The 195209-nt window shown below is 37.2% G+C and carries 161 protein-coding genes, 2 tRNA genes and 1 riboswitch; of the genes, 62 read left to right on the top strand and 101 right to left on the bottom strand.

Translation table 11 applies throughout. The features are described 5' to 3' along the window. Positions 1–87: 87 nt before the first annotated feature. Positions 88–1917, bottom strand: a complete 1830-nt coding sequence (locus FW778_RS18765) for a phospholipase D-like domain-containing protein (RefSeq protein ID WP_150416393.1) — start codon at positions 1915–1917, stop codon at positions 88–90. Positions 1918–2276: 359 nt separating this feature from the next. Here FW778_RS18765 and FW778_RS18760 point away from each other — a divergent pair, with 359 nt between their 5' ends. The 9 genes from FW778_RS18760 (at position 2277) to FW778_RS18720 (ending at position 11218) form a co-directional block, all read left to right on the top strand. Then, positions 2277–3062: a peptidoglycan-binding protein gene (locus tag FW778_RS18760; RefSeq protein ID WP_150416392.1), complete on the top strand. Its 786-nt coding sequence runs from the start codon at positions 2277–2279 to the stop codon at positions 3060–3062. A gap of 120 nt (positions 3063–3182) precedes the next feature. Next, positions 3183–4439 (top strand): dihydroorotase, encoded by a 1257-nt coding sequence (locus FW778_RS18755; protein WP_150416391.1) that lies wholly within the window; start codon positions 3183–3185, stop codon positions 4437–4439. 11 nt (positions 4440–4450) lie between these two features. Then, positions 4451–4960, top strand: coding sequence for a DUF4199 domain-containing protein (locus FW778_RS18750; protein ID WP_150416390.1), 510 nt, complete (start codon positions 4451–4453; stop codon positions 4958–4960). 23 nt (positions 4961–4983) lie between these two features. Beyond that, entirely contained in the window at positions 4984–5922 is a 939-nt protein-coding gene (locus FW778_RS18745; RefSeq protein WP_150416389.1) for a glycosyltransferase family 2 protein, read from the top strand. Between the two features lie 55 nt (positions 5923–5977). Then, positions 5978–7162, top strand: a complete 1185-nt coding sequence (locus tag FW778_RS18740) for a glycosyltransferase (RefSeq protein ID WP_150416388.1) — start codon at positions 5978–5980, stop codon at positions 7160–7162. A gap of 42 nt (positions 7163–7204) precedes the next feature. Continuing rightward, positions 7205–8227 (top strand): GHMP family kinase ATP-binding protein, encoded by a 1023-nt coding sequence (locus tag FW778_RS18735; protein ID WP_150416387.1) that lies wholly within the window; start codon positions 7205–7207, stop codon positions 8225–8227. 12 nt (positions 8228–8239) lie between these two features. Continuing rightward, positions 8240–8824: a D-sedoheptulose-7-phosphate isomerase gene (locus FW778_RS18730; RefSeq protein WP_150416386.1), complete on the top strand. Its 585-nt coding sequence runs from the start codon at positions 8240–8242 to the stop codon at positions 8822–8824. Beyond that, positions 8817–10142, top strand: a complete 1326-nt coding sequence (locus FW778_RS23510; RefSeq protein WP_150416385.1) for an HAD-IIIA family hydrolase — start codon at positions 8817–8819, stop codon at positions 10140–10142. Before FW778_RS18730 ends, FW778_RS23510 begins: the two co-directional genes overlap by 8 nt. 68 nt (positions 10143–10210) lie before the next feature. Then, a complete protein-coding gene (locus tag FW778_RS18720) occupies positions 10211–11218 on the top strand; it encodes a hypothetical protein (RefSeq protein ID WP_150416384.1) in 1008 nt (335 codons plus the stop codon). Positions 11219–11231: 13 nt separating this feature from the next. Here FW778_RS18720 and FW778_RS18715 read toward each other — a convergent pair whose 3' ends face one another. Then, positions 11232–11606, bottom strand: coding sequence for a hypothetical protein (locus FW778_RS18715; RefSeq protein WP_150416383.1), 375 nt, complete (start codon positions 11604–11606; stop codon positions 11232–11234). Positions 11607–11632: 26 nt separating this feature from the next. Then, the gene (lepA, locus tag FW778_RS18710) at positions 11633–13423 is read right to left on the bottom strand and encodes a translation elongation factor 4 (RefSeq protein WP_150416382.1); all 1791 of its coding nucleotides are present in this window, start codon (positions 13421–13423) and stop codon (positions 11633–11635) included. A gap of 134 nt (positions 13424–13557) precedes the next feature. Between lepA and FW778_RS18705 the strand changes: the two genes are divergently transcribed. From FW778_RS18705 to FW778_RS18695, 3 genes are read left to right on the top strand one after another with little or no spacing between them, the layout of a single operon-like run. Beyond that, positions 13558–14463 (top strand): class I SAM-dependent methyltransferase, encoded by a 906-nt coding sequence (locus tag FW778_RS18705; protein WP_150416381.1) that lies wholly within the window; start codon positions 13558–13560, stop codon positions 14461–14463. An 11-nt stretch (positions 14464–14474) separates the two neighbouring features. Then, positions 14475–15890, top strand: a complete 1416-nt coding sequence (locus tag FW778_RS18700) for a lipopolysaccharide biosynthesis protein (RefSeq protein WP_150416380.1) — start codon at positions 14475–14477, stop codon at positions 15888–15890. Continuing rightward, the gene (locus tag FW778_RS18695; RefSeq protein WP_150416379.1) at positions 15877–16881 is read left to right on the top strand and encodes an ion channel; all 1005 of its coding nucleotides are present in this window, start codon (positions 15877–15879) and stop codon (positions 16879–16881) included. Before FW778_RS18700 ends, FW778_RS18695 begins: the two co-directional genes overlap by 14 nt. 51 nt (positions 16882–16932) lie before the next feature. Here FW778_RS18695 and FW778_RS18690 read toward each other — a convergent pair whose 3' ends face one another. The 5 genes from FW778_RS18690 to FW778_RS18670 form a co-directional block, all read right to left on the bottom strand. Further along, positions 16933–17232 (bottom strand): hypothetical protein, encoded by a 300-nt coding sequence (locus tag FW778_RS18690; protein WP_150416378.1) that lies wholly within the window; start codon positions 17230–17232, stop codon positions 16933–16935. A 112-nt stretch (positions 17233–17344) separates the two neighbouring features. Further along, a complete protein-coding gene (gene tpiA / locus FW778_RS18685; protein ID WP_150416377.1) occupies positions 17345–18106 on the bottom strand; it encodes a triose-phosphate isomerase in 762 nt (253 codons plus the stop codon). Further along, positions 18106–19155 carry a putative sugar nucleotidyl transferase gene (locus tag FW778_RS18680; protein ID WP_150416376.1) on the bottom strand — a complete coding sequence of 350 codons (1050 nt, stop codon included), beginning with the start codon at positions 19153–19155 and terminating at the stop codon, positions 18106–18108. Before FW778_RS18680 ends, tpiA begins: the two co-directional genes overlap by 1 nt. Before the next feature lie 80 nt (positions 19156–19235). Next, positions 19236–19490: a type B 50S ribosomal protein L31 gene (locus FW778_RS18675; protein ID WP_150416375.1), complete on the bottom strand. Its 255-nt coding sequence runs from the start codon at positions 19488–19490 to the stop codon at positions 19236–19238. A 101-nt stretch (positions 19491–19591) separates the two neighbouring features. Next, positions 19592–20083: a YajQ family cyclic di-GMP-binding protein gene (locus FW778_RS18670; RefSeq protein ID WP_150416374.1), complete on the bottom strand. Its 492-nt coding sequence runs from the start codon at positions 20081–20083 to the stop codon at positions 19592–19594. 140 nt (positions 20084–20223) lie between these two features. Between FW778_RS18670 and FW778_RS18665 the strand changes: the two genes are divergently transcribed. Together FW778_RS18665 and FW778_RS18660 are read left to right on the top strand one after the other, a co-directional pair. Further along, positions 20224–20913 carry a helix-turn-helix transcriptional regulator gene (locus tag FW778_RS18665; RefSeq protein ID WP_150416373.1) on the top strand — a complete coding sequence of 230 codons (690 nt, stop codon included), beginning with the start codon at positions 20224–20226 and terminating at the stop codon, positions 20911–20913. 78 nt (positions 20914–20991) lie between these two features. Continuing rightward, positions 20992–21489 (top strand): DinB family protein, encoded by a 498-nt coding sequence (locus FW778_RS18660; RefSeq protein WP_150416372.1) that lies wholly within the window; start codon positions 20992–20994, stop codon positions 21487–21489. 72 nt (positions 21490–21561) lie between these two features. Here FW778_RS18660 and FW778_RS18655 read toward each other — a convergent pair whose 3' ends face one another. Continuing rightward, positions 21562–22677 (bottom strand): AI-2E family transporter, encoded by a 1116-nt coding sequence (locus FW778_RS18655; RefSeq protein WP_150416371.1) that lies wholly within the window; start codon positions 22675–22677, stop codon positions 21562–21564. Between the two features lie 165 nt (positions 22678–22842). Beyond that, entirely contained in the window at positions 22843–23541 is a 699-nt protein-coding gene (locus FW778_RS18650; protein WP_150416370.1) for a C40 family peptidase, read from the bottom strand. 291 nt (positions 23542–23832) lie between these two features. Here FW778_RS18650 and dnaE point away from each other — a divergent pair, with 291 nt between their 5' ends. Then, positions 23833–27435 carry a DNA polymerase III subunit alpha gene (dnaE, locus tag FW778_RS18645; protein ID WP_150416369.1) on the top strand — a complete coding sequence of 1201 codons (3603 nt, stop codon included), beginning with the start codon at positions 23833–23835 and terminating at the stop codon, positions 27433–27435. 89 nt (positions 27436–27524) lie between these two features. Next, positions 27525–27842 (top strand): thioredoxin, encoded by a 318-nt coding sequence (gene trxA / locus FW778_RS18640; protein ID WP_150416368.1) that lies wholly within the window; start codon positions 27525–27527, stop codon positions 27840–27842. A 148-nt stretch (positions 27843–27990) separates the two neighbouring features. On the opposite strand, the gene FW778_RS18635 is transcribed toward trxA, so the two are convergent. The 10 genes from FW778_RS18635 to FW778_RS18590 all read right to left on the bottom strand — a co-directional run bounded on the left by FW778_RS18635 (position 27991) and on the right by FW778_RS18590 (position 37572). Next, on the bottom strand, positions 27991–28746 hold the full coding sequence (locus FW778_RS18635) for a DUF3575 domain-containing protein (protein WP_150416367.1): 756 nt from the start codon (positions 28744–28746) through the stop codon (positions 27991–27993). Positions 28747–28849: 103 nt separating this feature from the next. Next, entirely contained in the window at positions 28850–29968 is a 1119-nt protein-coding gene (locus tag FW778_RS18630) for an ABC transporter permease (RefSeq protein ID WP_150416366.1), read from the bottom strand. Further along, on the bottom strand, positions 29965–31071 hold the full coding sequence (locus tag FW778_RS18625; RefSeq protein ID WP_150416365.1) for an ABC transporter permease: 1107 nt from the start codon (positions 31069–31071) through the stop codon (positions 29965–29967). The genes FW778_RS18630 and FW778_RS18625 overlap by 4 nt, the downstream gene beginning before the upstream one ends. A 16-nt stretch (positions 31072–31087) precedes the next feature. Then, positions 31088–31834, bottom strand: coding sequence for an ABC transporter ATP-binding protein (locus FW778_RS18620; protein WP_150416364.1), 747 nt, complete (start codon positions 31832–31834; stop codon positions 31088–31090). Between the two features lie 90 nt (positions 31835–31924). Next, a complete protein-coding gene (locus tag FW778_RS18615; protein WP_150416363.1) occupies positions 31925–32851 on the bottom strand; it encodes an ABC transporter ATP-binding protein in 927 nt (308 codons plus the stop codon). 36 nt (positions 32852–32887) lie between these two features. After that, the gene (locus FW778_RS18610) at positions 32888–33835 is read right to left on the bottom strand and encodes an HlyD family secretion protein (RefSeq protein WP_150416362.1); all 948 of its coding nucleotides are present in this window, start codon (positions 33833–33835) and stop codon (positions 32888–32890) included. A gap of 11 nt (positions 33836–33846) precedes the next feature. Then, positions 33847–35100 carry a TolC family protein gene (locus FW778_RS18605; protein WP_150416402.1) on the bottom strand — a complete coding sequence of 418 codons (1254 nt, stop codon included), beginning with the start codon at positions 35098–35100 and terminating at the stop codon, positions 33847–33849. Between the two features lie 54 nt (positions 35101–35154). Continuing rightward, on the bottom strand, positions 35155–35772 hold the full coding sequence (locus tag FW778_RS18600) for a TetR/AcrR family transcriptional regulator (RefSeq protein WP_150416361.1): 618 nt from the start codon (positions 35770–35772) through the stop codon (positions 35155–35157). A gap of 106 nt (positions 35773–35878) precedes the next feature. Beyond that, the gene (locus tag FW778_RS18595; RefSeq protein ID WP_150416360.1) at positions 35879–36271 is read right to left on the bottom strand and encodes a hypothetical protein; all 393 of its coding nucleotides are present in this window, start codon (positions 36269–36271) and stop codon (positions 35879–35881) included. Positions 36272–36297: 26 nt separating this feature from the next. After that, positions 36298–37572, bottom strand: coding sequence for a nucleoside permease (locus FW778_RS18590; protein WP_317132387.1), 1275 nt, complete (start codon positions 37570–37572; stop codon positions 36298–36300). 291 nt (positions 37573–37863) lie between these two features. On the opposite strand from FW778_RS18590, the gene FW778_RS18585 reads away from it, so the two are divergent. Next, positions 37864–41454 (top strand): T9SS-dependent choice-of-anchor J family protein, encoded by a 3591-nt coding sequence (locus FW778_RS18585; protein ID WP_150416359.1) that lies wholly within the window; start codon positions 37864–37866, stop codon positions 41452–41454. Positions 41455–41549: 95 nt separating this feature from the next. Next, complete coding sequence (mqnE, locus tag FW778_RS18580; protein ID WP_150416358.1) at positions 41550–42731, top strand: aminofutalosine synthase MqnE; 1182 nt, start codon at positions 41550–41552, stop codon at positions 42729–42731. A 96-nt stretch (positions 42732–42827) separates the two neighbouring features. Here mqnE and FW778_RS18575 read toward each other — a convergent pair whose 3' ends face one another. The 3 genes from FW778_RS18575 to thrS all read right to left on the bottom strand — a co-directional run bounded on the left by FW778_RS18575 (position 42828) and on the right by thrS (position 47179). Then, complete coding sequence (locus FW778_RS18575) at positions 42828–44423, bottom strand: glycoside hydrolase family 28 protein (RefSeq protein WP_202552345.1); 1596 nt, start codon at positions 44421–44423, stop codon at positions 42828–42830. Positions 44424–44609: 186 nt separating this feature from the next. Next, positions 44610–45185: a translation initiation factor IF-3 gene (gene infC / locus FW778_RS18570; protein ID WP_150416356.1), complete on the bottom strand. Its 576-nt coding sequence runs from the start codon at positions 45183–45185 to the stop codon at positions 44610–44612. A 47-nt stretch (positions 45186–45232) separates the two neighbouring features. After that, a complete protein-coding gene (gene thrS / locus FW778_RS18565; protein WP_235906434.1) occupies positions 45233–47179 on the bottom strand; it encodes a threonine--tRNA ligase in 1947 nt (648 codons plus the stop codon). A gap of 208 nt (positions 47180–47387) precedes the next feature. On the opposite strand from thrS, the gene FW778_RS18560 reads away from it, so the two are divergent. Next, complete coding sequence (locus tag FW778_RS18560; RefSeq protein WP_150416354.1) at positions 47388–48428, top strand: hypothetical protein; 1041 nt, start codon at positions 47388–47390, stop codon at positions 48426–48428. Between the two features lie 36 nt (positions 48429–48464). On the opposite strand, the gene FW778_RS18555 is transcribed toward FW778_RS18560, so the two are convergent. After that, positions 48465–50825 (bottom strand): TonB-dependent receptor, encoded by a 2361-nt coding sequence (locus FW778_RS18555; protein WP_235906427.1) that lies wholly within the window; start codon positions 50823–50825, stop codon positions 48465–48467. A 17-nt stretch (positions 50826–50842) separates the two neighbouring features. Next, positions 50843–51424 (bottom strand): DUF3347 domain-containing protein, encoded by a 582-nt coding sequence (locus FW778_RS18550; protein ID WP_150416352.1) that lies wholly within the window; start codon positions 51422–51424, stop codon positions 50843–50845. A 105-nt stretch (positions 51425–51529) separates the two neighbouring features. Between FW778_RS18550 and FW778_RS18545 the strand changes: the two genes are divergently transcribed. After that, positions 51530–53479 (top strand): ABC-F family ATP-binding cassette domain-containing protein, encoded by a 1950-nt coding sequence (locus tag FW778_RS18545; protein ID WP_150416351.1) that lies wholly within the window; start codon positions 51530–51532, stop codon positions 53477–53479. An 87-nt stretch (positions 53480–53566) separates the two neighbouring features. On the opposite strand, the gene FW778_RS18540 is transcribed toward FW778_RS18545, so the two are convergent. Next, the gene (locus FW778_RS18540; RefSeq protein ID WP_150416350.1) at positions 53567–54904 is read right to left on the bottom strand and encodes an OmpA family protein; all 1338 of its coding nucleotides are present in this window, start codon (positions 54902–54904) and stop codon (positions 53567–53569) included. Positions 54905–55128: 224 nt separating this feature from the next. Here FW778_RS18540 and FW778_RS18535 point away from each other — a divergent pair. The 3 genes from FW778_RS18535 to FW778_RS18525 all read left to right on the top strand — a co-directional run bounded on the left by FW778_RS18535 (position 55129) and on the right by FW778_RS18525 (position 56743). After that, positions 55129–55201, top strand: a tRNA-Arg gene (locus tag FW778_RS18535). 117 nt (positions 55202–55318) lie between these two features. After that, positions 55319–55993 (top strand): uracil-DNA glycosylase, encoded by a 675-nt coding sequence (ung, locus tag FW778_RS18530; RefSeq protein WP_317132386.1) that lies wholly within the window; start codon positions 55319–55321, stop codon positions 55991–55993. 9 nt (positions 55994–56002) lie between these two features. Further along, entirely contained in the window at positions 56003–56743 is a 741-nt protein-coding gene (locus tag FW778_RS18525) for a lysophospholipid acyltransferase family protein (protein WP_150416349.1), read from the top strand. 30 nt (positions 56744–56773) lie between these two features. Here the strand turns inward: FW778_RS18525 and FW778_RS18520 are convergent, their stop codons facing one another. Further along, entirely contained in the window at positions 56774–57439 is a 666-nt protein-coding gene (locus FW778_RS18520; RefSeq protein ID WP_150416348.1) for a response regulator transcription factor, read from the bottom strand. 722 nt (positions 57440–58161) lie between these two features. Here FW778_RS18520 and FW778_RS18515 point away from each other — a divergent pair. The 4 genes from FW778_RS18515 (at position 58162) to FW778_RS18500 (ending at position 60853) form a co-directional block, all read left to right on the top strand. Next, positions 58162–58539: a hypothetical protein gene (locus FW778_RS18515; protein ID WP_150416347.1), complete on the top strand. Its 378-nt coding sequence runs from the start codon at positions 58162–58164 to the stop codon at positions 58537–58539. A 390-nt stretch (positions 58540–58929) separates the two neighbouring features. Continuing rightward, positions 58930–59295, top strand: coding sequence for a hypothetical protein (locus tag FW778_RS18510; RefSeq protein WP_150416346.1), 366 nt, complete (start codon positions 58930–58932; stop codon positions 59293–59295). 16 nt (positions 59296–59311) lie between these two features. Next, positions 59312–60142, top strand: a complete 831-nt coding sequence (locus tag FW778_RS18505; protein ID WP_150416345.1) for a sensor histidine kinase — start codon at positions 59312–59314, stop codon at positions 60140–60142. A gap of 60 nt (positions 60143–60202) precedes the next feature. Further along, a complete protein-coding gene (locus tag FW778_RS18500) occupies positions 60203–60853 on the top strand; it encodes a response regulator transcription factor (RefSeq protein ID WP_150416344.1) in 651 nt (216 codons plus the stop codon). 45 nt (positions 60854–60898) lie between these two features. Here the strand turns inward: FW778_RS18500 and FW778_RS18495 are convergent, their stop codons facing one another. The 8 genes from FW778_RS18495 to FW778_RS18460 form a co-directional block, all read right to left on the bottom strand. Continuing rightward, positions 60899–61564, bottom strand: coding sequence for a CoA transferase subunit B (locus FW778_RS18495; protein ID WP_150416343.1), 666 nt, complete (start codon positions 61562–61564; stop codon positions 60899–60901). A gap of 26 nt (positions 61565–61590) precedes the next feature. Further along, positions 61591–62289: a CoA transferase subunit A gene (locus FW778_RS18490; protein WP_150416342.1), complete on the bottom strand. Its 699-nt coding sequence runs from the start codon at positions 62287–62289 to the stop codon at positions 61591–61593. 15 nt (positions 62290–62304) lie between these two features. Then, a complete protein-coding gene (locus FW778_RS18485) occupies positions 62305–62748 on the bottom strand; it encodes a DUF4296 domain-containing protein (protein WP_150416341.1) in 444 nt (147 codons plus the stop codon). Next, positions 62748–63662, bottom strand: coding sequence for a type IX secretion system protein PorD (gene porD / locus FW778_RS18480; protein WP_150416340.1), 915 nt, complete (start codon positions 63660–63662; stop codon positions 62748–62750). Before porD ends, FW778_RS18485 begins: the two co-directional genes overlap by 1 nt. After that, the gene (gene coaBC / locus FW778_RS18475) at positions 63655–64860 is read right to left on the bottom strand and encodes a bifunctional phosphopantothenoylcysteine decarboxylase/phosphopantothenate--cysteine ligase CoaBC (protein WP_235906424.1); all 1206 of its coding nucleotides are present in this window, start codon (positions 64858–64860) and stop codon (positions 63655–63657) included. Before coaBC ends, porD begins: the two co-directional genes overlap by 8 nt. Positions 64861–65008: 148 nt before the next feature. Further along, complete coding sequence (locus tag FW778_RS18470) at positions 65009–65350, bottom strand: DNA-directed RNA polymerase subunit omega (RefSeq protein ID WP_150416339.1); 342 nt, start codon at positions 65348–65350, stop codon at positions 65009–65011. After that, positions 65319–66146 carry an outer membrane protein assembly factor BamD gene (locus FW778_RS18465; RefSeq protein WP_235906423.1) on the bottom strand — a complete coding sequence of 276 codons (828 nt, stop codon included), beginning with the start codon at positions 66144–66146 and terminating at the stop codon, positions 65319–65321. Before FW778_RS18465 ends, FW778_RS18470 begins: the two co-directional genes overlap by 32 nt. A 149-nt stretch (positions 66147–66295) precedes the next feature. Next, positions 66296–67855, bottom strand: a complete 1560-nt coding sequence (locus FW778_RS18460) for an OmpA family protein (protein WP_150416338.1) — start codon at positions 67853–67855, stop codon at positions 66296–66298. 291 nt (positions 67856–68146) lie between these two features. Here FW778_RS18460 and FW778_RS18455 point away from each other — a divergent pair, with 291 nt between their 5' ends. The 3 genes from FW778_RS18455 to FW778_RS18445 are packed head-to-tail and all read left to right on the top strand — an operon-like array spanning position 68147 to position 71563. Then, a complete protein-coding gene (locus FW778_RS18455; RefSeq protein WP_150416337.1) occupies positions 68147–69109 on the top strand; it encodes a polyprenyl synthetase family protein in 963 nt (320 codons plus the stop codon). 24 nt (positions 69110–69133) lie between these two features. Next, on the top strand, positions 69134–70849 hold the full coding sequence (gene recJ / locus FW778_RS18450) for a single-stranded-DNA-specific exonuclease RecJ (protein ID WP_150416336.1): 1716 nt from the start codon (positions 69134–69136) through the stop codon (positions 70847–70849). A gap of 57 nt (positions 70850–70906) precedes the next feature. Beyond that, a complete protein-coding gene (locus FW778_RS18445; protein ID WP_150416335.1) occupies positions 70907–71563 on the top strand; it encodes a class I SAM-dependent methyltransferase in 657 nt (218 codons plus the stop codon). Between the two features lie 61 nt (positions 71564–71624). On the opposite strand, the gene htpG is transcribed toward FW778_RS18445, so the two are convergent. Together htpG and FW778_RS18435 are read right to left on the bottom strand one after the other, a co-directional pair. Next, the gene (gene htpG, locus FW778_RS18440) at positions 71625–73478 is read right to left on the bottom strand and encodes a molecular chaperone HtpG (protein ID WP_150416334.1); all 1854 of its coding nucleotides are present in this window, start codon (positions 73476–73478) and stop codon (positions 71625–71627) included. Positions 73479–73554: 76 nt separating this feature from the next. Next, positions 73555–74268 carry a head GIN domain-containing protein gene (locus tag FW778_RS18435; RefSeq protein WP_150416333.1) on the bottom strand — a complete coding sequence of 238 codons (714 nt, stop codon included), beginning with the start codon at positions 74266–74268 and terminating at the stop codon, positions 73555–73557. Positions 74269–74335: 67 nt separating this feature from the next. Between FW778_RS18435 and guaA the strand changes: the two genes are divergently transcribed. The 4 genes from guaA to FW778_RS18415 all read left to right on the top strand — a co-directional run bounded on the left by guaA (position 74336) and on the right by FW778_RS18415 (position 78783). After that, positions 74336–75868: a glutamine-hydrolyzing GMP synthase gene (gene guaA / locus FW778_RS18430; RefSeq protein ID WP_150416332.1), complete on the top strand. Its 1533-nt coding sequence runs from the start codon at positions 74336–74338 to the stop codon at positions 75866–75868. Between the two features lie 68 nt (positions 75869–75936). Beyond that, positions 75937–77121, top strand: a complete 1185-nt coding sequence (locus FW778_RS18425; RefSeq protein WP_150416331.1) for an ABC transporter substrate-binding protein — start codon at positions 75937–75939, stop codon at positions 77119–77121. Between the two features lie 79 nt (positions 77122–77200). Beyond that, on the top strand, positions 77201–77779 hold the full coding sequence (locus tag FW778_RS18420) for a TMEM175 family protein (protein WP_150416330.1): 579 nt from the start codon (positions 77201–77203) through the stop codon (positions 77777–77779). Positions 77780–77886: 107 nt separating this feature from the next. After that, a complete protein-coding gene (locus tag FW778_RS18415) occupies positions 77887–78783 on the top strand; it encodes an MBL fold metallo-hydrolase (RefSeq protein ID WP_150416329.1) in 897 nt (298 codons plus the stop codon). Positions 78784–78891: 108 nt separating this feature from the next. On the opposite strand, the gene FW778_RS18410 is transcribed toward FW778_RS18415, so the two are convergent. The 3 genes from FW778_RS18410 to FW778_RS18400 are packed head-to-tail and all read right to left on the bottom strand — an operon-like array spanning position 78892 to position 81021. Continuing rightward, on the bottom strand, positions 78892–79188 hold the full coding sequence (locus tag FW778_RS18410) for a YciI family protein (RefSeq protein ID WP_150416328.1): 297 nt from the start codon (positions 79186–79188) through the stop codon (positions 78892–78894). 43 nt (positions 79189–79231) lie between these two features. After that, positions 79232–79999: a LytR/AlgR family response regulator transcription factor gene (locus FW778_RS18405; RefSeq protein WP_150416327.1), complete on the bottom strand. Its 768-nt coding sequence runs from the start codon at positions 79997–79999 to the stop codon at positions 79232–79234. A 2-nt stretch (positions 80000–80001) separates the two neighbouring features. Then, on the bottom strand, positions 80002–81021 hold the full coding sequence (locus FW778_RS18400) for a sensor histidine kinase (protein ID WP_150416326.1): 1020 nt from the start codon (positions 81019–81021) through the stop codon (positions 80002–80004). Positions 81022–81146: 125 nt separating this feature from the next. On the opposite strand from FW778_RS18400, the gene FW778_RS23605 reads away from it, so the two are divergent. After that, entirely contained in the window at positions 81147–81272 is a 126-nt protein-coding gene (locus FW778_RS23605) for a hypothetical protein (protein ID WP_262714419.1), read from the top strand. 247 nt (positions 81273–81519) lie between these two features. Here the strand turns inward: FW778_RS23605 and FW778_RS18395 are convergent, their stop codons facing one another. From FW778_RS18395 to FW778_RS18380, 4 genes are all read right to left on the bottom strand, one after another. Continuing rightward, a complete protein-coding gene (locus FW778_RS18395) occupies positions 81520–82119 on the bottom strand; it encodes a sigma-70 family RNA polymerase sigma factor (RefSeq protein ID WP_150416325.1) in 600 nt (199 codons plus the stop codon). A gap of 38 nt (positions 82120–82157) precedes the next feature. Continuing rightward, a complete protein-coding gene (locus tag FW778_RS18390) occupies positions 82158–82556 on the bottom strand; it encodes a GNAT family N-acetyltransferase (protein ID WP_150416324.1) in 399 nt (132 codons plus the stop codon). 136 nt (positions 82557–82692) lie between these two features. Continuing rightward, positions 82693–83289, bottom strand: coding sequence for a LysE family translocator (locus FW778_RS18385; RefSeq protein ID WP_150416323.1), 597 nt, complete (start codon positions 83287–83289; stop codon positions 82693–82695). A 244-nt stretch (positions 83290–83533) separates the two neighbouring features. Further along, positions 83534–84244 carry a head GIN domain-containing protein gene (locus tag FW778_RS18380; RefSeq protein WP_150416322.1) on the bottom strand — a complete coding sequence of 237 codons (711 nt, stop codon included), beginning with the start codon at positions 84242–84244 and terminating at the stop codon, positions 83534–83536. A 93-nt stretch (positions 84245–84337) separates the two neighbouring features. Further along, positions 84338–84438: riboswitch (TPP riboswitch) on the top strand. Positions 84439–84482: 44 nt separating this feature from the next. On the opposite strand from FW778_RS18380, the gene FW778_RS18375 reads away from it, so the two are divergent. Beyond that, positions 84483–86651 (top strand): TonB-dependent receptor, encoded by a 2169-nt coding sequence (locus FW778_RS18375; RefSeq protein ID WP_150416321.1) that lies wholly within the window; start codon positions 84483–84485, stop codon positions 86649–86651. Between the two features lie 247 nt (positions 86652–86898). Here FW778_RS18375 and FW778_RS18370 read toward each other — a convergent pair whose 3' ends face one another. The 5 genes from FW778_RS18370 to FW778_RS18350 all read right to left on the bottom strand — a co-directional run bounded on the left by FW778_RS18370 (position 86899) and on the right by FW778_RS18350 (position 90136). Continuing rightward, positions 86899–87207, bottom strand: coding sequence for a rhodanese-like domain-containing protein (locus tag FW778_RS18370; RefSeq protein ID WP_150416320.1), 309 nt, complete (start codon positions 87205–87207; stop codon positions 86899–86901). Positions 87208–87266: 59 nt separating this feature from the next. Further along, positions 87267–88094: a PASTA domain-containing protein gene (locus tag FW778_RS18365; RefSeq protein ID WP_150416319.1), complete on the bottom strand. Its 828-nt coding sequence runs from the start codon at positions 88092–88094 to the stop codon at positions 87267–87269. A gap of 48 nt (positions 88095–88142) precedes the next feature. Continuing rightward, the gene (locus tag FW778_RS18360; protein WP_150416318.1) at positions 88143–89129 is read right to left on the bottom strand and encodes a D-alanine--D-alanine ligase; all 987 of its coding nucleotides are present in this window, start codon (positions 89127–89129) and stop codon (positions 88143–88145) included. Positions 89130–89206: 77 nt separating this feature from the next. Then, positions 89207–89683 carry a YybH family protein gene (locus tag FW778_RS18355; RefSeq protein ID WP_150416317.1) on the bottom strand — a complete coding sequence of 159 codons (477 nt, stop codon included), beginning with the start codon at positions 89681–89683 and terminating at the stop codon, positions 89207–89209. A 105-nt stretch (positions 89684–89788) separates the two neighbouring features. Continuing rightward, positions 89789–90136 (bottom strand): 4Fe-4S dicluster domain-containing protein, encoded by a 348-nt coding sequence (locus FW778_RS18350; RefSeq protein ID WP_150416316.1) that lies wholly within the window; start codon positions 90134–90136, stop codon positions 89789–89791. A 107-nt stretch (positions 90137–90243) separates the two neighbouring features. Here FW778_RS18350 and FW778_RS18345 point away from each other — a divergent pair, with 107 nt between their 5' ends. After that, positions 90244–91239, top strand: coding sequence for an acyl-CoA reductase (locus tag FW778_RS18345; protein WP_150416315.1), 996 nt, complete (start codon positions 90244–90246; stop codon positions 91237–91239). 239 nt (positions 91240–91478) lie between these two features. After that, on the top strand, positions 91479–93020 hold the full coding sequence (locus tag FW778_RS18340; protein WP_150416314.1) for a trypsin-like peptidase domain-containing protein: 1542 nt from the start codon (positions 91479–91481) through the stop codon (positions 93018–93020). A 56-nt stretch (positions 93021–93076) separates the two neighbouring features. On the opposite strand, the gene FW778_RS18335 is transcribed toward FW778_RS18340, so the two are convergent. Next, entirely contained in the window at positions 93077–94381 is a 1305-nt protein-coding gene (locus FW778_RS18335; RefSeq protein WP_150416313.1) for an alpha-amylase family glycosyl hydrolase, read from the bottom strand. 92 nt (positions 94382–94473) lie between these two features. On the opposite strand from FW778_RS18335, the gene FW778_RS18330 reads away from it, so the two are divergent. Further along, positions 94474–95700 carry a 4-hydroxy-3-methylbut-2-enyl diphosphate reductase gene (locus tag FW778_RS18330; RefSeq protein ID WP_150416312.1) on the top strand — a complete coding sequence of 409 codons (1227 nt, stop codon included), beginning with the start codon at positions 94474–94476 and terminating at the stop codon, positions 95698–95700. Between the two features lie 15 nt (positions 95701–95715). On the opposite strand, the gene cmk is transcribed toward FW778_RS18330, so the two are convergent. After that, the gene (gene cmk / locus FW778_RS18325) at positions 95716–96414 is read right to left on the bottom strand and encodes a (d)CMP kinase (protein ID WP_150416311.1); all 699 of its coding nucleotides are present in this window, start codon (positions 96412–96414) and stop codon (positions 95716–95718) included. Positions 96415–96517: 103 nt separating this feature from the next. Beyond that, a complete protein-coding gene (locus tag FW778_RS18320; protein ID WP_150416310.1) occupies positions 96518–99055 on the bottom strand; it encodes an ATP-dependent Clp protease ATP-binding subunit in 2538 nt (845 codons plus the stop codon). A gap of 356 nt (positions 99056–99411) precedes the next feature. On the opposite strand from FW778_RS18320, the gene FW778_RS18315 reads away from it, so the two are divergent. After that, a complete protein-coding gene (locus FW778_RS18315; RefSeq protein ID WP_150416309.1) occupies positions 99412–99777 on the top strand; it encodes an STAS domain-containing protein in 366 nt (121 codons plus the stop codon). Positions 99778–99855: 78 nt separating this feature from the next. Further along, positions 99856–100758, top strand: coding sequence for a ribonuclease Z (locus FW778_RS18310; protein WP_150416308.1), 903 nt, complete (start codon positions 99856–99858; stop codon positions 100756–100758). Positions 100759–100801: 43 nt separating this feature from the next. On the opposite strand, the gene dapA is transcribed toward FW778_RS18310, so the two are convergent. Both dapA and FW778_RS18300 read right to left on the bottom strand, forming a co-directional pair. Further along, positions 100802–101689: a 4-hydroxy-tetrahydrodipicolinate synthase gene (dapA, locus tag FW778_RS18305; protein ID WP_150416307.1), complete on the bottom strand. Its 888-nt coding sequence runs from the start codon at positions 101687–101689 to the stop codon at positions 100802–100804. 105 nt (positions 101690–101794) lie between these two features. Then, the gene (locus tag FW778_RS18300; RefSeq protein ID WP_150416306.1) at positions 101795–102769 is read right to left on the bottom strand and encodes an acetyl-CoA carboxylase carboxyltransferase subunit alpha; all 975 of its coding nucleotides are present in this window, start codon (positions 102767–102769) and stop codon (positions 101795–101797) included. 232 nt (positions 102770–103001) lie between these two features. Here FW778_RS18300 and FW778_RS18295 point away from each other — a divergent pair. Then, positions 103002–103075: transfer RNA gene (locus FW778_RS18295), tRNA-Asp, on the top strand. A gap of 248 nt (positions 103076–103323) precedes the next feature. Further along, on the top strand, positions 103324–104571 hold the full coding sequence (locus tag FW778_RS18290; RefSeq protein ID WP_150416305.1) for a site-specific integrase: 1248 nt from the start codon (positions 103324–103326) through the stop codon (positions 104569–104571). Positions 104572–104796: 225 nt separating this feature from the next. Here FW778_RS18290 and FW778_RS18285 read toward each other — a convergent pair whose 3' ends face one another. From FW778_RS18285 to FW778_RS18140, 29 genes are all read right to left on the bottom strand, one after another. Continuing rightward, a complete protein-coding gene (locus FW778_RS18285; protein WP_235906415.1) occupies positions 104797–106080 on the bottom strand; it encodes an MFS transporter in 1284 nt (427 codons plus the stop codon). Beyond that, positions 106077–107732, bottom strand: a complete 1656-nt coding sequence (locus FW778_RS18280; RefSeq protein WP_150416304.1) for an FAD-dependent oxidoreductase — start codon at positions 107730–107732, stop codon at positions 106077–106079. The genes FW778_RS18285 and FW778_RS18280 overlap by 4 nt, the downstream gene beginning before the upstream one ends. 253 nt (positions 107733–107985) lie before the next feature. Continuing rightward, positions 107986–109983 carry an FAD-dependent oxidoreductase gene (locus FW778_RS18275; RefSeq protein ID WP_150416303.1) on the bottom strand — a complete coding sequence of 666 codons (1998 nt, stop codon included), beginning with the start codon at positions 109981–109983 and terminating at the stop codon, positions 107986–107988. A gap of 116 nt (positions 109984–110099) precedes the next feature. Next, positions 110100–110825: an SGNH/GDSL hydrolase family protein gene (locus FW778_RS18270; RefSeq protein ID WP_150416302.1), complete on the bottom strand. Its 726-nt coding sequence runs from the start codon at positions 110823–110825 to the stop codon at positions 110100–110102. A gap of 69 nt (positions 110826–110894) precedes the next feature. Beyond that, positions 110895–112316, bottom strand: coding sequence for a RagB/SusD family nutrient uptake outer membrane protein (locus tag FW778_RS18265; protein ID WP_150416301.1), 1422 nt, complete (start codon positions 112314–112316; stop codon positions 110895–110897). Positions 112317–112383: 67 nt separating this feature from the next. Continuing rightward, positions 112384–115785 carry a TonB-dependent receptor gene (locus tag FW778_RS18260; RefSeq protein ID WP_202552343.1) on the bottom strand — a complete coding sequence of 1134 codons (3402 nt, stop codon included), beginning with the start codon at positions 115783–115785 and terminating at the stop codon, positions 112384–112386. Between the two features lie 170 nt (positions 115786–115955). Continuing rightward, positions 115956–117092, bottom strand: a complete 1137-nt coding sequence (locus tag FW778_RS18255; RefSeq protein ID WP_150416300.1) for a FecR family protein — start codon at positions 117090–117092, stop codon at positions 115956–115958. Positions 117093–117232: 140 nt separating this feature from the next. Next, positions 117233–117835 (bottom strand): RNA polymerase sigma factor, encoded by a 603-nt coding sequence (locus tag FW778_RS18250; RefSeq protein ID WP_202552341.1) that lies wholly within the window; start codon positions 117833–117835, stop codon positions 117233–117235. A 2107-nt stretch (positions 117836–119942) separates the two neighbouring features. Further along, positions 119943–121118 (bottom strand): DUF3179 domain-containing (seleno)protein, encoded by a 1176-nt coding sequence (locus tag FW778_RS18240; protein WP_150416297.1) that lies wholly within the window; start codon positions 121116–121118, stop codon positions 119943–119945. A 43-nt stretch (positions 121119–121161) separates the two neighbouring features. Beyond that, entirely contained in the window at positions 121162–122463 is a 1302-nt protein-coding gene (locus tag FW778_RS18235; protein WP_235906407.1) for a RagB/SusD family nutrient uptake outer membrane protein, read from the bottom strand. A gap of 19 nt (positions 122464–122482) precedes the next feature. After that, complete coding sequence (locus FW778_RS18230; RefSeq protein WP_150416295.1) at positions 122483–125431, bottom strand: SusC/RagA family TonB-linked outer membrane protein; 2949 nt, start codon at positions 125429–125431, stop codon at positions 122483–122485. Positions 125432–125493: 62 nt separating this feature from the next. Continuing rightward, entirely contained in the window at positions 125494–126066 is a 573-nt protein-coding gene (locus tag FW778_RS18225) for a carboxymuconolactone decarboxylase family protein (protein ID WP_150416294.1), read from the bottom strand. 16 nt (positions 126067–126082) lie between these two features. Next, complete coding sequence (locus FW778_RS18220) at positions 126083–126634, bottom strand: carboxymuconolactone decarboxylase family protein (RefSeq protein ID WP_150416293.1); 552 nt, start codon at positions 126632–126634, stop codon at positions 126083–126085. A 5-nt stretch (positions 126635–126639) separates the two neighbouring features. After that, entirely contained in the window at positions 126640–127188 is a 549-nt protein-coding gene (locus FW778_RS18215; protein ID WP_150416292.1) for a carboxymuconolactone decarboxylase family protein, read from the bottom strand. Positions 127189–127213: 25 nt separating this feature from the next. Beyond that, the gene (locus FW778_RS18210) at positions 127214–128515 is read right to left on the bottom strand and encodes an MFS transporter (RefSeq protein ID WP_150416291.1); all 1302 of its coding nucleotides are present in this window, start codon (positions 128513–128515) and stop codon (positions 127214–127216) included. Beyond that, positions 128515–129087 carry a carboxymuconolactone decarboxylase family protein gene (locus FW778_RS18205; protein WP_150416290.1) on the bottom strand — a complete coding sequence of 191 codons (573 nt, stop codon included), beginning with the start codon at positions 129085–129087 and terminating at the stop codon, positions 128515–128517. The genes FW778_RS18210 and FW778_RS18205 overlap by 1 nt, the downstream gene beginning before the upstream one ends. Positions 129088–129218: 131 nt before the next feature. Then, a complete protein-coding gene (locus FW778_RS18200; protein ID WP_150416289.1) occupies positions 129219–129776 on the bottom strand; it encodes a hypothetical protein in 558 nt (185 codons plus the stop codon). A gap of 412 nt (positions 129777–130188) precedes the next feature. Beyond that, positions 130189–132615 (bottom strand): glycoside hydrolase family 95 protein, encoded by a 2427-nt coding sequence (locus FW778_RS18195; protein ID WP_150416288.1) that lies wholly within the window; start codon positions 132613–132615, stop codon positions 130189–130191. 54 nt (positions 132616–132669) lie between these two features. Next, on the bottom strand, positions 132670–133755 hold the full coding sequence (locus tag FW778_RS18190) for a Gfo/Idh/MocA family protein (protein WP_150416287.1): 1086 nt from the start codon (positions 133753–133755) through the stop codon (positions 132670–132672). Between the two features lie 143 nt (positions 133756–133898). Further along, positions 133899–136580 carry a glycoside hydrolase family 3 C-terminal domain-containing protein gene (locus tag FW778_RS18185; protein WP_150416286.1) on the bottom strand — a complete coding sequence of 894 codons (2682 nt, stop codon included), beginning with the start codon at positions 136578–136580 and terminating at the stop codon, positions 133899–133901. A gap of 39 nt (positions 136581–136619) precedes the next feature. Further along, a complete protein-coding gene (locus FW778_RS18180; protein WP_150416285.1) occupies positions 136620–137966 on the bottom strand; it encodes an alpha-L-fucosidase in 1347 nt (448 codons plus the stop codon). Positions 137967–138088: 122 nt separating this feature from the next. Beyond that, positions 138089–140236 carry a TIM-barrel domain-containing protein gene (locus FW778_RS18175; RefSeq protein WP_150416284.1) on the bottom strand — a complete coding sequence of 716 codons (2148 nt, stop codon included), beginning with the start codon at positions 140234–140236 and terminating at the stop codon, positions 138089–138091. A gap of 70 nt (positions 140237–140306) precedes the next feature. Next, positions 140307–142187: a right-handed parallel beta-helix repeat-containing protein gene (locus tag FW778_RS18170; protein ID WP_150416283.1), complete on the bottom strand. Its 1881-nt coding sequence runs from the start codon at positions 142185–142187 to the stop codon at positions 140307–140309. A 35-nt stretch (positions 142188–142222) separates the two neighbouring features. Further along, positions 142223–144853, bottom strand: coding sequence for a glycoside hydrolase domain-containing protein (locus FW778_RS18165; protein ID WP_150416282.1), 2631 nt, complete (start codon positions 144851–144853; stop codon positions 142223–142225). Positions 144854–145124: 271 nt separating this feature from the next. Then, positions 145125–147209 (bottom strand): right-handed parallel beta-helix repeat-containing protein, encoded by a 2085-nt coding sequence (locus FW778_RS18160; RefSeq protein WP_150416281.1) that lies wholly within the window; start codon positions 147207–147209, stop codon positions 145125–145127. Between the two features lie 78 nt (positions 147210–147287). Beyond that, positions 147288–150602, bottom strand: a complete 3315-nt coding sequence (locus FW778_RS18155; RefSeq protein ID WP_150416395.1) for a glycoside hydrolase family 38 N-terminal domain-containing protein — start codon at positions 150600–150602, stop codon at positions 147288–147290. 76 nt (positions 150603–150678) lie between these two features. Then, the gene (locus FW778_RS18150; protein WP_150416280.1) at positions 150679–152076 is read right to left on the bottom strand and encodes a sugar porter family MFS transporter; all 1398 of its coding nucleotides are present in this window, start codon (positions 152074–152076) and stop codon (positions 150679–150681) included. A gap of 8 nt (positions 152077–152084) precedes the next feature. Then, a complete protein-coding gene (locus tag FW778_RS18145) occupies positions 152085–154763 on the bottom strand; it encodes an ROK family protein (protein WP_150416279.1) in 2679 nt (892 codons plus the stop codon). Further along, on the bottom strand, positions 154764–155504 hold the full coding sequence (locus tag FW778_RS18140) for a GntR family transcriptional regulator (protein ID WP_150416278.1): 741 nt from the start codon (positions 155502–155504) through the stop codon (positions 154764–154766). 762 nt (positions 155505–156266) lie between these two features. On the opposite strand from FW778_RS18140, the gene FW778_RS18135 reads away from it, so the two are divergent. Further along, positions 156267–156632: a hypothetical protein gene (locus FW778_RS18135; RefSeq protein WP_150416277.1), complete on the top strand. Its 366-nt coding sequence runs from the start codon at positions 156267–156269 to the stop codon at positions 156630–156632. Positions 156633–156699: 67 nt separating this feature from the next. Here the strand turns inward: FW778_RS18135 and FW778_RS18130 are convergent, their stop codons facing one another. The 6 genes from FW778_RS18130 to FW778_RS18105 all read right to left on the bottom strand — a co-directional run bounded on the left by FW778_RS18130 (position 156700) and on the right by FW778_RS18105 (position 163654). Then, positions 156700–158370 carry a GMC family oxidoreductase gene (locus FW778_RS18130; RefSeq protein WP_317132384.1) on the bottom strand — a complete coding sequence of 557 codons (1671 nt, stop codon included), beginning with the start codon at positions 158368–158370 and terminating at the stop codon, positions 156700–156702. A 45-nt stretch (positions 158371–158415) separates the two neighbouring features. Continuing rightward, on the bottom strand, positions 158416–159339 hold the full coding sequence (locus tag FW778_RS18125; RefSeq protein WP_150416276.1) for a sugar phosphate isomerase/epimerase family protein: 924 nt from the start codon (positions 159337–159339) through the stop codon (positions 158416–158418). Between the two features lie 154 nt (positions 159340–159493). Further along, a complete protein-coding gene (locus tag FW778_RS18120; protein WP_150416275.1) occupies positions 159494–159949 on the bottom strand; it encodes a CAP domain-containing protein in 456 nt (151 codons plus the stop codon). A 155-nt stretch (positions 159950–160104) separates the two neighbouring features. Next, positions 160105–160806: a LytR/AlgR family response regulator transcription factor gene (locus FW778_RS18115; protein ID WP_150416274.1), complete on the bottom strand. Its 702-nt coding sequence runs from the start codon at positions 160804–160806 to the stop codon at positions 160105–160107. Further along, the gene (locus FW778_RS18110) at positions 160784–161965 is read right to left on the bottom strand and encodes a sensor histidine kinase (protein WP_150416273.1); all 1182 of its coding nucleotides are present in this window, start codon (positions 161963–161965) and stop codon (positions 160784–160786) included. Before FW778_RS18110 ends, FW778_RS18115 begins: the two co-directional genes overlap by 23 nt. 132 nt (positions 161966–162097) lie before the next feature. Continuing rightward, positions 162098–163654: a S10 family peptidase gene (locus FW778_RS18105; protein WP_202552340.1), complete on the bottom strand. Its 1557-nt coding sequence runs from the start codon at positions 163652–163654 to the stop codon at positions 162098–162100. A gap of 22 nt (positions 163655–163676) precedes the next feature. On the opposite strand from FW778_RS18105, the gene FW778_RS18100 reads away from it, so the two are divergent. The 3 genes from FW778_RS18100 (at position 163677) to FW778_RS18090 (ending at position 166418) form a co-directional block, all read left to right on the top strand. Continuing rightward, positions 163677–163883: a hypothetical protein gene (locus FW778_RS18100; protein WP_150416272.1), complete on the top strand. Its 207-nt coding sequence runs from the start codon at positions 163677–163679 to the stop codon at positions 163881–163883. 68 nt (positions 163884–163951) lie between these two features. Continuing rightward, entirely contained in the window at positions 163952–164977 is a 1026-nt protein-coding gene (locus tag FW778_RS18095) for a rod shape-determining protein (RefSeq protein ID WP_150416271.1), read from the top strand. A 286-nt stretch (positions 164978–165263) separates the two neighbouring features. Next, entirely contained in the window at positions 165264–166418 is a 1155-nt protein-coding gene (locus FW778_RS18090; protein WP_150416270.1) for an acyltransferase family protein, read from the top strand. A 105-nt stretch (positions 166419–166523) separates the two neighbouring features. On the opposite strand, the gene FW778_RS18085 is transcribed toward FW778_RS18090, so the two are convergent. Next, complete coding sequence (locus tag FW778_RS18085) at positions 166524–167477, bottom strand: D-2-hydroxyacid dehydrogenase (protein ID WP_150416269.1); 954 nt, start codon at positions 167475–167477, stop codon at positions 166524–166526. A 589-nt stretch (positions 167478–168066) separates the two neighbouring features. Here FW778_RS18085 and FW778_RS18080 point away from each other — a divergent pair. The 10 genes from FW778_RS18080 to FW778_RS18035 all read left to right on the top strand — a co-directional run bounded on the left by FW778_RS18080 (position 168067) and on the right by FW778_RS18035 (position 177920). Further along, entirely contained in the window at positions 168067–168441 is a 375-nt protein-coding gene (locus FW778_RS18080) for a hypothetical protein (protein WP_150416268.1), read from the top strand. Between the two features lie 122 nt (positions 168442–168563). Beyond that, positions 168564–169433 carry an FAD binding domain-containing protein gene (locus tag FW778_RS18075; protein ID WP_150416267.1) on the top strand — a complete coding sequence of 290 codons (870 nt, stop codon included), beginning with the start codon at positions 168564–168566 and terminating at the stop codon, positions 169431–169433. Between the two features lie 48 nt (positions 169434–169481). After that, a complete protein-coding gene (locus FW778_RS18070) occupies positions 169482–169982 on the top strand; it encodes a (2Fe-2S)-binding protein (RefSeq protein WP_150416266.1) in 501 nt (166 codons plus the stop codon). Between the two features lie 33 nt (positions 169983–170015). Beyond that, a complete protein-coding gene (locus FW778_RS18065) occupies positions 170016–172388 on the top strand; it encodes an aerobic carbon-monoxide dehydrogenase large subunit (protein WP_150416265.1) in 2373 nt (790 codons plus the stop codon). 158 nt (positions 172389–172546) lie between these two features. Then, positions 172547–173077 (top strand): CoxG family protein, encoded by a 531-nt coding sequence (locus FW778_RS18060; RefSeq protein WP_150416264.1) that lies wholly within the window; start codon positions 172547–172549, stop codon positions 173075–173077. A gap of 4 nt (positions 173078–173081) precedes the next feature. Beyond that, positions 173082–173951, top strand: a complete 870-nt coding sequence (locus tag FW778_RS18055; protein WP_150416263.1) for an AAA family ATPase — start codon at positions 173082–173084, stop codon at positions 173949–173951. Positions 173952–173987: 36 nt separating this feature from the next. Beyond that, complete coding sequence (locus FW778_RS18050; protein ID WP_150416262.1) at positions 173988–175127, top strand: vWA domain-containing protein; 1140 nt, start codon at positions 173988–173990, stop codon at positions 175125–175127. Further along, positions 175124–176116: an XdhC family protein gene (locus FW778_RS18045; protein WP_150416261.1), complete on the top strand. Its 993-nt coding sequence runs from the start codon at positions 175124–175126 to the stop codon at positions 176114–176116. The genes FW778_RS18050 and FW778_RS18045 overlap by 4 nt, the downstream gene beginning before the upstream one ends. A 26-nt stretch (positions 176117–176142) precedes the next feature. Continuing rightward, the gene (locus tag FW778_RS18040) at positions 176143–177300 is read left to right on the top strand and encodes an XdhC family protein (protein WP_150416260.1); all 1158 of its coding nucleotides are present in this window, start codon (positions 176143–176145) and stop codon (positions 177298–177300) included. 5 nt (positions 177301–177305) lie between these two features. Continuing rightward, positions 177306–177920, top strand: coding sequence for a nucleotidyltransferase family protein (locus FW778_RS18035; RefSeq protein WP_150416259.1), 615 nt, complete (start codon positions 177306–177308; stop codon positions 177918–177920). A gap of 30 nt (positions 177921–177950) precedes the next feature. Here FW778_RS18035 and FW778_RS18030 read toward each other — a convergent pair whose 3' ends face one another. The 4 genes from FW778_RS18030 to FW778_RS18015 form a co-directional block, all read right to left on the bottom strand. Beyond that, positions 177951–178445 (bottom strand): DinB family protein, encoded by a 495-nt coding sequence (locus FW778_RS18030; RefSeq protein ID WP_150416258.1) that lies wholly within the window; start codon positions 178443–178445, stop codon positions 177951–177953. A 740-nt stretch (positions 178446–179185) separates the two neighbouring features. Then, positions 179186–180124, bottom strand: coding sequence for a YihY/virulence factor BrkB family protein (locus FW778_RS18025; protein ID WP_150416257.1), 939 nt, complete (start codon positions 180122–180124; stop codon positions 179186–179188). Positions 180125–180161: 37 nt separating this feature from the next. Beyond that, positions 180162–180716 (bottom strand): PRC-barrel domain-containing protein, encoded by a 555-nt coding sequence (locus FW778_RS18020; protein WP_150416256.1) that lies wholly within the window; start codon positions 180714–180716, stop codon positions 180162–180164. Between the two features lie 119 nt (positions 180717–180835). Then, positions 180836–181024, bottom strand: coding sequence for a hypothetical protein (locus FW778_RS18015; RefSeq protein ID WP_150416255.1), 189 nt, complete (start codon positions 181022–181024; stop codon positions 180836–180838). Positions 181025–181469: 445 nt separating this feature from the next. Here FW778_RS18015 and FW778_RS18010 point away from each other — a divergent pair, with 445 nt between their 5' ends. Both FW778_RS18010 and FW778_RS18005 read left to right on the top strand, forming a co-directional pair. After that, positions 181470–181853 (top strand): Dabb family protein, encoded by a 384-nt coding sequence (locus FW778_RS18010; RefSeq protein WP_150416254.1) that lies wholly within the window; start codon positions 181470–181472, stop codon positions 181851–181853. A 34-nt stretch (positions 181854–181887) separates the two neighbouring features. After that, positions 181888–182676: a carbon-nitrogen hydrolase family protein gene (locus FW778_RS18005; protein ID WP_150416253.1), complete on the top strand. Its 789-nt coding sequence runs from the start codon at positions 181888–181890 to the stop codon at positions 182674–182676. A gap of 45 nt (positions 182677–182721) precedes the next feature. On the opposite strand, the gene FW778_RS23265 is transcribed toward FW778_RS18005, so the two are convergent. Then, positions 182722–182898 carry a hypothetical protein gene (locus tag FW778_RS23265; protein ID WP_202552339.1) on the bottom strand — a complete coding sequence of 59 codons (177 nt, stop codon included), beginning with the start codon at positions 182896–182898 and terminating at the stop codon, positions 182722–182724. A 177-nt stretch (positions 182899–183075) separates the two neighbouring features. On the opposite strand from FW778_RS23265, the gene FW778_RS18000 reads away from it, so the two are divergent. Next, positions 183076–183936, top strand: coding sequence for an aldose 1-epimerase family protein (locus tag FW778_RS18000; protein WP_150416252.1), 861 nt, complete (start codon positions 183076–183078; stop codon positions 183934–183936). A gap of 28 nt (positions 183937–183964) precedes the next feature. Here the strand turns inward: FW778_RS18000 and FW778_RS17995 are convergent, their stop codons facing one another. From FW778_RS17995 to FW778_RS17970, 6 genes are all read right to left on the bottom strand, one after another. Then, positions 183965–186112 (bottom strand): FN3 associated domain-containing protein, encoded by a 2148-nt coding sequence (locus tag FW778_RS17995; RefSeq protein WP_150416251.1) that lies wholly within the window; start codon positions 186110–186112, stop codon positions 183965–183967. Between the two features lie 4 nt (positions 186113–186116). Next, entirely contained in the window at positions 186117–186908 is a 792-nt protein-coding gene (locus tag FW778_RS17990) for an FN3 associated domain-containing protein (protein WP_202552338.1), read from the bottom strand. Beyond that, positions 186908–187936 carry an NHL repeat-containing protein gene (locus FW778_RS17985; protein WP_150416249.1) on the bottom strand — a complete coding sequence of 343 codons (1029 nt, stop codon included), beginning with the start codon at positions 187934–187936 and terminating at the stop codon, positions 186908–186910. Before FW778_RS17985 ends, FW778_RS17990 begins: the two co-directional genes overlap by 1 nt. Positions 187937–187996: 60 nt before the next feature. Then, the gene (locus FW778_RS17980) at positions 187997–189445 is read right to left on the bottom strand and encodes a DUF1501 domain-containing protein (RefSeq protein WP_150416248.1); all 1449 of its coding nucleotides are present in this window, start codon (positions 189443–189445) and stop codon (positions 187997–187999) included. Between the two features lie 2 nt (positions 189446–189447). Continuing rightward, positions 189448–191769 carry a PSD1 and planctomycete cytochrome C domain-containing protein gene (locus FW778_RS17975; protein ID WP_150416247.1) on the bottom strand — a complete coding sequence of 774 codons (2322 nt, stop codon included), beginning with the start codon at positions 191767–191769 and terminating at the stop codon, positions 189448–189450. 247 nt (positions 191770–192016) lie between these two features. After that, the gene (locus FW778_RS17970; RefSeq protein WP_150416246.1) at positions 192017–192967 is read right to left on the bottom strand and encodes a carboxypeptidase-like regulatory domain-containing protein; all 951 of its coding nucleotides are present in this window, start codon (positions 192965–192967) and stop codon (positions 192017–192019) included. Positions 192968–193822: 855 nt separating this feature from the next. On the opposite strand from FW778_RS17970, the gene FW778_RS17965 reads away from it, so the two are divergent. Both FW778_RS17965 and FW778_RS17960 read left to right on the top strand, forming a co-directional pair. Continuing rightward, positions 193823–194404: a hypothetical protein gene (locus tag FW778_RS17965; RefSeq protein WP_150416245.1), complete on the top strand. Its 582-nt coding sequence runs from the start codon at positions 193823–193825 to the stop codon at positions 194402–194404. 244 nt (positions 194405–194648) lie between these two features. After that, positions 194649–195170 carry a hypothetical protein gene (locus FW778_RS17960; protein ID WP_150416244.1) on the top strand — a complete coding sequence of 174 codons (522 nt, stop codon included), beginning with the start codon at positions 194649–194651 and terminating at the stop codon, positions 195168–195170. Positions 195171–195209: the final 39 nt, after the last annotated feature.

Below are 195209 nucleotides of genomic sequence, written 5' to 3'. Positions count from 1 at the left end.
GAACCGGGAGAATTTGAAGTAAGAATCGGAGCATCCTGCGAAGACATAAAATTGAAAAAGGAATTTACGATAACAGCAACAGATTAATTAAGCACTCAGATGGGGCCTTATCAATAATTCCTTTTCTACACAACGCAAATCATTAGGATCATAATATTTTGCAACCCAATCGCTCTCCGCGCTGTCGTGCAAATAAAAAGTATTTGCAGGCGTACCTGCAGCTGGAATCACAGGTTGCTCGGTTCCTCTAATAGCCAATGCATTCCTCCATTCAAAGTGATCAACAAGTCGCATAGCTTCTATAGCGAAAACAGTTACAGCATTCCTGTTACGGATCTCAAGCAGGTTATCGCCATTTGCCTGTTCGGGGGCAAATGCAAGATTGCTGCTGCCACAGTATACCACGGGGTTTGCTCCCTTAAAATCTACCACAACAAATTTATGGTGCACACTAATGCCAGGTATTTTTGATTCTTGTTCAAAAGGTTCAGGCAGAATATATTCGCCCGGTTTGCCAGCCACCAAAACGCCTCTTTTACTGTTAGGTTTATAGAGCATTACGCCATTTTGTTTATCGGCAATTACGTCTGTAATTCCATAAGTAAAAACCTTTTCAGCCTTAACCTGTGTGTGTAATGCATCCAAAATACTACTTGCGCTCCGGTCGTTCATCACCGCAAATAACACATCGCTTTGTGCATTTAGAATCCGCTGGCTAATAAGCGCAAAAAATGTAGTAGCCACCTCTTTACTATGCGGCGAAAAGCGTATAAGCATATCCGGTATACCGCTAATATTTTTAAATTCAAATGCAGTAGCCTGAACGTTTCCAGTTTTAAAACTTTTCATCTTTAAAGTGGTAGCTGCATCACCTGTGCCAAAACTTTCATTAAAAACATCTTCATAAACCTGCGCCACTCTCATGTTTTGGAATATGATTACATGATTGGCATTTATGTAAAGGCCATTAGTTGAAAAATTTGCCGACCCCGTTAATACCTTAGCCGGCTTATTATTAAATTTCTGAATGAATATTTTAGAATGGCTGAGAGAAAGATATTTACCTCTTACCAGTGCATTTTTATCAAGAGCCACTTCTTTAAATACCTGGTCAAATTTTGTTTCAAATGCAGTGCTTCCGTTGTAGTCAGCGGAATTGTCCAGAATAATTCTTACCCTTCCTTCTTTGGCAAGTTCCAGCAATTGGCTGCAGATGTAAGGTTCATCGAGGTCGTACGCAAAAACATCCAAAGTCATTTTTTTATCTTGCAGCGTTTCATCTAAAAACTCTAAGAGTGCAACGCGAGCCTGCCATCCAAGCCATTTATATTGATCTTCAAAAGTATACTGACCAAAAGAAGCATTTGCAATTTGTTTTATATCAAAAATTAAATCAGTGCTATTCGGTCTTATTTTATTGTTCAGACCAAAATGCCTTGAATAAGCCTGGGATTCGATAAACCCTCTGGTGAAACCTATTTGTAATTTTCCGGATTTATATGGACTCACGTCAATTGTTACACTCGCAGTTAATTCTTTATTAAGGAGCTGCAATTTATTATCAATCAGATATCGTGGTGTTATTTCATATTTATAATTACCATAAATGTAATGGCTGGTACCGTCATCTGTTCCCGCAACATGAACCCAGCTAAACCTTTGCAACGGCGCATAATTCATTTTATAAATATTAATTTTTTTGGGATCTAATTTGCTTGCTGTAATTACATCGGGCGAATAAGAGATACGATTATAGAGATAATAAGACCGGCTGTTTTCGCCTGGCGGAGTAACCTTGATACTAAAGCCGGTAAAATTTTTTATAATATTTTCATCAACATCAAAACATAAGAGTGTCATGGCATCCCCTTTATAGGCTCTTACACTAACTCCATTCTTTTTTACAAATTTTTCCATAATAGTAATATTGAATAAAGATTTTTATTTTATAAATTTTGATGATTCATTTTAAAAAAATTTAAATCGCTGTATAAAAAAAGACATGTTAGGCTGAAAGGCCGCGTGTATTATTAACCAGCAAGAGACAAACAAATGTTGCGAATAAATGCGACATTTTCAATAGATGAATAAAATAGCAGGAATTAATCTTCGTGATTATTTGCTATTATAATATTTATTTTCAAATTTTGATCTTGTCGAACACGAATAAAAATGTTCCTAACCAAATCGGATTTCCATACCCTTGTAAAAATTAACCTCCCGCCACAAAAAATATTTATAAAAATATATTTCTTTATCCCTTATATATTTTTTAAATGGCAATTCAATTAAACGATACAGGCTCACTTGTTAAAAAGTGGCAGCAATTTTTAAAACTACAAGGTTTTTTAAATGCAGACCCTGACGGAAATTTTGGCCCAAATACAAGAGATGCTACGAAGGCATTTCAAAAATTTTATGGCATACAGCAAACCGGTATTGCAGGAAGCCTGACGCTGGGGAAAGCCGCTTCGTTAGGATTTAATCCGGATAATGAACCACCTCAACCGCATATTAACTCCGATCAGAAAATGATGCAATGGATTAAAGATAATTTGGGCGGTATCATTAAAAACACCATTACTAACAGCATGTATACCGAAGACTGGCTTGCAGGCATTTGCGCACGCGAAACCGGGTTTTTATTTACAAGATATGCCAACCAGGGATTACCCTTCAGCCAAATTTGTACTTTAATGAAAGGAGATTACGGCAAGCGCCCCGGAGATGCGGCAAAGCAATACCATGGATTTGGCTTTTGGCAAATTGATATTGCTTCCTTTCCAACGTTTGTAAATTCGGGCAAATGGACGGATGCAAATGCAACAGCTCAAATGGCCGTTAGCGTGTTGAATGGAAAAGTAAATTATCTAGAGCAGAAAGGCTGGAAAGCCAATCTCTCCGAAGCCTCTTGGGAAAGGGCTGTTACAGCTGCCTATAACTGCGGGGAAGGCAATGTAAATAAAGCATTGACAAGACAGCTCGATGTGGATTCTTACACTTTTGCCAAAGATTATTCCAAAGAAGTGTTTCTCTACAGGAGCATTTATCAAAATTTATAATAAGCTTCCGTTTTAAGTCTGTAAATTAAATTTAGTGTTCGAATGATTTTGATATTAATGAAATTTATTTAATTATTTTTTAACCCTATCTTCGCGCAACCAAATTTTTTCATAAACCTAATGAAGGTTTTAATAAAACGAGCGACAATAGTTTCACCCTCCTCTCCTTTTCACGGAACATCACAGGATATTTTAATTGATAATGGTATTATTTCAGAAATTGGAAATGGGTTAAAAGCCAATGCTGATAAGACAATTGAAGTTGAAGACCTGCATATTTCAACAGGCTGGATAGATTGTTTTGCCAACTTTTGTGATTCCGGGCAGGAATTTAAAGAAACACTTGAAACAGGTGCCAATGCGGCTGCTGCAGGCGGGTTTACACGAGTAATGCTTATTCCAAACACCAACCCGGTTGTTTATAATAAAAGCCAGGTAGAATATCTTGTTCAGAAAAGCAAGCATTTACCAGTACAGATTTTTCCCATTGGATCAGTTACCAAAAATGCAGAAGGCAAGGAACTGAGTGAAATGTATGATATGTTTAACACAGGGGCTATAGCATTTTCTGATGGCCTGAATCCTGTTCAATCATCCGGCATTTTACAAAAGGCTTTGGAATATATTCTTGCCATAGATGGAACGATAATTCAATTGCCCGACGATAAAAGTATCAGTCCTTCAGGCTTGATGAATGAAGGTGAAACATCGACCCGATTAGGATTGGCAGGAAAGCCGGCTATATCAGAAGAACTGATGATTGCCCGTGATATTGAACTGGTAAGATATACCAATTCGAAAATTCATTTCACTGGAGTGTCAACAGCAAAATCTATTGAAATGATTGCTGCAGCGAAAAATGAAAAACTTCGTGTAACCTGTTCCGTTACACCTTATCATTTGTTTTTTTGTGACGATGATTTGGCGTCTTATGACACCAACCTGAAAGTGAATCCTCCCTTAAGAACAAAACAAGATAGGGACGCTTTGCGAAATGGAATTAAGAATGGAGTGATAGATTTTATTGCCTCTCATCATCAGCCGCAGGATTGGGATAATAAGGTTTGTGAATTTGAATATGCAAAAAATGGAATGGAAGGATTGGAAAGTGTTTTCGGCGCCGCCCGTGTATGCGGCGTTTCAGCAGAACATTTGGTAAAAATGCAAACAGAAAATATTAGAGACATATTTAAAATAGAAGAAACTTTTATCGACAAAGGGAGAAAAGCCAACATAACATTATTTAACCCGGATGCAGAATATGTATTTGAAGAAAAAGATATTTTTTCAAAATCAAAAAACAATGGATTTATTGGTAAAAAACTAAAAGGCCGGGTTATTGGGATTATTAATGGAGACAGTCTATTTTTGAAATAAACCATAATACAATGAAAAATAAAAAACTCTCTAATCTTAATGCCGGTCTGTTACTATTTCTTTTTATGGTGGTTTTTACTCTCATTATAAATATGGGAGGTTTGCAGGGAAATACTAAACTAAACTGGATTTCTTATTTAATAATTATTGGAGGCATTATACTGGTTGTTATCAAGTATGGAAAAGATATGGATAACAATGTAACTTTTGGAAACCTGTTTGCATATGGCTTTAAAACAATTGCAATAACAACTATTTTCTTTATAGCTTTTTCACTTTTATTTTATATGGTTTTTCCTGAATATAAAGCCCAACTTTTAGAAATTGCCAGGGAAAATGCAATGCTTAAAGCAACTCCTGAGAACAGGGAACAGATTGAAAAAGGTATGGAAATATTTCAGAGATTTTTTTGGGTTGGAATGATTGCAGGCATCTTAATCTCATTTGCAATTTTAGGAGCCATCGGATCTCTTATTGGCGCAGCAATTGCAAAAAAAGAGCCGCAGCAGTTAGTTGACTAGTATTAAATTAAAGAGGCACCTAAATGGACATTTCCGTAGTAATTCCACTTATTGATGAAGCTGAATCTTTGCCCGAGCTTGAGGCATGGATAAGGAGCGTGATGGAAGAAAATAATTTCACCTATGAAATTATTTTTGTTGATGACGGAAGTTCGGATAATTCCTGGTGCATCATTCAACAATTAAAGAGTCAAAATCCTTTCGTAAAAGGCATAAAATTTCAACGCAATTATGGTAAGAGTGCAGCTCTTAATGAAGGTTTTAAAATTGCTCAAGGCGTGGTTGTAATAACTATGGATGCTGACTTGCAGGACAGCCCCAATGAAATTCCTGAATTAAGAAGAATGGTACTGGAAGATGGTTACGACATTGTAAGCGGTTGGAAGAAGAAACGATATGACAGCACGCTTTCAAAAAATATTCCATCAAAATTATTTAACGCTGCTACCAGGAAAGTGAGTGGAATTAAGCTTCACGATTTTAATTGCGGATTAAAAGCTTACAAAAATAAGGTGGTTAAAAGTATCGAGGTATATGGTGAAATGCACCGCTATATTCCTTTGCTTGCCAAGTGGTCGGGTTTTAAAAAGTTTGGAGAAAAAGTGGTGGAACATCGTGCAAGAAAATATGGAGTTACCAAGTTTGGATGGAACCGTTTTATAAATGGATTCCTTGACTTGGCATCCATTGTTTTTGTTGGCAAGTTCAAAAAAAATCCAATGCATTTTTTTGGTTTATGGGGAACCTTATCATTTTTATTTGGTTTTATTGTTTTTATATATCTCACCGTTTCAAAATTCTTTTTTGACCAAACCGGGTTAACACAAAGGCCCTTATTCTTCTTTGCAATTTTCGCAATGATTATTGGAACACAACTTTTTCTAGCAGGATTTCTTGGAGAACTTATTTCGAGAAACGGAGCCGAAAGAAATCATTATTTAATTGAGGATAGAATTAATTAATAGTTGCATGTTATATTGCTTAATTGTTTGATCTTTAAATTCAGCAATAGCTAAAATGTCTGAAAATTTTGTTGAAACAGTTTCCGCTCCCCAAAAGACGGCTTGGAGTAAGGCCTCGGTTATTATCATTGGGCCAGCTCATCCACTTCGTGGTGGCCTTGCATCATATGATGAAAGGCTTGCAAAAGCATTTATGGATAAAGGCAATGATGCAGCTATCTACACCTTTTCTTATCAATATCCATCTTTTCTCTTCCCGGGAACTACACAATATTCAACCGAACCTGCACCGGAAAATATTTCTATCCACGTAAAAATTAATTCAGTTAATCCATTCAATTGGATTAACGTAGGAAATGAATTAAGAAAATTAAGGCCTGATATTATCGTTGTACGGTATTGGCTTCCTTTTATGGGCCCATGCCTCGGTACTATTTTAAGAAGAGTAAAAAAAAATCGGCACACAAAAATTATATGCATTGCAGATAATATTTTTCCGCATGAAAAACGCCCCGGTGATAAAGCTTTTACCAATTACTTTCTGAAACCGATCGATGGCTTTATAACCATGAGTGAAAAGGTACTTGCAGATTTACACCAGTTCGCAAAAGGAAAACCTGCCAAATTTGTTCCACATCCTTTGTATGATAATTTTGGAGAAAAAATTAGTAAGGAAGAAGCCAGAGAAAAACTTAACATCAACCTTAATGATAAAGTGATTTTATTTTTTGGATTTATAAGAAAATATAAGGGACTTGATATTTTATTAAATGCAATGAAATTATTAAAACAGAATCCTTCTACTCAAAACATAAAGTTATTAATAGCGGGAGAGTTTTATGAAGATGAAAAAAATTACCAGGAATTATTAAATGATCCCTTAATAAAAAACAATCTTATCCTACACACAGAATTTATTTCTGACAGTATGGTAAAATATTATTTATGTGCCGCAGATTGCGTAATACAACCTTACAGGAACGCCACCCAGAGCGGCGTTACACCACTTGCCTATCATTTTGAAATACCAATGATTGTAACAAATGTTGGTGGATTACCTTCCTTAGTTCCTGATAAAAAAGTTGGATTAATTGCTGAACCCAACGCAGAAAGCATTGCAGAAAAAGTTAAAGAATATTTTGATTTGGGAGAAGAATTTTTTTTATCTCACCTTCGCGAAGAAAAGAAAAAATATAGCTGGGAGGTGATGGTAAAAACTATAATAGAACTTTTAAAATAATATTAAAGATTCGCTTCTAAATCTTTAAAAAATATAATAAAGATGATATATCGCAGTAAAGCTCCTTTGCGTATAGGCCTTGCCGGTGGGGGTACAGATGTTAGCCCATACAGCGATCAATTTGGTGGCGCAATATTAAATGCAACTGTTTCTCTTTTTGCTTATGCCAATATAGAACTTCTTACTGAAAATATTATTATTGTTGAAGCACTCGACAGGAAAGAAGAACAATGTTTTGAGTTTGCAACTTCATTACCTATTGATGGAACACTGGATTTATTGAAAGGAGTTTATAACCGCATTCAAAAAGATTTTGGAATGCCTTCCTCAGGATTTCGTTTATCCACTTTTGTGGATGCACCTGCAGGTTCCGGTCTTGGTACTTCGTCTACGCTGGTTGTTGCAATCATTGGGGCATTTGTTGAAATGCTTAAACTTCCGTTAGGCGACTATGATATTGCGCATCTTGCTTATCAAATTGAAAGAGAAGATTTAAAACTTGCCGGCGGAAAGCAGGATCAATATGCAGCTATGTTTGGTGGCGTAAATTTTATGGAGTTTTATGAAGGTGATAAAGTAATTGTAAATCCTTTACGCATTAAGTCACAATATTTGCATGAGCTTGAAAATAATTTGGTTTTATACTTTACTGCTAACAGTCGCGAAAGTGCAGCAATAATTAACGAACAGGTAAAAAATGTGACCAATAAAAATGAAAAAAGTATTGAAGCGATGCACCAGTTGAAAGAACAAGCCCGCATGATGAAAGAAGCATTATTGAAAGGTAAGTTGAATGAATTTGGTGAAATACTCGATTTTGGATTTCAGCAGAAACGAAGGATGGCACACAATATCAGCAACAGCCGCATTGAAGAAATTTATGAAGCTGCCAAAAAAACCGGCGCAACCGGCGGCAAAATAAGTGGCGCTGGCGGCGGCGGATTTATGATTTTTTATTGTCCCGGTAATACGCATCATGCTGTGATAGAAGAATTGAATAAATTTGGCGGCGAGGTAAAGAACTATACATTTACGAAATTTGGCTTAACAACCTGGTGTGCATAAACAAATATTAAAATGGAAAAAATAAAAAATATTATACAATCATCAATCAATGTAAAAAAGCAAATTCTTGCCGATGATAAAATTTTACAGACAGTGATGGATTGTGTAAACGTTATTGTAAATGCTTTTGAAAAAGGTAATAAAGTTTTATTCTGTGGCAATGGAGGAAGTGCTTCAGATGCACAACATCTTGCAGCAGAATTCAGCGGTCGGTTTTATACTGACCGTGATGCATTACCTGCTGAAGCTTTACACTGTAATACTTCTTATATAACTGCAGTGGCAAATGATTATAGTTATGATGTTATTTATTCACGGCTCATAAAAGGTATCGGCAACAAAGGTGATGTACTGGTAGGATTGAGCACATCCGGAAACAGTAAGAACATTGTAAACGCATTTGAGGTTGCCAAAGAAAAAAAAATGATCACTATTGCATTCACAGGCTCTACCGGCGGCAAACTAAAAAAGGATGCAGATTATTTGATAAATATTCCGTCTGATGATACTCCAAGAATACAGGAAAGCCATATAACACTTGGTCACATCATTTGCCAGCTTGTTGAAGAAATTTATTTTGCAGAAACCGATGATTAAGCAAGCCATTATTTTAGCCGGCGGGCTTGGGACAAGACTGCGTTCCGTGGTTTCAGAACTTCCTAAATGCATGGCGCCTGTTGCCGGAAAACCTTTTCTGCACTATGTTATAGCTCATCTCCAAAAAGAAGGAATTCAGGATTTTATCTTTTCAGTTGGTTATAAAAGTGAAAGCATTATCAGTTTTGTAAAAGAAAATTTACCACATAATAATTTTCAATTTTCAATTGAAGATGAACCGTTAGGAACCGGCGGCGCTTTACAACTTGCGATTGAAAAATCTACTGAAAAAAATATTCTCGTTTGTAACGGCGATACATTGTTTAACGTACATGTTAATGAATTAAGCAATTTTCATGAACAACATAATTCGGATTGCACTTTGTGTTTGAAGCCAATGAGTAACTTTGATCGTTATGGAGTTGTTGAATTGGGTGATGATAATTTAATCATATCATTTAAGGAAAAACAGTTTTACAATAAAGGTTTAATTAACGGTGGCGTGTATGCGCTAAATACAGAAACTTTCTTAAATGAGAATCTACCGGAAAAATTTTCTTTTGAAAAAGATTATTTAGAAAAATTTGTTAGTGAAAGAAAAATGTATGGCCTCATTCAGGATGAATATTTTATTGATATTGGTATTCCTGAAGATTATGAAAGAGCGCAGGAAGAATTAAAAATTGAAACCTCACCCCAACATCCCGGCGAACCGGGACAAGCTCTTTCCAAAGGAGCGGGAACTAACTTAAAGAACTATCCAAATGCAATCAATTTAAAAAACATAGATAAAACGTGGACATTATTTCTTGATCGCGATGGCGTTATTAATGATGAAAAGCATGAAGATTACATTCATAAATGGGAAGAGTTTAAGTTTTATCATGGCGTAAAAGAAGCGCTGAAAATTTTTACGGAAAAATTCGGTAAGATATTTATTGTAACCAATCAACGGGGTGTTGCCAAAGGGCTTACCAAACTGGAAGATCTTGAATTGATTCACAAAAATATGATTGAAGAATTTGAATATGCAGGTGGCAGAATCGACAAAATATATTATTCCATAGATTTTGAAAGTGATAGTCCTAACAGAAAACCAAATCCTGGCATGGGTTTGCAGGCGCAAAAAGATTTTCCTGAAATTGATTTTTCGAAAAGTGTGATGATCGGAAATACTTTGAGCGATATGAAATTTGGAAGAAATTTAAATATTGCCATAAACATTTTTTTACCGACAACAAGAAAAGAGGTTGATGTTAATGATGCAGATATTGACCTAGTATTTGACGATCTTATATCGGTTGCAAAGGCATTATAGCTTAGTTAAATTTTGCTGCTTAACAATATATTTCACCAAATACTGTTTTCTTTGTTTAAATTTTTTTGATGAATAAATTGTGGCTTTTTCTTATTTCATTCCTTTCAATTGGCAATTGGAGTTTCTCTCAAATAAGCCGTACCGAAATGAAGGCCTTTCAAAAAAAAGAAGATTCACTTAAAGCAGTCGCATTAAAAATAATACAAGGAAGAACAGCTGAAGAACGATTTGCAGCCGACAGCCAGTTTACGAAAATATTTGTAAGAGCATTAAAAATTAGAAATTCATTTTATTATCCCTTCGACTCACTTATAACTATTTCAAAGCTTGTCCCTGAAGACAGTACTTTTAAAATATTTACCTGGCAAATGGTTATAAACGAGAATGTAACCCGCCAGCATGGCGCTATTCAAATGAGGACTGCCGATGGCTCACTGAAGCTTTTTCCCTTGATTGATAAATCGGATATCACTAAAGACGCCGAAGACACTATTGGAAATAATTTCGGTTGGATGGGTGCAGTATATTATAAGATTATAGAGAAACAGGCCTTCGGTAACAATTATTATACCCTGCTTGGTTATGATGAAAACAATATTAGTAGCAACAAAAAAGTCATTGAAATTCTCACTTTCAAAGATGGACAGCCAATCTTCGGAGGTTCTTATTTTAGTTTCCAGGATAATAGCGTTATAAAAAAATACAGGGCAAGGTATATAATGGAATATAAAAAAAATGCAAGCCCGCGTTTAACGTACGACCCTGACCAGGATATGATTATTTATGAGCATTTAATTTCAGAATCGGGAGAACCGCAAAAAAAATATACTTACATTCCTGATGGCGATTATGAAGGGCTTGTGTGGAGAGATGGTAAATGGGTTCATATACAAAAAGTATTTACACAGAAGACACCTGAAGGCCAGGAGCCTTTGCCACAACCAGTTTTAGATGCAAAAGGTAATATTGATGAATCTAAATTAAGTAACAGGCGGCCGCAGAATGATGAAGATGTTAATGATAGTATCCCATCGGTTAATGTTCCAAAAGTTCCTTCAAAAAATTCTAAGGACTAATGCTATGCAAAGTTTAAGCGTCAATTAGAAAAGTGCCAAGGTCAACCACTTCTCCCTCTCTCATCCGGAATTCTTCAAAGTTAGTGAGATCAAGGTTTTTCATTACCCTGCTTTTAAAAATTGGTTTTTTATTTTTGTACACAACAAAATAAAAATCTGGCTTCTCATCCAGTTTCGCAAACCCTGCAAAATCTTTTTCAGTAATTATAAATTTCGCACGTCCATCCTCATTGAGTGAGCTCTCTCCTAAAAAATCATCGTTGAAAATATCTTTATCAAAAAGGCGCACGCTGTATTCATCACCGGTAACAGGCTCATCATTGCCTTTTGCAATTAATAGAACTCTTACCTCGATATTCATTTCCTTATTAAGTGACATTTGCGACATGATTTAAATTTTAGTTTATAAAATATTTATTCATCCAGTTTAAGAACAGCTAAAAAGGCTTCCTGTGGCACTTCTACGTTTCCTATTTGCTTCATTCTCTTCTTACCCTCTTTCTGTTTCTCTAATAATTTTCTTTTCCTGCTGATATCGCCGCCATAACATTTTGCGGTAACGTCTTTACGCATAGCACTTATATTTTCACGAGCAACAATTTTTGCGCCAATAGCGGCCTGTATAGCAATTTGAAATTGTTGGCGTGGAACTAGTTCTTTTAATTTTTCACAAAGCTTTCTTCCAAAATCCTGCGAGCGAATACGATGTATCAACGAACTTAATGCATCAACCTTATCGCCGTTCAATAAAATATCCATCTTTACAATATCGCTTTCGCGGTAACCGATGGGATGATAATCAAAAGAAGCATATCCCCTAGTTACGCTTTTAAGCCTGTCATAAAAGTCAAAAACAATTTCAGTAAGCGGCATTTCAAAAGTAAGTTCCACGCGTGTGGGCGTTAAGTAACCCTGGTTGATAAGCAGGCCCCGCTTGCCAATACAAAGCGTCATAATATTACCGATATATTCCGGTTTCGTAATAATCTGTGCTTTAATGTAGGGTTCTTCAATCTTTTCAATCCTGCTAGGATCGGGCATTTGTGTAGGATTGTTTACAATTATTTTTTCACCTTTCGTCGTGTACGCAATAAAACTTACGTTAGGAACCGTTGTAATTACAGTTTGATTAAATTCTCTTTCAAGGCGCTCCTGTATTATCTCCATGTGAAGCATCCCAAGAAAACCGCAACGGAAACCAAAGCCCAATGCCTGCGAAGTTTCCAGCTCAAAAGTAAGCGATGCATCATTCAACTGCAGCTTTTCCATACAATCTCTCAACTCTTCAAATTCATCAGTATTAACGGGGAAAATTCCGGCAAAAACCATTGGCTTTACCTCTTCAAAACCCTTAATAGATTCCTTACATGGATTAGTTGTCGTTGTAATCGTATCTCCTACTTTTACTTCTTTTGCATTTTTAATACCGGTTATTATATAGCCAACATCTCCGGCTTTTACTTCCGGCCTTGGTGATAACCCTATTTTTAAAATCCCCACTTCATCTGCTCCGTATTCTTTACCTGTATTGGAGAATTTGATTTTTTCACCTTTCCTGAGAATACCATTAAAGATTCTATAATAAACGATTATTCCCCTGAAACTATTGAAAACGCTGTCAAAAATCAATGCCTGTAACGGTGCATCGTAATCGCCCTGGGGAGCAGGAATTCGATTAATTATTGCCGTTAGTATCTCTTCAATTCCAATACCTGTTTTGGCGCTTGCATGCAAAATGTCCTCCTGTTTGCAGCCGATCAATTCTATAATCTGGTCTTCTACTTCAGGAATCATTGCACCGTCCATATCAATCTTGTTAATAACCGAAATTATCTCAAGATCATTATCAATGGCAAGGTATAAATTAGAAATTGTTTGTGCCTGTATGCCCTGTGTAGCATCTACAAGCAACAATGCACCTTCGCATGCAGCCAGCGCCCTGCTTACTTCATAACTAAAATCAACATGACCTGGCGTATCAATAAGATTTAATACGTAATCAGTTCCTTTATACGGATAGTTTATTTGAATTGCATGGCTTTTTATGGTAATTCCTTTCTCCCGTTCAAGATCCATATCATCCAAAACCTGCGCCTGCATTTCCCTATCAGTAATAGTATGGGTAAACTCCAGCAAACGGTCTGCAAGTGTACTTTTCCCGTGATCAATATGCGCAATAATGCAAAAATTTCTTATGTTCTTCATAATCGGCGGCGAAGATAAGAAAAAGCAGCAAGCCTTCGTTTATTGCTTAGTTTTGATTATAGCGCAGTATCCGTTTTATACATTAGAGATTTTTATACCGAAGTACGTTTTATATTGCAAAAAAGGCATACTAAATGAAAGATTTTTTATTAGAAATACTCAGAGATCCCGTAACAGGTAATGCGCTTATTTACGATAAAGAAAAAAAGGTTTTGAATACTGGAAGGGGTGAAAGCCTTTATAAAATTAAAGATGACGTTCCATTGATATTAATAGATGAGCCCATCCCGGCTTCATCTCCATTACATCAAAATGTGAATACGAGTTTTAATTATGCTCATCACTATCAGAAAGACTCGGAAGTATATGATTATTTTAAAAATAATGAGATAAGCGCCACAAAAACAGAAATTGAAAGGTTACATAAGACTATTATAAAAAGCATTCCTGATAATGCAGATTTAATAATAGATGTTGGATGCGGTAATGGATGGTTGGCCGGTTATTTTATAAAAAAAAACCTCAAAGTTATTTCCATGGATATTTCAAGTATAAACCCCGTGAAGGCTTTACGAAAATATCCTGGTGAAAACCACGCAGCCTTAGTTGCCGATGTCTTCCATTTTCCGGTAAAAAATAATTCTATTGATTGCATTGTGGCATCAGAAATTATGGAACACGTGCACGATCCTAAATTATTTGTACAAATACTGGTTGAAAAATTGAAGCCTGGCGGTAAGCTTATTATAACTACGCCTTACAATGAGAAAATTGAATATTACTTATGTGTCCATTGTAATTTGCCCACACCAAAGAATGCACATTTACATTCGTTCAATAAAGATAATATCAAAGATGTTATTGGCAACAACCGTGTTAAATGGAAAACAAAAGCTACCGCAAATAGATTTTTAATAAGAACAAGGTTAAATGTGCTATTCCGTTTTTTGCCGGCCGGCTTGTGGAATATTTTTGATGCATTAATGAACAAAATCATTAATTCCCCAACCAGGTTTATTATTGAAATAGTAAAAGAATAAATTTCTTATAGATGCTGAAAATGGTGGGTAATAAAACAAAACTGCTCGAAAAAAGTTTTTGGCTTCTTGCCGGCCGTGCTTTGCCCGTGATAATTTTAGTGGTTATTACGATACTTTTTTCGAGGAGCTTGAATTATAATGATTACGGCACTTTCCAGAGTGTATGGATGTACACGAACATTATAAATATCATTATCAGTTTCGGATTTTCGTCAATTATACTTTCAACAAATCTTTCATTTTTATTCCAATTCATAAAAAATCACCGGAAAATCATATTCGGCTTTTATGCCATTATATCGATCGGAGGTTTATTCACTTTCTTCATACTTGCGAAAAATTTTAATACTGGTGTTAGGCTTTGGTTGATAGTTTTTATCATAATTCAAAATATAATAACTGTAGCAGAAACTCTATTAATAAAACGCGGAAACGTAAAATTATCGTTTACAATAAACCTCTTTTATGCGCTTTTATTTTTGGGATGCCATTTATATATTCTTTTTTCAAACTACTCTCTTTTAAGTCTTATCATAAGCCTTTGTGTGCTTTCTGTTTTAAAGATTATTGCGATTGTATCAATTCCTGTAAAAAATGAAACCTATGAACATGTTGCAGATGAAAAACATTTTTTAAAACATTGGGCTTACCTCGGTTTCACCGAAATATTGGGCGTGATAGCAAAATGGATTGATAAAGCATTTTTATTATACCTGTTAACAGCTGTCGACTTTGCTGTTTTCTTTAATGGTTCATTTGAAATTCCCTTGTTCGGCTTACTTATAAGCGTGGCAGGCAGCTTCATGCTTATTGAGTTTTCCCGAAACCTGAAATCGGAAAATAAGATCCTTGCACTTTTTAAAGAAAGTTTCAATATGCTTTCGTCAATTGTATTCCCACTGTTTTTTTTTCTTTTCTTTTTTCGCGAGGAAATTTTTGCAATTGTTTTTAAAAACAAATATTCAGCTTCTGTTCCCATCTTTGAAATAAGTGTTTTTATTCTGCCTTTAAGAATAAACAATTACAGTGTTATACTGCAATGCTTTGCGCAAGGCAAGCGGATTATGCTGGGATCGTTGATTGATATTATTCTCGCCTTATTACTAATGATTATTCTATACCCCGTTATGGGAAGCGAGGGTATTGCACTATCCATTGTAATTTCAACTTATTGCCAGGTATTGTATTATTTATGGTATTCATCAAAAGTTTTGCAGGTAAAATTTCTGGAACTTTTTCCGCTTCAAAAACTTCTGGTAAAATTTATAATTTTACTGTCATTGTATTCCCTCATTTTTTTATTAATGAAACAATATTCAATAATGCTCAGATTAACTATTGCAATGTTGATTACTGCTTTGTCAATTACCATAGGAATGTGGAGTTATTTCAAAACGTTTTTCAAAAACAATCATGGCCAGGGCTAATAAAATAAATATAAAAGCAAAACCAGAAATTAATACTGGATTTGGAGTTAATGCTTCCAGCTATGGCGGAAGGTTTGTAAACAAAAATGGCAGGGCAAATATTGAAAAAAATGGTATCAGTTTTTTTGAAAAAATAAGTTGGTATCATACAATGTTGTTGATGCCACGATGGAAATTTTTATCCGTTATTGTTCTTTTCTATGTATTCATCAACGTGCTCTTTGCAACAATGTATTTTCTTATCGGCGTACAAAGCCTTGGAGAAATCCCCTCGCCTTCGACACTCACCAATTTTGCCGAAGCATTTTTTTTTAGTACCCAAACCTTTACTACGGTTGGTTATGGCCGCATTAGTCCCATTGGCTTTTTATCCAGTTCTATTGCAGCATTTGAAGCCCTCTTAGGATTATTAAGTTTTGCACTGGCTACCGGCCTGTTATACGGTAGATTTTCGAAACCTGTTGCGTACCTGCGTTTCAGCCACAACGCTTTAATAGCGCCTTACAAAGATATTAATGCACTTATGTTGCGTGTTGTTCCATTCAAGAATACCAATCTTGTAGACGCAGTTGCCAATGTTACACTTGGAATGACGATTGAAGAAAACGGTATAAAAGTTAACAGGTTCTACCAACTCGATCTTGAATTTAGTACTGTAAATGCACTCACGTTAAGCTGGACAATCGTGCATCCCATCAATGAAAAAAGTCCCCTATACAATTTTACTAAAAGCGATTTTGAAAATATAACAGGTGAAGTATTAGTTTTCATAAAAGCCTTCGACGATATGTTCTCCAATATTGTTGTTTCAAGAACATCTTATGTTTTTGGTGAAATTTATTACGGGGCAAAATTTGAACCTATGTTTGAAAGAGATTTATCCGGCGAAAAAACGGTTATATATATCGACAAATTAAATTCCTTCAAACCCGTATCCTTAAACAATCCTAGCGCCGGAGAAGAAATTCCTATTGATGAGATTGTAATATAAAAAGCATTCCTTTTCGGGAATGCTTTTTCAGAAAGAGCAAGAAGTTACCGCTTATTTAGTAGTGGTTTTTTTAGTAGTCTTTGTCTTGTTTGCTTTATACCTCATGTCTGCTGTACCATCTTTTTTTGTAGGACCGGCATGGGTAGTTGTTTTTGTAACTTTATTTTCTTTGTAACGCATATCGGGAGTGCCATCTTTTTTCAATCCCATTTTTTTTGTGTTCGTTACTTCTTTTGCCTTAACCGTTGTGGTTTTAGCTTGTTTCTTTGCCGTTGTTTTTTGCTGTGCATTTACATTCGTAAAACCTAATGTGGCAGCAAGAAAAAATAAAGCAATCATAATCTGTTTCATAATTGTATTTTTTAAATTTGAAATACAAATTAAGTAATAGGCAAGAAGAATTAAGTAGAAAGGCTCCTGCACGAGGCAGATATTTAAAAATTTTACAATTGTATGATGAGCCTTATTTCAGGCTTTTTATAATGGTAGCAAATTCCGCTACAACCAGGGATGCGCCACCAACCAGGCCGCCATCAACATCCGGTTTTTCAAAAATTTCTTTTGCATTGTTTGCTTTAACGCTTCCTCCATATAAGATGGAAATGCTTGCGGCAATTGCTCCTCCGTATTTTTCTTTAAATATATTGCGGATATGTGCCTGCATTTCTTGTGCTTGCTGCGAAGAAGCCGTTTTGCCAGTACCAATTGCCCAGATAGGCTCATATGCCACAACGAAATTTTCAAGTTGAGCGCTTTCTAAATGAAACAAGCTTTCACGAATTTGCTTTTCAACATATTCGTTCTGGGTTTCATTCTCTCTTATTTGCAGAGGTTCACCGCAACAAAAAATCGGCTTAAGATTATTGGTTAAACATATATCCACTTTTTGTGATAGCATTTTATTATCCTCGCCGAAAATTTCTCTTCTTTCGCTATGGCCAATAATTACATAATCAATCCCGATGGAATTTAACATAACTGTACTTACTTCACCGGTAAAAGCGCCTGAAGATTGCGTATAACAATTTTGTGCCGCAACCTTAAATCCGTTTCGGTTTTTTAATTTTTCTTTGGCCAAAATTAGGTAAGGAAACGGGACAGCAATTACTACCTCACGGTCTGGAATAATCGAAATATTTTCCTTAATAAGTCCATCTATTAAATCAATTGCCTGTTGAAGTGTGCAATTCATTTTCCAGTTTGCTGCAGCAATTTGTTTTCTCATTATTTCTCTTTTGTGTTATAAATTTTTTTTAGTGATACTATTTCCTCTTCAGTTATTTCGAGGCCCTTTAATTTTTTCCAGTTGTTAATATCTGATATGGCTTTTTCAAAAATATATTTTTCATTTCCCCATGTAAAATCATCAATAAACTTTGGCAGCAAATTATTTCCAAAAATATTACAGCTTACGCCTGCCACCGTGCCCGTATTAAATGAAGTATTGATAGCGCAACGGCTGTAATCGCCCATTATTAAACCCCCTTTATATCCTGCATTCAAAAAGTCATTCTTTTGCCGGCTCCACATCTTAACAATTCCGGCGGTATTTTTTAAATTAGAATTACTGGAACCCGCGCCAATATTACACCACGATCCTATTATGGAGTCGCCTAAATATCCATCGTGGGCCTTGTTACTATAGCTCATTAAAAGCGAATTCTTAATTTCGCCGCCTGCGAGGCAATATGGACCGATGGTCGTAGCGCCATAAATTTTGCTTCCCATTTTTAGCCGGCTTCCTTCACATAATGCAAAAGGTCCGCGGATAAGATTTCCTTCTAATATTTCTGCATTTTTGCCAATATATATAGGGCCATCAGTTGCGTTTAATATAGAATAATTTACGTTGGCTCCCTCTTCAACAAAAATATTTTCAGTATGTATTAACTGGTTTGTTGAAGAAATATTTTTTGATTGCCTGTCGCGTGTTATTAATTCAAAATCCTGTTGGATGGCCCAATTATTATATTCAAAAATCTGCCAGGGATAATGCAATATTTTGCAATCATCAGTTGATGGAATTAAAGATTTCTCTTTATTTATCTGTCTTAAAAAATTTGTCGAGGGAATTATGTTTGCCGGTATTTTAATAAACAAGGAAGCATCAGAATCTGCCGGTTGTTGGGAACTTATAAAGACTTTACCTGGCAAAATAAATTGCCATTTTTCCAATATTGTAAGGATGCCGATTCTTATATGCACCATTGATTTTACGGTACCAAAGGGATAAAGACTTTCGTTGAAGGGAAGATCGTCCAGCAAAATATTCATTCGTACAACTTATTAATAACCGGATCGGAAAAATAAAAAATCCCCCAATAAAGGGGGAGTAAAAAATCAAATCAAAATTATTATTTATCTCTTTTTTCGTAGCGTCTTTTAAATTTATCGATACGGCCTGCAGTATCTACCAATACATTTTTACCGGTATAAAAAGGATGCGATGTGTTTGAAATTTCCAGCTTAACAACCGGGTATTCTTTACCATCTTCCCACTGAACAGTCTCTTTTGAAGAAGCTGTAGAACGGCTTAAAAACATGTGGCCATTACTCATATCCTTAAAAACTACAAACTTGTAATTTGATGGATGAATATCTTTTTTCATATTGTTTTGTTTTTAACATGGCTGCCTTTTAGTAAGTCTCCATGTATTTTTTGAGTTTGCAAAGTTAATGAAATAAAAAATACCTGCAAAACTAATAGTCGCTAATTTTTCATATTCACATATTGAAAGGCAAGACCGAGATCCCAACCTTTCGAAGCCTGGATAACCGCCTGTAAATCATCTATTTTTTTAGCAGTTATTCTGATAATGTCATCCATAATTGCCGCCTGAACCTTAATACCGGAATCCTTTATCAGCTTCACAATTTTTTTTGCATCCTCTTGTTTAATGCCATTCCTCACCTGGATTTCCTTCTTAACTACCTTGCCACTTTGATATGGCTCTTTACTAAGATCATAGATTTCAGCCGCCAGCCCCTGTTTCATGCTTTTGCTTATCAGCACATCAATTATCTGGTTTATTTTCATTTCACTCTCACTCTCCAGGTTCAGTTTAAAATCTTTTTTATTAAGATCTATCACGACATGATTTCCTTTAAAATCAAACCGGTTTTTAATTTCTTTTTCAACAGTATTTATAGCATTGTCAAGCGTCTGTAAATCAACTTTACTTACAAGGTCAAAAGATGGCATAAAAAAAATTTAATGATTATAATTGTAAAGATAAAAAATGGTTGGGATAAAGACAGATAGTTATATTAAAATGCAAGTCAGCATTTAGGCCAAAATTCATAACTTCAAAATGAAAACTATTTAGAGAATCAACTTAAAACATGAACAGGATTGACAGGTTATTCGGAATACTAACTTTATTGCAATCGAAAAAATATGTAACTGCCGAAAAGATTGCCGATAAATTTCAAATTAGCGTACGCACGGTTTACCGGGATATTAAAGCACTTGGTGAACAGGGAATTCCGGTTAGCTTCGAGCAACCAAAAGGATATTTTATTGTGGAAGGATATTTTTTACCACCGGTTGCTTTCAATTCTGAAGAAGCCAATGCATTGATGCTTATGGAATCGATTGTATATGGTTTTGCTGATAAATCAATTCAAATACACTATACAAATGCATTGAATAAAATTAAGGCCGTTCTTCGAAATTCACAGAAAGAAAAACTGGAATTTCTTAACAATAATATTAAGCTGCAAATACCACCATGCTTTGTGAATAATTACGAATATTTATCTGTTATTCAAAACACCATTACATCAAAGACTATTTTAGAGTTTGAATATAAAAATAATAACAATGAGTTTAGTAAGCGGCTGGCAGAGCCCATTGGCTTGATATTTTATGCGTTGAACTGGCATTTGATTGCATGGTGCAAAATGAGAAATGATTATCGTGATTTCAGGGTATCAAGAATCTTACGCATAACTAATACCGGAATTCCTTTTAGCAAACTTGACCATATTGAATTGAGTGAATACATGAAATTTGTGCCCGTGAATTATTAATTTTTAAAAAAATAAAAATACACGGCCATAGGGCTGTCACTATCTCATGTTTTCTTTACATAACTAAATTTTATAATTATGCAAATGATTCAAATGTTTCTGAAAGAACTCGATGCAGAGGCAAAAACAACCCGTAAAATGCTGTCAATAATCCCGGATGACAAATACGATTGGCAACCACATCCAAAAAGCATGACCATAAGAAGGCTCGCCACGCATATTGCTGAATTACCCTCGTGGATTACGATGACATTAACTACAAGTGAGCTTGATTTTGCCAGCAATCCGTACACGCCGGAAGTGATAAATAATACTGCTGAATTGCTTAAATATTTTGAGAAAAATCTCGCAGATGGAAGAGCACATCTTGAGGCAGCAACTGAAGAACAGCTTTCAGAAAGCTGGACTCTGCGAAATGGAAAAGATATTTACAGTACCACCCCCAAAAGTGAAGTGTTACGGATGGCGTTCAGCCAGATCATTCATCACCGGGCACAATTAGGAGTATATCTTCGTTTATTGAATATTCCAATACCGGGCAGCTACGGACCAAGCGCAGATGATACGAGCTTCTAGCTTTCGATAAACATCAAAGAAGACTTCACGATTGAGTCTTCTTTGATGTTTTAAATTAATTTATAAAACCATTTATCCGTTGGAGGTAACTTGCTCTGATAAAGATTTTTTGCGTCTCTTTCTAAGGTTCCACAATTGCCCTTTGTGATAAACGGGAACTTCATCACCCAAAATTTTTCCCCAAGGTTTTAATTCATCTACCCTGTCAAAAATAATTTTAAGTACTGCTATAAAAGGTATTGATAAAAACATACCTGATAATCCCCAAACGGCACCGCCAAGCAAGACAATCACTAACGATACCAAAGCGTTAATTTTTACTTTGGACGAAACGATACGTGGTACTAAGATGTTATTGTCAATAAACTGTATTAACAAGTATGCTATCAAGATTTCTATTTGGGTTGAATAACCCTCTTTGGTTATAGTTGCAATAATTATTGGAAGTGCTATCGCAATTAATCCGCCGATGTAGGGAAGAACATTTAAAATGGCCCCGATAACACCCAGCAAAATAGCATATTGTACGCCAAGTATAAGAAGTGCGCCAGAGTTTAATGCAGCTACAACAATAGCTTCCAGCAGCAAACCAATCATATAACTTTGAATAGCGCTCTTTGTTTGCTTTAACACAACACCAACCTTGGTTGAATTTCTTTCAGCAAAAACTTCGTAAAGAAAATTTAGAATAAGCGTTTTATAAAATAGTATAAGAAAAATATAAACAGGCAGTAATACAATTACACTTAAAGTACCTAATACTGTTCCCAGGGTTTGTGTAATTAATGGTTTTAAATTATCGCCAGCCTGGGCTAGGAGTTCCTTTTGTTTCGCTAGCGAAAGCGAATAATGTTGCTGAAACCACAATTGCAGATTCCTGAAAAGCTCAGAAAATTTTAATTCCAACGCAGACATATTAGAGGATAATTTTGCCACCTGCGACGAAACGAAAAACATTAGACCCGCCACAAAAAGGAGAGCAACAACCAGTGCAATAACTATTGAAATTACTTTTGGAATCTTCTTTTGTTGAAGTTTATTTACCAGTGGATTTAAAAGTATTGCGATCATCATCGCAAATGCCAAAGGGATCAATATGCTCTTGAGGACAAACAGCATATATACGAATAGCATAATGCCGAACAAAGTAACTGTCGATCTAAAATAGAAAGGGTATTTTTTTTCCATAAATTGGTTAACGCAAATCCCATGCTATAATAAAAGTTATTTAACTCATTTAGATATTAAGTGAGTAAATAACTTAAATAAAATGATGATTTGTTTGTAGTTGCCTAAATAAAAAAGGAGAACATATCATTCTCCTTTAGATAAAGTTATATGGGTATTATTTGATTAATCTTCTTCTACCCTTCCTCCACAAATGAATCGTTTTGCATAATATCCATCGTCCAGGCTGCTAATAGTAACTCCCTGGCTGGATGAGGCATGTACAAAATAATCGTTAAAAAGATAAAGACCTACATGAGATACTCCTCCGTGAGTATTAAAGAAAACAAGATCACCTTCCTTCAATTCGTCTTTCTTAATATGTTGAGTGGCCTTATATTGCTGACGTGCAGTACGTGGTACTATAAATCCATAAACAGCCAATAATAAACTGCTGGTTAATGCACTGCAATCAATTCCCTTTTTGGATGTGCCTCCCATACGATAACGGGTTCCAAACCAGTCGTCAATAAAACCAAATAAAGAAAGATTTTTCAGTGATTCAACGTCAACATTCAACATCATCGCGTATTTAAATTGGAGGCTGCTAAGTTTTTCAATTAACGAACCTGATCCAACTGACTTAGTTAAAGGATCACTTTTAACTACAACCGGGGCGTTCTCAACTTTTATACTTTTAGTTCCACCACTTTCGGTAGTTTGCAAAATACCCTCAGGGGTAAAAGAAATACCATCGATAAAATTTGAAGAAGAATTTTCGCTGCCTGCTGTAACCTTTATACTATTAACACTGGTTTGAGCAACGGATAATTGAACATAGCCCGATAATAACAGGGTAATAAATAAAACGAATAGTTTGTTCATTGGCTTGGCTAGGGGTTTTCTATTACAAAAAAAATTACCATACACAATTACAGGGTATTAAATTTCCTTAAAATGTGTAACGTAGATTTTTATACAAACGAAATTTTTGATTAATTATTTCACAAGCATGGCGAAGATAGGGTTCTCATTATAAAAATGCAAAAAAAATATCTTAGTTTTTAACATCGCAATTTTTTAACAATACTTAACTTTTACAGGCTTGTGGGTAAGTTGAAAAATGACTCCGTTTACTTTTTGCGATATTTGCTTACAAGATTTTCGATATAGCATATGAAGTTTTCTCACCTACACGTACACACGCAGTTTTCTCTGTTGGATGGTGCCGCATCCATAAAAGCATTATATAATAAAGCTGTCGCCGATGGTATGCCTGCACTTGCCATTTCAGATCATGGAAATATGTTTGGCGTTTTTGAATTTGTTAAACATGCGCATACTTTAAAAAATGAAGATGGTTCTTTAAAAGTGAAACCCATCGTTGGATGTGAATTTTATATTACAGAAAACAGGTTCCAAAAACAGTTTACAAAGGAACAGAAAGATCCACGCCATCACCAGATATTATTAGCTAAAAACGATATTGGTTATAAGAACCTGGTTAAGCTTACATCGCTTGGCTATATCGAAGGAATGTATTCAAAATATCCAAGAATTGATAAAGAACTCATCCATAAATATCATGAAGGGCTTATTGCAACAACGTGTTGCCTTGGAGCCTTGGTACCACAGATGATTTTAAAGAAGGGTGAAGCAGAAGCAGAGAATGAATTTAAATGGTGGCTGAATATTTTTCAAAAAGATTATTACGTAGAACTGCAACGGCATGGTATACCTGAACAGGATAAAGTAAATAAGGTTTTATTAAAATTTGCAAAAAAATATAACGTAAATGTTATTGCCAGTAACGATTCGCATTATGTAGATGAAAAAGATTTTAATGCGCACGATATTTTATTATGCATTAACACAGGCGAAAAACAAGCGACTCCTGCGATTAGAGAATTTACAGATGATGATGTAACGATCAAAAATAAACGCTTTGCTTTTCCGAATAACCAGTTTTTTCTGAAGAATACTTCGGAGATGCAAAAAGCATTTGAGGACTTACCACAGGCACTGGACAATACTAATGAGATTATAGATAAAATTGAAGTGCTCGATTTAAAAAGAGATATTCTTTTACCACACTTTACAGTACCAAAGGAATTCGCTACACAGGAAGCATACTTAGAGCACTTGACGTGGACAGGCGCTAAAGAAAGATATAAAATTATAACTCCGGAAATTGAAGAGCGCATCAACTTTGAATTGTTTACCATAAAAACCATGGGATTTGCCGGTTACTTTTTGATAGTAAGCGATTTTATTGTAGCGGGAAAGAACATGGGCGTATTTGTTGGCCCCGGGAGAGGCTCTGCTGCCGGTTCTGTAGTTGCTTATTGCATAGGCATCACTAACATCGATCCTGTAAAATATAAATTGCTTTTTGAAAGATTCTTAAATCCTGATCGCAAATCCATGCCGGATATTGATACGGATTTTGATGATGAAGGGAGACAAAAGGTTTTAAATTATGTGGTTGATAAATATGGCAAAAACCAGGTTGCACAAATTATTACTTATGGCACGATGGCTGCTAAAATGAGCATAAAAGATGTGGCAAGAGTTATGGATTTGCCATTGGCAGAAAGTAATGCATTGGCAAAACTAGTTCCTGACCGGCCGGGCACTTCTTTAAGAAAAGTTTTGAAAGCGCCGCTTACCGGCCCCAAATCATTAAGTGAAGAAGGCGTAGGCGCAGATGATATTGACAATATAAAGAAGCTTCGTGACATATATAACGGTGAGGACATGCGCAGTAAAGTTTTGCATGAGGCTGAAATACTGGAAGGCTCTGTAAGAAATACAGGAATTCATGCATCAGCAATTATTATTGCACCGCGTGATCTCATGGAATTAATTCCGGTTGCTTCTTCAAAAGATTCTGATTTATGGTTAACCCAAATTGATGGAAGCAACATTGAAAGTGCAGGTGTTTTAAAAATGGACTTTCTCGGCTTAAAAACATTAAGTATTTTAAAAACCGCATTACAATTAATTAACCAGAACCACGGAGTAACTATTGACCTTGATGCGTTACCCCTCGATGATGAGGAAACATACAAACTTTATCAAAGAGCAGATACCAATGCGACATTTCAATTTGAAAGTGGTGGCATGCAAAAACATCTACGGGATTTAAAGCCAGATAAATTTGATGATCTCATTGCAATGAATGCCCTGTTCAGACCGGGTCCTATGGCTTATATTCCCGATTATATAGAACGTAAACATGAAAGGCAGGAAATCCATTACGATCTTCCGGAAATGGAAGAGATTTTAAAAGATACTTATGGCATTACCGTTTACCAGGAACAGGTAATGTTATTGTCTCAAAAAATTGCAGGATTCAGTAAGGGCGATGCAGATATGTTAAGGAAAGCAATGGGTAAAAAACAGCGTTCCGTACTGGATAAAATGAAGGAGCAATTTATTGAAGGTGCTAAAAAAAATAATCACCCGGTAAATAAATTAGAAAAGATTTGGACAGATTGGGAATCCTTTGCTCAATATGCATTTAATAAATCACATTCCACCTGCTATGCGTTCGTTGCCTATCAAACTGCCTATTTAAAAGCGCATTATCCAAGTGAGTACATGGCCGCGGTGCTTAACCACGCTGGCTCTATTGAAAAAATTACTTTCTATATGGAAGAGTGCAAGAGAATGGGCTTAACTGTTCTCGGTCCGGATATAAATGAGTCACAAAAAGGTTTCGCTGTAAATAAAAAAGGCGAAATACGTTTCGGATTTAGCGGAATGAAAGGCGTAGGCGAAGCAGCATTTGAAAATATTATTGAAGAGCGCAAAAAGGGCGGAGCATTTTCTTCTATTTATAATCTCATCAAAAGAGTTAACCAAAGAACGGTAAATAAAAAATCACTTGAAAGCCTTGCTTATGCAGGTGCTTTTGATTGTTTCAAAAGTATTCACAGGGCGCAATATTTTTTCGTAGCGCCCGGTGATGCAATAAATGGACTGGAAAAAATTATTCGTTTTGGAAATCAGTACCAAGCACAGCTTTCAAGCAGCACGAATACACTTTTCGGAGATCTTCAAATGGAAGAAGTAAAGCCGCCGCCCATGGCGGAATGTGAACCATGGCCTCTTATTAAATTACTCGATTTTGAAAAAGAAGTAACCGGTATGTTTATGAGCGGTCACCCGCTTGATAATTTTTCTTTTCAGATGAAATATTATGGACTTACACCCATTGCCGAATTTAATGAGTTTAAAGAGGCAGTAAATCTTCATCCAAATCCCGGCAGAAGTTTCAGGATTGCAGGCCTTGTTGCGGAAGCGCAACACCGGATTGCAAAGTCTGGCAATAAGTACGGCGTTTTTTATATTGAAGATTATTCAGGTAAAATGGAACTGATGCTTTTTAGTGATGACTACGTAAAATTCAGCAATTACCTTGAAGCAGGAATGGTGATATTTTTAACCGGCACTTTCAGGCAGCGTTATAATAAATCAGAATTTGAATTTAAGGTTAACCAGATTTCTTTATTAGAATCATTAATGAAATCATGTACAAAAAAGCTGTACATAGAGGCACATCCTAAAGACATTTCGCAGGAATTTATTGAGTTTATTAGCAAAAATGTTAATCATTTTCCGGGGAAATCATCCTTGAAATTTTGCATTAATGACCCCAACTCAAAGCTTAAATTTGGCATGTACACGCTTGAAAATGGTTTTGAAATGAATGACGAAATGGCCATGTACCTGCAACAAAAGCCTGAACTTGACGTTCAGGTAGAATTAACATAATGTGGATATGCCAAAACATCATTTTATGGATATTGGATGTAATTTTGTAATCACTTAGTAACAAATTAATAAAAAATAAAAATTTAATTATGGCAGTAGAATATACAGATGCGAACTTTAAAGAAAAAGTTCTTGATTCAGAAAAACTTACAATGGTAGACTTTTGGGCAGAATGGTGTGGTCCTTGTCGTGCAATTGGGCCTGTTGTAGAGGAACTTTCCAAAGAATATAACGGTTCGGTAAATATTGGTAAAGTTAACGTTGATCAAAATCCTCAGTTAAGTATTAATTATGGAATTACCAGCATCCCCGCTATAATTTTTGTAAAAGGCGGAAAAGTGGTTGACAAATTAGTAGGCGCTCAGCCAAAATCAAATTTTGTAAAAAAGATAGAAGCTTTAAAATAAAATTTTCAATTTCACTAATAGCCCGGTTTTAAAAGAACCGGGTTTTTTTATTCAGATTATTTCAAATCAAAAATTGCAAACAATATATTTTAGAACACGACTAATTAAATGAATTATTATGTACTTCGATCGAAAAATTATAATCTTTTTAAAACCGAAAGCCAATACACAAGCCTGACCTCACACCGGCCCAAGGTCCACTAAAGTTAACCGTTGCACCATTAGCGTCCACACTGTTGGTTGTTTTAACAATAGGAATATCAAGGCCATCCAGATCTGATTTAAGACCGGATTGCTCAGATGATGAAAGAGATTTTTTGCCACTGATGCTTCCGTTAGAAGAACCGTAATGCGGGCCAAAAATCCACCAGTCAAGATAGATTGATTTCCCCAGTTTCCATTGGGCGCCAAACATCATACCGCCTGTTATAGTATTTACACTACCAGCAAGAGGAATTGTTTTGTTAACGCCGCTATCAGTATAATTATAGGGAAGATTTGCTGTATAATGAGCATAACTGAAAAAGGGTGCAATATAAAAACCATGGTAGGCTCCTTTATGTCCCATGTAAAACCTTATTTGCGGCATTAATGCAAAATTTCCGGTTTTAAAATTATCCAATTGATCTTTGGTCGTCTGGTCACTTATTGCATTCCGAAAACTACTTTCAAAAGGCAAACCACTTTTCGGCATCGTCCTTACATCAATTGCCACTGTTGTCTTTTTACTAATTTCTCTCTCATATTGAAGAGTTATATTTTTTAAGGCAAGTGCAAATAAATTTATTTTGACCATGTTTTTATGGCCGGCCGCCGCCGTTTTTTTGGTTATATTATCGTCCTGGGCATTTATTAATTGAGTTGTAACAAGTAAGACAGCGAGGAGCAAAATTATTTTTTTCATAAAAAGAATTAATGAGCAATGAAATTAATCCTCTACTAACGGCGAGATAAAAATAATGTTGTAAAGTGCGATATATATTTCACACACGTAGCATTTTGTTTTATTAATATCTTTTTCTATAACTTAAAACTGCCCACCCATTTAACACCATTGCAAAACCTAACATAATTAAAAATTGATTTTTTATATCTGCAAAGCCACTCCCTTTTAATACAACCATTCGCATAACTTCTATAAAATAGGTAACAGGGTTTACTTTGGTCATCATTTGTGCCCAGTGAGGCATGCTATCTATTGAAGTATATAATCCGCCTAATAAAACAAAAATCATTATTAAAAAAAATGAAATAAGCATTGCTTGTTGCTGTGTGGACGTATAAGTAGAAATTAATAATCCTAATCCTAATACTGCCAGTAAATACACTGCTGCAAATCCGAAAATTACGAACAGGTTTCCCGCAGAAATGATTCCATAAAAAAGTCTTGAAATGCCAAGGCCGATGCCTAGCACAATTAATCCCAACACCCAAAATGGAATAAGTTTGCCTAAAACAAATTGATATTTTTTTATAGGTGTCACATTAATCTGTTCAATCGTTCCTATCTCTTTTTCCTTTACAATATTTAATGATGCAAGAAATGAACCTACCAACGTAACCAGTATTACCAATATGCCCGGAACCATAAAATATTTATAATTCATCTCCGGGTTATACCAGTCAGAGGAAACAACATTAATATTTAACTCCGGGTTGAAACGGGGAAATTGTATCCACTTAGAGCGGATGTTACCGTTAAAATTACGGATGATGGAAATAAGATAAGCTCCTCCCAGGTTAGCTTTTACACCATTAATTGCATTGACTGCAACAAATAATTTTGACTCATTTTCTTTAATTAAATTTTTTTGGAATGAAGCAGGTATTTCAAGAATAAGATCAGATTTATCTTTTTCTATATCAACCAATGATTGATTATATGAAGAAGTATAATCCTGCAAAATAAAATATCCAGATGCAGTTATTTTTGAAATCAGTTGTCTTGAATAAGGAGAATGGTCGTGATCAATAACAGTGATATTAATATTTTTCATTTCATAATCTGCAGCCCACGGCAACACGAGTAATTGAATAATGGGCATTAAAAAAATAATTCGCAGTATGGAGGTATTCCGAAAAATCTGCCTAAATTCTTTCTGCAATAAAAATCTTAATGACCTCATGCCAGCCTTATTTTAAATTTCTTAATACTCAATACAAGGAAAAAAAGCATCATGCCCGTCAGTACTAGCACTTCTTTCCAGATTAATGAAAAACCTACTCCCTTTATCATTACTGATTTTACAATTGTATAAAACCATTTTGCAGGAACAACATTTGAGATAATGCGCAACGGCAATGGCATATTTTCAATCGGGAACATAAAGCCGCTAAGCATGACCGTTGGTAAAAACAAACCCACGAGTGAAATGAACATAGCCGCTTGCTGAGAGGCCGTAACCGACGATATCAGCAATCCCAATGCAAGGGAAGTAAGCGTAAATAAAATACTCACTGCTATTAATAGAAGCAAGCTTCCATTGATAGGAACACCTAACACAAAAACACTCAGCATCAAGATGCTCATAATATTCACCATTGATAATAATAAATATGGAACAGCTTTGGCAATAACAATTTTCAGCGGTTGTACCGGGGATACCAATAACACTTCCATAGTTCCGGTTTCCTTTTCACGCACAATTGTTATTGCAGTCATCATGGTACACACAAGCATTAACACCATTGCCATAACACCCGGCACAAAACTGTAAGCGCCCATTAGTTGCGGGTTATATAGCATTTGTATTTCGGTATGAATGGTATAAGGAAGTTTTCTATCATCAGTTATTCGATTTTGATAATCCATAATAATTGCTGTAGCATAATTGGCAAGTGTATTTGCAACATTCGGATCAGAAGCATCAGCTATTAGTTGAACCTGTGCTTTATTAAAGTGTTGCAGATCTTCATTAAAGCCTTGGGGGAAAACAATAACCATCTTTATTTTTCCTGTTTTAAATTCTGCATCTATACTTTTATAATCAGTAAGACTTTTTTCTATATCGAAATAGCGGCTGGAATTTATTTGTTGTATAAGAGCAGTGGTAGCAACGTCTTTTGAATTATCGAGCACCGCAATTTTAGAATTTTTTACCTCGTTGGTTAATGCAAATCCGAAAATTATAATTTGTGCAATTGGCATTCCCAAAAGAATAAGCATTGTCCGCGGGTCCCGAAGAATATGATGAAATTCTTTTTTTACAAAGGAGAAAAATTGTTTCATTGTTGGGCCATTATCTTTAGGTATCGCTTCTAAGCGCCTTCCTTGCAAGTTTCAAAAAAACCTCATCCATAGAAGCAGCGTCGCAAGCTTTTTTCAATTGCTGCGGTGTATCCATTGCATCGATGCGGCCATCAACCATTATACATACACGATTACAATATTCAGCTTCATCCATATAGTGCGTAGTAACAAACACCGTAATTCCTGTTGCTGCCGCTTCATAAATCAGGTTCCAAAATTCTCTACGTGTAACGGGATCTACACCTCCTGTCGGTTCATCCAAAAAAACAATTTCGGGTTCATGAAAAATCGCAACCGAAAATGCCAGCTTTTGTTTCCATCCCAACGGCAAAGACTTTACTAACTTATTGGCTTCCTTTTCCAAATGCAGATCTTTAATAACAACACCCGTTTTGTTTTTTATAAATTCATTACTTTTCCCATAAATACCTGCATAGAACCGGATATTTTCTTTTACCGTAAGATCCTCATACAGGGAAAACTTTTGACTCATATAGCCAATATTTTTTTTGATCTTTTCCGTTTGATGATAAACATCGAAACCAGCCACAGTTGCATTTCCCGAGGATGGAATTGACAGGCCACAAAGCATCCGCATCGCCGTCGTTTTACCGGCACCGTTAGCTCCAAGAAAACCGAATATTTCACCTTTCTTTACTTCAAATGAAATGTTATCTACAGCCGTAAAATTTCCAAACTTTTTAGTTAGATGATCAACCGTTATAGCTTTTACATCATTCATTTTTATTTTTTTGTTAAACAAATTATAAACCGGTACCACTGAAACTTCAATCAATTACATAATCGCCGAAACAGGAAATAACCGCTGTGTTCATTCTGTGTTTTTCATTAATGCCATAAAGCAATCTTCAATGTTGGGACGTATTGCATTTATTTCGAGCCCGTCACCAGCATACTTTGATAAATAATTTTTTAATTGTTGTTCTTCATTTTTATGTTTCATCACCACATGATGGTATGCACCAAAAAAATAAGCATCTTCCACCTCGCTACATATTTTAAGATCATTTAATAACGGAAGCATTTTAGAAGAACGTACCGCAAACAAATCCTTTTGAAATTGTTCAATAATTCCATCCGGTGTATCAATTGATAAAATTTTGCCCGATTGCAGCAAAGCAACTCTGTCGCACATTCCCGCTTCATCCATATAAGGCGTGCTAACCAAAATGGTAATATTTTGTTGCTTAAGTTTTTTCAGCATCTCCCAGAATTCTTTTCGCGAAACTGCGTCTACGCCTGTAGTTGGTTCATCAAGAAATAAAACCGATGGCTTATGAATAAGTGCGCAACATAGCGCCAGCTTTTGTTTCATACCGCCGGATAATTTGCCGGCTTTTCTTTTTTTAAAAGGCTCTATTTGTATGTAAATATCTTTTATTAAATGGTAATTTTTTTCGATAGTGGTATTAAATATGGTAGCAAAAAATTCCAGATTCTCTTCAACAGTTAAATCCTGGTACAATGAAAATCGCCCTGGCATGTACCCTGCTCTCTTTCTTATTTCTTTATAATATTTCACTACATCATAGCCATCTACCGTTGCTTCACCTTCATCAGCAAGTAATAGTGTTGTAAGAATTCTAAATAAAGATGTTTTGCCCGCGCCATCTGGGCCAATAATGCCAAACAATTCTCCTTCGTTTACATTAAATGAAATGCCTGACAGCGCTTCTGTCTTATTACTTTTTGCACCATAAAATTTGACAATATTATTTATTGTTATTGCAGGTTTCATTCCTTTCTTTATTCGTGGAAAACTCCAATTAATGACTTACGATTTTGGGTTGAAGCTTACTTCACCATACATACCAATTTTTAAATAACCATCATTCTTTACTTTTATTTTTATCGCATAAACGAGGTTCGCCCGTTCATCTTTTGTTTGGATGGTTTTCGGAGTAAACTCTGCTTTATCAGAAATCCAGGTGACGATTCCATTCATCTCTTTGTATTTGTCAGCTCCATTATCAACAAACACCTGCACGGTTTGATTCAATTTAACCTGCGACAATTGTGTTCCTGAAATGTAGGCCCGTAGCGTCATTTCAGACAGGTCAGCAATTTCGTACAGGGCTTTTCCGGCTGATGTCAATTCTCCTTCCTCAGCATATTTGGTTATAACGGTGCCGGCTATGGGATTTACGATGTTCGATTTTTGAATCTTATCATTTATTTCGGCAACCTGTTTTTCCAAAGGCTTTCCTGCGCTCATTATGCTCCTGTTTTGTGTTGAAACGGTATTTCGTTGCACATTTATCTGTTGTTGAGTAACCGCAATTTGTTTTTGTGCAACATCCACCTGGGCATTAATGTCGTCCACTTGCTTACCGGTTGCAGCATCCTGCTTCAGTAAATTTTCAAATCTTGTTTTTTCATGCAACAGGTTTTTCAATTGCGATTGTTGAACAGCTAATTGCTTTTGAAGTAAGCTGACCTGCGGTAACACGTCAGCCTTTTTTTCACTTAATGCCTGTATAGTTGCTTCCACCTGTTCTTTTTGCAGGGAAAGATTTTCAGCGTCTATTTCACCAACGACTTTATTTTTAGGAATAGAATCCCCTTCATGAACATTAAACGACAATATTTTGCCGGGTATTTCTGAGGAGACAATTACTTCATCAACTTCAAAAGTGCCCGATGCGTCAAACTTCCGATTGTTGTTGTTGCAGGCAACCAGAGAAAAAATAAAAGATGCTGTTATTAAAATTTTTGTCTTCATTAAAAAATGATTTATTGTTTTCCTGATATAGTTTGATAATTAATTTGCGCTTGTAGCAATTCTATCTGGTGCGTAATAAGTGATTGCCTGGCCTGGTCTTCATCATTTATCTCGGTTAAATAATCATTGGCAGTTATAACTCCATTTTGCAATTGCGCTTTGGCTGCTTCTTTTACGCTATCCCGCAATGCAATAATTTCTTCATCGCTTGCTATCAGCAAATTCATTTTATCAATTTCGGATTGTTGTTGTTTTAGCTGGGTATTTGTATTTAATAAAAAAGTCTCCTTTTCTAAATCAACTGTTCGCTTGTTAATCTGTGCTAACTGGTTATCATTTTTTTTGGTATACAAACCGCCTAACGCCCAGTTAAATCGAATACCCCCGATATAAAAAAAATCAAACTGATTTTTAAGAAAATTAAATGTTGGCCTGCCATACCCTCCTTGTAAAAAAAGACTCGCTTTCGGTTGGTTCCTTGCTTTTATAATTTTAGATTGATGATCGTACATTTTACTTTGGTCCGTATATAATTTAATCTCCGGGCGATTTATAATTGGCTCAACACTGCTGGATTGTATATTAGGTTTTTCAAAAACAACGTCCTTCCTCAAATGCGCATTCATAAACAATTCCAGCGTTTCAATCATTCCTTTTTGCGATGCATCTAACTCAATTATTCTTTGCTGATTTTTCAGCAATTCCGCCTTCAAAATATTTAAATTAGATCTGAATGCAACCCCATTTTCAACCCGGGCTTCCATATTCTTTATCCCGATTTGAATATCCTGTTTGATAAGGGCAACCTGCTCTTTCTGAGCATTCAAATATAAAATCCCAAGGTAAAGTTGATTCACTCTTTCCTTAAGTTTATATAATTCCACTTCTATTTTTTGTTGTTGTACTTCCGAATTTAATTGCTGTAGTTCATTTTGTTGTTTAATAACACCGCCATCATAAATGAGCTCGTTCACATCGGCAAGCACTTTATATTGATCTTTGGAAAGAGGTTCAATTTTAAAACCGGGCACAGGAATATCGATCCTGGTGACATCCGATTGATAAGTAGCCTGACCGGTAATGGTAAATTGGGGAAGAAACCCCTTGCTAAAATTTTCAATGTTAAGATTAGCTGTTTGTTTAATTAAATCCTTTTGTTTGACCATTGGATAATTTTGCCTCGCCAATTGATTAGCCTGTTCAATTGAAATCTGTGATATTTCCTGGGCTTCAATTTTATAAAAACTGCCTAGAAGAAAAAACATCCCTATCACCTTAACCAAGGTATTTAACCGTTTAGTCAAATGTTTCATAAAAGATTACCTTTTTATTGAATCAATAATAAATTTTGAAACTTCTTTTTTTCGCTGTTCCATTACATTTCTGAACTGAAGTTCATCCAATCCCATCGTAAACTGTATCATAGATTTTGCTACAAAAGGAAATATGGAGAGCGAAATGAGGTTGAGCAATAAATGCAAAGAGCTAATTTTTTTTATCGTTCCTTTTCTTACTTCTTTCTCAATTTGCTCAAGGAATTTTTGTGGTTTCGGAAGATTTTGTTTTCCCCATATTTTTTTTATAAAAATTTCAGGGTCCTGGCTCACTTCATTCAACACAAACAAAGGCAGATAAGGGTTTTCTGAAATTATGGTTATATATTCTTCAGCAAACTTTTCGATTTTTTCAAATAAAGAACTATCTGATTCAAAAATGGAATTGATTTTTGGAAACAGCTTTTGCGCAGCCTCCATAAAAATTACTTCAAATAATTTTTCCTTGCTCCTGAAATAGTAATGCAGTAAAGCTTTGTTTATTCCTGCTTCATCGGCAATATCCTGCATACGTGCTCCATACATGCCCTTTGCAACGAAAACTTTCTTTGCCGCAACAAGAATTTTTTCTTCAGCTGTTTTTTCAATTTTCACCTTAACCATATAGTTTAACCAAATAGTTAACAAAGCAAGCTAAAAATTGCTAAACTTCCAAATACTTTAAAAAAAAATAGAGAAATCACCCAGGAGATTTGCAGTGCAAAAAATATTATTTAGGGCTAATTCCGTTTTTGGTATCGGAGCCTCTTACTTCATATACACTATCTACGATATATTTTTCCATACCACGCCACGGCAAGGCACCAAAATATTCTATATAATGGACTTCTACTTCTCTTCCGGCATTATTTAATAAAGTTTGGGCAACGCTTTCTTTGGTGACACTGAAATTAAATTCATTGCTTTGCACATTTGCTTTAAAACCACTTTGAATAATTTTTCCTTCGTAAGTTTTGAACACATAGCCTTTACGCATAAACGTATTTAATGTTCCCGCTTTGGTGCCACTCCCGAACTGCCAGTAGAAGTGAGTGTAAAAAAAGATGCCAAGGCCTGCTATTATTATAATGATGAAATAGGTAAAAAAATTTCTTCGTCTCATACAAGTTAATTTAAGAGTAATCAGAATTATTTTCTAGCCACTATAAATGGCTGTGGATGGATATTTTGTTCAGGCTTTTGCTCATGCTTATATTTAAAAATAAATGGGAACACAATTCCTAACACTAAAGCATACCCTGCAAAAGTAAACCAGGTACCCCTCCAGTCGGTTACGCTATTTACCGTAAAATGATCAACTACCATTCCGCTGAAAAGGCCGCCCAAATAGGCGCCTATACCGTTAGTCATTACCATAAACAATCCCTGTGCACTGGCCCTGATTTTTACATCAGCTTCCTTCTCTACAAACAAGGAACCCGAAATATTAAAAAAATCGAAAGCCATTCCGTAAATAATCATTGATAGAACCAGCAGCCATAGACCACTTCCGGGATTTCCAATACCAAATAATCCAAACCTGAAAACCCATGAGAAAATGCTGATGAGCATTACGATTTTAATTCCAAACCTGCGAAGAAAAAATGGAATAGCGAGGATAAATAACGTTTCAGAAATCTGTGAAATTGAAATAAGAATATTTGAATGTTTAACACCAAAAGTATTTTTGTAAGCATCAATCTTTCCAAAGTCGTCCAAAAATGGTTTGCCAAAGGCATTGGTTATTTGAAGCGCTGCTCCTAAAAGCATTGCAAATAAAAAAAATATAACCATTCGTTTTCTTTTAAAGAGTACGAATGCATCCAAACCAAAAGAAGATACCCATGAAACAGACTTAGATGTTTTGGCAGGTTCGCAGGCAGGCATTGTAAAACTATACATTGCTAAACAGACGGAAGCCACTGCACTAACAATGAACTGGTTGGGAGTTAACGTCCAGTTAAATAAATCAACTACCCAAACTGCAACAATAAAACCTACAGTTCCCCATACCCTGATCGGTGGAAAAATTTTTATGATATCAAACCCCATCTTTTCTAAAGTTATGTAGGAAACGGTATTATTCAAAGCGATAGTTGGCATAAAGAACATGGCATTAAATAGCATTACCCAATACATGGTTGATGGATTTTGTACCCTTGATGCCCAAAACAGTAACGCTGCTCCAATTAAATGACAGATTCCCAAAACCCTTTCAGCATTAACCCACCTGTCCGCAATAATTCCCATTAGGGCAGGCATAAAAAGAGACGCAATTCCCATCGTTCCATAAGTAAGCCCAATTTGAGTTCCGGTGGCATGCAAAACACTAAACATGTATCCTCCTAACGAAATAAGCCATGAGCCCCAAACAAAAAACTCCAGGAAATTCATCAGGATAAGGCGCTTTTTTATACTCAACATATCTTCATTTTTGATTAATTGAATAAAACAATTTTCATTTTTACGCTGTTTTAAGAATAATATTTTTTTGTTTAAGGCAATCTATAACAAGTTTACCAGGTTTACTATAATTAAGTATGGTTAATATTCTCCAGGTAGCAATTCGGAATTATTTTGAAAGATAAGAGAATTAATAAAATTGCAACCTGTTAAGTTTTTGAATGAAAAGAAAATGGTATTTTAGCATAGCCAAAAGGCTTTTCACTTGTTTACAGGAATACTTTAAAATATAAATTATCCGTATTGAAAAAAATGACCTTGCACTCAATTCCGAGTGTTTTTTTATTCTTGTTTTGTTCAATTACAGTATCAAATGTTTACGCTCAACAGATAAAAGCAGAGACGTTTAATTTTACTGAGTTGGCACAAATCCAGGCGACCCAATCTTTTAAAATCGAAGGGGAACATGAGATAGACGGTGGATGGAGATACCTTAAAGGCAATTTACCTTTTCCATATAATGCCAAAATAATAAAACAGAAAATCGAATCCATTCCTGTTCCAAATACTGTTGAATTGCCATCACCTCTGCCCTTACAAAGCTTTTTAGGACACATTGATCCAATAAATTTTATACCACCCGATTGTATGGGGGCGGTTGGATTAAACGAAGTAGTTACTGCTACCAATGAATTTGTAATTGTTCATTCAAAAAACGGTGGCGCGGTGTTAAGCAAGGTTACGTTTCCTGCTTTTTTTAATAACCCCGGAATGTCTGATCCCTATATACAATTTGACCCTTATATTAACAGGTATTGGTTAAGCGGAATATCAACATCAACCACCAACAAGGTTTTTATAGCCGTATCGCAAACTTCTGATCCTGCAGGAAACTGGTACAGGTATAGTTTCACACCAGCTTCTACCGATGGAGCGCTACTTCTTGATCATCCTTATCTTGGATTCGATAATAAGTTGTTGGTAGTTACCGGGAGAAAGTTTCCCAATGGTGTAAATTTTACCGGCCCCATTTTATTTTGTTTTAATAAAGATAGTCTGGCCGCAGGAAAGCCCATTTCATTTGGGACAAATGCACAAACAATTGAAAAAACGACCGCAGATGGAGATGTTCCCTGCCCTGTTACAGCCATGGGATTAACTTCGCCTGCGTCGACTTTTTATATTGTGCAGAACTGGAACGGCGGTGCTTCAGCTATAAGGTTAAGTTCCATAACAGGCACACTTCCAAACCTCACATGGAACACCTCCAGTGCGGTTTTCCCTTCAGGCGGTTCTTCCTGGGCAGATGCAGATTTAGGTAACCTGGCACCGCAGGAAGAAGAGACAAGAAAAGTGGCAGTAAACGATGCAAGAATTAGCTCGGCTCAAATGGTAAATGGAAAAATATGGTGCGCTCATCATATAGGTTTACCTGCAACAGGTTTTAATCACACCGCTGTACAATGGTGGCAATTGACTACAACAGGAACTGTTTTGCAAAGAGGAAGAATTGATGATCCCGCAGGCCTCATATCGCGCTACTATCCAACGATTGCAGTTAATCCTGCCGAAAATGTCATTATTGGCTATTCCATCTCATCTCCCACTACAAGAATTAACGCAGCATACAGTACACGTACTTCTTCAACTCCTTTAAATACTACAGATGATGAATACATTTATAAAGGCGGCATAAGTACTTATTGGAAAGATTATGGAAGCGGCAGAGCGAGATGGGGCGATTACAGCCATTCTGCCGTTGATCCGGTAACAGGAGATTTATGGACTATTCAGCAATACGCTGATCAAAGGCTGTCAGCCGCAGATAATGATTCAAGATATGGAGTATGGTGGGCGGAAGTTTCCTTCTTAACTTTTAATAGTGATGTTACTGTATCAGCTATAAGCCAGCCCAACGGAACGCTTCCATATTGCACATTACCTATAAATCCGTTGGTTACAATTAAGAACGTAGGAATGGACACATTAAAAACTGTAAAATTAGGTTTAATATTAGATGGTGTAAATGTTGGTATTGATACATTAACGGGCTTAAGCATTTCTTTATATGGGTCAACTGATGTAGCCATTCCTTTACCTCTAAATCCACCACCAGGCAATCATATCTTACAGGTGTATACATTTGAACCTGACGGCGTGACTGACCAAAGGACTGCAAACGACACGAGTGTTGTTTCGTTTTCAGTTCTTCCCACACTAAGTCTGCCGGATGTTGAAGGATTCGAAAGCGCTACGTTCCCACCTGCCGACGGATGGTCTTTAAACAATCCTGACGGAGGCCTCACCTGGGAACGAACTACAGTTGCCAGCAAAAGCGGTGTTGCTTCAATGAGGTTAAATGCATTTAATTATCAAACAACCAAAGCAGTTGATATTTTACAATCGCCCAAAATTGATATAGTTAATACCGATTCAATAAGAATAAATTTTGATGTGGCGTATGCACAATACGATGCAACTTCTATAGACTCTTTACAAATAGTTTATTCAACTGATTGCGGTGCTACCTGGCTTCCCACCTCTTATCATAAATCCGGAAGCGCATTAAGCACAAACGGCGGTGTTTTTGTTAAGTCTTCTTTTGTACCTACGGCATCACAATGGCGCAATGAAAGTGTAAGTATTTCAACGTGTAAAATTGGTACCCCTTTTATCCTAATAGGAATAAAAGCAGTTAATGATTTTGGTAATAATATTTATGTCGACAATTTTTCAATATCTAAGTTAGATACCAAGCAGGAAAATGTTGCTCTTCTTTCTGTAAACAAACCATTTACAACGTTGTGCACTCCAGATTTTGTCCCGGAGATTACCATCGCAAATTTTGGATTTGATACATTAAAAACGTTGACGATAAATTACCAGATCGATAATGGAAGCATAAGTACATTTAATTACACGGGATCTCTTGCAAAATGTAATTCACAGGTAGTGACTTTAAATGCAATCACCTCTTCGACCGGCGAGCACGTGCTTACTATTTTTAGCACCAATCCAAACGGTATTGCTGATCAATATCCCGGGAATGATACTGTTAGAAAAATAGTAAAAATTTCACCAATTTTAGAAGCACCTGTGACAGAAGGATTTGAAACTACAACTTTTCCGCCTGTTAACTGGAGCACGCAAAACCCTGACGGCGGATTAACATGGGTGAGGACAACTTCAGCAGCGAAAACAGGTTTAGGTTCTATGGTTATTAGAAATTTTGATGCTCCAACTTCCAACACGGAAGATAAATTTTATTCTCCTGTTATAAAGTTCGATCCGAAGGTAGATTCATTCTTTGTCTCTTTCGATTACGCCTACTCACAGGGAGCAACTTATCCCGGCAGTACTAATATGCCTATGGATACACTTGAATTGCAAATAACACAGGATTGCGGCCAAACCTTCACAACGATTTGGAAAAAATGGGGCGCGGATCTGCAAACAATTGGTGATCCCAACTTACCGTCTGCAACGTCTTTCTTTCCGGGGCCTACTCAATGGAAGAATATTAATATTTATCTCAGCCCTGTTATTGGTAATAAAAATTTCCAGGTTTATTTTACTGCAAAAAGTAACGCTCAAAACAATCTATACATCGATAACATAAATATCTATTCTAAAATTCTTCCTCAAAGATTAAAAGACCAGGGATATCTTTTGTATCCAAGTCCGTTTAGAAATTCTTTCATCATTCGCAATTACACGGTACCAACAACGCTGCAAAGCGTTGCAATTTATAATTCGGTTGGGCAAATGGTTTGGATGAAAAATTACAATGGAACAGGCTACACCGAAATGCCCGTTGACCTCAGCAATGAAGCCCCCGGCGTGTATATTGTAAAACTTAAATACACTGATAAAACTGTGATACAACGAATAGTTAAGCAATAGCGGATTGTTTAACTATTGGATCATAAAACAAAAAGAGGTTAAACTACGCGTAACCTCTTTTTGTTTTACACAGGCTGCTTAACTAACTTTGCTATATGATAACAGCCAACAAAGAAGATGAGCTTATAGAAGTTATAAATTCATTTGAAGAGGGAAAACAATTTAATACAATAGCAAAAAAAATTATAGCCGGCGAAAGAATAACTGATGAAGATGGCCTGTTGTTGTTTGAAAAAGCAAGCCTTGGTTTAGTGGCAACATTGGCTAATTATATCAGGGAAAAAAAACACGGAGATATCACTTATTTCAATCGAAATTTTCATATTGAACCTACTAACGTTTGTGTTTTCTCGTGCAAGTTTTGTTCTTACTCGAGGTTATATGCACATCGTGATAAGGGATGGCAATTAAGTATGGATCAGATGATGGATATAGTTAAAAGTTACGACGGTAAACCCGTAACTGAAGTTCATATTGTTGGAGGTGTTCATCCAAAAATGGATCTAAACTTTTTTTGTGATTTCATTTCGCAGATAAAACAACACCGGCCGGATTTGCACATAAAAGGATTTACCGCTGTCGAACTGGATTATATGTTTAAAAAAGCCAAACTTAGCATTGAAGAAGGAATGCAAAGATTGAAAGACGCGGGCTTACAATCATTACCTGGTGGTGGGGCAGAAATATTTGATGAAACAATAAGGCAACAAATAAGTGCAGATAAGGTAAATGCCGAAGGATGGTTAAAAATTCATGAAGCTGCACATAATTTAGGAATGCATACCAATGCTACCATGTTATATGGTCATATTGAAAGTTATAGTCATCGAATAGATCACATGAGCAGGTTAAGAAATTTACAAGATAAAACTCATGGCTTCAACACTTTCATTCCGCTTAAATTCCGCAATAAGAATAATGACATGAGCGATGTGCCTGAATCATCTGTAACAGAAGATATGAAGATGTATGCTGTTGCAAGAATTTATATGGATAACTTCCCGCATTTGAAAGCTTACTGGCCAATGCTGGGAAGGCAAAATGCACAGCTCGCTTTATCTTTTGGTGTAAATGATATTGATGGCACTATTGATGACTCCACAAAAATTTATTCGATGGCAGGAAGCGAAGAACAAACGCCTTCAATGACCACCCAGGAATTAGTGATGCTGATTAAACAAGCAAAACGCAAGCCTGTAGAAAGAGATACTTTATATAATGTGGTAGTAGATTATAGTTTACAGGAGGCTAAAGAATTTGATGTTACGATGAATTAATATTGTTTGATATTAGAATATTTATTTTAAGAATTTGAAAATATTATTTCGTTATGGTATACCGTTAGTTTTGCTGCGTAAGATATTTTAAAAATCTTAACCCTTATCATCTTTAATCACCAGCCTTTTATTTTTATCAGTTGAAGTAATACCTTTCACAATGGATGTTTTACCCTTGTGTAGGTATAAGGTAGACACTTTGTTCCTGCCTTTACCACCGATATTTTCGTGCAAGCCATCGATAATAACGCTTTCAAAATTTCTACATTCCACCGAATGTGTAAAATACGACGGTAAACCTTTTGCCCAATTGATATGCACGTCCTTCATAAAAACGTTATCAGCGTTCTCAGAATAAATTGCGGGAATTGAATGTTCAAATATTCCTAATGCTATATCATTAGTCGGCCTTAAATCGAAGTTGCCTCCATAACCTTCCGCAAGAGAACTTTGTTTTATTGACAACGTTATGTTATCAAAAGAGATATCGTCTATAAGACCGCCGGATGCCGCATACACGAGTATTCCTGATTCTGACGAAGCAATAATATTTGAAAAGCGAACATGGCGAATACAACCCGTTTCTTTACTGCCAAGTCCGGGAACAGATGAAATGTGTATGGGTTCTCCATGCCCCCACCATTGGCCGCTATGAAGTCGTGTACTTATAGTGATATTTGAGAAGACCATATTTTCCATGTCCCCTTTCTGCCGTTGATAAATTCCTATTCCTCTGTTTGAATCATAAATGCTGATGTTATTAAATAACAGGTTCCCGGAATTATTATGATTGAACACGTTATATCCTATACGTATGCCACTTGACCTTGAATGCAAAATACAATTGGACGCGGTAATGTTGCTGGAACTCACCACTGCTATAGCATCATCACCGGCTTGTATATTACAATTAGAAATGGTGATGTTCTTCGAATCATACATATCAATGCCATCACTGTTTGGTATGTTCATATTATTAAGGATGGAAATACCATTTATTTTTATGTCTTCCGAATTCAAAAAAGCAATAGTCCAGTTTGGAGATTCTTCCAATCGTATATCCCTAATCGTTATATTCTTACAATCCGAAAAAATAAACATTACTCCGGGCCGCTCTTCGTAAGTACCTTTCCATAAAACAGGGCCATCATCACGTCCATATTTCGGATTCATATAATTATCTTTTTGTCTTGTATATTTTGGTGCAAAATCCATCCCATACTGCAGGCTGTCCATGTACATAAACGAAGTACCGTTACCTGTAACAATGCCCTGTCCCGAAATTGAAATATTTTGTTCATGATGTGCAACAAGAATACCTGTTTTAATTCCGGCGCCGGGGCCACTGAAGCCAAAATCTTTCTGATATAAATAGTCATTATTTTGTGTGCTGCCGGTTAAGATAGCACCGGCTTCAAGATACAAGTTCATATTGCTGAATAACCTCACCGTACCCGTAATAAAGCTACCGGCTGGTATCACTATTGTTCCTCCCCCATGCTTATGGCAATCATTTATTGCTTTTTGAATAGCAGCCGTATTAGAAATTTTACCATCACCAACGGCTCCATAATCAATGATATTATAAACCGAAATCTTACTGGAAATAGATAACTGTGCTTGAGTTGCTGTAAAAAATAATATACACACTGCAAGCAGTTGAATGCTTTTTCCAGGATAAATATTTTGCATGAATTTCATTTTTGTTAAATTATAAACTATTTGTAGATATAGTCAATTCTTGCAACTCAGACGTCTGGGCAATTAAAATTTAAAAAACTACTACCTGAAATGTAAAACGGTTGTATATAAAAAAGCCGCCCCAATTTATTATGAGACGGCTTCTTATCATCCAAAATTTTACGCAATTATTATTAACTATTTTTTCTTTTGACTTTTTGGGGCAAAAATGGCAAACATTCTCTTTCCTTCCAGCTTTGGCATACTTTCTAGCGTGCCTACTTCCACCAGCCTTTCCGCAAATTTCAATAATAGCAATTCGCCTCTTTCCTTAAACATTATTGCTCTCCCTTTAAACTGGACATAGGCTTTTACTTTGTTACCATCTTTTAAGAAATTTTCGGCATGTTTCGATTTGAAATCAAAATCATGATCATCAGTATTGGGCGTAAAGCGGATTTCTTTTACTTCAGAAACCTTGCTTTTGGCCTTCATTTCTTTTTCTTTCTTCTTTTTTTCGTAAAGAAATTTGTTATAGTCAATTACTTTGCAAACCGGGGGATCAGCTTGCGGAGAAATTTCAACAAGGTCAAGTCCTTGTTCATTAGCTATTCGTTGCGCTTCCGCGATGGAATAAACTCCTACTTCAATATTATCGCCAACCAAACGTACCTGCGGCACTTTTATCATATGGTTGGTTCTGTGTTCCTGTTGTTGTTCTTTTTTGAAACGTGGATTAAATGCACCTCTTGGTGCTCTTGGTGGAAATGCCATTAATTGATTTTAGTTTATAAATTGTTTTCTTTGTTATGATTCAGCAATTATGCTGTTGTTTCTGCTATTTTTTTATGTTTTACTTCGTCTTGTATCATCGCAATTACTTCCTGTACATCCTTCACTCCTTCATCGCCTTTACCTTGCCTTCTTACCGAAACTTTTTTATCATTCACTTCTTTCTCTCCAATAATAAGCATCAAAGGAACTTTTGATAATTCGGTATCTCTTATTTTTTTCCCAATCTTTTCACTTCTATCATCAATTTCAGCACGAATATCATTATTTTTTAATTTAGATAAAACATTTTGAGCATAAGATAAAAATTTATCGCTAATGGGCAAAATTTTAACCTGAACCGGCACTAACCACATCGGAAATTTTCCGGCACAATGCTCAGTTAATACAGCGATAAATCGTTCCATACTTCCAAACGGCGCACGGTGGATCATTACAGGCCTGTGCTTTGCATTATCTTCTCCAATATACGTTAAATCAAAACGTTCAGGTAAATTATAATCAACCTGGATAGTGCCTAACTGCCATTTACGCCCGATTGCATCACGAACCATAAAGTCAAGTTTGGGGCCATAAAATGCAGCTTCTCCAAATTCTATTACGGTTTTCAAGCCCTTTTCTTCTGAAGCCTCAATAATTGATTTTTCCGCAATCTCCCAATTGGTATCGCTGCCAATGTACTTAGATTTATCGTTCTGGTCTCTCAGGGAAATTTGAGCAGTATAATCTGTAAATCCAAGTGAGTTAAAAACATAAAGTACAAGGTCAATTACCTTCTTAAATTCATCCTTAACCTGGTTAGGCATACAAAAAAGATGTGCATCATCTTGCGTAAATCCTCGCACTCTTGTAAGGCCATGCAATTCCCCCGACTGCTCATAACGATACACAGTTCCAAACTCTGCAAGCCTCAATGGCAGGTCTTTATAACTTCTCGGTGAAGCTTTATAAATTTCGCAATGATGAGGGCAATTCATTGGCTTTAAGAAAAACTCCTCTCCTTCTACCGGGGTTTTTATTGGCTGAAAACTATCCTTTCCATATTTTTCATAATGGCCGCTGGTTACATATAAACTTTTAGAACCGATATGGGGAGTAATAACCGGAAGATATCCTGATTCTATTTGAGCTTTCTGTAAAAAGTTTTGAAGCCTTTCACGAAGCATTGCACCTTTTGGTAACCACAATGGCAACCCGGCTCCCACTTTTTCGGAAAAAGTAAAGAGCTCTAATTCTTTACCTAATTTTCTATGATCCCTTTTTTTTGCTTCTTCTAAAAAAACGAGGTATTCATCCAACTCCTTTTGATTAGGGAAAGTAACTCCGTAAATGCGTGTAAGCATTTTATTTTTCTCATCACCTTTCCAATAGGCGCCGGCTATGCTGGTAAGTTTTATTCCTTTTATTAAACCAGTTGAAGGAATATGAGGTCCACGGCAGAGATCAGTAAAATTTCCCTGGGTATAAAAAGTTATGCTTCCATCTTCGAGGCCCTGAAGAAGATCCAGTTTATATTCATCGCCTTTTTCTTCAAAATATTTTACAGCATCGGCTTTTGAAATTTCTTTTCTAACAAAAGAATTATTTTGTTTTGAAAGTTCATTCATCTTCTTTTCGAGCTTTTCAAGATCACTTTCACTAATTACGTTATCACCTAAATCTATATCATAATAAAATCCCTTTTCAATCGGCGGGCCTACCCAAAATTTTACCCCGGGAAAAGCGTCTTCAACAGCTTCTGCCATTAAATGTGCAGATGAATGCCAAAAAGTTGACTTGGCTTTTTCATCGTCCCACGTGAGAAATTTAATGCTTGAATCATTTTTTATTGGCCTTGAAAGATCCCATACCTCACCATTAACTTCTGCTGCAAGAATTTTTCTTGCCAGGCCTTCACTTATTTTTTTTGCAATATCCAACGCTGTAGAACCTTGTTCGTATTGCCTTACAGCGCCATCAGGAAAAGTTATATTCATAATTCAATCTACCTCAATTAAAGTCTTTATTTAATTTTTTAAGAATGCAAATTTAACGAAGTATTAGACAAAGATGCCATTCCTTTGAATGATATACTTTTAATTACTTATAATTTTGTGTGAAATAGAAAAATAAATTTAGCCGCAAAAAAGGATATTCAATTTAATTAGATTTTAAGTTCACTTCAATAAGATGTTACAATATAATATGAAGATATTTTACTCTTTAATTTTATTACTGGTTTCGTCTTCGCTCACTGCGCAGGATTTTAATGGGCAATGGAAAGGAAGCTTTAATGAAACAAGCTATGGATTTTCAGGGTTGGAAGGCGGTGGTGTTGATTATGTATTGGAGTTACAAACAGAGGGTTCAAATGTATCAGGATATTCTTATACTTATTTTAATGAAGGAGCCAAAAGATATTATACAATTTGCAAATTAACGGGAACCATAAACCGGGCAACAAAGGATATAGTTGTTACCGAAACTGAAAGGATAAAATATAATACTCCTCCCGGTTTTCAAAATTGTTTTCAAACGCATAAATTACATTACGTACAGGATAGCGCAGATATTGAAACTTTGCGGGGAACCTGGATGCCCGCTCCGAACCAGGAGGGAAACTGCGGCTACGGTACTACGTTACTTTCAAGAAGAATAGTGAAAAACCTGGCGTTAAGAACAACACCCTCATATAAGAAACCAGCCCCTTACGCTCCGCAAAATTCTATTGTATCAAAACCAAAAAATACTCCGCCAAAAATCATTCATAAAGCGCCAGCAAAGACTCATACAGAAATAAAAAAGCCTGTTGTAAAGGATGATAATACAAAAAAGATAATTCCATCAATGGTCCCGGAAATAAAAAAAACGGATACTGTTAAACAAAAACCTTTAGGTTTTGAACCACGCAGAAAGGATATTATAAAAACCATTGCAATTGAGGAACCTACTTTTAAAGTTGATTTTTATGATAATGGTGAAATTGATGGAGATTCCATAACTGTATTTTACAATGGCAAAATTGTTCTTTTACACAAAATGCTAACGACAAGAGCTATCTCACTAACGCTTGCCCTAGACGAAAATGTAAGAGAAAATGTAATAACAATGTATGCAGATAACTTAGGGTCAATACCACCCAACACCGCATTAATGATTGTTACCGATGGCAATAAAAGATATGAAGTGAGAATAACTTCAGATACTGAAAAAAGTGGTAGTGTTGTGTTTGTGCATGGAAAGTGAGATGTTTGGTTTATTCGCTTCCGATTTGAGCGGCCTTTAAAATTTAAAATTCCATGTAACGGACGGTATTATAGGAAATAACGATACCTGTTTAGCCTGCACTTTTAATGTTCCATCATATGGACTTCCTTCCTGATCGAAATAAATACAGTACGGATTTTTTCTGCTGTAAGCATTATAAACACTAAAAACCCATTCACTCTTTAATTTTGCTTTCGGATGTTTATTGGGTGTATATATTGCTCCAAGATCAAGACGGCTGTAGGATGGAAGCCTGTATTCATTAATCCGGCTATACTCCTGCGTTAGTACCCCGTCAAAAATATAAAACCGTTGCGGTAAAGTGGCCGCATTCCCTGTTCCAAAAACAAATGTTCCCGAAAGCTTCCATTTTCTTGCGAGTTCAAAAATTCCTACAACAGAGACGTCATGTCTTCTATCGTATTTTGCATAATATTTTTCACCTGAATTTAGTCCGTGAAACTTTCTAAAAGTCCAGCTTAATGTATAACCAATCCAACCGGTTAATCTACCTTTTGTTTTATTAATAAATAATTCGGTTCCATAACTCCATCCTTTACCAAAAGTGAAAAAGTTTTCAGTGTCTTCCAATGTTGCAGGCGTATAACCTTCTTCGTATTCTATTTGATTTTTTAATTGCTTATAATAAACTTCTACAGATGTTTCATATGTGTTGTCATTAAAATTTTTAAATAAACCCAAAGCATAGAGCCAGCTTTCCTGCGGCTTAACTTTTAAAGTACTGGGCACCCACAAATCAGTGGGCAATGTTGTACCTGCATTACTCACCAGATGAATGTATTCAAGGTTTCTTGTTATGGCAGCTTTAACAGAAGTTTCATCATTAATTGCATACCGAATTGTAAACCTCGGTTCAAATCCAAAATAAGTAATTACTGGTTGTCCTTTTTTATAGATGGAACTATCAATACGATTTCCATTAGCATCTGTGGTGTAGGTTTTATAAGTACCAATTTGTTGAAATCCACTTTCACGAATTCCTGCATTTATTTTTATTTTATCGCTAACATCCCAATCATCCTGGATATAAACTGCGGCCTCATGTGCATATTTCTGTTGTGCATTGTTCGGCTTGAACTGAACACTATCTTGTCTTCCGCTAACAACAGATGGAGTGAACGTATGATAAGTATATAGTGCTCCAAATTTTAATTTGTGATTGGTAAAAGGATAGAGATCGAAATCTTCTTTTATATTCCAATCTTTAATGCCGGATAAAAGATTGATTTGAAAATTATTTTGATTAGCCCCAAAATTGAAATTGTAATCGTTATAAACAACAGTTGTATTGGAAAATAAACGGTTATTAAAAACGTGGTTGTAACGCAACGTTCCTGTAGAGTTTCCCCACGGAATATTTACTTTCAGCGACTGCTTTCCGTTAACAAAATCAAATTTATCTTTTCCAAAATAGCCGCTTAAATAAATCCTGTCTTTCTCAGAAAACTTATAATTGACTTTAGCATTTAAATCATAAAAATAATATCCTGAGCCATAAAATGAACTTGATTTTTTTATAAAAGGTTTTGCCAATGCATCAATGTAAGTTCTTCTTGCAGAAATAATAAAAGAAGCTCTATTTTTTTTAATAGGACCTTCTATCGAAAACCTTGATGCTATTAAACCAATGCCACCTTGCGTTACAAATTTTTTATCATTTCCTTCTTTCATAGAAATATCGAGTACGCTTGATAGTCGCCCTCCATATTGCGCGGGCATTCCACCTTTAATTAACGATGTGTTTTTAATTGCATCTCCATTAAAAATTGAAAAGAACCCAAACAAATGGCCGGTATTATAAACCACTGCATCGTCAAGCAAAATTAAATTTTGGTCTGGGCCACCGCCCCTCACATATAAACCAGAGCTACCTTCACCTGCGCTTTGAACTCCGGGTAAAAGTTGAATAGTTTTTAAAATATCTATCTCGCCCAAAAACGCAGGAATAGATTTCACCTCGTTAATGGAAAGGTCAATCTTTCCCATTTGCGCATTCTTCACATTGGCATCTCTTTTTTTAGAAGAAATAATTACTGCCTCTTCGGTTGTAACTTTAGGAACAACTTCAAAATTGTATTCAACGTTTTTATTTAACTCAATAGTTTTTATTTGGGGAACGTAACCAACATAGGAACAAATAAAATTATAAGTTCCTGCAGGAAGCGTAATTGAATAAAACCCAAATTGGTTAGAAGTAATTCCTTTCGATTCTCCTACAACGGAAACAGTTGAGCCGATTAAAGTTTCACCGGAAAGCGAATCTTTTACATAACCGCTGATAGTAAATTTATTTTGGCTAAAAGTGAAAAAAGGAATTAATAAAAAAGCAATAGCTATTAACTTTTTCACTTTCATACAGATTAAAAATAATATTACTGAAGTGAATCTTTTATTTCACCACAATCTGCGTGATTTTTGCCTAAATATGGATTGATAATTTCAGCAGTATTACTAAGCCAGCTTCCTTCTTTGTCCTGGCCAAAAGCCATGGAACAATTTTGCCAATAAAGCTTTGGCCCTTCATAAGAAATCGTTCTTAGAAACGGGTATAAATTTTCAGAAACCATTCTAAAATCTTCTCTCATTTCTGTAATATCCTTTTGTTGCAAAATGTCTTCCGCATTGGCTTTAATATCACTCAACTGTTGCTGCACTAACGTCAAAATAAGTGAATCATCTTTTTTTAGATCATCTAATTTTAAGCTATCAATAGAAACAATAAATTTTGGGATTTGTTCTTTAATTTTAGAAGTATCTGCATCGGCAAACGCATTTCTTATATTGAGATATTCATTTATTGCATTGGCAATACTTAGATTAAACTCTTCAGAATGTTTTTTGATTTTTATGGCTTCCTGTTTTTGTTCCGTTGAGTGCGTATCTTTTTTAAAAAAAAACCAATACGCTCCAAATAAAATAATTGCTAAGAAAATAATCGCCAATAACCTTTTCATTCAATATAAATTTTGTTCAAAAATAACATATTAACATGAGGTAAAGTTACCTCGTGATCTATTACGCCAAATAGGCCTTAATTTTGCACGCTTATAAAAAATTTTATGTTATTAGGGTTACAAAATGTTACGTTCGAATTTGGTGCAAGAGTTATTGTAGAAAATGCTACGTGGCACATTCAGCCAAATGAAAGAATAGGGTTGATAGGTTATAATGGAACAGGTAAATCAACATTGCTTAAAGTATTTACCGGGCAATATCAACCCTCTAAAGGAACGGTTGAAAAAGGTAAAGAAACAACTATTGGTTTTCTCCACCAGGACTTGCTGAGTTTCGATACAGAAGATTCTATTTTGCAGGTAGCTTTAAGCGCTTTTGAAAAAGTAATTGCCTTAGAAAAGGAAATTGAAAAAATAGGAATTGAATTAGAAAAAAGTTCTGATGAAGCATTGGCACATTTGTATGCCGACAAATTACATGAACTTGAAATTTTGGGCGGCTATGACATTCATCATAAAACAGAAGAAATTTTGCAAGGATTAGGTTTTCCTAATGCTGATTTACAAAGACCCTATAAAGAATTTAGTGGCGGATGGCGCATGAGAGTATTGCTTGCAAAAATGATATTAATGCATCCGGATGTTTTATTGCTTGATGAACCAACGAACCATTTGGATCTTCCTTCTATTGAATGGCTGGAAAAATATCTGCAACATTACCAGGGTTCCGTAGTGATAGTTTCTCACGACAGATATTTTCTTGACAGGATGGTAACTAAAATTGTTGAGTTATATCAACAGGAACTACATTTTTATACCGGTAATTACACTTACTACCAGCAGGAAAAAGAGCAACGAATAGAACTGCAAAAAAGAGCCTACGAAAATCAGCAGGATTATATTCGCCAGCAGGAAAGATTTGTAGAGCGTTTTAAAGCAAAGGCTTCGAAAGCCGCACAGGCACAGAGTATCATGAAACGCCTTGACAAAATTGAACGTATTGAAAATACTGACCTTGAAAGGCCAAACATGCGGATTAATTTTACAGTTGGTGTTACCCCGGGAAGAGTTCTATGTACATTAAAAGATGTTTCAAAAAACTTTGGAAATGTAAAAATTGTTGAACATGCGAAAGCTGAAATAAATCGGGGCGATAAGATCGGTTTAATTGGCGCCAATGGAAAAGGCAAATCAACATTACTTAGAATTGTTGCGGGTGCAGAAAAATTTCATGGCGAAAGAATTGAAGGCCATAATGTAAAAGATGCCTTCTATGCACAACATCAACTTGAGGCATTAGATCTTAATCACACGGTACTTGAAGAGATGAATTATTCCGGAAGTGGTAAAACAGAACTGGAGTTAAGAACATTATTAGGATGTTTTTTATTTAGTGGTGATGATGTTGACAAAAAAATTAAGGTTCTTAGTGGTGGTGAAAAAGCAAGAGTTGCTCTTGCAAAAACAATTGTTAGTAAAGCAAATTTTCTCTTGCTTGATGAGCCTACTAACCACCTCGATATTCATTCGGTCGACTTGCTTATTGAAGCATTAAATAAGTATGAAGGCAGTTATCTTTTAGTAAGTCACGACAGATATTTTGTAAACCAAACTGCCAATAAAATATGGGAAATTGAAGATTATAAAATAAAAGAATTTGTAGGAACTTATGACGAATGGGAAAGATGGAAGCAGGAAAGAAAATCCGCTGAAATTGAGTCTTCAAAAAAGAAAGAAATATTAATTGAAAAAAAAATCGAAGTACCATTAGAAAAGAAATCGAACAATAATTCTTCACCCAATAAAGATTTTCAAAAAGAACTACAAAAAGCGCAAAGGCTTTTTCAGCAGTTGGAAGAAAAAATAGCAAAGCTTAACAAGGAAAAAATAACGTTAGAATCTGATCTTGCGTCGCCTGAAATTTATCTTGAAAAACAAAAATTTTTGACAGCCGAAAACAAGTACAAAGAAAATTCGATTCAATTGCAAAAAGCTACTGTAGAGTATGAAAAGCTTTTTGAAAAAATAATAGAAATGGAAGAAAAAAATTCTTAGAAGTTTAATTTTTTTTTATGAATGAAAACAAAAAACCCTGTAAAAATTTTACAGGTTTTTTTGTAAATATAGCTTTAAATAATTCGCTCAATAATTCCTCAGCTTCATTTCTACTCTCCTGTTTTTAGCACGGCCTGCAGCAGTTTTGTTATTTGCAATCGGGTCATTAATACCGTGTCCTGTAGCGGTTATCCTGCTTTCTTCAACTCCGTTGCTTATAAGGTATTGCTTTACGGAATTAGCCCTGTTTTCTGATAATACTTGGTTCTTATCGGCTGAACCTGTAATATCAGTATAGCCATCAACATCTATTTTATAAGATGGATTATCCTTCAATATCTGTGCAACATCTTTTAATGATTTGTAAGATTTCGCAAGCAGCTTTGAACTACCTGTTGCAAAGAAAATATTTTTTGCAGCCTTGTTTACCTTTTCAACAACTACCACATCTATTACAGGGCATCCAAAGTTTGATGCAGGGCCTGCTTCATTTGGACATTTATCTTCTTCATCGTTTACACCGTCATTGTCTTTATCTGGTATCGGGCATCCCTGGTAACGGGCAACTCCCGCAACTGTGGGGCATTTATCTTCCTCATCATTTATACCATCTTTATCAGTATCAGGTATGGGGCAACCGTTATACTTAGCAATACCTGCAACATCAGGACATTTATCATCTTTATCCGCAATTCCATCTCCGTCTTTATCAGGGCATCCCTGCAACGCCGCCGTTCCAGCCTGGTCGGGGCATGCATCCAGACTATCAACTATTCCATCCCCATCACGATCCTGAACTTCCACAATTGGTACAACAACAGGAGCGGCAACTTTTTCTTTACTTATATTTACAGCCACCCCTAATGAATGGTATAAGTTATTAGGGAAAACATCTTTACTTAAAGAAACCCTGTATTGAGTTTGCAGGAGAAAATACACCTGGCTTTGAATATTAAACTGAAATCCTAAGCCCAGCGGTACATAACCACCAAATTTGTTGGTATAATGTCCGCCTCCAATACCGGCAGTTAAAAAAGGAGTAAACAAATGATCATCACTTAACGGATGAAAATTTAAAGCACCTTCAAGCTCTGCTCCAAATTCATTTTCATAAGACTGTCCTGAATTATTTAGTGCATAATTATAAAAGATACCATTAAATTTTCCTGAAAAGTCAATATACTTATTTAAACCTCTCCAATAAGAAACAGTAAAGGCAGAACTTTGTTTCGTTGGATTAAAAATATCACCCTTTTTAAAAACCTGTTTTAAAGAAGTGGTATCTATTTGAGTGGGTGAATTATAGTCCACTAAGGCAAAATGAAATCCAATTAGGGACTGTTTAACAGGGCCTAAAAATTTTTGCGCAAGTGCAGAATAACCTATGCAAAGTGCCAAAAATGTGACTGTAAGTTTTAGTTTCATAAATAAATATTTATAGTTAAGTAATGTACAATTCTGAGGAAATGAAAATTAATTTTTTGCCAAAGCAAAGATACTAACGTATACGAAATAAGTCTGTTTTATATTTGCAATACATTTTTTAATTAGATTATATTTGCAACATTTTTAAAGAAAAAAATTTCGCCTTGCGAAATGCTGGCGCCATTTTTTTAAATATCAATTTGTAAGAGATTATAACTATTGCGGGCCCCGTAGCTCAGTGGATAGAGCAACAGCCTTCTAAGCTGTGGGTCGAACGTTCGAGTCGTTCCGGGGTCACAACTTTTTAAACTTTTAAATCCTGGAAAGTTTTTGAGTTATTACTAGCTTCTCACATTTGTATTCTCATTATTTTTAAGTTTAAGATAATTGCAATAGGGGTATTTTAAAATAAATATGATGAATGTTCAAATTGAGGAAAGCTGGAAAGAAGTTTTAAAAGAAGAATTTGATAAGGTATATTTTCAGCAAATTGTAACTTTTCTTAAAGCAGAAAAATCTGCCGGAAAAATAATTTATCCCCCCGGCCCATTAATCTTTAATGCGTTTAATAAAACGCCATTCAACAAAATAAAAGTCGTTTTATTAGGACAAGACCCTTACCATAATCTAGGGCAAGCTCACGGGTTGAGTTTCTCAGTTCCTGACGGAATAGCAAAACCTCCGTCGCTTGTTAATATTTTTAAAGAACTGGAAAATGACCTTGGGATTGCCCCTGCAAAAAATGGAAATCTTGAGAAGTGGGCTTTACAGGGAGTGTTACTTTTAAATGCATCGTTAACCGTTAGGCAAAATGAACCGGGTAGCCACAGCAAAATTGGTTGGCTTCAATTTACTGACAGTGTGATTTCAAAAATTTCGGAACAAAAAAAAGGAATTATTTTCTTGTTGTGGGGGAAATTTGCACAGGACAAGCAATCTTTAATTGATGAAACAAAACACTATGTTTTGAAGGCTGCGCATCCATCTCCATTTAGTGCAGATAAAGGATTTTTTGGTTGCAAGCATTTTTCAAAAACAAATGAATTACTTACTTTGCAACATAAAGAGCCTATTGATTGGAAACTCTAAACACGGCAAATGAAAAAGATTTTATCACGCGTTTTTGCTGCCTGGGCACTTATTGTATTTATTATTACAATGCTACCTGTTGCACTTTTGATGTGGATGATCGGGACTATTAAAGAACCGAAACGCACCAATTACTTTCGTATTATTTCAAAAATCTGGATGCGTATTTTCTTTTTTTTAACCGGGTGTAGCTTAAAAATAAAGGGAATAAACAACTTCAAACCGGGAGAAAAATACATTGTCATTTGTAATCATAATTCATTAATGGATGTTCCGTTGAGCACACCTTTTATACCGGGCGCTAATAAAACGATTGCAAAAGCAGAAATGGCAAAAATCCCAATATTTGGGCTAATATATAAAAGAGGATCCATACTTGTTGACAGGAATGATAAAAATAGCAGGAAGAATAGTTTTAAAAAAATGAAGGAAGTTCTTAATTTGGGAATGCATATGTGTGTGTATCCTGAAGGGACAAGAAATAAAACCGAAATGCCTATAAAGGAATTTCATGATGGAGCCTTTAAATTAGCCGTAGAAACCGAAACCAATATTTTACCCGCCTTGATGTTTAATACAAAGAAAGTTTTGCCGCCGGGCCAAGCTTTTTATTTTTGGCCCACAAAAATGGAACTGCATTTTCTTCCGCCCGTAACTATTTCAAAATCGGACGATGTTGAATTAGTAAAGCAAAATCTTCATAAAATAATGAGCGAGTATTATATTAACCAGCTAAAAAAATTGCCCTAAGAAATAATGAGTGTAAAGGATTATTGCACATCACTCAATAATTTTATTCCTCATACCATACGTTATGAGGCCACCGATAGTTTTGGCGCCTACCTTATTCTTCATATTCTGGCGAATAGTTTCAATAGTTCTGGGGCTTAAAAAAATAATTTTAGAAATCTCTTCTGTTGTTTTGTCTTCTGCAAGTAGTTGCAATATTTTCAGTTCCTTTTCACTAAAGGCAATTGGTACACTACTTCCGTAATGGTGACGAATATTTTTTTTCTGCATCAGTTTTCCCATCACAGCGTTATTCACTAACTGGTTAAAATAAAACTCATCGTTCATGCAGGTAAGTATAGCTTCATAAATTTCGTCAGGGTCAGTAGTTTTTGTAAGATATGCGTTGGCACCCATTTCCATCATTTTGCTAATCATCTGTTGATCATCATACATCGTAAGGACTATTATCTTAACATCGTCATGTTCTTTACGAAGCATGGAAATAGCGTTTATGCCATCAATTTCCGGCATTCGTATATCCATCAATAAAACATCTGGCTTTTTGATATCAATTTTGTGCATAAGATCTTTACCATCTTCAGCCTCCCATATCATTTTTAGATTATCTTTCGCTGAGAGCGCCATTTTTATTCCATCCCTGAAAATCTTGTGATCATCGGCAATTGCAATTTTAATTACGGTGGTTATAGACATGGATTTATAAGCTTACGTTTTTAATGGTAGTATTATTAGTAAAAATATAAAACTATAACGAAGATTAAACAAATCTATTTCAGAAAACACCCAATATTTTTGGTTTAAGCCTAATTTTTTCTTGGTAATAATACTTTAGAGATTTTACTATACTAGATTAAATTATTTACTAACGTATATTTGCATTTTTACTTAATTAATTGTATTAATAACATAGCAATAAATAAGCAATTTTGCCCTCTAGCATGTTAGAACATTTTTTTTCAATAGACGATTTATAAAAATTGCTGTGTTATTACATCTACAATTTTTATTTGAATAAGAGAGATAACGGTTACTAATTAACCCGACATAATCTGTCAGTGATACCCAATCGACTTAAGTGTCAATATTGACAGACTTTTTCGGGTCAAATTATCATTCGATCAGCATAAAGTCCCGCCTTATCGGTTTTTTACTATTTGGTTTAAAGTAGTTGTACTGAGTGAAAACTCTCTTTAATTTGAATAGTAAATTTACTATTTTTAACGCGTAAATTTACCTCATTTTAAACGTATTTTATACGTTTTGTTTTGCCTAAAACCCTTATTGATAAAGCCTTTCGGCAAATTTAAGGAACATCATTCAACAAAATGTTGGTTGTATTATATTTTCTTTTTTAGGAAGTTAGTGTTTGAAATTAATTGAATAAACCACAAAAAAACAACTTAAAACTTACAATTATGACACAAAATGCGCTTTTAGAAACCAAGAATTTGGCTGAAGTTGGCGAAAACATCGGCCTTAATGAAGGTATCAAATTAGTAAATGCTTTCAGGGAAGCTAACCCAACAGCTACAAAAGGTTATTACATCGGGCGGAATATACTTGAGCAGATCATGGCTCAGCCAGGTTGCGTAGGAATCAATTTCCGTAAATGCCTTACCAACATGAACGAAGAACATTTAGTTTACACTGCAGTTGATGCAGACGGTAAAGACATCCTTGAATTTTCTGTAGTTACTAATACAGGAGATATAGCAAGGCAGGATGCAATTGTTGCTGATAAAACAATATATTGGGATGGTTTAAACGGTATTATTGAAGTATTAAATGCTTAAATTTCAAAAAATTAAAATAGATAGCTATATTTGGTCTTAAACCAACCTGCTATCTTGAGTTCAATAACATTAATAAGTAACTTCTCTGATTTATTACCCTTAGTATTTTTTCTTTTATTTAAAAAAAATAACAATGAAAAATCACTAAGGGTAATTTTTTATTATATCATATATTGTATAATAAATGAAGCAATTGGTTACTACTTTTATGAAATACATTTTAAAAACATTTTCATTGTTTTTGCAATTTACACTGTTGTAGAGTTTTCTTTCTTTTGTTTGTTTTATTATTACGCCATGCCTTCCGGAGGACGTATAAAAAAAGGCGTTCTCCTAATCTGGAGTTTGTTTTTCACATTTTCTTGTATTGACTTTTTCTTAATTAATCAAATGAATGCATTTGATTCCATCACTTCGGGAGTAGAGTGTATTTTTATTATACTCTTGTGTATATACTACCTTGTTGTTCAATTAAAAGGATCTAATAATCTTTTTGTATATTCAACATCCAATTTTTGGATCGTTATTACGTTTCTTATTTATTTATCAGGAACTTTTTTTCTATACATCATGACGGAAAATATGATTAAGGACAGGGCATTTCAAATACAATACCTTATTATTAACTCCTCATTTAATATTTTAAAAAATGTATTACTTTCAATAGCAATGCTGATGAAAGAGACTCCCCCAAATGAACAGGCTCAGAAAAATAAAAATTGGGATGACAGGCTTTCTTATAATTTAAAAAACTAAACCGCGTTCATTATAAATGTACTTCCTACAAGCATCAGGAAATTCTTATGGTTTATCAAATGTACTTATATTTGGTACGATTGGCATGTTTGTAATGGCAATTACCCTTGTATCTGTTGTGGTATTTCACCAGCGAAGGGTTATTAAATTTAATAAGCAACTTCAAAAAATGGAAGAGGAAAAGCAACAAATGTTGCTAAAGGCCTCTATAAATTTCCAGGAAGAGGAAAGGCAACGAATTGCCGCCGATCTTCATGATGACGCGGGGCCGCTCTTAGCTACTGCAAGGCTTTATCTTAATGAAAATCTTATTCACCAGGAACCTGCCATTCAGTTGCAATCAATCTTTAGTGCAAAGCAAATTATTGATGATAGTATTCAGCTAATTCGCAATATTTCTCACAGCCTTATGCCGCCCACTCTTAAAAATTTTGGATTAGAATCAGCAATGAAAGACCTATTCGAAAAAATAAATGGTTCTGGTGTAATTAATGCCAGTACTCGTTTTCATGATAATAGAGAGAGATTAAGGGAAGACCAGGAATTACTTGTTTTTCGCATATTGCAGGAATTAGTAACAAACATAATTAAACACAGCTGCGCAGGATTTATTCACTTAACCCAAAATGTACAAGGGAATTTTTCATATTTTCGCATACACCATGATGGAAAAGGGATTCTGCAGGAAGAATTCGAAAAACTAAATTATGATTCTGGTGGCCTCGGATTAAAAAATATTGAGAGCAGAATTAAAGTATTAAAAGGTAACATTTCATTTGATATAGACAGTACACAAACTTATTATAAAGTAACAATTGAAGTACCAAGAGAACCCGCTAGAAATTAGACCCTGATGATTTTCTTTTGGCCAATTTTACCTTTTTAATTTAACCCCCTTAAGTTAATTATGGATACAATTAAAGTTGCCATAGCTGATGATCATAAAATTTTCAGAAAGGGAGTCATACTTTCTTTAAAACCATATCATAATATTCAGTTCGTGCTCGAAGCTGAAAATGGAGAAGAGCTAATCCAGGGAGTAGAACAGGCAAATCCTGACATAATACTTATGGACCTCAAAATGCCGGTGAAGGATGGCATTGAAACAACTAAATATATTAACAGACATTTTCCTGCTATTAAAATCCTGATCTTAACTATGTATGAAGATGAACGCTTTGTTGGACATCTTATGGATAGCGGTGCAAATGGATATTTACTAAAGAGCACAGATCCTGAAGAAATAAAACAAGGGATCATGGATGTAATGAGAACAGGTTTCTATTTAAACAATTTTGTAAATAGGGTTCTTATTAAGAAAAATTATTCTAAACAAAAATTCAATCCCAACCTTAATAGTGAAGTAGTTATAAGCGATAGAGAAAAAGAAGTACTTTCTTTAGTTTGCCTTGAGTATACCGCCCAGGAAATCGCTCAAAAAATGGATATAAGTGCGAGAACTGTTGAAGCTATTAAAGACAGGTTAATGGAAAGATTCGGTGTAAAAAATTCTGTTGGGCTAGTTTTCTTTGCTATGAAAAATTCGCTAATAGATTAGTCGGCAGGTAAATTATAATTTTCGGTTGCTTGTAAAACGGAAGCCCTATTCGAAATCCGATAAGTTCATTTCTGGCACATCTAAATTAATGTAAAGTTTGCCCTCTGTTTTACTTTTTATTTCGTCTACAGATACGCCGGGAGCTCTTTCAACCAGGTGAAATCCATCTTGCGTTATATTCAAAACTCCGAGTTCTGTTACTACCTTTTTTACGCAACCAACTCCTGTTAACGGAAGTGTACATTGTGACAGCAATTTCGATTGACCTTTAGGGTTAGTATGCATCATTGCCACAATAATATTTTTAGCACTTGCTACAAGATCCATAGCCCCACCCATACCCTTTACCATTTTACCCGGAATTTTCCAATTGGCGATATCGCCTTTTTCGCTCACCTCCATTGCACCAAGCACCGTGAGGTCAACTTTACCCGAACGGATCATTCCGAAGCTCATTGCGCTATCAAAAAAAGCCGAGCCTGGTACTGTGGTTATGGTTTGCTTGCCCGCATTAATCAAATCAGCATCCTCCTCGCCTTCTAACGGAAAAGGTCCCATACCAAGCAGCCCATTTTCAGATTGAAAAACGACATCAATGTCTTTTGGAATATAATTAGCAACTAAAGTGGGAATGCCAATTCCCAGGTTTACATAAAAGCCATCTTTTAATTCCATGGCTATTCTTTGTGCTATTTGGTTTTTATCTAACATGATAAATTGTGTAATTAATTTAGCTATTACTCTAATTTTCTCACTGTTCGTTGTTCAATTCTTTTTTCATAGTTCTTGCCTTCAAAAATTCTATGAACATAAATTCCGGGTGTGTGTATTTCATCCGGATTAAGTTCTCCCGGCTGCATTAATTTTTCCACTTCTGCAATAGTAATTTTGCCCGCCATAGCCATTAGTGGATTAAAGTTTCTTGCAGTCTCCTTATAAATCAGATTTCCTAAAGTATCTCCTTTCCAAGCTTTTACTAACGCAAAATCGGCATCAAATGCATATTCCATAAGATATTGCTTCCCTTTAAATTCACGTAATTCTTTGCCGGTTGCAACTTCAGTGCCTACGCCGGCAGGTGTAAAAAATGCAGGTAACCCATACCCAGCCGCCATGCATCTCGTTGCAAGCGTACCTTGCGGAATTAATTCGACATCCAGTTCACCACTTAATAATTGCCTTTCAAATTCACCATTTTCTCCAACATAAGAAGCGATCATTTTTCTCAGTTGCTTTTGTTGCAATAATAATCCAATTCCAAAATCGTCTACGCCGGCATTATTGGAAATACAGGTAAGATTTTTTACTTTCTTTTTTACCAATGCATTTATACAATTTTCCGGAATACCACATAAGCCGAATCCGCCAAGCATTATTATATTGCCATCTGAAATGTCTGCAAGTGCCTCTTCTGCATGATTAAATACTTTGTTCATTTTTATCCTAATATTTTATTGAGTCAACTTTAATGAATGCAATTTTCTTATTGCATTTATTTTTTTAACCGAATCTATTTTTTTTAACGGAGTTGATTTTATAGGCTTATATTTTTCTTGTTGCTCTAACTGGCTTTCCCTTTGTTTTTCGGCGTTCAGACTATCAACAATAATTCGCATTACGTCGGGGTGACTGGTATACCAATTATAGCTTTGATCAAAATCCTTTGATCTAATTTTATAAATATCAAAAATTTTTTGTGTCAATACTTTATTTTCAGCTACTTCATTTACCGTTGAATCTTTTCTTGCAGTTTCGGTAGCAAGAGCCTGTGCCTGGATTACATCCCATAATAATTTTTTCATTTTATTCGGTTGAATAATTTCCGGCGGAACCTTGTTTTTTCCGGAACATGAAATGAAAAAACTTAAAACAATTAATAAGAAAATATTTTTCATTATTTAAGTGCCTCTTTATATTTCGGTGCGTTGGGTACATCTAATTTTTGCAAAAATTCTAACGCCCTTGATTTATCAGGTGGAGAAGCTTTCGAAAATACATTTATAAGCTCTTGCATTTTGCCCTGGAAAAAAAATTGCATTATCATTGTATTAGGGTTTTCGGTATTCAAATTATTGAGCAGGTTAAGAACGTTCAATATTTGAATTCTCGCATTTGCCTCTTCATCATAAAGCTTGTCCATCCCTTGCCGGTAATAGCTATATATAGCATCGTGAATAATTGTATACCGGCTGTTTAATAAATTTTCTGCAAGCCAATAACGATTTCTTGTACCATCAAAAGCTTTCCAACCTGAAATATTTTTGCCTTCCGGCGCATTATTTACTATATTCTGCGCCTTTTGGAAAAAAGGATCTCCGCCCCGCGGCGAAAATGAATCGTAATCCATTCCCAAAATTATATTTATATAGTACGCAAATACGGCAGTTAGATTTGAAACGTCCGGATCTGTTCCTGAAACCCGGTTATCATTAAATTCCAACTGCTGAAACTCAGCATATTTAAATATAAGGTCATTATCCTGGAAATTAATTATTGGAGAAACATATGTTGAATTAAAAATTGGCCTTGCAGATTGAATCGTAAGAGACCCTTTGTAAACGTTAGCTTCGTCAGTAGATTCGAGATTAAGTAAAAAACTACAATCAATTTTTTCTTGCTGGGCAAAATTGTCCGCAGACCATTTACGGTTATTCACAAAATTGTCCAGCGCAGTTTGTAAGGTTTGAAATGTTTTTTTATCTACGTTATTAGCAACACGATTGCTTATAACACTTACTCTGGCTTTAAGTTCCTGTGCGTATGCTGATGTTGAAAAAAATAAAACTAAAATAAGAATGGCTTTATACATTTCTATAATGAATAATGGTGTTTATAATATCTTTAGCAACTTCTTTCTTGGGCTTTTTATCAAATTTGTACTCGTTGCCTTTCTTATCAAAAATAATAATTTTGTTGGTGCCTTTTCCAAAGCCTGCACCTTCATCATTTAAGGAATTAAGAACAATAAGGTCTGCATTTTTTTTAGTAAGCTTTTGAAGAGCGTTGTCCCTTTCATTAGTTGTTTCTAAAGCAAAACCTACCAGGGTTTGATGTTCGGTTTTTAGTTTGCCTGCTGTTGAGAGTATATCTTTTGTTTTGGTTAGCGTTAAGGATAACTGATCGCTTTCTTTTTTTATTTTTTCCTTTGAAATTTTTTCGGGTGTATAATCTGATACCGCAGCAGCCATTATAATAATATCGGTATTGCTTATGTATTTTAAACTTGCCTCATACATTTCTCTCGCTGTAGTAATTTTTTTGGTTTTGATATTGCATGGAATATTTACGTCTGAAGGGCCTACAACAAGATATACATCCGCGCCTCTTGCAGCTAACTCTTCAGCCAGGGCAATACCCATAGTACCCGTCGACCTGTTTCCAATATATCTTACCGGATCAATTGCTTCATATGTTGGGCCCGCAGTAACTAATGCTCTAACACCTTTTAAACTTAATTTGCTGGAAAAAAAATTTTCCAGGTAACTGATAATTTCTTCTGGTTCTGCCATGCGCCCCTCACCCTGCAAGCCGCTCGCAAGTTCACCATCGTTTACGGGCAATAATTGATTGCCGGCAGCTTTTAATATTTCAATATTTCTTTTGGTAGCCGGATGGTGCCACATATCTTCATCCATTGCAGGAGCAATCAACACCGGGCACGTCGCAGAAAGATAAGTCGCCAGCAACAGGTTATCACAAATACCATTTGACATTTTTGCTAAAGTATTGCAAGAAGCAGGGGCAATTAATATAACATCTGCCCAGCGGCCAAGGATTACGTGATTCGTCCAGGTATCGTCATTAAAAAGTTCCGATAGTATTTTATTTTTTGATAAAGTAGAAAATGTTAGTGGTGAAACGAAATCACTTGCAGCCTTTGTCATTATTACCTTTACTTCTGCACCATTTTTAATGAGCAATCGCAATAAGATAACTGCCTTGTAAGCAGCTATACTCCCAGTTACACACAACAATATTTTTTTATCTTTAAGAATTGCGGAGCCCATGAATACTTATTTTTTTAAAAAAATAGTTTACAAGCATTTCCTCTAAATAATCAAACAAAAAAAGGCGGTATAAACCGCCATTAAAATTATAATTTCTTATTCAAAGATTGTTATAAAAACATATTAATATATCTACTACCCCGGAAGATTAATCAAAGAGATTATCTTCATTCCGGCGATAATAAATTTTATCTTCCATAAATTCTGTAGTTGCTAATAGAGCAGGATTAGGCATTCTTTCGTATGCTTTCGAAATTTCTATCTGTTCTTTATTTTCATGAATCTCCTCAAGACTATCAGTATGACTGGCAAATTCTTCCAACTTATTGTGAAGTTCTTCTTTAATAGAAATATTAATTTGGTTTGCTCGTTTTGCTATAACAGCAATTGATTCATATAGGTTGCCTGTTTTCGCCTTTACATCAGTAAGGTTTTTCGTTTCAACTACGTTGCTGGTGTTAGCGCTCTGCTGGCGTCTTAGCTTGCTCATTTTGTATTTTTTTAATATTATTCAGACTAATGTTTTTATAATTTTCCGCCTCTTTCAACAGCTTGCTTTCGGGAAACCTGTCAGCAAAATCAAAATAGGCAGTAGATACTTTTTGATATCGTTCTTCCTGCTTATCGAAAACACTTAACCGGGCGTATTGATAATATGATCTCACGGCCATCATCATGTATTCTTCTCCTTTGCTCGATTCCGGATAGCTATTTAATAAATTTGTGAAAGAAATTCCTGCTGCATGGTATTGTTGAAGATCGTAATACAATTGCGCAGTTTTATAATCTTTCAGTTCCAATTTACTCCTGCATTTAGCAATAATTTCATTCGCATCTTTTATCTTGGAGGAGTTAGGATGCGTGCTTATGAATGACTGCATCATACCAATAGCTTTATTAGTATTTATTTGATCGAGCTCCACCTTGGGCGATTGCAAATAGAAAGTATATGCATGCATATAGGCCACTTCTTCCGCTTTATCACTATTCGGGAACACCTCTAAAAATCCTTTAAACAGATTTTCTGCGTCTGGATAATTTTTCTCATAGAATGAGCAATAAGCGTATTTGTAATATAATTCCTCAAATTTCTGAGTACCCTTAAAAATTGGAAATAATTCTACATATAATTCTTCTGCGTTCTTATACTTCTTATTCTCATAATATTTGTCCGCCATTTTAAGCTTATAGTCGTAGTCTTTGCTTTTAAGCACTTTATTAAACTGCGTCGAACAACTATTTAAAACACCAAGTGACAGAAATAAAATTAGGGCTAATTTCATCATAAGAAGGTGCGAAATTAAGTGATTTTGGGCAAAAATGATTTTAAAAAAAAAATGTACAAAATAGACGCAGTTAATGTTTTGATAATTAGCAACAAAACCCTTCCGAAACGGGAAGGGTTTTGTTATTCACTTAGCAAAAAGTAAACTTATTATTTGGCTTTTATATCAACAGTATTTGCATCTCCACCACCAACTTCACAATTAGTGTCTACACGGTCTGCACTAATTCCTTCTTTCTCAGTTAAATAAGCTTTAATAGCTGCCACTCTTTTATTACAAAGTGCCTGAGACGCTTTGGAAGCAGCCGGATAACCTGTAACAATTATAGAACATGCAGCATTATCTTTTAGTTTTGAAGCAACAGTTGCTAACATTGCCTTAGCATCGTTACTAACAATACTGCTCTTTCCTCTAAAAGATACGCTTGGTAGATCTCCTATCTGACAAGCTGCAGGTGCAGGAACTAAGTTCTTGCAACATTCTGGATCCGGGCATTTTCCCACGCCATCAGCATCAACAGGCTGGCATTCTGTAGGAGTAACTAATTGTTTGTCTTTACAATCAGGTACGCCGTCACCATCAGTGTCTCTTGAAACCCCGTGTGTATCAACCGGGCAACCAGCTGGCGTATTTGGTTCTTTATCAAGTTGGTCCACAACACCATCACCATCAGCATCATCAAATACCGGTTTTGGTATCTTCATGTGCTTAGGATTATTGATTTCGCTGTAGGCATAATCAAGTGGATTGATCCACCAAAGAGGCTCAACAGATTTCTTGCCAACATTGAAATTCAATCCCACAGATGCATAATTATATGAATCAAAGTCACGGGTCTGTACAGGGTCAGCCACTGAGTGTTCTTGCCATTGTTGACCATCCAATAAATCATCTTTAATAAATGTAAACTTATCTTCAATCGCGAGATTAATTCTCTTACTTAATTTAAAAGCTATTCCAGCAATTAAACTACCAGATGGTTTTAATGTATTATCCCCTAAAGTGGGTGAATTCTTCCTATTATTTTCTGCATCGGTTTCATAACTATTATCCATCATGTCCTTCAGCGCTTTCCGAATATCTTTTCTATTTGAATAACCGGAAGCTGTAATTGATGAAAAATTATAAGGAGTAGAACCATTTAAAGCATTAATTTTTGTATTGTAAATTGTCGCACCAAAGCCTACGCCTCCGTAAAGAACGAATCCGGTCTTTTGTTTGTGGAAACGAACATTATTCAAGGTAAAAATTCCCTGAAGACTAAGGTCCTGAACATGACTACGATAATTATAGTAAACCGGTTGCAGAATAGCAGAATTATATGCAGACCATGCCGGATCATTTTTATACCCAAAGGAAGGTTTCCAATTAAGGCCTTTGGCAACTCCATATACATATTCGCCTCTTAAAGAAAAAACATAACCCAGTGCTTTACGAATATGAATGCCAAATCCAGCAGTTGGAATTTTAGCTGATACATCACCACTTACAGAAAACATACCACCTGAAATACCAATCTCAATTTCATTACGCGGCTTAGCAGGAAAATCATAAGTGTTATTCATAAACTCGTTTTGTTGTGCTTGTCCTTTAGACGATATTACACTCGAGTCATAAATATTATAAACGCCGGTATCCTGGGCGAACACACCAAGAGACAACAGGGATAAAATCCCCACTAACATTAATTTGTACTTTTTGCTTGCCATAACTTTTTGATTAATTGATGTCTAAATAAACTAATTGATTATTTACAAAAATATCGAACGAATGCCAAAATTCAAATTTTTTTAGCAATTATTTAGATATTGAACCATTTAAATATCATGATAATTTTGTATTGCGTACATCTCACTATTCTATTTCTATACTCCATTATTAGCTATTTAAACTTTTCTAATTGTATTTTTTAATATTTGAAAGTTTTACATCTACGCGAAGAGCAATTACAATTAAATATTTACTTATTGATTTGTACTATATTGCCTTTTTATAAGTTTATGAAGTTTTCTAAAGATCTTATTGCAGAGGAACTAAACATTTTTGAACAAAAATTTTCGCAATCAGTAAAAAGTAATACTCCGCTGCTCGACAGGATTATGAAATATATTATTAAACGAAAAGGCAAGCAGTTAAGGCCTATGTTCGTTTTTTTAAGCGCAAAACTTCATGGTACTATAAACGAATCAACTTATAGGGCCGCGGCACTCGTTGAATTGTTACATACAGCTACACTGGTACATGATGACGTTGTAGATGAATCTTTGGAAAGAAGGGGCTTCTTTTCAATAAACGCATTATGGAAAAATAAAATTGCTGTTCTTGTCGGGGATTATTTACTTTCAAAAGGACTGCTTCTTTCAACAGGTGCGGGAGATTTTAAACATTTGCATATTTTGTCGGAGGCGGTAAAGCAAATGAGCGAAGGCGAATTGCTTCAATTAGAAAAATCGAGGAAATTAAATCTGAAAGAAGAAACTTATTTTGAAATAATAAGAAGCAAGACAGCTTCATTACTCTCATCTGCATGTGCCGTTGGAGCCTGGAGCACAACCAATGATGAGACGATCACAGAAAAAATGAAATTGTTTGGCGAAAAAGCCGGCATCGCGTTCCAGATTAAAGATGATCTTTTTGATTATGGAAATGAAGACATAGGAAAACCAACCGGTAATGATCTTAAGGAAAAAAAACTTACGCTGCCTTTAATCTATACATTAAATAATATTGATGCTTCTGAAAAAAGAAAAATTATTTATATCATAAAAAATCAAAATAAAGACGCTGCAAAAATTAAATATGTTTTGCAAAAGGTTGTAGAAACAGGAGGAATTAAATATGCTGCAAAAAAAATGGTGGAATACAGGGATGAAGCATTGAAGGTATTATCAGAATTTCCTGAAAGCGATATAAGGAAAGGACTTGAAGAATTAGTAATGTACACAACAGATAGAAAATATTAATATGCCAGTTAGCTGTTTATAGTTATGAAGAAGAGATGGAAAATATTATCAGCAAATGAAAGTAAGGTTATTGCATTACAACAATCGCTTCAGATAAGCCATGCTCTTTGTAAAATTCTTGTGCAAAGAGATATAGATACTTTTGAAAAAGCCAAAGATTATTTCAGGCCACAGCTTTCGCAACTTCATGATCCTTTTCTGATGAAAGACATGGATAAAGCAGTGGAAAGAATTTTAAAAGCATTTGATGAAAAAGAAAAAATCCTGGTTTTTGGAGATTATGATGTAGATGGAACAACTTCTGTTGCATGCATGTTCCGGTTTCTTAAAAAAGTATATAAAGAAGAAAATATTGATTTCTATGTGCCTCACCGGTACCGGGAAGGTTATGGCGTAAGCAGGCAGGGGATTGATTTTGCAAAAGAAAACGGCTTTAAACTTATTATCTCTCTTGACTGTGGAATAAAATCTGTTGAACTTATCGGGTATGCCAGGCAGTTAGACCTTGATTTCATTGTATGCGACCATCACCTTCCCGATCATGAACTTCCTCCTGCTGTTGCCATATTAAACCCAAAACAAAAAGATTGTAACTATCCTTATAAAGAACTTTGTGGATGTGGAGTTGGCTATAAACTTATTACAGCTCTTTCCAAACGGTTAGGGTTACCCGAAGAAGAATATACCTGTTATCTTGATCTTGTTGTAACGGCTATCGGTGCAGATATAGTTCCGATTACCGGAGAAAACAGGATATTAGCATATTACGGTTTGCAAAAACTAAACAGCAATCCTTTACCTGGAATAAGGGCATTGATAGAATTAAGTGGCCTTAAAAAAAAGTTTTCGATTAATAACGTGGTTTTTATTATTGCTCCACGAGTAAATGCCGCGGGCCGGATGGACGATGCAACCAAGGCCGTTATGATGTTTATAGAAGATGATTTTACCAAGGCAAAAGAATATGCCGAAATGTTGCATAGTGATAATACAGATCGTAAAGAAGCTGATACAAATATTACTGAAGAAGCATTGGCAATTATTGAAAGTGACGATAATTTAATAAACCGCAAATCTACTGTTGTATTTAAATCGCATTGGCACAAAGGTGTTGTAGGAATTGTAGCCAGCAGGCTTATAGAAACTTATTACCGGCCAACAGTCGTGCTTGCACAAAGTGGTGAATACGTTGGGGGCAGTGCACGCAGCGTACCGGGTTTTAATTTATATGAAGCCATTCATGAATGCAGGGAATATTTAATTGGTTATGGCGGGCATTTTGCAGCAGCAGGAATGACCATGTTACCTGAAAATGTAACCGCATTTAGCAATAAGTTTGAGGAAGTTGTTTCTTCTGTGATAGCGCCACATCTTCTTATTCCGGAGATTGTTATTGATGCAGAAATAGGTTTCAAAAATATAACTAAAAGCTTTTATAATATACTTACACAAATGGAGCCTTACGGCCCTGAAAACCTCCGTCCTGTTTTTATTTCAAAAAATATATTTGATACTTCCTGGTCAAAAATTGTAAAAGAACTTCATATACGTTTCGTGTTAAAACAGGATAATATTGTTATAACAGGAATAGGTTTTAATATGGCTGAAAAATTTCATCTGCTTCAAATGCAAAAGCCAATTGATATAGTTTACACCATTGATGAAAATGAATGGAATGGAGAAACAACTCTTCAGTTAAAAGTTATAGATTTCAGGCTTTCTGAAAATGAACTCAATTAAATACTAATCTTTATAAAAAAGTTTATTTACTATATAAGATACTGGTTTTTTATTGGAATGAACTGGAATTTCCCTCTTGCATTTTTTAGTATTTATCATGAAATAAAAGGTGAAAGAAAATATAATCTGGATACAATAGAATTAGACCGGCTGAAAACAATAACCATAACCGGAAATAACCTCGAACATGCATCCATTTACCAGGCCTGCAATTATTTTATACTTGAAAAAGGATTTAACTACCTGCGAAGCATAAACGAAAATAAAAACATTACAGACTTTGGATGTGGCAAAGGACGTGCGATGATTGTTGCTGCTCATTACGGCTTTAATAATATTACCGGAATTGATTTTGCCAAAGCTTTATGTTTATCGGCAGAGAAAAATATGCTGGAAACACACCTGCTTTCCCCCTTAGTAAAATTCAATATTATTTGCGATGATGTTGTTAATTATAAAATAGCAAATGAGCAAACAGTTTTCTTTTTCTTTAATCCATTTGATGAAGCAATAATGCTCAAAGTGGTTAAAAACATTCTTTCATCTCTTAAAGAAAAAGATAGAAAAATTTACATCATGTATGCAAATCCTGTTCATAAAGAAATTTTTTTAAGTGCAGGTTTTGAAGAAGAGTATTATTTAAAAAAATTACAATACCTGGAATTGAGTATTTTATCAAAAGAGCCAGATGAAGAAAATGAAATATTTCTTTAAAATTATTTTCAAAAAAATAGCCCTGAAAAATTTCAGGGCTATAAAAACCGTATCATCTAAATTAAACTTCCAGTATTATTTTACTTTTCTCTTTCCCTTCCATCATTTCAACACTGCGGTTAATAAAGTTGGTAAGCTCATTGCCTTTCAATAGTCCTTGAGAAAGCAAAGCTAAGTCTGCTAAATTTCTAACTTCCTTTTCCTGTTTGTCTTTGTTTTCTTCCTGCAATATTTTTTGATAAACAGGATGATTACCATTCACTGTAAGAGTTACTTCTTCCGGTAAATTCCCATAGAAACTTCCCATTCCTCCGCCGCCATTCATCGCCATATCTTTCATCCTCCTCATAAATTCCGGGCGTGTAGCTATTACTGGTAGTGTATCGGTGGATAATCCTTTCACCTCTACTGTAACATGCAATTCGGGTATTTCTAAATGAAACATATCCTTTAATTTCAATTGATCATCTTTACTTAAAACACTGTCAACATGATCTCCCTTGTCAATTAAATTATCGGTGATATCTGCATCTACGCGTACAAACTGAACATCGTTCCATTTCATTTCCATGTTGTTGATAAATGCGGCATCCACAATGGTTTCAAGCTTTACAACCACAAAACCTTTCTTCTTGGCTGCCTGAATGTAACTGTTTTGCTGTACAGGATCTGTTGTATACAACATTACTAATTTACCTTCTTTATTCTTTTGCAAAGTTTCTGTTGCGGTACGATATTCATCAAGTGTATAAAACTTTCCGGCATCAGCATCTTCAAATAAATTAAACTTATTGGCTTTCTCTAAAAATTTATCATCGGTTATCATTCCATACTTAACAAATAATCCAAGGCTTTCCCATTTTTCTTCAAATGACTTACGATCGCTTTTAAAAATCTCATCCAGTTTATCAGCAACTTTTTTGGTGATGTAAGAATTTATTTTCTTGACATTCGGATCGCCTTGTAAATAACTCCTGCTAACATTTAAAGGAATATCCGGGCTATCAATTACACCATGTAACAACATTAAAAATTCAGGAACAATATCCTTTACTTCATCTGTAACAAAAACCTGGTTACTGTATAATTGTATTTTATCTTTTTGAATTTCGAACCGTTGTTTTACTTTAGGAAAATATAATATGCCGGTAAGGTTAAAAGGATAATCAACATTTAAGTGAATCCAGAATAATGGCGCTTCACTAAATGGATATAATTCTTTATAAAAATCCTGGTAATCCTGCGGCGTAAGATCGGCGGGCTTTTTAGTCCAGGCTGGATTGATATTATTTATTTGCTTATCCTCAAACTTTATTGGAACGGGTAAAAACTTACAGAATTTTTCCAGTATATGTTGAATGCGCTCTGTTTCTAAAAATTCGGCGCTTTCTTCATTAATATATAAAACGATGTCCGTTCCCCTGGATTCCTTTTCGGTCTGTTCTAATGTATATTCCGGGCTTCCATCACATTCCCATCTAACAGCCTTGGCACCTTCCTGGTAACTTTTGGTAATAATTTCTACTTTATCACTTACCATAAACGAAGAATAAAATCCTAAACCGAAATGGCCAATAATATTGGCTTCATTCTTTCCTTTATATTTTTCTAAAAATTCTTCGGCTCCGCTGAAAGCAACCTGGTTAATATATTTATCCACTTCTTCAGCGGTCATACCAACACCTTTGTCCGAAATAGTTAAGGTCTTTTTCTCTTTATCAATTGAAATATTGATGTCTATATTATCAATATCTCCCTTTACTTCTCCCAAAGAAGAATAGGTTTTCAATTTTTGCGTGGCATCCACCGCGTTGCTTACCAGTTCGCGAATAAAAATTTCGTGATCGCTGTACAAAAACTTTTTAATGATGGGAAAAATATTCTCTGTCTGTACTCTTATACTTCCTTTTTGCATTGTGGTATTTTTTGCATTTGTTTTCAAAAAAAATGCCACAATATTTTTGCTGACAGGATGGCAAAGGCTCGCGCTCTTATTTCTCGGGCTGCACACTACCGCTGCCAGATGAATGAATTTCAGTTTTGGGACTACCTCCATAATATACGTCGCCGCTTCCGGAAATTGACGCGTTTAAGCTTACGCTTGCAAACACATGAACATTACCACTTCCTGAGACTTTTACTGTTGCATTTTCACATTGAAGACCGCCGCTATTAACATCGCCGCTTCCGCTAACCGAACATTCAAAATCCTTCGTACGTCCTTTTAAATCTACATTGCCAGAACCACTAACTCCAATTGAAACCGCCGGAGCATCTAATGCACCTTTTATATTTCCTGAACCTGAAACACCGAATTCAATTTTTTGTGAATTTTTCAGCACATCACGAATGGTTATATCGGCAGAACCTGACGCAACTACTTTATCAAGTGATGGTACGGTTACATACACTTTTGCATGATCATTATTAATTGAAGTGTTATTTTCATAATGAATATTTAAAGTGCCACTATTTACTTCAGTAACAACGTAAGGAAGCAGGTTATCATCATTTTCTACTAATACCGCGTAAGTGTCTCCACTATTGATCTCCACATCAATTGACCCTGAAGTTTTTACAGCCCTGAAATTGCTCGTATTTCTCTTTTCTGTGCGAATATTACCATTTCCGGTTACCATGTGCCCGTTTATGATATTACAGGAACTGATGACTACAAGTGCTCCTACAATTAAAAAAAATTTCATAACAGTTATTTTAAAGATTATTACTTAGCAAGATACAAACTTCAATAAACTTTTTAACTTCGCAGCCATGACCCAAAAAATTCTGATCCTCGATTTCGGTTCGCAATACACACAATTAATTGGCAGGGCTGTAAGAGAAGCAAACGTATTCTGCGAAATAATTCCTTTTAATAAAGAAATAGAATTTACACCAGAGCTTAAAGGTGTAATACTTTCCGGTTCGCCCTTTTCGGTGAATGAACAAAATGCTCCATCAGTTGATGTAAAATTAATCGCAGCAAAAGTGCCCGTATTAGGAATTTGTTATGGAGCACAACTTACCGCAAAATTATATGGAGGTGTTGTTGAAAAAAGTGATAAACGCGAATATGGAAGAGCTAAACTTCAAATTAAAGACAATCATGAATTATTAAAAGAGGTAAAAGATGATTCGGATGTATGGATGAGCCATAGCGATACCATCGTAAAACTTCCGGAAAATTTTTCTTTATCTGCAACGACGCATAGTATTCCGGTTGCTGCTTTTAAATATGAAAACGAAAATGTAAAATTATTTGGATTACAATTTCATCCTGAAGTATATCATTCTGCCGAAGGCAAAAAAATTATAAAAAACTTTTTATTAAATGTGTGCGGGTGCGCACAGGACTGGACTTCGGCTCACTTTATTAATGAGACCGTTGATGCTATCAAAGAAACGATAGGAGATAAAAAGGTAATCATGGCTTTAAGTGGCGGTGTTGATTCAACAGTTGCTGCAACATTAATTCATAAAGCAATCGGAAAAAATCTTTACGGAATTTTTGTTGATAATGGTGTATTGAGAAAAGATGAATTTCAACAAGTGCTCGATTCATGTAACAGCATTGGTTTAAATATAAAGGGCGTAGACGCAAAAGATCATTTTTACACCAAGCTTGCCGGCAAAGTAAGCCCTGAAGAAAAAAGGAAAATTATTGGCAAATGCTTTATCGAAATTTTTGATGAAGAAGCTCATAAAATTGAAGGGATAGAATTTTTAGGCCAGGGAACTATTTATCCTGATGTGATTGAATCCATGTCGGTTCATGGTCCATCGCAAACTATTAAATCTCATCATAATGTTGGTGGGCTCCCTGATTACATGAAGCTAAAGCTGGTTGAGCCTTTACGTTCTTTGTTTAAAGATGAAGTGAGAAAAGTTGGTGCTGAACTTGGCCTTCCTGCTGCGCTTTTAAATCGCCATCCCTTTCCGGGGCCCGGGCTTGCTATAAGAATTTTGGGAGAAGTAACAGAAGAAAAAGTACAGTTGTTGCAGCAGGCGGATGCGATTTATACAAAAGCTTTATTAAAATTTGATTTATATGCAACTGTTTGGCAGGCAGGTGCTATCTTACTTCCTGTAAAAAGTGTGGGAGTAATGGGGGATGAAAGAACGTATGAATTTACTGTAGCTTTAAGAGCGGTAACGAGCGTAGATGGAATGACCGCAGACTGGGCACATTTGCCTTACGAATTTCTTGCCTATGTGTCGAATGAAATAATTAATAATGTAAAAGGAATCAACAGGGTTGTTTATGATATAAGCAGTAAACCACCTGCAACTATTGAATGGGAGTAAAAACAGTTAATTGGTTCATTAGTTAATTGCTGATTTGCTTATCGTTAATTGCTAATTGGATGTATTTTATGAAAAAAAATGTTTTGTTTTTAACTGTGGCATTAATGGTTGCGTGGACACAATTTTTATTTGGGCAAAATGAATTAGCATCCGCATCCAAAACGCATCATATCGCATTATTTGCTCCATTATACCTTGATTCTGCATTTGCTAACGGACAAATGATCGATGGAAATTCGATACCGAAATTTATTATGCCGGCTGTTGACTTTGTACAGGGCGCACACATTGCTCTTGATACTTTATCGCTTAATGGAAACTCAGTTGACGTAACTATTTACGATTCCAAATCAAACACACAACCTATACCCTGGCTTATAAAATATAGAAAACTGGATAACGTAGACCTGATCATAGGCTCCGTAAAAGATCCCGATTATCATGAACTTGCTTATTTTGCTTTAAAAAAAAATATTCCATTTGTGTCTGCCACCTATCCTAACGATGGTGGCATACTCGCAAATCCTTTTTTAATCATTGTTAACTCCACCTTAAAGGCTAACTGTGAGGGAATTTTCAGTTATCTTTTACAAAAGCATGGTACCGATAAAATTTATCTCGTTAAAAGAAAAGGTGATGATCGCGTCGACAATTATTTCAGAATTATAAATTCTGCTGAAGGGAAACCGCTTTTAAATATAAGAACTATAATGGTGGATAGCACCATGTCAACTTATAGGTTAATGAACAAGATTGATACATTACATACAGCCGTTGTAATTGGGGCGAGCCTCGACGAGGATTTTGCAAAAAGCTTAGCTGATGCATGTTATCCGATCCAAAAAAAACACCCTCTTGTTTTAATAGGAATGCCCAACTGGGATGGATTTAAAAGCCTTTACCAAAAAGATGTTTATAAAGATTTCCCTATTCGCTATACTACCCCGCATTACGATGCAAAAGGTTCCACTGCTGACAGCATTCTGATAAAAAAATATTTTCAACTGTACAGGACAAGGCCTTCTGAAATGGCTTACAAAGGTTTTGGGATAACCTGGTATTTTACAAACCTCCTGCTCAAATATCCCGGCGAAATTATGTCTCATTTGAATGACAGTGATTTATCCGCTTATCATGCTTATAACTTCAGGCCGGTATATAATCAAAAGCAAAATAACGTTCCTGACTATTATGAAAACAAACACCTTTTTATTATGCAAATTTTAAACGGAGATATTGTGAGAGAATGGTAAGTAAAAAATGATTTTTCGATATTCCGTTACTTCAGATTTATATTTTTATAAATTTTTTTGCAGATCAACTCCTACAATTATGGGAACAGAAAGATTACAGGCATTTAGCGATGGTGTTCTTGCAATTATAATTACGGTCATGCTTTTGGAAATGAAAATTCCACACGGCGACGATTTAAATTCTTTAAAAGCAATATTGCCGGTGTTCCTTAGCTACATACTTAGTTTTATTTACATAGGAATTTACTGGAGCAATCACCACCATATGTTGTATAGCGTAAAACATGTAAACGGTGCAGTATTGTGGGCCAACACACATTTACTTTTTTGGCTCTCTTTAGTTCCATTCGCATCAGGTTGGATGGGTGAAAACCATTTTACAAAATGGCCGGTAATATTATATGGCATTGCATTATGCATGAGTGGAGTAGCTTACTATATTTTGGCGCAAGCGCTCATAAAACTCCACGGTAAAAACTCTACTTTAGCAATTGCAATAGGAAAAGATAAAAAGGGAATTATTTCTGTGGTGATATACATCGTGGCAATCTTTGCAGCTTTTTTCAACGCTGCAATCAGCTTAATTCTTTACGCAAGTGTCGCAGGCATATGGTTAATTCCAGACAAGAGAATTGAAAAAAGGATTATAAAAGAATAATATAAATCATCAGTATTTACTTGTTTGTCCTTTTAATAAACAAAACTAATTCGCTCCTTAACGTAAATTGTTTGTGATGTTGTACTTTAAAATTTAAATACGTAATTATGCATCGTCGCTCTTTTATACAAAATTCTGCTTTTACATTTGGAGCAATATCTGTTGGCCAAAAAAACTTTTTTAAAATGTTTACGGATGATCCCTGGAAGATAACAATGCTCACAGACAACATTGGTGTATTTACCGAAAAAGGCGGAACTATTGCTTTTCATTTTTCAAAAGACGGAATAACGGTTATTGATGCACAGTTTCCGGATACAGCGCCGCATTTAATTGCAGAATTAAAGAAAAGAAATAATCTACCATTCCGGCTGTTGATAAATACCCATCATCATGGCGATCATACTTCAGGTAATATTGCATTTAAAGAAATTGTCTCACGGGTACTCGCACACGAAAATTCGCTGGCCAATCAAAAGAACGTGGCGATCAAAAATAAAACTGAAGACAAACAATATTATCCCAATAATACTTTTGGAAAAGTTTGGGAGGAAAAAGCAGGCAACGAAAGAATTGCTTTGCACTATTTTGGAGCAGGCCATACTAATGGCGATGGGATAATACATTTACAACACGCAAACATTGTTCATATGGGCGATCTTGTCTTCAACCGCCGCCATCCTTTTGTTGACCGAAGTGCCGGCGCCAATATTCAAAGCTGGATAAATGTATTGGATATGGCAATGAAAAAATTCAGTAATAAAACAAAATTTATTTATGGGCATGCTGCAGATGGTTATGATGTTGCAGGCCCGAAAGATGACCTTGTTGCTTTTCGTGATTACCTCGGCAATGTTTTAAAATTCGTAGGAGATGAAATGAAAGCGGGTAAAACAAACGAAGAAATTTTAAAAGCTACCGAAATACCCGGGTCCCCGGAATGGAAAGGCGATGGCATACAACGCCCGCTGCAAGCCGCTTTTGAAGAATTGAGCACTTCTTAAAAAACTATCAAATTTTGTTTTGATATGTTAGCTGAAATAAAATTTTTATGGCGTCGGCTTAAATATTGAATGGAAACCTATCCTGTTTATAAATCGAAACGAAATAATTTATTTCTGTTTGGTAACTGCCCTCATTGGATGAACCTCATATTTATTTAATCCGTTAGCAGGGTCAGCAGCAATTAAAGTGTTGAGTTCTTCTTCATTTTCAACAGCAACAACTGCGATGCCATACCCGCCTTGCGGGTCTGCAACCGGCCCAAGTACTATTACAGTTCCATTTTCAACATAGGGTTGCCAATAAGCTACATGTTTTTGCATAACGGCCCTTTCCTCAGCTGTCATATCAAGAGTAAAAGTTGTCCTTGGCGGATTTAGTTTCAAAAAGAAGTGCTTTTTGATCATCGTATTTACGGTTAATTATTCAGCAATTTAGCGCCAAATATTATTAAGCATCATGCATCCATTTTCTAAATGCGGGCGCAGTTTCCTGGCTGATTACTATAGAATGATTTATATCGGGAATGGCAATGTCGATTAACAGCTTTACCTTTTCAAAAGTTTTAAAACTTTTTACGTAGTTTATATTAATGATATATTGACGGTTTACCCGAAAGAACGTTGTATCATCAAGTTCATCTTCAAGTTCAGACAATGTTTTATCCGCAATATACTTCTTGGAGCAATTATCAATTACATATACTAGTTTGTTTTGCGTATAAATTAATGCAATGTCTTCAAGCCGCAAGGCAATATTTTCCAGGCCTTTTTTTACGAGCAGCCTTGTTTTTTTTCTTTGGCTAACAAACTTTAAAAGATTTTCAACCGGGGCCTGCACATTCGAGGTGGAAAAATGTTCCTGCAATTTATTATACTTCAAAAGAGATTTTTCAAGGTCAGCTATGTCAACAGGTTTCAGCAGGTAGTCGATACCGTTATTTTCAAACGCCATCATCATATAGTCGTCGTATCCTGTAATAAAAATTACAGGTGACTGAACTCCTGTCTGGCTAAATATATCAAACGATAAGCCATCAGCTAACTGAACATCGCTGAATATTATATCAGCTTCAGGATGTATTGACATATATTCAATACTTTCTTTAACGGAATTTAACCGGGCTTTAATGTTTACGGGTATTGATACTTCTGAAAGTTTTTTTACCAGCACTTCCATCGCTGGTTTTTCGTCTTCAATTATAAGGGCGTTAAGCATGGCTATGGGTTTGATTTTATTAATGGGAGTTTAACTGTGAATTCATTATCGGTGGCTTCTATAAGTATATCTTTATTGCACACGAGCCTGTAACGTGAGCTGAGATTACGTAAGCCAATACCTGTTGAATTAACTGCGTACGGCCTTGGCTTTTTATTATTTTTTATTTGCAAATATTCTCCATTCAATACAACTTTTATATACAAAGGGTCTGCATCACTGAACTCATTATGCTTTATTGCATTTTCCACGAGAACCTGCAAAGCGTAAGGCAGTATCATTAAAGTACCTTCATGATGATTACTCAGGTCAGTCGATAAATGAAGCTTATTATCGTGGCGTACCTGCAACACGAAAAAATAATTTTCGATAAACTCAAGCTCGCCCTGCAGCGTAATCAGTTCCCGGTCTTTATTAATCAAAAAATATTTATATACAGAAGCAAGCTTACTGTTAAACTCATGGGCAGTTTGGGGATCATTTAAAATAAGATAGGAAAGCGTATTTAGTGAATTGAAAATAAAATGGGGTTCGAGTTCATTTTTCAATACGGACATTTCTGCTTTAGAGCGCTCCCAGTCCAACTGGTCTACTATTTTTGTATATAGAACCCGCTGCGTACTTAAATATAAAATTTCATAAAGCAGCGTAAACAATAAAACAGCGAGGGAAGAAAAAGCAATACATCTGAAAACAGGCGCCCAGTTAAAGTTTTCCTTTGATATTTTATACCATGCTATAGAAAACATGCCCGAAATGGCAGCTCCAAATAAACCTCCTATTAAAGAAACAGAAAATACTTTCAAAATGGGGTTGCGTAGACTTTTGGAAAAAGACCGCATTTTGCGATGCACCCAGCTGGCTCCTGTCCAGATGCAAAAAGAAAGTAAAATAAAATATAAATTAATTGAAATCAGCTCCAATATTGAATAATCGCTATAGGTTATAATTCCAGAGAAAAAAGGAATTACTATCCCCAACAATGGAATAAAGACCAATCTTAAATATTTATCCTTGATCATAGCAGCCCTGGGTTAAGATTTATTTGAAATCATGAATTTCATCGATAAGCCATGAATTTTGTGAAATCAAATTCCGGTTTCAAAACTATCCGCATACGCTGTTATGGAATAGCAAATTTGTTTTCATGGTAAAATTCAATTATAAGTGGTTTGGATTTTTTATTTTTTCAGGCGGGTTTGATTATGGTCCTTATATTGATGATATAAAAACTAACGACAACGCTGCTTTATTAAATAAAATAAATGAATAATATTTTTCTTTAGAAAAAATTCACGGAAGTTGTCGGATTTTTACACGTGAAAAAAGGAGGTAAAAACCCCAGGATACGAAAGATCGGCATCGCCTGGTCCACTTTTAAGCGTATAAAATTTAGTGGTTTCTACTAACTCGCTAGATTCTTTCCCCAACATTGACCCTCTTCGTTTTCTTGTTTCAATATTTTTAATTTTCAGTTCTTATAATATGACGAAAACGGTGTTTTAAAGACGCAGGATTTTTTAATAACTTTTGGGATTTTTTTTATGTTCCTGTAACGGCTTGCACCCTTCCTTAATATCGAAAGAAATTAATTTACCATCAGTTCCGATTTCCATAACACAGCATTCTATAAATATATCCTTAAGCATTTTTCTTGCCCGTTGTATCCTTGACTTTGTAGCGGACAATTCTAAATCTAATTGTTTAGCAATTTCACTTTGTTTTATACCAACAATGTCCGAAAGCCTTAGAGGTTCAGCATATTCAAAAGGTAATAATTTTATCATAGGGAGAATGAACTCAACTGCGTCTTTATAAGCACTGTCTTCATTATTATCGGTTATCTCAGGTATTTCTGCTGCATGAATAACGTGTTGTTTTTTTCGGATGTCATCAATAATAGTATTATTTGCAATTTGAAATAACCAACTGCGCACATTTCTCGCGCCTGATTTTGAAAGACAAAATTTATAGACTTTCAATAACACTTCCTGTAAAATATCGTTAGTTGTATCGTGATCTTTCACTCTTTTATATATAAAATGTTTCAATGCTTCTTTGTGCTCAAGCCATAAAGCGGGAACATCACAATTGGTTTTCAAATTATCAGGAGCTTGCATTTTGATATTTTTCTTTCCTTATTCAATTATATCATTTACTATTTTGTTCGTTTGATTATAAAACCATTTTCAACATTTTCAAAGCCAACTTTCGGATAATAATCCATAGCTGCAGGCGCGGCAAGAAGTAAAAGCATCGTATGCTCACCAATTTTTTCTTTAGTTAAAGCAATTAGTTTTTTGCCTATACCGTGCTTTTGATATTCTTTTCTTACCGCAAGATCTGACAGGTAACAAGAGTAACAAAAATCCGTTAGTGATCGTGAAATGCCAACAAGTTTCGATACATCCCAGGCAGTAATTATGAGATTTGAATTAGCATACATTTTTGCAATTCGTTCTTTGTCAGTTATTGGCCTGTTTATTCCCGAACTTTTGTAAAGGTCAATAATTTTTTCAGCATAGGGTATTATGTCAAGCTTATAAGTTATTTCCATTTTTTCGTTATTAAATTATATTAAAGAATTTGTGTATGTAGCACTACCACGAATAGTAATTGGATTTGTTTTGTATATGTGGAAATATTTTACGGTATCCTTTTTTTATTCTACGTTTAGTTGTTTAAAATTTGTATTAAAATAATTTAAGCAATCCCATCCCAATGATTGAGCTACTGTTAATAATATTGAGAAAAAAGACGATAGATCGATTGCTGATAAATTTCTTCAAAGCAGTTCCAAAAAGGGCTAATGATACCTGGATAAGAAAGCTGCCGGCAAATAAAGCAATAGAACTAAATACAATTACATTAAAACTTCTAACTGCCGATTGTGCCGCAAAGCCAGAAAAGGCGACGATTGTTAAAGGATTCGCCATAGTAAGAGCGTAAGTTGAAATAAATGGCTTGTTACATGAAGAGCCTGAATTATTAACTACATTGTCTCCGCTTTTAATTGCATTTAACAGCATCCAGCCTCCAAATAATATTAATGTTATAGATGCAAAATCCTTAAGCAACACTTCGTAGTGAATTAGTAAGGCAGAAATAGCTGCTCCGGCAACGAACGAAATGATACAATAAGTAAAATCTGCAAAAGCAGCAGCTAACCCGGTAAGAATGCCGGCTTGTAACCGGCAATTAATACTTCTGTTTATAATAAGCATTGCAATTGGACCAATAGAGATAGCCAGTGTGATACCAAAAATAAATGAGGATAATATAGTAGTCATATATAAAACTTTTTGATAGCTTTTAACATGACGATACACATATCAAAAAGACGCAGCTTAAACACATTTTTTAAAAGAATTTTTTTAAATAAAATCTTATTCCAGATACTTTTTATTTCAACTGTGTAGAAAGTTTAGAAAATTTAATTAGCAACGATGCCAAGCCGAAATCATACAAGTAAAAAAAATTACAGGGAATCATAAATTATGCAATGAAACGATACCTAAAATTATTTCCAGCTTGTTAATTTCTTTGTGAAACAGAACTTGCTCCACTTGTTGCTACATCTTTTTTATCGGGATTGCCTTGGTAATATAAAGTGCTTGCACCGCTTGCACTTGCGGAAATGGAATTGCTTATTGTTAATCTTACATCTGAGGCACCGGAAAGTTTTGCAACACAATTCTCGACTTGCAAATCATAATTTTTAATATCGCTGGCACCGGACGCATCGAGTTTTAAATTTTGTGCAGTTCCATTAATTGTTACCGTTGAAGCGCCACTTAAGTCAAGGCTAAAGTTGGTTATTTTTACAGATCCCTTAATATTGCTTGCACCGGAAAGTTTTACCCTCACACTGCTTAATGTAAGTGTTCCATTTATCATAATGTCGCTTGCACCTGAACCTTCAAGGCTTTCAAGTGTTTTGAAAGATATGTAGGCTCTTAATTTTTTATCCCCGTAATTTCTTCCGAAATGATCGTTATACGAAATAACCAATATTCCGTTCTTCACTTCTGTTTTAATATTGTCCCGATATTTTTCTTCACTTGCACTTACAGCTAATGAATAGCTATCGGCCTGAGACAAATACACATCGATACCACCTGAAACTTTTATCCCAGCAAAAGGAGTAACGTCTCTTCCCGTTGCATTTGCATCATTGATTACAGTTTCCTGGGAAAATACCGGGAAAGAAATTATAATAAACAGGAAAATAAAAAGATATTTCATATAAAGCTTTTGTCTGTAACGGTTGTGAAAAATAAAAGTTACATTTTTTTTGAAATTAAATTCAGAAGAAGTTTACATTTGCATTCTAAAAATCATTTGTCACCGGGGTGCTTCCAACTTAAAAGGAGGCTGAGATAATACCCGCAAACCTGATCAGGATAATGCCTGCGAAGGGAGGTTGAACATCTTTCCTATCTCTCTTTCATGTTTTATTCTCATCAGTTTAAAGAATTTAAACATGAAAAAAATAATTTTTACCGCCATTGTATTAAGCTTTTATTTTATTGTACCTGCGCAAGACACTATGCGGCATAAATTAACCGACACACTTATGCTCGAAAACATAGAAGTAACTTCAATAAGAGCAACAGATAAAGCGCCGTTTACAAAAACCAATATCAGTAAAGCTGAAATTGAAAAAAATAACCTGGGGCAGGATCTCCCATTTGTTTTAAACCAGTTGCCATCAGTTGTAGTAAATTCCGATGCAGGCAACGGGGTTGGATATACTGGAATCAGTATTCGTGGTTCAGATGCCTCAAGAGTAAATGTTACTTTAAATGGTATTCCTTATAACGATGCCGAGAGCCAGGGAACTTATTTTGTTGACATTCCCGATATTTCTTCATCGTTAAGTTCTATACAGGTGCAACGCGGTGTCGGCACGTCATCTAACGGGGCAGGCGCTTTTGGTGCAACTATAAATCTTTCAACCAATGAAGTAAATAAAGAAAAATATGTTGAACTAAATAATACGTATGGTTCATTTAATACATGGAAAAATACCATCAAAGCCGGAACAGGTTTATTAGGAAATCATTTTACAGTAGATGCCCGTGCATCAGCAATAAGCAGTGATGGATATATTGACAGGGCAAAGTCGAATCTTAAATCTTTTTTTATAAGTGCAGCTTATATAAATAAAAACAGCTCATTGCGATTTAATATTTTAAGCGGAAAAGAAAAAACGTACCAGGCATGGTATGGTGTACCCGAGAATTATTTGGATAGCGACAGGACTTATAACCCTGCGGGAACTGAAAAACCTGGCTCGCCTTATGCCAATGAAACAGACAATTATACGCAAACCCATTACCAGCTTTTTTATGATAAAAAAATAAATTCTAATCTAAGTTTTAATACAGCCGTATTTCTTTCACGAGGAAAAGGATATTACGAAGAATACCGGGCTGGCCAGCTTTACAGCGATTATGGCCTACCTGATTACATCAGTGGAACAGATACAATTACCTCAACAGATTTAATAAGACGCTTATGGCTGGATAATTATTTTTATGGCGGAATTTTTTCTCTGCAGTTTCAAAAAAATAAAACGCATGTAACATTTGGCGGCGGATGGGATGAATATGATGGAAAACATTACGATGTTGTAACATGGGCCCAGCAGGGCGGCTTCCCTAACGATTACGTGTACACGAATGTGCCGGCCAACAAACACGACCTTAATTTGTATGGAAAATTGTTACAAACACTTGGCTCAGGATTTTCAGCATTTGCAGATGTACAGGGACGATTTGTGAATTACGATATAAAAGGCTTTGAAGACAATCCCGGTTTAAGAATTAATAAATACTATTCCTTCTTTAACCCAAAAATTGGCATCTCATTTAATAAAACTAATTTCCAGGCCTATGCTTCTTATTCAATAGGGGCTAAAGAACCCAATCGTGATGATTTTGAAGCAGCCGCAAGTGAATTACCCAAACCTGAAATATTATACGACATGGAGTTGGGCGCAGAAAGAAGAAATACCCCATTTACTTATGGCATTACATTCTATTATATGAATTATCACAACCAGTTAGTATCTACGGGTAAAATAAATGACGTTGGCGCTTACACAAGAACCAATGCGCCGGAGAGTTACAGGCTTGGGGTTGAGCTACAGGCGGCAGAAACATTTACGAAATGGCTCAATGCTTCAGGAAATATTTCTTTCAGCAAAAACAAAATAAAAAACTTTAATGAGTATGTGGATGATTATGATAATGGTGGCCAGATCAAGAATCAATATCATAATACGAACATATCTTTTTCACCGGATGAAGTTGCTGCAGCAATGATAAATATTATTCCATTTTCAAACAGTGAAATAAGCTTTCAATCTAAATATGTAGGAAGACAATACCTTGATAATACCTCTCATGTAACCAGGAGCATTGATCCCTATTATGTACAAAATTTAAAATTATCATACAGGCTAAGCACAAGACATATTTTTAAAGCGGTTGACTTTATTTTTAAGGTTAACAATATGTTCAATAAGAAATACGAATCTAACGGCTACACGTATAATTATTTTTATGGGGGCGAGTTAACTGTTGAGAATTATTATTTCCCTATGGCGGGAACTAATTTTTTAGCAGCAATAAATATCAAGCTATAACTAAGCTGTTCTTTTTCACTGATCAATTCCTTTATTTCACGTTTCAGTAATCCCAATTTTTTTCAATTCTTATTGTCCTATACATTGCACATTAAATTTTCTCATGTGCTTTTTAGTTTTAGCACATTCCGAGCGGGCATTCTTGTCCGCTTTTATTTTTATTATTATACGAATAATAACTAATTACATGAATTATCACAGCCTGTAAAAAGCTTTATTCGTGTAATTTGTAGAAATTAGTGAATCCTTAGCTCTTAAATTTTTCCTGCCATGCAAGCATTCCACCGGTAAGGTTTTTAGTATTTGTAAACCCCAATTGATCTAAGGTCATTGCTGCAATGCCACTCCGGTTGCCGCTGCGGCAATAGAGAATCACTTCTTTATCACGCAGGCCTTCAATATCTTCAATTTGCATAGATTGAATTTTACCCAATGGGAGTAATTTACCACCGATATTAAATTGAGCATTTTCGTGAGGTTCTCTTACATCAATAAGATTAAGCGTTTCACCTTTATCAAGTCTTTGCTTTACTTCTTCAGGAGATATATTTGTCATTGTAATTTTATTTTGGTAACACGAATTTAATTCACGAATTACACGAATTAAGAATTAAATTAATTATTAAGCTTTAAACTATCTCCCGTACCTATAATCTTTGTGCTATCTGGTGCCGGTGGCGTAGCCGAAATCCATACATCCATCGTTTGTCCTGGTTGTATTAAATTGGGCTGGCTCTCCTCATTCTTCGCTTCAGGATTTTGTTTATAAATAAAAGCTTTTAAAGTATCTGTAATTGGGCCTGTTGGTAGTATTGCTGCCAGCGTAATTCCTTTCGCTTCCAATTCCGATTTTGCTTCGCCAAGTGTAAGGCCATACAATTCGGGTACCAGTATTTCTTGCTGGGCAAGGCCACCGCCTATTACCAAACTAACGGCAGAGCCCCAACGAAGTTTTGTACCCGATAATATTTTAGAACCATTATAATTCTGCTCAAGTACTGTCCCCTTCATAAAATCGGGACGATAAGAAGTATCCCCTAATTTTAAATGATTTTTAGTTAATCTTTCCAAAGCAAACCTAAAACTAAGCCCTTCTATTTTTGGCATTTCAACCATCGGCAGCACTACAGGATTTACATTAAGAAATACAGTTCTGTTCACTTTCACGGTTGCTCCTGCATCCGGTAATTGTTTTTTTACTGTATTAAGGGGAAGGGTATCATTATATAAAGAATCAGTTATAACAACATCAAAGCCCTGGTCTTCCAGGAACTTGACAGCATCATCTACTTTCTTACCCGTTACTGAAGGTACCTGGAGATAACTGCCATGGTTGGTAAACCAGCTAAGCGATTGCAGGAATAAAAATCCAAGAAGGAAAATTAGTAAAGCTGCTGCCAGAAGATTTACCCAGAAAGGTTGTTTGGAAATAAATTTAAACACAATAAAATGTATAGGTTAAAAGATTTTAGCAATGCAATATAATAAGATTTAATTATGCAGGCATTCTTCTATCAATGCGGTATAAAATTCCTTCAGGCTCCATCCCAGTATTTTTAATTGTTGGGGAACAATACTTGCTTCACTCTGACCGGGAACCGTATTTATTTCCAGCATATAAAGTTTTTGTTCTTTTTCGTTATAAATAAAATCAATTCTTATAATTCCTTTGCAATTAAATACCCGGTAAACTTTAATTGCATTATCCCTTACCAGTTGTGAAACAGAATCATCAATTTTCGCAGGCGTTACTTCATTACTGGCGCCATGGTATTTTGCTTCGAAGTCAAAAAAATCGTTTTTAGAAATCACTTCGGTAATTGGTAACGCAATAATTTCTCCTTTAGCTTTAAATACACCAATAGTAAATTCTCTGCCTTCTATAAATTCTTCCACCAATACCTGGTCATCTTCTTTAAATGCTTTTTCGATCGCCTTACCTAGTTCTTCGGATGGTGCATTTACTTTTGACATTCCAATACTTGAGCCGCCATTATTCGGTTTTACAAAAACAGGAAACTTCAAATTTCTTACCAATTCATCGGGGCTTTGAAAATTTTGTTTAAATAACAAGATTGAATTTGAAACATTAATTCCGCTTGCGCCCGCAACAGCAACTGTATATCTTTTATTAAAAGTAAGCGCTGAGGTAGCACAATCGCATGAGGTGTAAGGAATGTGAAGCATATCAAAATACCCCTGCAGCTTTCCGTCTTCGCCGGGAGTACCATGAATACCAATTAACACCGCATCAAAAGTTATTGTTTCATCTTCAATTAAAATAGAGAAATCATTTTTATTCACTTCAATTTTATCACCGTTCTTTAATTCGTAAAACCACCCGTCAATAGTTATATCAATTTTATACAACTCATATCTTTCCTTATCAATATTTTTTTCAAAAGTAATAGCAGACTTATATGATATCTCCGCTTCGCCGGAAAACCCACCTGTTACAAATGCAATTTTTGGTTTCATTTATTTATTGATGTTTTAAAAATAATTTAAAAGCGGTTTCGAATTGGCTAATATGGAATTAAGTTATTGCCAATTGGCTATTGAGTATTTAGTTTCGTACCAATTCCTTCATTGCCGCTGTCCAATACAAATTTCCATTTACCATCTTTTTGTTTTCTCCAAACGCTTACATAAGTTCCTCTTAAAACAGTATCCTTTAATTCTAGTTTATAAATTCCATAAGAATACCCCATGTCATCAGAAGCTGCAATTCCTGCCCCGGCAGGGCTCCAGGTAAGTGTATAAGATGAATCATTTACCTGGCTTAAAAAATCAATAGCATTGGCTCCGATAATGGGCGGACGACCGGGCCGTAACAATACTCCATCATTGTCTATATATTCAATAAACGCTTTCTTCATTCCTTCTTTTTTACTAAGGTCAGAAAAAGCTTCATCTGCTTTTATTATTTCCAGCGTTGAATTTTTTTTCGGAAGATTATTTTTTTGTTTACAGGAAATTGATATCAACAAAAAGGATGCAAAAGCAGGCAAAATAAATAGTAATTTTTTCAAACGTTTCCGGCTTTTTTATTTTAGAAAAAAGGCGAAAGTATTTTTCAATACCCTCGCCAAAACAGGAAATATCACCTGCCTGATAAGGCCGTAGCCTTGAATATTTTAAACGTGTAACTTCTCTTTTTTTGCAAGAAGTTCCTCTACAGTTTCCTGGTACATTTCGTCGGGTACGCAACAGTCAACCGGGCATACAGCGGCACATTGCGGCTCTTCATGAAAACCCTGGCACTCTGTACATTTATTGGGAACAATATAATAGATGTCGCTCGAAATTGGCGGATTACGCTGGTCTGAATCCATAACAGAACCATCTAATAATGTTATATCTCCTTTAACGGTTGTGCCATCAGCCATAGCCCATTCAACACCCCCTTCGTAAATTGCATTGTTAGGACATTCGGGCTCACAGGCACCGCAATTAATACATTCATCAGTAATTTTTATTGCCATCTTTTTTTATTTAATTATTCACAACACACAAACCAATAATGAACGAATTTTGCGTGTTTTAATTTCTCACAAATATAATAGATATACCAGATAATTATTTAATCAAAATGAATTTAGTTCAAAGAATTAATTTACTCGAAAAGTTAGGAAATTATTTGCTAAGTGATAGCGAAAAATTAAACTCAGTTAAGCAAAAAGCCTTTGAGAAAAACAAGTGGTTTACTGAAGAATTTATAAATATCTCGCTGCAAAATATTTCATCGCAATTTCTTAACAGGAGTAAGCTTGAAGAATGGATAAATTATTACCATGTTGATGATAACATAGACTCAAAAAACGTAGGGATTGTAATGGCTGGTAATATTCCGTTGGTAGGCTTTCACGATTTTTTATGTGTGTTTATATCAGGGCATAAACAAAACATTAAACTTTCTCAAAAGGATAATGTGCTTATGGCACATATTATTAACAAATTGAGTGAATGGGATATCGAGGTTGCCCACATTGTGCAGGTTAACGATCTTCTTAAAAATTGCGAAGCATACATTGCGACTGGCAGTAATAATTCGTCCAGGTATTTTAAATATTATTTTGGAAAATATCCATCTATAATCCGTGGTAATAAAACTTCCGTGGCCATACTATCAGGGAACGAAACAATTGAAGACTTAAGTTTGCTGGCAGACGATGTGTATACTTTCTTTGGTTTAGGATGCAGAAATGTTACTAAATTATATGTACCTCATTATTATGATTTTATTCCGCTCCTGAATGTGTTCAGGAAATACGATTATTTCCAGAATCATACCAAGTACAAAAACAATTATGATTATAATCTTGCATTGCTTATTATGAACAATAAAATGTACATGGCAAACGAGAACATCATATTACTGGAAGATGATAATATTTTTACGCCGGTAAGCCAGCTTCATTATAATTTCTATAACGATAAAAACGTTATCATTAATGATCTCAATGAAAATGAAAATGTTCAATGCATTGTTGGTGATGAATTAATACCATTTGGTAAAGCCCAACAACCAGGATTATTTGATTATGCAGACGGAGTAGATGTTATGGAATTTTTATTGGCGTTGTAACTGCTGAAATTTTTTCATTAAGCTGTATAAAAGATGTCACACATTTTTGACAGTTTTGCTTATTTTAAAATGATTAAATTTACATCTACGAAATCCTTACTAATAGTTTGTTAAAGGTAAATAAGCGGTATTACTTGTTTTAAACAGTTGTTCTAATTTTAAGCATTATAAAAAATATTAAGGCATATGATTTGAGCATTTGTTTTAATTAAATTTCTTACAATTAAAAATTTCCATAAATGAAAACAAAAAACATTTTACTCACGGTGCTTATAAGTGCACTAACCACGATGGCTGTTATTTTTGGATATAATAAATACCAACATAACAGTAACAATCCCAATTTCCAGGCAGTAAACATCCCGTCAAATTATAAGTATGCCGGATTTTTTGATGACAAAGGAAATCCAACTCCCGGGCCTGCAGATTTTACCGAAGCGGCTAATGCGGCGATCCCAACAGTGGTTCATATCAAGACCACCACAAATCCACGCCAGGTGAGCAATAATCTTCCCAATCAAAAAAATCCTTTCTCCGACATGTTTGGTGATAATGATTTGTTTAACCAGTTTTTTGGAAACGGGAGACAGCAACACATGTACCCTGAAATGGGTTCGGGCTCAGGTGTAATTATAAGTGACGACGGTTATATAGTTACCAATAACCACGTTGTAGCTGGAGCAGACGAGGTAACCGTTACCTTGAGCGACAGAAAGACTTATAAGGCAAAAGTTATAGGGTCTGATCCATCTTATGATCTTGCTGTTGTAAAAGTTGATGCTAAAAAGTTACCGTTCATGTTATACGGTAATTCAGCCGATGTAAAAATCGGGCAGTGGGTACTCGCTTTAGGTTATCCATTAAATCTTGATGCCACGGTTACAGCAGGTATCATCAGTGCAAAGTCAAGAAGATTAGGGCTAAATCATGACAGAACGGGCGGCCAGTCGATGGCAGTAGAATCTTTTTTACAAACGGACGCTGCAGTAAATCCGGGTAACAGCGGTGGGGCTTTAATAAATACCAACGGGCAATTAATTGGCATCAATTCGGCGATTGCATCTCCAACGGGTTATTACAACGGATATTCTTATGCAATACCTGTGGACATTGTTAAAAAAGTAGTTAACGACCTCGTAAAATATGGCAGTGTGCAGAGAGGATTTTTAGGAGCCATGTATATTGATGCAGGCATGCTTTCAGATCAGGAGAAGAAGAAAGAAAATATTCCTGCCAGTGTTGATGGTATATATATTACCGACTTAACTAAAGATGGGGCAGCTATGCAGTCCGGAATACAAAAAGGCGACGTTATAAAAAAGATTAATGATTATTCTATTAATTCGGGTTCAGAATTACAGGAACAACTTAGCAATTACAAGCCGGGCGATAAAATAAACGTAACGATTAACAGAAATGGAACTGACCGCACTTACCCGGTAACTCTAAAAAATAATGCAGGCACTTATTCAATCGTAAAACCTGCAGGTATGATTGACAAACTGGGTGCGGAACTTCAAACCCTTGACCCCAAACAGGCAAAAGATTATGGACTAACCGGTGGTGTGGTAGTAAGGAAAATAAATGAAGGAGCCATCAATGATCAAACAAGAATGAGGGATGGGTTTATAATTACAAAAGCAAACGGAAAAGATATAAAATCAGTGGATGATTTGAAAAATGTAATTGGCAACAATAAACAGGTTACTATTACCGGTGTTTATCCCGGCTATAGCGAACCTTTTGAATACCCGTTAGTTTTAGATGATTCAGCAGAATAAATAATAAACTTAAAAAGAACCCCGGCATTGAACCGGGGTTTTTTTATTTCATTCCGTTATATCCTTTCTGTAAACATGGGTAGTTTTTCAAAAACGAGATAATCCCATGGCTTTAGATATGCATGATCTTCCATATCAAAATTAATGTCTCTACCTCCAAATACGTTTCTAAAAACTCCATGGATACTCTTAACCTGGAAATTCATTTCTGCCGGTGAAAAATTTAAAATTACCAGAACCTGGTCGTCCCCGTTTCTTCTTGCAAAAGCAAATACCTGGTGATCATCGGGATGAGAAACAATCTTCGTTAAAATATTCGGGTCGCCCGGTCGCAGGCATCTGCTGGAAGAATGAAGCAAAAGCAATGTTTTATAAAAATCATGTAATTCAAATTTTCCATTCCATTCAATCGGGTCTTTTTCAAAAAATTTCAATCGCTTTTTATTTGGCATTTCCTGCCCGCTGTAAATCATTGGAATGCCATTCCATGTACACGAAAAAACAGCCATTAGCATTGCAGCGTCCCCATACTTTTCAAACTCCGTTCCGTTCCAGCTATTTTCATCGTGGTTACTTGTAAAATAAGTTCGAAAGCCATCATAAGGAAATTCGGTAACGGATTTATATAACACCGTTAGTAATGCATGCAGATTCATTCTACCGTGGTAAAATTCTTCTGAAGCATGCATCCATCGCCATGTATATGTTGCATCAAAAACCGCGTGATAAGTGGGCTTTTCACATTCGGCCAGCCAGAAAAGATTGTCCTTATATTTTGAAAGTTTTTTCTTTGCCTGTATCCAGAAATCCAAAGGAACCAAATGAGCCATATCGCAGCGGTATCCATCAATATCACATTCTTTTATCCAGAATTTCATTGCCTCAATCATTGCTTCGCGCAACTGCGGATTTTCATAATTCAATTGCGCAACATCACTCCATCCGTGCGGATGATGCAATTCGTTGTTGGCATCATAACAATAATATTCCGGGTTGTCAACTGTCCATGGATGGTCGTTGCCTGAATGGTCAGCAACCCAATCAATTATCACTTTAAAATCAAGTTCATGGGCTTCATTAACTAATTTTTTAAAATCGTCCATAGTTCCAAATTCCGGGTTAATAGCTGTGTAATCTTTTACAGCATAATAACTGCCCAGCGTTCCTAACTTGCCCAATTCACTAATCGGAGTTACCGGCATGAACCATAAAATTTTAACGCCCATATCCTTCAGGCGTGGCAAGTGTTTTCCAAAAGCGTCAAAGGTTCCTTCAAGCGTATATTGCCTGAGATTCACTTCGTATATGTTTGCAGGATAACTCCATTTCGGATGTTCAAAAGGTTTGTGCTTGTTCGACATAATTTAATTCTTGTAAAAAATTAAAATTAATCATTTAATCTTTTATTGGCTTGTACGCTGGCTTCGTGTTTGTAACTTTGGTGCATCAACACATGAAAAAATTTAACGTTCCGCTGGTTTACCGTAGCCCTTTAATAAGTGCCATTAAGAATAAACGTAAACAAGAAGATAAGCTTAAAAAAGATTTTACACCAAGTTTTCTAAATTTGGGTGACGTGCAAATTTATCTTTCCCGCCATTTTGGATTTTGTTATGGCGTGGAAAATGCCATTGAAATCTCTTTTAAAACAGTAGAAGAAAATCCGGGTAAGAAAATTTATTTGCTAAGTGAAATGATCCATAATCCTTTAGTAAATGACGATCTTAAAAAAAGAGGCGTGCAATTTTTAATGGATCCAAAAGGTAACATGGTCATACCTTTCAGCTGTCTGTCAGCGGATGATATTGTTATTATACCTGCATTTGGCACTACATTACAGATTGAAGAAAAATTAAAAAATATTGGTATTAAAATAGAAAAATATAATACTACCTGTCCCTTTGTTGAAAAAGTTTGGAACCGTGCTGAAGCAATTGCAAAAAATAATTATTCAATAATTGTACATGGCAAGCCGCAACATGAAGAGACGAAGGCCACGTTTAGCCATAGCGCTATCAACACTGCAACCGTAGTTGTTACTGATATGAATGAAACAATTGAACTGGCTAAATATATAAAGGAAGAAAAGCCGTTACAGAATTTTTATAAAGAATTTGAAGGCAAGTTTTCTGATGGGTTTAATGTTGAAAAAGATTTGCAGAGAATTGGTGTAGTAAATCAAACAACCATGTTGGCAAGCGATACACAAGCGATTGCAGATTACCTGAAAAATGTGATGATAAGCAAGTATAAACTTTCTGAAAATAATATTGCCGAAAGATTTGCTGACACGCGGGATACGCTTTGCTATGCAACTTATGAAAACCAAAGTGCTGTTTATGGACTCTTGCAAGCTGAGGCCGATCTTGCCATAGTGGTTGGTGGTTATAACAGTTCCAATACTTCACACCTGGTTGAATTATGTGAAGAAAAATATCCAACTTATTTTATAAGGTCCGAAGAAGATATTATTTCCTCAAAAGAAATTCAACACTACAATCTTCATAAGAAAGAAGAGGTTACAACAATTTCTTTTTTGCCTGAAAAAAAACCGGTAAAAATATTATTAACGAGTGGGGCGAGTTGCCCTGATGCCGTTGTTGAAAACGTGATTAAGAAATTGATTTCTTTTTATAAGGTAACAAAGACTCTAAAGGAAATTATCGCGGAGTTCAATTAGCTATAAACTTCAATATCATTTCTCAGCACCTACAGCCTTTTTTCTTTTCTTCAACAAGCCGAGAGCAAACTCCAGCTGTTCTTTTTCGGTGAGATGGGTATTATCAATTACTATTGCATCAGAAGCTTTGCGGAGCGGGCTTATTTCCCGGTGGGAATCGATGTAATCCCTCATTTCAATATTTGCTTTTATTTCGTCCAAAGTAATGTTAGGATTTTTGTCAAACATTTCCGTAAACCTTCGTTCCACTCTTACAGTCTCATCGGCAACCATAAATATTTTAAGTTCCGCATGCGGAAAAACAGTCGTGCCTATATCCCGCCCATCCATTACTATTCCTTTATTTTTACCAATTTTCTGCTGAGCCTTTACCGCAAAAGACCTTACCTCTTTTAAGGCGGCTATTTCACTTACCTTTTCTGCAATGATTAAATCGCGAATAATGTATTCAACATTTTCTTCGTTCAAAAAAATTTCTGACTGGTGAGAATATTCATTCACTCTAAACTCCAGCGTTATATTTTTAAGTGCTTGCTTAATTTTATGTTCATCAGCAATATCAATATTGTTCCTCAAAAAATAAAGAGTGATGGCTCTATACATTGCACCACTGTCAATATACAGATAGCCTAATTTTTTTGCAAGCTGCTTGGCCAAAGTACTTTTGCCGCAAGATGACCAGCCATCTATTGTAATAATTATTTTATCTGTCATTTTGCAAAAGTGGAACAAAAAAAAAGAAGTACAAAATTTGAAGCGCTAATAAAAAAATGCCACCGTACGGTGGCATAAATTCCTCAATTATTTGTTGATCTCATCAGGCCTTTGGAGCTTCTTCTTTTACAACTCCGCCTTTAATTTCAAAAATGATTTTTGCATTTTCCTTATCGAGTCCTGCTATCAGCACATCTCCATTTTTAATATTCATATTCAGAATTTCCTCTGCCAGCGGATCTTCAAGGTATTTTTGAATTGCCCTGTGTAACGGCCTTGCTCCAAACTGCGAATCATATCCTTTCTCTGAAATAAATTTCTTGGCGTCTTCCGTAAGTTCAAGCGTTAGTCCAAGATTATTTAAGCGCTTCGTTACGCCTTTCATTAAAATATCTATGATAGAGAAAATGTCATCTTCGGTGAGTGAATTAAATATCACTACATCATCTATCCTGTTCAAAAACTCGGGGCTAAATGTACGCTTCAATGCTTTTTCAATTACCGCTTTATTATTTTCTTCAGCATTTAGCGTCCGTGATGCAGTGGTGAAACCAACTCCGTCACCGAAATCTTTCAATTGCCTTGCACCAATATTTGATGTCATAATGATCATGGTATTTTTAAAATCTATTTTCCTTCCCAGACCATCTGTTAAAATACCATCATCTAAAACCTGTAATAAAATATTATAAATATCAGGATGCGCTTTTTCAATCTCATCCAAAAGAATTACAGAATAAGGCTTGCGTCTAACCTTTTCAGTTAGCTGGCCACCTTCTTCATAACCAACATAGCCGGGAGGCGCTCCTATTAACCTGGATACGGTGAATTTTTCCATGTATTCACTCATATCAATTCTTATGAGTGCATCATCGCTGTCAAACATATATCTCGCTAAAGCCCTTGCAAGTTCGGTTTTACCAACCCCTGTTGGTCCCAGGAAGATAAATGTTCCTATCGGCTTTTTAGGATCCTTCAACCCTACCCTGTTCCTTTGAATCGCTTTAACAACCTTTTGAATAGCATCATCCTGGCCCACAACTGCACCAGTGAGATCTGTCGCCATCTTACGAAGTTTTTCAGTTTCGGCCTGCACCATTCTTTTTACAGGAATGCCGGTCATCATACTTACAACTTCTGCAATTGCCTCTTCGTCTATGGGATACCGTTTGTGTTTACTTTCTTCTTCCCAGTCAGATTTAGCCTTTTCAAGTTCTTCCTGCAATCTTTTTTCAGTATCTCGTAAAGAAGCAGCTTCTTCAAAACGTTGACTTTTTACGACTTTATTTTTTTCGTGCTTAATATCGTCTATTTTTTTTTCTAAAGCAATTACTTCTTCAGGAACATTTATATTTTTCAGGTGAACACGTGCGCCTACTTCATCTAATACATCAATTGCTTTATCAGGAAGTAGCCTGTCTGTCATATACCTGTCGCTGAGCTTAACACAGGCATCAATAGCGTCCACGCTATAAGTCACGTTGTGATAATCTTCGTATTTACTTTTTATGTTGGTAAGAATTTCAATAGTTTCTTCAACACTTGGCTGCTCTACCATTACCTTTTGAAAGCGACGATCCAGCGCACCATCTTTTTCAATATACATGCGATATTCATCCAGGGTACTCGCACCTATACATTGTAGTTCACCTCTTGCAAGCGCCGGTTTAAAAATATTTGAGGCATCCAATGAACCACTTGCCCCGCCTGCGCCAACGATGGTATGTATTTCATCAATGAATAGAATAACATCACGATTTTTTTCCAACTCATTCATGATTGCCTTCATTCTTTCCTCAAACTGACCACGGTATTTTGTTCCTGCAACTAAAGCCGCAAGATCAAGAGAAACCACTCTTTTATCGAATAAAACCCTGCTTACTTTTCTTTGGATAATTCTTAAAGCAAGCCCTTCCACAATTGCCGTTTTACCCACGCCCGGTTCGCCTATTAATATTGGGTTGTTCTTTTTGCGACGACTGAGAATTTGCGAAACTCTTTCTATTTCGGTTTCACGACCAACTATGGGATCGAGTGTTCCCATTTCTGCTAATCTGGTTATATCTCTTCCAAAATTATCGAGAACCGGAGTTTTGGATTTAGCCTGTGCAGCTGCGCCTTTTGACGAACGTTGTTGTGAATATGATTTTCTTTCTTCATCAAATTCTTCGCCTTCATCATCCTGGAATTCCGCTTTAGGATCTGTTTTTACGTAGCCTAATTCATTTTTAAACATATCATAATCCACATCAAACTGATTAAGAATTTGCGTAGCTATGTTTTCCTTATTTTTTAAAATGGAAAGCATGAGATGCTCGCTTTCAACCAAAGGGCTCTTATTAGCTTTAGCTTCCAGAACTGTTATCCTGATTACCTTCTCTGCCTGCTTGGTTAGCGGCAGGGAGTTAATGTTGGCAATGTTCTTACCTGTTTTGTCTTTTACGGCCAGCTCTATCTCCTTGCGGAGTTCATAGAGATCTACATTAAGAGATTTTAATATCTTAATTGCAGTGTTTTCACCATCTCTTATAAGACCCAAAACAAGGTGTTCGGTGCCTATAAAATCGTTGCCGAGGCGCAATGCCTCTTCCCTGCTGTAAGAAATAATTTCCTTTACCTGGGCTGAAAAATTGTTGTCCATTTAAAACAATTTAATACTTTACAATAATAACGAATAAATTCTATTACCAGTTCTTAAAAACAATGCACAGCGTGTTGAAAACAATATAATAAAAGGTTAAAAAGAAAGGAAATTTAAATACAAAAAAGCCGTTCGATTGCTGATAAAAGTAAAGAAACTAAATTTAAATAACCGGCTTACTTAATTACAACTTATTTTATTGTTTATCCCGTTACGCTTTTTCCAAACAAAAAACCTCATTCAACGTTACACAATTTAATCTTACAACACTTTTTCTTTTTAATAACTTTGAATGTCTTACACAAATTTACTATCAAACTTATTTAAAATCATTAGAATTCAAAAACTGATTAAGCATGAAAGTCAAAATTGATACCAAAGAAAGATTTCACGTCATTAATATAGAAGAACCAATTTTACCTGCTAATATGACAGAAGACGTTAAGGAAACCCTTCTTTCTTTTCTAAATAAACCAATTAAAAATATTATAATCAACCTGGCTTATGTAAATGATATTGATGAATCTGTTGCCAACGCACTCGTTACCATTCAACAAACATTTTACGAGGCAAATAGTTCAATGGTAATTTGTAATATTCAGCCCGAAGTTGAAAAATTTCTTGATGAAAAAGAGTTGCTCGAATTAATGAATGTAACAGTTACCGAGAGCGAAGCCTGGGATATTGTGCAAATGGAAGAGATTGAGCGAGAATTTAATTAGTTGATTTGGCAGGAAACTGTAGACACTTAACCAGCTTCTTAAGAACAATATTGTTGAAACTAAAAAACATAGCTATCGTTGTTTTCAGTAACCATTTTGGGAAATAATTCTGCAGTTCCAACGCACGACCGGCATCCGACTGCGCAGGTATTGCAAACTTTAGATCATACTTTTTTAATTGATTGCGGTGAAGGCACTCAAATGCAAATGAATTTATACAAAATCAAGCGCGGCAAAATCAATCAAATTTTCATTTCGCATTTACATGGCGATCATTATTTTGGGCTTATCGGGCTGCTTACGACTTTAGGCCTTAATCACCGTACGGCCGATCTGCATGTTTATGGCCCTGCAGCATTGAAAGAAATTATCAACCTGCAGTTAGATGTTTGTAATGCAAATCTCCCTTATACTTTAAACTTTCATAGTATTAACAGTGAAGAAATAATATTTGAGGATAAAAAAATGGCAGTGGAGTGTTTCAAAGTAAATCATCGTATTGAATGCTGGGGGTTTCTATTCAGGGAGAAAAAAAATCTTAGAAAAATTGATCCCAAAAAAATAAAAAATTATAACATCCCCACCACATTTTATGAAAGTCTTCATGAAGGGAAGGATTACATTACCGAAAATAATAAGTTAATTAAAAATGAATGGGTGACTGTTCCGGTTAGGCCACCAAAATCTTATGCTTATTCTGCGGATACCACTTATTTCGAACAGATAATTGATAAAATAAGCGGTGTGGATTTACTTTACCATGAGGCTACTTACCTCCATGCGCTTGAAGAAAAAGCGGTAAACAGGTTTCATTCTACAGCTAAACAGGCTGCAATGATTGCGGAAAAAGCAGGTGTAAAAAAATTATTAATCGGCCATTTCTCCTCTATGTATGAAAAGCTCGATGACTTTAAAACAGAAGCTCGCGAAGTCTTCGAAAATACTGATATTGCGGAAGAAGGCGTCTGCTATTTTGTGTAGCATTTTACAATACTAAATAGGGTGATAACCCTTCTATAAAGAATTATAAATTTTTTACAATAAACTCTTTCACCTTCTGATGAAACTGTGGGCTTAAGGGAACTAACGGAAGTCTCAATACATTTTCTATCATCCCCATTTCTGTAAGGAAACATTTTACGCCGGCAGGATTATTTTCGGCAAACAAAAGATCCATCCCAACTAACAATTTATATTGTAGTTTTCTTGCCCGGTGTAGGCTTAGTGATAAAGCAGAACGTATCATTTCAGAAAAATCTTTCGGGAAACAATTGGCCGCAACGCTTATTACCCCATCCATTCCGCACGCAATTAAGGGAAGCGCAAGATGATCATCTCCGCTAACTACCAAAAACTCCTCCGGCCTGTCTTTTAAAATATGCATGCATTGAATCATATTACCACTCGCCTCCTTTATTCCAGCAATATTTTCGCATTCATGTGCAAGTCTTACCGTTGTTTCAGCAGTAATATTGCTGCCGGTTCTGCCGGGTACATTATATAGTATAACAGGTTTAGGGCATGCCTCAGCAAATTTTTTATAATGTTGAAAAATGCCTTCCTGCGAGGGTTTATTATAATTTGGGCTTGAACTTAATACAGCAACGGTTTTATCTAAAGGAAACAAGTCAATACTTTTCAACAACTCTTCAGTATTATTGCCACCTATACCAACTACCACGGGTACACGATGATTTACCTTATCGACTGTACAATTTATAATATCCACCATCTCGGTTTTATTGAGTGTGGGAGTTTCGCCGGTGGTTCCTAAACTTACAAGATATTCAACGCCATTTTTTATAAGATTATCTATAAGTTTTTCCAATGCATCATAATCAACTTCAAAATTTTTTCTAAAAGGCGTTACCAATGCAACTCCAGTGCCCTGCAATGTATTTTTTAATGACATAAATTATTCAGTATTTACTTTGATATAAAGTCAAAGCTTGTTGTAATTGGCAAATTACAATATTGATGGGGTTTGAAGCAAAAGTTTTTTGAAATAATTATAATATTATTCCTCATCCCAAAATCCCATTTTGCGAAATTTTTCAATTCTTTGTTTTATTCTTTCGCCTGCTTCTATTTTCTTTAAGTCTTCAAGAACCGGCTTTATAAAAGATTTAAGATTGGCGGCGGCTTCATCATAGTTCCAGTGGGCTCCGCCAACCGGCTCGGAAATTATTCCGTCTACCAGACCAAACTTTAGCATATCATCAGAAGTTAATTTTAATTGTTCTGCGGCCACCTCTTTCTTATCCCAATTGTGCCATAAAATACTGCTGCAACTTTCCGGTGATATTACCGAATACCACGTATTTTCCATCATAAGCACTTTATCGCCAACCCCGATTCCTAAGGCGCCACCACTTGCCCCTTCTCCAATTATTACACATATAACGGGAACGCTTAGCCGCAACATTTCATAAATATTCCTGGCTATTGCTTCACCCTGCCCCCGCTCTTCAGCTTCGAGACCTGGATAAGCCCCCGGTGTATCAATAAGCGTAATAACAGGTTTATTAAACTTTTCTGCAAGTTTCATTAAACGGAGCGCTTTGCGGTAACCCTCAGGATTTGCCATACCGAAATTGCGCATTTGACGCATTTTTGTATTCGTACCTTTTTGCTGGCCTATTACCATAATTGTTTCGCCATCAAGTTGTGCGAAACCCCCAATCATAGCTTTATCATCTTTCACATTACGGTCGCCATGCAATTCTATAAAGTTGGTGAAGACCTTTAAAATATATTCCAGCGTATAGGGCCTGTCAGGATGCCGGCTTAATTGCACCTTTTGCCATGGAGTAAGATGTTGTGTAATTTCTTTTCTTTTTTGAAGTACGCTTTCTTCGAGCTTTGCTATTATTGAATCATATTCTGAACTGGAATTTTTTGAAGCCAATTTTTTATTTTCTTCAATATGTTCATAAAGTTCTTTTATAGGCTGTTCAAAATTTAAAAATTGTCGGGTTAAATTTACTGACATAGTAAGTTTATCAATTAGAAAATAATTAGTTCCATTTTTTGAGGCGCTAAAGTTACGCAGTGAAAATTAAAATATAATTATTATTACAAACACAATTGAAATAATAATACCAGAGAAATAATAATAATACGAGGAAATAATTTCCATTATTATAAAAGATTTTTTCAGAAAAGCAGATTTGATGTTTGCTTCAATTGAAATTTTATTATCTTGCGCTCCCGAATTACAAAATGGATCGGTAGTTCAGTTGGTTAGAATGCTGCCCTGTCACGGCAGAGGTCGCGGGTTCGAGTCCCGTCCGGTCCGCTTCTACTTGAACAATCTTTACAAAAGTCGCTTAAAATGCAAGTTTTTAGCGGCTTTTTCTTTTAAAACCGTCAAAGGTGAACCAAAATAGATCAAGGTGTTCGGTTAGCAATTCGGTTACCTGAATACCTCCGATATTTGGGTAACCGAATGCAGCCAAACTGGCTCACGGCTCTCTCCGCTGCTACGAACGAATATAAAGAAGGTCTGAGGTGCTTTAAAATTCTTTCATTTTAAAAGTCACCACAATGCAAACACAACTCTCATTTTCAATCCTTTTCTGGATTAAGAAAAACCGTATGAAAAATGGCAAAGCTCCAATTTATGCCAGAGTAACAATTAACGGCAATAGATTGGAAATTTCAGCACAAAGAGAAATATCAGTTGTTGGATGGAATCCGGGTTCTCAAAAAGTAAGAGGAAAATCCGCAGAAGCAAATATGATAAATAACGATCTTGCTTTTATCAAGACAAAGATTTTGAGTTGCCGAAGCAGGCTTGAAGCAAGAAATGAAATTGTATCAATTGAATCCTTCAAAAAAGAATATGCCGGCGTAGTCGAAAGGCCCCGGATGTTGATGGAAATAATCCAACAACACAACAACGATATTAAAACATTAATCGATAAAGGCTATTCAAAAGCAACCTGGGTAAAATATAATACAACGTACAGGCATATACGAGAATTCCTGAAATGGAAATTCAACATCGCGGATATCAATTTAAAGAAACTAAATTTTGAATTCATTACCGACTTTGAATTTTATTTGAAGTCCCAAAAAAATATTGATGTAAATACCAATGCCAAGTACATCAAAAACATTAAGAAGATAGTTAGAGAATGTGTTTCAAAAAACTGGTTGGATAAAGACCCTTTCATGGCTTATAAAGTCAAGGCAAAGAAAACAGACAGAGAATTTCTTTCAGAGTTGGAACTACAGACGATCCACGAAAAAGAATTTACTATTGAAAGATTACAACATATAAAAGACCTGTTTCTTTTCAGTTGCTACACGGGCCTTGCTTACATCGATATTTATAATTTAACAGCAAATAATATTTCCATCGGCATAGATGGCGAAAAATGGATTTTTACACACAGGCAAAAAACGGAGACTCCTTCACGTATTCCATTATTACAGCCGGCTTTGGATATTCTCGATCAATATTCAAATCATCCCGTAGCTGTAGCCGGTAAAAGATTATTACCTGTGCCATCCAATCAAAGAATGAATTCATATCTCAAAGAAATTGCCGCCATATGTGGAATTAATAAAAAACTAACCTTTCACGTGGCCCGTCACACTTTTGCAACCACAGTTACACTTACTAACGGTGTACCGATTGAGTCAATAAGTAAAATGTTGGGACATACAAAAATTCAAACAACCCAGATCTATGCCAAGATCCTGGATAAGAAAGTAAGCAATGACATGCAGGCGCTCCGCCGTAAGTTTCAGGTTTCATCAAAGATTATAGACAAGAAAATCGGCTAATGAAAGAATTATCCAACCGCGAATTTTGATAAAATGAATTAAAAAAACAGGGAGAGTAGAAACGATCCCCGGAACGTGTTTACAACACGATTATGAGAATATTTAATATCCTTTATATTTATTTTGTTGATCAGGTAGTTATCAATTCTAAATTAATAAAGAGCATTTATTTTAAATTTACTTTACAACGAGCCGGGTTTGAAAAGCATTTAACGATTCATGTGTTCATTCTACATAATCAAGGTCCTTGAAAAATGTTTCCTGCATTTTGCTTAAAGCCCAAAAAGCAAGTCCAAGGCTTAAGACCGCCACTGCAATGCCGGCATGAATAATCGAGCCTCGAAAAAAACTTTTAAGATATTGGAAAAGCAAGGACAGGGGCACGACTGCTCCACGTACAAAATTGGGGACAGTAGTAGTTACCGTTGCCCTGATATTGGTTCCAAATTGTTCTGTAGCTATTGTCATAAAGATTACCCAATAACCCACAGAAAAGCCAAGGCATAAACAGATGAAATAAAAAGATACCAGGCTGATATCACGCAGAAATAAAAAGGATGAAATTGCAATGATAGATAAAAACAGGTAAATATATACTACTTTGACTCTGCTTTTAAGATACTGGCTAAGCAGTCCGCTTACAATGTCTCCTAATACCAGGCCCCCATAGCACCAGGCCACAGCTTCACCAGCGTTCACATCCCCATTTACTCCTAATACTTTACCAAATTCAGGAGATAGTGTAATTAAAATACCTACCACAAACCAAAGAGGCACACCAATGAGGATACATCTAATGTATTTAAAAAACCGTTGCTTATTTGTAAACAACGAGAAAAAATCACCATGACGGGTGTTTCCTTTTTTGGATTTTGCAAACATTCCGGATTCAGCAATTCCGACTCGCAACAGCAGTAGTGAAAGCCCTAAGCCGCCCCCTATAAAAAACGAGGTTCGCCAGTCAAAAAACCGGGCAATAAAGAATGCTGCTACAGCTCCGCTCACGCCCACGCCCGCTACAATGGTGGTGGCGTACCCTCGTTTTTCTCTTGGCATAATTTCGGCAACCAGTGTAATGCCGGCGCCAAGTTCTCCTGCCAGCCCAAACCCCGCAATGAAACGCCATACGGAATAGCCTTCTACCGAGTGGGTAAACCCGTTGGCTATATTAGCTAAGGAATATAAAAATATTGAACCGAATAAAACAGATAGCCGTCCTTTCTTGTCCCCTAGAATACCCCAAAAAATCCCACCTGCCAGCAACCCGACCATTTGAACATTCAATAGAAAAATCCCATTGTCTGTTACATCCTGCCCATGTAAACCCAATGATTGCAAACTTGGAATACGAACGATACTGAATAAAAGAAGATCATAGATGTCAACAAAATAACCGAGGGCAGCGACGATAAGAAGGAGCATAATTTTTGATGAGTATCCCCTAAAGGCGTAAGGGGAACAGTAACGCAGCAGTTTCGGACGCAATTTCAATAGTGCAAACTTTATCATTTTTGAGAGTGTGACAATATCTGGCCACTGCTTAACAGTTTTTTTTCCAATTCAGTATAATTGATATCCTCTACATCCTTCCTATTTTTTACTGCGATGGAAGCAGCTATTCCGGATGATTGGCCCAACATCATAAACACTGGTTCCATACGAATGGAACCATAAGCAATATGCGATGCAGATAAGCATACCGGCACTAGCAAATTCGTACATTCTTTAACGTTAGGAATAATGGCTTTATATGATATTGGATAAGGTTGCTCTACAGCAATTTGTACATCCCCTTCATTTTGAACATCACCTTCTGCCGTCACATGCCGTTGAACATTATGGCTATCCATATTATAGTTTCCCATAGCAATTGATTCCGGAACGGTCTTATCTCCTTTTAAATAACTTTCTGACATTACAAAATCACTAACCATACGCCTGGCTTCCCTAACATATAACTTGTATGGCATGTGCTCATTTTCTTTAAATTCATCTTTCGCCAATCCCCATGAAGCGTATTTTTTTTGCACATCCGCTGGTATTCCGGGATCATGCTGCACTGTCCATATTAAACCTTTGGTCCAATACAAATGCGCCTCATCCATTTTTTTTCTTTCTAAATAAGAGGCCTCAGGGTAATCATAATTCATACCGATGTAATCCATAGAGACTCCGCCATCATTATTAGAATCCGTTTTACGATTGGGCAAAGGAGAGAGTTTCCAAAATGTTTTTACACCCTTTTGTGCAGCCCTTATGATTAATTCAAAATCCTCTTTTTTATAGTTGGCCGGTTTAGCAACCATGACCCTGTTCAAAGTTGCATCTGTAAGACATACCCGGTAGCAATAGGCCTGTATTTTTTTATCTCCCTCACCGTCTTTGCCACCGGCATCAGCGTTTATACCGGGCAAAAGTCCACTTGTGGCATTTCCCTTTTGTAAATAAGGATCAATGCCCCGTGGCAAGTTATTGCCTTTGGTCAATTGTGTTTCTATACCATTAATTGTTTCGCCATACTTGCTATTCGGTTCCCGGCCAATGGTATAAGATACGCCTGCGGCGGCCATCAAGTCGCCTTCATAAGTAGCATCTATGAAAACCTTGCCACTATAGGTATCACCATTTAACATTGTAATGGATACAATTTTCCCGTTTTCTTTTTTAACGCCATGCTGCCGGTCCAGCCACTGATTTAACTTCATCGTTATTTTATTCTCCCTGATAAAATTGTTAAAGACTTTTTCCGCTACATGCGGCTCAAAGGTCCACATAAGGCTATCGGTGAGTTCATAAATGGAATTTGTTACCTTTTCCCGGTAATTGGCCAAAGTTTCCTGATTCCAGGCTTTGGCGTTCTGATAGTACCTGTGTATCCTGTGAAAAAAATTTAGGGTAAGCCCGCCAATTGTTTTTTGATGCGTTTGATTTCCTATGTCGGTCCACCCCAACCCATTACTGGTAAGGCCTCCTATGTGCGTTTCAGGACTTAGTAGCATCACAGATGTTCCATTTTGTTTGGCTGCAACTGCTGCCATTACACCTGCTGAAGTGGCGCCATATATTACTACATCGTAAGCCTTGTGAATCTTTTGTGCCTGGCCTTCTTTAGTCACAAATAGTAATAAGAGTATAACACTATTGTTAATGATTTTTTTCATGTATTAATTCTATCTTAATTGAAAATTTTAATTTGTGATATAAGCGAGGAGCTTTGTTCTTTCCCCATGAATCTTAATTATCCTATCCACTTTCATTTTACTTTGCTTTCAGTTATTTGCTCAGTAATTTTTCAGATAAGGCTGATAACTTTCTTTGTCTATACTTCCGTCTCCATTAGTAATACTGACTCCAAAACAAACGACCTGTTGGTGTGGCAATTTTTTATTAATGTTCAAATTTTGATACAACTCATTATTTATTTTCGGGCACAAATAATATGGCATCCGCAACGACAACACCGTCTGAGTGTTTGTTTGTGATCTCCACAAGTGATTTCTTTCCTGATGGTAAACTGTAAGTGCCCAAATCCACCCATTCACCTGAAGTCTGTCCTTCCACCTGAATATCTGATTCTCTTACTACTATTTCTTTTTTTGTTTTTCCATCAAAAACTATAATGCTGGTCACTGATGTTTCATTCTCTAATTTTGGATAATAAGAATACACTTTATATTTACCCGATTTGACGATCGTTGGTATAAACTGTACCGATTTTATTGAATCAGTTTTGCCATCTGCAGTAAATGCTGAAGGCCCATAACATTTCTGGTGAATAGTGGACCAAATACCTGTTTTTACAACGTGCGCATCATCGTCATTATCCACCAATATTTCCGGTGTACTATTATCTGCCAGGGGATTTGTTTTAAGTATTTGCCGCAGTTTGTTTATATCAATTTGCTGAACCGTTTTTTTAGTATCAGATGCTAACACAGCAGCCATAGCCGCAGATTGGCTTAACACCATAAAAACCGGCTCCATTCGGATAGAACCATAAGCAATATGAGTAGCAGATAAACAAACCGGTACTAGTAAGTTTTTGCATTCATTTGCCTTAGGTATGATTGACCTATATGAAATGGGATAAGGCCCAAAACCTCCAATTTCAACGTTACCTTCATTTTTTACCATGCCATTTACAACAATTCGCTGGCAATTATGTGAGTCCATAGTATAGGCAGCCATTCCAATACCATCACTCACCACTTCTTTAGATTCGCAATTGGCCTGTGTCATCACATATTCACCTTTCATGCGTCTCGCTTCACGCACATACATTTGCGGAGAAAAGTTTCCGTTATTCGTATATTCATCTTTTGGATACCCCCACTGTAGCATCAACTTACGTAAGTGCAAAGGCATCCGTTCATCGTGCCCTATAAAATACAAAAGTCCTTTTGTATAAGATTCATGGGCTTGTTGTATTTCCCCCCGGGTTGCATAATCGGCCGCAGGATAAGCATAATTCATCCCGATCATATCTGTTGAGAAAGGACCATTATTATTAATGTCTGTTTTATGGTTAGGTAATAAGTTAATGTTCAAAAATGACTCTAAATCTTTTGCAGGCTTTTTTTCCAGATAACGCAAAAGCAATCCGTAATGCGAGGCATTATAATCATTCGGTTTTGTGATGGTTATTCGGTTCGACGGGTTATTAGTAAGGCAGATCCTGAAATTATAGGTTTGTATTTTTTTATCGCCTGCCCCTTGAAAATCTAACGGTGCGGCACTGATACCCCACAGCAAACCACTTTGCGGATATCCGGGAACTCTATATGGATCTATGCTATCAGGAAACTGATGTCTTTCGCGTAACTGAACACCATTGTAAGTTTCATTGTACATGCTATTAGCTTCCCGCCCGGTAACGTAGGATACACCTGCTTTCGCCATCAGGTCGCCTTCATAAGAACAATCAATAAAAATTGTTGCTCTAATAATTTTATAGGAGGACCTGCCCGGTTTATCTGAATTTTCTATTGTTATTTCTTTAATAAAACCACTCTTCTTTTTTACGGATACTAGCCGGTGTTGGTACAGTACGTTCACTTTAGCAGACTTCAGGTAACCAAGAAAAATTTGTTCTGCCACATGCGGTTCAAAAATCCACTGTTCAAATTTTCCATAATGCTGCCCTATACGGCGATAAAAATCCCTAGAAATGCCCGTAATGGCATATTTATTTCCTATATCAGTGTATCCTAATCCACCGGTTGTTAACCCACCTACATGTTTACCTGGCTCAATCAATAAAACTGACTTGCCTTCTTTCTTTGCGGTGTATGCCGCTATTACACCACCGGAAGTAGCACCATATACAACTATATCATAAACCTGTTGAGCATGCCCTTCGTTACTAATAAATAGTAATAAGAGTATGATACTATTGATAATTTTCTTCTTCATGTATTACTTCTATCTTAAATTAAATATTTTAATTATGGTATAGATATAAACGTAATGCTTGTTTTTTCTCCCCTGTTTTAATTATCTGATTGACTATCTATTACCCTTGTTTTAAATCACTCGCTCAATAATTTTTTCAAATACGCCGGATAACTTTCTTTGTCCATGCTTCCATCGCCATAAGTAATACTATCACCAAAGCAAACAACCTTATGGTGCGGCAATTTTTTATTCATAATATATTCATAGACCACGATTCCCATAACCCGGTATCCTTCCGGGGTGGGATGTAAACCGTCCGTATTGTTGCTATTGGCTTGGTTTTGTATAAGGCTGCTTTTGTCTAAACCTATATTCCCAACCTTATTAAAAATGTGATGCATATCCAAAAAATAAACTTTCTTTTCTGCCGCAACTTTTTTTATAACTGCATTTACCTCGGCCATCCTTCCCGATGGCCCTTCTTCACCATAAAATTTTCTTGGGTGGCGGGTTAGCAGGTAAGGTTCATAGTTGGGTAAGATATTCATTACTAAAACCTGTGATTTTGATTTCAGGATAAGATTAATGATCCTTCGAAGATTCTTTTCATACTGTTCGATGGGTATATATTTCATGCTGTTCATATCATTCGTCCCCACCATCAATACTGTCAAATCCGGCTTATAAGCCAAACAATCTTTGTCTATTCTTTCCAACAGATCTTTTGTATTATTTCCTCCGATTCCTGCATTAATTACTATTGGTTGAGCGGATTGCTGGGCATAGGTTTTCTTGCAGCAAGTAATCATTAAAATACCTATAAAAATGAGGACGCTTTTTATATTTCGATAATAAAACATAACGTAAAATATTATTTAAATGACCTAATCATCCACAAGTCTTTGATTAGCAATTGCGGATATTAAAATTTAATAACCCGGATTTTGGTCCAGCATATGATTTGCATCTCTCTCACTTTGAGGAATCGGAAACAGAACCTGATAGGGTTTGATTATTATACTTGGATTCTGTGCATTCACAGCTTCTGCCAACTTTCCGGTTCTGATCAAATCATACCTACGATGGCCTTCAAAAGCTAACTCCAGTCTCCTTTCAAGATAAACAGAATCGCGGAATTGGCCCTGGGATAAATTTGGTGTAAGGTCATTCAACCCGGCTCTGTTTCTAATTCTGTTGATAGCCGCATAAGCATCCGGGTTATTTGATCCTTGCTCATTCAACGCTTCGGCATAAATAAGAAGAATCTCTGCATACCGAAATATAGGGTAGTTATTATTCCCTTCACCATTAGCAGTAGCTCCAGGATCCTGATATTTACCCACGTAACATGGAAAAAGAATACTCGAAGGGGCAGGTGGAGAGGTAAATAACTTTAGATTTACATCACGGCGTTTATCTGACGTTGAATAAGAGTCATAAATATTTTTGGTAGGAGGGTCATCACCATAGCCTCCCCGATCATAAGGTGCCCGCATATATCCCTGCATAAAGCTACCTTGCCCAAAACCCCCTCCCAACGCCTGGATTTCGAATATAGATTCTTTGCCGTTTTTATTTGCAACCAGGAATGCATCTGAATAATTAGTCCATAGCCCATAAATTCCTTGTGATTCCAGATCAATTACTTCTTTTGCTTTAGCAGATGCCTTATCCCATTGTTGCAGTGTTAAATAAACGGAAGCCACGAACGCTTTTGCGGCGCCCTTTGTGGCTCTTCCCTTATCTGTGCCGGAGTAACTTAAGGGCAAGGAATTTTCAGCGACTGTAAAATCTTTGATTATTTGAGTATAAACTGAATCAACTGGGCTGCGTGGTACATTTAAATTGGATAAATCTTTAGTTGCCTTGGTTATAAGGGGTACTTTCCCGTATAACCTGACTAATGTGAAATAATAAAATGCTCTCAAGAAGGCGGCTTCTCCTATTAACCTGCTTTTTAGAGTTGCATCCATAGTAATTCCCGGGATATTGTCAATGGCCGTGTTGGCACGGTTAATAGCTTGGTAACAGGTTGTCCAAAGGGCATAAAAATAAACTGTAGATGGGGTAAAAGTATATTTATCTAAATCGTTTTTTGCCTGGTTGGCAGTATTTCTTCCGTTGCCCCATTCAGCATCATCAGTGCTCTGGTCCTGAAAAACCCACATCACCTGGTTGTATAAATTAGGTGAGAATAGAGGGCTATATACGGCACTTACAGCAGCGATACCATCTGCAGAAGTTTTATAAAAATTAGCTGGTGAAAATACTGCTTCCGGCTTTTTATCCAACACTTTACTGCAAGAAGTAAAGATCAGACCAACGAATAATATGGTTATAATATGTTTCATGATTCAAATGTTTAGATTATTAGTATTCTAACTGTTAATGTAGGAATTGTCTGATGGCACCTTTTATTTATAAGCCTAGATTGAGGCCAAATAAAATCGTTTTTGCTGCCGGATAACTTCCATAGTCAAATCCCTGGCTAACGTTATCCTGCCCGTAGCGGTTAACTTCAGGATCGTATCCTGAGTATCTGGTCCAGGTTATGTAATTTTGTGCGCTTACATATATTTTCAGAGACCTTATTTTAGCTAATTTTAATGCGTTCTCAGGAAGATTATACGCTAACTGGATATTTTTTAATCTTAAATAAGAGCCGTCTTCTACCTGCCTGTTTGAAATTACGTTTGCTGGTCTGTTTACAGAAGCCCTTGGAATATCAGTATTCGTATTAGTTGGTGTCCATCGGTTTAGCATATCCCTATCTTGGTTGGTCGTTCCACTTAAGTATTCCAGTTCAAATCTGTTGGCATTGAGAATACTATTACCATAAACGCCCTGCAGAAATACTGATAACTCAAAACCTTTGAAACTAAAGTTATTGGTAATGCCTCCCAAAAACTTTGGTTGTGCCTGGCCTAGGATGGTACGATCATTATCATTGATTTTATTGTCACCGTTCAGATCCTTATACCTTCTGTCGCCTGGTTTAGCGCTTGGTTGGGCAGAACTGGCAATCTTATCGCTGGCTTGAAAAACCCCATCCGTTACATATCCATAAAATGATCCTAAAGGTTTTCCTACTTCAATAATACCGGAACTTACATTTTGGGCAATATTGGCTGTCTGGCCAGCAAAAATTTGCGATACATTGCCAATATTTAAAACGGTATTTTTATTAAAGGAAATATTAAAATCGGTGGTCCATTTAAAGGCGCCAGCTATATTTTCTGAATTTATCCCGAATTCTACTCCTTTGTTTTCTACTTCTCCTATATTTTTCAGCGCACTGGAATAACCTGAAGTTCCTGGAATAGTAATATTCAATAATAAATCTTTAGTATGCTTTATATAAGCATCTGCTGTCAGCGATAGCCTGTTATTAAAGAAAGAGATGTCCAGACCTACGTCAGATTGAGAAGTTGATTCCCATTTAAGATCAGGGTTCGCGATCTGAGAGGGACCAACACCACTGCTTATTTGATTTCCGAGCACATAATTTTGAACAGATAAAAGAGCTAGAGAAGGATAGTTGCCAATACCTTCCTGGTTACCGGTTAATCCATAACTTACTCTCAACTTTAAATCACTAAAAATGTGTAAATTTTTTATAAAATCTTCTTTATTCATGCGCCAGGCAGCGGCACCCGAAGGGAAAAAGCCATAGCGATTGTTTACTCCAAATCTTGAAGAGCCATCTACACGTCCTGTGAGCGTTAAGAGATATTTATCTTTATAGCCATAATTTATTCTGCCTAAATAAGAAGTCAAGCCCCAGGTTCCAACACCTGAATTTGGAGATAATGCCACGGAACCGGCCCCCAGGTTATTGTATCCAAGATTATCGTTAATGAAATTTCTTGAAGCTGCATAACTATATTCGGTACGGTTGGCCTGTTGCGTATAGCCAGCTAAAAAGGTAAGATGATGTATTTCGTTAAAATCTTTATCATAAGTAAGCGTATTTTCATTTAACCAGGAGATACTTTGGGTATTAGAAATAGAGGCCAAACCTCCTTGTTGAAAACCACTTAAAACAGATTTAGGCAAATAGTTGTTACCCTTTTGAAAGACACCATCTATTCCAACTAATACTTTTAATCTAAGTCCAGGGATGATATCATATTCCCCATATACATTACCTAAAACTCTATTAACATTTATTAGACTCTTAGAATCCTTTGCTAATGCTACCGGATTATCTGTCAATTGTCCGCCAGATATGTTTTGCAAAGTATAACTACCGTCGGAGTTGTAAACTGGAACTGTAGGGGATATTTGGAGTGTATTGGAAATAACCTGACCTGGTGAGCCTAAAAATCCATCGGTGCTAGATCTGTTTGACATTGAGTGGCTGAAAGTCAAACTATTTCCAACTTTAAGTTTAGAAGTTAGCTTTCTATCTAAATTTAATCGAAAAGAAGATCTTTCAAAATCAGAGTTTAAAACGATTCCTTCCTGTTTAAAATAACTTCCGGAAATTGCATATTGAGTTTTTTCATCCCCTCCATTTGCCGACAGATAATAATTGCTTATCGGGGCAGTCCTGAAAATTTGATTTTGCCAGTCGGTGCCCACTCCTATCGAATCAATTTGCTGCTGCGTATATACGGGATTACTACCAACATTAGTATTTGCTTCATTCACCAACTTGGCAAACTCAGATCCGTTTAACAATGGATATTTCCTTCTGACATTCTGAATACCATGATACACCTCAAAATTAATATTTGCCTGGCCCGACTTCCCTCTCTTAGTAGTAATTAAAACAACTCCATTTGCTCCCCTGGAACCATAAATCGCGGTTGCAGAAGCATCTTTTAGAATTTCAATTGAAGCTATATCACCCGGACTTATTGAACTTAGGCCATTTAATGACGCTCCGCTATTTCCATTATCATTATAAACAGGAACACCATCAATTACATATAAGGGTTCATTACCTCCCTGTATAGAATTACCGCCTCTTATTCTGATCGTGGTTCCACCACCAGGAGCACTAGAATTCTGTGTTACCTGTACTCCAGGGGCCTTGCCTTCTAAAGCCTGGTCAGGTGATGTAATGGCGACTGCCTTTATATCCCTTTCTGAAATAGAAGATACCGATCCTGTCAAATTGGATTTTTTCTGGGTTCCGTAGCCAATTACCACTACCTCATTTAAGCCCTTTGTTTCGGCATGAAGTACAATGCTTACCGTTTGTCGGTTTACAATTGAAACTTCACTGCTTATGTAACCCACATAAGTGAAAACCAGAGTAGTGGCAGATTCATCAACATTGAGGGAAAAATTTCCTTTAGCGTCTGTGGAAGTGCCTATCTGCGTTCCCTTTGCAGTAACACTAACACCCTGCAACGGTTGCCCTTCCTCTGTTAAAACACTCCCTGTGATTACTTTAAGAAGTACTTTTTCATTAAACAAACTGTTTAGTTCGGGTATATATAAACTATCCCCTTCCCTGTTTCTGATTAATATAATGTAACTGTTTACCACCTCATACCTTATTCCTAATGGCTGAAGAACACGGTTTAATATTTTGGAGACTTCTTCATTTTTGGCTGATATAGATACTTTCCGTGAAGAATTTATAAGCTCCGGGCTATACATAAATTTAAGTTCTGAATTTTTTTCTATTTCCGTTAGAACACTTTTGATATTCTCAGATTTGATTTTAAGAGTAATTTTTTTCAACAGCAAATCTTGACCAGTTGCGTACTTAGCATAGGAGCATAATACAAATGACAGCAAAAATGTAGAAAGCATAGAAAATTTCATAATTCCAATCACTACTGATCTCGTCAGAATTTTTTTCATAAATTTGTAATCGTTTTGGGATTTAATAATAATGTCAAAACCACCCGCTTTGGAGATTAGTCATTTTTGTGGCGGGTTCATCGAAAGCTGCCAATGCGCAAACATTGTCAGCTTTTGCTTTTTATCCTGTTTATATTTTTATCATAATTATTTATTTAGAGTTATTTAAATTATTTACAGCCCTTGGATGTTATAAAAATATTTCCATCAATTATTTCATAAGAAGCGTTTATAGCTTTGCAGATAAGACTTATTTTGTCATAGAAGCCTTCACTACCAAAAGTAGCAGTAAGAGAACAGGATGATAATAAATCATCATCATACATAATCCTTATACCATATGCATCTTCTAATAACTTAAAAACATCTTTAACCGGCGTGCCATCAAAAACGAAATTATTCTGAACAGCAGGTTCTAACAGCACTGGCTTTTCAATAATGGTTTTGGTTAACTGATCGCTCTTAAAATCATAGACCATCTTCTGATTGGGTGTCACAATTATTCCATCTAATCTTTTGGATCTGATATTCGAATCTGTAAAATTCTCTTTTTTATATACAGAAACTTTCCCGGTTCTGACTTCAACAGAGGCCGCTTTATCATTATCGTAAGCCCTTATCAAGAAACTCGTACCAAGGACTTTGGTAACCATGTTTTTTGTAAATACAAAAAAGGGCTTTAATGGATTTTTGGCAACCTGAAAAAATGCCTGACCCGTGAGATATACTTCTCTTTTGCTACCGGCAGAGTCTTCAGAAAAAGTAAGTTTACTCCTTGGAAATAATGAAACTTTGCTTCCCTCAGAAAGATTCACCTGCTGTACACTGTCTGAGTTATTTACCCGCTCAATAGATGCGGTAGAATTACTTCCATCGGGCAATTCATAATAAGCAGAATTTCCCATTTTATTATTATGCCTATAAAATATTGTGTATAATGAAAGGAAAAAAATTAATAAGATTGCGGCCGCCCCTACCCACAATCTTCTTTGTAAAAAGAATTGTTTAATAGGTATAATATTTTTATCACCATAAAAAGTCTCAACAGGTATTGTGTCGGTAGTATTATCTAATTTTTGAAGAATTTTATTTATTTCTGTGCTAATTTCTTCTTCCGATAATTTATTGTGGTTAACAGATAGCGCATACATGATAGCTTTAGAATGATTGAGAATTTCCTTTTTATCCGGATTTTCAAGTACCCATTTTTCCCAATAAACGGCATTGCTGCTTTCGTTATTTAATATCCACTCCCGGAATGATTTATTAAATACCAAATCTTCTATAGAGTTAAACTGCCTTTCCATAATGCTAAAAATTACCTTTACTATATACTATAGTGACCATCTATAAAAATCTACTGGTCTTTAAGAAAATAAATCGAAAATAGTTGGGAAGCATATGAAATCAATAGCGGAACAAAGACTGAACTTATGGAAAATGAAAATTATAAACGGATGGAAAATCCAATCAAAAGAAATACACTAAAAGGAATGGAAAAATAATCAGGTCCTGCGAGAGATTTAAACTGTTTTAGTGCGTCATACATAAGATTATACACGGACTGACGATTAAGAGTCATTATTTCAGCAATTTGCTCTACATCCATATCCATATAAAAGCGCAGATATATTATTTCTTGCTGACGCTTAGAAAGTCTTTCTACAACATTTCTGACTTTGTAAGTTAGTTCTGTTAGCTGTTCTTGTAAAATCAGGTTATTTTCAACAGGCAAAACTATATTGAAACCTGCATCAAAACTTGATTCATTAAAGTATATTGAAAGCTTATTATTGTTGATCTTTTTGTTAAGTTTCCTGCGCACCGATTTCAGCAGATAATTTTTCACTGAAGCTGTATTATTAATAGTTTCCCGATTTTTCCACAGTGTCAAAAACAAATCCTGTAAGCAGTCTTTTATAAGTTCTGTGTTTTTGGTAAATCTGCTGCCATAATTATACATATCCTGATAAAAGGTTCTAAAAATTAAACCAAATGCATCTGCATCGCCCTCTTTGAACCTGGTCCATAATAACTCATGGTCAATCATATTACAATCGTTTTTCGGCATGAAAAATAAAAATAAATATTATCCACAAATTAAAACCTCCTTAGGTAAATTATTTTTTAATCAGCAAGAGGATAGTCTGTATATGATTCAAAAATTATAGAAACAAATGCTGATTTGATTTACAGATGAAAATTACAAGAATTGAAAATTTGATTCTCTTACTTCAATAAGGAATCTCATAAATGATATAATCTATCAATTAGTCAGTACTCTATCCGACAAACAGCATATCCATTATATCATCCAAAAAATTGCAATAAAGGCAGAAAGGTATAAAGCAATATCTGTTGATGTTCTTGATCATTTCATGCAGAATGTTAATCGCAGCTTTCTTATTGTTCCTTTCAGCAACATAACTTTTATTAAGCATGCTGCTTGGAGAAGGATTTTCAGCATTCTTTGTTCTGCAAAATTTCGCTAGGTTCCTGAAAAGCGAAGAAGGAAAAAAGCCAGGTACTTACTAAACATTTTTCCTAATTGGAAATTCTTAAAAAAGCATTGCAGTTTAATCACCGGTAAAAAGCATGCTGTATGAACTATATAAGGCACCTCAACGCCTTCTTTTCCTTCGTTCGTAGTGATAACAGGCTTACGAGTTCTCACGTGAGCCTCTATTTGGCTTTATTTCAATACTGGAATTTTAACCGCTTTCAAAATCCATTTCCGGTGTACCGCCACAACATAATGCAGTTAAGCAGAATTGGTTCAAAGAACACCTACCATAAATGCTTAAAAGAATTACATGTAAACGGGTAACATTATTTATCAACCGTCCCATTCAAAGTTCCATCCGGTTAAGATTAGCATGTTACGCCTGGACATTAATGAAGAAGAAAGCAAATTTCGTCAATTGGATCTCTTTGCATCAGATTGTCCTAAAAACCTTGTCTCAGCTGCCCTTCTCCCTTCGGAGAAGGTGCCCGAAGGGCGGATCAGGCCACACCAAAATTTAGGAGAAGGCCCGGGTATCATATCTGGTACCGATAATGTACCGATACAGTATCAAAAGTGGGACACTCTTTAAAACAAAACTTAAAACAAGAAAACAGTGTGCAGAAAACACCCATTAAAATTTTTGAAAAGAATAAAGAAATATAAAAAAAAATCAACACGCCTTCCTTTAAAGAAAGCAACCAACGGGAAGCAGTAAACGAAAAGCACCGTGTATCAAATATGGGACACATAAAACTAATCGAAGTCGAAGCGTTTTTCAAACAAAATCAATATCCTCTTAAAGAAGCGCAGAAATTTTTTTATTACAACCAGGGTAAAAATTGGCAATCACCTGGCATTTTATTACCGCTGGCACCCAGCCTGCTTTTTTGAGTAAGCTGTTATCTAGCTCAACTCCTGCTGCAGTATCAGGCAGAAAATTATTACCAGTTCCATCCAACCAAAAATGAATGCATACCTCAAAGAAATTGCTGCAGCGTGTGGAATTACTAGAGAGCTCACCTTTCACATGGCAAGGCACACTTATCCCTAAACTATATCTGCCTGTCAACCATTGTGTCGATCAACAATATTTAGGTAGCGATTTGCTATTAAATTGGCTTCTGAAAACCGCGAAATCTTCAAATGCCGGTTAGATAATAGACCAGTAACTTATTACAATAAGTTGTTTGAAGAATATAATATTGGTCATCTAAAGGAGATAATCAGTTTGATAATGGTCGAGTTAGATAGAGACTTTAAGAAAAGGCATTTACATTGAAAATATTGAAAAAAGAAAATAGAACGTGGCTTGGTATTACCAAAAGTTAATCTGACGAAATACTACGTTCTTCAAAACTCCACATCTAACGTCATCGCATATCTGCTTTTTGTAAATATTTTCTTTCCTTTTTTCCCTGGAAATTTTCTGCAATGATTTTGTAATAACCTTCATCGAGATAAATGGGTAAAATGGATTTATAACTGCAATCGTAAAATTTCCATTAATTTTCGATGCTTTTCGGTTGTATCGTAAACTAAAAGCTTTGCCCTGCATTCTTCTCTAATATCGGTAAATGCGCTCCCGCTTTGTAAACAGCAATTAATATTTAAGCAATATATTCATAAGCTTGTCATTAAAAATAACTTAATCCTATTTTGTTGTGTTAGGATGAAAGGTGCTCCACGAATGCCAGAATTCCTGGTATGCCTGTACGGGATTTAATCTTTCCCCCTTTAATGTCCCGCCAATACACAGACCCTCCATATTCCAGGTAGAGTTTGTGTTTTGATCGCTAAATTGATCCTTGCTTTCTTCCTTGAAATTAAGTGCCGTTCCGTTTATACGCCTGTCGTAAACATGAAAGGAAGCGGTATCTTTTTCAATAACAAGCAAAACAGGCAAGCCTTCTATTGAATCGTTGATTACTTTGTTTTTTACCAATTCATTCCAGTCATAAGCCTTTGCAGTATAATTATGTATCACACCAATTATCCACGACTTGGGTTTCCATGATGCTGAATCTCTTTTCTCCAGGCCGCTTTTAAGAGTTCCTTTATCATAACCTGCAAGGTCTTTATAATCTTTTTTGAAAGAAGTATCCGGTTGCATAACAAATGAGTTGGGATATTCACGCAACCATGCTTCTAACGTCAGCTGCCTAGACGCAATTTCCTTTAATGCGGTTCCTTTTAAAGGGCCAGCTATAGCTTTACCCGTCGCCTGCTGCCACCAGCTTTTGGTAGTGGCATCTTCAAACATTGCATTGAAATGATCCATACCTACCAGCCTGAACGTTTCTATCTTCCCATTCACAAAAGGGCTGAACGCCCGGCCCGTTCTACATACAGTGCAATAAGTTACCATTACAGGTATACTGCCAATAGTGTCCATCACCTGGTGATGATATCCTATAATCTGAATTGGGTAGGCTTTCGCTTCTCCATTGATAGCAACACCGATGACCAGTTTATTTTTATTGGTAGTATCATTTGCTGCAGCTACAAATAATTTTTGTTTGGGCTGGTAAAACATTTTATCAGCCTCGAAGCGGTAATTAAAAAAGAAGAACACAAATCCATAGAAAATAAGAATCAAAGACAAAATGATCTTCATCCAGGTCTTTCCGTTTTTAAAAATATAGATAAGGGGAAAAACAACTAAGGCTAAGGCCAGTATTCTTATCCAACTGATATTATTGCTGATCCAGTATGCTAACCCAATCGTATTCTTATGCTGGCTTCCGGGGAATGGCATTATAAAATATACCCGTAATATTTCCGTAGCAAATAATAGCAGTAATCCCGTGATCAAAAGCAATAGTTTCATAAAAATAATTTAACCATGAATAAAGCCGTTAGCCTTACATATATTATTGTTCCGTAACAGGTAATGGAAATTCTGTCCATACATCATCTCCCGGCCTGTCAAGTGGTAAAGTATTTAAAAGGTTGTACCTGCGCATATCAATCCACCGATGCCCTTCAAAAAATAATGAGTATCTTCTCTGCTTAAGCATTTCAGTTATTAAAGCAGACTGGGTTACTGCACCACTGTAATCAGCCAGCCCGTGACCATTCCTTATAACATTTATTGCTTTAACACCTTCATTTAAATTATTAAGTTGAATGTTGGCTTCGGCATAGATAAGAATTAATTCTTCATTTCTTATAACAGGTATAGGGGCTGTAGCAGAGGTATATACCCACACATCCCTGTTGCTGCTCAACCCACTCAATGATGCAGCCGCATTTCGCAAAGTGGCTTTATTAATCCTGTCATCACCTGCTTCAATATCTGCAGCGTAAGACGGGTGTGCAAGTCTTACTTCCCCCGTTTGATTTTGCGGGATAAACATAGGATTTAATTGATCACCCGATCCCGTACCAAAAACGTGGTAAACGCCCACGTTGAAACCAGTATTCAATCCAAAAAAAGATCCACTCAGATTATCTAATGCGCCCTGCCACTTTTGTTGATACACACTAACTCTTGCTGCGATCGCCCTGTTGAATTTGACTAGGCCTGCCGCATCACTAAAGTTATTAAAACCTGCGAGCGTGAAAGCAATGGAAGCATTACTGAAATCTGCCTTAGCAGAATCGAGCAAAGAAGCGATCGATGTTAAACCATCACTATAATTTACAATGGGACCGAGATGATCAGGATCTGAAACATCTATTCTTATACCGTTTGAATCTGTGAGATTAAGATTCATTAAAAGCTGGTAAGCCTTAATAGTTCTTGCAAAACCTATATAGCCGCTTTTTTGGGCAGCCGTAATATGTGTAGAGTTTGTAGCAGCCTGTATTAGAACGTTACAATTCTTTATAACCCTATATCGTGCTGCCCAGGGGTTGACAATATAAAAATTACTTCCGCTTAATGTTGCATTGCTTGCGCCCAGCAAGTCGGTTACATACCGTGGCTCTGAACCTGAGAAATGATATCCTTCTCTTCCGATAGAACCTATATCATCAAGATATAAATTAAGTACATTCCGCATTCCTGATTCGGTACCACTTACCAGGTTATTTAATTCGCTTTGCGAAGCATCTTTCAAAAAAGACTCAACGGTTGCATTGTTTAAGTTGCCATAATCCTTTTTACACGAAGTAAAGAACAGGATCATGCACAGTAACATTATGATACTTATGGTGATAATCTTTTGCATTATAATTAATTTTTTAACATTAAAAATCAAATGAAACATGAAAGTTGGCACGTTTGCTTGCAGGGTAAGGATCGACATCTATACCTGAAGAAAATCCGGTTCCAAAATTGGATACTTCAGGATCGTATGAATGATACTTTGTAATGGTTACATAATTATTGAAAGATACCCCAACCTGTATTGATTTTATGTAAGAAACAGGCAATTTGGTAAACGTATAATACAATCCGATTTCCCTTAATCTTAGATAAGAAGAACTTTGTACAAACTCATGTGCATCTGAACCTATCTGCATGAGACGGTAGACAGCATCGGGTACACCTAGCTTATTAGTTACTTTATCATAATCAGGGCTTGTGCCGCCAAAATCGTTTTCAAGACTTGTTAAGTTTACATTTTGTCCTCCGTATTTCCAGTGCAGCAAAAAGCGCAAGCTTAGCTTATTAAAAAAAGTAATTTCATTATAAGTATTCATTTGAAACTTTGGTTCTGCGTCACCTAATTTAGATACACCACCTGTGCCGTCAAGACCGAGAATTTGCGTTGCAGATTTTCCTTGCTGAATCTGGAAAGAACCTAATACAAAACCAAAAGAACCCTGGGGAACCGGAGGTATAATGAATTTAGTTACCAATGAACGGTTTGTCCAGAAGTTTACCGAAGTATTCCAGGTTATATTTTTTGATTGAATGGGTCTTGCATTCATTCCTAACTCCACACCGCGGTTTCTCAGGTTACCGGCATTCAGCCACTTGGTAGAATAACCGGAAGACGCGGGTGAATTGGTCAACATTAAAAAGTCATCAATATTTTTATTATAATAAGTCAGTTCAAATCCCAGTCGGCCTTTTAAAATACTAAAATCCAAACCGGTTTCAAACTCTGTTTGTCTTTCAGGTTTTATGTTTGCATGGCCTTCCTGTGTATTTACTATTAAGCCCGGAAATCCAGTAATGTTTGATACAACCATTGAAGTAAATTTGCTTCCATAAGCAGGAACATTATTTGCCTGGCCGTAAGCTGCACGCAATTTAATATTTTCAAAAAAGCCTCCTTTTAGAATACCCATGTTAGTTAGGTTCCAAGAAATACCCGCCTTTGGATAAGTATAATATTTACCAACGTCTCCATTATTGCTTGAGCGATCAAAACGTACGCCTGCAGTTAACGTTATCGCATCGATAAGATTAGCTTCTTCCTGTATAAAAATTCCTCCATTCAGGAATTTGGTCCGTAATTGTGTTGCGTTTAATGCGCCTGCCTGGTCAACATTTGACTGGCCTGCGATAATCTGCGTAGCAATGTTTAGTAGATTATTATAATCGCCGGTTTCCTGTGTGATACCTCCGGATGTTATGAGTGATAATTTATCAGAAGGAGTAAACGTATTTACCAAAGAAAGGATGTAATTAGTACTCAGGTTTTTTGTAAAGCCCTGGATGGAAGTGCCTTTATTTACTGCCTGGAATTGAAGCGTACCAGGGAAGAGTACACTGGTTTGGAGATTATAAAAATCAAATCCTCCCCTGCCGATAAATTTAGTAGTGCTGGTGCTGTTCTTTTGCAAAATAACTTCAAGATTCGCTCCCGTTATAAAGCGGTTCACTGATTCATTATTTCGCATAAGCGCCACCGTTTGTAAAGGGTTAGACGCAGCAAACGGATCATTAGGATAGTTCCCGTTTGCATCAGGATGTAATTGTGCAAAGCTGGGTGTAGATGAAAGTGCTATACCAGTTGTTACACCTGCATTATCGTTGCCGAATAAACCCCTGTCTGCTGACGAATTAATATAATTTGTACTGATTCCTATTTTAATATTGTCATTAACCCGATGATCTACATTCAGCCGAATGCTGGTGTTATTATATCCTGTTCTCTTAACAATGCCACCTTCAGCTTTTAGTGCAACAGAAAAATAAACGGTTGTATTATCGCTTCCTCCGCTTACCCCGAGGAACGTATTTCTTGCGAAACCAGTATTGCCATATAATTCCTTTTCATAATCATAGATCTGTCCCTTGGATTGCGCATCCGTAAATTGCTGACGTAACGCAGCTGATGTAGCACTATCTCTTGATAAACTTGCAGCCCTGTCAGCTGTTAAAGCTCTTACACCTAATAACTTACTGGCTTTAATAAAACCAATGTCTTGTGAAAAAGTAATGTTTGTCTTCCCGGCTTTCCCTCTTTTAGTTGTAATAATAACCACACCGCCTGCAGCTTTGGAACCATAAACCGCCGCGGCAGACGCGCCTTTTAGTATTTCAATATTTTCAATATCCTCGGCTCTTAAATCTGCAATACGGCTGGAAGGATTATCCTGGTTAGAGGTGGTGGCCCCGTTGGCAAGGGCAGAAGTAACAACATTTAATCCCGCAGATGTGGAGGTGTTATCAACAAATACGCCATCTACAACATACAAAGGTTGCGTATTGCCATACACAGAAGTCACTCCTCTTAATTTTACAGAAATACCTCCTCCAGGGGCGCCTGAGTTTGCATTAATGTAGGCACCTGGAATTTTTCCTTCCAGGGCAGCATCAAAAGTTTGCGCTGGTGAGGTTGCATCTAATTCTTTAGCAGAAATAGTAGCAACCGCATTTGCAAGGTTTCTTCTTTTAATGGATGTTGATAATCCGGTAACAACCACTTCATCAAGCTTGGATACATCTTCTTGTAATTTAACCTGGAAATCTGTTGTGGCTTCTGTATTTATTGTTTGGGTTTTATAACCTGCAGCGCTGATAATTAAAACGGCATTATCCGGGATAGACAATTTAAACTTTCCATTAGCATCAGAAACTATGGCCCTTGTAGAATTCTTTACTGCAATAGTGGCACCGACAACCGGTAAATTATTTCTTTCGGTAACCTGCCCGGTTACGGTTTTATTTTGCGCTAAAAGTGAAACAGGAATAATAATTATAAATAACCATCCTGTTACAAAAATCAATCTTTGTCTCATTGTAATTATCTTGGTTTAATGTGAATTTTTTATTTTGAAGAAATGATCTGCATAATTTATATTCATGCATTTTCAGGAACGGGTTGTTTGGATGAAAAAATATGATTGCCATAACCCTTCTCCGCAATCTGTTTTGCCCGTAATGGATAACTGGCAAGATCTGTTGGTGTATTAGCTGCAAGCCCATCAACATAACGGTTGAACATGCAGAATGCAGCAGCAATGAGCACTGTATCGTGTATTTCTTTATCAGTAGCTCCAAGTTTTCTCGCAACTTCTATTTGTTCAGGAGTTACATATTTCCCGCCTTTTTGCACACTTCCTGCAATAGCTAATAAAGCCTTTAGTTTATCTGGAATATCTGCATTTACATAATCTCTTTTTACCTGCTCAACCAAATCATTATTTCCATCCAGGTAACAAACAGCAATGGCGCCATGCGATTGTTGGCAATAAAAGCAATCATTTAAATAAGAAACATGCGCTGCAATTAACTCCCTTTCTGCCATGCTCAGAACTTCGTTTGTCCGTAACAGTGCGTTTGCGAGTTCACCCATGGGCGTTGCCGTTTCAGGACTAAAAGCCATTAAGGCCCGGATTCCTGGTAAGTTTTCATCGACATTAATGTGTGGCATATTTTTGTTTTAAAATTTATTTATTGAGATTCATATTTGCATAACCGTCTTCAGCACGCATCTTTGCACGCTCAACATATACCTGCCTGTCTTGGGGAGCCCACGTGTTTAATCCATCTACATAGCGGTTAAACATACAAAAGGCAGCAGCTATTAAAACGGTATCATGTACCTCCTTATCAGTAGCACCAAGACTTTTGGCATAATCTACCTGTTCAGTTGTAACATACTTGCCACCCTTTTGCACACTTCCTGCTATGGTTAATAATGATTTTAATTTATCTGAAATTGGAGTTGAATGATAATCCTTTTTTATATCATCAATGAATTGCATATCACTTTGAAAATAATACTGTGCCATAGCTCCATGTACATTCTGGCAAAAGAAACAATCGTTCTCGGATGATACAAAAGCGCCTATCAACTCCCGCTCACCACGTGTAAGAGTATTGTTTTCATCATGCAATAAAATTTCTGCAAGCTCATTTAAAGCTTTGCCTGTTTCCGGGCTATAAGCCATCGGGCCACGTATGCCAGGAAGATCATTTTGTAAATCGATATATGCCATAAAATTTATTTTTGATTATTAGGTAATACATATCCATTTTCTGCCATTCTTTTTCCCATGGCTTCATATTCTTTTTCATCGGTGGGAGTAAAACTCGCAAGCCCATCTACATAGCGGTTATACATACTAAAAGCTGCAGCTATCAGGACGGTATCATGTATCTCCCTGTCGTTAGCACCCTGTTTTCTTGCATCCGCAATGTCTTCTTCTGTCACTTCTTTACCGAGTATCTGTACTTTACCGGCAATATTCAGCAGAGCTTTCAGTTTATCGCTCACCTGTGAGTGCTGTAAATCTTTCAATACATCATCTACTATATTTTTATCATTACCGTACAAATGCCGGGATGCTGCGGCATGGCTCATCATGCAAAACATAGTCTCGTTACGATTGGAGACATAAGCAGCGATCAATTCCCTTTCTGCCTGGGTTAAAGGTGATTCACCTCTTAATAAAACCTGGGCTAAGTCGTATAAAGGCTTACCTGTTTCAGGACGAAACATTACCAGGCTTCTTATGCCCGGAACGTCTTCAGGAACTTGTATATGTGCCATATTTAAATTTTTAGATTAATAATTATCATTCGGCAAAAGCGGTATTCAATGCGGCTGCTTCAGCTTTCGTTTGATATTTGGAAAAGTAAGTTGTTGCCAGCCCTATTAAAAAAATGAATGAGAAAATAAAAACAGCATTGCCATATCCGCCTAAAAAGCTGACCAGCGCACCTATAAAGAAAACAACCGTTGCTGTAAATAACCTGCCTATATTAAAACAAAATCCTGTTGCCGAAGCCCGGATAACGGTTGGGAATAAATGGGGTATATACACGGATAATGCACCCTGGCTTATGCCAAAGAAAAAAGCGAGGATTCCCATTTCAATAAATGTGGAAGAAGAAACAGCGGTGTTTAATTTAAATACAACAAACGTCATGATGAAACATGCTGCAAAGCACATCATCATTGTTTTGCGCAGGCCAATGGCATTTGCAATCCATCCCGATACAATACTGCCAACTAAACCTGAAATAGCTAATATCATCATGGTTAATCCACGCAGGTCTTTCGCTTTTGCATCATCACCCGTAATACTTTGTATCCAGGTGGGTGCCCATGAAAAAACAGCCCATAAACCAATAAGCATAGTGCCAAACACTACTGAACCTGTCACCAGGTTTTTCTTATGGCCGGGAGCAAATAATTTATCACTGAGATTATTGTTGATACCGGGTTTGTGTTTATTACTTTTCCAACTTGATGATTCCGGTAACACTAATATGGCTATTATGGCTACAGCTATAGGAACAAAACCGGTTAAAAAAGCCATATGCCAGTCCGATAATATATTATTCATTGCGCCGGCAGCAATAAAACCGATAGGCATAGCTGCTGATACAATACCCAACGCGACTGCCCGTTTCTTCTCAGGCCATAATTCAGCAATAAGTATATTAGTTGTTACTATTACGCCACCAACACCAAACCCGGTTATAAACCGGTAAATACCCACCACTAACCAGGAAGATGAAAGTGCCGTGAGCACTGTAAACAAACCAAACAATGCGGTGGAAAATATAACTGCTTTTGCCCGGCCGATTTTATCACAAATAAATCCCCACGCAAAACCGCCAAACATACTGCCGAAAATAAACACGGAATTAATATAGGCGCCCACGTTATTCATCTTCTCTTCGGTTACATTCCCCAACAGATCCCGTACTACCACAGGCAAATAAACAGACATAAGCATAGATGCAATACCACTGAACATGATGCTGATAAAGCATATAATAAACGCGGCAGCAAGGTGGTACCTCTCTTGAGAAGGAACGACCGCTGAATTCATTGACGGTTGATTTTTATTTATTGCTATTGGTTCCATTATTCGGCACTTTGTTTTTTTAAATGATCATATCCTTGTGGCAACCGATTGTATCCATGTTGCTTTAACCTTTCACCAAGGCTGTTGTAAAAAGAAGCGTCTGTTGGTGTTACTGTAGCCAGCCCATCAACATACCTGTTGTATAAACAAAACAATGCAGCAATTAAAACCGTATCATGAATTTCAATATCAGTAGCCCCTTCATCCTTTGCTTTTCGTATAGCCGCAACAGTTACATTCTTTCCGCTTACCTGCACCTGGGATGCAATAGTTAATAATACTTTCATCTTCTCGCTTACAGGTGCATTCAGAAGATCTTCTTTTACCTTTGCAGATGTTTCTTGTTCGCCCAATAATATATTAGCAGCGGCCGTATGCGCAGCAGTACAAAACCTGCACTCATTTTTATTTGATACAACAGTGGCAATTAATTCGCGTTCGCCTTCGGTTAAAGTAGAGGGACCGCGCAGTAAAATTTGCGTCAATTCCCGAATGGGTGCGGCAGAATCTTTTCTGTATTCCAATAGGCCCGTAATGCCTGGTAAATGCGCTTCAAGTGGGATATAAGCCATCGTAAAATTTTTGATTAAGAATGTAAATGCTTTATGTCATATTATTTATTCCATATAGTATACAGGAATACTAAAGCACGATAAGTAATACGTAAGTATTACTTTATAAAATAAATTGTAAGACTTGCCTGTTAAGTTAATTCAGGCGGTTGTTCGGGGGAATTTACAATAGCAGTAGTGAGAGGGAAAGCCTTATCTAAGAGACTATATTTATTTATGCTTTTATAATGAACAATTGCATAATCCGATACGTTTTGTTCGTAATCGGTGGAAAGATTTTTCCCTATAGCAGATTTTGAATTATCATGATTATTTGTGCCATTATTTTGGATACCATTAATATTTGTACCGTAATTATTTTTTGCAGCCTCAAGGTGCATTTTATTATAATCGGGCAGGCATAAAAATGTTATTTTGCCATCACAATATTTACGCTTCACATATTTATAAATTTTGCCATTTAAGGTTATTTCTCCATCGAAACGTTCAAACCCATCAGAGTTGTGCTGGTAAGGCATTGAAAGCGGAATGGTTAATGCGATAAGCTCATTTTCATTATAGTTATTTTGGTCGAGGTTGTGTTCAAGAGTTATATCCGATTGCTGCTGGGCATAATAAAATAGAACTCTATATCCAAACAAGTTGAATAGAAATAAAATGATTAATAATATCGCAGAAAGTTTTTTCAAAATCAAAACTAAATGTACATTTTTCTTAAATTAGAACAAATAATAAATTAAGAAAATTTAATGGGATACTACTTAGTTACAATGACTAAGTCATTATTATAGGAAATTCCAGCATCCCTTAAGGCGTCGGCACAGCCCTTGTGCCGTTAAAAATAAACATTGCTGCCCAGATCAGCAGTGAAAACCACTATACATCTACAACCCTGGTCAATCAGGTGTTGGGTTAAGTCGTAACCACACTTATAATACAACAGGTGGTAGTAAATTTGAGATAATTCATCTCATATCATTTACTATTTATTGCAGGCTTTGTTGTACTTAATTGCTTTGTAAATACGCTCTTTAATGTTCCCCTCTTAACTGCCAACCCATTCAGCAACAATTACACGACAATCCTGTGAAGCGGGTTACTTTATTCATAATACTCCATTTTTGCCCGTTCACCTTTCTGCAAAGAAATAGTAATAAAGCCATCCGATGATTGTAAAAACGTAGAACTATTTCTGTATTGCAACTTAACTTTCGTTACATAATGCGGGGTTTTTATTTTGAATTGATTCTTTGCCGTGGCTGTTATTTCCAAAGATTTGATGTGATGATTTTTCCATTGCAGGTTTAATACTCCGCCTCCCCTGGCACATAATCCGCTGAAACTACCGCCAGCCCACTCATCAGGAAGCGCAGGCAACAAGTCAATATACCCTTCATGGCTTTGCAACAGCATCTCAGCGATACCTGCAGTGCCGCCGAAATTACCATCAATCTGGAATGGCGGATGTGCATCAAACAAATTAGGATAGGTGCCACCCCCGTTTACCATATTAAATCCTTTTTGCGCTGTTGGCCGTAACAGATCTTTTAATAAACTGAAGGCGTGATTTCCGTCTTTTAATCTCGCCCATAAATTTATTTTCCAGGCTAACGACCAACCGGTGCTGATATCCCCTCTTCTTATCAGCAAAGCTTTAGCTGCTTCGGCTACGCCAGGGGTACCCTGCAAAGTAATTTCATTGCCGGGGTACATTCCCCAAAGGGGCGATACGTGCCGATGCTGCGGCTCCACTTCTTCATAAGGTTGTAACCATTCCATCAGCCTTCCGTTTTTATCAATTTGGTTGGGAGGCAATTGCCTTTTTGCATCCAATAATTGTTGCCGGAAAGTATCGTCTTTTTTTAAAACTTTTGAAGCCTCAATAACATGTGTAAATAATTCCCTGATGATTTGATTATCGATCGTGGGCCCTGCACACACATGTGCTGTTTTTCCATTGGCCAGGCGAAAAGCATTTTCCGGTGAATTGGAAGGCGCTGTTACCAGCCAGCCGTTGTTGGGGTCTTTTACCAATGTGCTTACATAAAATGCCGCGGACCCTTTAATGATGGGGTATATTTTTTTCAGGTATTCATCATCAAGCGTATACAGATAATGCTGCCAAAGCATTTCACACAACCAGCCGGAACCTGAATTGGTGGCGCCCCAGGAAGCACTTTCACCGGGGGAGGTATACCCCCAAACATTGGTGATTACGTGCGCTACCCATCCGTCGCCATCATAATATACCTTAGCTGTCTTTTCGCCCGTTTTCACCAGCCCTTTCACCAAAGAATAAAATGGTTCGTTTAGCATGGGTAAATTGGTAACATTCAGCGGCCAATGATTCATCTGGATATTTATATCGAGATGATAATCTCCGTTCCACGGTGTTTGTATAGTGTTGGCCCATAGTCCCTGTAAATTAGGCGGTAACAATCCAGGCCTTGTGCTGCTGATCAATAAATAGCGCCCGTATTGAAAATACAGTACCGGCAAGTCATTATCAGAAGAGTCTTTGGTAAATGCTATCAACCTTTCATCGGTGGGCAATGCTGCCTGTTCCGCATTCTTATTATTTAAAGAAATCGATGCACGATGAAAAAGATTTTGATAAAATTTTATGTGTGCCGCCTTTTCTGTTTGGTACGTTTTGCTGATAGCAGTATTCAGTAAGGACAATGATTTTTGTTTATAAGGAACCCCACGGAAACTCGTAGACGAAGAAATATAAATAATTACTGAATTAGCATTCTGAACTTGCAAAGTACTATCACCGCTAATTAATTTTCCACCGTCTCGTTTCATTTTAACCCTGGTTAGATAACGCATGCCTTCCCCATCTGTTCCGTTATTTAACTGGCCCTCCATCTGCAGCTCATTATTATGCACAGTAGGTTGGTATTTTTCAGGCCGGTCGAGCCCTAACGTAACACTTATTTTTCCAGGTTGGTTTGCAGTAAGGCGAATGATAATTACATTACCGGCAAAGCTGGTAAAATATTCACGGGTATAGATTGCTCCATTGAGATGATAACTGCATGTTGCTATAGCGGAGTCCAATGATAATTCCCTTATATAGTTTTTGGGGTTTAGGGTAGTGGTATCTATGCCGTAATTATAATCCAGGTGAAGGTTTCCCAATACCTGGTAACTTCCGTACGGCACATCGGCGCCGTTGGCGTTGCCTGAGCCGGCTCCTTTGCAGATAAAAGCTTTATTAACCATTGCCTCTGCTTCGTCATTTTTCCCTTCAAACAATAATTTTCTTATTTCAGGTAAATATTTTACAGCGCCTTCTTTATCCGCGTCCTGTGGGCCGCCCGACCAAAGCGTTATATCATTCAATACAATATTTTCATGTAACACTCCACCATCGGGCATTGCCCCAAGACGGCCATTGCCTAAAGGGACACACTCCTGCCATGTGTTTGCAGGATGATCGTACCACAACCGCAGGTTTTGCTGTGCATTAACGGTAAATAAACAAATAACAGTGAATGTAATCAGAAAGAAAAAACGTTTCATTGAAAAAGATTTAGGCATTTCGTATAAGCGTGTCAGTAATATTATAGTTGTGAATTAAAGTAATGACACCACCTTCCCGGTCCTTACCGATTCATCGCATGCAAAGGCTATTCGAAGGCTATTTACTGCATCTTCGGCATGGGCACTGAGATCGATATCTTCTATAATTGATTTCAGAAAATACCTTTGTTCGCGATTACAAAGTTCCTGGTGATCAGGTTCGTCCTCAAGGTTGATCCATGTATCCTCTTTAGCAAACTTTCCATTTTCACCCAGATCGGCATGATGAAAGCGCAGTGATTCTGTTTTCGTGTGCGATTCAATGGAAGAAGATTTCCCGGAGCCTCCGGCTTCTTTAGCCACAATGGATACAGAACCTTTGGGTCCGATAACATCTTTCACGAAGAACGCTGTTTCACTGATCATGGGACCCCACCCCGCTTCATACCATCCAACGGAGCCGTCTTCAAAACGTATTTGCAACTGTCCATAATTATAATTTCCCGCAGGAATTTCTTCAGTAAGCCTTGCTCCAATAGCATATACCTGTGTCGGCTTCGAACGTGTCATCTGGCACATTACATCAATGTAGTGTACGCCACAGTCAACAATCGGGCTTAGGCTATTCATCAGGTTGCGATGCAATGTCCACATGTCGCCATCACTTTGCTGGTTAAGGTTCATCCGCATCACTAACGGTTTCCCAAGTTCGCCGGTTAATTCAACAAAGCGTTTCCATGAAGGATGATGGCGTAAAATATAGCCCACCACTAATTTCTTATTTGCTTTTTTAGCTGCTGCCGCGATTCGTTCAGCGCCTTCAACGGAATCCGCTAATGGCTTTTCTATGAATACATGGCATCCATTTTCAAATGCTTTCATAGCAAAACTTTCATGAGTGTCGGGGTAAGTAGAAATACAAACGGCATCCGGCCGCGTACCTTTTATCGCTTCATCCATGTCGCTGAACAGTTCATACTTATTGCCCAGCCTGGCGTTCAATTTCTCGTTAGACTTTCCCTTTGATACGAGCCCGCAAATCTCAAATCCGTCGATAGTGTGATAAGCCATAGCATGAGAAGATCCCATGTTTCCGCAACCAACTACAAGGATACGTAAGGGCTTTTTTTGATTTTGCATTGTATAAATATTAAGTTTAGCAGGTGAATTTATTTAGATTATTTATTAAATGAACCTGACGCATGGAGCAAATAAAATAACCTGTCATTTACAAAAATTATTAAAACATTACTTTAAGATGTGCCGGCGATATTGTCATTGAATTATTCAACCACCTCAATCAGATCTCTCAATCGAATATCTTTTGATGAAGCGCCAATCATTATCCTGAAGGTTCCTGGTTCTACTGTCCATCTCATATTTATATCAAGCACTTTCAGCAACTCCGGTGTAATATTGAAACCAACTTTTTTCTCTTCACCTGCTTTTAGAAATATACGTTGAAAACCCTTCAATAATTTTACCGGTTGCGCTGCCGAAGAAAGTAACGGATGGATGTATAACTGCATTACTTCCTCACCATCACGGCTACCCGTATTTTTAACTGTACAATACACCATCGTGGAATCATCTTTTGAAAACTGTTTTTTATCAAATCGCAAATTGCTGTATTCAAAATTTGAATAGCTTAGTCCAAAGCCAAAAGGGAAAAGGGGTTGACCGTTAAGATCGGCATAATCATCTGTACGGCCAGTTGGTTTGTGATTATATACTAAAGGCAGTTGCCCTTCAAACACAGGAAAAGTAATGGGTAAGCGACCTGCAGGATTAAAGTCACCAAACAAAACATCAGCTACTGCATCGCCACCGTCCTCACCGGGATACCAGGCATCGAGTATGGAAGGAACATTTTTAATCCAATTCGTCATGGTGATGGCACTTCCGCCAATTAAAACTACCACAACGGGCTTACCCGTTGCCGCAACCCGGTTGATCATTTCCTCCTGGTGACCCGGCAAATTCAAATAAGCCCTATCCTGTGATTCACCTTCATGAATACCTGCAACAATCACCGCCACATCAGCTTTCTTTGCAGCGTTTACGGCGGCACTAATTTTTTGTTCCCAATCATTTGGTACGCCTACATTCCAAATTAATTTGAATCTTGCATAACCTTGCGATTCAAAAAAATCTATTCGTATATCGTACTCTTTATCTTTTTCGAAATGATAGTTCACCAGTTTGGTTGTAAAAGTTTGACTCTTCCAGTTATCAATAATCAATTTACCATTCAAATACAAACGATATCCATCATTGCCTTCAATACCAATTTTAAAATTTCCGGTTGCAGGTGCTTTCAATTTACCAGTCCATTTCACTGAATAAAAATCAAAATTAATTTTTGGATCCGGCGAATACAATGTCCAGCCAAAATCTATCTGACGATCCACTCTTGTAATGACAGGCTCACCAGTTAGCTGAATATTATTAAAATATTCGCCCTGCAACCCATTTTGCGTTTTACCGTTTACGTTAGTATATAAATTATTTGGAGGAATCATCAACCATTCCGGTGAGATTCTTCCGCAACCCGACGCATAGATTACATTAACTGATTTCCCCAATTTATTTTTGATACCGTCAAGAATATTCACCTTATTATTTCCCGGGCCGCTGTACCCGCCAAGCCTTGCCTCTATTGCATCTGTACCGATAACTGCAATAGACTTTAATGATTTCTTTAAAGGCAAAACATAGTCATCGTTTTTCAATAATACCATCGACTTAAGCGCTGCTTCTTTAGCCAGCACTCTATGTGCAGGATTACCATTCCACTTATTTGCTTCTTCTTCATTGACATATGGATTTTCGAAAAGCCCCAATTCAAATTTTACCCGCAACACCCTGGCTACTGCGCTATCAATAGTTTTTGGATCAATCCTTCCATCCAAAAACGGAGGTATAAATAATTTATAATGCTCATAGGCTGTTTGAAAAATAACATCCAGTCCATTGTTAATCGCTTTGGCGGAAGCATCGGGGTAATCTTTTGCCGTATAGTGTAATACATTAGCACCACCAACTGCGGACGCATCTGAAATTACAAAGCCCCGAAAATTCAATTCCTTTTTCAGCTTCTCATTCAATAACCAATTATTAGCAGTACACGGACTTCCATTCAATGAATTATAAGAAGTCATCACACTGCGACTGCCGCCTCTTTCAAAACAGGCTTTGAATGGAGGAAGATAAATTTCATCCAACAAACGCTCATCAATATCTATCGGGTAGCTATCCCTGCCGCCATCACCACTGTTGTCAATAAAATGTTTAGGCGTGGTAACCACTCCCGTCTTTTCAAAAGGAGAAACAAATGCTACGCCCATCTCTGATGAAAGAAACGGATCTTCACCATAGGTTTCTTCAACGCGGCCCCAGCGAACATCGCTGGCAATATTTACCACCGGCGATAATATTTGGCGAATGCCCCGGCTTTTGGTTTCATGCGCAATGGCAGTTGCTACCCGATACATTAAGGGAACGTCCCACGTGGCTGCCAACCCGATGGATTCCGGAAAGGCCGTAGCGCCATCTCTTACCAAACCATGCAGCGCTTCATCGAAAGGAATAATCGGAATACCCAGGCGGGTGTCTTCCACAAAATATTTTTGTATTGAGTTGATGAGTTTGGCTGTTTCCAATGCATTCGAAGCTGCACTGTAGTTGAGTAATTGCCCGGCAGCATCTTTGTTGCCTTTTGCACTTACCTGGAACCCGAAGATGCCATTTTTATATTTTTCTTTCCCATCACTTAAATCACTTGGTATCATAAAGAGCTGCCAGAATTTTTCTTCAGGAGTCATCCTGGAAATAAGGTCTTTTACTCTTTCTTCAATGGGAAGTTTAGGATTTTTATAAGGCAGAACGGACTGACACATTCCCTTTTGGTACATAGATATCAACCCAATAATTACCAATAAAAATTTCACTTTACTACTTTTCATTTTACGAGATTCAATTTTTCAAATTATTTGTTACATCTATTAATAAACACTGAAATTTTTAATCTCAGGTTCACCAACGGAAGCAGTAATTGTTAACCGTATTTTCGAAACATTTTTTACATCTGTCTTTTCTATTCGTTTATGTCCCACACTGGTACCTTTGGCAATTTCAAACCAATGTCCATCTTTGAATGCCTCAATTGTATATGCTCTTATTCGTTCCCCGTGAATAATATTTTCCTCAATTATCGCATACTTAATATTGGTTTTACCTTTTAAGGAAATAAAGAATACTTTTCGATTACCCGTTACCGTGGCAATTGATTTTGAAAACTCCTTTGTTACTGCACGTCCAAATTCTGCAAGGCGATGGACATCCGGATCCGGGACCAATCCATGCTTATCAATCACCATCCCAATTAATAAATTGGCATTTCGCCCCACGCTATTTACATAGCGCTCTTTCATTAATGCAAGACTACTTACAACGGAATCCTGTCCTTCCTTCCAAAACCATCCACCCTGGAATGAAGAGGTGCTACGCAATGGAACATCGGCTTCACCGGGGCACCACACAGCGCCATTAGGGTCACCGTTTAAGCCCTTCATTATTACGGTTCCATCTGCCTGCGTTGTGGAATCTGCCGTTGCCCAACAGGGATAGGGAGCCACGCCTTCCTCGTTACCAACCCATCTCACCAGGTTTTTTATTCCATAAGGCCCTTGGAATACCACTGCATCAGGTTGCAGTTTTTTGAGTAATGGAACTATATCCGGTCCACCCTTGGATGCAGGCAACACACCTCCATCAAACCAAATTTCAAAAAGCTTTCCATAGTTGGTCCACAATTCTGTTAGCTGTTGTATTACAACCTGGTTATATTTTTTTTGTGTTTCAGGATCTTTTGTTACCACGAGCCCGGGATTATCCACGTGAAAATAGCCATTGGCTGAAGCACTCGCATAAATGCCTGGCTTGAGACCATACTTTTTACAAGAAGCAATAAAGTCGGCAACAATATCACCCTTACCGTTTTCCCAGGGACAGTTCTTAACACTGTATTCATGCGCTTTAGTAGGCCACAGGCTAAAGCCGGAACAATGCTTTGCTACTAAAACAGCGTAAGTGGCGCCGGCATTTTTTGCTGCCTGTATCCATTGATCTGTGTTCAACTTATCAGGATTAAAAATTTTGACGCTGGGATGATAATTGAAATCTTTACGCCAATCATAAGAGGGCTCATATACCTGCATATCATAATGAATCAACACGCCTATTTCTGAATTTGCCCATTCAACCTGGCGTGGTGTTGGTTCAATAACCTGGGAAAAACAGTAGAAACTCAACAGCACGAAGAATACAAAACCTAAAGTTATTTTTTTCATTATTTATAAACTTATTATTTTATTTATTGCGTTATCCTCGCAAGTATTGCGAATATTTAATCCAGGATACCTTATGGCGTTTTAATATTATTTTATAAAATGAAAATATCTTTTTGTCGTTTTCATTTCGTCATAAAATTCCAGGAAAAATTACTGTACGACCATACATTCGCTCCTTTAGGAATAATAACTTCTCCTTTCAATTCTCCATTTTTATCTTTTGTAACCGACAATTTAATGCGTGTAAATTTTCCTTTTTCATAATCGTAACTTTCTCCATCATCATCATACAAATTATAGCTGCTTGCCTTATGACCGTAGTATCTTATTTCAACAGGTAATTTTTCTTTACTAATCGTTGTCACCACCGGCATCATGGGAATGATACCACCATCACGAACATAAACAGGGATAATATCCAACCCGGGGGTGATAGTAATTACTTCTCCTTCCCCGGCATATTTTCCAGTATAGAAATCGAACCATTTGCCTTCCGGTAAAATGACTCTCCTGCTTTTTTGCCCCGTAAATAAAGGAGCTACAAGCAAATTATCGCCCACCATAAACTGATCTTTTATTTCTTGTTTGACCGCTTTTGCGTAAGGGTTTTCTGTTGAATTCAATGCCCCGCCAGACGTTGTTACCGGCGCATTAAATCCAGGTATAAGATTCATGGCTTTGATAGGTGGAGTACCATAAAATGCATAGTCAGCAAAGCTTGTATAGAAATACGGTATCAACCGCATCCTCAGATCTGCAATTTCCTGCACTTGCTTTTCTACGGACGGAAAAGACCATGGCTTCGTACCATCCGCCCATGCATTGATCATAGCAAGTGGAGAAAAGCAAACCGTCTGCATGCGTCGTAGCCATTCTTCTGCAGTAGGCGAACTTCGTACTTCGGGAGTCCACAATACTCCTATAAAAGAACTGTTGATTAGCGCAGTAATAAAATCAGGGTGACTATAATAATCGTTGTAAATAACATAAGGAAAAGATGATGCGCCCGCGTTTGACGCTCTCACCAATCCATACGTTCGTATATTTTGCTTCCGGTATAAATCAGTGGTCATCTTCTGCATCATCAAGCCATAAGTTTGCCGTATTTGCTCCGCTGAATTACCGGAAGGAAACCTGGCAACATCCGGCCACAGCCATTCATCAAATCCATCGTTCTCGTCCATTTTAAACCCGCTTACTCCTTTACTTAGTAAATGTTTATAGAAATGATCCCCGATAATTTTCTGTACCTGCGGCATAGAGTAATCAGGCACTAACCCTGCCCATACCGTAAAGGATGCTGTGTAAGGAAAAATCTTTTTGTATAATTCTCCATCGGGAGAAATGTATGGGTTAATCCACAGGTTAATATGGATGCCCTTTTGTTGTAAGCTATCGATAAATGCCGCCGGTTGTGGAAACCGGTTCTTATCCCATTCATAGGTGCATGGGTATGATTTGCTTTGCCAGCCAGGTTCCAGCCCAATTACACTTAAAGGAAATTTATGTTCTGCATATTGTTTCACTTCATTCATCACATCTTTATCACTGTACAAGGTTGGGGTACGATGCCAAAATCCCAAACCCCATCTTGGTGGCAGGCAACCACCCCCGTTATATAAGTTATACCTGCGCACTGCGTCTAACATGTCCGGTCCGCCAAAAACAATGATCTCGGCGCCCTCCGCCGGCACCAGCATTTCAATGTTATCTGAGTAGGGATTAGCCTGCCAGTTTTTATCTGTGTTTCTATCCCGAACAGCAGGCGGATGTTTGCTATCACGTTCCACCGCCGTGCCTACCCACACATCAATATACCTCGCAGCATTTATCAATACCCCATAACCTTTTGATGAAACGTAAAACGGTACCGGCGCATGTGTGCGACCATTATCCTGTCCCCCATAATGGTCAACATGCAGGCGCATAATGCGACCGCGTTGCTCAACGGTTTTGAAATTCAAACCCAAACCAAAAATCTTTTCTGCTGAATCCAAAGGAAACCGCAGGTAAGTTTTACCATCTATTACCGTCGCCTTTATTTCATTTTCAGGTAAGGGAAAATGCACCGAGGTCATAGCAGCTAATGCTTCAATTTTAGGATGCACACCGATCACCGTATAGAAATTAAATTTATCGGGCTTACCCGCGGTAGCACGCCAAACTCCGGGCGCTACTGTATTCCATTTTAAATTGCTTTGCGCAACTACAACTGTAGCTAATAAAACAAAAAAAGTAAGCAGTAAATATTTCAATTTTGAAAAGATCATGTTAGGTAATATTGTTTAAATTTTATAAAATTCTGTTGCTTTAAACGAAAATCCAACCGCAAGGAACAGATCAGTAATTATTCTTCGCTTTGATTTTTGCTTTTAACTCAATGTTCTTTACATCTGCTTTTACTTGCCCTCTTGTCATATTTTCAATATTGAGTAAAGGTTGCCAATCTGTATTAAATTTATTTTTCAGGATGCTCACATTTTTACAGTCTGTTAGTTGTACCGATAATTTTTTAGTGCCAGGATTCATAAAATGTGTTTGATTAATCACATTATTGCTAAATACCAAACCATCAGTACTTTTTGCTTTCAGCAAAGGTGCATCGTATACATTAAACACATTATTTTCTATCCGGATGTTACGGTGCACATAATTTCCTTTTACCAGCTTCTGATTTTCAGGAGCAATGGAAATTATGTAATTATCCGGCATCTGGTTATAACCACAATCTTCAAACACATTATTACGAATCAAAACGTCTCGTACCCGACCGGATTCAAACCATGAATTGCAGTCATCGGCAACTAAGATGGCGTGCATTCCTGTTCTGTAAAAAGTGTTGTCTTCTATTAAAACCTTTTCGGTAGAGGTTATCAATAGTCCACGTGTATTCGTGTGTTCGAACCTGTTATGTTTAACTACAACGGAAGGGCTTTTTGAAAGGTTTCCCACACAATCGCCTTGCTGTATTTGTAAAGGTACGTGCCGGTCCAATCGCAATTCAATTTCTTTTTTTGAAATCATTTTAGAAGACTTCACTACCGCGATAGCAAATGGAATCAGCGTCCGGTGATTTACAAATTCTATAGAATCGCCCCGGTCAAACGCATTGAAACCCCATGTTTGAGGATGCATGAATTGCAGTAGTACCTTGTCACTATCGGAGCTGGTTATTCGAAGATACGTTCCATGCACATTGATTGGATCATCATGTGAACCCGAAGCGAGGCAGTCTTCAATTGTTACGGAACCATAGCAGCCCGAGAAATGGAAACAGTCAGCAAAAGCAGCTATCACCCTGCCGGAACCCGGACGTGGCGCCACGCTTACTTCGTTGATATCGATATTTTCTGAAAGCTGGCTTACAATACCAAGGCCATGTATATAATAAAATTTAAGATTTTCAAAAGTGACATTGTGCGACCGATTGTTAAAAACACCCACTTCATCGCGGTAAGGATCGCGGATAGTGAGTATATCTCCTTCATTAAAATTCGCGCCGGAGAAATCACCTGAAAATCTTATTTTAAATGGAGATATTTCTATAGCATTGCTCTCAGCAAAAGGGTTCCAACTTGTATAATACATCATTTCCTTTTCAGGAACATATCCTATTACAAAAGGATTATTAGTTTTCCAGCCTTCACCATACCATATTAGTTTGTTGTGATTATTTTGCTTTTCAATTGCATACCATGAATCACGAGTCACGTCGGCAACTACTTCCGTTTTTGTTTTTGAAACTATTTTCATTTCCGACATAGTCGGTCTTTCAAAATCAAATTGCAAATCTTTCACTTTAAAATTATGGCAGCGGTCTATTGCCATCAACATCATTTTTCCATGATAGACCAACAAAGTATTGTTTCCTTCCAATGTGATATTGGATAAATTTTCGAAAAGCATCCCGATGGTCTTCTCTTTAGATAAAGCATCATTTTCTGTAGCATTTGAAATATAATATTCCCTTCGTTCAGCGCCGTCGGGCCAGATGTCTACTCTCCCTCCGGGAAAGCGAATGATACAACTATCCGCGCCGCCAGCAACTTTGATAGCACGGACAATTGCCGGAGAAGCATTTTGATAGGAATTGGAAACCACTCCATAATCAGCAAGGTTGATTATTTTTTGAGAAAAAACAGGCGTAACACTTATCAGCATCACAATTACCTCAACCATTATTTTACTAAACCCACACAACCATTTTAATTCCATTTTCATAAAACCTGCTTAATTAATATGAAATCGATTCATACTTATTTTTTATTTTCTACAACAATCAAATAACCCCTTCCTGCCGGTACATTAATTTGTTCCAATGAATTTAAATGTTGATCGTCCTGGAATCTTAATATCGAAGGAATGTGAAAGGTAACATTTGCCTCATCTAATCCTAATTGTTTAAAATTTATTTTGAGGGAAGTGAACTGATCTGTATTTCCAAAATTGGCAAGGGCGATAATGGATTGCTGGTTTCCTCTATAAACGGTAACCTTCACGGAATCGTTAGAAGATTTTATCGGCGAGTCCGTATCCCAATAACCAATCATTTCTTTTTGCTGAATGTGATATTGATCCCAGAATTTCCAGATATTATCGGGAGGATTGCCAGACCAGCCAGCCCGGTTGGTAATACCATATATCATTCCCCTCCATGGATTTCCTCCTCCTTCCAGCATTTGGCTGGGCAGTCCGAAAGGAATTCCTGCAATTTCTACCAGCCAATAATCGGGTGGTGTATTGTAATTTCTTCCTTCACCAATCCATAACTGGTCAATATAAGGAAGCAAATCCATATAAAGATTTAAACAGCTGCCGTACCCTGCATACGGATTGAAGTGATTCCAACTATGCATGTCTATCCTAGCAGCCGGGCGATTATTATCCAAAATTTTCCTGGCTCTGCGAATCGTAATTCTATCGAGGGAACAATCATCAACGTAGATACCGTCGATTTTCAAATGCTTCGTCATCCAGTCAAGTCCTGCTATGTAAAAGTTATTCAGGCGACTGTTTGGGGTAGTGATAACCGACAAATCCCGTGTGCCTGCATATTTACCGGTGGTAAAATTAGCCACCCATGCCGGAATATAATTCTTTCTTAGGTTATCTTTCAGCCATTGGTCTGGCCCGTTAGGATGAATCAATGTTTTCGCATCATTACCAGGGCCGGGATAAATCACTTCACCACCCAGACTTTCAAAGGCCCAGAGTTCAGGAAGATTGGTTGTTAACTCCCTGGTGGTATAATACACTTTCACCCGTTTATCATCTTTGTGCGCCTTATCGATAAAACCCTTCAGATCTTTCACATTAACATCTGCATACGGATAATTGATATAAGGATAGATGTCTTTCTTGTGGTGAACATTGATAATATTCGCACCCAAACTATCCGCCTCCCTGGTGAAAGAACCACTTTCATCTTTGTCAGAATGGTAATAGCGATCTGCAAATTGAATTTCTTTATGCATGGTTTTGAAAGGCGTAATCAGTAATTCAAAGTCATAATTCAATTGTTCATTTTTCGTCATTTCCCGTGCGCCAGAATAAGCACTGATCATAGCGGTGTTATCCTTCTCAAAAACATGTACACCTCCTTTGCCATCATTGCTCCAGGAGGGCGGGAGATGAAGGGGCCCAAAACTGTAATAAATATTTACTAACGGCAGCACATAATTTTCAGCCTTCCATTTTATTCGCAGCCCGCCGTTTACAGCGCCTGTCCACAAAGCATCCTGGTTCCTGGTACTATCCCACTTCCATTGCCACTCTTTGGGTCTCAAGCCACCTTCCTTGTTTAAGCCCATCATGTAAGTTGCCTTTTCTTTATCCATCGAAACTTCCAACCGGATATCTTTGATAGAGATGTTTTCTTTTGCGTTTAGTTGCAGGTGAAAATTTGCGAAACCATCATACTCTAACGTACCCGCACAAACGATATCACATTCAGCAGCCGTATTAATAACCTTCCAGTTTATAGCCGAAGGAGTTTGTCTCATGAATTGAATCTTGCCGGGACTTAAATGAATGATCTCACCGTTTTCTTTTTCAACAATGAAATGAAATGGCGCATCGATAATATCTTTTCCTTTTGCGGAAACGGATTGATTGGATGGTGAAAAATAAGACGTGATCTTTTCCGGTAAACCATTTGCGCCAATCATCATTGAGCGGCCCAAAATATGAATGGTATTGCCTGACCTGCTTACGGGAATATATCCTTTGGTAATGTTATTATCTATTCCTGCGGTTGAATTCAGCCATGCCAACCTTGATAAACTCTTGCCCTCATCGAACCCATGGTTCGCCATTATCATTCCGTCAACTTCCAATTTAATTTTTATCTTTTTTGACATAACACCATCAGCGGTAACAGATATAGTTCCGTTATATTCACCCTCGGCTGTTTCAGGAACGTCGATTCCTACCCATAATGCCTGTAGCTTTTTTGCAGGTATATTAATAGTCTTAGTAAATGGGTTGCCACGGTAATTGATTCCTCCTGTATTGAAACACGTGATTTTTTCCGTACTGATTATCTTGCTACCATCTCCATTTAAATCCGAAAAATGCACCCGGACATTTTTTACATCCTGATCTACGGCCCATGCTCCTAACTGGAATACAAAATATTCGCCCGGCTGGGCACGTAAAATATATGGAGTGACGGCGTAATTATTTTTTAACCATTTTAAGCTCAGCGAATCATCCCATTTAATCGGCTGTTCTTTTATTTCAGGAAAAACTAACACCAGCGGCTGTGGATACTTTTCTTCATACTGTCGGGCTGCTTCATGGGTAGAAATAAATTTATCTGCTTCGTGCTGCGCATAGCAATTCAAAAACAGGAAGCTTAATAGAAAAAAAATAACAACTTTTTGCATTACGATCTTTATTAAAAATTACTGTTTGTTTTTTCTCTTTCTCTCTTTTAAATTGTCAATGGCGCTGTTATCATTTTACCAATAGGCTCGTTTAGCCTGAATATAATCAGCTTAAATATTCCTGTATCATAGGCAATTCTATTCAGCATCCTTTTATTTATATACTTGTTTGTAAAATCAGTTAGTTACCAACTGCTATTTGCTGATCACCTTCTTTGTTTAATCGTACCGGCCTTCGTAAAATCTTTTCCATTTTCTGAAACGGCTACCTCTATTGTAACATGTTTCTATCAACTGATGAATCAAATGCTTCAATAACCTCTTTAGGTAATTTCGCTAATTCTTTCCATTGCTTATTACCTGTGACTCCGGCAGCTTCAACATCAAATGGTTTAAAGCCGATCTTATTTATTGTTGAGTGATTTTTAAATCTAAAATCATAACCACTTGCATAGATAAAACCGGGGTCCTGCATGATACTATGCAAATCCTTTCCACTCTTTTGCTGCCATTCTTTAAGCGTTAAATAGTTTTGCGGGTTAGCACCATAAGACCCGGTAGATTGTATAAAAATAACCTTATCATTATTCATGTTCCAATAGCAATTACTATCAAGAGTGACATTGCCGGTTTGCCATGCGCCTTGTAACAAGTACCCGTTATCCGTGAGTATAATATTATTTTTAAAATCAAGGCTGTGATGTTGTTCAACCCTGGAAAACTGTGCCTGGAATTTTTTATTAAAAGCGAAAATGTTATTCCTGATAATATTATTTTCTCCATAATGCTGATGAAAGCCTCCTGTCTTAGTATGATATATGAGGTTATCTTCCAACAAAATATTCGATGAACCTTCATCGGTATAAAGACCCCATCCGCCATAGTCATAAGAATATATATCGTTTACCCGGTTATGGCGTACCTCCGTTCCGTTGGAGATGCCCAACGTGTAAACAGCGGCCATATCACTTAACACGCCCCATCCTATATGATGAATATGATTATAGATTATTTTGTTACTAACGGCAGGGCTAAACGCATATCCCCATATCCATCCTACCGAAATGCCGGTGTACCTGAAATCACCCACATCATTATGAGAAATAATATTATTCCCTGACTGGGCTATAAAAATTCCAACGGCGGAAGGAAAATCCAATCCGCCGGAATGAATAATGCAATTGTCCACCTTATTATAAGAAGTCCATTGAGCCTTATTTTCACGAATAACCGTTTCTCCAATCCTGATACCACCGGCACCCAAATCATGCAGGTAGCTATTCGTAATTTCACAATGTTGCACTCCTTTCCTTAGCCAAATAGCATATTGCCCGGTGTGTGCAATTTCACAATTGTTGAAACGGATATTTTGCGCATCATCAATCGTTATAGCTGCATCAATTTTCTGGGCGGCCTGGTAAGCTTCATATCCATTAAAAACATAATTGCAGTATTTAAATGCAATGCCATCAAACAAAATATTTTCTACGGGATGCGTTGAATCGCCTTGTATTACTAATAATTTTTCCAGGACCGAGACGACCGCTTGCACTTCGTTCACATTTTCTTGTGGAATATATTTGATTGTATCATTCTGCAATAGCCATTCGTTCGCAGTATCTAATGCAGCAGTATAATTTTCAAAATAAAACATAGCCGGTTTTCCAATCAATGCCCAATCGCCATTTATAGTACCGGTTGAATAAAATGATGTATCAACAGCGTTTAATGAATCAATCGTTCGCATAGTATTATCCCATTTGTGATACATGTTGAACCACACTTTTTCCAAGTCACTTTTGGGTAATGATGCGAGTATATTAAAATCAGCTAATGGAATTTGAAATTCTTGCCTGAAGCGAAATTTGTTCTGACTGTCCGGAATATCTATTACTTTTCTCAGTGTGAAATAATGATCAATGTTTGGTGTTCTCGCCCGTACAGCTCTTTCGCCATTGATATACAAATCATATGGTTTTATATTATTAGCATTCTGAACGACAGCGGATAAAACATTGGTTCCCTTCAAAGTAATTTTTTTTCCGCCACTTACAACAGGATGTGCATTGGACAAGGCCTTAAAGACAATTTGCAAATCACTGGTGCCTCCATTTTCAGAATTGATTTGAATCGGTTGCTCCAGGTTATAATCACCATTATTAAGGAAAATAGTAATCGTTCCTTTTGGGTTTGATTTTTTTAAACCGGGAAGCATTGCTATTGCCTTTTGCAAAGTTGTTGGCGTTTGTGCGGAACCGTTACCTATGCCATTGGGCGATACATAAATAGAGATATCGCCGGCAAAGGCCGGAAGAATGATACCTGATATTGCAATCGTAAAAAATATTTTCAGCATAATCGTTTCTTATTTATTTATTTTTTGAATCCCTTGCGTACAGTCACAAAATATTTCTGTATCACCTTATATATTCTTCTAGTGCATTTTAAATTCTATATCCGCCACACCCATACCTTCTACGGTAATATTTTCATTAATGGGAATTTGTAATCCGGTATCAACATTCATAAGGTCTAACGGTTTAATATCTTTCCATATAAATCCTGTTTTTTCTGCCGCAGCTTCGGGGTTATAAATCCTCACCAGGTAATTGCCATCATCACAAGGAGTGATGCTGCTAACGACAATACGATTACTTGTTAATGCAAATAATTCCGAAGGAAGTGCTTCTTCATTGTTAACCGGAATCGCTATTAATGGTTGTGTAAATGCTTCAGCATACCTTTCCATCTCTGAAGAATTGATCATCCCATGAGGTCTTAACGCATACCTGAAATGAGCAACCCCTCCCTGGTCAGCTTTATAATTGGTATACCAGTAATTGTTCATGGCATAACTAAACCATGTTGATGTTGGCTTGCCGTCTTTTTTCCACTTCTTAAGACTTTGATTTACCAATAACCTTTCATCAATCATACTATCAGGTTCCAATAAAGGTGTTTCGAGTACTATTAATTGCAAACCTTTGTGGGCCTTTGAAGCGTCTAACCATCTTCTGCCATATAAAAAGTCCATGTTCGATCCCGGTAACTGATCTGCCAGGTATTTCATAGTACCATAACCTGCGTCTACCGTTGTGTTAATAAGTGATGAATTAAAAGGAAATCCAAAATGAACGGCTTCTTTTTTTCTGATAGCTTTCTTGTCTATAATATTTTCAATTTCTGCTTCATTGCTTTCTGCATATAAGGATATTCTTCTTTCCAATTTATTAGCGCCGGGCGCATCAGAAGTGATAGCGATAGTTGTAAGCATCGGCCCGCTTTCTAAAACTTTTACCTGCACTTTCCCATTCGTTTCAGCATCGGCAGGATTGTAACCCGGCACATACCAGTAGCTGTTCAATCCCTGGTTATCAAAACTTCCCGCAAAATTGAAATTGGTTCTATCTTCTAAAGTTGTTATGCTCCCGTTAGTCTTATCCCAACGCAACCATACGTGACCGTTAGATAAAGAACTGTCTGTAACTATGAAATTTTCATCCGCCGCAGGAACTTCTTCATCGGTAATTTCAAAAACGGAAGTCCCTAACGGTGGCACGTTACCCGCAATAAAAACAGAAGTACCATCACTTAATTTTTGTAACGGCATTTTTTCGCCTGAAGCATTTTTTACAGACTTCCCTGTAACGTCTGCCGGAATTATTACAGGCCCGGTACGGCTCCATGAAGATGTATTGAATACCGCAATTTTTCTTGATTGAATATTACTTATCGGCTGAAACAATTTTTTTTCTAAAGTGTCAATCTCTTTATCAGCATCCAACATAAATTGTTTTTTTATACGCCATTGTTCGGCAACAAATGGAAGGTCCGGCTCCGAAGTGCTGTTATAGGCACCCCAGGTATGTTCATGGAACATTATGATATTTCTCCACGCTTCATAAAATTTATCCTTTTTATATTCCTTTGGCTTAAGCATCGCATATAATGTTGCGAGCTGTTGCAGCCGCAAACTGTTTATCCTGTTTTTATCTTCTTCATAAGCGGTAGAAAGAGCGCCATCTTCCCAATAGGGCGTTATATCGCCTTTTACCACAGGAATGCTGCTCCCATATTTTTTTTCGAATTTTTCAAAAAGTTCTTGTGTTGTGTTTAAGATGATTTTTGGCGAGGCATATTTTTCATTCCATTGCTTTACAAAATCTGAAATGGTGGTATCAATTGGCCCATTATCAGAAACAATATTATACCTCCACTGCACTATATCGTAAGGATATTTTTCCGCAGCCAATTCATCCAAGTAGGTAGCTATTTTCTTAGGACCCCTGTCAAATACGCCCCCCGGGCCGGTTCCATGCCATGATGAATATCCTTTTCCTGCAGTCCAGAATAGAATTTTTTCATCGCCTGACGGAGAAGTCCACCATACGGGTTTATCCCCCCATGCTTTTAAAAAGTATCCAACCCGGTCTCCCAAATAGGGATGGCTCTCTCCAAGGAAATTAGGTCCGCTTGAAAAATATTTTACGCCTCCTTTGGCAAGAGCAGTCACTGTTGTCCAAGCATAACCTGGAACATCAGAGATCATCGCACTGTTGATCGTAAAACCAAATTCTTTTCTCAGTTTGTCAGCATAGTCAGTGTAATGAAACGTTTCTTCAGGCTCACTCATACCCGTTAGAATATTCGCATATAACCCAGACAAGCCAATGCTCCCTTCTTTTACAGCCTTAATAAATTTTTCTTTTTGAGCAGGTGATGCCTGTTGTAAATAATTTTCAACAGCCCAAAGAGATTCGACATTCCACTTAAATTTTGCTTCCACAGGATAGTCTTTTGTTTTATCTATCATGCGCAATGCATCATCAATATTCTTGTTATGGATCTTTACTATTTCAGGCTGAACATTCGAGTAGCCTATATCGGTATGTGAATTATGAATGAAATCCAGTTCCCTGTAAACAACCGGTTTCAGGTACACAAATTGGTCAACCAGTGTTTTTTTGCCAACAGAAATATTAACAAACACACTGTCTTCATGTGCAACAGCATTTACCGGAATATCAAAATTATTGATTCCATCTTTTTCGATAAATGAATATACTTCTTTATGATTAACCTTAACCCGCAGCGTTTCATTTTTTTCAAAATGTAAAGCAGTTAATGCAATAGGCTGCTTACCGTTTTTTAACAGGAATGGCATAGGATGTATGTCGGCCTTTTCTTCAAATGAAAATTTGAAGGCCATATACCAGTCGTTACTGTTTTGTGCCTCACCAATTACTTTTATTGTAACAGGGAAACCAGGTTTGACGCTACTTAGAGGAAGCCTTAAATAATTAAACCCATGGGCATCGTTTGCGCCGTCCCTTTTTGTTTGTTCAAATACCAATGCAGAACTATCCGGTGCAACAAATTCCCAATTGGGCTTTTGATGATTGGGAAATGTAGTAAATGTCAAAACCTTTTTATCATTAACATACAAATCAAAATTGCGGTTGCCGCCGCTGGTGCCTGAAGAGTGTCCTGCCACCCAACTAAAATATACGTATTTGCCTTTAGCATTTTTTGGAACAGGTGCAGTCTCCCATTCAATAACCTTTTTTCCGTCCGTGGTCCGTGTTAATAAAGCCGTAGTTGCATAATCAGGGAAGGCAGAAAAATAGCTAATATTTTCACCACTGATTTCTTTGGCGTAACCGCTGATCCAGTTTATTTTTCCAAAGAAGGGAACTACTTTCTGAGCCGTTATATTTTGCGAAAAAAATATCAAAGCAAAAACTGACATGATAATTTTCAATCTTTGATAAAAGTTATCCGGTTGCATACATTTATAAATTAAAATGTTTAGAATTATTTAAAGCTTATGTGTTTTCCAACCGCCAGAATTTTTCAATTTCTTCCAGGCTTTTTCCCTTAGTTTCCGGAATTTTTTTCCATGTTAAATAAAAAGCATAAGCGCTGAAAAGTGCAAATACCAAAAATGTTACCGAAGCCCCCGCACCATGAAGCAATAAAGGAAAAAATTGTCCCACGATCCAGTTAGCTATCCATAGGCTCATCGTTGAGACTGCCACGGCTTCGCTTCGATAGTTTGTTGGAAATATCTCCGAAATAATTACCCAGGTAACGGGTCCAAAAGAAAATGAAAAACAGGCGATAAAGAGAATAACAGGAACCAATACAACCCAGCCATTCGAAATATTTGCAGAAAATAATATCGATGCCAATATGAGTGATAATATAGCGCCCCCTATGCCCCACAACAACAGGGGCTTTCTTCCAACTTTATCAATAAAATAAATAGCAACAAACGTGAACAACATATTTACCATACCAATGGTTACTTGTCCTCCTAACGCATCGCCCAATTGAAAGCCTGCTTTTTCAAGAATGGTAGGACCGTAATATATTATTGCATTGATGCCGCTGAATTGTGATAGCGCTGCTAAGATTATCCCGATAAACAAAGGTCTCCGCATGTTTCCTTTGAATAGATCTTTGAGCTTTTTATTTGATGTATTCTCAAGTGAATCCTGTATTACTTTTAATTCTGACTTTGCGTGTTCGGCGCCTGATATTTTAAATAAAACATTTTCAGCTTCCGAAGTTCTTTTTTTCAATGCCAGCCAACGCGGACTCTCAGGAATCAAGAATACCATTATTAAAAAAACAAGTGCCGGTATAATACCAACTACAAACATTCCTCTCCATGCTTCCTCCGAAAAAATTAAATGCATCCATCCGCCACCGGTTGTTGAAACTGCAGCTCCGGCCTGGATTGTAGAATTTGAAAAATAAGCTACGAGGATACCGATGGTAATGGCGAGCTGATAATAGGTTACCAATTTTCCTCTTAATTGTGACGGTGCAATTTCTGCGATGTACATGGGACAGATTACTGAAGCCATTCCAATACCTAACCCCCCGATTAGACGAAAACAAATAAGCATAAAAGAACCCTGGGTAAATGCACAACCAAATGCAGAAATAGCAAATAAAAAAGCAGCTATCAACATTACTTTTTTACGGCCTAAGATATTTCCCAACTTGCCACTTACCGCCACACCTGCAATACAACCCAACAAGGCAGAACTCACATACCAGCCTTCCATCAGCGAACCCATATTAAATTGCACCTTCACAAAACTTATGGTGCCGGAAATAACCGCAGTATCAAAGCCAAATAAAAAACCACCCAGCGTAGCTGTTATAACTATCAATGCCAACTGCCCCAATTGAATAGAATTGTCCTTTTGCATTTTTTTGTTTAAATTTTAAAACAACATTCTTCCTTTACGTAAGCAACAACAAGGAATGCTTTGGCATTTCCGCGATAGTGCACAGAATAGTTTTCAATCGAGGCCGGAATAACAAAGGTTTCAGCATAATGGAAAGGAGTCGTCTTTTTATTAACTGTAACTTCTACCCTATCTCCTTCAACCAACATACATACATGGCATTGATTATTAGTATTGATTTGAACCTCCCCGGTAAATTCGTATCGGTCAACAGTATAGAAATGTTCTTCATGTGTTGGCAATTTTATTTTTCTGCCACCCTTCCACTCTTGTTCAACAACAGGGTGCGATATTAATTTGTCCTGCACATATGAACCTTTCCGGTCGAAGTAAAGATTGTTGAAGGCGTGATCAATATTGATAGGACGGGCCTGGCCGTTCAGGTCCAGCCGCAGCCAATCGTACATTTTAAAAGTATAGATGTAGGGCGTACTACTGATCTCTAGCACCATGTTGTTTTTACCGGAAGCATGGATCGTTCCGTTGGGAATAAGAAAAAGATCATGTTTATGCGCAGCGTGCTTTTGTACATATTTTTCCGCCTGCATTTCGACACCCGTATTTTGCGCATCCAATAAAGCAGTTTTGAATGCACACGGATCAATATCATTTTGAAACCCTAAATAAACTTTTGCATCCGGTTCGCAATCGAGTATGTAATACGTTTCATCCTGCGTGAAATTTTCTCCAAATTTTTCCCGGATATAATTTGTTCGTGGATGACATTGGATAGAAAGATTACCACCATCATAAGTATCTAAAAAATCAAATCGAATGGGAAACTCTGTTCCAAATCGCATTGCAGCTCTGCCCAGCAGTTTGTTATTATCAAAAAATAAAAGGAAGTCGAATGAAATCTCAAGCAAATTTTTATTCCCCTCAATAACAATTCCATTTTCAGGAGTAATTAATTCAAACGACCATGCATAATTTATTTCTTCTTTATTCAAACCAGTTATATTCTTCTTCATCCAGTCGCCTCCCCAAACTCCGGCTTCAAACCAGGGCCTGGCACGAAAAGGCTGTTGTAATATTTCATTGAGGGTATTTCTAAAATCATTGCCATCCATCCATGTTATTTCGTCGATGCGTTGTTCATCAACGATGCAATGTATTTTATTAAGTAGTTGTTCTTTGTGTTTATTTAGTACCGGCCAGTCAACAAAATAAAATCGCTTATACATTTGCGTGTTAGAACTCACTTTACTGCTCCCAATATTATTAATACTGCCCGCCCTCATTCGGTATTGAATTTCATTTTTAGGTACATCGGCGTAAACCAATAATCCCTGCCAATTGCTTAACGTAGCACCGGTACCATATACAATCGATATCTCAGCATCCGGATCCGGATGAAGCAGCTCCAGCTTTTTATTGTCAAAAAAATCCGCAAGACTTCCCTTATATTTTTTGCCAAATACAGGATCATCTCCATTAAGATTCTCTTCAATCATTTTTTCAATTTCGCCTGGCGATTTCAAACAGGCATTGATGTCATACCAAAAAACACTTTTCTTCTTTGCTGATAAGGCTTTATGCAATTGTTGGCGGAAGGTTCCCCATAATACCCCTCCGTATCCATCGATTGTAACTATTCTTTCTATACTGATTTTGTCTGCCAATGAATTAAAGCCTTTGTTCACTTCGTAATCAGAGTGAAACGAAGGGAAAATATTGTAAGAGGAATGATTTGCCAAAATAGAAGTTACTGGTAATAAATGCTGGGTGGTTTTTCTTTTATTTAGAGCAACTTGTGCTTCGTTACGTTCTGCAGCAAGAATAGCAGCGCCTGTTAATATACAATCTTCGGTGTCGTCGCAAAAAACAATATTTATGTGCTCACTGATTATTCCTAACCGTTTTTTTAACGATGATACAAAAAACTCATTCGCTTTAGAAATATTTCCACCTATTACCAATTCGTCGCATTCAAATTGCTGTAACCATGGCAAAAGAAAATAACCGAGGTTTGATCCAAATTCCCAAAAAATAGAAGTCGCAATTTCAGGATCTGTATTAACCAGTTCTTTGACAGATGAAATTTCTTTACCAGTGAGATACCGGTATTCGTTCAAAAACCAGCGTGTTGAAAAATAATCATCTGCTTTTGTCAATAAAAAATCCTGGTCATAAAATGTGCCTGACGCAGGTAATGCCGGATCGTTATACAATAAAACTTCGTTCTTCATAAATGCGGAGCCAAAACCGGTTCCCAGCGTAAGAAAAACAGTTCTCTTACTGCTCAATTGATGGCGATAAAACGCTCCAGTGGCAAAGCAGTGTGCATCATTTGAAAAACGAAATATAGTATCGTTTAAGCCAGTGATATCTTTCAACGCCTGCTTTACATGAAGACCGAAAGTCTGTTCAAATTTTCCTCCAACATTAGCAATGGCACAAACCCCTTTTTCATAATTAAATGGTCCGGGAAATGCAATCCCCACCGCGTCAATCTTTATATCGCCAATCAATATTTCATTGATACAACTGCCAATGTCAGTGATAATATTGAATGCCTTGCCAAAAGCATTAATATCTTTCCGTAGCAAATGCAAAGGTTGATCTGGGGTTATGCATGTATCAATTAGACTTGCAGTAACATGACTGCCGCCCACGTCAAGTCCTATATATTTCCCCGGCTGCATCATTTATCCCGGACGTTTAATTTCTATATTGTAGGTAAACCAGTCACTTCTGTAATAGCAGATATTAAACTCGATGGGCCTTCTTCCGGAATCTAACACAACTCGTTTGCGTTCGAGAACTGGTGCTCCTTTTTTAATTTTCAGAAGATCTATAATTTTTTCATTTGCCGCAACAGCCCTGATTTCTTCCTGCGAGTAAACCGGTACGATATGAAAGATTTCATCCAGCATTTCATAAAGGGGGCGCTTAAAATTTTCTTTACCGGTTAAGCCAATTCTTGGATGGAAAAAAGACTCAAAATACACCATTGGATTTCGGCTGGTGCTCCTGGTACGTTCGAGGCAAACTACTGATGTACCCGGTTGAATCTGCAACCGTTTTGACACTTCCTGGTTTGACTTTACAAAAGCAATCTTACTTTCCAGGTCTTTAAAAGGAATGCCCTTATCTTCCATCTCATGTGTAAAACTGAACCAGTTACTAAGATCAGTTGATATCTTTTTCTTTTTCACAGTAGTACCCATTCTCTTCTTTCTTTCCAATATCCCATCTTTAACCAGATTGCTGATACCCTGCCTCAGCGTATTTCGCGATATACCCCAGCGCCTCGCAAGATCTGTTTCCTTTGGAAAAAGATCTCCTTCTTTGAAATGGTTTTCCCTTATCAGTTTTCTCAATTGTTCTTCAGCCTGCAGGTGAAGAGGTACTTTGCTATCATGGTCCAATAAAGGTATTTTGTTCATATGTTCAAACATATTACAAATTCTGAAAACAGGCAAATTTTTTCATTACAGCATTGCAAGATTGGTTGTCATCTCAACGTTAAAAGAAGGAATTCCCATGACTGCATAAGACGACGTATATACTCTTTTACAAAGGAGCATTGATGGTTTTTCAGGTCTATACCAATCAGAATCTTCGAAACCGGGTAAGTTATATATGTAGAAAGGAAAACCGATGGAGACAATTGGGATGCTACAACTTTTTATTTTTATGAAATACATGGGAAGGTTGGTACCTTGTTACAGGCATACAAATCCGGGACGGGTGTTACGTATAAGCTTAAGCAAGTAGAACCTACATTCACCAGGCAGAGATCACGGAAATAAATTATTCATTTTTTTTACCGATTCATTCGCCCTGGTTATTTATGAAAATACCCTGTCTCAAAATGAATTTATTATCTTCAATGCTTTTATACCTTAAATAAAAAAATTTCTGCGTACACGGATATTTATTTTTTTAATTTAAGTTGCAAATAACAAAAAAGTTCTCTACTTTTATGCCCACGAATTAATCTTCTTGTACATTTCCTCTCATCTTTTGAAAATCTCTAAGCTTACATAATTACATTGTCTCCAGACGACTTTCCCAAACAGTTGTAATTATTGGCCGCAATCCTTTATATCTTATTTGTACCTAAATAAAGGAGGTAATAATCCACCCTTTACTTAGATGCTAATAACATTTTAAAAGAACCACTAAACTGCAAAAAAAGTACTACAATGAAAATGGAATTTAAACAAAAGCAAATTCAACAGTTACCGCTTGATGATTTAACTGCGGAACAATTTCTCGCCCTGGCGATTGAAGCAACAAAACAGTTAGGATGGGTTTTTGGTGATATTAACGGCACCGGATTTACCGCCTACACTAATAATGGTTTTTTTTCATGGAATGCAGAAATAAAAATGAAAGTGTTAAATGAAACTGCAACCATTCAAAGTCATTCTGCCGGCGATGAAGTTATTGATGTGATTGAAAACAAAAAAAATATTCAAAAATTTACTTCATCATTTAATAGCTTAAAAAATAATTTGAAACCCGAAACCCTGACAATATATGGGAGTTTAAAAACCAGGATCGCTTAAGAATCAAAATACATTTACTCAATAGTTTATTTCGCTCCTAATCAAATATTCGTTTTCTTCATTTCTTTTACAGCATAGTCACAAGCCCTTGCTGTAAGGGCCATATAGTTAACGAAGGATTGAGACAGGCACTGGAAACCATACAGGAACCATCTGTAATAAATACATTGGGTACCTCATGCATTTGATTGAATTTATTTAAAACCGAAGTCTTCGGGCCGAGGCCCATGCGGGCTGTACCCATTTCATGATTACTATTACCCGGAAAAGACATATTGTCTTCAACAATAATATTTTTAAATCCCGCCGCTTCCATTATTTCCTTTCCCGTTCCTGCAATATCCCTATGCATGGCATTTTCATTCTCTTTAAATTCACAATCAACTGCAATTAGCGGCCTCCCCCATTGATCTTTTTTATTATTGTTTAACGTAACTCTGTTGTCAGCATAAGGCAGGCATTCACCGGCTGTCCACATCCCCATTTTCCAGGCACCGGGTTCCGTGAGTACTTCCTTTAATGCCGCACCAATGGGTGCATCTTTTTGTTGCGGCGGCCTGTAGGCACTTGCCCCGAAATAGTAACCGCGTATAAAATCTTTGCTTTTTTCGGTAATATTTCTGAAACGCGGAATATAAAGACTTGTTGGCCTTCTTCCGTAATAGTAGCTACTTTCAAATCCGTCCACATCGGCAGTTATTTCAATTCCTTTATGATGATCCATGAGGTTGCGACCTACCTGGTCGCTCCCATTTCCCAGTCCGTTAGGAAAGCGGTTAGACGTGGAATGTAATAAAATAAACGCAGTGGCAACAGTAGAAGCATTGAGGAATAGCAGGCGTGCATAAAACGTTTCTTCATGCTTAGTCTCTGTGTCAATAATTTCTACACCTGTAGCTCGTTTCCTTTGTTCGTCATAAATAATTTTATTTACAATCGAGTGTGGCCTGACCGTTAGGTTCCCTGTTGCATAAGCTGCGGGTATGGTGCTGGCGTTAGTGCTAAAATAAGCGCCGTAAGGGCAACCACGGTGACATAGATCGCGAGCCTGGCATTGTCCCCTTCCCTGCACTGGTTTGGTAAGATTAGCCGTGCGTCCCATTATCACTTTCCGTCCAGGAAATTTTGACTCAACCTTTTGCTTAAAATCTTTCTCAACACAATTCATTTCGAAAGGAGGCAAATATTTTCCGTCCGGCAACTGGGGTATCCCATCTGCATGTCCGCTCACTCCTATAAAAGTTTCAATATAATCGTACCAGGATTCTATATCTTTATAGCGTATGGGCCAATCAATACCATGACCATCTTTTAAGTTTGCCTCAAAATCAATATCGCTCCAGCGATAACACGCCCTAGCCCATAACAAAGAACGCCCGCCAACAACATCCCCTCTTATCCAATCGAAGCGTTTTATTTCATCATACGGATTTTGCTGATCATCCACATAAAAATGTTTGTTATCCTCGCGGAAAGAATAATGTCTGCTTTGCACAAAGTTTTTTCGTTTATCCTCCTGCGTTAGGTGTAAACGATGAGTAAATTCCCATGGATTTTTTGTAGCAGTTGGATAATCCCCATGTACCACGTTACGGCCACGATCGAGCAACAAAACCTTTAACCCTTTTTCACAAAGTTCTTTGGCGGCCCATCCACCACTGATACCTGAGCCAACAACAATTGCATCGTAGGTATTTTTTGCTTTTGCTTTATTATTTATATACGTGGAATCTGGCATAAAATAACTCCTCAACTAATTTTCTTTGAATAGGTTTCAATACTATCAAACGCCCTTATTAAAATGCTCCAACATTACTTTGGAGTAATCAGCAAATGCCACTTCCGGTTCTTCAATTTCAGGATGCCATAATTTTTCCCATTCAAAACTGTAATAGCCCTTGTAACCTCCGTTTTGCAAAACATCTATAGCCGTAAATATCGGAACCTCTCCCTGCCCCAGCAACATATAATGTTCTTTGCCATCTATCATCTTCAAATCTTTAATATGTGTATGGCAAATATATTTTTTCAATTTTTGATATACTTCAACAGGTGGTTCTTTTGTAATGGACCACATATTGGTGATATCCCATACTAAGCCTGTATTATCATTAAACGCTGATTGCATAATTTTCAAGATATCTTCTGTCCAAACGACATCACCATGGGTTTCCATTAATACTTTTACTTTGCTCCCTTTTGCATACTGCCCTAATCCAAGTAATCCGGATGTGATAAGATCCATCGCCTCACTCTTGGTTTTATCTTTCGGAAGTTTGTTGGGAAATACTCTTACAAACGGGCATTCAATTTTTTGAGCCAGGTCAATGAAGCTTTTTGCCTCATCTAGATTTTTCTTTCTTTCGGCACCATCAGCAATATGCAGATTAGCAGAAGAACCTAAATCAACAAAAGCCAGGTTTTTATCTTTCATAACTGAAAGTGTAGCCGCTATATTTTGCGAAGTACTGAATTCAGGGCATTTGGCAAGATCCATCTGGCGTAATAAGCCGCGTAATTCAATGCCGTTGTAATCATGTTCCGCCGCAAAGTCTGTAATTTTTTGAAAGTCCCAGTCGGGACAGCCAAGTGTTGAAAATGCTAAAAGACGTTTTGTCTTTTTCATACCAATAAAAGTTGGGACAAATGGTGTTGCCATTAACAGCGAAGTTGCTTTCAGGAATGTCCTGCGATCAAACTCTATCATGATAACTGTTGTTATTGTTATAAGGAATTGAAATCTTATTTAATCCACAAAACTTTTTGTCGATATCGGACCATGTAACACATTGCAGAAATCCTTTCTAAAGATACGGGTAAACAGTTTTACTTTATTTAGCATACCGGGTTCAAAATAAATTTTAACCTGCAAAAACCTGTGTATAATAAATGCGGCCCTGCCTGTCTTTTGCAATACCAATACCTATGTATTTATAGTGGCCCAGCATATTGCGGCGATGGCCCGGCGAGTTTTTCCAAAGATTTACAACCGCTGTACCGGTTGTGGGACCATAAGCTACATTCTCCGCAAAATCATGCATGTGTTTGATAACTTTATTTGCCATCGCATTCCTTTTGTCAAAACCTTCATGCCCAAACCCTATTCGGCCACTTGCCATGTCTTCGCTATGTTTTCTTGCTATGGCATTCAGTCCCTTCATAATAATTAAATTATTTAAACCTTGAGATCTCCTGAATTGATTGGTTTGATTCAATATATCCTGAACCGGGTTCGAACTTTTGTTGCGGGGGAAAGAAGTAAGGCTTACAAAAAGTGATAAGCAAATAACAGTAACGTATACAAATATTCGTTTCATAGGTTCGGAGTTGCTGCCACTAAAGGCAAGTTTTATACCAAAGGTCAATAAATTATTTCTTTCTGTGCCAGTTGTGGGCCTTTTTAAGATATTTTTATATCCTGAAATTATTTACAAAGAGAAATCATATTCGAATATACTTACTCGTTATTAAACTATCTTTTATTAATAAGATGCATCACTTTCTCTTTATAATTAACGCCTATGGGAATTGTTTTATTTTCCATTTCAATACTGTTTCCATAAATACTTTTAATAAATGCTACTGCAATAATATATGATTTATGCACCCGTATAAATTGGGTAATCGGTAATATTTTCTCCATCTCATTCATTGTTTGAAGCGTTACAAGACTATAACCCGCCGTTTGAATTTTAAGATAATCTTTCATCCCCTCGACATAAATGATCTCAGAAAAATTTACTTTAAAAAATTTACTGTTACTCTTTACAAAAATGTGGTCGGCAGACAAATTATCTTTCTCTTTTGTATCCTGCGTAAACAACCTACCATCAACAATTTTATTAATTGTTTTGCAAAAACGCTCAAACGAAACAGGCTTCAATAAATAATCTATTATGTTATATTCATAGCTTTCTACTGCATATTCCGCATAAGCCGTTGTAAGCACAACCAATGGAGGGTTCGACAAAGAGCGTAAGAAATTTAGACCGGTCATTCCGGGCAGTTGAATATCAAGAAACATCAGGTCAACTTCCCGCTTATTCAAAACTTCTTTGGCTTCAAGTGCATTATTACAAGTAGCCACCAGCTCTAGCCTTTCAACCTTTTGCAAATGGCTTTGAAGAACGTGTTGAGCAAGCGTTTCATCTTCAACTATGATGCATTTTATCAAGCGGATCTAATTTTATTATTAATGATACCGTGTAAGCATTTTTACTTAAAATTACATCAAGGGTGTGAGAATCGGGATACAATACTTCCAGCCGCTTTTTTGCATTTGTAATTCTTAAATCGCTTTTCCTTTGTTCTTCTTTGTCAGTTTGAATAATATCGAGTGCATAAGAATCGGGATACACCAGCTCCAGCAAACTCTTGCTCTTCCTGATTCCTGTGCCAAATATTTTTTTTGACTGCGTTTCCAGGTCGATGTTGGTATTGTTGATAACGTTTAAAACAATTTGCCCGGGGCCTGCTTTTATGGTTACATAAATAAAGGCATCATTGTAAGAATTATTGAATGCGTGTTTAAATCCATTTTCAATAAATGAGATGAATAAAAAAGGCTCAATCATTATTCCTTCTATCTCGCCTTCAACCGTAAAGCGAACATCCGGGTTGTATCTTATTTTTTCAATCTCAATATAATTCCCGATAAATTCTATTTCCTTATCTAAAGGAATTTTTTCTTCGTCACAATCATAAATCATATACCGCATCAGGTCAGAAAGTTTCACTACCACTTCCGGCGCTTTATCCGATTTCTGCAGGCTAAGAGAATAAATACTGTTTAAAGTATTAAAAAGAAAATGAGGATTTAACTGCGAGCGCAAGTATTTCAATTTAAAATTCGCATTATCTTTTTGAAGTGCTGCTATAAGATTATCCTCATCAAAATGCTTTTTAAGATATGCTATACTTGTTGCAAAAGTTAGGTTCACAAAAATCCACAGGCTCTCACGTACTACCGTAGCCGAAGAAAAATTGAAATAAGCCTGGAATGATTGAAGAAGCTTTAATGGGTTCTCATCCAGGTGAACAAAAGAATAAATAAACCATAGAAAAGCAAGTATAATAAAATAAAATCCAAAAGCCGCAACACTTAGCCAAACCAAACCTTTTTTGGAAACAATCCATGGAATAACGGCTTTGGCATAAACGAGGTAAAAAGGAAACGTAAACAAGCTAATTAAAAGAACAATTAGCAGAAAAATAATATCCCGATAAAAAAAAGTAAAGAAATTTATCAGTGGATAAAAAAGAAAAATAAGTATCCAGTAAAATATCTCAGTCTTATAAACAGGTTTTACAGGCCGGTCGTTGTCGTATTCCATATAAAAAAGTTTGGTAATACTAATCTAATATGGATAATACAAACAAGTAAATTATTTCGACATATTACAGAATACTATCGATGTATATTTTTCGAGCGGGCTTCGTTGTTTACTGAAGAACCTCAGAAAAAATTAATGAGTAGTACTAATAAACCTGGCAACATTATCATGCAATTGCTTCAACGATTCAGGATGCAGGTAAACCATGTGTCCCGAAAAATATAAATCATATTCAATATTTTTTTGGAGCGAAATGGGCATGGGCAGGTGATGCATTTCGTACTCACTTTCAAAATAAGGAGTGCCTAAATCAAAATAGCCCATGTTCAGCATCACTTTCAACCCGGGATTGTAGATCATTGCATTTGCAAGGTCAGGCATTACATTGGCGTAAGTTCCCGAGCCCTTTCTTCGCCTGAAATCCCAGGGACCTACATCACCATATACTTTATAATCCATGCCATCACCGAATTTAAGCTGGCTACGCACATAATTATTAAAGGTAGCTGCAAAGGCTCCATCGATATAAGAGTCCATGGGATCATACTGCGCATATTCGCTCAATGGATCCACCGCATCGCCGGAAAACCTGGCATCCAGCCGGCCGGTAATTTCATTATCTGTTCCAAGTAAGGTTTGTTCAAACTGAGGTCCGTTTACCCGGAGATTCGCTTTACGTATATACGTTAACGGTAGGCCGGTAAAGTCATGCAGCTTATCTGCAATTTCATTAAATGAAGTGCTATCAAGCAGAGCACCTTTGTTAAGAGCAAGCGTATATTCATTCATCGCAAAATGCTCCACCTCCTTCAGGAATGGCTCCAATTGAGCAGGCTGGTTGGGCAACTTATGGTGATACCATGCAGTAGCTGCAAATGATGGAAGGGCCAGTATATAAGGTAAGTCGTTCCCGGGATGCGCCTTGGCTTCATCGGACATATTCTCGTACGTTAATAATTGGGAAAGAAGTATCACCCCATTAAGACTGATGCGATAACGTCCCTGTAACAAGTTGGCTACCACCGCAGAACGGAAAGTGCCATAACTTTCGCCAAAAAGGTATTTAGGCGAATTCCACCTGCCGTAATCAGAAATAAATTTGTTGATGAATGAAGCAAAGGCATCACCATCTTCATCAATGCCATAGAAATCCTTTGGATCACCTGCCCCACCCATTTTTTTAGTAATTAATTTACCAAAGCCGGTGCCGGGTGCATCGATAAAAACAAGGTCGCTTGCATCCAATAGACTGTAATCGTTATTAACAGTTTTGTATGGTGCTTTGGTGCGACTTGTGTCAGTAAGATAAACACGCTGAGGTCCCCATGCGCCCATATGCAGCCAAATGGTAGAACTTCCGGGGCCTCCATTGTAAATAAAGGTTATTGGCCGCTGATCGGAACCTTTATCATCATTTTTAAAATAAGCAATATAAGACATGCTGACGGTAGGGCTGTCTTCTTTATTTTTGAGCACCAGCGTGCCTGCCACTGCTTCGTAATTAATGCGTTTACCCTCTACCGTTACAGTTCCATAGGTGGTAGATTTCTGCGGCACTTTATAATTAGACACACTATCCCGATGCATATCCACTTTTACTGTCGTAATCTCTTTTCCAGCTTGCGCAATAGTTATAACGGGCAGCGCTAATAATAAAATACCGGAAAGAAAAAATATTTGAACTTTCATATGGCTTCTTTTTAATTATAGTATGCCGGAAATCCTGCTCGGAATTCCCGAAAGGTTATCGCATTTGAAAAAAGGTTCAAATATAATTAATGTAGCGTTTACTTTTTTTCATTTACTATTTGTGAAAGATTTAATGACAAAAGATCGCCATTCGCAGGCTACGTACAGGCAACCGCGGGAAGACCGCACAGTGCTTAAAAAATCTGACCTTCCAATAAACCTGGGGTAAAAGACAATTATAAATTAAAATAATTGCCACATCTTTACAGTATTGCTAATTCAACACCCAATTAAAACATGAGTCTTTTTAATTTTTTTACACAAGAAATTGCCATAGATCTTGGCACAGCAAATATTCTCATTATGCATAATGATGAGGTAGTGGTAAATGAACCCTCCATTATTGCATTAGACAGGAATAATCCGAAAAACGTAGTGGCGGTAGGCAAAAAAGCATTGATGATGCATGAAAAAACGCATGAAAGCATCAAGACTATTCGCCCGCTAAAGGATGGCGTAATTGCAGATTTTAACGCGGCCGAATTGATGATAAGGGAAATGATTAAGAAAATCTACCCTAAAAAACCAATGTTTGCCCCAGGCTGGCGAATGATGATTTGTATTCCCAGCAGCATTACTGAAGTGGAAAAACGGGCGGTAAGAGACAGTGCCGAACAGGCAGGCGCTAAAGAAGTTTACCTTATTCATGAACCCATGGCAGCAGCACTGGGCATAGGTATTGATGTGGAAGAGCCTGTAGGTAATATGATTATCGATATCGGCGGCGGAACCACGGGCATATCGGTAGTAGCATTAGCAGGGATTGTGTGCGATCAGTCTATCCGTATTGCGGGTGACGAATTTACTGCGGATATTATGGAAGCCATCAGGCGCTACCATAGCCTGCTCATAGGTGAGCGGACTGCTGAACAGATAAAAATTCAAATTGGCGCAGCCATGAAAGAAATTGATAATCCTCCCCAGGATATGGCGGTGCACGGAAGAGACCTGGTAACAGGCATTCCCAAAGAAATAATGGTAAGCTACCAGGAAACGGCTGAAGCAATGGACAAATCTATTTTTAAAATTGAAGAGGGAATATTAAAGGCTTTAGAAACAACACCGCCTGAGCTGGCTTCTGATATTTATCGTCGTGGCATCTACTTAACCGGCGGAGGCGCTTTGCTCAGGGGTTTGGATAAAAGGCTTGCCGCCAAAATTAAACTTCCTGTTCATATTGCTGACGACCCCCTTACCAGCGTGGTAAAAGGAACAGGGCTTGCATTGAAGCATTACAACAGTTATCCCTTTGTAATGAGGTAATTTTTTTTCGCGTTGCTGTTTCTGATATAACGCTTAGACGACAAAACGCAATCCAGTTAAAAATCTGGTCTTTATTAATGTAGCATGCAGAATGCTGGAAAGTAAAAGGGTGATTAACCTGGCAATGCCAAGTTAAATAATCATGTTATTGACAATAAATCTTTTACTAACAGTAACAAGCAAACGAAGTTATATTGCTTTTGTAAAAGGCATTACCGCAGTTTGCATCAAATTATGTTAGTAATGTTGATGATTTTTTATAACTTGAATTCCCTAAACCGATTGTATGACTATATCCTCAACTGAACTGCCACTAAAAGAAAATATTATTGCAGCTCCAAATAATTTCATCAGCCAGCGGCTTTATTCCTTGGATGCCCTTCGCGGATTTGATATGTTCTGGATAATGGGCGCCGAAGAAGTTTTTCATTCAATGGCAAAAGCCACCAATGCTCCGTTCTGGATGGTTCTTTCCAACCAGTTTACTCATCCTGAATGGAATGGTTTTCATTTTTATGATTTAATATTTCCATTATTTCTTTTCATTGCGGGTGTTGCCACACCTTATTCGGTAGGAAGGGACTTACAAAAAGGAAAGACTAAAAACGAAGTTTTATGGAGAGTAGTTAAAAGAGGCCTGATATTGGTTTTGCTGGGAATTATTTATAATAATGGCCTGGAATTGAGGCCACTTTCAGAAATACGTTTTGGCAGCGTATTGGGACGAATAGGTTTGGCCTATATGTTTGCCAATATCATTTACATTTATTCAAAACAAACAGCACAGATAATCTGGTTCTGCGCTTTACTCATTGGCTATTGGCTGTTATTAAAATTTACTTCGGCGCCGGGTTATCCAATGGGCGACCTTACTATGCAGGGAAATTTCGCTTCATATATTGACCGGAGTATTTTATCCGGCAGGCTTTATCTTACCATTCATGACCCCGAGGGTTTAATGTCAACAATACCTGCGATAGGCACAGGATTGCTGGGAATACTTACCGGCAGCTATTTAAAAAATAAGGATACTAACGGTAGTAAGAAAGCATTGAGTATGGCTATTGCCGGTATCGTTTTTATAGGCCTTGCACTTCTTTGGAATTTTGATTTTCCTATCAATAAAAATCTTTGGACGAGCTCATTTGTGCTAAATGTTGGTGGCATCAGTTTGCTCCTGCTGGCATTATTTTATTTAATAGATGTATTAGGTTACAGGAACTGGGCATTTTTCTTTAGAGTGGTTGGGATGAATTCTATATTAATTTATATGTCGGGCAGGTTTATAAATTGGGAATATTCCACCAATGGTTTTTTTAAATGGCTGGGCCAACTCATTGGCAATCCTTATGGTGCTGTTGTTATGGCCATTTGTTTTGTATTGGTAAAATGGGCCTTTTTATATTTTATGTATAAAAAGAAGATATTCTTAAGAGTTTGATTTTACCCTTGGTCTGTAATGACCCTGACAAAGCGTAAAGTCGTTCACTTCATTTACTATCGCAAAAGAAATATTGAGTGTATTCTCCGCTTACTAACAACTAAATCAGGAAACAACATTTACCGGAACTCCCTTTATAAATGCCTGTACATTTTGCACCACTTCATACATCAGCCGCGAACGTGCTTCGTAGGTGGCCCAGCCGATATGCGGAGTTACCAGGCAATTTTTTGCATGGAGCAATGGGTTATTGGCAGCAGGCGGCTCGGCGGATAGTACATCCAATCCTGCTCCGGCAATTTGTTCTGTATTGAGTGCCTGTGCAAGATCCTTTTCATTAATAAGATCACCCCGGCTCGTATTGATTAAAAAAGCGGAAGGCTTCATCATCCTTAATAACCGCTGGTTTACAAAATATTTATTTTGCTCATTGAGCGGGCAGTGCAGGGTTACAATATCCGCCTCGCTGAAACAGGCTTCTTCATCAACAAAGCGAACTCCGTTCATTTTATCTCTTTCCGGATGTTTATGGGAAGCAATTACCCGCATATTAAAAGCCAGTGCTATTGCAGCAGCCGCCTGTCCTATTCTACCGAGACCTATAATACCTAAAGTTTTGTCCTGCAACTCTATCATAGTGTGCTTTTGATAACTGAAATCTTTACTGCGAACCCAATCTCCGTTGCTTACGCTTTGCGCATAGCTTGAGACGTGAGTAAACAATTCCAGTATAATGGCGAAAGTAAGTTGCGCCACGGACGCCGTACTATAGGCAGGCACATTAGTTACCCTTATATTGCGTTTGGCGGCAGCAACTGTATCAACTACATTATATCCTGTCGCCATTACGCCAATATATCTCAGGTTAACGGCCTTATCAATAATCTCATCCGTTAGTAACACCTTATTGGTTAACACAATATTCGCATCTGCAATACGGTCAGCCGTCTCATCTTTTGCTGAACGATCATAAATCACCGTTTCACCCAACTGTTGCAGAGATTGCCAGCTCAAATCCCCGGGATTGAGGGTATATCCATCCAATACAACTATTTTCATATTATTAATCAATATTTTTAAACCTAATTAAGTCCCTCCTGATCTTTAACTCTTTCAATTTATAATTTGTAACAAAGATATGTGCAATGTGTGTCTTATCATCTGTTCTATATTCCAATATTGCCCCACGTGCTTTATCCTAAATGAATGGCTCTTTGTTCCGATTCATCGTCTTTAATTTCTGTAAAAATATTTTCAGTGTATGCTATTACGTTAGTAACGCCTTCCTAATATGCTTTAAGGGTTTCTTTTCCATTTTTAAAAGAACAGGGACGGACATTATCGCTAATATAAGCCGAAGGCTTTCCGGCTTTTGCTTCGGATTTACACACATGTCCTCAAAATAAAACAGGCTTTTGATTAGAGAAAACTTTCAACCTATTTTATTTAAATAGTTTCAAAAAATAAATAATTATACGCTTTAATTTGTGTAAATTCATAGAATAATTTTTTCTACGATACGGCTATGTTATTTGAGAAAAAACATTGCGCAAAGTTTAATAAACCATATCCCCCGGGTAATAAGAAGAAATATAGTTTTTTTGCGGGGATCCTTCTCGCACTGTTACCTAAGTGCCCTCTTTGTTTCATGGCCTTTTCAAGCACGTTCGTTCTTTGTGACCAGGCCGGAACTTTCATGGACACACATACTCATTCTTCTTTAACCACCTTAATACTTTCAGCGCTTTTTTGTGGAATTGTTCTGGTTTGCATGCTTTTCAATTATCGGGATAACCGAACAAGATATGCATTACTGCTGGCTTTTACAGGATCAACCTGCCTTTTATACAGCGTAGCTCTTGGCGGTGGGCTTGCTTTATATTACAGCGGAGTGGCACTTATCTTTTGCGGTGTTTGGCTGAATGGCAGCTTACTCTTTTTTATTGGGAAACTCAGGAATTTTTTCATTAAGAAATCCGGAAATAGAATTGTTCAATTTCCAATGATCAAAAGCAGGAATTAGCTGATTAAGATCATCGTTTTAAACGTTTTTTGTGCGTTTATTTTGTGAAATGAAATAACATAACCTTGAAATGCTCCTTTTTGTCTGCGGAATTTCATTTTCAATAAATAAAAACAACAACTATGATTGCTCAGTCCTTTCAGTACGCATCCCCAGGCACCCTAGCCGAAGCCATTTCGATGTTAGATAAATATGGAGAAGACGCCAAAGTTCTTTCGGGTGGCCATAGCCTGATACCCATGATGAAGTTGCGCTTTGCCAATCCTGAATGGCTCATTGATATTAATGGCATCCCGAATCTTGCGCACATTAAAGAAGAAGGTGGTGTAATAAAAATCGGCGCCCTTACCCGGGAAGCTGAAATTGAGCACTCCGACCTGCTGAAAAAATATTTCCCCATTTTTGCGGACGTTACAAAATTGATCGCAGACCCTCAGGTTCGCAACAGGGGTACCGTTGGAGGCAACCTCGCCCACGGTGATGCAGCCAACGATCATCCGGCTGTAATGCTCGCTTTAAATGCTACCATTGTAGCAACCGGTTCTAATGGGGAAAGAAGCATTGCCATCGATGAATTTTTCCATGGGTTTTATATGACCGCTTTAGAGCATGGAGAAATTCTTACAGAAATTCAAATTCCTGAACCTCCTGCCGGAACCGGAAGCGCCTATCACAAACTGGAAAGAAAAGTAGGTGACTATGCCACAGCCGGTGTAGCTGTACAGCTAACGCTTGACAGCAAAGGTGTTTGCACTGCAGCAGGTTTTGGCCTTACCAATGTGAATCCTGTACCATTACGTGCATCGCGAAGTGAAAAGGCATTGGTGGGTAAATCCATTACAGATGAAACCATTGCCGAAGCGGCCAAATACGCATCTGAAGATTGCAGTCCTTCCTCTGATTTGCGTGGTAGCGAAGAATACAAACGTGCGATGGTAGCTGTGCTGGTGAAGCGGATGATTCATAAAGCTGTTGAAAGGATATCAAAATAAAGCAGCCATTAAAATATTAATCAATTAAACATTTTAAAATCGGGAAAAATGGAAATAACTTTAAAAGTAAACGAAGTACAACATACCTTGGATGTGGAACCCCGCACCCTGCTGGTACACCTGATACGCGAAAATCTGAATCTAACGGGAACGCATATAGGCTGCGATACCACCACTTGTGGCGCATGTACTATTTTATTAGATGGCAAATCGGTAAAATCCTGTACAATCCTCGCTGTACAGGCAAACGGGAAATCGGTCAGGACTATTGAAAGTGTTGCCGGAGCAGATGGTCACCTGCATCCATTACAGGAAGGATTCAAAGATAACCATGGTCTCCATTGTGGATTTTGCACTCCGGGCATGATCATGCGTTCGATAGAATTGCTGGAGAATAACCCCAATCCAACGGAAGAAGAAATCCGGTGGGGTATTTCAGGAAATCTCTGCCGGTGTACCGGATACAATAATATCGTAAAGGCTATTGAGTATGCAAGTGCAAAAAACCGTGGCGTGGAACCAGCCTCTACAGAACCTCAATTTGTTTAAATCTTATTTATCAAAATTTCAATTAAGATCATTATGATACAATGTAAAACATCAAAAGCGATCAGCGGTATGGGCCATTCCATGAAAAGAAAGGAAGATATCCGGTTTATTCAGGGTAGAGGCCATTATGTAGATGATATCAAGTTGGATGGAATGCTGTACATGGATATTACCCGCAGCCCATATGCCTATGCCAAAATAAAAAACATAGATATCTCGGAGGCAATGAAAGTGCCGGGCGTAGTTGCAGTAATAACCGGTAAGGACTTGGAAAAATACAATCTCCATTGGATGCCTACTATCATGTCAGACACACAAATGGTATTGCCTACCGATACAGTAATGTACCAGGCCCAGGAAGTAGCGGCAGTAATAGCAACCAGCCGGTACGCAGCACGCGATGGCCGCGAAGCAGTAAAAGTTGAATACGAACCTATGCAGGCACTGGTAGATCCTTTTAAAGCAATGGATCCTTCATCACCCGTGCTCCGTACAGATAAGCCCGGTAAGACCGATAACCACATCTGGCATTGGGAAGCGGGTGATAAAGCAAAAACAGAAAAGGTTTTTTCTGAGGCGGCTGTGGTGGTTAAGGAACAGATGCACATTCCCCGTATACATGTTTCTTCTATCGAAACATGCGGTTGTGTTGCGGATTATGACAAGATAAATAACCACCTTACTATGTATATGACAACACAGGCGCCTCACGTTCTGCGAACGGTGTTTGCATTGGTGGCCGGCCATGTTGGGTTAACAGAGGAAAAAATAAGGGTTGTTTCTCCGGATATTGGTGGCGGTTTTGGTGGCAAAGTACCAGTTTATCCTGGTTATGTTATTGCTATTGCTGTTTCATTTCTTGTGGGCAAACCTGTAAAATGGATTGAAGACAGGAGTGAAAACCTGCAGGCTGATTCATTTGCCCGCGATTATCACATCACCGCTGAAATGGCTGGCACAAAGGAGGGGAAAATCCTGGCAACAAGATTTAAGGTTTTAGCAGATCATGGATACACAGATGCTGCGGCCAACCCTTCCAAATATCCAGCCGGCCTGTTCTCCATAGCTACCGGCTCTTATGATTATGGAACTGCCTTTGTGGAAGCAGATGCAGTATATACCAACAAACCACCGGGAGGTGTTGCCTATCGCTGTTCATTCCGTGTTACTGAAGCAGTGCATGCCATTGAGCGCATGACCGACCGTTATGCTTTGGAGATAGGTAAAGATCCTGCACAATTGCGCATGGACAATTTTATTAAAAAGGAAGACTTCCCGTGGCATTCACCTACCGGGTGGATTTATGATAGTGGAGATTACCATGCCGGGTTGCAAAAGGCAATGGATGTAGTGGGTTATGCCGATCTTCGAAAAGAGCAGGTCGAAAAACGGGCAAAGGGCGAATTAATGGGAATAGGCATTTCAACGTTTACAGAAATAGTTGGAGCAGGCCCCTCCAAAGATTTCGATATTCTTGGAATTAAAATGTTTGACAGTGCCGAGATCCGTGTACACCCAACGGGCAAAGCCATTGCACGTTTTGGAACAAAATCGCAGGGTCAGGGTCATGAAACAACATATGCCCAGATTATTGCCGAAGAGTTAGGTATACCAGCTGAAAACATCCAGGTGGAAGAGGGTGATACCGATACGGCTCCCTATGGCTTGGGTACCTATGCAAGCCGGAGTACACCAACAGCAGGAGCGGCAGCAGCCGTGGCTGCAAGAAAACTTCGTGATAAAGCGAGAAAAATTGCTGCCTATTTACTGGAGGTCAGCGAAGATGACCTGGAATGGGAGCCCGGTAAATTTTTTGTAAAAGGTGCACCGGAAAAGGTAAAGACCATACAGGAATTGGTGTTCGCAGCTTATACCAATTTCCCCCAGGGAATGGAAGCTGGCTTTGAAGCAACACACTATTACGATCCTCCAAACCTTACTTTCCCTTCAGGTGCTTATATCTGTGTCGTAGATATAGATAAAGAAACAGGTGGCATCCATGTTCGCCGCTTTGTCGCCATCGATGACTGCGGCCATATCATCAACCCTATGATTGTGCAGGGACAGGTGCATGGTGGACTTACACAGGGCATTGCTCCTGCCATGTACGAAGAATTGATTTATGATGAGGCAGGCAATATCCTTAACGGTACCTTAATGGATTACCTGGTGCCAACAGCAGTAGAATCACCTAAATGGGAAACGGGACATGTGGTAACTCCTTCGCCACACCACCCAATAGGTGCCAAAGGTGTGGGGGAATCCCCGACGGTTGGTTCTCCACCGGCAATTGCCAACGCAATAATAGATGCTCTATCGCCATTCGGAATTACGCATCTTGATATTCCGATCACACCATTCAAAGTGTGGAAGGCATTGAAGGAAAAAGGAGCATACGGCAAATAAAATACTTTAAAAAAAAGAGTGAGGCCGCGTGAGTGTGGCCTCCTCTTTCTAATAGATTATTTTGCTGACCAGCGGTAGTAAACAAATTAATATCGTTGTGTTACTCAATTATCCTCGTTTATTAAATCAAAACGCTTTGCGGAACAAATTGATAAATTATGAATACAACAATAACAAAATCATTTCATGTTGAGAACAGCATTGAAGATGTGTGGGCGAACCTCACCAATCCGGAAAAGGTAGTGGTTTGTGTGCCCGGTGCGTCATTGACTGAAAAAGTAGATGACAATAATTACAAGGGAGGTGTGGAATTAAAATTTGGCCCGGTAAAGGCCAGCTATGGCGGGCTTATTACGTTCACAGAAAGAGATCCGGTTGCGCATAAAATGACATTGAAAGGAACCGGCACCGATAGTAAAGGGAAAGGTAGTGCCGAAATGGTGATGACAGGAAACCTTACACAAAAAGATAACGGTACAGACGTGAATGTTTCTATGGAAGTAAGCATCGCAGGAATGCTGGCGCAGTTTGGTAGCAGGCTCATCAATGATGTAAGCAACCATGTGTTCGACCAGTTTGTAAGCAACTTCAAAGCACAGCTTTCCGGGCAGGAAGTGGACAGTTCCCTAAGTGCCGGCTCTATGGTAGGAAGTGTGATTAAAGGAATATTTGGTGGTAAAAAATCGTAAGCCTGTGCAAGCAATCAATAGTCCGTCGGAGATAATAGTAGCATTGGAAAAACATCAATACGTAGCGGATGAAGAATTTGCTACTGCATTATTCCTCTTGCTAAAACTTCAAAAGCCATTGCTGCTGGAAGGACCACCTGGTGTGGGAAAAACCGAAATTGCATTGGCGCTGTCTCAATTGTTGGAAACCAAACTCATTCGCCTGCAGTGCTACGAAGGATTGGATATAAACGCAGCAGTTTATGAATGGAATTATCAAAAGCAATTGCTCGGTATTAAGTTGCAGGAAGGCACCAATCTTTCTGTTGAAGAAAAGGAACATCACATCTTCAGCAATGAGTACTTACTTAAGCGCCCATTGCTTCAAAGCATCATGGAAGAAGAACAGTCTCCTGTTTTGCTGATAGATGAACTCGACAGGAGTGATGAAGAATTTGAAGCTTTTTTGCTGGAACTATTATCTGTATTCCAGATCAGTATTCCCGAGTTGGGCACTATCAAAGCAAAATATAAACCATTTGTAATTCTTACATCTAACCGTACCCGTGAGTTAAGCGATGCACTCAAACGCCGCTGCCTGTATCACTGGATCGATTACCCTGATCTTGAAAAAGAAATGGCGATAGTTAAAAAACGCTTACCGGGTATTGAGCAACATTTACTGGAGCAGGTGGTAGCCCATGTACAGGCCTTCAGGCAGCGCAAATTGGCCAAAACGCCCGGCGTAAGTGAAACCATTGACTGGGCCGAAAGCCTGCTGGCACTTGGCTACCGGGAAGTAAATGCCAAAGCGTTTGAGCAGACATTAGGAAGTGTGTTGAAATCGGTAGAGGATATTAACCAGGCAAAAGCTGAATTTATCGACACTCTTTAAACACAATTATCGTGATTAGGAGTAATTGAACTTTATATGAAACAACAGGCATTTCAAACAAGGAGCATTGCTGAAAGTGTAGTTGGTTTTGTGCAATTTGCCAGGAGCCATGGGCTCAATGTCGGCATACAGGAGACTCAGGATGCACTTCGTTGCGCAAAAGAAGGACTGATCAGCAACAGGGATAGTTTTAAGTATGCATTGAAAGCAATTTTCTGTAATTCGCCGGAAGAACGAAAAGTGTATGAGAAATTATTTCTGCTCTACTGGGATACGAATCCAACAGACCTGCAGGAAATTAAGAACAAAACTTTAGTGAAGGGATCTTTTAAAAAAAAGAACAGTGCATCACTGGTGATGCTCGGCCGCGGAAAAACTGAAGCCTCGGAAGAGGAAGGAAAGAATGTTTCAGGAGCAACTGAAACCGAACGATTAAAGAGAACAGATTTTTCGAAGCTAAACGAAACAGATTCAGCATTACTTGAAGATATTGCAAGAAAGATGTTTAAGCAAATGGCAATACGGTTACGCAGGCGCATGAGGGAGAGCCGCAGTAAAGGACAGATCAACCTGCGGCGTACCATCAGGAGAAGTGTTGGCTACGGAGGCGAACCGATTGAATTATTCAGAAGGGCACAGAGGCCTAAAAAACAACGGCTGATTGTATTGCTGGACGTGAGTGGCTCCATGGATAGGTACAGTTATTTCCTGCTTCGGTTTATCTGTGCACTGCGTGAAAATTTCCGGCAGATGGAAGCATTTGTTTTCAGCACTTCACTAATCAGGATCAGCAAAGCGTTGCAACAGAACCGGGTCGATTTTGTGTTAACTGCTATTAGTGAACAGGCTGATAACTGGAGCAGTGGAACACGCATTGGTGAGTGCCTGCATGAGTTCAACGACAAGTATGGCAAATTGTTACTGAACGGATCGCCTGTCATTCTCATCTTAAGCGATGGATTAGACACCAGCGACCCTGAGCTACTTAGCCAGGAAATGATTAAATTACAGAGAAGAGCAAAACGAATAATCTGGTTAAACCCATTAAAAGGAATGAAGGGTTATGCGCCCGAGGCAAGAGGCATGAAGGCAGCGCTTCCCTCGATAGATGATTTCCGTTTTGCCCATAACCTGGAAAGTTTATTGGAACTTGAAAATATTTTGGCAAATGCATGATACATTTTTTTGATAATATAAACAAACTGAAAGAAAAGAACGAGCCCTTTGCTATTGCTATTGTTGTAAGGCGCGAAGCTCCCAGCAGCGGTAAAGTGGGCGACAAGGCCGTAATCAATAAATTCGGGGAAATTTTGGGCTGGGTTGGCGGCGGCTGCGTGAAAGGCATTATCATTAAAGAAGCAGAAGACGCCATGAAGAGGGGCAAAGCCAGGCTTGTAAAAATTGGAAATTCGATTGTATCATCAAAACAGGAAGGAGTTATGGAATACAAAATGACATGCCAGAGTGAAGGAACGGTTGAGGTCTTCGTTGAGCCTGTACTGCCGGTACCACATCTGGTGATAATTGGCAAATCGTCTATCGCAAAGGCTTTGGTAAAACTTGCAGGCGCTATAGGCTATCGCATTACAGCAGTAGCGCAGGATGCAAATCTTCAGACTTTTGAGAAGGTAGATGAGCTGGTTACGCAAATCAGCCTGGCCAATGTGAGAACAACACCTGCCACTTTTATTGTAGTAGCTACCCAGGGAGAGCAGGATGAAAAAGCTTTAGTGGAAGCATTAAAAAAAGAAAGTGCTTACGTTGGCTTTGTTGCCAGCAGAAAGAAAATGGCTTCCATAACGAATTATCTTGCTGATGCAGGTTTTGATAAGACTGCTATTGATCTTATCAAATCTCCGGCGGGCATTGATATTAATGCTAAGAGCCCTGATGAGGTTGCCATAAGTATATTGGCCGAATTGATACAAGTTCAAAACAGTTCGCCTGTGATGATTTCATTTGAAAAGTTTGATGAATCGAAAGCTGAAACAGGAATATCACCAAAGTATTACATCAACCCTGTTTGCGGTGTGCCAGTGGATATTAATAATCCTAAACATATTATTGAATACCATGGCGAAAAAGTTTATTTCTGCTGCGACGGATGCAAAGTTAAATTTGAACAGGACCCTGAAAAATATATGAACAAAGCTATTGCAAATTAAACCTTGCTTTAAAAGGGCTAATGGTTATGAAAGAACTTCGTGAAATAATAAAAGCATACGATGCCGCTGTACTTGCCGGAAAAAAATCGGCACTGGCAGCCGTGGTGCATTTGAACGGTTCATCTTATCGCCGGCCTGGTGCACGAATGCTGGTGACGGATGATGGAGAACTTACAGGCGCTATCAGCGGTGGCTGTTTGGAGGGGGACGCTTTGCGTAAGGCAATGCTGGTTTTATCTCAACAACAATCGAAACTGGTTACTTACGATACCAGCGATGAAGATGATGCAACCATCGGTGTACAGTTGGGTTGTGCAGGTGTCATCCAGGTATTGTTTGAACCCATCAACCCAAACAATAACAACAATCCTATTCAGTTATTGCGCAAGGCAGTAGCGCTCCGGCAGAAATCAGTGCTGGTAACATTGTTTTCTTTGGAAGACAAAAAAAATGAACAGCCCGGCACCTGCCTGCTCATGGAAGAGAATGGAAACATTTCGGGCGCCATTCCATATCCTGAATTACATAGTTATATTATGGAAAATGTTCATCATGCAATGCAACTGCAGGCATCCTCATTTAAAAATTATGTAGTCAAAAATATTTCGCTTACCGCTTTCATTGAGTTCCTGCAGCCCCCCGTTTCGCTGGTAGTAGTAGGAGCAGGTAATGACGCTATCCCTATGATGCAAATTGCAGATACCATTGGTTGGGAGGTGAGAGTGGTAGATGGCCGAAGCACACATGCAAAACGGGAACGGTTTGTGGGTGCATGCCAGGTATTGGTGAGCAAACCGGAAAAAGTATTAGATCAAATACCTTTTGATCAGCAAACTGTATTTGTAATGATGACCCACAATTACAATTACGATCTGGCTATGCTGAAAGCATTGCTGCTACGCCAGGTGAAGTACATTGGAATGCTTGGTCCAAAAAAGAAACTCAACAGAATGCTGGACGAGTTGCGTGATGATGGAATCGCTTTAACTGATGAGCAACTGAACACAATTTACGGACCTGCAGGTTTGGAAATTGGAGCAGAAACGGCGGAAGAAATTGCACTCAGTATCATCGTAGAAATTAAAGCAGTGCTTGCCGGTAAGGACGGCGGATCACTACGCAACAAGCAGGATGGTATTCATTCAAGAACTGATACGTTCATTGAAACGAAAAAATTATATTGAGCAGCATGCAATATACAGTTAAACATTGTGCCATTGTAGTGCTTGCTGCCGGAAGGAGTAGCCGTTTGGGCAGCCCGAAACAGTTGCTGAATTACCAGGGCAAAAGTTTGCTGCAGCACGCAGTGGAGGTAGCATTAGAAACAACTATGCGACCGGTGATTGTTGTGACAGGCTACGATAAGTATGTAGTGAAAAAAGAACTCGAAGGGATGAATGTTGAAGTAGTGGAAAATGAGAGATGGAAGGAGGGAATGTCTTTATCACTGCACAGTGGTGTAGCTGCTGCGGAGAAAATAAGCGCTGATGTTGACGGGATTATTTTCATGGTATGCGATCAGCCTCATATAAACAAATCGCTGCTTGAAAGCTTGTTAAGCAAACAGCAAAAAAAAGCGATGCCTATTGTGGCAAGTAGTTATAATAATACGTTGGGTACGCCTGCTTTATTTCACAAAAGTTTTTTCAATGAATTGATGGAATTAAGAGGCGATGCCGGTGCCGGCAAATTGATTAAACAGCATAAAGACCTTGTAGCGACTGTGGCCTTCCCAAAGGGAATAGTTGATATAGATACCAAAAAAGATTATGAAGACTTACTCCAGCAAAAAACGATTGCATAAGTTACTGGATCATTACAAATTTTGAACCTATTATGGATATTTTCTGGATACGGTCCGTTTAATTCTCTCAATCTGCCTTTTGTGCCTGAGAATATGCACTATGGCATGCTCCATCATCTGCTCTATATCGTACCCTTGCCCCCACCCTGTTTTTATCTTTAGTGAATTATCTAATTGTTCCAATTCATTGTCATTAATTTTCGTAAAGATGTTTTCCGTATAGGCGAATACGTTAGTAAGATCTTTCAGATATTCTTCAACAGTTGTATGAAATGTCTTGGGCGGCCGTGCTATGTTATTCCCCTTGAGGTTATGAATGTTTGTAGCATACCCATAACCTGAATGTACAACATGAGATAAAATTGACTGGACGGATTTACAATTTTCATCAGTTGTATTAGGGTCTGTGACTATAGTTAAAGCATGGTCAGGAATATCTTCAATTTCTTTAATGAGGTCAGTAATTGCCTGTTGATATAGATCAAGCAGCCCGCCGATTGCTCCCGGTCTATAAATTTTTATCATTGTTGAGGATATGACCTGTTTAATTTTTTCTCAATCAAGTTACTATACATACCTTAAACAGCAATATTAATGAAAATGAGGGATGCCAGGTCAATGTTTACAATCAAATTGCATCTAGCTTATTGAAATGCTGGTCAACTGATAAGAGATATAAACTCGTTATAACTGCCCGGTTCTGATTTAGTTGATGTGTAATTTTACCCATAAAAGGTGAAGCGGTTTTGCCGATAATAAACCAATTTCAATAAATTCTAAACCAGGGGCAAAAACAGAAGGCCGTATAAACATACAGCCATAACTTAAATCCGATATCCAGGTAAAAACAAAAGTTATAAAAAAGGCGTTTATCACAAAATGGTGGCGGAAAGTTCCAGCCTACACCGACAAGTTAGATTTATGTTTGTTTCGCTCTTTTTTAATTGAACACAAAGAAACGGATAAGTATATTCCCTGCAGGAAAATATTTATTAGACCAGTGTGGATAACTCCAAATCATCCAAAAGAGAATATTAATTCTTGTGTAATTTAAAATATCCTACGGCTCTAACAACTGCAGGTACACGAGCGGATACCGAGCAAATGGAACAAATAAGGCAGCATCTAAAACTTTTTATTAAAGACATTGGAACTATCATGAAGAAACTAGCTGTTATATTATGCCCGAATTTTAAATAGGCGAATTAAAATAAACTGCCTCTGCTCACAGTATTTTTTCGTTTAAGGTATACCGTTGTATCGCTTTATTTTTGTACTTGCTGCACACTTTGCTTTCCTTTTTCAATTTCAATTTTTTGCGTGGTAACGGTATATTCATTTGGATGAATAGCGTGTCCGTATTTTAAAGCCCAGGCCTTAGTAAACTCAGCGCCGAAATATAATATTACCGATGAATAATATATCCATACCAGCAGCACAACTAATGATCCGGCGGTTCCGTAAGTAGAGCCGATGCTGGTTTTGCTTATATAAAAAGAAATTGCAAATTTACCGATCATGAAAAGTAAAGCGGTAGCAACAGAACCTGCTATTACCTCTTTCCATTTTATCCTCGCGTCCGGAAGCACCTTGAAAATTACTCCAAACAATGCGGTTACTACTCCAAAAGTGATTATAAGATTGATGATGTAAAAAAGAACCACTGATACAGACGAAAAATGTACTTTAATCCTGTTGCTTATACTTTCGATAATTGCTGTTATCACTAGTGACACCAATAATAAAAATCCGAGACTTGCAATTACACCAAATGAAAGCAACCTGTTTTTTAAGAACAAGATCCACCCCGCTTTAGGTTTGGGCTTCAATCCCCATATCATATTTATCGAATCCTGTATCTCGGCAAACATTGAAGTTGCTCCTATAAGTAATGTTATTATGCCAATAACCGCCGCAAAATTGCTTTTATTACTAATGGCTGCATTCTTAATAATCTGTTGCAGTTGCAAGGCGGCGTCATGCCCAACAAAACTTTCCATTTGGCCATAAATAGTGCCTTCGACTGCATTGCGCCCAAAAAAAATACCTGACAAAAAGAGCATAACAATCAAAAGGGGGCCAAGCGAAAACACGGTATAATAAGCAAGCGAAGCACTTAGCTTTAAAAGTTTATCATCCGAAAATCCTGAGAAGCAATTCTTTAATACTTCCCAAGTTCCTTTCAAAGTAATTTTTCTAGTCATAGTTCACCGGTGAAAGAGAAGGGCGCGGAGTAATTTATTAATCAAGTTCGCCCGGGTTAATATCTTCGGTACCTGTTGTCGGGCGTGCCAGGTACATGCTGTCGGCATTAGAATAATTATCACTGTAACATTCCTGGCTATTAATAGCATATTCGCTATCATCACCATATTTACCAGGTGCATTAGCAATGCCAGCGAAAACAGTCCTTATCGCCCTTTCCGTTTCCACAGTTACCTTTCCTTTTTTGTAATCGGGAAGTGCTGCGAGTTGCCCGGCAGTAACATCGGGCAGTAAAACAAAATCATCCTTTTTATCCAATTCAGCAAGACCAATAGGAACAAGCAAATCTCTTGACAGAAGATTGAGCGGTTTTCCATTTAATTTAATGGTGAGATATCTCACTTTACGCGAATCCGCATCGAACAATAAATCATCCACTTTTCCTATTTCGATATTTTCCATGTTAACAACTTTCCACCCCCTGATATCAGGCTCATCATGCGCAACCTCAAAACCGCTGCCATGAAGCTTCTTCAAATTCCTGTTAGCTATATAATGATTCCTGTTAGGAACATATTCATCTTTAACCATGACTTATAATTTTTATTTTTTATTCTTTTAAAGTTTCATTGTTATTACAAAACATTCTTATACTGGTAGACCAGTCATTTATTACTAGAGTCAATTCCGCAAACTATATTAATCAAGGCCTAAGTATCCTGCTGATCAACCGGCATTTTGAACAAGGTCGTCGAAGCAGTTTTATCATACACGGAGTTTGCCTCTTTTCGATAGTAGTTCAGATACCAATACACGGCTCCTGCAACTATTATTAAAATTATGAGTAGCCATAGCCACCAATAATTATTTCGCTTGGGTTGTACATGTAACTGCGCCATTTTTTATTCATTTTAGGGTCCAACAAATTTTTAGCATTTAAAGAATGCCATTATAAATAACAGTCCTTTTAAGGTATTTCACAAAATCATGCCATGTATAGTCAAGTATAGATCTGCCTTAGGGATTGCCACTTTTTGGTTATTTTATTACACACCGTGTATAAATTCTACATACCAATATTATGGTAAGCTTTTTTCTAGCATGGCGCACTAAAAGCGGGTAAGCTTTCACAAAAAAGTGTGCATTATGTCCCCAAACCAGGAAACATATTTAATCATGCATGTATTTCGTATAATCTTTAACGTTAGGTATCAACTGCATTTTTTCCAATTAAAAGGATTTTCCTGAAGTTAACTATGGTAAAATATCCGCGCTTTCATGCCGGGTTCCTAACGGGGTGGAATTCGTAAAATATTAGTAGCTTAACATTTCTAAACTTCCGATATGAAAAAAACAGCTTATATTTTTTCCTTATTTGCATCTATTGTATTTGCCAATAATTTAAGTGCACAAACTGGTTCCCCATTACATCTTTTAAGGCACATTGTTATCATTACTTTTAAGACTGATTCTTCCGGTGACAGTATCAAAGCGTTGGATGATACCTACACAGCGCTGTCAAAAAGTTCTTTGGTTAAAGATTTTGAATTAGGAGTAAATGTTTCAGCAAGGGACACTGCTTTAGTTAAGCATGTATATGTCACAACATTTGCATCAAAAGATGACATGAAAGGTTATTCCAAAAATCCGGAGTATGCCAGGCTTTTTAAACTCTCCCTTCCCATTGCTGATGACGTTACAGTTGTTGATTATTGGGTGAACAAATAAATTGTAAGAACTTCGTTCATCATTTTTAAGTTTTATGAAAATAGCGTTAGCATCTCCTCCATTTCCAAAATCTATTGCTGATGGTTTATTGCAAATCGAAAAGCTAATAAAAGATGCAGTAAACGAACAGGCTGAAATAATCTGTTTTCCTGAATCTTACATTCCCGGTTATCCCGCCGAAGAATTTCAGGTTGAGAAATCTTCGCCGGAAAAAATGCGATCAGCATTGGATAAAGTTTGCACGATGGCGGCCAACAATTCAATTACCGTTATTCTACCGATGAATTGGTATAATGCGCATGGCCTTTTAAATGTAGCCTTCGTTATCTCAAGCGAAGGTGAAGTATTGGGCCATCAAACAAAAAACCAGTTAGACCCCACGGAAGATAATATTTGGATTCCGGGAACGGAAAGAAATATTTTTGAAGTAAACGGCGTAAAATTTGGAATCACCATCTGCCACGAAGGCTTCCGCTATCCTGAATCCGTAAGATGGGCAGCGATGAATGATGCAAAAATTGTATTCCATCCGCAGTGTACCGCCAGCAATGCCAGCGGCCCTCAACTTTCAGAATGGGGCAACAAAGACAATCCTTATTATGAAAAAGCAATGATGATGAGAGCGATGGAAAATACTATTTACTTTGCCAGCGTAAATTATGGAATGCGTTTCCAGGAATCGGCTACTTCATTAATAGCTCCCGATGGAAAATGCCTTAAGCACCAGGCTTATGGAAAAGAAGGGGTAATTGTTGCAGATATAGATGTGGCTGCGGCTACAGGCCTGCTGGCAAAAAGATTTAAAGCCACGCTTTATACATAAACTTAGTGTAATCCTAAACGTTAGTTTCAAATAAAATATTAAAGTTTAAGATAAACTCCACCTGTCAGGCACTATGAATATTTCTTCAAGGCGGCCGCTTTTATTAACTTCAAGTCGAAGGAAACAATCACCGATCGATTGATCATCAGTATAAGTTGCTAAGCCAAGATATTCATCCCGCCAATAGCAGCGATATTCGTTTCCATAAATAAGTTCTTCCATACAAAAGTTTTTATTAATTATAACAGGGCTGATTACAGCCTCCAATTAAGTAACGTAACTTTTATAAAATTATTTTTTTGAAACTACCGATAAACTGACCTGGTAATAAAAAAAGCCATTCTATAATTTTGAGCGCCAGTTTGAAAAGTGAAAAGCAAATGCATGTATTTTTGACGCATGATACAAATAGCAAATGAACAACTTGTAGTTATTATTACTGATAAAGGCGCCGAACTGCAAAGCATACAATTAAACGGACTCGAATATTTATGGCAGGCGGACGCACAATACTGGGGCAAACACTCTCCCATATTATTCCCGATAGTTGGTGAATTAAAAGACGGCAAATATATTTTTGATCGTAAAGAATATTTTCTACCACGACATGGTTTTGCGAGAGATAAAATTTTTGAAGTTGAACAAACATCTGAAACTTCTGCAACTTTCACATTGCATAGTTCTGATGAAACACTTGCTGTATATCCCTTTCAGTTTATTTTCCAAATTCAATATGAAATAAAACAGCATGCACTTTATTGCAGTTATATCATTCAAAATGTCAACAACAGTGATATGTACTTTTCAGTTGGCGGGCATCCGGCTTTTAAAGTGCCTTTACAAGATAACCTGCAATACACGGATTATACTTTAGAGTTTGATAATGATAGCGTTTTAAACCGTTTTCTTTTGAATGATGGATTAACAAAAGACAACACTGAAGCGATCGCGTTAAATAAAAATAAATTAAATCTTACTCCTTCGTTGTTCTATAATGATGCAATCGTTTTAAAACACATCGCCAGTAATCAAATAAAATTGTCGTCCGAAAAAGATGAACATAGTCTGACATTTTCATTTAGAGGATTTCCATATTTCGGCATCTGGGCCGCCAAAGATGCACCCTTTGTTTGCCTGGAGCCGTGGTGTGGAATAGCAGATAATGTTCACCATGATTACCAGTTAGAAAATAAAGAAGGAATTAACCAACTCGCTGCAGGTGAGGCATGGAAAAGAACATGGAGTGTGGAGCTATTTTAGCGATCGTTCTTTAAGATTCTTTAAAAGTTCAATTTAAAAACACTTCATCAACAAATATCCATGCTTTATCTCCTTTAGCCCTATGCCACACCGGTAGTTTAGGTAATGGCTTTAAAATGAGTTTTAAGATTTTTATTTCAGAAGAATTAAAATTTACATCATAGCCTGTTAAATAAGCAGGTTTTTCCTTTAATGGCTGTTCAGGTTGCATTCGCTTTAACAAATGCAGTGATGCTTTGTCTTTTCCTCCCCAAACTTCTATTTCCTGCGGAGGCATTAAATAACTATTTATATCAACAATACTACTGATGGTAACCGATGAAACCTTCACTTCTTTATTAAAATAAAATAAAGCTTCCATAGGCTGAACCCTGTAACCCAACCACATTCCATCACGGAAATTAAGGCTCCCTATTTTGCCGTCGTGCACTGTTAGCCCTCCCTCTCCTTTGTATTGCGGGTCAGGAGCATTTACGAGTTGAACAGAATCCGGTACAACTCCTGCTTTGTAAAATATTTTTTCAACAATATCACTGCTGATCCATCCCGGCTTAAATGCTTTTGCTTTTATGATTTCCTTTTTATCGAGCATAACGTTCTCATCATACACGGGAGAATGGATGCTATCGGGGTCGCTGCCATCCGTTGTATAACGAATGGTAACTCCTTTTACATAATGTTTTAATTGAAGCGGCACAGGTTGTGATATCACCTGTTCTTCATTTTGTATAACAGGTGGATTTAATTTTATTACTACTGTATCACCGCGAAATCCTGTTTCAATTGTAGCAGTTTTAAATTCCCGTTGAAGTTTGTTTATTTCTTCCGGAGCTATGGCCGTACTCCATATAAACAGGTGGGTAAGCTTTGGAAGCTTTACTAACGGAGCAAGGTTAGACGCTTTTATTTTCGTTCCTGATAAGGAAAGTAATTTTAATTCTTTCAGTTTCGTCAATTCCCCTAATGTTGCGCCGGTTATATTGGTAAAGGACAAATTCAATTTCCGCAGGTTCGCAAACTGGTTGATGGTTTTAAGGTCTTCATCTGCCACCGGCATTTTATCAAGGTTAAGCGAAACAATCTGATCTTTAACATTCAATAATTCTTTTAATTGATCAGCCTTAAATTTTTCTATGCTAAAAAATTCCACACCCAAAGCAGGTGAACCAATTGCCAAAGGTTTCACAACACGGTAATTATTATTTAATGCATTTATCTTTTTTTCATCGGCGGGTGCAAAAGTATAATCATCTGTTTCTATCGTTTGAAATAACGGTGATGCCAATAAACGCAAAGTATCCTTTTGAGGAAGCGCTGCTACTTTTGTAGTGAAGCTGGCTCCGCTTTTTATCCAATAATATAAAATCTGGGCTTCTTCTTCAGTTAATTGAGGTTTGCCTTGCGGCGGCATATGCTTTTTACTTTGCGGTGGTAAATGAATTCTTTGCATCAGCAACCCAAAATCATTTTGAGTGGAATCCCATAATTTACCATCCTTTCCGCCTTTTAATAGCATTTCTTTTGTTTCCATAATAAGCTGCCCTTTTGCCTTTTCAGAATTATGGCAGCTTATACATTTTGCTTCGAGGATAGGTTGTACCATATTTGTGTAGACTTCAGCATCTTCAAATAATACAACAGGTTTTTGTTTTTCGGCGATAACCGGTGCAAGAAGAAAATCCTGCCCATGGGTAATACCAGCGCCAAGATGCCCTGTTACAATGATCATAACCATCGCGGCAAGTGCGGTAGTTAATAATGCAGGTTTTATCTGGCGAACTTTTACCCTGAAAACATACCAGCCCAAAGAAAGAAATGAAATAAACACACCGCCCCACTTATGCCATACCAGCAAGTCGGCTGTATAACCGTCTTCCCGCGAAAGGAACAAACCCATTAGGGCAGTAATAACAGAAGTGATAGCTGCGGCCAACAATAATTCATCGCCTATTTCTGCTTTTACGCCTACGTACGACTTTTTATATCCTGAAAACAATTCCCAGAAAATACATAGCGCCAGCATAACAATAGGAAAATGTAAAAACATGGTATGCATTCGACCAACCACCTGCAGCCACGGGGGCACATGCAACCTGCTGTCGAATATAAAAAGGAAGAACAATAAAATATTGAGCGCAAGTGTGACATTAAAAATTATATTTTTCCAACGTTGCATGCGCTTAATAGATTTTAATTTCATCAATGAATAGCCAGGCCTGCTTTCCCTTTCCTGGATGGCCTTCGGGGATAGATTGTAAAGGTTGCAAAATGATTTTTATTTTATTCGCAGTGATTTTTTTACCGGGCTTTATTATTTCAAAAACACAGGCGCTTCCGTTAATAATTGTATCCGGGAGAATTTTCTTCTTCCCGATAAGTTCATAAGAATTTTTATTTTCATTAAAATAATAAACCTGTATTGATTGCGGTAAAAATATCCAGCTTCCTTCATCCCGAAGGAAATCCAGTAATAGGGAATGTATTGGCTGCTTCTTTTCCAATAAAACATTTATTTCTACTGAATCCTTTTGATAACCCAGGAAATTTTTATTATGCATATCCGCTATTCCGCCTTCATTATCGAAAAGAGTTTTCGCCCCGTTACCGGGAAATTTTTCATTTGCGGGTGATGGTTCAATTGATTTTATTTTCAAGCCATCTTTTATAAAAGTTGCCTGCACAGTTTCTGAAGGAACATAGCCATTACCAAATACTTTTGCTTTTAAAGTTGTGAGAGATTTTTTTATAACAATGGGTGATTGATAAACGAGGTCATTTTTCGCAGGTTCCTTACCATTTAATGAATAAAATATTTGAGTACCCGGCTGTAAAAATTGCAATGAAACTGTTGCAGACTGAATAAAAAATACTGAATTATATTTTACTACTGGCGGCGCCAATTGAAATTCTTGTTGCGAATAGCTGCAATGAAAAAATAAAAATGTAAGAGCTGCTAAAAATAATTTCTTCATCAAATAACGGGAGATAATTTATAAGGATATACTTTCCCTGAATTCCATTGAGCAATGTATAAATTTTCTTCATCATCGATGCATACATCATGCGGATAAGAAAAACATTTTATGGTTTGATACATTTCATCCAGTTTGCCATCTACATAATTGGGAACTGAACCGGCAAGATTGGAAACTACTTTATAATTTTTATCTAAAATGGTTACCCAGCCTGAGTGCTGTCCCTGTCTTGAATTTGTTTGCAATACAGCAGAATATAAATAATCACCTTTTATAACAGGCCTGCATACCCATGCACCCGGCAGCGAAATGGTATTGATGAATTCGCCACTTAGAGTATAACGTTTAAATGCATTTTGCTGCCGTGACGTAATAATTAAATTGGGTTGGTTGCCATCCCTGAAATCCAGGCAAATACCGTGCGCATTCAAGAGGTGCTTTTCTTCAGGTCCTCTTCCGCCGAAGTAGCCAAGATAACGGCCGGACGCATCATAATGAATGATAAAATCTTTTCCATATCCATCAGCAACATATATATCACCGTTAGGCGTAATCGCAGTTTCTGTTGGAATATATTCTTCCGGCTTGGTGTATTGACCAGTCTCTTTAGGATAATCCAATGTCATCAACACTCTTCCATCAATAGTGGTTTTAATTACCTGGTGACGGGCATTATCACAAATGAATAAAACTTCAGTTCCATTCTCATCAAATAAAGTGAGCCCGTGTGCTCCGGGATACTCGTGTCCCCACGTGTCTAATATTTTTCCTTTCTTATCGTAAATGAGCACATTGTTATGCGTTTCATTGGTAAGCAATAATATTCGCCCTTTACTATCCTGTATCATTTCATGGCAATCATTCACAGGATATTTTGCAACATCCGCCTGGCTCCAGTGGTTATCTAATTTATAACGCTTATTGCCTTGCCCAAGAATTGTATCTTCTTTCATTGGTATTGGCGGCTTAATCATTAACGCAGCCATGCTTAATGATGTATTTCTTATAAAATTTCTGCGTTGCATTTTCTTAGTTAATTAGTTAATAAGTTTATTAGTTTCATCATGCAATCCGTTCAATAAATATTAAGCGATGATACCCTTAACCACTGTGCCGGCCACGTCTGTTAAGCGATATCTTCTTCCCAAATGTTTAAATACTAATTTTTCATGATCAATTCCCATAAGATTTAAAACGGTTGCATGGAAGTCGTGTACATGCACGCCATTTTGGGTAACGTTGTATCCAAATTCATCTGTCTCGCCATATACACCCGGCTTTACGCCGCCGCCCGCCATCCATATTGTAAAGCAACGGGGATGATGATCGCGGCCATAGTTATCTTTTTTAAGAACACCCTGGCAATAATTGGTCCGTCCAAATTCTCCTCCCCATATTACTAATGTTTCATCCAATAAACCTCTTTGTTTTAAATCTGTAATGAGCGCAGCAGAAGCCTGGTCTGTATCCATACATTGCCCGCGAATTTCTGCCGGTAGATTATTATGACCATCCCAGCCCTGGTGATATAGTTGCACAAAACGAACTCCATTTTCCGATAATTTTCTTGCCAATAAGCAATTAGCCGCATAGGTTCCGGGAACAAGGCAATCGGGTCCATAAAGTTTGATAGTATCTTCAGGCTCTTTACTAAGGTCTGTAACTTCCGGAACCGCAGTTTGCATTCTATAAGCCAGTTCATACTGTTGTATTTTAGCATGAACTTCCGGGTCGTTTGTTTGTTTAAAAGATTCTTCATTTAACCCGGCTAATACATCCAGCATTTTCCTGCGATCATTTTTATCGATGCCTTCATGATTATTGAGATACAATACCGGATTTTCGCCACTGCTAAATTGTACGCCCTGGTAAACAGAATCCAGGAAACCATTGCTCCATAATTTTGAATAAACACCTTGCCCGTTTCCTTTTCCTTTTGATAATAAAACACAAAAGGCCGGAAGGTTTTTATTTTCACTACCAAGACCGTAACTGAGCCATGAGCCCATACTCGGACGGTTACCCACCTGCGCACCGGTTTGGAAAAAAGTAAGCGCCGGATCATGATTGATCGCTTCGGTGTACATGCTTTTGATGATGCATAAATCATCAGCAATTTTTGAAGTATGCGGCAACAATTCACTCATCCAGGCACCCGTTTGCCCATATTGATTGAATTTAAAAGTAGTGCCTGCCAGTGGAAATTTTTTCTGATCAGCCGTCATCCCGGTGAGCCTCTGACCCATACGGATAGACGCAGGAAGATCCTGCCCGAACATTTCCTGCAATTTTGGTTTATAATCAAAAAGGTCCAGTTGCGATGGCGCACCATTTTGAAATAAATAAATAATCCTCTTTGCCTTAGGCGCAAATTGCGGAAGGCCGGTCACCAACATCTCTTCATCACTCTTACTTCCAAAAAGGTCCGGGATAAGCAATGATCCTAATGCAACACTTCCAATGCCCAGGCTGAGCCTTGAAAGAAATTTACGGCGGTTAATACCAAGATTGTGTTCTAAAAATTCTTTGTTCATAATCAGGATTTTGTTATGGCTTCTTCCATGTTATAAATTGTAACGATAACTTTCATTAATGCTGCTGTTGAATTTACATCAGCTTTATCATCATAAGGATATTCGCCCACTTTAATAGTGGCCGGGGCATTTAATTTTTTTTGTTTGAATTGCTGCAACTGTTCTCCAAAATAATTTTTAAGAATATCCAATTCCTTTTTATCCGGCATGCGGCAAATGATCCGGCGAAATGCCCTGGTAATTTTTTCATCCGTTGAACTTTTTTGTTCGAGTAGTTTTTGAGCAAGCACTCTTGATGCTTCAAGAACTGTAGGATCGTTCATCATCATTAACGCCTGTAAAGGCGTACTGGTTATTGACCTATGCACTTCGCAAAGGTCGCGGTTGCTTGCATCAAAGATGGCCATGTTGGGCGGTGGCACCGTTAGTTTTATAAACGTGTACATTCCCCTGCGGTAAAGGTTGTCACCTTTATCCTGCTTATATGTTGCCAGCACTCCCCTGCCCGATGTTGCGCTTTCCCAAAGACCTTTGGGCTGGTAAGGTTTTACACTAGGTCCGCCAATTGTTTTTACTAATAAGCCGCTGCTGGCCAAAATAATATCCTTCACAAATTCGGCCTGCACCCTCAATCGCGGTGAACGCGACAGGTAAACATTTTCAGGATCTTTTTTATTATTGTCGTCAACAATATTTCCTGATTGGCGATAAGTGGCTGATGTTACAATTTGTTTCATCAACCTTTTTATATCCCATCCATGATCCATAAAATCAACAGCAAGCCAATCCAGCAATTCAGGGTGAGAAGGTAGTTCACCCTGCATACCAAAGTCACCGGAAGTTTTTACCAATCCCCTTCCAAAAATTTCCTGCCACATTTGATTTACAAAAACACGGGCAGTAAGCGGATTCTTTTTACTAACGGTCCACTCTGCAAGACCAAGGCGGTTACGTGGAAGATTAACTGTATCATAAAATAAAACAGCTTTCGGTGCAGATGGCAATACCTCATAGGTGGGATGATCATACACACCACGGTTAAGGATAAACGTTTTTCTAAGTGTATCACGGTCACCCATAACCGAAACCATTAATTTGGACATATCTTTATAATTGATAAATGAAAGCACGTTTTGAAGATCTTCTTTATCGATATTGAGTATTGGTTTCTTTGCCGGTTTTGAAACTCCCACATCGCCTTCAAATCCTTCTTCCTTACTGTTATTAAAAAAAGCGTATAACTGGTAATAGTCCTTTTGGGATATGGGATCATATTTATGATCGTGGCATTGGGCGCACTCAACCGTGAGTCCTATTATACCCCTGCCAAAAGTTTTTGTTTTATCAATATTATATTCAACACGATATTCTTCCGGTATAATCCCACCTTCTTCCGTATACTTATGGTTGCGGAAAAAAGCCGTTGCTAAAATTTCTTCCTTGTTCGCATTGGGCAGCATGTCTCCGGCGATTTGCCAGGTTATAAACTGGTTGTAGGGCATGTTTTCATTAAATGCATGAATTACCCAGTCGCGCCATGGCCATTGCGTTCTTATATTATCATCCTGGTAACCATAGCTATCGGCATAGCGGCCAATATCCAGCCAATGCACCGCCATCTTTTCGCCGTATTGGGGCGTGTTCAATAACTCATCCACCATTTTTTCATATGCTTTTGGATCCTTGTCCGCCATAAACTGATTCATCATTTGTTCTGTTGGTGGCAAACCGGTAAGGTCAAGTGAAACCCGCTTCAACAACCTTTCTTTATCTGCTTCGGGATTATGTTTTAGTCCCATCTCTTCCTGTTTGGCAAGAATGAAATAATCTATTTCATTCTTCGGCCACGCCTTATCCTGCACATTTGGCAAAGCACTTTTTTTAGGTTGTACAAAGGCCCAATGCGTTTCGTATTTGGCACCTTGTTCAATCCATTTCCTGAATAATTTTATTTGATAAGGAGTTAATGCGCCAAGATGGGCTTCAGGATCCGGCATCATATAAGAAGAATCGGTTGATGAGATGCGTTTATACAATTCCGATTCGTCAGGCTTTCCCGGAACAATAGCAAACGCGCCCTTCATTTTTGTAAGTGGCGCATAAGCATACTTTGCATAATCCAACCGAAGCCCGGCTTGCTGTTTACTCACGTCCGGTCCATGGCATTTAAAACATTTATCCGATAAAATAGGGCGAATGTGAAAGTTATAGCTCACCACATCCGGTAAGGCGGGATCATTACTATCGTCGCTATTCATGCACGAAACCCACGTACATACTGTTATAAAAAACAATGCAGTTACAAAAAATAATTTTGATCTCATTTTGAGTGCTGGTTATTCAGTAAGCTAATAAATATTTCTGCGAGATAAAATCTCTGTCGTCAATCGTTTGTTCAGGGCAGAAATAATTTTTTAAAGTTCGGTATTTCTCTCAATAGATATAAAAAAATTTTGAGGTAGCGCTCTTTGCAGCTGGTACCCGCCGGTAAAGTAATGGACATAACGGTTAACCTATCCACAAAAAAGGCCACCTTTTCAGGCGGCCCGTAGCCGGTGGTTTGTTAATATTTTATGCTGCTTTCGTCATTTCGTTCGTCATTTCAAAATCGCCTTTGCTGGCTGTGCCAGCAGCAAAAGAAATTGTTTGAACTAACGGGTTGTAGCCGGGGCATGTTATACTAAATTGGTATGTACCTTCGGCAATGCGGGTAATGCGATAGTAACCCTTTGCATCGGTAGTGGCAAAATATTTTCCATCCTGCGACGCGATAGTAACTCCCTCAATAGGCAAGTTATCACTATTTATAATATACCCCTTAAGACTTGCGGAGCCCCCTGCCTGGTACATTAATACAAGATAACTAAATGTAAACTGTTTTTTTGTAGCAAGGTCATCCTTAAATATTTGCTGACCATCCTTAAGCATTTCCATAACGCCTGCATAGATGGCGTTATTAGCATCTATTCTGGCTCTGGTTGCTGCCTCCTTTTCCATATTTGCCTGGGCGTAGATTACTGAAAGCTCAATACAATTATCACCATCAGTTTTAAACAGTGCCGGAAAAGTCGCGGGCATGTTTTCGTTAGCCGCAAGGTCTGCCAGGTTATTAGCAATAAAACCATTGGCAGTATCAATAAGGCTGCGCACAGCGCTCCAGTTATCAACAGAGGCTTTGGCATACAAGGAGCCACCGGCCGCTTCCAGCTTGGTCGCCACCATGTCTGCAGCAAATGCCTTTGTAATGTACACCTTAAGCAATTGCCAGTTGGCCTGCACCTGCCGGGTAGCATTGCTAAGGTTTATGCGTGCTTCTTTGCGGGCGGCCAGGGTTTGGCGGCTATCAGGAAGCGCTTTAGCATCCTGCACGGCCTGCAGGGCATTAGCTACAAAAGCTTCCGTGTAAAATGCGTTAAGAGCGGTAAAACGGGTAAGATACTGGCTGCACAAATACCAGGCAGCATTACAAACGGAGTAAAGGATTTCCTGTGGGGCACTGTAGTTGTTTTTACTTGTCTTCATAAGAAGTTGGTTTTGTTGAAAAATTAATTATGTGACAAAAAACGGACAATTGCTATTTTTATTTTACATGGATGAAAAATGTTTTACCTGCGTATACCCGGTAACCGTTACCCACAAAAATTTTCTTATAACATTAAGTAAGAAGCAACTATTTAAACTATTGTTAGTGAACAGAATAAACTAAAGCAGTACCTTTTCTTTTCGCATGCCCATTGTTATTTGCTGTTGAAATTTTTTTTATCCCGGTAAAAATTTTGCTCGTTCCAGTGTAAATATTATTCGTTCCAGTGAGGATGTTATTCGCTCCAGTGGAGATGCTATGCGTTCCAGTGAAGCTCTTATAAGTTCCAGTGTAGCTCTTATGCGTTCCAGTAAACCTTTTATGCGCTTAACAGTACGTGCTATATACTTTGAAGAAAATTCTATGCGTTCAGTAATGAGTTTTATGCGTTCATCTGCCAGTGTGGGGCGGACGGTTTTCGTATATTCGTATACCAGGTAACCGTTATTATAAACGAAAAAGGTTTTTGCTACGCCCAGGTTTGTGGCACACGAAACTGAAGCTTTATTGTTTCGGTTGCCATAATGATTTGAAAACTACTTTACACTACCTGCACACCAGCAATAAAAATCTCGTAAAAATTATTAGCCCGTTGGATAATTTAAAGTTAACATAGTTGTATTTAAGCTACCCATGGGGAACCGCGTATTTTATTATAAACGTTTAAAAAGCAGGACTTAAGAAAAATTGTTTTCTAAAAGAAGTAGCGTATTTTAGCTGAAATACAAACGTAAGGTGCAATTATATTTCAGCTTGTGTAATTCCCTTCACCTTTACATCTTGACATAAAATTTATGTTCCGACACACACTCATTTTATTGACACTAATAGTAATTGCTGCCTCAACATTCGGACAAGATAAATCAGTTCAAAACCTGCTTGACACAGCAAGTAAATCAATCGGACAATTTGTAAAAAATGTACCGCTTAACAATTCACGTCTTTACATAGGCGACACAACTGAATATAAAAACTACCTTTCAGAAGTTTTCCAACAAACCATTTACACAAAATATTTAATTGAGATAATTCAAAACAGCAAACTTGTTGACACATCCATTTGGTTGGACATAGAACTTCCAACTTCAATCTTGACAGAAGGCTACAAAGAAACAGTAGATTTCAATTACGTATTAAAGAAATTCAAGTTGACAGACAAAAAACAAATACGCTACTACAGAAAGTTCGTCAATGATTTTAACTCTGACTTTGTTAGCCGTAAATTTTATTACATGTCAAGACCTGTATTTGACAATTCTAAAGAATATGCAGTTGTGACAATTTCTAATAGTTTTGAAGGCGGGATGTTGACCTTATTTAAAAAAAATGGGGACACTTGGCATAAATTGGGAAACATCAATAGATGGAGATACTAATAACTGCACCTTACATGCAGTTTTGCGGCAGCGGGGGGCGACGCAAAGCGTCGGTCATCACCTGTAATTTTATTTAGCTTTTGTACGGGCTGACATTTATCTATTAAGCTTTTGATTAAAATTTTATCTTTAGTATCACAGTTCAGCACTCGTCGCCAGGGGCGACGTAAAAACAATTGCCCCGCCGACCGCAAAGCTGGGAACGTTAGCTGCAATAAGCACCTTCTACAATATTGACATCTCTATGCTAAGATATTTCAAGACATTTTTTTATCCAGACACTTTGACTTACTCGTATAATCAATCGAAAGAAACTGTTCTTGCTAAAATAGAAGAGGTTTTAAAAAGAAAGGTTACATTTTTAAGTAGCAATGACATGAAAGGTCGTTTTTTGAATAGTGACACTTTTGCTATAGACACAATATCGCCGGCATATACAAGAGGTGTAAAATATAGTTCAACACTTATTGGACAAGTTGTTGAATTGGGAAATGAGACAACTCAGATTAAAACGAAAGCCAAACCGAGTATGGCGTTATACTTTTTATTCTTTGTGACAATTATTTTTGGAATAGCGTATTTGTATAAATTTATTCAGACAGGCTCGACGAGTTTTTTATTTTGGTCATTAGCAATGTTAATTATTGGACCTGCTTTATCAATTGGGTTTTCAAATGTTGCAATTGCTTCGATTCGTGAAAGGTATAGAATGTATATTGACAAGGAATTGACTCGTCCTAAAAAAAGTTTACAGGTTAAAAGATAAATTCTGCAATAGGTTTACAGGATAATTTTCATTTTTCTT

This window comes from Ginsengibacter hankyongi (genome assembly GCF_008710285.1).
In the GTDB taxonomy this organism is placed as follows: Bacteria; Bacteroidota; Bacteroidia; order Chitinophagales; family Chitinophagaceae; genus Ginsengibacter; species Ginsengibacter hankyongi.
The sequence above is the reverse complement of the archived record's forward strand: the minus strand, read 5'-3'. Positions and strand labels throughout refer to the sequence as shown.

Coding starts and splice junctions, on each gene's coding strand:
- FW778_RS18045 (WP_150416261.1), top strand. CDS start 175,124: ATGATACATTTTTTTGATAATATAAACAAACTGAAAGAAAAGAACGAG.
- FW778_RS18655 (WP_150416371.1), bottom strand. CDS start 22,677: ATGGAAAAAAAATACCCTTTCTATTTTAGATCGACAGTTACTTTGTTC.
- FW778_RS17965 (WP_150416245.1), top strand. CDS start 193,823: ATGTTCCGACACACACTCATTTTATTGACACTAATAGTAATTGCTGCC.
- FW778_RS23265 (WP_202552339.1), bottom strand. CDS start 182,898: ATGGAAGAACTTATTTATGGAAACGAATATCGCTGCTATTGGCGGGAT.
- FW778_RS18180 (WP_150416285.1), bottom strand. CDS start 137,966: ATGAAAAAAATAACTTTAGGTTTTGTATTCTTCGTGCTGTTGAGTTTC.
- FW778_RS18240 (WP_150416297.1), bottom strand. CDS start 121,118: ATGAAACTATTGCTTTTGATCACGGGATTACTGCTATTATTTGCTACG.
- htpG (WP_150416334.1), bottom strand. CDS start 73,478: ATGCAAAAAGGAAGTATAAGAGTACAGACAGAGAATATTTTTCCCATC.
- FW778_RS18140 (WP_150416278.1), bottom strand. CDS start 155,504: ATGAACAAAATACCTTTATTGGACCATGATAGCAAAGTACCTCTTCAC.
- FW778_RS18680 (WP_150416376.1), bottom strand. CDS start 19,155: ATGAATATTTTGCTGGACGATCTTCCCTTCAACGAAAGTCTTTATCCC.
- FW778_RS18720 (WP_150416384.1), top strand. CDS start 10,211: ATGAATAAATTGTGGCTTTTTCTTATTTCATTCCTTTCAATTGGCAAT.
- FW778_RS18125 (WP_150416276.1), bottom strand. CDS start 159,339: ATGATAGAGTTTGATCGCAGGACATTCCTGAAAGCAACTTCGCTGTTA.
- FW778_RS18420 (WP_150416330.1), top strand. CDS start 77,201: ATGGGAACAGAAAGATTACAGGCATTTAGCGATGGTGTTCTTGCAATT.
- FW778_RS18385 (WP_150416323.1), bottom strand. CDS start 83,289: ATGACTACTATATTATCCTCATTTATTTTTGGTATCACACTGGCTATC.
- FW778_RS18205 (WP_150416290.1), bottom strand. CDS start 129,087: ATGGCTTATATCCCACTTGAAGCGCATTTACCAGGCATTACGGGCCTA.
- FW778_RS18120 (WP_150416275.1), bottom strand. CDS start 159,949: ATGAAACGAATATTTGTATACGTTACTGTTATTTGCTTATCACTTTTT.
- FW778_RS18285 (WP_235906415.1), bottom strand. CDS start 106,080: ATGATAAAGTTTGCACTATTGAAATTGCGTCCGAAACTGCTGCGTTAC.
- FW778_RS18330 (WP_150416312.1), top strand. CDS start 94,474: ATGAAAAAATTTAACGTTCCGCTGGTTTACCGTAGCCCTTTAATAAGT.
- FW778_RS18735 (WP_150416387.1), top strand. CDS start 7,205: ATGATATATCGCAGTAAAGCTCCTTTGCGTATAGGCCTTGCCGGTGGG.
- mqnE (WP_150416358.1), top strand. CDS start 41,550: ATGATAACAGCCAACAAAGAAGATGAGCTTATAGAAGTTATAAATTCA.
- FW778_RS18195 (WP_150416288.1), bottom strand. CDS start 132,615: ATGAAACGTTTTTTCTTTCTGATTACATTCACTGTTATTTGTTTATTT.
- FW778_RS18545 (WP_150416351.1), top strand. CDS start 51,530: ATGTTATTAGGGTTACAAAATGTTACGTTCGAATTTGGTGCAAGAGTT.
- FW778_RS18150 (WP_150416280.1), bottom strand. CDS start 152,076: ATGCAAAAGGACAATTCTATTCAATTGGGGCAGTTGGCATTGATAGTT.
- FW778_RS18030 (WP_150416258.1), bottom strand. CDS start 178,445: ATGATAAAAATTTATAGACCGGGAGCAATCGGCGGGCTGCTTGATCTA.
- FW778_RS18555 (WP_235906427.1), bottom strand. CDS start 50,825: ATGAAAGTGAAAAAGTTAATAGCTATTGCTTTTTTATTAATTCCTTTT.
- FW778_RS18595 (WP_150416360.1), bottom strand. CDS start 36,271: ATGAGACGAAGAAATTTTTTTACCTATTTCATCATTATAATAATAGCA.
- FW778_RS18175 (WP_150416284.1), bottom strand. CDS start 140,236: ATGATCTTTTCAAAATTGAAATATTTACTGCTTACTTTTTTTGTTTTA.
- FW778_RS18135 (WP_150416277.1), top strand. CDS start 156,267: ATGAAAATGGAATTTAAACAAAAGCAAATTCAACAGTTACCGCTTGAT.
- FW778_RS18235 (WP_235906407.1), bottom strand. CDS start 122,463: ATGCAAAAGATTATCACCATAAGTATCATAATGTTACTGTGCATGATC.
- dnaE (WP_150416369.1), top strand. CDS start 23,833: ATGAAGTTTTCTCACCTACACGTACACACGCAGTTTTCTCTGTTGGAT.
- FW778_RS18650 (WP_150416370.1), bottom strand. CDS start 23,541: ATGAACAAACTATTCGTTTTATTTATTACCCTGTTATTATCGGGCTAT.
- FW778_RS18230 (WP_150416295.1), bottom strand. CDS start 125,431: ATGAGACAAAGATTGATTTTTGTAACAGGATGGTTATTTATAATTATT.
- FW778_RS18425 (WP_150416331.1), top strand. CDS start 75,937: ATGAAAAAAAATGTTTTGTTTTTAACTGTGGCATTAATGGTTGCGTGG.
- FW778_RS18215 (WP_150416292.1), bottom strand. CDS start 127,188: ATGGCACATATACAAGTTCCTGAAGACGTTCCGGGCATAAGAAGCCTG.
- FW778_RS18510 (WP_150416346.1), top strand. CDS start 58,930: ATGAATGCATTTGATTCCATCACTTCGGGAGTAGAGTGTATTTTTATT.
- FW778_RS18400 (WP_150416326.1), bottom strand. CDS start 81,021: ATGATCAAGGATAAATATTTAAGATTGGTCTTTATTCCATTGTTGGGG.
- FW778_RS17970 (WP_150416246.1), bottom strand. CDS start 192,967: ATGAAGACAAGTAAAAACAACTACAGTGCCCCACAGGAAATCCTTTAC.
- FW778_RS18040 (WP_150416260.1), top strand. CDS start 176,143: ATGAAAGAACTTCGTGAAATAATAAAAGCATACGATGCCGCTGTACTT.
- FW778_RS18075 (WP_150416267.1), top strand. CDS start 168,564: ATGATTGCTCAGTCCTTTCAGTACGCATCCCCAGGCACCCTAGCCGAA.
- FW778_RS18605 (WP_150416402.1), bottom strand. CDS start 35,100: ATGTTTTTTCTTCTAGGCAGTTTTTATAAAATTGAAGCCCAGGAAATA.
- FW778_RS18320 (WP_150416310.1), bottom strand. CDS start 99,055: ATGGACAACAATTTTTCAGCCCAGGTAAAGGAAATTATTTCTTACAGC.
- FW778_RS18660 (WP_150416372.1), top strand. CDS start 20,992: ATGCAAATGATTCAAATGTTTCTGAAAGAACTCGATGCAGAGGCAAAA.
- FW778_RS18170 (WP_150416283.1), bottom strand. CDS start 142,187: ATGAAAATGGAATTAAAATGGTTGTGTGGGTTTAGTAAAATAATGGTT.
- FW778_RS18515 (WP_150416347.1), top strand. CDS start 58,162: ATGACACAAAATGCGCTTTTAGAAACCAAGAATTTGGCTGAAGTTGGC.
- FW778_RS18165 (WP_150416282.1), bottom strand. CDS start 144,853: ATGCAAAAAGTTGTTATTTTTTTTCTATTAAGCTTCCTGTTTTTGAAT.
- FW778_RS18070 (WP_150416266.1), top strand. CDS start 169,482: ATGGAAATAACTTTAAAAGTAAACGAAGTACAACATACCTTGGATGTG.
- guaA (WP_150416332.1), top strand. CDS start 74,336: ATGACCCAAAAAATTCTGATCCTCGATTTCGGTTCGCAATACACACAA.
- FW778_RS18705 (WP_150416381.1), top strand. CDS start 13,558: ATGAAAGATTTTTTATTAGAAATACTCAGAGATCCCGTAACAGGTAAT.
- FW778_RS18185 (WP_150416286.1), bottom strand. CDS start 136,580: ATGAAAAGTAGTAAAGTGAAATTTTTATTGGTAATTATTGGGTTGATA.
- coaBC (WP_235906424.1), bottom strand. CDS start 64,860: ATGGGCTCCGCAATTCTTAAAGATAAAAAAATATTGTTGTGTGTAACT.
- FW778_RS18080 (WP_150416268.1), top strand. CDS start 168,067: ATGGCCTTTTCAAGCACGTTCGTTCTTTGTGACCAGGCCGGAACTTTC.
- FW778_RS18435 (WP_150416333.1), bottom strand. CDS start 74,268: ATGAAATTTTTTTTAATTGTAGGAGCACTTGTAGTCATCAGTTCCTGT.
- FW778_RS18615 (WP_150416363.1), bottom strand. CDS start 32,851: ATGAAACCTGCAATAACAATAAATAATATTGTCAAATTTTATGGTGCA.
- FW778_RS18025 (WP_150416257.1), bottom strand. CDS start 180,124: ATGACTAGAAAAATTACTTTGAAAGGAACTTGGGAAGTATTAAAGAAT.
- recJ (WP_150416336.1), top strand. CDS start 69,134: ATGAAGAAGAGATGGAAAATATTATCAGCAAATGAAAGTAAGGTTATT.
- FW778_RS18000 (WP_150416252.1), top strand. CDS start 183,076: ATGATACAAATAGCAAATGAACAACTTGTAGTTATTATTACTGATAAA.
- FW778_RS18270 (WP_150416302.1), bottom strand. CDS start 110,825: ATGTTTTATTATCGAAATATAAAAAGCGTCCTCATTTTTATAGGTATT.
- FW778_RS18750 (WP_150416390.1), top strand. CDS start 4,451: ATGAAAAATAAAAAACTCTCTAATCTTAATGCCGGTCTGTTACTATTT.
- FW778_RS18350 (WP_150416316.1), bottom strand. CDS start 90,136: ATGGCAATAAAAATTACTGATGAATGTATTAATTGCGGTGCCTGTGAG.
- FW778_RS18300 (WP_150416306.1), bottom strand. CDS start 102,769: ATGTCAGTAAATTTAACCCGACAATTTTTAAATTTTGAACAGCCTATA.
- FW778_RS18335 (WP_150416313.1), bottom strand. CDS start 94,381: ATGTCGAACAAGCACAAACCTTTTGAACATCCGAAATGGAGTTATCCT.
- FW778_RS18160 (WP_150416281.1), bottom strand. CDS start 147,209: ATGCTGAAAATATTTTTTACGATTGCAATATCAGGTATCATTCTTCCG.
- FW778_RS18210 (WP_150416291.1), bottom strand. CDS start 128,515: ATGGAACCAATAGCAATAAATAAAAATCAACCGTCAATGAATTCAGCG.
- FW778_RS17975 (WP_150416247.1), bottom strand. CDS start 191,769: ATGAGATCAAAATTATTTTTTGTAACTGCATTGTTTTTTATAACAGTA.
- FW778_RS18755 (WP_150416391.1), top strand. CDS start 3,183: ATGAAGGTTTTAATAAAACGAGCGACAATAGTTTCACCCTCCTCTCCT.
- FW778_RS18715 (WP_150416383.1), bottom strand. CDS start 11,606: ATGTCGCAAATGTCACTTAATAAGGAAATGAATATCGAGGTAAGAGTT.
- FW778_RS18445 (WP_150416335.1), top strand. CDS start 70,907: ATGAACTGGAATTTCCCTCTTGCATTTTTTAGTATTTATCATGAAATA.
- FW778_RS18105 (WP_202552340.1), bottom strand. CDS start 163,654: ATGAAAGTTCAAATATTTTTTCTTTCCGGTATTTTATTATTAGCGCTG.
- FW778_RS18395 (WP_150416325.1), bottom strand. CDS start 82,119: ATGCAAGCTCCTGATAATTTGAAAACCAATTGTGATGTTCCCGCTTTA.
- FW778_RS18265 (WP_150416301.1), bottom strand. CDS start 112,316: ATGAAACATATTATAACCATATTATTCGTTGGTCTGATCTTTACTTCT.
- infC (WP_150416356.1), bottom strand. CDS start 45,185: ATGGCATTTCCACCAAGAGCACCAAGAGGTGCATTTAATCCACGTTTC.
- dapA (WP_150416307.1), bottom strand. CDS start 101,689: ATGTCATTAAAAAATACATTGCAGGGCACTGGAGTTGCATTGGTAACG.
- FW778_RS18290 (WP_150416305.1), top strand. CDS start 103,324: ATGCAAACACAACTCTCATTTTCAATCCTTTTCTGGATTAAGAAAAAC.
- FW778_RS18405 (WP_150416327.1), bottom strand. CDS start 79,999: ATGCTTAACGCCCTTATAATTGAAGACGAAAAACCAGCGATGGAAGTG.
- FW778_RS18220 (WP_150416293.1), bottom strand. CDS start 126,634: ATGGCATATATCGATTTACAAAATGATCTTCCTGGCATACGTGGCCCG.
- FW778_RS23605 (WP_262714419.1), top strand. CDS start 81,147: ATGGTAAAATTCAATTATAAGTGGTTTGGATTTTTTATTTTTTCAGGC.
- FW778_RS18490 (WP_150416342.1), bottom strand. CDS start 62,289: ATGAACAAAGTATTTAATCATGCAGAAGAGGCACTTGCAGACATTTCA.
- FW778_RS18130 (WP_317132384.1), bottom strand. CDS start 158,370: ATGCCAGATTCCACGTATATAAATAATAAAGCAAAAGCAAAAAATACC.
- FW778_RS18630 (WP_150416366.1), bottom strand. CDS start 29,968: ATGAGGTCATTAAGATTTTTATTGCAGAAAGAATTTAGGCAGATTTTT.
- FW778_RS18730 (WP_150416386.1), top strand. CDS start 8,240: ATGGAAAAAATAAAAAATATTATACAATCATCAATCAATGTAAAAAAG.
- lepA (WP_150416382.1), bottom strand. CDS start 13,423: ATGAAGAACATAAGAAATTTTTGCATTATTGCGCATATTGATCACGGG.
- FW778_RS18315 (WP_150416309.1), top strand. CDS start 99,412: ATGAAAGTCAAAATTGATACCAAAGAAAGATTTCACGTCATTAATATA.
- FW778_RS18700 (WP_150416380.1), top strand. CDS start 14,475: ATGCTGAAAATGGTGGGTAATAAAACAAAACTGCTCGAAAAAAGTTTT.
- FW778_RS18585 (WP_150416359.1), top strand. CDS start 37,864: ATGACCTTGCACTCAATTCCGAGTGTTTTTTTATTCTTGTTTTGTTCA.
- FW778_RS18550 (WP_150416352.1), bottom strand. CDS start 51,424: ATGAAAAGGTTATTGGCGATTATTTTCTTAGCAATTATTTTATTTGGA.
- FW778_RS18085 (WP_150416269.1), bottom strand. CDS start 167,477: ATGAAAATAGTTGTATTGGATGGATATACCCTCAATCCCGGGGATTTG.
- FW778_RS18620 (WP_150416364.1), bottom strand. CDS start 31,834: ATGAATGATGTAAAAGCTATAACGGTTGATCATCTAACTAAAAAGTTT.
- FW778_RS18060 (WP_150416264.1), top strand. CDS start 172,547: ATGAATACAACAATAACAAAATCATTTCATGTTGAGAACAGCATTGAA.
- tpiA (WP_150416377.1), bottom strand. CDS start 18,106: ATGAGAAAACAAATTGCTGCAGCAAACTGGAAAATGAATTGCACACTT.
- FW778_RS17995 (WP_150416251.1), bottom strand. CDS start 186,112: ATGCAACGTTGGAAAAATATAATTTTTAATGTCACACTTGCGCTCAAT.
- FW778_RS18260 (WP_202552343.1), bottom strand. CDS start 115,785: ATGAAAAAAATTCTGACGAGATCAGTAGTGATTGGAATTATGAAATTT.
- FW778_RS18035 (WP_150416259.1), top strand. CDS start 177,306: ATGCAATATACAGTTAAACATTGTGCCATTGTAGTGCTTGCTGCCGGA.
- FW778_RS18600 (WP_150416361.1), bottom strand. CDS start 35,772: ATGGTTAAGGTGAAAATTGAAAAAACAGCTGAAGAAAAAATTCTTGTT.
- FW778_RS17960 (WP_150416244.1), top strand. CDS start 194,649: ATGCTAAGATATTTCAAGACATTTTTTTATCCAGACACTTTGACTTAC.
- FW778_RS18275 (WP_150416303.1), bottom strand. CDS start 109,983: ATGAAGAAGAAAATTATCAATAGTATCATACTCTTATTACTATTTATT.
- FW778_RS18340 (WP_150416314.1), top strand. CDS start 91,479: ATGAAAACAAAAAACATTTTACTCACGGTGCTTATAAGTGCACTAACC.
- FW778_RS18765 (WP_150416393.1), bottom strand. CDS start 1,917: ATGGAAAAATTTGTAAAAAAGAATGGAGTTAGTGTAAGAGCCTATAAA.
- FW778_RS18090 (WP_150416270.1), top strand. CDS start 165,264: ATGACTATATCCTCAACTGAACTGCCACTAAAAGAAAATATTATTGCA.
- FW778_RS18525 (WP_150416349.1), top strand. CDS start 56,003: ATGAAAAAGATTTTATCACGCGTTTTTGCTGCCTGGGCACTTATTGTA.
- FW778_RS18455 (WP_150416337.1), top strand. CDS start 68,147: ATGAAGTTTTCTAAAGATCTTATTGCAGAGGAACTAAACATTTTTGAA.
- FW778_RS18410 (WP_150416328.1), bottom strand. CDS start 79,188: ATGATCAAAAAGCACTTCTTTTTGAAACTAAATCCGCCAAGGACAACT.
- FW778_RS18495 (WP_150416343.1), bottom strand. CDS start 61,564: ATGTTAGATAAAAACCAAATAGCACAAAGAATAGCCATGGAATTAAAA.
- FW778_RS18470 (WP_150416339.1), bottom strand. CDS start 65,350: ATGAGCAAGCTAAGACGCCAGCAGAGCGCTAACACCAGCAACGTAGTT.
- FW778_RS18670 (WP_150416374.1), bottom strand. CDS start 20,083: ATGCCATCTTTTGACCTTGTAAGTAAAGTTGATTTACAGACGCTTGAC.
- FW778_RS18590 (WP_317132387.1), bottom strand. CDS start 37,572: ATGTTGAGTATAAAAAAGCGCCTTATCCTGATGAATTTCCTGGAGTTT.
- FW778_RS18190 (WP_150416287.1), bottom strand. CDS start 133,755: ATGCAAAATCAAAAAAAGCCCTTACGTATCCTTGTAGTTGGTTGCGGA.
- ung (WP_317132386.1), top strand. CDS start 55,319: ATGATGAATGTTCAAATTGAGGAAAGCTGGAAAGAAGTTTTAAAAGAA.
- porD (WP_150416340.1), bottom strand. CDS start 63,662: ATGTATAAAGCCATTCTTATTTTAGTTTTATTTTTTTCAACATCAGCA.
- FW778_RS18010 (WP_150416254.1), top strand. CDS start 181,470: ATGAAAAAAACAGCTTATATTTTTTCCTTATTTGCATCTATTGTATTT.
- trxA (WP_150416368.1), top strand. CDS start 27,525: ATGGCAGTAGAATATACAGATGCGAACTTTAAAGAAAAAGTTCTTGAT.
- FW778_RS18375 (WP_150416321.1), top strand. CDS start 84,483: ATGAAAAAAATAATTTTTACCGCCATTGTATTAAGCTTTTATTTTATT.
- FW778_RS18005 (WP_150416253.1), top strand. CDS start 181,888: ATGAAAATAGCGTTAGCATCTCCTCCATTTCCAAAATCTATTGCTGAT.
- FW778_RS18020 (WP_150416256.1), bottom strand. CDS start 180,716: ATGGTTAAAGATGAATATGTTCCTAACAGGAATCATTATATAGCTAAC.
- FW778_RS17980 (WP_150416248.1), bottom strand. CDS start 189,445: ATGAACAAAGAATTTTTAGAACACAATCTTGGTATTAACCGCCGTAAA.
- FW778_RS18100 (WP_150416272.1), top strand. CDS start 163,677: ATGCCGGAAATCCTGCTCGGAATTCCCGAAAGGTTATCGCATTTGAAA.
- FW778_RS18280 (WP_150416304.1), bottom strand. CDS start 107,732: ATGAAAAAAATCATTAACAATAGTGTTATACTCTTATTACTATTTGTG.
- FW778_RS18635 (WP_150416367.1), bottom strand. CDS start 28,746: ATGAAAAAAATAATTTTGCTCCTCGCTGTCTTACTTGTTACAACTCAA.
- FW778_RS18345 (WP_150416315.1), top strand. CDS start 90,244: ATGAATTTAGTTCAAAGAATTAATTTACTCGAAAAGTTAGGAAATTAT.
- FW778_RS18610 (WP_150416362.1), bottom strand. CDS start 33,835: ATGAAGACAAAAATTTTAATAACAGCATCTTTTATTTTTTCTCTGGTT.
- cmk (WP_150416311.1), bottom strand. CDS start 96,414: ATGACAGATAAAATAATTATTACAATAGATGGCTGGTCATCTTGCGGC.
- FW778_RS18390 (WP_150416324.1), bottom strand. CDS start 82,556: ATGGAAATAACTTATAAGCTTGACATAATACCCTATGCTGAAAAAATT.
- FW778_RS18675 (WP_150416375.1), bottom strand. CDS start 19,490: ATGAAAAAAGATATTCATCCATCAAATTACAAGTTTGTAGTTTTTAAG.
- FW778_RS18015 (WP_150416255.1), bottom strand. CDS start 181,024: ATGGCGCAGTTACATGTACAACCCAAGCGAAATAATTATTGGTGGCTA.
- FW778_RS18690 (WP_150416378.1), bottom strand. CDS start 17,232: ATGAAACAGATTATGATTGCTTTATTTTTTCTTGCTGCCACATTAGGT.
- FW778_RS18740 (WP_150416388.1), top strand. CDS start 5,978: ATGTCTGAAAATTTTGTTGAAACAGTTTCCGCTCCCCAAAAGACGGCT.
- FW778_RS18520 (WP_150416348.1), bottom strand. CDS start 57,439: ATGTCTATAACCACCGTAATTAAAATTGCAATTGCCGATGATCACAAG.
- FW778_RS18110 (WP_150416273.1), bottom strand. CDS start 161,965: ATGGAATACGACAACGACCGGCCTGTAAAACCTGTTTATAAGACTGAG.
- FW778_RS17990 (WP_202552338.1), bottom strand. CDS start 186,908: ATGAAGAAATTATTTTTAGCAGCTCTTACATTTTTATTTTTTCATTGC.
- FW778_RS18575 (WP_202552345.1), bottom strand. CDS start 44,423: ATGCAAAATATTTATCCTGGAAAAAGCATTCAACTGCTTGCAGTGTGT.
- FW778_RS18760 (WP_150416392.1), top strand. CDS start 2,277: ATGGCAATTCAATTAAACGATACAGGCTCACTTGTTAAAAAGTGGCAG.
- FW778_RS18155 (WP_150416395.1), bottom strand. CDS start 150,602: ATGTCAGTTTTTGCTTTGATATTTTTTTCGCAAAATATAACGGCTCAG.
- FW778_RS18540 (WP_150416350.1), bottom strand. CDS start 54,904: ATGAAACTAAAACTTACAGTCACATTTTTGGCACTTTGCATAGGTTAT.
- FW778_RS18360 (WP_150416318.1), bottom strand. CDS start 89,129: ATGAAACCAAAAATTGCATTTGTAACAGGTGGGTTTTCCGGCGAAGCG.
- FW778_RS18050 (WP_150416262.1), top strand. CDS start 173,988: ATGAAACAACAGGCATTTCAAACAAGGAGCATTGCTGAAAGTGTAGTT.
- FW778_RS18465 (WP_235906423.1), bottom strand. CDS start 66,146: ATGATGAAATTAGCCCTAATTTTATTTCTGTCACTTGGTGTTTTAAAT.
- FW778_RS17985 (WP_150416249.1), bottom strand. CDS start 187,936: ATGCAACGCAGAAATTTTATAAGAAATACATCATTAAGCATGGCTGCG.
- FW778_RS18560 (WP_150416354.1), top strand. CDS start 47,388: ATGAAGATATTTTACTCTTTAATTTTATTACTGGTTTCGTCTTCGCTC.
- FW778_RS18145 (WP_150416279.1), bottom strand. CDS start 154,763: ATGATGCAGCCGGGGAAATATATAGGACTTGACGTGGGCGGCAGTCAT.
- FW778_RS18745 (WP_150416389.1), top strand. CDS start 4,984: ATGGACATTTCCGTAGTAATTCCACTTATTGATGAAGCTGAATCTTTG.
- FW778_RS18505 (WP_150416345.1), top strand. CDS start 59,312: ATGTACTTCCTACAAGCATCAGGAAATTCTTATGGTTTATCAAATGTA.
- FW778_RS18250 (WP_202552341.1), bottom strand. CDS start 117,835: ATGATTGACCATGAGTTATTATGGACCAGGTTCAAAGAGGGCGATGCA.
- FW778_RS18255 (WP_150416300.1), bottom strand. CDS start 117,092: ATGGAAAGGCAGTTTAACTCTATAGAAGATTTGGTATTTAATAAATCA.
- FW778_RS18370 (WP_150416320.1), bottom strand. CDS start 87,207: ATGACAAATATATCTCCTGAAGAAGTAAAGCAAAGACTTGATAAAGGT.
- FW778_RS18665 (WP_150416373.1), top strand. CDS start 20,224: ATGAACAGGATTGACAGGTTATTCGGAATACTAACTTTATTGCAATCG.
- FW778_RS18485 (WP_150416341.1), bottom strand. CDS start 62,748: ATGAAAAATATTTTCTTATTAATTGTTTTAAGTTTTTTCATTTCATGT.
- FW778_RS18065 (WP_150416265.1), top strand. CDS start 170,016: ATGATACAATGTAAAACATCAAAAGCGATCAGCGGTATGGGCCATTCC.
- FW778_RS23510 (WP_150416385.1), top strand. CDS start 8,817: ATGATTAAGCAAGCCATTATTTTAGCCGGCGGGCTTGGGACAAGACTG.
- FW778_RS18625 (WP_150416365.1), bottom strand. CDS start 31,071: ATGAAACAATTTTTCTCCTTTGTAAAAAAAGAATTTCATCATATTCTT.
- FW778_RS18695 (WP_150416379.1), top strand. CDS start 15,877: ATGGCCAGGGCTAATAAAATAAATATAAAAGCAAAACCAGAAATTAAT.
- FW778_RS18460 (WP_150416338.1), bottom strand. CDS start 67,855: ATGGCAAGCAAAAAGTACAAATTAATGTTAGTGGGGATTTTATCCCTG.
- FW778_RS18500 (WP_150416344.1), top strand. CDS start 60,203: ATGGATACAATTAAAGTTGCCATAGCTGATGATCATAAAATTTTCAGA.
- thrS (WP_235906434.1), bottom strand. CDS start 47,179: ATGAATATAACTTTTCCTGATGGCGCTGTAAGGCAATACGAACAAGGT.
- FW778_RS18095 (WP_150416271.1), top strand. CDS start 163,952: ATGAGTCTTTTTAATTTTTTTACACAAGAAATTGCCATAGATCTTGGC.
- FW778_RS18225 (WP_150416294.1), bottom strand. CDS start 126,066: ATGCCACACATTAATGTCGATGAAAACTTACCAGGAATCCGGGCCTTA.
- FW778_RS18380 (WP_150416322.1), bottom strand. CDS start 84,244: ATGAAATATCTTTTTATTTTCCTGTTTATTATAATTTCTTTCCCGGTA.
- FW778_RS18415 (WP_150416329.1), top strand. CDS start 77,887: ATGCATCGTCGCTCTTTTATACAAAATTCTGCTTTTACATTTGGAGCA.